Genomic DNA, 170,029 nt, shown 5'->3' on the forward strand with positions numbered 1-170,029 from the left:
AAGATGGCATATTAGGCGTGTCATCTAAACTCGGAATATTCATGTGGGCCACCATAACAGCAGGTGCACCGGCTTTAATAAGCTCTTTGAACGGATACAACTCCAGGGTATCCAAACGTTTTTTGTCGAAAGGTAGTTGCGGCAGATCATAATGAGAATCCACATCTGTATCGCCATGCCCCGGGAAGTGTTTAATGGAAGCCAGGATACCACCATCCACCATACCGTCCATATACGCTTTAGCTTTCTGGGTTACATTATATTTATTATCACCGAAGGAGCGGATACCGATAACGGGATTTTTAGGGTTATTGTTGATATCCACATCAGGGGCAAAATTGAAATGCATACCTATACGTTGGAAGTCTAAAGCAACCTCACGTCCCATGCGATAAATCAGCTGATTATCCTGAACGGCCCCTAAAGTCATCTGATAAGGGAACGACAAAGTAGAATCTGGCATACGCATGCCTAATCCCCACTCGCCATCAAATGTCACCATCAATGGGACCTTGGACAGGGATTGATACCGATTGAACATATCAACATGGCGGACAGGACCGCCCTGAAAAACAACGAGACCGCCCAAATGTTGGTCCTGTATAACCTGAGCTACGGAGTCAATATATTTCTGTCCTAAATTGGTGTGTGCCCTAACCAAAAATAACTGTGCAACTTTTTCTTTTGGCGTCAACGTATTGAATACCGCATCGACCCATGCATGCTGGGAGTTGATGTATTTCACAAAATCTTTTTTGTCCTGAGCTTTCAAAAAAGAAATTGTGCCGACTAATGCCAATATTCCCAGACCGAGTTTTTTGAACATAAATTAGTTTGTATAATGTATTTAAAATAGAAATACTAAGGACGTTATTATTTTGGACAATATGAAATTGTTTTTGCAACAATTTCATATAAACACGCATAAAACAGCAATTCGTAAGGTGCAGAGCTGAAATATACCGCATGTCAATTGGTGGGAGCAATACTAACACTTAATATATAGAAAAATAACAGCGCCGGAATACAACTGCCATCCAACGATTACAATTCAATTATCGGTTTGATAAGCACGAAAGAACTTTATCAAGGAATAGATGTTTAGAAAAGACTATAATTCAGCTTTTTAAGCTAAATCAGGTTATATTTTTTCTCTAGAAACAGCGTCAACTCCATCACATTTTCCAATTCACCTATCGCTTCCTTTTTCCACAGCTTGTCGATAATCAACAAGAGAAATTGTGTTTCGAGATCTGGATTTTCATAGTTCAGATCTTCAAAAGCACGATGGATAATGGGCTGCACAGGCTTCATAAACTGCTCGTGCTGTTGTTTGGAAAAGGGGTGATGAGACAAACGCTCCTGCAATTTCCAAAATAAGGGTTCCGCGGTAACCAATTTATTGGGTAGATTGATCATTGTGCGCAGAAATTCCTTTGGTTCACGATAGGTCATCATTCCGCGGTGGTGCGTAAGAACCTTACGATAACCTGATTTAATCAAATAAACCAACAGTGCGTCTTTATTCCCGAAATGTTTAAAGATTAATGCTTCGGAAACTCCTGCATTTTGGGCAATCGTTTTGGTAGAGGTATTCGTATAGCCTTGATCTGAAAAAAGCAACAAGGCTTCTTTCATAATACGCTCTTTTCTACTCAAAACACTTTCTTTCATCTTTTATTTTTTTAATCTATATCCGCATATCACTCGATCGTTATACGGACTTGTTCAGTTGATTTTATAATTCTACTGCAAATATATCTAATCTTTCCATTCACTTGGGGTTATTGTAACTAAAATGATAATAATTCGTAACAAATAGTGCCATATTTTTGGGAAATAAAATTATATAACCGTCAACAACACATTAAAACACATTTGCACCTCGACCGATGAAGATCAAACTTTGGACCATTTTGTTCTTTTCTATCTGCTTATCGCTATTGGGGAAAAACGGGCAAGCCCAACAGTATATTACGGGCAAGCTGCTTGACAATACGACTTCGCAGCCTATCAGAGGTGCAAGCATCACCATTATAGCGGTAAAAGATTCCAGTAAAGTCCAGGTTCCGACGGACATTTTGGGCAGATTCAGCAGCAGTACACTTCCCAACGGAGATTATTTGGTCAGTACACAGCCGATGGGCTACAGCATGGATCTTCGGCGTGTAAAACTAATCGGGCAAACAATCGATTTAATGTTTAAACTCACGAATGCCGAGATTGTACTGGATGAAATTAACATTTCTTCGAGCAGTATACAGGTTAAAGGAGATACGCTGGAGTTTGACACCAAGAAATATATCACGCAGGATTTTGCAGATGCTGACGAATTGGTCAAACAGATTCCTGGTGTTGAAATTGATGAAGATGGCAATGTAAAAGCGCAGGGCGAACCTGTCAATAAGATTATTATTGATGGTCGGGAGTTTTTTAGTACCGATCCTAAGGTTGCTCTAAAAAACCTTCCGGCCGATGTTATCGCCAAGATCCAAATTATCGATGACAAAACCGAGCAGGCCAAGTTTAGTGGTTTTGACGATGGAAAACGCATGAAAGTGATCAATATTGTCACCAAGCCTGATAAAAGAAAATCCTATTTTGGCAAGCTCTCCGGAGGTGCGGGTCCCGACCGAAAATATGCCGTCAATACACAGGTAACCAAAATGAACCCCAAACGGCAATATTCAATTGACATCAATACCAACAATGTTAATCAGCCCAATGGTTTTGCGACCCGCGGAAACACCAGAGGACGTACCGGACAAGGGGTGACGACGCGCTTTAACGCCGGTTTCAACTACTTGGATCGCTTTTTCGATGACCGCATGGACTTCAATGCGAATTATACCTACAACTATACGGACAATAACATCGTCAGCCAAAATAAAACAGCATATACGGCAGGTAACCGGGCCAACCAAATCAACAATCAAAATCAATTAAACAGTACTTACGGCAACAATCATGCTTTCTCTATCCGCGCAAACTGGAAGATAGATTCGATTCAGAAACTGGACTTTCAGCCTAATTTCTCCTATCAAAGTAACGATAGGAATACAAGTTCCACAGGCAATACCTTGTTAAATCTAGCAGAAATGCTGAATAGTTCCGACCGTAGGAATAAGAGCTTTGGAGAAAACTTCAACTGGGGCGGAGACCTAACTTACATGCGGAGACTCAACAAACCTGGGCGCACGATCAGTTTTAATTTCAATGGCTCATTTAACAGCAACAAGAGTCATGCGGAAAATTTTGCGCTAAACTCCTATTATAAAGAGGGCTTATTCAGCCGGGTCGACACCGTCAACAATAGGAACTATACCATGGGTGACAATAACGGCTTTCGCTCAAAGATAGCCTATACCGAGATGCTCGGTAAGTATTCCCGGTTGCAAGGGAATTATACTTTTCGGAATACGGCACGCTATTCGGACCGCAGGACCTTTGAATTTCTGGCCGAAACAGGCCAGCTAGGGGAATTAAAAAATCGTCTTTCCAATGAATTCCGGAATGATTTTGTTTACCATAGTGGTGGGGTTTCCTACTTATTTAACAAAAAGGATAGCATAAGATTTCAGATTGGTTTAGATTATCAGACGGCTTCACAGGTCAATGATAAATTGTTTCCGAATATACTGACTACAAAAAGCCGCTTCAATAGCCTACTACCTAACCTCAACTTCCAATATAATTTCAATAAGGATACTCGGGTCGAGTTTCGGTATAATGCAAAGACAAACACCCCTTCCATCGAGCAATTGCAAGATTTTATAGACAATCAAAATCCACTACGCATTAGCTCGGGAAATCCGGATCTTAAGCAAGAATATGACCATAACCTTGTGGTACAATTTAGATCGATCAATAAAGGCTCGGGCAGAAGTTTCACCTCTGACATTACAGCAGATTTTATTGAACATAAAATCTCCAATACCATTTTCACCACAGATTCAGCATTTACGATCACAGCGGATGTTATACTCGGGCCAGGTGGGCAATACATCAGACCCGAAAATTTCAATGGGGTCTATAATCTCAAATGGCAAAATAGCCTTGGATACCGCCTTGAACCATGGAAACTTAACTTCAACCTAAACAATAACCTCTATTTCAACCAGAATTACACTTTATTGAATCTCGAAAAGGTCAATGCGCAAACGTACGGCCTGAGTCAGCGGGTCGGTGTAAACACAGCATTCAGCAAGGATGTCATCATCGGACTGGATTACAATGGAAACATCGCCTTCTCCAAGAACTCAGCCAGCGAAAAATCGAATTATTCGGTCTATAAACATACCATTGGTAATTCCATTGCATTGACTTTATTAAAAACTTGGACGCTCAATTCAACGTTCAACTACCTTTACAATGGCAGCATCCTGAATTCACCAAGTACGACAAGTTTGTTGTGGAATGTCTCTATCGGCAAGAAATTGTTCAAACGTAGGAATGCCGAAATCAATCTCACGGTATTTGATCTATTTAATGACAATAAAAACATCAATCAGCAGGTCAATGATCTTTGGGTACGTGTATCCCAATCAAATGCAATAACACGCTACGCCATATTAAGTTTTACCTACCATATTCGGGGACTTGGCGGAAAAGGAGAGATGAAAACCCGTCGTTAATCTGCACCATTGCCAATCCACGTGGAACACTCCGATCAATCAATCAATCAATCAATCAATCAACAGTAAGCATATAGCCAACTCCTCTGACATTGGTAATCTTGATGCGGTCATCCTGACTGAGGTATTTTCGTATCCGGCTGATAAACACATCCAAGCTTCGTCCCGTAAAATATTTATCATGACTCCAATAGGCTCGCATGATATCCTCGCGTGGGATGACCTTATCTTTTTGTTCGTATAACTTCCGCAGCAGTTCACTTTCACGGAAAGACAGCTTAAGCACCTCACCTTGATAGGTCAACTGATGTTTTAGGCTATCGAGGCTATAGTCTCCTATCATCAGCTTTTGGCCGAACAGCATTTTGGGGCTATTTTTTAACAGGGACTCTATCCGCACAACCAATTCTTCAATCTTAAACGGTTTTTTGACGTAATCGTCTCCGCCCAAACGAAATCCCTTTACAACATCCTCTGTCTGCACTTTGGCCGTCAAGAAGATAATGGGTATCTGCGTGTCTGATTCGCGTATTTTTGTTGCCAATGTAAAGCCATCCATGACGGGCATCATGACATCTACGACCAAAATATCCGGCCGAGCCGCTGTAAATGCTTCCAAGGCTTCATGACCATTGCTACAATGGGTGACATTAAATCCATTCGCCTCCAGGCTATCGGCAACGATCATCCCAAGACTTGGCTCATCTTCTACATATAAAATTTCAATCATAGCGTTGTCATTCAATCAAAATATATTTCGGCTTTGTTTCTAAGAAATCTTTAGGATAAATCAGCCTAATTACTGTCCGATAAACGGCCCTATTTTCTTTCTGAAATATAAATATTGCTTTTTATTTGTAAGGTAATCGGATATTAAAGGTACTCCCTTTTTCCAGCTCACTGTCCACTGTGATCTTGCCCTCGTGCCTTTTTACAACCTGCTTGACATAAGCAAGCCCCAAGCCAAAACCCTTCACATCGTGCAGATTACCGGAAGGAACCCGAAAGAACATATCAAAGATTTGATTATGGTATTCTGCGGATATTCCGTTACCATTATCTGTAATACGAATATGGACATTTTCTTTCATTTCCTTCACTTCTACCTCAATATAAACGTGCTGTCCAGTATATTTTATCGCGTTTTCCAGTAAATTATTGATCACATTTTTTAAGTGGGCTTCATCGCCATTGATCCTTATCTCACTTGGAACGGCAATGAGCTTAAAGTCCACTTGCTTGGCCTTATTCAGCTGCGCAACTTCAATGGCTCCTTTCACCATCGCGACAAGATCAAAATCAGAACGCTGCAGCACAATCCCTCTCGTTGCATCAATATCCATCTGAAGCACTTTTTCAATCATATTGGACAGATGCTCCAGTTCTTTTCTGGAGATATTCAGATAACGATTCATCTTTTCCCGGTCATCCTGTACACCATACAACTGTATCGCTTCTATAGCTGCCATCACAGTGGAAACCGGTGTTTTTAGTTCATGCGTCATGTTATCGACAAAGTTCTTACGCAGCTCGGCCATCTTATTTTGGTTGAGAATGGTTTTCATCAAATAGAAGAATGTCCCAAGCAGCAGTCCAATCAAAAGCAGTGAGATCAACAGCTGCCAACTTAAGCTATACAGCAAATACTTCCAATCCTCCTGAAACTTGATAACAAGAAATTCATTTTTTATGGGATTAACCATCATGGGTCTCGTCCAAGCAAGATTTGCTTCGCGGTATTTGCGTCGTACATCTTTGATTTGATCGTGTGGAATCGTGACAATAGTCATTTCAAATGGTACTGCTATGCTCTTATTGTTCAGGGATTCTTTAAACTTCCTTTCGATCAAATCCAGATTGGCTTTGTTCATCTCAAAGTCACGGAACAGAAAGGGCGGGATAATTGCGCCTTGCCCTTCCCGGTCTTTGGGAAACATTTTCTCCCGCCTACTGTGGATCTCGCGATCAAATCGCTCGTTTTTAGGTCGTTCGGCGCTTACACGTTGTAAAGCCTTATCGAGTTCAGCAGCTGGCAATAAGCCCAGAAGCTCTCGTTTTACATCTTGGAGGAGACGATTCCGATCAGCCTCGGGGCCATCTAACTTCCGATCACCATTACGCGCTTGGTATGCCTCCTGAACAGCATTGAAGAGTGAACGCTCTGCGGTAGAAAGGAACAGGTCGCGACGATTGGTATAACTTCCATAAAGCCAAAAGCCTAGCACTACAGTAATTCCTGCCCCTATTAAAACGATCAAACTGATCAGTAATTTAAATCTTCTACCCATAACTAAAACAAATTTAAATTACTAGATTTGCAATCGCTGTGGTAATTAACCATATTTAACAAAATATAACACTGATTAACAGTTCGCATTGATTACTTTTGCACTATTCAAAAATTAATATGATTAAAGACTTTAAGAGACGTAGTATTCAACTTTTACTTCCACTTTTTACATTGGCCGCTTTTGTTGGTTGTAATAAAGACATTTCGCTCTCATTGGATAGTTCAAGAGATGAAACAATCGGTTTAGTACCAATTGATACGGTTTCCGCCAAAGTTTCGACTTATCAATTGGACGATATTCCGACTTCTGCTACTGGAACAATGCTCGTAGGAAAGAATAGCAATGCTGTTACGGGTAGCATGAAGTCTACAGCTTATATGCGCCTAGGAGTAGGAACGATAAGTAATGCTTCTATACCTGATGATGCTACCTTGGATTCTGTGACCTTGGTATTAAAGCCAAACAAATATTTTTACGGTGATACAACGAAAGTACAAAAGATAGCAGTACACCGTGTCACAGAAGAAATTACGCAAACACAGATTGATTTAACCAAACCTGTTGATGAACGTCCTGTTTTTGTCACTTCTGCGGCAATATTCAGTAAACAAAAGTTTGCTTATGAAAATACGCCATTGGCACAACTTTCCTTTAAACCGCGTATACAATCGGCAGATTCTTTATTTTTTAGATTCAACAACAGCATTAGCAATGAGTTGTTTACAATGATCAAAAATAATGACAACCGGATTCAAAATAGTACAAGTTTCCAAGAGTATTTCAAAGGATTGGCACTTGTCCCTGACAATAGCAATACGGCAGTTATTGGATTCAAAGACACTGTATTTTTACAGGTCCATTATTCATTCCTGAATAATGAAGGTACAAAATCTGTTGGCAAACAATATTTTTCCATTGACAACAAAGCTTACCAGTACAATCAAATTGAAGCGGATCGCTCTGCAACAAAATTTGCACCGTTGACCTTAAAAAATCCTCAACTTGCGAGTCAACAAACTGATGGAAATGTATTTTTAGAGGGCTCAACTGGTGTTGTAGCAAAAATTGAGTTTCCAACGTTATTAGAATTGGTGAACAATCCATCCATTGCGATTAATAAGGCAGAGCTTGTCATTGAAGTCCCTAATGGCGCCGCAAGTATTTTTGATCAGCCTCAAAGTTTGGTTTTAATGGTGGCAAGTAATAATGGGAATCCGATCAGTTTGTTAACGTCTCCATATTCGACAACAACGCAACAGGCGACATTAGTGCGCGGCAATGATTTTGGTTCTAATGGTACTTATACATTCAATTTGATTGAATATTTGACAAAAATTAAAACAACAGCATACAATAATACTTCATTATATCTATCTTTACCAACATCGGGTTTGTTTTCAACTGGAAATAGATTAATATTGGCAAAAGATAATGAAAATGATCCGAAAATTAAATTAAACATCCTTTATACTAAATTTCAATAATTTATGAACAAGAAAAATTGGCTACTCGTTTTATTAGCTTTTGTATTTACAGTTACAACTATCTCTTCTTGTAAAAAAAGTGACGACAGCACAACCAAATCAGATGAATGGTTTGCAAAAGCTGCTTTTAAAGGGCCACAAACTTCATCTGCTGCTAGCTTTTTGATAAATAACGTTGCATATGTCACTACTGGTCTAGCAAGTAACGCTGGTGGTAAACCATTCCGCGTGAAAGACACGTATGCGTATGACGCAGCATCAGATACTTGGGCTGAAAAAGCACCTTTCACAGGTGTTGAGAGAAACGGTGCCATCGGTTTTTCCATTGGTAATGTCGGTTATGTTGGTGGTGGAAATGATGGAACAAACAACCTAACAGATTTCTACAAATTTGACCCTACAGCTAACGGCGGAAAAGGTGCTTGGTCAAGCATTGCTCCACTTCCTATTGCTTTGTCTAATGCAGTCGCTTTTACTTTAAACGGTGCGGCTTATGTTGGAACAGGTGAAACTGTCGTTAGTGGTGGAACAACAAATACCAATGAGTTCTACAAATATGATCCTGCGGCGAATACATGGCAAGCAATCAGTGATGCTCCTTTTTCAGCGAAAAGAAAGGCAGCTTTCTCTTTTGTTGTTAACAATGTAGCTTATGTAGGTGGTGGTATTTCTAACGGTTCTTACCCAAAAGATTTCTATAAATTTGATGGTAGCAAATGGACTAAATTGAACGATATCAATAGAGCTGATAATTCATATACTTACGATTTGACTCGTTCAAATGCTTCTGCTTTCGCAATCAATGGTACGCCATTCGTTGTTGGTGGTTACAAAAATGCAGTAATCAACAGTACATGGAAATATAATATTTCTGGTGACTACTGGACGAATGATAACGGCGCTTTCGCTGGTTCAGCACGCCAAGATGCTGTTGGTTTCGCTGTAGGAAACAACGGTTACATCACGACTGGACTTAACGGTTCATCTCGTTTTGACGATACTTGGATGTTTACTCCGATTTATTAATCGAAATAAAATCAATATAAAAAAAGGGATGGAGTTTCAAACTTCATCCCTTTTTTTGCTTCAACTATTTTGCTTCTATTGGCTGAAAAGAATTTCTAGTTTCCTTTTATAACTGCCTACTCTAGCGAAATCAGCCATCAATAATAGCATATAACCATCAGCTATATTGATGTCGGGTAAACTCTGCTCTTCTTTATTAGAGAAGCACGCTCCCGGAGATCTGCTCGCCATAATGTTTCATTCGCTCCATACAGTTCTAAAAGCAATCTGTCTCAGCCCTTGAGGTGTCATTATACAAAAGATTGAATTGCATGCCTCATACGATAACATCCATACCTCAAAAAAGGATGGGGCCAATAAAAAAGAAAATGCCCAAAAAGCCAAATCAGACCCGTTGAGAATTGAATCTCTAAAATTGTGGCATCGGAATACGTATAAAGTTGCATGAAAAAGGGGTTATCCAATCTTTTGAATAACCCCTTCTAATTTTACACGAACTTGCAATACTGTCGACCTTACGAAGAAGGATCAAGACTTGAAGTTCATTTATTTTTCAACTGTCTTGATCTCAAATAATGTATTCCATAACTTCCCTGTTATAAAAAGACGTTTTCCAGCTTGGTCGTAAGCAATTCCATTCAATTCATTGTCATAAGCGGAAGTATGCTCATAGATACCGACAAGATTAATCCGTCCTTCTACCGCTCCTGTTTGAGGATTGATAATAACAATAACATCTTTTTGATAGACATTTGCGTAGACTTTGCCGTCTATATACTCCAGTTCATTAAGTTCATCCACTGGTCCAGCTTCATCGTAAACTCCGATAGCATTTAGCTCTTTACCGGTCGTTGCATCTAAAAAGAACAATTTATTGGATCCGTCAGACTTTATCAAATGCTGCCCATCGTAGGTCAAGCCCCAACCTTCTTTACTATTTTCATATTTAAAGGAATTTTCCTTGACAAAAGAGTTTTTATCAAAGACATATCCTTCTCCCTGTTGCCAAGTTAACATAAATAACTTATTACCTACCAATGTCATTCCTTCGGCAAAAGTCTTTTCATCAAATTTGATCTCCTTGAGTATCTTACCTGTTTTTAGATCGACCTTTCTCAAGTTGGACTCTCCATAACGGCCATTGGATTCGTAGAGAATACCATCAGCAAACTGTAGCCCTTGCGTAAAAGCTGTGGTATCGTGCGGGTATTTGTTGACCACCTCAAAACCATAGTTCTTCGCATTTTCAGGTACAACATAAAATGTACTTGAAACAGAATCCGGTTTTCCAGCACTGTATACCAGGGCGGAAATATTACGTGTACCATAGGCCATGTCTTTGGTATCAACCGTAATTGCCGTTGTATCTGTTGATGACCCTACATGTTTATCATCTACAAAATAAGCCACAGAGTCCATTGATACAGATTCAAATTTCAATTTCAATTGGACCTGAGCACCTTTTAAAACAGCTTGATTTGCTCCAGGAGAGGCAAATTCCAAACTTGATTTTTTTGACTTACAAGAAGCAAAAGCTAGTGCTGCAATTGCCATAAAATAAGTTATTTTTCTCATCTATGTATAGTTATTTATAAGTACGTATCCTCAACTATCCCAAAACGCATCTTTGATATGATTGAGTGCTGTTTTGGGAGATTTTGTTATTGCGACAACATCAAATCTGACTTCACCGACATAACCTGTTTTAAGAATATAAGCCTGAGCTGCACGAATCAGTAGACGCTGTTTTTTGCGATCCACAAATTCGTAAGGTTCGCCGAAATCCGTTCCCGACCGCGTTTTTACTTCAACAAATACCAAGGTATCCTTGTCCACGACAATCAAATCTACTTCTAAATTCTTAAATCGCCAATTTCTTAACACTATTTTATAGCCTATCTTGACGAGGTATTCCATGGCCATCTGCTCGCCCCATTCGCCCGTTTCAAGATGCTTTGCCATATCAAAGATTACTTTACAATAGTGTTGCCCAGAAAGCCGCCCAATAGGCGTTCGGCTTCTTTTAATTTCTGATATTTAAAAATAAGGACTTCCAGGTTGGCCACATCTTGTTCATGTTTCATTTCTTCACGAATATGATGCATTTCAGCTTCAATCTTACGTTTCTTGATCCGATAGATCGCTGTAACGACAAGTTGTTTTAGATGTTCGTATTCTTGCGTTACATAAATTTTACGCTTATCGTCATTCCAATTTTCGCTGAGCGAATATTTACTGGCAACGCAATTGATCGCCAAATCTGCTATAGCAGGGTCAGAGTTTGAATAGAATTGTTTCGTATCTGGAATTTCGTATTTTTCCGCAGCTTCTCTATAGACGTTTAAAATATAAGCCGCAGCTTTATCCTTAAATTCAATGTCGCTGATATTTCCCAATAGCAATCCTGCAACTGGAATATCACCGTCACCTTCCCAGGTTGCCAGATAATCACCATAGTTGATTAAAATTCGGACGATCTCACGTTCCTGGAGAATTTCCGAAGTCAGCTGTGCAGGCTGTTCTACAGACTCTATGGGAGGTAATCCCGCCCTTTCATCATCTGTCATAAAGAAATCCGGCGGTGGCCCGTCCATTCCGAAAGGGGGCATCCCTGTATTTGGCGGCGGACTCTGAGTTTTACGAGCAGCATCCTTATCCGCCTTCTTTGCTCTATTGAGCCTAATCTTGTTGAGTTCAGCCAACAAAATACGCTCTTCGATATCCAAAAGGCTGCTACATTCGCGGATAAAAACAGAAACCTTAATTTCATCGGGAATCAATGCAATACTTTCGACCACATCGCGAATAACCTCGGCCCTTTTTATGGGATCGTTATTGGCATCGCGAAGCAGAATATTCGTTTTGTAGAAAATAAAGTCCTGCGGATTGGATTTGACATAATCTTTAAAAGCCGTGGCACCAAACTTTTGCACGTAAGAGTCGGGATCATTACCGTCGGGAAAAAGCAGCACCTTCACGTTTAAGCCTTCTTCGAGCAGCATATCTGTACCGCGTAGGGAGGCTTTGATCCCCGCTTCATCCCCATCATACAGTATGGTCACATTTTTGGTGAATCTGGAAATAAGCTTGATCTGACCTGTTGTCAACGAAGTTCCCGAGGAGGAAACAACATTTTCGACTCCAGCTTGATGTACCGAAAGAACATCTGCATACCCCTCTACCAAGTAGCAATTATCCTCTTCCATAATTGCTTTTTTGGCAAAATTCAATCCATACAGTACATCGGATTTATGGTAGATTTCGCTTTCAGGAGAGTTTACATATTTGGCGACTTTTTTGTCGGTCTTTAGTGTCCGCCCACCAAAGCCAATGACACGGCCTGTAAGGTTATGAATCGGAAACATGACCCGGCCACGGAAACGATCATATAAAGATTTATCATCGCGTTCAATAGCCAAACCACTCGCGGCCAAATAATCTGGGTGAAAACCCGCTACCTGTGCTTTATCGACCAATGCCGTCCATTCCTCAGGCGAATAACCCAATTCAAATTTTTTGATGATATCCTCACGGTAGCCGCGCTCCTTGAAATAGTTGAGTCCGATCACCTGCCCCATTTCAGTTTTCCAGAGTTGCTCGGCGAAGAATTTACTGGCCCAAGCGCTTAGCACATATAGACTTTCCCGTTTATCCTGCGCGGCAAGCTGGGCTGGAGAACGCTCGACTTCTTCAATTTGAATGGAATATTTATCGGCTAAATAACGAATGGCTTCGGGGTATGAGAACTTTTCCAGTTCCATGACGAATTTGAGGGAATCCCCACCGACACCACAACCAAAACACTTATAGATACCCTTCGAAACAGAAACGTGGAAGGAAGGTGTCTTTTCATGGTGAAAAGGACAATTTCCGATCAAAGAAGTTCCCCGTTTCTTTAAATCAACGAAGTCTCCCACCACCTCTTCTATCCGTGCTGTTTCCAGTACCTTATCAATAACTTCCTGCTTTATCAAAACGTTTCTTTTTTAATGTAAAATTAGAATAAATCTTTTGCATCTCCACTACGAAATGGCTTCTTTAATAGCATTGCATAAGGGCAATTATGCAAATAGAAAGCAGAACAAGTGATGAGCCAGCTCCTATAAATAAATTGTTTTGATATGCTGTGCTTTGTATTGCATATCAAAAGCAATTTATCTAAGTTTGTTCTTCAATTTATAGCTGATTAAGATAATCAAAATGAGCAAAACAATCAAGAAAATATGCTGTATCGGTGCTGGTTATGTTGGTGGACCTACCATGTCAGTTGTTGCAAAGCAATGTCCACATATTGAGATTACGATCGTCGACGTCAATGCAGCCCGTATCGCGGCTTGGAATGATGAAAATCTCGATAACCTTCCTGTATACGAGCCCGGTTTACAAGAGATTGTTGCGGAAGCGCGTCATCGCAATTTGTTTTTCTCAACCGATATCGAAAAAGCTATCGACGAGGCCGACATGATTTTTATTTCGGTCAATACACCGACTAAGAATTACGGAAAAGGCAAGGGGATGGCTGCGGACTTAAAGTATATTGAACTTTGTGCACGGCAGATCGCAGCGGTTGCCAAAAACGACAAAATTGTCGTTGAAAAATCGACTTTACCCGTTCGCACAGCGGCAGCTTTAAAAAGTATCCTGGATAACACGGGTAATGGTGTTAATTTCCATATTCTTTCCAACCCTGAATTTTTGGCTGAAGGAACAGCGATACAGGATTTAATCAATCCGGACCGCGTGCTTATAGGTGGAGAGAATGATGAAGCTATTGCTGCATTGGTCGATATCTATGCACATTGGGTAAGTCGCGACAAGATTCTCACAACGAACCTTTGGTCGTCTGAACTGTCAAAACTAACCGCAAATGCCTTTTTAGCACAACGTGTCTCCTCCATTAATTCCATCTCGGCACTATGCGAGAAAACAGGCGCGAATGTAGATGAAGTTTCCAAGGCGATCGGTATGGATTCCAGAATTGGATCCAAATTTCTGAAAGCTTCTGTAGGTTTTGGAGGCTCTTGTTTTCAAAAAGATATCCTCAATTTAGTTTATATCGCACGGAGTTACGGTCTCACAGAGGTTGCCGAGTATTGGGATCAGGTGATTTTGATGAATGATTATCAAAAACAGCGATTTGCGGACAACATTATCCAAACATTGTATAATACTGTATCGGGCAAAAAGATTGCTTTCTTAGGCTGGGCATTCAAAAAAGACACGAATGATACGCGTGAATCTGCGGCGATCTATGTGGCTGATTATCTATTGAGTGAACAAGCTGAAATCACGGTCTATGACCCCAAAGTTTCTGCCGAACGCATCTATGCCGACCTCGATTATCTGAACACCCGATCTTCGGAAGAAAACAGGGCCTTGGTAAAGGTGGTCAATACCGCCTATGAGGCTTGCAATGATGCACATGCAATTGCAGTATTGACTGAATGGGATGAATTTAAGAATTATGACTGGGCCAAAATCAAGGAGCACATGAAAAAGCCTGCATTTGTGTTCGATGGCCGTAAACTATTGAACCGTAAGGAACTTGAAGACCTTGATTTTAAATATTACGCGATAGGCGAGTAATCAATATATAGGTAAAAAAGAACCCTCAGGATATAGTTGCGTACACTTATGCAGCTATAACTGAGGGTTTTGTTTGTGCCTGTTGTCAACGCATAAGGAAAGAGAGATGAAACACAAGCGATGCAACAGGACTTTTTATCTTAATTATTCAGCATTCCATAAAACTCATTCATGTAATAAGATTCTTGGAGCGCATCTCTGAAATTCTGCCATTGTTCTTCGTCAAATGAAAATACGATATCTGGATAAGGTGTTTTCATGATCAATCGAAATTCACCATCTGGAAATGTGCTAAAAAAGAGTTCATCACCATTACTTTTCGTAATATTCAAGAAGTCGAAGAATTTATTCTTCGTAAATGTCAGTACAAAACTTTGTTGCCAGATATAATAGGTCTGACACTTATGGCAAACACTAATATGGGTATCTCCTCTTTGGCTTAGAATTTTTGTGTCACACATAGCATCTTTATTTATTTATTTAGACTCATTATAAATAATATTCAAATGTAAGAATAGTTTTTAGAATAACAAGTACCTGAACAAAAAAAAGGCGATATATTTCTATATCGCCTTTTTTTTGATAAGTGAGTATTAGTTCAAACCTCTCTTTTTCAATAGATATTTTGGATCTGGATCCGCACCTCTAAACGTACGGTACATCTTAGCAGGATCATCTGTACCTCCTTTTTCAAGAATATTCTTACGGAAAGAATCTGCTGTCACTTGATCGTACAATGATTTTTCCTTGAAAGCTGCAAAAGCATCCGAATCCAATACTTCAGACCAGATATAAGCATAATAACCTGCAGAATACCCACCTGCGAAAATATGTTGAAAATATGTACTTCTATAGCGCGGAATAATAGCATCAATAATACCTATTTTTTTCATTGCCGTTTTTTCAAAGCCATTAATATCTTTTGAAATTTCTTTTGTGGTAGCATGATAATCCATGTCTAACAACGCAGCAGAAAGGTATTCAACGGTTGCAAATCCTTGATCAAAGGTACCGGCCTTTTCCATTTTCTGAATCAATGAATCTGGCATCGCTTCTTTCGTCTTATAATGCTTAGCATATGTTTTTAATACCTCTGGATCTGCTGCCCAATTTTCCATCACTTGTGAAGGTAACTCAACAAAGTCACGTGGTACAGAAGTTCCGGCCATTGAGCGGTATCTTACATTGGAAAGAAGACCATGCAACGCATGTCCAAACTCATGGAACAAGGTAGTTGCTTCATCAAATGTCAACAAGGCAGGATTTTTTCCCACCGGTTTTGTGAAATTGCATACGATGGAAATTACCGGAGCAACACGTTTTCCATCTTTTGTCGACTGATTACGATAAGAAGTCATCCAGGCACCGCCTCTTTTTGATTCGCGCGGGAAAAAATCAGCGTATAAGAGACCTAAATGTGAACCGTCTTTGTCTTTAACTTCATACACTTCTACGTCTTTATGGTAGGTTGGGACATTGTTTAAGGCTACGAATGTCAAACCATATAATTTATTGGCGACACCGAATGCTCCTTCACGAACTGCCGGAAGACTCAGATAAGGTTTAATTTCGTCTTCATTCAATGCAAAACGTTTTTTGCGAATAATCTCTGTATAATATCTCCAATCGTAAGGAGCGACAGCAAAATTGCCGCCTTCAGCTTTAATTTCCTGTGCGATATCAGCCTCCTCGCCTTTCGCTTTAGCAAGTGCTGGAGTCCAAAGTTTATTTAACAGTGCATAGACATTGGTCGGATTCTTCGCCATGGATTCCTCGAGTACATAAGCTGCATGTGAAGAATAACCCAATAATTTTGCTTTTTGAAGACGGAGATTAACAATTTTTTGAATGATTGCCTTGTTATCGTTGGTGTTATCTTGATTGCCACGCAACTGATAGGCTTCCCAAAGCTGTTTTCTCAACTCACGATTTTTTGCATACTGAAGAAAGGGCATAATGGACGGATTCTGTAAGGTAAAGACCCATTTGTCTTTCTTTCCTTTTGCTAAGGCTTCTTCAGCTGCTGCCGTTTTCAACGATTCCGGCAAGCCTTCCAATTGGCTCGCGGAATCAACGACCAATGTATAAGCATTGGTTTCAGCAAGCAAATTTTGTCCGAATTGTGTTGTTAATGTTGAAAGTTCAGCATTAATTTTTTTCATTTTTTCCTTATCCGCATCCTTTAGATTTGCGCCAGAACGAACAAAACTCTTATAGGTTTCTTCTAACAGTTTATTATCCTGTTCGTCCAGTCCAAGTGTATTTCGGCTGCTCCAAACTGTTTTGATACGGTCAAATAATTTGGTATTCATCGAGATTTCATCCGAATGACTCGATAAGATGGGGGCCAGATCTTTCGCTATTGCCTGAATACTGTCATTCGTATTGGCACTATTGAGATTATAAAATACAGTTGATACATTATTCAGTAATCCACCCGCATTTTCTAAGGCAACTATCGTATTTTGAAATGTTGCTTTATCCGAATTGTTGACTATTGTGTCAATTTCCAAATTGTGTATTTTTATTGCTTCATCAAACGCTGGCCTAAAATGCTCTGTTTTGATCTTGTCAAAAGGTGGTACATTAAATGGGGTTTCGTAAGCCAATAAAAGAGGATTATCTGTCATCACTTTTTTTTCCTCACAACCAACAAATGCAGTTGCCACTATCGCAAAGAATGGCAAAAGTTGTCTTTTCTTCATATTATCTGATTATTCCTGATTTTTTTCAAAGATAATAAAATTAGGCAAATGCTGTGTCTTCTGGGGGAGGCGTTACAAAGGAGCATGAAAACAGTCATCCTATTGTAAAACAAAAACTTATTCATAAATCTTGTTAAAAATAATCTGTCAATTTGAGTAAAAATATATTAATGAGCGATATTAACCGTTTCTTTTGGAGATGTGCGGGGGTACATCAAGAAACTCTTGAAAAATATCCGGAAGAACATAGTAAGTACACAGCCATAGGTGCTACTATTTTTTTTACGGGATTGTTTGCCAGCCTTTCGGGTGGTTATGCCATGTATTTCGTCTTTAGTGGGGGAACATTTGACTGGCTTTTAGCTATTGTATTTGGTATTATTTGGGGTTTAGCGATATTTAACATGGATCGCTATATTGTGCTCAGTATTAATAAATCCAAAAGTGGCTTTATGCAGCTTCTGCAGGCCCTGCCGCGAATTTTATTGGCTATTTTGATCGGGTTGGTTATCTCTAGGCCATTGGAGTTAAAAATCTTCGATAAAGAGATCCGGGAAAACCTCCGTGTACGGTTTCTTGCCGACCAACGCGCTAAAATTGACACGCTCAACAGTACTTTCAATAAGAAATATGCCAATGAAGTTGCACTTTTGAAAGCAACCACGACAGAACGTGACTCATTGGAATCCAGCATTAAAAATGACCGTACAAAATTGAACTACGAGATATTCGGTAACAAAACAACTGAAACGTCCGGTGTCATGGGGTATGGCCCTTATGCCAAAATGAAAGAAGAAGAGCTGAAGAAAAAAGAGGGCTATTTGGACACTTTACGGAACAAGATAACGACCCAGCAAAACGCTATACGCCAGAAACAGAAATTTGAAGGGATATTGGACCAAAAAGTTTTATCCAACGCTTCTTTGGACAGCGCCGTCAATGTCGCTGGTTTTGCAGACCGCAACTCTGCGCTGGGCAATCTAAGGTACGATGCCAATGGAAAGGTTAACGAGTCCAATGCAAATGCTGTATTTTTTATTGCGTTGCTTTTTGTCTTCCTCGAATGCCTTCCGGTAATCGTCAAGCTCTTGGCAGGAAAGGATCCTTATGACAACGAAGTCCAAAACCAAAGGACTATTCATGATTACGAATCAGACACCAATGTCACTGTTCAAAAAGAAGCTGTAGATCGTTTAAAGGATACCTATGTGGATGTTTCCATCAATAAACGGATGAAAGACCTTTAGCAGAACCACGAGCATAAGTTAGCAGAGCAGGCTTTGCTTTGCACGGTTAAAAATTATAAATGGGCTTACCTTTCGGCAAGCCCGTTTTTGTTAATCTTCCTCATCTAAAAATTTGGAATCGATCTGTTTATTTGCTTTGGCTCCTAAACGTTTTAATTTCTCTACTTTTCCAATCACATTCCCAGCTCCTGTAGAAAGTTTTTTAGTTGCATCTTCATGGCTTTTTAATGCGCGCTCCAACTGATTCTGCACCTGCTCCATATCGTTCAGAAAGCTCACAAATTTATCGTAAAGGCTCCCGGCTTCCTTTGCTATTTCAATTACATTCCTGGTCTGACGTTCCTGTTTCCAGATACTTGCTATGGTACGCAGGGTTGCCAATAATGTAGAAGGACTTACAATAACGACTTTTCGATCCCAAGCCTCACTAAACAAATCCGGTTTTTGCGCCACAGACATACTCAAAGCCGATTCTATAGGCATAAATAGCAATACAAATTCTGGCGATTCTATACCATACAACTCGTGGTAGTTTTTTGCGGAAAGTTCTTTCACGTGATTTTCCACAGACTGTACGTGTTGTTTTGCGAAAATTGCACGATCCTCATCCGTGTCGGCGTTGACCCAACGTTCGTACGCAATCAGCGAAACTTTTGAATCCACAATCAGGTGTTTATCTTCAGGAAGGTCGATAATCGCGTCGGGCTGCATTCTTCTTCCTTCAGCATCCATAAGAGACACCTGTAATCTAAATTCGCGATCGCGCATCAGTCCAGAACGCTCCAGGACCCGCTCTAAAATTACCTCGCCCCAATTGCCTTGCTTTTTGGTATCCCCTTTTAATGCCTTGGTTAGGCTATTGGCTTCGTCTTTAATTTTAAGACTCTGTTCGACCAGCTGAAGGACAACTCCCTTTAAAGAATTTCTTTCCGCTGCCTCCTGATTGTAATTTTTATCGACTTTCTCTTCAAACAATTTGATTTTTTCCTTCAATGGGTCCAAAATCAACCCCAGGGAACGATGATTGGTCTCTGTAAACTTTTGTGTCTTCTCTTCCAATATTTTATTGGCAATAACCTGAAACTCATTGTTGAACTGCCGTTTAATCTCGGCGATTTCATTCTTCTGTTCCTGAAATTTATCGAGCTGCGCCTCATAAAATGAACGTGTACTTTCTAAAGACCGCTCTGCGACCAGAAGATTCTCCCGTTCCTTATCCAATTCATTTTTTAGCATAAGGCGTTCTTCCAGCAAACTTTGTTCCCGCTGTTGCGATCTGGCAAGCTCAATTTTTAGTGTTTCAACCTCTTTATTGTATGCAGGACCAGCACTGGAATCGGTATTCTTTTTTAATACCAATACGATCAAAATGACCAATAACAACACGATTCCCGCAAAGAAAAATATTTCCATGATTTGTATTTTCTGAAGATGGTGTATGCTTACCTGAGCAGGTCTGTTTAACCATCATTGCATTTAATTAAACCTATAACATCTCAAACTTAATGGATCTGCACGACTAAAAACACTTATAAAAAGTCTGTAGTCAGTTGGCAAGCTGTTGTCAATTTACAAGGTGCATCATCCGCTTCGCCATCGAAGCAGAATCAGAGCAATGTACCGTTCAACGAAGCTTTATTGCAATTTTTGGTGTGTTTTCCACCATAGATCGGGCATTTCACCTGAGACAGCCAATTGATAGTCTTCATAACGGCAAGGCACGAGGTAATAGCGTTCGTTGACTGATTTAGATCCAAAATAAGGCACTTGAATCCACCAGCGGTCTGATTTTTTACTTTTCACAAAGACCAATTCATGCTCCTCGTTTTCCAGTGTGGTGCGATAAATGATATAAGATGATTTGGGATACAACGGCGTATCTTGTTTCCGATTATAATAACCATCAATAAAGCACCAAATCATTTGCGAGACCAACATAGCCGTCTGTTCCATTGGATCAAATGTTGGATTGAATTCATAAAAACCGATGGAAGAACATTTATCCGACATCCCCGCATAGCGGGCAAGTTGACAAGCTTCATCGCCAAATAAACCATTTGGCATTGCATTGGCATTTCCAGGCGCCTCAGAGGCCCGAATGGCTCCTATGTCAAAACTAATCAAATCCGCTGCTCGGATCAAAGGCTCTGATTGGTCCATTTTACCCGCAATCATACCGACTCGTGTTGCATTAAAAAATAGTTTATCATACATATGGATAGACTCTTTACTGACGAGGTAAGTTTGATAGGCTATGGCATTTAAATTGAATAAATAGTCAGGCTGATGCAAAATAATATGGTTCACATAAGATCGGGAATTCAGGCTTACATTTTCGGCGTTCTCCTCATCAAGGTCAAACCGAGCATCTATAATCGCTAGCTCGATCTTTCGTTCTAAATTTTGATACCCCAAATATTGTGCATAGGTAAGGTCCTGTCCACCGCCAATGATAATCGGAAGAATATTCTCTTTGACCAGTTCCTCCACGACAGATTTTAAAGCGATATAGGTATCTTGAATTGTATTACCTGCTTTGATATTTCCCAAATCAACGATATTCATCGTATAATCGCCCTGATATAGTGCATAAAGATGTTTTCGAACAGCATCCGGCGCTTTATCCGTTCCATTATTATTGATGGATGCACGATCTTCCTCCACACCGACAATAGCTAACTGAGGCTGTTTATCCGTTTCCCAGCTCGGAAAATCTGTTTCATAGGCTTGAATAACGTTTCCTAGTTGAGAACTCAAGAACCCATGCTCAGGAGCAAAACCTGTAATTGAAATCGGGCTAAAGAATACGGACAGTGATGACATAAGCTATAATTTGTAAAATCTCCTATTTGTTCTGAAAGCGACTGTTTTAATTGGACTGAAAGAATCTACCTTGGCCTTCATGGTATTTGATACCCGCGAAAGCATGAAGGTTTTTTCAGGATGCAATTCACACAAATATCCATTTATTAACTAACTTTTGAAAACATTATTTTTAACAGTATCTTTATCAAGTGATATTAATAACTGGAGGAACAGGTTTTTTAGGGTCTACACTAATCAGACAGTTGATAGACCAAGGAATTGACGTCATAGCCATCAAAAGAGCTCAATCGACTATTCCGGCCTCGTTGTTATCTTCTTCGTTGGTGCAATGGATCGACGCTGATATCAACAATTATTTTGAATTAGAAGATGCTCTTGAAGGCGTTACTAAAGTGTTCCATTGTGCAGCATTGGTTTCCTACCAAAAGAAAGATGCTAAAGCGCTTTTTAAAGTGAACGTGGAAGGGACGACAAATGTGGTCAATCTTTGCCTTGAAAAGGGCATTCGCTTACTCCATGTCAGCTCAATCGCAGCTTTAGGGACAAATAGAGACAACCTGCCGGTATCCGAGAAAGACCACTGGGAGCACAATGCACTAACATCCAACTATTCGTTATCAAAGTATCAGGCGGAGATGGAGGTATGGCGTGGCATTACCGAGGGTCTAAATGCAGTTATTGTCAACCCCGCCGTAATTTTAGGTGCTTCGGCCAACGACAAAGGCTCTGGAGCTATTTTTTCAATGATCAATAAAGGGCTACGATTTTACCCAAAAGGAAGTGTTGGTGTTGTTGATGTAGAGGATGTTGCCGCGATCATGATTCAATTGATGGAGCGAGACGATATTACTGCTGAACGCTATATCATTAATCATCTCAATATAAGCAACAAGGATCTGTTGAGCGTTGCAAGTGTATTAATGAACAAGCCAGAACCGACAATCGAAGTTTCCGAGACCTTGCTCCAAATTGCCTCTACTGTTTCCAGCATGCTTTCCGTATTTAAAAAATCGGATTCAACATTGACAAAAGAAACTGCGGCGGCTTCAAGTGCCAAATTGCAGTATTCCAACGCTAAAATCCAGGGGCTCCTAAACCACAGTTATCGGCCTTTGGAACAAACGCTGAAGGAAATTGCAGATTTATATAACAAACAATAAAACGATAACATAACAAACAACCGAACCTTGAAACCATCGGCACCTACCGATATCGGAGATTAGCATTCAGCACTCTCACGATCGTTTCATAAAAAAATAACAAGATGAAAAACTATTACATCATTGATTTTGATAGTACATTTACACAAGTAGAGGCACTTGATGAACTTGCACGAATCTCTCTTGAGAACCATCCGGATCGCGAATCTATCTATCACGAAATTGAGCGGTACACCAATCTTGCCATGGAGGGTAAACTATCTTTCCGTGAGGCTTTGGCTGGTCGCGTAAAACTATTAAATGCCAATAAATCTCATCTGGATAAACTTGTTTCACATCTTAAGAAAAAAGTTTCAACCTCTTTTTCCCGAAATCGTGAATTTTTCAAGAAACACGCCGACACCGCATGGATCGTTTCAGGAGGTTTTAAGGAGTTTATTACACCTGTTGTTACACCGTATCATATCAAGACCGAAAATATCTATGCCAATACATTCAGATTTGATGAAGACGGTAATATTATCGGTTTTGACGAAGAGAATCCATTATCAAATGAAGGTGGAAAAGTGCAATTATTAAAACAATTAAATATTGAAGGAAGACTGTTTGGCATTGGTGACGGTTATTCAGATTTTCAACTGAAGGAATCGGGATTAATTGAAAAATTCTTTGCATTCACAGAGAATATCCAACGTAAAAGTGTCACTGAGAAAGCAGACTTCATCACACCTAGTTTTGATGAGTTCTTATATGTAAATGATCTGCCCCGTGCCATCTCTTATCCAAAAAATCGTATCCTTTGTTTGATCGTGGGAGATGTACCAGAAATAGCGGCTCATATCTTAAAAAGAGACGGTTTTTCTATCCGCACAAAAGATACATTCGAAGAAAAGTATGTAAAGGATGTAGGGATGCTGCTCTTGGGCGACAATATCGACATCAGTGATGAACAGCTTCAACAGGCCGACAAATTAAAAACAATCGGATATTTGGGCGATATCAAAGGGCATATCAATAAGGATATCTGCAATGCAAAAGGTATTGTCGTTTTCGACGACAAGAAAAATAAAAAGAAAAATTCAGAGTTTATTCCGCGTCGGATGGCCGATTTTATCAACAATGGTGATACTTATTTAAGTCGCAACTTCCCAAATCTGATTTTACCAAAAGTAAAACAGGTCACAAGATTGCTGCATATCCACCAAAACGTTCCCGGAATTATGGCTCAGATTAATAAGGTCTATGCCCAAAATAACATCAATATCGTTGCCCAATTTCTAATGACCAAAAACGACATTGGCTATGCGGTAACCGATATACAAGGTGAATATGATAAAGATCTATTGAAACAACTCAAACAGATCGACAATACAATTAAGTTCAGAATATTGTATTAATAGCATGCGGCGGTAAATATGGGGCAGCTATTGCGTACATAAATTCCGGCTTATGAAACGAGAAATTTATTCAGGCATACCGACGGTGTGCCTGAATTTTCGCTCAATAACTCTTTTTACACTAAAACACACATATTATGTCCTTACATCAAGATGCCGAACTAAAGAAAGCTGTCCTTGACCTACCCCAAAAGGAAAAAGACAAACTCCTCGTACGCCTGATCAGCAAGGACAAAATGCTCATCAAGCAATTGCATTTCCAATTGTTGGAGGACGCGGAGGATTTAGAGAGACGTATTGAAAAACTACGGAAGCAGCTGGAGCAATTGTTCGATAGTGGTTTGAGTCAAATTGGCAATACGCCACAACATAGTAATTTTATCTCGCTTAGCAAGCTTATCAAACAGGCAAGCGGTTTAGTGAATGAGCACGAAAAAGTCACCAAGGATAAAATCAGTGAAGTAGAATTTAGATGTTATATCCTAAAGAGAGCCATCGCTGATTACGACAGGCTTTTCGACCCCTCCTATCAGTCTGCTGCCCACAAATTACATAAATATATAACAGGGCGTATCAAGCATGCGGTGGGCAAATACAGTAAACTTCATGAAGACTTTCAATTTGACTATCGGGAAGATTTTCAAAATACACTGGATGCTTTTGGTAATACAACACTTAAAAGCTATATTAGTGAACAGAAGATTGACCTCGACCTAAATTAGTTATGAGAAACAGCAAAAATCGCGTTAAAATTGGATCCTTTCATGTTACAGCTTATGAGCAATATAAATTAATTTACTTGGCCACCTTATTGGTGTTGCTCGCTTTTGCCTATACTTTTTACCTCGCGAAATAAGCCCCTGCACAGATTCATCTATTATAGCTTTTGAGCTTCACAAAGTCATCTCCTTCTTAACGAGCAAGTCAACTATTTTTTTACCAAAAAATTTAGTACTTCATACCCGATACTTGATACTATTTCGTTAAATTCGCACTTATTCGAAATTTTTGCTCGTGGGAATTCAAGAAATATTAGAAAAATACAGCCAAAGCGAAACTGTTCAGTCGCTTACCAAGGCTTTACAATCCAAAAACCCCAAGATTCAGTTGAAAGGGCTTATTGGTTCTTCGGATGCATTCATAGCCGTATCTTCTTACAACTTACAGGAACGTCCAATGGTCTTTATCTTACCGACTCATGAAGACGCTTCTTATTTTTTAAGTGACCTGGAAAGCCTGTTGGATAAGCAGGTTCTTTTTTTCCCTTCGTCTTATCGCAAAACATTTGATTTTACGCAAACGGACTCTGCCAATGTATTGCAACGTGCGGAGACATTAAGTTCGCTCAATCATACTTCGGAATTACCGAAAATGGTTGTTACTTATCCAGAGGCTATTGCTGAGAAAGTGATCAACCGCAACGACCTGGATAAAAACACCTTAGAAATAACAGAAAACACGGCGCTAAGTATTGATTTCATCAACGAATTTTTGATCGAATATGATTTCGAACGTGTCGACTTTGTGTATGAACCAGGACAATTTGCGATACGCGGTGGCATCGTAGACATCTTTTCTTTTTCGAATGACCTCCCATACCGTATTGAATTCTTTGGCGACGACATCGAAAGCATACGTACATTTGACATTGAATCCCAGTTGTCTGTCAAAAAAATCCACAAAGTAACCATTGTCCCAAATGTTCAAGCGAAATTCTTGACATCCCAACACATTTCACTATTGGAATATGTAGATCAGGACGCTACAATCTGGATCAAAGACGCTCAATTTACGTTAGATATTGTGAAAGATGGGTTAAAGAAAGCGGAAAAATTATGGGCGGGATTAACCGATAAGCAGAAAAAAGATAATCCCGAATGGCATAATCCAGCCTATGAATTTACAGACGAGAAAAACCTCAACGCCTTATTTTTTGAGTTCCCCATCATCGAATTCGGCAAACAGTTCTTTTATAAAGCTGAGACAACATTCAAGTTCGATATACATCCCCAACCTTCATTCAATAAAGATTTTAATCTCTTAATCCATAATTTCAAGGAGAATGAGGGCCAGCGGATTCAGAATCTGATTTTTTCAGATTCGACCAAACAGGTCGAACGCATCTATACGATTCTGGAAGATCTCGATAAATCAGCCACCTTCATTCCGATTCATAAAGCGTTACGCGAAGGTTTTAGAGACGACAGTTTAAAGTTAGCCTGTTACACGGATCACCAGATATTTGACCGTTATTATAAATATAAACGTAAGAAGGCTTACGAGCGCTCACAGGCAATTACGCTCAAAGATCTACGAGATCTTAAACCGGGCGATTTCATTACACACATTGACCATGGTGTCGGCCGCTACGGAGGTTTGGAGAAAGTAGATGTCAACGGTAAGTCTCAGGAAATGATCCGCTTGATCTATGCGGACAATGATCTTTTGTATGTGAACATCAACTCTTTAAACCGTATTTCCAAATATTCCGGTAAGGAGGGAACTGTTCCCAAAATGAATAAATTGGGTACCGACGCCTGGGACAAACTCAAGAAGACGACCAAGAAAAAAGTCAAGGATATTGCGCGCGACTTGATCATGCTTTATGCCAAACGAAAGGCACAGCATGGAAATGCGTTCTCACCGGATAGCTACCTACAGAATGAGCTGGAGGCCTCCTTTATTTATGAAGATACACCCGATCAGGAAAAGGCTACTGCCGATGTGAAAAAAGATATGGAATCGCCACATCCGATGGACCGATTGATCTGTGGGGATGTAGGCTTCGGAAAAACGGAGGTTGCCATCCGTGCAGCCTTCAAAGCTGTAGCAGACAGTAAACAAGTTGCTGTCCTGGTACCGACGACTATCCTGGCATTACAGCACTACCGGACATTTTCGGAGCGTCTAAAGGGTCTTCCGTGCACGATCGACTATATCAACCGTTTCAAGACGAGCAAACAGATCAAAGATACCTTAGCCAGGCTCGCTGAAGGAAAAATAGACATTATCATTGGTACACACCGCCTTGTTAGCAAAGATGTCAAATTCAAAGATCTCGGCCTGATGATTATCGATGAGGAACAAAAGTTTGGGGTCTCGGTCAAGGAAAAATTGAAAGTCATGCGTGCGAATGTAGACTCGCTAACATTGACAGCAACGCCAATTCCAAGAACATTGCACTTTTCATTGATGGGGGCCCGCGATCTGAGTATCATCTCGACTCCACCACCCAACCGGCAGCCCGTACAGACCGAACTCCACGTTTTCAATGAAACACTAATCGGAGAGGCCGTCAGTTACGAACTTGATCGTGGCGGGCAGGTATTCTTTATCCACAATCGTGTTGCAGATCTACCGCAGCTGGGCAATTTGATCCGCAAGCTGGTTCCTGGAGCACGGGTCGGTGTTGCACACGGCCAACTGGAGGGTGATGAGCTCGAGGATGTGATGCTTAAGTTTATCAATCACGATTTTGATGTCTTAATTGCAACAACGATTATTGAAGCGGGTCTTGATATCCCAAATGCGAATACGATCATTATCAATCACGCCCATATGTTTGGCCTGAGCGACCTGCACCAAATGCGGGGTCGGGTGGGCCGCTCCAATAAGAAAGCTTTTTGTTATCTACTGAGTCCGCCATTGTCGACCTTAACACCGGAAGCCTATAAACGACTTTCTGCAATAGAAGAGTTTTCGGAACTGGGCTCTGGATTTAATGTTGCCATGCGCGATTTAGATATACGTGGCTCGGGAAATCTCTTGGGAGGCGAGCAATCGGGCTTTATTGCCGAGATCGGTTTCGAAATGTATCATAAAATCTTAGACGAAGCTATTCAGGAGCTAAAAGAGGACGAGTTTTCGGCAGTATTCGCGGATGAGAAAGAACGAAAATATGTGTCCTTTACGCAGATTGACACAGACCTTGAGGTATTGATCCCTGATGAATATGTAACCAATATTACAGAACGGTATAATCTGTATACTGAACTCTCCAAATTGGAAAACGAGCAGCAATTGGCAGCCTTTGAAAAAGAACTTGAAGATCGCTTTGGCCCTATCCCACGCGAAGTCTTTGAATTATTCAATACACTCCGTTTACAGTGGTTTGGGAAGACGATCGGGTTTGAAAAAATAGCGTATAAAAAGCATACATTGAAAGGTTATTTTGTCAATAACCCCAAATCCAGCTACTTTGAATCAGATCAATTCGGCCGTGTGCTGTCCTTTGTACAAAGCCATCCCGAGATCAGCAACCTCAAAGAAGTCAAAGGCCAGCTTCGTTTAGCGTTAAACAATGTGAATACCATTGGGTATGCGTTGAGCCTGCTGAAAGAAATGTTGTAAGACGTATTAATGTTGTAAGCCATATTGATGCACCCGATATAAATAAAATCTACATATTGAGTAGATTTTATTTATATTTGAGATACAAGATAAACCGTCTTCGCGCTATTAGCACCAACAATGCTTTCAAACGAGCGAAGGGTTCCTTACGATCAAAGATTCGACAAGATCGAATTATAGACTCTTAAGGCAATACAAGCATCAATCAACATTATTAGTATGACTACCAATACCGAAACGATACTCGTCCATGAAGGACAGCAATTCAACCAGACATCTGCAGTAACTACGCCAATCTATCAGACATCCACCTACATTGCAGATCCTGATCCAACGGAATACATCAAAGCTGCTACCGAACCGAAACACCCTTATTTTTATCATCGTCATGGCAACCCGACGAATAGCCAAGTAGCCTCCATCCTAGCAAAATTGGAAAAAACGGAGGATGCACTGGTCTTTGCAACAGGTATGGCAGCGATCAGCACGGCCATATTGGCCATCGTTAAATCAGGGGATCACATTATCGCCCAACATGCACATTATTCCGGAACAGCTATTTTCTTTAAAGAGTTCTTAACAGATTACGGCATCACGGTTACCGCCGTAGACCAGACCGACGTTTCAGCGTTTGGCGAAGCTATTCAGGCAAATACCAAGCTGATTTATATAGAGACTCCATCGAACCCTAATCTCCATATCACAGACCTAAAAGCGATCGGGGAACTCGCTAAACAACATGGGATTCAGAGCATGGTCGATAATACATTCGCCTCCCCTATCAATCAAACACCGACAGATTTTGGAATAGACGTCGTTGTCCACAGTGCCACGAAATACTTAGGTGGACATAGTGACCTCACTGCTGGTATCGTCTGCGGTACGCAGGACTATATCGCCAGCGTATGGAAACGATCCGTCGCTTTGGGCGCATCACTCGCACCGCTTGATTCCTGGTTATTATTACGGGGGTTAAAAACATTAAGTCTACGCGTCAAACAGATCAATACCAATGCGCTGAAGCTGGCGGAGTTTCTGGATCAACATCCAAAAATCAAAAAAGTCAGTTATCCTGGATTACCCAATCATCCACAACATGAGCTCGCAGCCCAACAAATGAGTGGATTTTCGGGTATGATTTGCATCGATATCAATGGTAAAGATGAAGAGGATGCATTTTTAAATGCACAGAAACTCATCAATGGACTGCACATATTTATTAACGCGGCCAGTTTGGGGGGTGTCGAATCGCTTATTGTACACCCTGCGAGTATGTGGGGAGGTCACCATACGAAGGAACAGAAAGAAGCTTCGGGAATCACGCTAGGGATGTTGCGTATCTCTGTTGGTATCGAACATGCCGATGATCTCATCGCCGACTTAAAACAGGCATTGAATCAGCTTGACTAGGACTTATGTGGTAAGTCCTTATCAAAAAAGGCAAAAAAGAAGGGGAATAGCACGTGAATGTTATTCCCCTTGCTGCACACCTATTTTTTATTAAAGTACGCGGGTACCATCGGCAATCCTGACCTGAATGACCGAAAGTTCTTTATCAAATTTCTCTTTGTATTCTTTTTCAAGTGTTGGCAAAATTGAAGGTAGTACGCCTTCTTTTACGATATTGATTGTACATCCACCGAAACCGCCACCCATCATTCGGGCACCGATCACCTCAGGAAACTGCTTGACGTAATCCACTAGATAATCCAGTTCCGGACAACTGACTTCATACACTTTACTTAATCCCTCATGGCTCTGAAAAATATACTGTCCAAGCTGAACAACATCTCCCAAGCGTAGTGCATCACAGGATTTCTCTACGCGTTCATTCTCACTAACCACAAAGCTTGCTTTCGCATAGATATCGGCATCTTTATCTTTCACCAATTCATCAAGCATAGCTATGGTTACATCGCGCAAGTTCTTTACAGCTGGGTACTTCTCCTGCACCCATGCAGAAGCTTGTTCACATTGTTCACGACGTGTATTGTAAGCTGTGGAAGCTAATGAATGCTTTACGTTTGTATTCAATAATACAACTTCATAACCCTTAAGATCAAGCGGAACATACGCGAAACCCAAGGTGCGGCAATCCAGTTTGATGACATTTTTTTCTTTACCAAAGGCTGAAGCAAACTGATCCATGATACCACACATCACACCAGCATACGTATGTTCGGCCTTTTGAGCAATCTGTGGAATATCGAGTCGTTCGACCTGCAAATCGAACAGTTCGCTGAGTGCTAAAGTAACGGCACATTCAACGGCTGCTGAAGACGATAATCCAGCACCCAGTGGCACATCACCATCAATATACAGGTTGAAGCCACCTAGTGTTGCCTCACGTTTCAGGTACTGGTCAACAACCCCCAAAATATAGTTTGGCCAATGTTTCTCAGAAATAGCAATATCCGCTAGCTTGACCTCATGACGTTCCTTGTAGTCTTCCGCGTAAAGCACAATGTTATCATCCGATCGCTTACTTACAGCAACATATATTGCTTTGTCAATTGCAGCAGGCAATACAAATCCGTCGTTATAATCCGTATGTTCTCCAATGATATTAATCCGGCCGGGTGAAGTAACGACAAGAGGTTCTTCTTGGTAGAGTTCTTTAAATTTATTTACAATTGTATCTTTTGTTATCATCTTATTTAGCTTTATAATGTACTGTCGAACAATTTCGCAACTGTTCTGCGGCAACCTCCGGTGTGATATCACGTTGTGGATTCGCTAGCATTTCATAACCAACCATAAATTTTTTAACGGTAGCAGAACGTAACAGTGGTGGATAGAAGTGCATATGCCAGTGCCATTCCGGGTGGTCACCATCATTTACTGGGGACTGATGCATTCCTGCAGAATAGGGGAAGGATGTTTTGAAGAGATTGTCATAACGCGTCGTCAGCAACTTGAGGATAGCGGCAAAATCCGACTTTTCCTTCTCGTCAAAGCCGGCAATGTTTTGGATAGAACGTTTGCTCACAATCATCGTTTCGTAAGGCCAGGCGGCCCAGAAAGGGACTAGCGAAACAAAAGAATCATTTTCGTCAATAATGCGCTCTTCTTTTCTCAACTCCGCTTTAACATAATCTGACAGGATAGTACGTTGATATTTATTGAAATAGTGCTGTTGCTGAACGCATTCTTTCTGGATTTCTACAGGCAAATGATTTTGTGACCAGATCTGCCCGTGGGGATGCGGATTACTACAGCCCATAATCGCACCTTTATTTTCGAAAATTTGAATGTATTTGATCCAGTCAACCTTCGAAAGTTCGACAAACTCTTTTTGCCAAAGATCGACCACCGATTTGATTGCAGCCGGATCCATTTCAGGTAGTGTAAGATCGTGCCGCGGGGTGAATGCAATTACTTTACAGATTCCTTTTTCGGTTTCGGCGATAAATAATTCATCTTCATTAAATTCCTGCTGGCTTGTATCTTTTAATAAAGCTGAGAAATCGTTCACAAAGACAAAACTTTCTTTATAATCTGGATTGATATCACCATCTGCTCGTTTATTTGTCGGACACAAATAGCATTGAGGATCATATTCCGGTCTATTATCCCCGGGAAGATCTTCTACTTGCCCTTGCCATGGTCTTTTACTACGATGCGGAGACACAAGTACTTTTTCCCCGGTAAGAATATTAACACGTGTGTGGGGAGAGTCCCCAAAGTTTAAAGTTGATTGCATGTTATGTATAACTGGTGTACAGAATACACAATTATAGCTATATTAACTCAAAAGTCAAAGGGGATTTTTTAGGCTTTAAACTTTGGGTCCTGCGCTTTTAGCAATTCGAATATGGTAATTTCAGGCAGAATTCCAACACGTCCTGGATAACCCAAAAAGCCATAGCCGACATTAACATATAATCGTTTGTTCTGTTGCGCACGATAAAGCCCTGCCCATTCCTTATAGATATATTGTACCGGACTCCATTGCAACATCTCGGACCTTACACCAAATTGCATACCATGTGTATGTCCGGCAAACATCACATCCACGTCGGTATCCAATACCTGAGCCCGCCAATGCGACGGATCGTGCGATAACAGCAACTTAACAGGTTGCTCTTCGGTACCCATTAACGCTTTTTTAATATCACCATGTTTCGGAAAACGACCTGTCCCCCAATTCTGGACCCCGACAATACAAAGCTCTTCACCGTCGACCTTAATCTTACGATTTTCATCCATTAAAAGATCCCAGCCCATGATTTTATGCACATCGATAACATCCTGGAGGTTCTTACGTTTTGCAGGAGAATCTTCTTTACCATAATAATAGTCACCATAATCGTGGTTACCTAATGTAGAAAACACACCTAAATCAGATTTCACACGCGCAAAAATATCTTGATAACCACGCATTTCAGAAGCTTGGGCATTCACGATATCACCGGTAAAAAATGTCACATCCGCTTTTTCCTTTAAAAGCATATCAATACCACCGCTGACAGCCTTTTTATTATAGAAAGATCCTGAGTGCACATCTGAAATCTGCGCAATGGTCATTCCATGGAATGCTTTGGGCAAATTTGGCAAATACAAGGGGACTCTCCTGACACGATAGTCGTAGGCTCCTGAAATAATTCCCCAGCTCAGGGGTATCAAGGGAGAGGCACCAACTAGAATACCAGCTTTGGTCAAAAATTCGGATCGGCTAATCCCTTTCACTGGATTCTCCGGTAAAGGGTCTCCGGCGTCGTCGACCAAATCCTCAACAGATCTCTTTTTTGCGAACAGACGTTTCAACCATACACCCCCACGTCGGATATCATCAATCAACAAAATCAAAAAGAAAAATATCTTTGACGCCGCTGTCAGAAAAAAGGCGACTAAAATAACCGACCGTACGATTAAAGGAATACTATATTGTGCTGAGATAAACACGCCCAATAGCAGTAAAACAGAATAAGACCACCAGAGAAAGGAAAATACCTTTGTTTTGGGAAATTTAATCTTCGTTGCACGGAGCGCAAAGAAAATATAAAAATCCAATATGAGTAATACACACGCGTTTACTAACAACATCTTTTATCGATTTTAGTTTTTGGCATTGAGCGCCAATTGTTTTAAAGACTCAATCCATTTGGGATCATCATTAAGACTCTCTACCAAACACACCTCTTCCCCACCTAAGTGCTTAAATTCATTAGCATATTCCACGCCAATTTCATCAATGGTCTCGATACAATCCGCCACAAAAGCAGGACTAAAAATTAATAACTTTTTATACCCCTTAGCGGCAAGATCATGCAATAAATCGGAGGTATAGGGCTGTATCCAGGGTTCTTTACCTAAACGGGATTGAAAGCAGAGCGAATATTGTTCTTTTTTTAACCCGAGCTTGGCAGCTATCGTCCTTGTTGTCGCATAACATTGCGAAAGATAACAATATGAATTGACTGTCGTTTTACAGGAATCACAGCCTGATTCGGGGCATTTAAGCTGGCCTGTCGGATCTACTTTTCCAAGCTGCCGCACAGGAAGGCCGTGATAACTAAAGACAAAATGGTCAAAACTTTCCAAATCGTGCCTACGGGCATGATCCGCATAAGTTTCTGCCATTAAGTCGTCCGTACAGAAATTGCTTACGAAACTGATTTCTGGCAGATAATTCCATTTGCGAATAAGCTCCATGACACGATCGATGACCGAACCCGATGTTGCTGAAGCGTACTGTGGAAATAAAGGAATGACACGAATGGACTCCAAAAATAGACCCTCCATATTTTTCAATGCAGCCTCAATCGATGGGTTTTGGTAACGCATCGCTAATTCCACATGGTATTCTTCACCCAACGCTTCTTGAAGCAGATTGCGTTGCAAAATACTGTAGTGCATCAAAGGTGATCCCGTTTCTTTATCCCAAATCGTTTCGTATACTTTTGCCGATTTGGGCGCACGTGTACGTGCAATGATTCCCTTGACCAATAAGGTGCGTTGAAAATAAGGAATATCAATAACTCGCGGATCCATTAGGAACTCCGTTAAATATCTCTTTACATCTGGAGTAGTGGGACTATCAGGTGTACCCAATTGTACTAAAAGAATACCTTTTTTGCCTTTATTGCTCATAGCTTACAAAGCTACGCAAAAAAGAATGCACTCCGGATCTAAACCGCGGAATTATGAAATATCTGTGACGGGTAATTGTGCTTATAATGCTTCTAAACTTGCTTTTACATCTTTCATCAACCACATTGGCGTTGAAGTGGCACCACAGATACCAATACGATCATTTTCAGCAAAGACTGATGCATCTAATTCAGCAGGATCAGAAATAAAATAACTAGCGGGATTGGCATTCTGACAAACTTCAAACAGCACCTTTCCATTGGAGGATTTCTTACCTGAGACAAAAACGATCTTATCATATTGTCTGGCGAAAGCGCCAAGATCTTCGTATCGATTGGAAACTTGTCGACAAATGGTATCATTAGCTTTCACTTCATACCCTCGCCTGATCAGTTCGTCTTTGATGGCATAAAATTTATCCACGCTTTTTGTTGTCTGGCTGTATAAGGTAAATGAGGCGGGCAATTCGACTTGATCCAATTCGGAAATATCCTGAAAAACTAAGGCTTCATTATTTGTCTGCCCCTGCAAGCCGATCACTTCAGCATGCCCGTGCTTCCCAAAGATTAAAATTTTCTCCTCTTGATCGAACGACGTTTTTATACGGTTCTGTAGTTTGAGCACTACAGGACAAGAGGCATCTATCAAGGTAATGTTATTTTCCAAAGCAACACGATAAGTCTCGGGGGCTTCACCATGAGCACGGATCAATACCTTTTCATTGCTCAAGGTCGGCAGGGCGGCATGATCGATAATGCGTAAGCCTTTTGCTTTCAATCGGGCAACTTCTTCGTCATTATGAACGATATCTCCCAAACAATAAAGATAACCCTCTTCCTCCAAAATTTCCTCTGCCATATCAATAGCGTATACCACTCCAAAGCAAAAGCCTGAATCTTTATCGATGTCTACTGTTAGATTTAATGCCATAATAACACAAAGTTACATATTCGTATTGAACTTAGATCAATTGTTTTTTTACTTTTCTATAAACGGCCAGATACAAAGTTTTGTTACATACAGAGAAAAACATTGGGCTGGGAACAAAAGGAAACATCTATTTCAGTAGAGGCACAAATCCGGGAACAAAAACCAAAAATTTAGCGATAAGGGTGACATCAGCTAGTCGGCTTATCAATAATTGTGTCTATATTGAGGCGTAATGATATTGCATATGAAAAGCAATTTATCTAATTTTGCAAAAAAATTAAAATAATGGCAACTAACAGAACTTTTACGATGATCAAACCTGACGCAGTAGCGAACGGTCACATCGGTGCAATCTTGAACGATATCATTGCTGGTGGTTTTAAAATCATTGCAATGAAATACATCCAACTTTCTCAAGAGACAGCAGGTGCATTCTATGCAGTACACAAAGAGCGTCCTTTCTATGGTGAGTTGGTAAACTTTATGACTTCAGGTCCTATCGTTGCTGCAATCCTGGAAAAAGATAATGCTGTTGAGGATTTCCGCACATTGATCGGCGCGACTAATCCTGCTGATGCAGCTGAAGGTACAATCCGTAACAAATATGCTAAATCTATTGATGCAAACGCTATACATGGATCGGATTCAGATGAGAATGCTGCTATTGAAGGAAACTTCTTCTTCTCTCAATTTGAAAGATTCTAGTCGTTAGAAACAACATAAAAAAAGCGTTTTACAAATTGTAAAGCGCTTTTTTTATGTATTGCTTCCTTCTCTCGAGTAAAATAGAACCTTCAGTCGGTTCACCGAACTATAGGCCCTCATAAGAGCACGAAGAAATATATTAAAAATTTCTTTTACCAAGATACTCATCCTCCTTGGCGGTCATCTTGGCTTTATCTGCCGGCTTTTTATCCGGATAACCGCAAAGATGCATGACACCATGAATGATCACCCGATGAAGCTCGTCTCGCACATCAACCTTAAATTTTTCGGCATTCTCCTGAATACGTTCCACACTGATAAAAATATCGCCGGCGATGGTGTCCTCATATTCGGAAGAATCAAAAGTAACGATATCAGTATAGGTGTCGTGATTTAAATATTGCTTATTGATTTCAAGCAAGTAAGCATCCGAGCAAAGGATAAAGCTCAATTCGCCCACACGCTTAAATCCTTCGCCTTTGATGGCATCAGCAATCCATTGACGAATCTTTCCCTTTTCTTTTAATTTGAAATCCGTATCCTCGGTAAAAAATAATATGCTCTTCATCCTTCTATTTTTTATTCATTCTTATTTTGACGTATTAGTCGCTGTGTATCTAAAAATTACGGCTATCCATGTAGCTTTGCAAAATAATCGTTGCAGACACCGTGTCAATCAGCCCTTTTTGTTGACGATCCTTCTTTTTTTTGCCACTTTGTGCGATCGCTGCAGAAGCCATTTTAGAAGTAAAACGCTCGTCTATTTCAGCGACAGCAATTGCAGGATAAGTCTTTTTCAGTTTTCGAATAAACCCGACAACATGCTGTGCGGATTCAGAGTCGGTCCCATCCAGTTGCCGTGGCTTGCCTACAACAAAAGTTTCCACCTGTTCTGTCTGTAAATAATCGGCTAAGTATGTCCAGATATCCTGCGGGTGTACCGTCGTCAATGCTGTAGCAATAATTTGCATTGGATCGGTCACCGCAACCCCTATTCGTTTTGTACCGTAATCAAAGGCCATCAATCTCATGGATATATATATTTTTCACAAAAATACAAAGTAGTGCTGAGTATTACACAGGAAGATGTAATATTTCAATTGGACACTTCTTTTCAATACATGCCCTTTTCATTTTTGATCTTCTAATTCTGACTTTTTAATCAAAAAAAACTATAACTTTGATAGACTATTTAACAAAAGCAAACTAACTTGCTTTTTGGGGCAATAGATCACCGAATTCAATCCGATCATAGCGGGTCTACCGACTTACCCTATAAATAAACGGATCAAAATAACAGCAAAAGCAACAGGGCATTGGGCTGTGTGAAATCGGGCAAATAAATATGCAAACAAATGAAAAAAACACTTATTGCCAGTTTCCTTTTGGCCTTATGCTTGAATACGCATGCCCAAAGTAAATACGAGCAACACATTACTGCTCTTCGTGAAGAAAAAGCCGCTGAATTGGCGAAAGAACAATATGGCCCATTGAAATCAGATCAGGTAGCGTTTTTGGATTACTTTCCTGTAGACGCCAGTTATAAAGTCAACGCCAAAATTGAAGTCCTATTTGATGAACCGGTATTCCGGATGCCGACCTACGACGGCACAAGCAACGAATACAAACGTTATGCTATCATAACATTTACGCTTCATGGAAAAGAACATACGTTGAATGTCTACCAAAGTGTCGCATTATTTCAAAATCCTGCATACAAAAAACATTTATTTTTACCATTTTTAGATTTAACAAATGGTCAGGAAAGCTACAGTGGGGGCCGGTATATTGATTTATCCACAGACGACATTAAAGGAAACGATGTTGAGATAGACTTTAACAAAGCCTACAACCCATACTGTGCCTATAGCAACGGTTACCGTTGCCCAGTACCCCCAGTCGAGAACAATTTAGAAACAAAAATTATGGCCGGAGAAAAAGCATTTCATAAGTCAAAGAATGAAAGACCAGTCAATCTTAACGCAGGACAGGAGTTCAGTGCTGCCGACAAGAAAATCATTTTATCAGGAGATGAAAATGCAATTCTTCGCGTATTGCAAACAACAGACGATAAAGATCTGAGAGTTTTAAAAGCAACAAGCAGTGATGTCAAATACAACGACCCATTGATTGAGTCTCTTTCCAAAAGAATGTTCGCGACTGTACGTGATCCCAATCACCCCGGTGTAGGCATCGCAGCGCCACAGATCGGCATCAATAAAAATTTAATCTGGGTACAGCGATTTGACAAACCGGATCAGCCATTTGAATTCTATGTGAATCCTAAAATTCTATGGCGCTCCAAACTGAAGCGCAAAGGTGCAGAAGGCTGTCTTTCTATCCCCAACCGTAAAGAAGATGTATTACGGAGTTATGCGATCCGCCTGCAATACATCAATAAAGAAGGTAAAGTTATCGAAGAAAATATCGAGGGTTTTACTGCTGTTATTTTTCAGCACGAAACGGATCATCTTTTCGGCATTCTATTTCCAGATCGACTGGAAGAGCAAAGCAAAGAAAGCTATGCTCCGTTGAATGACAAGATTGAATTTTCGATCCACCCCACAACATTGACACCATAATTTATAGCCCCGACATCAAGGACCAAATCATAAGTATCTAAATTGTGATTTGCTAATGGAACAAAAAAGAGCCCCCATGAACGAATTCATGGGGGCTCAATATTTATTATGGAATCTACTTGAGTTAGATCAATCCTTTTTCAGCCAATAACTCTGCTACCTGAACTGCATTTGTTGCAGCACCCTTGCGTAAGTTATCCGCTACTACCCACATGTTGAGCGTATTTGGCTGAGATTCATCACGACGGATGCGTCCTACAAAAACCTCATCTCTACCGTGTGCATCCTTTGGCATTGGATATTGTAGTGACGCAGGATCGTCAACAACAATACAGCCACTTTGCGCGGCTAAAGCTGCACGTACATCATTCAAATCAAAGTCATTTTCAAATTCGATATTCAATGATTCAGAGTGTCCTCCCATAACAGGAATACGCACTGTCGTTGCAGTTACTTTAATAGAATCATCACGCATGATTTTATTTGTTTCCAAAATCATCTTCATCTCCTCTTTGGTGTATCCATTTTCTTGGAAAACATCAATATGCGGAATCACGTTCAGATCAATCTGATAAGGATAAGCTTTTTCACCATCTTTTCCGGCACGTTCATCCATCAATTGGTTAACGGCCTTAACACCTGTACCTGTTACAGATTGGTAGGTAGAAACGACAACACGTTTGATTTTATATTTATCATGTAATGGCTTTAAAGCCACCACCATTTGTATAGTTGAACAATTCGGGTTTGCAATAATTTTATCTTCAGCAGATAACACATCACCATTTACTTCTGGAACAACCAACTTTTTCGTTGGATCCATACGCCATGCTGAAGAATTGTCGATCACTGTAATTCCAGCTTCTGCAAATTGAGGGGCAAATTCTTTCGAGGTATCACCGCCAGCAGAAAATAACGCAACATCAGGTTTCAAAGCAATAGCCTCAGATGGTGTAACCACCTTATACTTCTTTCCCTTGAATTCAATTTCCTTACCCTTACTACGCTCTGAAGCTACTGGAATTAATTCTGTTACTGGGAAATTTCGCGCCGCCAACACGGTTAGCATCTCAGTACCTACAAGGCCTGTTGCGCCGACTACTGCCACTTTCATTTTTGTCTGTGTTTAAATTGTGTATATTAAAATTGTTATTTGATTTTGTTTTTAGTTGATTCTCGAAGAATGAATTCTTCAAATTTAAAAAATATTCCCCAATTCCACTATTAAAATAACAAAATATTAAGCGCTTAGCTAAAAATGTCACAACATTTAGCATTTCCCCTCCTAAATTGCTAAAATGGAATCGTTAAGTTCTTTGATTCATGCTATAAAATTAGAATTAAAGCAATTCAAAAAAAATAAAAATTTTCACCGCTTATTCAAAAAAAAAGAACAAACGATTGAAACAGTTTAAAATCTCATAAAAACAGTCCCAAGAGTCTAAAAATTAACATTTTTTCCCGACTTCCTAAAAGACCACAAAGTTGATAGATACTGAAAAGCCTTTATATTTGCATCATAAACCGCCATGGTTGAAATTTCATTTTTCATTACATGATGAAACGTAAATTATGTCAGGCTAGATCCTATCATATCGATAGGAAGAAACGAGCGAAGCGATTCATTTATATTTTTGAGCATAAACACTCATTATAGTGAAAGCAGGAGCTTCATAAAATAAAACTTACAAATGAAAGAAAGCATTATTATCATTGGTGCAAATGGCCAGATCGGCACAGAATTAGCTATCGCCTTGCGCAAAAAATTTGGTGCAGAGAATGTTGTAACCACTGACATTAGAGAACCACAGATTAAAAGCCCTGACGAAAATTTCGAAATCGCTAATGTCCTTGACAAAAATGGACTCGAGACATTATTTCAACAATATAAACCTACTCAAGTATATCTATTAGCTGCCATGCTTTCAGCTACAGGTGAAAAATACCCTGAGAAGGCTTGGGAATTGAACATGAATGGTCTGTTGAATGTGCTTGATCTAGCCGTGAGCTATAAAGTTTCAAAGATATTTTGGCCAAGCTCGATTGCTGTTTTTGGACCGCATTCTCCGAAAACAAATACCGAACAATATTGCGTAATGGATCCGAACACAATTTATGGCATCAGCAAGCTTGCAGGTGAGCGCCTTATAGAATGGTATCAAGAACACCGTGGTCTGGATATTCGCAGTGTCCGTTATCCAGGTATCATTTCTTGGAAAACAGAACCAGGGGGTGGCACAACGGATTATGCAGTCGATATTTTTTATGAAGCATTGAAAACCGGGACTTATGCGTGCTTTTTATCTGAAAACACGGCATTACCCATGTTATATATGGAAGACGCCATCCGTGGTACACTCGAATTAATGGATGCACCCAAAGAAAGCCTAAGCATTCGCCACAGCTATAACCTTGGTGGAATTACGTTTACTCCAAAAGAACTTGCACAAGAAATTAAAAAAATTCTTCCTAATTTTGCAATCTCTTACATCGAGAACGATCCAAGACAACAGATTGCCGATTCATGGCCTGCTAGTCTAGACGATTCTTATGCAAGAAAAGACTGGAACTGGACGCCGGAATTTGACATCCAGAAGATGACAGTCGACATGATTGAAAATCTTAAAAACAAAATATAACAATGGGAAGAGCTTTCGAATTCAGAAAAGAGCGGAAATTCAAACGCTGGGCCAAAATGGCCGTTCAATTTACACGTTTAGGTAAAGAAATCGCTATGGCGGTTAAAGAAAGCGGCCCTCACCCTGAAACTAACTCGAGACTTCGTACAGCAATACACAATGCCAAGGCAGTAAATATGCCAAAGGATCGTATCGAAGCCGCAATCAAACGTGCTTCGGAAAAAGATTCAAAAGGTTACGAAGAATATGTATACGAAGGCTACGGCCCTCATGGCGTACCTGTATTAATTGAAACTGCAACAGATAACACCAACCGCACCGTAGGAAACATCCGTAGCTATTTCACAAAAGCAGGTGGTTCATTGGGGAAAACAGGATCATTGGATTTTATTTTCAATCGTAAATCCATTTTCCGTTTTGCTGCAACAGATGAACTGGACCTAGAAGAGCTTGAATTAGAGTTGATCGATGGAGGCTTAGAAGAATTGTACGTAGAATCTGATGAAGAAGGCAATGATATTGCTGTCGTTCAAACTTCCTTTGAAGACTTTGGTAATATGCAAAAATTACTGGAAGAAAAGGGAATTGAAGTAACATCTGCAAAATTGGAACGTATCGCATTATCGCATTCAGATATTACGGAAGAACAAGCTGCTGATGTATTGAAGATGATCGATAAAATCGAAGAAGATGACGATGTTCAAGCAGTTTACCATAACATGGCTTAAGCTATTGAACCTATAAAACTATAAAAAAGAGCGCTTGTCGCTCTTTTTTATTAAAAGCACCGCCTAGCCCCGTCAGAAAAATTACTACATTTGTAATAGACTAAATCAAACTCGTACCAGAATGACTTTTGAAGAATTTTTCATAAAAAAGAAAATTGATTTAAAAGCTTTAAAAGCTGCAGATGAACCTTTATTTGAAGAGTTCAAAGCACATTATTCTGCTATGGGAGAAAAGAGTTTTGACCACAGCAAAAAGTTTTGGTTCAACAAGCTTCGAAAAAGTTTCCATTTAGCAGAGGAGGAAACTGTTATTGCAAAACCTGTTGAAAAGCAGGTTACCCCAGATACAGCATCCGAGACCTCCAGGATTCCTACGGCAAAACCAGCAGGCTTTAAACCGCGATTCAAGGCTCCTTCTACAACTGTAGTAGATGAAGCTCAGGCAACATCCAAACAGGAAATAGCTGATTCAGCGGAATCCACTTCAGATTCAATACCGACAGGCTTCAAACCGAGGTTCAAGGCCGGATTAACAAAAGCTCCTGACGCAGCGGCAAGCACTCCTGCATCCGATGAAACGACCGACGAAGCATCGACATCGGCTCCAAAACCAACAGGCTTCAAACCCAGGTTCAAGGCTGGAGTAACCAAAGCTCCTGACGCAGCGGCAAGCACTCCTGCATCCGATGAAACGACCGACGAAGCATCGACATCGGCTCCAAAACCGACAGGCTTCAAACCGAGGTTCAAGGCCGGAGTTACCAAAGCTCCTGACGCAGCGGCAAGCACTTCTGCATCCGACGAAACGACCGACGAAGCATCGACATCGGCTCCAAAACCAACAGGCTTCAAACCGAGGTTCAAGGCCGGAGTTACCAAAGCTCCTGACGCAGCGGCAAGCACTTCTGCATCCGACGAAACGACTGACGAGGCGACAACATCCGCTCCAAAACCTACGGGCTTCAAACCGAGGTTCAAGGCCGGAGTAACCAAAACAGAAACTGCTGAACAGACACAGCTGCCCGATACGAAAGACGAAATCAAATTAGATGCGAGCGTAAAGGCTGAACCTGAAAACAACAGCACCGAAACACAGGAACCTGCTGCCAGTAAACCAACAGGCTTCAAACCGAGGTTCAAGGCCGGAGTAACCAAAACAGAAACTGCTGAACAGACACAGCTGCCCGATACGAAAGACGAAATTAAGTTAGATGCGAGCGTAAAGGCTGAACCTGAAAACAACGGCACAGAAACACAGGAACCTGCTGCCAGCAAGCCTACAGGCTTCAAACCAAGGTTCAAAGCTGGTCTAACAAAAATTGATAAAAAGGAAGAATAATTTTCACTACATTTAGACTGATTTCTCAATTAATTTTAAAATTCCGATTAAAAACCAAAAGACCAATGTTAAAGGAAGAAAGACAAGCATTCATCATACATCAGATCAACCTACATAATAAAGTTTTATCCTCAGACCTCAGTGTTCAGCTGAATGTGTCTGAAGATACAATTAGACGTGACTTGAACGAACTTGCTGAGAATGGTAAAGTTCTAAAAGTCTATGGTGGAGCATTATCAAAATCATTTCAGTTCCCTTTTCAGGATGGGAACGTTTATGCCAAAGAGGCAAAAAAAGAAATTGCCAAAAAAGCAAGCACTTTAATCTCTAATGGTATGACCGTTTTAGTCGGCGGCGGGACAACCTTAATTGAATTAGCAAGAACAATACCCGATCACCTGCAGTGTACGTTTTTCACCATAAGTCCGCTAGTTGCATTAGAATTGGCCGAAAAGCCAAATCTTGAAGTCATCCTTGTTGGTGGTAAGCTTTCACGCAATACAAACATTGTTTCTGGTGCCCAGGTAGCTAATGAACTGGCCGATCTTAAAGTCGATCTTTGTTTGTTGGGAACAAATTCTCTTTCCGTAGAAGATGGGGTGACCGATTCAGACTGGGAAGTGGTGCAAATCAAACGTGCGATGATTAAATGCTCAAAAAAAGTAGCTATTCTGAGCATTGCGGAAAAACTTAATTCAGTTCAAAAAATGAAAGTAGTTCCGTTACGTGATATTTCCTATTTGATTACCGATGTCAATCCAACTGATGTTTCCCTAAAAGAATTTGCGAATACAATTGCAATACTTTAATATTGCCGCTCATTTAATTTAGCATGTCATCGCAAACGAAAAATGACTCTTTAAAATCAAAAACAACAAAAGGACTGCTATGGGGTGGTATGGCCAGTATCATCCAGCAGTTTTTGGGCTTCGGCTTCGGCATCCTTCTAAACCGTAAGCTAACAGCAGAAGACTATGGTTTAGTCGCTATGATCACCATCTTTTCTGTTCTCGCTTCTGCGTTCCAAGAAAGTGGATTTGTGTATGGGATTGTCAATAAAAAAGATGTTGAACATAAAGATTATAACGCGGTATTCTGGACAAGTGTAGGGATTGGAACATTTATTTATATCGTTCTATTTTTTGCAGCTCCTCTTATCGCCTTATACTATAATCAGCCAGTACTTGTAGAACTAAGCAGATTTACCTTTTTATCCTTTTGGTTAGGTAGCTTTGGTATTGCACACAATGCTTACCTCTTCCGAAATTTAAAAATCAAAGAAAGGGTCATCACAGGCACCTTTGCTCTTATCGCATCAAATATAGTTGGCGTTTATTTAGCCTATAAGGACTATGCCTATTGGGCATACGCGATCCAAATTGTCTCCTATAGTGGTTTCAATATGCTCGGATTCTGGTATTTTTCCAAATTCAGGCCTACTTTCCAGTTCGATTTTAAACCTATTCGTGACATTTTAGGATTTAGCAGCAAAATACTGGTCACCAATATTTTTATCAATATCAACAAAAATATATATGCAGCGATCTTAGGCCGGCATTATACCGCTGAAGAACTGGGGTATACCGTGAATCCAAATCGTTGGAGCATCATGGCCCAAAATATATTGACCAATATGGTCAATAACGTGACACAGCCTATTTTAAAGGAAATAGAAGATGATAAGGATAGACAAGTTCGGGTTTTTCGCAAACTGATTTCCTTTACAGCCTTTTTAGCCTTTCCAATGTTATTGGGTTTAACCACGGTAGCACAAGATTTTATTACTATTGCGATCACCGACAAATGGGCGAAAAGCGCTATTTTTCTTCAAATATTCTGTATCGGCGCCGCATTTGATTCTGTAAGCAATGTTTTCTCCAACTTAATCATTAGCAAGGGGAAACCTGAAGTTTACATGCGCAATATCATCGTTTTTGGTCTGCTCCAAATTGCCATCCTATTTTTCGGCAAATCATTAGGCCTAGAATTGCTCATTGGATTGACCTCGGCATTAAATGCCCTCTGGATATTCGTTTGGTACATATCAGCCAAACCTTATATGAACTATTCATTTCGTTATCTGCTAACAGATATTTTTGCTTATGCACTATTGGCAGCGATAAGCTGCTTAGCAGCACATTATGCCACCGCAGCCATCGCCAACCTCTATCTTCGGTTTGCAAGTACAATTGGAATTGCAGTATGCAGTTATATCATCGTAAATAGAATCTTTAAACCCAGTATTTTGTTGGAATTGTACCACTATTTCCTAACAGTTATCCGAAAAAAATAGATGGCCAGGATTCTCACCATAATCGTCTCTTATAATTTTGAGCCTTGGATTCACAAGTGCTTACCCAGCTTATTGGATTCGAGCTACCCAACAGATATTTTAGTTGTAGACAACAATTCGTCAGACAACACAACACAGATCATAAAAGAAACGTATCCAACAATACGACTGATAGAAAGTTCCGAAAATTTAGGTTTTGGAAAGGCTAACAACATTGGACTTGACATTGTTTTGAAAGAAGAGTATGATTATGCATTTTTGGTCAATCAGGACGCCTGGCTGGATCGGGACTGTATTGCCAACTTATTGAAGGTCAACACAGACAATATCGGAATTATCTCTCCTATTCACTACGATGGAACCGAAACAACACTGGACTACGGTTTTGCTGTCTATACAAAAAATGCTATAATCGAAAATTCTAATCGAATTTGCACGTTCGTCAATGCTGCATTTTGGTTTATCCCCAATCCGGTGATCCGAAAAGTCGGTGGTTTCGCACCGATCTTTTTTCATTATGGAGAAGATAAAGATTATGCCAACCGCATCAGGTACTACAGATTAAACATTGTTCTCGCTGAAGGAGCCAAAGCCTACCACGATAGGCAACAACGTAAAATAGACCGCAGGGCCTTTCTGAAAAGCGAATTTGTCTATCATTTGACAGAATATTGCAATATCAATTATACTTTTGTAAAAGCTTTTTCCATGGCAATATTGGCAAGTCTAAAGAAAATGGCGTCTTCATTTTTTAAAGGTCATACTTTTGAAGCAAAAAGCTACTTAAACATTGCTTTTAGATTGCTGGGCAAAACAGGAGCCGTTTATCGTACCCGTATGACCAACAAAAAAGTATTCAACAAAATCTATTGATAAATGAACAATATTGCTCCCGTCATACTTTTTGTGTACAATCGTCCTGATCATACAATAAAAACACTCTCAGCTTTAGAAAATAATATATTAGCAGACCAGACCACGCTATACATCTATTCGGATGCTGCAAAAAACGAAAAATCTGTTCCCGCCGTTACTGAAGTCCGAAAGATTATCAATAAGTCCTGGAACTTCAAAGAGGTTATTATTGTCGAACGAACAGAAAACTGGGGTTTAGCGGCCAATGTGATCGATGGTGTTACAAAAGTGGTCAATGCACATGGAAAAATTATTGTTTTGGAAGACGATCTGGAAACTGCGGTGTTTGCACTAGACTATTTCAACCAGGCACTGGAGCGCTATAAAGATCAAGATCGGGTCATGGAGATCAGCGGTTATGGCTATCCGTTAAAAGATTTAAATAAACTGCCAGAAACCTTCTTTTTTCGGGTCGCCAATAGTTGGGGCTGGGCAACCTGGGACCGCGCCTGGCAACATTTCAATCCTAATATCGATGAACTTGTATCGGATTTTACGGACGAGCAGATACACCAATTCAGTATCGAGGGAAAAGAAAACTTTTGGAAACAAGTGCAGGAATTTAAAGCGGGAAAGATCAACTCTTGGGCCATACGCTGGTATGCTTCTGTATTCAAAAAAAATGGTTTAGTTTTGTATCCAAGGAATTCAATGACGCAAAATATTGGTAACGATGGTTCGGGTACACATACAGCTGCAGAAGCTACGTATCAGGTTACACTAGCGGAAAGTCCTATACGGTATTTTCCGACGGAAATTTCAGAAAACAAGCAAGCTTATGAAGCCATCAAGTATTTCTACGCCCATCGGAAAGGATCTTTATTCAACCGTGGCATCCGATTCCTGAAGAAGAAAATAAATAAATTCAATACATAAAAAACATGTCTGCTCATCCTAAATTTTCGATTATAACTGTCGTTTACAACAATGTGCGTGACATAGAACACACCCTGAAATCTGTTGTCAATCAGAGCTATGGTCATATAGAGTATATTGTCATTGATGGACAATCAACCGACGGAACGTTAGAGATCATCCAAAAATACAAGGATAAAATCGCCGTCATCCTCTCCGAAAAGGATAAGGGTATCTATGATGCCATGAATAAGGGTTTAGCCTTAGCAACAGGCGATTATGTTCTTTTTTTAAATTCTGGAGACGAGATCTATGATCTGAATAGCATTGAGAACCTCGCCAAACTGAGCGATAACGCAGATATTCTTTACGGCGAAACAATCCTCGTGGACGACAACAGGAATATTATTGGTGAACGGCGGCACAAGGTTCCGGCTCATTTCGACTGGAAAAGCTTTCGCTACGGCATGAATATCTGTCATCAGGCGATCTACATCAAGCGGGAAATCGCCGAGCCATACGATCTCAATTATAAATTATGCGCTGATATTGACTGGGTTATCCGTTGTGCCAAAAAGGCAAAAAAAACGGTCAATGCACAGCAATATGTTGCCCGGTATCTTGTGGGCGGGATGTCAAAACAAAGACATCAGGAATCCTTGAAAGAGCGTTTTGCGATATTCAAACGCTACTATGGAGCCATTCCCAATTTATTCAATCATGGCGTCATTGCGCTAAAAGCAGTTTGGTACCGTCTCAATTATGGAAAACCTCAAGACTAATGTTGAATCCTGAAATTTTAACCGAACTTGTTACAGTCAAGATGCCATTTGGCAAATACCAGGGATACACCTTATGTAATCTTCCTGAGCCCTATCTCGTGTGGTATAACCAAAAAGGCTTTCCAAAGGGAAAACTAGGCCAGCAGTTAGCAACACTCTATGAAATAAAGCTGAATGGCTTGGAATACCTCCTCGAACCTTTGAAGAAAAGGTGACGAGGGTCATTTTATTCCACTTATTATTTTTCGTAGCTTTGCACTAAATTTATTTTTAGCATTAAACGCCGTTTGCAGCGGTATCAATGAATATCATGACACAATATCAAACTTTGCTGTACTATTGTTACAGCCCTATCGAGGATGCCGAAAAATTCGCATCAGATCATTTAGAATTTTGTAAATCACTGGACTTAGTCGGCCGTATCATTGTAGCTGATGAAGGTCTTAATGGAACTGTTTCGGGTACTGTAGAATCCTGTAAAAGCTATATGGATGCCATTTATGCCGATGGTCGTTTCAATAAAACAGAGTTCAAAATTGACGATGTAGATGAACCATCATTCATTAAAATGCATTGCCGCTACAAAGCCGAAATTGTTCACTCTGGTTTGAGAGATCCAAAAGAAATTGACCCCAACCGTCAAACCGGTGTGCACCTTGAACCGAAGGATTTCTTAGCCATGAAAGACCAAGAGGATGTGGTTGTATTGGATGTACGCTCAAATTACGAGCACAATGTTGGTCATTTTAAAAATGCTGTTACCCTCGATATTGATAATTTCCGCGAGTTCCCCGAGAAAATCAAAGAGCTCGAACAATATAAAGGAAAAAAAATATTAACGTACTGCACAGGGGGTATCAAATGTGAGAAGGCATCTGCTCTCTTGTTAAAAGAAGGCTTCGAGGATGTTTATCAATTACATGGCGGCATTATCAAATACGGAAAGGAAGCAGGTGGTGAAGATTTTGAAGGTCAATGCTACGTCTTTGACAATCGTGTTACTGTCGATGTAAATTCTGTCAACCCATCCGTGGTATCAACTTGTTTTAACTGTGGCAAGCAAACCACCAAAATGATCAACTGCGCCAACCCAACTTGTAATGAACATTTCACACAATGTGAAGAGTGCGGCTGGGAGATGGATGGATGCTGTTCGCCAGCATGTAAGGAAAATCCCAATAAACGTGAATATGACGGAACAGGATATTATGTCAAGGTACCTCAACCCGTCAATATTGACAAAATCAGCAAAAGAAAACATAAAAATTTTCCACCGAAAGTATCGGCCGAAGATTAATACAAATTGAACAAACAGGAAGCGGTCGGAAGTGCAGAACTTCCGACCGCTTCCTGTTTAGGATCTGCACCATCTTAGCTTAATCCCATACTAGCTTTTTATCAAGAAAAATAATAACCGAACACAGCTTACTTGCCAAACATACCGGCGATTGAATCAAGAATATTGCCCTTTGCCTGCCCATCGTTATTTTTATCAAAAAAACTACCTGCCAATCCACCCAACATGTCGGTAACACTACCTCCCGATGCCGGTTGCTCAGTTGCTTGCGCTTGTTCTTCTTGGCTACCGCCTAAAAAAGAGCCTAATATACCACCCAACATACCGCCACCTGCATTTTGTTGTGTTCCACCACCAAGCACAGAGCCGATCAGATCACCAATCCCACCGCCGCTTGAAGCCTGCTTTTGTTGCCCTAAATATCCCATTACGATAGGAGCAAGTGTGGCCAGTACACCCGTCACTTGAGAAGAACTCAAGCCTGCTTTATCCGCTATATGCTGTGTCACGACTTCGGTATTTTGGCCGAACATATGGTTGACAATTTTATTACCGTCTTCAGAAACATTTTGCTCCGCTCCTCCCTGTCCAAAAAGATCTCCAATTTTATCGAGAATCCCGCTACTGCTATGCTGGTCAATAGCCTTATCAATGTTCTCCGCCTGCCCCTTGTTTTTCGCATTGTAATTCAATGCCGCAATCATCAAAGGAACTGCCGCTGCTACAATCCACTTGGCTTTAGTTTCACTGACACCAGTAATTTTTGAAATAGTCTCTATCGCTTTAGAGCCTACTCCACCTGTAACTAAATCTGTTAAGTTCATAAGTCTTCGTTTATAGTTATATAATGAAGATAACGATTTTTTTTGATGAGTTGAGATAATAGCTGATGATAAAAAAGCCCCATTGGATTACACAATCCAATGGGGCCATTTGAAAATCAATTTTTCAAATTAATAACTTTTATAAATAGCAATATCGTCCAATCCCAACCTTCCGTTATTAATCACATTGTTACTTGTCCCTAATCCAAGTTTGGTAACTCTAAAACGAACCGGCCCCTGAATATTCATTAAGAATACAGCCTGTTTTGAATTCATGCTCTCTGTCGTTGTATGCGCGTCCGAAATAGGCTCGCCTGTTTGCTTCCATGTCGTTCCTCCGTCGGTCGAGTATTCCAACTTGAACGTACACGAACGATCGGTGTAATACGAACCATACCAAAGCGTTACTTTTGAGGCCCCATTCGGCACATCAAAATTCATTTGCACATAACCATCAACACTTAAGTTCTGCTGCATACGGATGGCATTTTTTCCAGAAACGATACGATCACGACCAGCAGTTGTTCCTAGAATAGCCTGATACAGGTTCCATTGCCCCGTTGGAAAGGAGACCGCGTTTTTATCCTTCATATCATAGCTACCTTTCACACTCGCATCTACAGCATCAAAAGTTTCAGGCCAACCTGCATATAACTTACCGCTGGCATAAGCCATATCAGCATAACTCTGCATCCTAACTTGTAGCTTTTCGCCCTCCTTGAATGCAATTCCTCTGAATGATGCACTTGGAGCGATGGACTCCCCAGCAAATGTCGCATTATCTTGTGTATGCAATATAATCTCATTTTTATCACCATCCATTAAGATTTTATCTCCTTTCAACGCTGTCCCAGCTGCGGGTTCAGGTTCAACATCGGCTGTAATATCGATATAGGTTGATTCAAACTCATCAAACTTCGACTTTAGACTGGAAACAGCAACAGGTAATGGGGCAATAGTATTACCAGATGAGTAGACTTTAAGCTGTTGATTATTATCGACTGAAAGAACTAATAAGCCATCTTTTTTAATCAGTTTCGAACCGCTAATATTGATCTGAACCGAATCTCCAAATTTAAATTCAGACGCATTGGGTACCTGAACTAATATTCCACGGCGTTGATTTCGCCAAATATTCTGTACAGCAAGTGTATTTTCTGGTAAATTCTTATTTTCCGCATGCGAAACGACCACTGCTTTGATATGTTCTGCCCCTTGTAGCGAAGACGCATTAAGCTGTAAATCGGCATTTTTATATAGACTGCGTAGCGCATACAACGATATTTCAGGATTTAGCGTCCCTATCGATTCATTGACGTTGTCTTTGATACAGCCGGACAGCAATGCTGACATCGCCAACATACTGCATAGTATTGATTTTAACTTTTTCATTGATTAGTTGATTGAAGGTTGCCACCACATTTTTTCATTTATCCCGTCTCCCCCCATACGACTCACAGCATCCTGATAATTTACTTTGTTTAAAGATTGTACAATTGTTGGATAATTTAAACGTACTGGCATTTTCCCTTGATTCAACAAGCCCGGACCTTTGTATAAATCCAATAATTGGGTTCTACGATATTCGTACCACTGTTGGAAATCCGTAAATAGCATCGCATAGTATTTTTGCAAATGCACCTTTTTCAATTTCGCATGATCACTATCTGTGGGCAGCAACTGAACCTTTGCACTGCTTAGGTAAGATGCTGGCGCTGTTAGCCCCCAGTATTCCATAGCCGCGTTCACCCCCTTTAAATAGGCTCCAGGCGCATCAACCTGAGCATACCCTCTCATACCACATTCAGCAATAATAAATTGCAACTCGGCGTAATTCATGATATTCCCCATATGCGAGTCGGCTTTTAGACTTGTTAAAAGCGTTGATTGTTGCTCGGGGACATTTCCTCTCTGGTATCCGGACTGCATACCGCCATATACTCCTAATGTGGCTTCAGTGGCCCAAATTTTTAATCGTGGGTCTGAAAGGTCCAGCAGATTATTGATAAAAAACTCTGAATAGCCTTTGTTTCCATTAAAATCTATGTCACGGCTATTAAAATAAGGATTCATATAAGGCTGTACATTGGTGTAGTATAAAGCAGCCGTTTCTGCATTGCTTTGCATCACCGGATATTCAGCGGCATTCGTTTCTAATATTTCTTTGATCTTTGCAACGGCATTGGTTTCTGACTTATGTGCTATACGTAGCAATAATCGGAGATATAAAGAATTACCAAATTTCTGCCATTTTCCAGGATCTGAATTAAATATAGGATCCATCGCTAAATTGGTCGATTCGACAGCAACCTTACCTTTCAAAAGCGTATTGGCCTCTTCTAATTTTCTAAAGATATCCGCATAAATATCGGACTGTTTATCAAATACAGGAGTTAAATTACTATCACTATACCCTTTATTGCTGTCTGTATAAGGTACATCACCATACATATCAGTTATTAACGAACTCACCCAAGCATCCAATATAAGCGAAATACCCTGGTATGTCTGGTAACCCTTCTGCTGCCCTTCCCCTGCCTTCTGATAAATGTCGCGTATATTCGTCAACTGTACGTACCATCCGGACCAGGTAGATTCCGCTTCTGACGGTCTGATTTCATACCGTTGAATCTCCAATGCATCATTCACCGTTACAGTCACTTGCATAAGCTCGTTGTTGATGCGCATATTCCGTGATAAATTTGTGTTTAACACATTGAGTAAAGCTGGCGCGATGAGACTTTGTGGCGCTGCCGCAGAAATTGCATTTGGATTTGTATTTATTGCGACAAAATCTTTTGTACAGCTCTGTAGTATCCCACAGGCTGCCAACAAAATAAAAGCTTTTCTTATATTCTTTTTCATAATACGCTGGATTTAAAATGAGAATGATAAATTGACACCCATTGTGCGGGTTGAAGGGAACTGGGCAATCTCTGCGCCCTTCTCAATACCGCTTGAATTTAGCGATCCAAACTCTGGGTCAAATGAAGGCCATTTGGTCATGACAAACAGATCTCTTCCGTACACGCCAATTGATGCGCGCTCAATTTTCAAGCGTTCAACAAAAGACTTAGGTAATGTATAGTCAAATCTGACCTCACGAAGCTTTATAAAGTCCGTGGAAAACGTATTTGATTCTATATTATCCCGGTTAAAATGTTTAGCATAATAATCTCCAGCAGACGCAACAACTGTATTCTTGCTGTAGCTTCCATCACTATTCTTCACAACACCATCGCCGATAATACCATTATATCGTCCCGGAATTGTCTTTTTTAATTTTCCCTCTTCCATCAATACGGCATGCGTCAACGAATATCCCACTCCGCCGAATTGACCATCAAATAAGAAATTAAATCTAAATCCTTTGTATTTAAATTCATTCCCCCAACCAAATTTGGTCGTTGCATTTGGATTACCGATATACATGTTCTGTTGGGACAATACAGGAAGTCCATTTTCATAAATAATTTGACCATCCTGATTTCGCTCATATCCGAGTCCATAGATATCACCAAATCGTTTACCAGGTATGGCCACAATTGTTCCTCTACTTCCAAACAACGTGGATAGCACTAATTCTCCTTGCAGATCTGCAGGTATGGAAATAACTTTCGAATCATAGCTCGTAAAATTTCCATACATATTCCAATTTAAGCCATCTTTCTTCTTGATAATATCGCCAGAAAGCGCAATCTCTATCCCCCTATTCCGTACCTCGCCAGCATTCGTAATCTGATTTCTGAAACCGCTTGAAGGATCCAGCGGAGACTCAATAATCTGATCAAATGTCGAGTTTGAATACAGAGTAAGATCTAATCTAAGTCGATCTCTGAACATTCTAAAATCTGTTCCTACTTCATAAGAACGCGTACTTTCGAACGTCAGATTTTCATCTGGAACGGTGGTTGGATTTGTAAGCCCTCCAGTGGTCCCTTCAACACTACGGTAACCATAAGAGTTTAGATAAGCCCGTTTTCCTCCACCTCCGACTTGAGCAATCGATGCTCTGACTTTCCAAAAATTTATCGCTTTTGGCAGGTTTAGCAATTGGGAAATAACAAAACTTGTATTAAGCGAAGGGTATATAAATGGTTTAACTTCATTCCGTTTCGGAGATGCTAATGTACTCGCCCAGTCGATACGATTCGTTGCATCGACAAAAATCATATCCTTATAACTATAATTTAGTAAGGCATATAAGCTATTGGCTGCATATTCCTCGCGGTAAGGTAAATAAACGATTTTTTCCCTCGCATTGGCAAAATTATATTGGTTTGGATAAATAAGACTATTAGCGTAAGCATCATCTTTAATATACTTATTGTGCATCAATGAACCTCCAACCGATGCGCCAAATTTGTGAAGATTGTTCCGTTGATTGTTATATTGCAATAAAAAGTCGGAAGTAATTTCCTGGTTATTGATGGACTGCTCCCGGTAATAGCCATAAGCATATTTATAGGTATCAAATGGCCTGGATTGTTTGCGTTTATCATAGCTCCAATCGATTCCTGTCCGCACCATCAAATTCAACTCCTTATTGAATTTATAATCGGCCTGTAAATTTCCAATAATATTGTTTTTATCCTGCGCATTGATCATATCATAAGATATGGTTCTTGGATTATCCAACAGGTTTGAAAACGGAGTCATCTGTTCAATTCCTTCCTTTCCTGGAATCCAATTCTGCTCTAGCCAAGCTGCATTCACATTCGGCACAATGCCCCGTACAAAGTACATGTAACTTTGATTGTTATAACCGCTATTTGGTAAATTGTCTGATCCTCTATTATTAAAATTAATTTTTGTTGAGAGGCTCAGTTTATCCGTCACCTTGTTATTGAACTGCATAGCGATGGTATTCCGATTATAACCCATGTTGGGAATAATCCATTTGTTCGTTACGTTGGTATATGAAAACCGTGAACTGGTCTTTTCAGTAGCACCAGAAATACTGATCGAATTAGTAGACGTGAGCTCCGTTTGGAAAAGATCCTTTCGGTTATTTTCATAGGGTCTCCATAATGTCCGCTCTGGAGGTGTCAAACGATAGAAATTAGGATCGTACTGGTAATAATACTGTCCATCAAATTTGGGTCCCCAAGCAGAAGACGTACTTAAAGTACTTGCACCATCCTCTGACTGTCCGTAGGAATAATAAAGATCCTGATCAATCGCACCTTGACCATATTCGTATTGATAATCGGGCCATCTGTTAATTGTCCCAATTGCCGTATTCGAATTAACGGATACACCAATTTTATTTTTAGCCCCTTTTCCCTTTTTTGTGGTAATAATCACAGCGCCATGTGCGCCACGGGAACCATAGAGCGCTGAAGCGCCTGGTCCTTTCAATACTGAAACGGACTCGATATCATCCGGATTAATATCCGCCAATGATGTTCCAAAATCTACAGGAGAATCACTATCCAAATAATTGGAACTACCATTACCGGTCATCCGCGTCCCTCCTCCCATAACAACACCATCCACAACAATCAATGCGGAATTATCGCCCGTAAAAGATGTTTCCCCTCTTAAAATAATCTGATTGGATCCCAATGGCCCCGCACCCGACTTTACCAAATTCAAACCAGCGACTTTTCCTGTTAGAGCATCCGTCCAATTGTTTGAAATTGCATTCGTCAATTCCTCGCCTTTGACCGTGCTTATGGAATAGCCTAATGCCTTCTCTTCTCGCTGTATGCCTAGTGCTGTCACAACGACTTCATTGAGCGCCTCCGATCTCGCACTTAAAAAAATTTTAGCATTCAATTGGGCTGACGAAAAAGTTTGCGTTTCAGCTTCGTAACCGATTAGCTGAAAACGGATTGCTGTCCCTGATTCTACTTCAATATCGAAATTACCATTTCTGTCCGTCGCTCCTTTAACTACACCCGCTGCAAGGATTGATACGGATGCCAAAGGTTCTTTCGTCTGATTATCGACAACTTGCCCTTTTACTCTAATCTTGGTCTGCTTAACTGCATGCACAGCTTGATCAGATCCTAGTGGAGCCGCCATTGCTGTAAAATCCATATTACAGGCAATTGCTAATGCCACAAATAGCACTTTCGAGGAGGAGTGCCTTAGATTAATTTGGATAGGGTTAATACTAAACATAGTTATTGGTGTAAATTGTTAATTTTCAATTTGGCACAAAAATATATTCTTAACAAAAAGTTTGTTTTAACTTAATGTTTTCTTTTTGTTAACAATTGTTTCGAATAGTATTTCCTTTTATCATACTATTACCGTTTTAATAAAATGCTTTGAAGTTCACCCTGAAGGGATTATCATGCATTAGGCACGCTTTTAAGCGATCTTTCTTTGGTTATTTTATATTTACAAATCGAAAATAATTAATAATATTTAAAAAACGAAATAAATCGAAATTATTTAAAAACCAATATTAGTATAAAAAACAACACTCAATTGATCCTGAAGAAAACAAAAAGAGCCCAAACTTTCGTTGGGCTCTTTATTACAATAGAAGCGTTAAGGCTTAAGCCTTCTCGAAATTCCACTTCACATAGTTAATGTTCTTGTCATGCGCCAAATACTTCCGTTCGTAGTATGTTTTAATGGATAAAACGTTATCAACCAAGTCTGAATGGTAAAGATCTGTCGTTTCCTTATATTTTTTCAAACCCTGTAAATCGATCTGCTCTAGTGTGTAAGCATAAAAACCGTCATTGTCTGTTTTCAAATTCATCATCCCTTCAGGCTTCATAATGATTTTATAACGATCCAAAAACTTTGGCCCGGTCAATCGTTTCTTTTCTCGGCTATCTTGCGGTTGCGGATCCGGAAAGGTAATCCAGATCTCATCAATTTCATTTTCAGCAAAATGTTCAAGGATAGTCTCAATTTGTATCCGAAGAAAAGCAACATTCCGAATTCCATCCTCCAAAGCTGTTTTGGCTCCTCGCCAAATACGATTACCTTTAAAATCGATACCGATGAAATTTTTCTCCGGAAACAATCTCGCTAGATTAACAGTATACTCACCTTTACCACAAGCAAGCTCCAAAACAACTGGATTATTGTTACCAAATTGCTTCTCAGCCCATTTTCCTTTATATTCTTTGCCTGCGTCGAGTTGGATTACATTTTCAAAAGTAGCAACTTCAGCAAATTTACGTAGTTTGTCCTTTCCCATTTTTTAATAAATATCCCGCAAAAATAACCTTATATTCCCGCTAAAAAAAATAAATCTGAGAGACAGCACGAATACCGGTAATTACAGAACAATCTGAAGTCCTGTAGCAGACACAGGAATGCATAAATTGCATCCACACGGGCGAATTATATTGCATATAAAAAGCAATTTATCTAAGTTTGCAGGAATCAATAACTTATCGTGGAGAAAGACGCTAAAATTTATATAGCAGGCCATCGTGGAATGGTCGGATCGGCAATTCATCGCAAATTATCGGAGCTTGGGTACAACAACATTGTCACACGCACATCTTCCGAATTAGATCTGCGCAATCAGCAAGCAGTGGCTGATTTTTTCGATCAGGAAAAACCGGACTATGTTTTCTTAGCCGCAGCCAAAGTTGGCGGGATCATGGCGAACAACACCTATCGCGCTGATTTTATCTACGAGAATATGGCTATACAGAATAACGTCATCAAATCTTCCTACGATAATAAGGTTAAAAAATTAATGTTCTTAGGCTCAAGCTGTATCTATCCAAAAATGGCTCCGCAGCCTTTGAATGAAGACATGCTACTCACGGGTACTCTGGAGCCTACAAATGAGCCTTACGCAATTGCTAAAATCGCGGGAATAAAAATGGCGGAAGCTTTCAGGGATCAGTATGGATGCAATTATATCTCCGTTATGCCAACAAATCTTTACGGAATTAACGACAACTACCATCCGCAAAATTCACATGTCTTACCGGCCTTGATCAGAAGATTTCATGAAGCTAAAATCAATCAGCTCCCTGAAGTTATGATCTGGGGAACAGGGACCCCCTTACGGGAATTTCTTTTTTCCGATGACCTGGCAGATGCCTGCGTTTTCTTAATGAATAATTATGACGAGAAACAATTTGTCAACATTGGCATTGGCGAAGATTTAAGCATTAAGGAACTTGCCGAATTGATTAAAGACGTCATTGGTTACCAGGGAACTATTTCCTTCGACAGTTCCAAACCTGACGGAACACCGCGAAAACTCATGGATGTCTCAAAACTACATGCGCTGGGCTGGAAACATCGAGTTAACCTCCGGGAAGGCATTCAACTAGCTTATGCGGATTTTTTAAAGAAAGAAGCAAACGCTTCCGAATAAATCCAACACGATTGCATTAGTAAGTCTCGCTATAGGAAGGAATTCCGTACTCGTTAACCTCATCCTTGATCACTGCATTTTCAGCTTGCGCAGCTTTATTTTTCTTCTTTTTCTTGGGACGAATAAAGCTCGTTAATTTACCGATGAGACCGGTGATTTTATCTTGATTGATCTGGCCGACAGCACGCTCTGATAACAGCAACATCAGCGCTTTCTTTAAAACGCCCGTATTTTTTAGGAACAACCTATTCATAACAAAGGGCACGCCGATACGTAAGGTCTTTGTTAACCAATCGGAATCTGGATTGCTGCTTTTCGCAAACAACTGCTGAACGATATTTACCCCCGGTATATTATCTTTTAAGGTATTGAAAAAACGAATCGGAGCCTCTATTTTATTGTTGAGCAAGGTAAATTGAGCCTTAAGATAAGATTCTTGTTCGTTTTTTAGTGTCTTTAAACGGGAAATCTCAGCTTTAAGTTCCTGCAGATTACGTATTTTAGTCTGTTTATTGTTCATTTGTAGCCCTTTCTCTATCAAGTTTTTCCATGTGCAGTTCTTCCTCTTCTTCCTCAATCTCGTCGTTCCACTTCGCTAAAAAACGGCGGATTGAAAGATCCATAAATTTGGATTCCAGCATAGGCTCAAAAACCCGTATTAAGATGATAATCACTAAAAAGATCCCTGCTGTAGCCAAAAAGCCCAGTGAATAGCTCCCCAATAGCTCCCCGAGCCAAAAACCCAGTGCCAAGCACAAAAAAAACAGAACGAACAACGTGAAAATTAACTTTGTCGCATCAACAACAAGGCTGGCGATCAATCTGGACGACCGTTCGATTGTCTTTAATTTGACAAGCTTAAACTGAGAGTCAACATACTCTTTGGTTTTTTGAAACGTACCGCTAAGTGAAAATTTTTCTTCTTCCATGCATCTAAAATTTATTCAGGCTATTTCAACTTCTAGCTTAAAAAACGAAAACGCAGCATCCGATGATGCCAACACAAATCCACTCTCTACGCATAAGGAGTAAATAGTTCGTCAGACAGCTATCCCTAGAAATAGCCTGATAATATGTATTCTACACCAATTATTCCAATGAATAATCTGCGGATTATGCATGTTCGATGATATCATCATCTAGCACTTCTTCGCTCTGATTTAATTTCCCTTTCAATGTAGAAACAATCTTCTCTTTAAAATCATTCAGTTGATCGAACTGTTCTTCCGCTCTTTCACGAATAGCATCACTCAAATCGCTTAATGAATCATTAATTTTATCTCTCGTATCCGACCCCTTGTCCGGAGCAAATAAAACTCCCAAAGCTGCACCTGCAGCAAGACCCGCTAACAACGCCAAAGCTACTTTACTTGTGTCATTCATTTCTTTTTCGTTTTAATTTCTAATTCTATTACGATGAAACTAGTCCTCGTTAATAATACAATTCACAAAGCAAATCGTTTGCCAAACGCGGCATTTAATCCATTATTTACGAGAAACTATACTTTCCAATATAATCATTTTTTGATAAAATTCGATTGACTTTCAATAATTCACCAAACAATTATTAACCCGTTCAGTTTTTTAGTATCTTTAAATCAACCCATTATAAAAATTATGCTAAATAAAACCTATTGCAGTGCCGTCTATGGTATCAATGCCTGCACAATTACCGTTGAGGTAATCGTATCTACAGGCTTGCATTATTATATTGTAGGCTTGCCTGACAATGCCGTTAAAGAGAGCTTAAGACGTGTCGAAAGTGCCATTACTTCCTGTCAACTTCACATGCCACGCCAAAAGATTGTTGTCAACTTGGCACCCGCAGACATGCGTAAGGAAGGGTCCAGTTATGACTTATCAATCGCGATCGGCATATTGGCATCCTCTGGACAAATGACAAATGAGCTTCTGGCAGATTATCTTATTCTAGGAGAACTATCCTTAGACGGAAGCATTAAGCCCATCCGTGGCATTTTACCCATCACTTTACAAGCCCTAAAAGATGGCTTTAAAGGACTTATTCTACCCCAAGAGAATGCAAAGGAGGCCGCTATCGTCGGAGGTGTCGATGTGATCGGAGTAGAAAACCTCCGCCAAGTTGTTGATTTCCTAAATCATAAGATAAAAATTGAACCAACGCAAGTTGATATTCAAACGTGCTTTCATACCGGCACGAATAATTACGACGTCGATTTCTCGGATGTCCAAGGACAGGAGAATATCAAAAGGGCCCTGGAAATTGCAGCTGCGGGTGGTCACAACCTCATTTTAATAGGTCCTCCCGGCGCGGGTAAGACCATGTTGGCAAAAAGGCTACCGACGATCCTCCCGCCCCTCAATATGACTGAATCTTTAGAAACCACCAAAATACACTCTGTATCTGGAAACCTGAAAACCAAAGAGTCTCTCTTGACGGCACGGCCGTTTCGTTCTCCGCATCATACCATATCCGATGTAGCCATGGTAGGTGGAGGCTCTAATCCGCTCCCAGGTGAGATTTCACTAGCGCATCATGGCGTGCTGTTTCTTGATGAATTACCAGAATTCAAACGGAGTGTACTCGAGGTCATGCGGCAGCCTCTTGAATCACGGCAGATTACCATATCAAGGGCAAAACTCACGGTGGATTATCCGGCGAGTTTCATGCTCGTTGCCGCCATGAACCCCTGTCCCTGTGGCTATTTCAATCACCCCGAAAAAGAATGCATATGCGGCAGCAATACTGTACAACGTTATTTAAGTAAAATATCGGGACCTCTTTTAGACCGTATCGATCTGCATATTGAGGTGACGCCTGTACTATTTGACCAACTGAGTACGACACGTATAGCCGAAGACAGCCGTACTGTGCGAACTCGAGTCATTCAAACCCGAGAAATTCAGAAAGAACGGTTCGATTCTTTTCCAGACATCCATTGTAATGCCCAGATGAGTACACAATTGACCCGAGAAATATGTCAGATTGATGAGCCCGGAAGAAAGTTACTCAAAACGGCTATTGAACATCTGAGCCTATCTGCAAGAGCATACGATAGAATACTCAAAGTTGCTCGAACAATCGCTGATATGGAGCAAAGTAAAATGATCGAAAATCATCATCTCGCCGAAGCGATCCAGTATAGAAATTTAGATCGGGAAACCTGGGGTGGAAAATTTTAAAACTGAGCCAAACAATGCTTAATAACCCAAGGGAAACAGATAATCGTCAAGATCAGACCCGACAATGCGCCAAAGAAATGAGCATCGTGATTTATACCATCTTGCGCTTTTTTTGACGCCCACACACAGTAACCTAAAAACAAAAATGCAAACAGATAAGCCGGCATCGGTATAATCATCATCACACCAATGGTAATTTTCGGATCGAAAAGAATGTAGCTAAACAGAACCGCACAAATCGCACCTGAGGCGCCTAAACTATAGTAACCGGGGTTATTTTTTTGCTGGATGATTGTTGGAATATCGCTCAAGATTAAACTACCGATATAGATTACGGCAAATAAAATATGACCGTATGGACTTGCTTCTGCAAGTATGCGCTCCAAACCAAATGCAAAATAATAGAAGGTAAGCATATTAAACAGCAGATGCCCCCAATCTTTATGCACAAAGCCACTGGTAAGGATGGTATACCATTTTCGATTACGTGCGATACTATACGGATGCAACATCATTTTACCGTAAAGTTGTTCATGTGAAAACGTATAGATACTGGTAGCGAGCGTAAAAAAGAAAATAATACTCGCAACAGGCATTTCTGTTAGATAATATAATAGCATAGTAATTCCTAGAATCGATCCTCTAAAAGTAAAACGTAAAGTTCTTTTGGTCCATGTGCACCCAAAACCAATCTTTTCTCGATATCAGCCGTCCTGGAGGGGCCGGTAATTGTCGAAATCATTGTCGGGATTTCCTGACCGTAACGCTTCTGCATATAGGCTAAAGCATCCTTTAGATCCCAAACCAATTGTGAAGCTTTGGCAATAACAATATGAATTGGAGGATATATACTCAACCTGCGTCCTGAAGCATTTGCATTACTCACCATAACACTTCCATTACGCGCAACCAATGCTTCACATGAAGTAATGCTCGCATTTGCTGATTCAAAATCCTCCGCTGTTTTTAAAAAAGGGAAACCATATGGACTGAGTAAATTTTGAACACCTTGTTCCCAAGCGTATATATTTTTGATATTATTCTCCTCGGTCAATAAAATCAGATTTTCAATCAGACCGATCTCGCCATCACAATACAGAAACTTGCCTCCCGCAGCAGTCAATTCGCGAACAAAAACAATATCCACCAACTCATCCTCTTCTTTATAAAGCGGCGTTTCTTTGAAATTGGGATGTGGATTATCGTTTTTCTGTAGTAATGCCTGACGTACCCGTTTTAACATTATCTCTTTCGCTGTTGCGTTCTTCACGTTCATGGCGCAAATATATATAAATGCAGCGCTAGAGTGATCTAGCGCTGCAGCATTCAAATTAATTCAAATTATTGGAGGGTGTTTCTGAACTCTGCCCTTCGTTAGATCGCGCTTCGTCCGGATGAACATCCAACGGTAAATCTGTCTGTGGAACTCCACCACCATCAGCACCATTCACAAACTCCTCGTAAGTAGTCTTGGTTTCAAATGGACGTTTACCTAATATCTCTTCCAAGTCCGACTGAAAAAGAATCTCTTTTTCCAATAGCTTTTCTGCTATTTTAATCAAACCCTCACGTTTATCCAGCAATAACTGTTTGGTACGTGCATAGACGTCATTAATTAAGTTACGTACCTCTGCATCAATAAGCTCTGCCGTTTTGTCAGAATACGGCTTTTGGAAAGATGCCTCAGAACTATCTCGGAAGGAAACATTGCCAACTTTATCATTCATACCGTAAATTGCAATCATCGCATAAGAAAGTTGCGTGATACGCTCTAAGTCATTTTGAGCACCTGTTGAAATTCTTCCAAAAGTAATATCTTCAGCGACACGACCACCCATAGTCATACATAAACTGTCTATAAGCTGTTCTGTCGTATATAGGAACTGCTCACGGGGAAGGTACTGTGCATAACCCAAAGCAGCGACACCACGTGGCACAATAGACACTTTCACCAAAGGATCGGCGTGCTCTAAAAACCAGCCCGCAATAGCGTGTCCAGCCTCATGATAAGCAACAATACGTTTCTCTTCCGGAGAGATGATTTTGTTTTTCTTCTCAAGACCACCGATCACACGATCAACGGCATCCTGAAAATCCTGCATATCAATCTCGGGTTTATTTTTACGGGCAGCAATAAGGGCTGCTTCGTTACACACGTTGGCAATTTCAGCTCCCGCAAAACCAGGTGTCTGCGCCGATAATTTTTTTGCATCGACCTCAGCCGATAATTTCAACGGCTTTAGATGCACTTTGAAAATTTGCTCACGGCCAATCAAATCCGGTTTATCAATAGAAATTTGACGGTCAAAACGTCCGGGACGCAACAATGCTGTATCCAGTACATCGATACGGTTAGTAGCCGCTAAAATAATAACGCCTGAATCCGTACCGAAACCATCCATCTCCACCAATAATTGGTTCAATGTATTTTCACGCTCGTCATTACCGCCCATCATCGAGTTTTTACCACGAGCACGACCTATAGCATCAATCTCATCGATAAAAATGATACATGGCGCTTTCTCTTTCGCTTGCTTAAACAAATCGCGAACACGCGATGCACCTACACCCACAAACATTTCGACAAAGTCAGATCCGGATAATGAGAAAAATGGCACTTGAGCCTCTCCGGCTACAGCTTTAGCCAATAAAGTCTTACCCGTTCCCGGAGGCCCTACAAGCAAAGCGCCTTTCGGAATTTTACCCCCTAGATTGGTATACTTACGTGGATTTTTTAAAAAATCCACAATCTCCATAACTTCTTGTTTCGCTTCTTCAAGACCAGCAACATCATTAAATGTGATATTGATCTGCGATTCTTTATCAAACAACGTCGCCTTAGATTTACCTATATTAAAGATCGCACCGCCACCGCCGCCAGCACCACCGCCCATACGACGCATCAAGAAGATCCAGATGGCAGCCAATACCAACAACGGCAACATAAACGTGATAAACCAGCTTGCCCAAGGGTTGGAACGATCATCATAAGTCAACTGGACCTTTGGTGTACCTGGCGTTAATTCCGCTTGCGATGCAGCTAATTTCTTTTCTAAAACATCGGGAGAGGCATCCTTAAAAATATATTGTGGCCCCTTGTCTTCCTGTCCTGATAGACTTGGAAGCGGATCAGCAGCTTTTGTAGCGTCTTTAAAACTTGGGTTATCTTTCCAGCCCTTTTTTAGATAGACCTCCACTTCGACAAGATCATTCTTTTTATAGGCGACGAGACGCTCTACAGCGCCTGTATTCAACATACGTGTCTCAAAATCACTATAGCTAACTTCCTTAGCTGGGCTTTCTCCAAAAACGTACTGTAAGGCAAAAAAACCTAAAAACATGGCAATCATAAGCCACACAAAATTGAATTTTGGCGGTTTCGGGCTTACCTTACTACTCGGGATTTTTTTCATTATATCGTAATTATATTTTCTTTATAAATTTTTTCGTTGAGAACAATTAAGCGCTTTGGAAATGCTGTACTTCTGCATCTCCCCATAAATCCTCGATACCATAATGCGCTCTTTTTTCGGTCTTAAAGATATGTACAACCACATCCACAAAATCCAAAATCAACCATTCACCATTGGATTGTCCTTCTTTATATTGGGGTTCTTGACCAAATGCCTTATAGACTTCTTCTTCGACACTCTTTGCTATCGCATTCACCTGAATGTTAGAGTCGGCATGACAAATCACAAAATAATCGGAAACAGAACTGTGAAGATCTCTTAAATCCAAGCGAACGATCTCGTTTGCTTTCTTTTCTTGCATACCATAAACGATAATTTCTGATAGACGTTGGGACAATTCTGAACTTTTATTTTTACTCATTAAAAAATGTGATAGTTTTGACTTAATATTTATTTAATACTTTCAGTTTGCAAAATAACAATATTTCGGGACTTATCATCGGTCAAAATGCAATATATCTTGACAAAGTCGCCTCTACAAACGATTATCTCAGGGAATTATTGTCAAATTTCAAGCCACTAGCTGAGGGGACTGCCATTTTAGCAGAAGAACAATTTCAGGGCAAGGGGCAGCGCGGAAGCTCCTGGGTCAGTGAACCAGGGAAAAACCTAACGACATCTATCCTCTTAAAGCCTCATTTCCTGCCAATAGCGAAACAATTTGCACTTTCCGCCACAATCGCCATTGCAACCGTCAATTGGCTGAAAAGCAAAACCGAGCAGCCTGTAGCCGTGAAATGGCCCAATGATATTTACGTCAATTCAAAGAAAATAACAGGCATTTTAATAGAAAATAAATTAAAAGGCAGTAAAATAGAGCACGCAATTATTGGCATTGGTGTAAATATTAATCAACTTAATTTTGACACAGCAACAACAATAACCTCGCTCGCCTGCCTGACCGATCGACAGGATTACAACATGAAGGAACTGGCACAGGAGTTATTCCAAGTGATCCAACAGGAGTACCTGAACCTGTATAAGGAGGGCGCTCAATATCAGTTAAACCGCTACAACGCGTTATTGTTTTGGAGAGGTGAAGAAAGACCATTCCTAGTCGACGGCACCAAGAAGACCGGTATTATCCAACAGGTGTCTAATGACGGGAAGCTACTTGTTCTTTTGGAAGACACCTTGCGCGAATTTGATATCAAAGAAATTACACATCTTATTACTTAATCTTTACAAAAAAAGGATAACCCATTTTAGAATTGTCAAACCTTTGTTCTAAATTTGTCAACAGCGTGATTAAACCTTTATTCACCCGAAGCATCAAAGAACAAGAACACACTGCAATCATTGTAGTGAAAAAGGAAAGAACAAATTAAATTCTGATGAAAAAGTTAATACTGTTAATGACTGTGGTAATTTTTGCAGTTACGGGAGCATTCGCTCAGATTCACAAACCTGTAAAATGGACTGTGGCGAGCAAAAAGTTAAATAACAAAGAAGCTGTAGTATATGTGAAAGCTACAATCCAAAATGGATGGCACATTTATTCACAAAATGTGAAAGATGGCGGCCCAATTCCAACTTCTTTCAACTTTGCTAAAGCGGCAGATTATACATTGGTAGGTAAAACTGCAGAGCCGAAACCTAAGGTAAAACACGAAGATGTATTTAAGATGGATGTTGGTTATTTTACAAACGAGGTAATTTTCCAACAAAAAGTAACTTTAAACAAAGGAACTACCACCGTTAAAGGCACTGTTGAATGGCAAGCATGTGATGCATCACAATGTCTTCCTCCAGACGAATATGCTTTTGCTGTGACAATCAAATAGTAAAAATGATTCTACACGGATAAATTAATAAGGCGATTCTCATCGCCTTTTTTTATTTTTGACCATAACATCAGAAATTCATACGCATGTTAAAAAACACATTCATTCTATTTTTAATTGCTTTTTTCAGTCTTTCTTTAACGACAGCAACTTTTGCCTCCGCACAAGATAGTTTAACAAGTACAGAAGGACTTCAATTTGAATCATCACCGGATACAGCTACCGCTGTTGAAGCGGTACCTGAGGATCTAAATTTTACAGCTTCACCTGACACAATGGTTAGTCAGGACAGCAGCAAAATAGCTCCTGTTAAGGCAAACGCTCCCTCCGGGCAAGAATCAAGTAAAAAATCACTTTGGAGTATCTTTATCGCAGGATTAGTTGGCGGCTTCGCAGCGCTACTCATGCCATGTATATTTCCAATGCTCCCACTTACCGTAAGTTATTTTACAAAACAGGCTGGAAGCCGCGCAAGCGGTATCAGCAAGGCACTCCTCTACGGTCTCTTTATTATTGTGATCTATGTCGCTTTAGGAATGATTATTACCATTTCCTTTGGTTCGGATGCATTGAATGCTTTATCCACAAATGGGGTATTTAACTTCCTATTCTTCCTCTTATTAGTTGTTTTCGCCGCATCCTTTTTTGGTGCTTTTGAAATCACGTTACCGAGTTCTTTTGTCAATAAAATGGATGCCAAATCCGACAAAGGCGGTCTCGTAGGGCTTTTCTTTATGGCATTCAGCCTTTCACTGGTCTCCTTCTCCTGTACTGGCCCCATTATTGGCACCTTATTGGTCGAAGCGGCCTCAAAAGGAGAACGCCTAGGTCCTGCAATCGGTATGCTTGGCTTTTCTATAGCACTTGCAATTCCTTTTGGCTTATTTGCGGCGTTCCCTTCGATGTTAAAATCCCTGCCAAAATCTGGTGGCTGGTTAAATTCGGTGAAGGTTGTACTCGGCTTCTTAGAGCTTGCACTGGCACTGAAATTCTTATCAAATGTAGATTTGGCCTACCATTGGAATTGGCTGGATCGGGAAGTCTTCTTATCGCTATGGATTGCCATCTTTAGTATGATGGGCTTATATCTTATTGGAAAGATTAAGTTTTCACATGACAGCGAATTAAAATTCCTCTCCGTACCGAGAACTATTCTCGCTATCATTGTATTCTCCTTCGTTATCTATATGGTACCGGGACTATGGGGGGCTCCCCTAAAATCAATTTCAGCTTTCTTGCCACCTTCGGCAACACAGGATTTTGACCTGTCGGCAGGAATAGCAGCCGCTCCCGCACACAGTGATGGTAAAGTCAAAAAATATGCGGAGATTTTTCACGAACGCGGTACACCAAAAGGATTTGATCCATATTATGATTATGATGAGGCGCTTGCGGCTTCAAAAGAACAGAATAAACCTGTATTGATAGATTTTACAGGATGGAATTGTGTCAATTGCCGAAAAATGGAAGCAAATGTATGGACTGATCCTGCCGTTGCCAAGCTATTGAAGGAAGAATTTATAATGGCCGAATTGTTTGTCGATGATAAAACAGAATTACCTGCAAACGAACAATTCGTTTCAAAATACAGTGGCAAAAAAATCAAAACGATAGGGAATAAAAACAGTGATTTCCAAGCCTCAGCTTTCGACAGCAATTCGCAACCACTCTATGTTATCGTCGATGCATCGGGCACCGTATTGGTTCCAAAAACTGGTGCAAACTATAATATTGCGGAGTACACTGCGTTTTTACAGAGCGGAATTGACGCCTTTAAGGCAAAAAAATAGTCTGTATACAGCAGAAGGTATGCTTAGAGAATAACAGCAGAGAACATGCGATTATTAAATTTGCATTATCTTTAGCTCACACTTAGATGAATTGCAGTTAAAAAAGCGATTGCTTGTTCTCAATAGCGATATTGGCGACTTCTAATAACGGAAATATAATTGTATATACGCTTAAAAATAGCTAAGTTTGAGTACGTATGAGTAACATTAAAAAAATTGCTGTTTTGACATCTGGAGGAGATGCTCCAGGAATGAATGCTGGTATCCGCGCTGTTGTTAGAGCGGGGATCTACAATAATCTTGAAGTATTTGGGGTACGCAGAGGTTATGATGGTCTAGTTAATGGTGAGATTATCCCTATGGATGCTAAATCTGTAGCCAATATCATACAACGTGGTGGTACTATCCTAAAAACAGCCCGCAGCGAGGCTTTCAAAACAATTGAAGGACGTAAGCAGGCTTATGAAAATTTACGCAGCCACGGTATTGATGCCATGGTTGTTATCGGTGGCGATGGTACATTTACCGGCGCATCCAAATTTATCGAAGAATTCGATTTTCCTATCATCGGTCTTCCGGGCACAATCGATAACGATTTGGCCGGCACAGACTTCACTATTGGCTATGATACAGCCATTAATACAGTTATCCAAGCCGTAGACAAAATTCGCGACACCGCCGAGTCTCACGATAGACTTTTTGTGATCGAAGTGATGGGCCGCGACTCTGGTCTTATCGCCGTCCGTTCTGGTATCAGTACCGGTGCTGAAGCAGTTCTGGTTCCTGAGTTCGAGGTAGACTATGATGCGATTATGAAAAGACTTGACAAAAGCCGTAAAAATAAATCATCCCGCATTATTATTGTCGCTGAAGGCGACAAAGAAGGCGGGATGGTGGTATCGGAAAAAATCAAGGAAAATTTCCCGCACTACGACGTTAGATTATCTATTTTAGGACATATTCAGCGTGGCGGAAGCCCTACTTGCATGGATCGTGTACTGGCCAGCAGGCTTGGAATTGCGGCGGTAGAGGCTTTACTACAAGGCCGCAGAGGTGAAATGGCCGGACTGATTTGCAGTGAAGTAAGATTCACTCCTTTTAAGAGCGCCATCAAGCATAACGTAAAAATGAATGAAGATCTGCTTCGTATCATTGAAATCCTTTCGTTGTAAATGATCTAGTTTATTCTTGACTAACAATAAAAAAAGAGTATACATCGTGATGTATACTCTTTTTTTATGCCTTGCGTTGCTAGATTTGTCCAAATTCTTTGGTAAGGCCTGATACCTGAACGGTCATATTCCATAAAGGCATATGAGCATCATATCCTGCCAATTGTTATTTAAGCAAATTATTGCGGTATTCTTCAGATACCGGCGGCAGCTGAATGGCCTGGCCTGCTTTGGCCATCGAGTCCGCAAAATGATTCGTATTGCTGATCGCCTGTTCATACGCCTTAATAACCTGTTCCGATAGGTGTAGGACTTTAGGATCTTTGAGATCAACACGGTATTGATTATTTTCCAGTGTAACATGCTGATAAAAACGATATGCCGCAGCCTTTAGTTGACCCAGCTCCTGTTGTGACAACTGATCGATTCTGGCGTTAGGCGGCAACGTAACATCGATAAATGTCGTGTCTTTAGCCAATTGATCAATCGGGTGATCCAAAGGTATGGCATGCAACGCCTCTAGGTTGACAACAGGAATTCCCTTATCTTGATCGCCACCGCAGGAAGCAATCACCGTCCCCAAGAATATACCCAAAATTACTGTTTTCTTCATCTTTACAATTTTATAACCCCAATAGCGCTGATCACCATGTTTAAATACCTAGGATTCATCATCCCCTAATCCGGCTGTTACGAGGATATAGCGGTTTCACGCAATCATTTGCTATAGCAGCAGACGAAGTTAGCAAATTCATTCAATGTTTTGCAGTCGTCACGCTATTCGCCTTTTAGAGTCGTCAATTAGTTGCGGCGCCAAAAAAGCGATTGGATGAGGACGACTATAAAAAGAAACCCCTAATTGCAGACTCAGTTCACATGAGTATAACAATTAGGGGTTATTCATGCCCAATGGCAACTAAATATCAGTTTACTTTAGCAATTCTGCTAACTTCGCTTCCAAAGCCTCACCTCTTAAATTTGATGCGACAATTTTACCAGAAGGATCAATGAGGAAGTTTTGCGGAATACCACGTACTTCGTACAATTTTACCGGAGCTGACTTCCAGCCCTGTAGGTCTGAAACGTGTGGCCATTGTTGTAAATTATCATCATGGATAGCTTTCAACCAAGCATCTTTTTTACCGGGATTGTCTAAAGAAACACCAAACACGGTAAATCCTTTATCTTTAAATTTATTGAAAGCCGCAACGACATTCGGGTTCTCATGACGACAAGGACCACACCAACTTGCCCAAAAATCCAACAAAACATATTTTCCTCTTAAGGAAGATAAGGAAATATTCTTTCCTGTTGTGTCTGGCAATGTGAAGTCAGGAGCTACGGAACCAACAGCTATTGCTTTCAATTTCTGGATACGCTCAGCCAATTCCTTCCCTTTTTCAGAATTTTTCAGTTCAGGAGACATTTTCTCAAAAGAAGCTACATATTCATTGACGTTTTCACCGCTGACATTCTCAGACAACAAATCCAACGTATACCAGCTTTTTGGGTTTTTGTTAATAAATTCAGCATCTGCTTTTTCCATTTTTTCGGAAATCTCACCAGCTTGTTTTTGTAAGCCTTCGATGAATTTAGGGTCCTGTTTTTGCGTCTCCGAAGCCGCATAATATTGTTGGTTCAATGCCTCGAACGCATCTGTATGCGGTTTCACAAAAGCCTTGTACTGCGTCAGATCGTCATTAAGCGCCGTACCTGAGACCGTTGCATTTTTAAACCCTTTGGTTGCATCGACTTTGATAACGCCTTTAGAAAGATATAACTGTGCTGTCTCAGGTTGCTTTTGACTATTTCTAAGTTCTGCAAAAGTTAAGCCCTCCGGCGAATAGATCATCATACCTTTTGTTGGTGTAGCTACCTGTCCGTTGAACTTAAATTCGCCTTTTACGACCGTTGCTGAATCAGTCTGACGAGTGCCATTCGCAGCATACTGCATAAACACTTTCGCTTTGTCTGACGTCGTGTTTACTTTTCCTGTAACCGTGAAGCTTTCTTGTGCCATTAACAAGGCTGGTAAAAAGCTTAAACCCATTAATATTCCCTTTTTCATAATTATATACTTCCCATAAATGTAAAACATTTCCGTTTCACTGTCGTCCTATTTAACATTATTTAGCAAAGATGTTACCAACGTCCGGAAGCACCGCCACCACCAAAATCACCGCCACCGAAACCGCCAAATCCGCCACCAGAGCCTCCGCCGAAGCCACCGCCGCCACCTCGGCCGCCACCGCCGCCAAGACCATTCAGCAATGTCCACCAAAAGATATCAGAAGCGCCGCGTCCATTCATCACACGGCCACCACCGCCACCACCTCGTCCACCGCGATTGGAGAAAAGAACAACCAAGACTATCACAATAATAACAACAAACATCACCGAACCTGATCCCTTTCCTTTCGGTTGTTTTGGATCAGCTTTGTACTCACCCTTTGTGTAGGAAATTAAGGAACTGGTCGCATCGTCCACTCCTTTGTAGTAATTGCCCTGACGAAAAGCCGGCTTGATATCATTTTCAATAATACGATATGCAATGGCATCCGGGACAGCGCCCTCTATACCATAACCTGTTTGAATGGTCACCGCCCGATCTCCCAGAGCGACCAACAACAGAATACCGTTATTATACTTTTTATTCCCAATACCCCATTTTTTCGCTAAACGAACCGCATAATCAGAAATATCATAGCCACCGGTAGAATTCATCATAACCACTGCAATCTGCGTAGATGCGGAATCCTCAAATGCCAATAGCTTCTGCTCCAATAATTGCTTCTGACTTGCGGTCAATGTGTTTGTATAATCATTGACAAGCCTATTTGATGTTTCTGGGAAATCTTGGCCCAATACTGTGGCTACCGACAGCAAACAAAGCAACATAGCCATAGCAGGGATTCGAACCCGAGAAAATAATCTCGATACAAATTTCATCCTATAATTCTCTTTTATTCATTTTTATTTGCCTTGAGCAGTTTTCATGCAAATGGCGTTCGGTGAATCCCGAAATCGGGTTTATCACGATCTTTATCAGTTTATTTGTGAGACAGGGAATCGCTTTTCGGGACTGTTTCTGGTCACTTAACAACTAACGGTCTCCAAAAACAATATCATTTGGAAGCTCGTTGATGTCATCGTGTTCACGCGGGAAGAATTTTGCCAATTGTTTACCCGCATGTTCGATCCCCTTGACCAAGCCCTCAACAATGCGATCCACCCGAAACTCCGCCACCATAAGATCTTTGGTACTGTTCCAAAAATCACCTTCTACACGTTGGTGAATTCCCTTATCGCCAATAATGGAAAATTTATGGTCTTCAAGCGCGATATAGATAAGAACACCATTTTTCAATGTAGTCTTGTGCATGCCCAATTTGGAAAAATAATAGGTTGCACGATCATGTACCTCGTCGGGGCAATGATTTTCGACCACTACACGAATCTCACCAGAAGTCTCATTTTCAGCTACATTAATAGCGTGAACGATCTTCTCTTGTTCTTCAGAATTTAATGCCATAGTTTGTATACGTTTGCACTCCAAAACTAGATTACCATACCGGTTATTCCAGATTCAAAGGGTCTAAACTAATTAAAACACGATAAAAAAATGGATGATGTGCTTCTACGAAAGCCGCATCATCCATCATCCTGTTCATTCCTAACAATTTGCTGTTAGAATGATACCGTTGGCGCTTTATCCGAACCCGGGGCCGCAGTAAATGTACCTTTTGCCTTAAATCCGAACATACCCGCCATTAAATTATTCGGGAAGCTACGTACGGTGGTATTATATTGCTGTACCGCTTCATTGTAAGATCTACGTTCTGTTGAAATACGATTTTCAGTACCTTCCAGCTGTGCTTGTAATTCCAAAAAGTTCTGATTGGCTTTCAAATCAGGATAAGCTTCAACAGACGCCAAAAGACGACTCAACGAACCGCTGAATTCATCCTGAACTTTTTGAAACTTGGCAATATTCTCCTCAGACAAGTCATCGGCATTAATCGTCACGGAAGTAGCTTTAGCTCTTGCCTCTACAACAGCTGTCAATGTACTTTCTTCGTGTTTTGCCGCTCCTTTTACTGTATTAACCAAATTTGGAACTAGATCCGCACGACGTTGATACGCATTTTCAACTTGTGCCCATTTTCCTTTAACATTCTCATCTTGTGAGACCATCGTATTGTAGCCACAGGAGTTTAATGATACTAATGCAAATAAACCACATAGGGCGACCAAAAATCTTTTAATTTTCATTGTTCAAAGAATTAAATACTATTCAAATTTTACGGTTACACTATCAAAGCATATACCAAGCTCTTACTAAGATAAGAATATTTTTATTTCCAAATCTCCAAATAGCCAATATTCATTAACTTTGTCCCGGTTTTGGGATAAAAACCCAGCCCTCATACTATGCAAAAAGAAATTGAAATTGCGATACTTCCAGAAAGAATCGAGGACGATCAGTATATTCTACAGCAAGGGATCAAAGCCCTGAAAGTCCAACCTCAACAAGTCAAAGGTTATAAAATCCGTAAACGTTCCATTGACGCCCGAAGCAAGCAGGTTGTTTATCGAGCTCGGGTTATTTACTACATTGACGAGCTTCCTGTTCCAGAAATCTACGAAAATAATTTTAAGTCCGTTAAAGACGGTAAACCCGTTATTATTATTGGCGCGGGCCCTGCCGGCCTGTTTGCAGCAATACGCTGTATTGAACGTGGTCTCAAACCAATTGTAATCGAACGCGGTAAAAAGGTCCAAGACCGTAGACGCGATCTAGCCAAGTTGAACCGGGAAGGCATCGTAAACCCTGAGTCAAACTACTGCTTTGGTGAAGGTGGAGCTGGAACTTACTCAGACGGAAAATTATATACACGTTCCAATAAGAGAGGTGATGTCGATAAAGTACTCAAACTTTTCGTTTCCCATGGGGCCACGACGGATATTCTGGTCAATGCACGGCCACATATCGGTACAAATAAATTGCCGCATATTATTGAGGCCATGCGCGAGAGCGTCCTTGAATTTGGGGGCGAATTTCATTTTGACCAACGTGTCGATGACATTTTAGAATCCTTCGGTCAAGTACGCGGTGTCAAATTAGCCAATGGTGAAGAAATTAAGGCAGATCATGTCATTGTAGCAACAGGGCACTCTGCGCGGGATATTTTCGAGCTTTTTCATCGCAACAATTGGCTGATCGAAGCCAAAGCATTTGCTTTGGGTGTGCGTATCGAGCACCCGCAGGCAATCATTGATCAGGCGCAATACCACTGCCAGGTAAGAAGCGAGCATTTGCCGCCAGCCTATTATAGCCTGGTTGAACAGGTGAATGACCGTGGTGTATTTTCATTCTGCATGTGCCCAGGCGGCGTCATTGCTCCCTGTGCAACAGATTTAGATGAAATCGTTGTCAACGGATGGTCGCCATCCAAACGAAATAATCCGCACGCCAATTCAGGCACCGTTATTCAGATCAACCTTGAGGACGTTGCCAATGCACATAAGGATCCATTTGCATTACTGAATTTTCAGAAAGAGATCGAGCGAAAGGCTTTTGCCGTAGGTGGCGGTAAGCTCGTGGCTCCGGCGCAACGCATGGTCGACTTTGTCGAAGGACGTGTGTCTATGGATCTGCCAGAAAACTCGTACAATCCCGGAACAGCATCTGCAGATCTCACCGAAGTGCTACCTGCTTTTGTTCACGAAGCATTACGCGGTGCGTTGCCCATCTTTGGCAAAAAGATGAAAGGGTATTATACCAATGAAGCCATTTTAGTCGGTGTAGAGTCACGTACATCTTCACCGATTCGGATTCCTAGAAATAAAGAAGATTTACAACACCCTCAGGTCAAAGGACTTTACCCTTGTGGTGAAGGGGCAGGTTATGCCGGCGGTATCATTTCAGCGGCTATAGACGGTATTAATTGTGTTGATGCGATCAATTTAAGTTAATATTTTTTGCTTTTCCTCTTGCAGAATACGAATAAATGCCTTACTTTTGTAACATCAACGCGAAAGTAGCTCAGTTGGTAGAGCACAACCTTGCCAAGGTTGGGGTCGCGAGTTCGAATCTCGTCTTTCGCTCAAAAAAAGCTTCCAAAATTTGGAAGCTTTTTTCGTTTAATAGTGCTCTGTTATTCCCTACATTTCAGCCCTTCAGCACCTTTATCTTTGTTTGATTTTAACTAAAATTGTCGAAAAAATTATTAGCACAATTTAAAGCAAGTACCAAGAATTAGTTTCAACGTTCGTTCCATTTACGAAAAAAGGAACCAAACAAAAGGGACCAAATTCGAAGCTTCCTCGGTGCTTCTTCGGAGCTTCTTCGGAGCTTGTTCGGTACTTGTTCGGTCCTTCTTCGGTTGTGAGCGAACAAATAGCGTTGTAGCTCCGATTAAGATCCGTTGTTATACCGTGAAAATGACGAAGTTGATATCCAAAAATTACTAGGGTTTACCCCACAGCAAACAATGATAACTTTAAGCGCTTCTCCCAATACAATTAAACGCTCTTCCGTCCAAGCAAGAGCAACAAGAAGCAACTTGGCGCTTGATACGAAGGCTACGATGTATTGGTCTATGAAAAAAAATGGCGTTTACTTATTCAGTAAACGCCATATTTAAAAGCTATATGATCCTAAATGGATTTAATTTGTTCTTAGGCTTTCTTCTACAAGCTCTTCAACATATTTGCGAACAACCTCATTTGAGAAACGTGTCGTTACGTCAAATGCAAATGCGTGCACCAACAGGATACGAGCAGACTCTTCGCCAATTCCTCTTGCTCTCAGATAAAACAGCGCTTCATTATCAAACTGACCGATGGTACACCCGTGTGAACATTTTACGTCATCGGCAAAGATTTCCAACTGTGGTTTGGTATAAACCGCCGAATTGTCTGACATCAACATATTATTATTCTGTTGAAAAGCATTCGTTTTCTGCGCATCTTCGCGCACAAAGATTTTTCCATTGAAAACCGCAACGGACTTGTCCTGTGTAATATTTTTATACCATTCATAAGACTCACAATGTGGTTTCAGGTGGTCTACGATGGTATGATTATCGACCAATTGATCGGCAGCCGTTAAGTTGATTCCATATAAATGGCTCTCCACATGCTCGGCATCCAAACGGACGTTGATATTGTTACGGATAAACGAAGCGCCTGGAAAATTACAGTTGTAATTATTGTAAAGGCTGTATTTTTCTTGATAAACCTCTGTATGATTAAAGTAACGGCTTACAGATTCCGCGAGCTGCAAATAATAATGTTGTACTTTAGCATTCTCTTTGACGATAATCTCAGAGACCTTATTGTGTACATTATTTGCGGTACCTTCTGCAGTAATAAAGCTTTCGATCAATTCAAGTTCTGCATTTGGCTCGACAACAATCAAATTACGTGTTTGCGCAAAGAAATCCTCTTTCCCTGTAGCGACATGAATAATCTGGATTGGTTTATCAAGTACAACTCCCTTTTTCAAATGGATAAAAACACCATTGGTAAAAGCAGCCGTATTCAATGCGACCATAATATTGTCTGACTTATCCGCATATTTAGCAAAATGGGACTCAAATGCAGGCTCTGAAGCGGCTTCATCCATTGGAATAACCGACAGTCCCTTTACATTTTCTAATTCACTTACTGCTAATACATACTGACCATTCACCAAAATAATGCGGTAGGCATCCAACTGCGGAATCTCACCTGCACTAAAGTCTAAGCCTTCGATATCCACATCGACATCAAGCGCATAAGGCTTATTGATAATACTGTGGATGTTTGTATATTTCCATTCTTCATTCTTAACGGTGGGAAAGCCTGCTGCTTCGAAACGCTCGAATGCAAGTTGGCGGGCCTCCACGAAAAACGAAGGTTCGTCTGAAACGCCTTGCTCTTTGAAAGCTCCCAACACTTGTTGAAGTAATGATTCTGAAACTAATGTACTCATGTTATTTTTTAATCAAATCGCCAAAATTCTCCTCTAATCCTATTTACTCAGGTAAAAGATTAGGCGTTTTGTGTATCATATTCTTTTAACCAATCGTATCCTTTTTCTTCGAGCTCCAAAGCTAATTCTTTAGGTCCCGATTTCACGATACGGCCATTGTACAATACGTGAACAAAATCTGGAACGATATAATCCAACAAACGTTGGTAGTGTGTAATAACAATAAAAGCATTGTCTTTAGAGCGCAATTGATTCACACCATTTGCAACGATACGAAGTGCATCGATATCCAAACCAGAATCTGTCTCATCCAAAATAGATAATTTCGGGTTCAACATCGCCAATTGAAAAATTTCGTTACGCTTTTTCTCACCACCGGAGAATCCTTCATTTAAAGAGCGGTTAGCCAAATTAGCTGAAAACTCAACCAATTTTTGCTTGTCTTTTACCATTTTTAAAAATTCCTTCGCTTCCATTGGCGGAAGACCTTTGTACTCACGAATATCATTTACAGCCGTTTTCAAGAAATTGATATTCGATACGCCCGGAATCTCAACAGGATATTGAAAAGCCAAAAACAGCCCTTCACGCGCACGGTCTTCAGGGGAAAGATCCAATAAATCCACACCGTCCAATAGTGCGGAACCCTCACTTACCTCATAGGATTCACGTCCTGCTAATACATTCCCTAATGTACTTTTACCAGCACCATTTGGTCCCATAATCGCATGAACTTCGCCAGCTTTTACTTCTAGGTTTAACCCTTTTAATATTTGTTTGTCTTCTACAGACGCATGTAAATTTTTAATGCTTAACATTTTATTCGTATTGAGTATGGTATAATGTAGCGACTTAAACTACATTCCCAATGATTTTTTATCTATCCTACTGAACCTTCTAATGAAATTGCCAATAATTTTTGAGCCTCTACAGCAAACTCCATCGGCAATTGATTTAATACTTCTTTTGCATACCCGTTGACAATTAAACCAACAGCTTTCTCAGAATCGATACCCCGTTGATTCAAATAGAATACCTGGTCCTCACCGATTTTGGAAGTAGTCGCCTCATGCTCTAATTTGGCCGTCTTATTTCTATTTTCGATGTAAGGGAATGTATGTGCCCCACATTTATCACCGATCAATAAGGAGTCACATTGTGTAAAGTTACGTGAGTTGTCGGCATTTGGACCGATTTTCACTAAACCTCTATAACTGTTGTGGCTCTTACCGGCGGAGATACCTTTAGAAATAATTTTAGATTTTGTGTTTTTACCCAAATGAACCATCTTCGTTCCTGTATCAGCTACCTGATGATTACGCGTCATGGCTACAGAGTAAAACTCACCAATAGAGTTATCGCCCTTTAAGATCACACCCGGGTATTTCCATGTAATTGCAGAACCGGTTTCTACCTGTGTCCAGGAGATTTTACTGTTATCGCCCTTACAGATTCCACGCTTGGTTACAAAGTTATAAATACCACCTTTTCCTTCTTTATCACCAGGGTACCAGTTTTGAACGGTAGAATATTTAATATCAGCATCACGCTCGGCAATCAATTCAACCACTGCCGCATGCAGCTGGTTTTCATCACGCATAGGTGCAGTACATCCCTCCAAATAAGAAACATAAGCCCCCTCATCCGCAATGATCAACGTGCGTTCGAATTGCCCAGTATTCTGTGCATTGATACGGAAATAGGTAGACAATTCCATTGGACATCTAACGCCTTTTGGAACGTAAACAAAGGATCCATCCGAAAACACTGCAGAATTTAATGCTGCATAAATGTTATCTGTCTGCGGAACCACTGTACCCAAATATTTTTTCACCAGGTCAGGATGCTCTTGCACGGCCTCACCAAATGAACAGAAAATAACTCCTTGCTCTTTTAATTTCTCACGAAACGTTGTTTTGACAGATACCGAATCGAAGACAGCATCTACAGCCACAACTCCCGCCAATATTTTTTGCTCATCCAAAGGAATTCCCAACTTTTCGAAAGTGGAAATCAACTCAGGGTCAACCTCATCCATCGAATTAAGCTGCGGTTTTGCTTTCGGGGCTGCATAGTAGGAAATCTCTTGAAAATCAATCTCGGGAGCTTTGAAATTCTGCCAAGTAGGCATTCTTAACGTCAAGAAATGACGGAAAGCTTTTAACCTCCATTCCAATAGCCATTCAGGTTCATTCTTTTTTGCCGAAATAAAACGAACCGTATCCTCAGTAAGGCCTTTGGCTGCAATTTCCATTTCGATATCTGTCGTGAACCCGTATTTATATTCTTCGAGCTCTAGCTCTTTTAACAAATCGTCGTCTTTAGTACTCATATTGCGCTCTCACGGTTTAACTAATTTGGGAGGGCTTCACCTCCGCACCTATCGAACTGCAAAGTTACAATTTCAAAGCCAATAAAACAGCATTTAATAGCACCTTACGAAGGCATTTTTAATAAAAAAATGACATTTATCACTCCATTTCATTAAAATGAGCACATTTCAATCGATTATGACAGTCAAATGATTTTGCATCGATTAAAATTATAATTATAAAAACACGATATAGCTAAAATCTATTTATCACCAATAATTTTGTATATTTTTAAATTTCCAAATATAATTTTGTATATTTACAAATACTATTGATTATTAAGACTTAAGATATGCCCTTTGCACCGGATAAAACAGATTTAAAAATTCTTAAACTATTACAAGAGAATGGTCGTATAACTAATTTGCAACTCGCATCTAGCATCGGACTGTCCCCCGCGCCAACCTTAGAGCGTGTGCGAAAACTGGAAAACTCCGGCTTCATCAAAAGTTACCATGCCTTTGTGGACGAGGAGAAACTGGGGCTTGGGATCAAGTCGTTCATACAGATCTCACTCGATTTCCATACCCACAACGCTATTCCTGAATTTGTAGCTGCAGTCAAAATGATACCTGAAGTAACCGAATGCCATCACGTTACAGGCAATTGTGATTTCATCCTCAAGGTTTACGTAAAAGATATCAAAGCTTATGAAGGCGTCATCATGGAAAAAATATCCAAAATACCTTTTGTAAAGACATTCCAAACCATGATGATTATGTCGACCAGCAAAAAAGAACCCATTATTCCTTTAGAATATTAAGCGAGGGAATTAAGCCCAATCAAAAATATCATTACCGGAATCTCGCTCTTGGACGCATTTGCGCCATGCGCGAATCACCGGCAATGATGTTTATCTACTTTAGCTATTAGACAGCAAACGCTTCGCAAAATTTAACCCAAGCCACAACTTAAATCAGGCGCCAATCAATTGGGGTTTTACCATGTGCCGTCAAATACTGGTTTGCGCGTGAAAAATGCTTACTACCAAAAAAACCACGATAGACAGACAACGGTGAGGGATGAACCGCCGTTAGAATAAGATGCTTCTTCGCATCAATGAGCACACTTTTCTTTTGGGCATAACTTCCCCACAACAAAAACACCACATGTTCACAACGCTCCGAAATGGCATGAATAATACTGTCTGTAAAAATCTCCCAGCCTTTCTTTTGATGAGAACCAGCCAAATGCGCCTGAACTGTCAAGGTCGCATTTAACAATAATACCCCCTGCTTGGCCCAAGAAGTCAAATCGCCAGCATGCGGCTCAACAAAACCAGGGATATCATCTTGCAATTCCTTAAAAATATTTTTTAAAGATGGGGGCAAGGCAATCCCTGCCGGAACTGAAAAAGACAGCCCATGTGCCTGCCCGTCATTGTGGTAAGGATCCTGCCCTAAAATAACCACTTTCACCTGATCCAATGGCGTCAGCTTAAAAGCATTCATCACCAGATCTGCCGGTGGAAACACTTTCGTTTTCTGACGCTCTGCTTGCACAAAAGTAGATAACTGTTTCATGTAGGGCTGAGCGAACAAAGGCCTTAATACAGGAGCCCAAGAATCATCGTATTGCTTTTCCATAATTCAAACATAGACAAAGTTGCATATAAAGGCAAATTTATCCGGCTGCCCACCTATTCGGCGTTGTACCAAAGCAAGATTATCAGAACACATCGATTAACATAAAAGCTACCATTTTCTAGAAAAACACATTTTTACAAAATAACAACCTGAACGAGTTGCTTAAACGGTGAAATTAACGGATATTTGCAGAATTAAATTGAATACAAATATTTTAAACAAAGATTTATGTCAAATCTCGTTAGAATCATTATTTGCAGTGCATTGCTTATCGGAACAGTTGCCTTATTCTGGACCGGAAATTGGGGATGGGGAATTTTAGGGATCTTGATCACGATCTTGGGTTTTGTTACTGTATTTTTCCATGAATATATGCTGATTGCGCAATGGCATATGCGTAAACAAAATATGGCCGCAGCTGAAAAATGGCTAGGTAAAATCACCAACTACGAAAAGCAATTGATCCCACAACAGCATGGTTACTACAACATGCTGATCGGACTGATCGAATCACAACGTGCACCTATGCAATCTGAAAAATATTTTAAGAAAGCATTGGCATTGGGTCTACATATGGACCATAACATCGCCTTAGCAAAATTGAGCCTAGCCGGTGTAGCCATGGGGAAGCGCAATAAACGTGAAGCCGAAAAACTTCTTCAAGAAGCTAAAAAAGCAGATAAAAATAAGTTATTAGCTGATCAGATCAAAATGATGAAAGACCAGATGGGCATGATGGACAAACAGCAGATCAGATACAATCGATAATATTGAATAATCAAAAAAAGCTTCGAAGTTATAACTTCGAAGCTTTTTTTGTCAAGAGACAAAATCAATTATTTCTTTAATGAAATAGGAACCTCCAAAAACTCCCCCTCTTCTGTACTGCTCTCAAAGACCAGTTTAACCATAACCGGTTTATCCGTTTTCTTCCAATCCTTTACAACGACCTGTATATCCACAGGCTTATCTTCTTCTAGCAAATAGTGCAGATAATTCTGCTTATCTTCAAATTTAACCAATACATTTCCCATCCGAATCGTGGAAAAGAAATGGGGCTGTTTCTTCTGATCCAACACTTGCGTGGAAAAGGTGTTCATTTTATATTCCCGAGGATTCTTACTATACGATATAGCAAACAAATTGATCACCAATTCATGCTTAGGCTCATCTACGTGAAATTCCTTTACATCGAATTGAATATCATCAACAACCAACAATGAATCTGCCGACTGCGCCTTTACAAACCCACCGACAAGGAAGAGCATCAAGACAACAACATATCTAAAAAAAACGTTCATATCATATTATATTTAAAAAAGCCACGGTCTTCGTGGCTTTAACTATTATTGGATTATTCTTTCAAAATTATGCCCTCAATCGATCGGCAGAACGGATCAACTTTTCATCTTTACGTACTCCGCCCATGGCCAACGCACAGAAAATAATCGAGATAGGCAACAAAAAGAATCCTACGCCGATATTCCCAGCACCCAAAAATTGGTTCACCGTAGCGAGATGAGTACTTGCAGAAGAATATAGCCATACTGCAAATAAGATAATTGCGACAACCTCTACCCAAATAAGCAAAAGTTGGACTTTACGCTTTTTAAATTTAAATATCGTGAACAGGGGAAGCCCTCCTAATAATACGGTGGCCACAGTCTGGAGAATATAACCAAATCCCCCCTCGTGTACTGGCTGACCCGCAGCAACACTATACACACCGGTCACCTTCACATTCTTTCCTAAACCAACTAAATCGCTATAATTAACATAGGGAAATAGAAACAAGCCGAATATGACTAATCCTGCTATCAGCAAATAAACAGTTTGGATACGTTGAATCATAGTTTAATTTTTGTATACCAACAAACTTAGATAAATTGATTTTTATATGCAATATAATTGCGATCGAAAAAACAATCAACCTTACAGCTCATTAAACAGCAAAACAATCAAACCCTATATTTTGTTGGATTTTTTTACACGATACCAAAGGGCTTCATTTTAGAAAGTTTTATCTTTGCGAAAAAAAATACCATGTTATATATATACGGTGCAACTGCTCACGCTAAAACTGCGGTAGATGTAGCAGAAGATTTAGCGATTGAAATTGGTGGTCTTATTGACAAATCATTGCTCATTGAAGATGTATTCGATTATGAGGTTCAACTTCACCATCAAGTAAAAGGCACGGAGGAAGATTTCTTTATTGCAGTCAAGAACCCAGGCCTTCGCCAACGGATTGTATCGGAAAATGCAGACTGGAATTACCAGACCCTCATCCATCCCAAAGCCTACGTATCAAAACGAGCGGAGATTGGTGAAGGCACCATTATCCTCCCCGGCGCTTCCATCGCCCCCGATGTACAGATAGGCAACCATTGCGTTATCGCCGGTTCTGCTGTTATCGAAAGCAATACCATTATTGAAGATTTTGTCAACATCGGACCAAATGTCTCAATCGGAGCAAACGTTCTCGTAGGGCGAGGTTCAGAGATTAAAGCAAATACACGGATCGAAGATGAAGAAACGATCCCCAAAGAGAGTATAATCGCTTAATTAAATCCCCGCGGAGTGAAATTGCAAGTCGTATAGTTTTTTATAATACCCATCAAAAGATAGCAATTCCTGATGCGTTCCAATTTCCTTGATTTCGCCTTTATCCAACACAATAATCTTGTCCGCCTTCTGAATGGTGGACAAGCGGTGGGCAATAACAATCGATGTTCTTCCTTTCATGAGGTTATCGATTGCATGCTGGATCATTTCTTCCGTTTCGGTATCTACTGAAGATGTCGCCTCGTCTAAAATTAGAATCCGGGGATCGTGTACCAAGGCTCGTATAAAAGAAATCAATTGGGCCTGCCCCGCGGATAAGGTTGCACCCCGCTCTTTCACATCATAATCATAGCCCCCAGGTAGTCGCATAATAAAATCATGCGCCCCCACTTCTTTTGCGGCTTCAATGACCTGTTCTCTAGATATCGCTGGATCACCTAATGTGATGTTATTGATGACGCTATCCGAGAAGAGGAATACATCCTGCAATACCGTCGCAATGGTATTTCTCAGATAATCGAGATCATAATCGCGGATATTACGGCCGTCCAACAGAATTTCACCTTTATTGATTTCATAAAAACGGCTTAGAATATTGATGGTAGAAGATTTTCCAGCACCAGTAGCCCCAACTAAAGCCAGCGTCTCACCCGGATTAACGTTAAAGTTAACATCCTTTAGGACCCAGTTTTCCTCATTATAGGCGAACCAAACATCGCGAAACGCAATCTCACCTTTGATGTGTGCAGGTTTCAATGTACCCAAATTTGGGGTCTTTTCATCGGTATCCAACACTTCAAAGATCCGTTCAGCGCTAACCATGCCCATTTGAAGCGTATTGAATTTGTCAATAAGCTCCCGAATGGGCCTAAAGATCATATTGATATACATGATAAAGGCCACCACTACACCCGGAGAGATCACATCACCCATAATTTGTTTGGAACCGAACCAGACCAACAATCCCAAAGCAATGGCCATGATAATTTCCAAAACAGGGAAAAAGATGGAGAAATACCAATTGGTCCGAATATGGGCATTACGATGTTGCGCATTAATTTCCTTAAATTTATCCATTTCCTGCTTTTCACGCGCAAAATATTGGATAATACCGACGCCCGTAATGTGTTCCTGCAAAAAGGTATTTAAGTTAGAAACCCATTTCCGCACATCGATAAAGGCAGACTTCATCGCCTCTTTAAATACGTAAGTCGCTGCCACCATCAAAGGCATCGGAATTAAAACAATCAATGTCAGCTTCCAATCGGAGTAAAACATCACAACCAGAATAACGACCAACTGTAATAAATCGCCGATAATCTGAATCAAACCTTCAGAAAAAATATTGGAAAGAGTCTCCAAATCAGAGATGGTACGGGTAATTAATTTTCCCAGTGCTGTGCGATCAAAATACTTCAGCCTGAGTTGAACAATGTGGTTAAATACCTGAATCCGAATATCACGGATAACCGACTGCCCCAGAGTATTTGTCATTAAGGTATGGTAATAACGGATCAAAGTCTGCAGGATGACCAATGCCAACATTGCAATCAGCATGAGGGACAATCCATTGGTATCGAAGTTTAGGATATAGTTATCCAGCGTATGCTGGATTAGCATAGGTAAAGCGGGGGCTACTGCAGCCAGCAATATCGTTAGGACGACCGATATCCAAAATGCCATATGATATGGACGCATATAGCGACTCATGCGTTTCACCAAATTGATATCGTAGGTTTTACCAGTTATTTTATCTTGACTCACGTTAAATTCTATATATAAGGATATGCTACTTCTGTTAAATACAACCCATGTGCCGGCACGGAAACACCTGCCTTCCCCCGGTTTTTGCTTTGGATAACCTCTTGCATAAATGAAACAGGTTTACCTTTTATGCCTATTTCCAACGATGTACCCACAATAGCACGGACCATATTGCGCAAAAAGCGATCAGCGGTAATATGAAAGACCAAATGTTGTTCGGTATGCCATACCCACTCGGCTCTACGAATATCGCAAATATTTGTAAACACCTGCGTATGAGACTTACTAAAGCATTCGAAATCTTGTTTACCCAATAAAAATTGTGCAGCTTCATTCATCTTTTCAACATCCGGACGATCGCGCATAAAACATGAATAGGGATAGATAAAAGGATCTTTATGAAAATGAAGATGGTATTCATAGGATCTTTGTGTCGCATCGAAGCGAGCATGTGCTTCGGATTCCACTTCGATCAGGCGCTTCACGGCCACATCAAAGGGCAATAGTGCATTGAGCGAATGAATAAAACGATCAGCTTTTTGTAGAATACCCACAGGGGCTGCATCGAAATGTGCATACAATTGCTTGGCATGAACACCTGTATCTGTACGGCCAGCTCCAGTTGTTTCAATGGGTTCCCGCAACAGGGTTTCAAGCGCCTTATTCAGCACTTCCTGCACGGAAATTGCATTATTCTGAATTTGCCAACCATGATAAGCCTGTCCAAAATAGGCTATTTCTAAAAAAAAACGTCTTTTATCCATTATATGCAACAAAGGTACGTTTTTCCAAATGAGCATCATTTCTCCGTAGAACGAATTTGCTCATTTTCCTTATTATTTAATCCTTACATGACAAAACTGTTTGTTTTGCACTTCCTTTCGCTCGATGCTACTGGGCGAGTCATTCGGGATTCAGTGGAACGAAGGTTTCCGCAACATCCTATCAACTTCGTCCCGCAACCACGGTAAGTCCACAGTGAGTCCACCTTTTTAAGTACATTCAATGCGGGAGCACCATGGTCGCCATATGTTCGCACCCCGAACTTATCCCCTCGTTGTGCATAGCATAAAGCTAAAAAGGCTACAGTAGTTCGACCAGATTTTCAAAGGCCATACCCCTTGACGCTTTCAATAAGACCGTGCTGTCCACAATAGGATTTCCGCTGATTGCCTGTTTTGCTTCGGCAGTAGTTTCATAAAATGCTCCACCTTCATAACGATGTGCGAAAAATTCTTTTCCTACAAAAATTTTGCGATCTGCAGGAATAGCTCTTACGTTCTCGACAATTTTTTTATGTTCTTCAAATGATTCTGTCCCCAATTCAAACATATCACCCAATACAATAGCCTTCTTATCCGCTTCAATAATCCGAATATTATCCAATGCAGCAGCCATGCTTGTTGCATTTGCATTATAATAATCGCAGATTAGCGTATTGTGGGCAGTTTTCATAACCTGCGAACGATTGTTCGTAGGGGTATATCCTTCAATACCCCGATTGATTGACGCAGAAGAAACGCCAAAATGCAAACCTACTGCAATAGCTGCAAGAAAGTTTTCGGTATTATAAGATCCTGTTAAATGGGTATCGACAACATAAGATTCGGCCGTGCCTTTCTTGTGCCATTCAATTTGCAAAAGGGGATTTGCCCTAAGAAGCTTTCCAATCACATCATTACCTTCCGAAAAACCATAAGTGACAATGTTGGCTATCTTGCGGGCGGAAGCCATCTCTTTAAGATGTGGGTTATCTGCCTGCAAAAATAATACCCCTTGATGGTCCTGCAGCCAATCGTACAGCTCGCCCTTGGTTTTCTTTACTCCTTCAAAAGATCCAAAACCTTCTAGATGTGCTTTGCCAACGTTAGAAATCAAACCATGTGTCGGTTCGGCAATCCCACACAAAAAAGCAATTTCTTCCAAATGATTTGCCCCCATTTCGATGATTGCTAGCTCAACAGAATTATCTATGGCCAATAATGTCAATGGAACACCAATATGATTATTCAAATTTCCTTTTGTTGCATAGGCCTTGTATTTCTGCGAAACAACAGCGTACAACAATTCCTTTGTCGTGGTTTTTCCATTGGTTCCCGTCACTCCAATAACTGGAATATCCAATTGCTGTCTGTGGTAATTCGCTAGTTGCTGTAATGTTTTTAAAACATCATCAACAAGAATATACGCTTCTCCTTTTCGGTAGGTCTCGTCATCAATAACAACATATTTAGCACCCATTTCAAGCGCTTTCTCGGCGAAAGTATTCCCATTGAAATTGGCCCCTTTTAAGGCGAAAAATAGACTATCTTTTTCAATTTTACGTGTATCTGTTGTAATATTCGGATACTGTTTATAAATCTGATAAAGTGATTGGATATCCATGTTGAGCAATTTGTTGAACAAACTTAGAGAAATTGCTTTTTATATGCAATACAATTACGCTTTAGCAGATCATATTATTCGGGACTTATTCAAAATTTCAAGCAATCTGCGATAGCGAAAACGTGCTTAGAAAACGTAGAAAATGCGGTATAACCCGATTGCCTTAAACGCTACCGATAACGTTTGCGCATTTATTTTATTGAATTTCCTTTAAGTATGACCTGAATATTGGTAATTTCATTGACCATTTAAACAGTTTGGGAAATTCAGGCGACCGTACTTTCACCCCTTTTTGCATTTTTTATGTCCGATTACTTCAGCAATAAAAAGTTTGACAAGCAAAAGAGGATAGAAAACAGATGAACCTACAAATCAATACATTGTATGAAAACTTTTTTAGACGACAACTTTTTATTGAACACAAAAACGGCTGAAGAGCTGTACCATAATTATTCAAAACATCTGCCGATTATTGATTACCATAATCACCTAATCCCGGAACAGATTGCAAATAATGTCAAGTTTGATAATATTAGTCAGGTTTGGTTACATGGTGATCATTACAAATGGCGGGCCATGCGTGCCAACGGTGTCAACGAACATTATGTGACCGGAGACGCTTCAGATGAAGAAAAATTCATCAAATGGGCAGAAACTGTCCCTTATACCTTGCGTAATCCACTACACCATTGGACACACCTTGAATTACAACGCTATTTTGGCATAACAGATGTATTGTCTCCAAAAACCGCGGCCAAGATATATGCAGATACCAGTGCTTTACTGCAACAAGATAGTCATTCTGTCCGCGGACTACTCAAGATGATGCATGTTGAAGTCGTTTGCACAACAGACGACCCAATCGATAGTCTGGAATTTCATCAGCAGTTTGCGAAAGAGCGTGAATCATTTAAAATGCTTCCGGCATTTCGTCCGGATAAAGCAATGAATTGCGATGACCTGCCTGCATTGAACCAATACATCAATAAGCTTGAAGAAGTCAGCAATATGCAGATAAGCAGTTTAAGCGACTACCTCAAGGCCTTGAAAGCAAGGCACGACTTCTTTGCGACCAACGGCTGTAAAGTCTCAGATCATGGTTTGGAACAGATCTATGCTGAAGATTACACCGAAACTGAAATCGCATTCATCTTTGATAAAATTCGTGCAGGCAAAGAAATAACTTTTGATGAGAGCCTGAAGTTTAAATCGGCCATGTTAGTCTATTTTGCAGAATGGGATCATGAAAAAGGCTGGGTGCAACAATACCATTTGGGCGCTTTACGTAACAATAACTCCCGCATGCATCGCTTGATCGGTCCTGATACAGGCTGGGACTCCATTGGGGATTTTAGTCAGGGACGTGCATTATCAAAGTTTTTGAATAAATTAGATAACCAAGATAAGCTAACCAAGACAATTATCTATAATCTCAATCCAGCCGACAATGAACTTATTGCGACAATGATTGGGAATTTCAATGATGGTTCTATCAAAGGAAAAATTCAGTTTGGTTCAGCTTGGTGGTTTTTGGACCAAAAAGACGGCATGACAAAACAGATTAATACCTTGTCGAATATGGGTTTGTTAAGTCGTCTTGTAGGCATGTTGACCGATTCCAGAAGTTTTCTTTCTTTTCCAAGACATGAATACTTCAGAAGATTGGTCTGTGACATCTTTGGACAGGACATCGAAAAAGGAGAAATACCAAATGATATCGAATGGGTCGGGAAAATCATACAGGATATCAGCTACAATAACGCAAAAGAATATTTTGAATTTTAATAAATGAACATGCAGGGTAAAGTTTTAAGCTTTGGGGAATTGCTGTTACGGATCTGTCCGGATATTGAAGACAATTGGATTGAACAGCACCAATTGCCTTTCTACGTTGGAGGAGCAGAATTAAATGTCGCTACAGCTTTGGCCCTATGGAACGTGCCATCATCCTACTTATCTGCGATACCGCAAAATGCCATTTGTGAAGGTATAGATGTCTATTTGAAACGTAGAAACATAGACACATCGGCGATGCAATGGGGCGGAGAGCGCTTGGGCATTTACTATCTCCCCAAAGGTAAAGATCTTAAAAATGCGGGGGTTATCTACGATCGCGCCAATTCATCTTTTGCAAGCCTCAAAGTCGGCAGTATTGATTGGGACAAAGCCTTGAAGGACGTGAAATGGTTTCACTTTTCGGCAATTTGCCCAGCAATTAGCCAGGATATTGCAGACCTCTGTCTTGAAGCTGTGCAAAAAGCACAGGAAAAAGGAATTTTTGTGTCCTTAGACCTTAACTACCGATCGAAGCTTTGGAAATATGGTAAAACACCGAAAGAGGTTATGCCTCGGATTGCCAAGTACTGCAATTTAATTATGGGCAATATATGGGCCGCGCATCAGATGCTGGGCACGCCGCTTGACGAACAATTCTTAACAAACACGTCAGGATACACCGAAGAAGAGTTACTCGCGCAAGCAGATCGAACCAGCCGAGAAATCATTGCTTCCAACCCCATGTGCCAGTATGTCGCCAATACCTTCCGTTTTGACCACCATACCAAAGGGATAGAATACTACAGCACATTATTTGATAAAGACCGTTTGATCAAATCCACAACCTATATAGCGGAAGAGATTTTGGATAAAGTAGGAAGTGGCGACTGCTTTATGGCGGGTCTGATTTATGGATTGTATTCCAACCTTTCGCCGCAGGAGACGCTAGAATTTGCAACAAGCGCGGCATTCGATAAACTATTTATCGCCAGCGATGCAACAACAAGTACAGTGGACGATATTAAAAAGAGATTAACAACATGAATTTAAAAGAGATTGTATTAAATAAAATTATCGAACAAGGAACACTTCCTTTATTCTTCCATCATGATCAGGAAGAAAGTATCGATATTCTACGAACATTATACCGAGCGGGTGTACGCGTTTTTGAATTTACAAATCGTGGCCCCGAGGCGTTGGCTGTTTTTGAGCGCCTTGTTGCAACGAGGGACCTTGAGATGCCAGACCTCTACTTGGGTATTGGCACCATCAAATCGGTGGACGATGCACAACAGTTTCTCCAGGCCGGTGCTGATTTTATTGTGGCCCCCTTAGTGAATCCTTTGGTTGGCTCGCTTGTACATGAGCACCATAAGTTGTGGATTCCAGGCTGCATGACACCGACCGAAATCTACACGGCTCAACAGCAACAGGCCGCATTGATAAAATTATTCCCTGCAAATATTTTGGGACCAGCATTTATGTCATCTATTCGGGATCTTTTTAAAGGTCAGAACTTTATACCAACGGGGGGTGTAGACATCGAAATAGAAAATCTAAAAGCATGGTTCAGGTCAGGTGTATGTGCGGTAGGTATGGGCAGTAAACTGATTGATCCAAAGGACACCAGCAATTTATTCGAAAATACACAAAAAGCACTTGATCTTGTCTCAAAAGCACGTTAAAAACAATAAGATTGCTTGTATGCCTTCCACGAGCATCGTAAAAGGAAGGCATACAGCGTTCATTATTCGTCATTTGAAGCGATAGGTTCAAGAAAAATAAACAATTAAACCCATTATGATTAATACAGAGAAAAAGGGTAATTACCGTTGGGTAATCTGTGCCCTCCTATTTTTTGCTACCACAATCAATTACTTGGATCGCCAGGTATTATCCTTAACCTGGAAAGATTTTATCAGCCCTGAATTCCACTGGACAAATACAGACTATGGAAATATTACCGCTTTGTTTTCTATTTTTTATGCCATCAGCATGCTTTTCGCGGGACGTTTTGTCGATTGGATGGATACAAAAAAAGGTTTTCTATGGGCGATTGCTATTTGGTCCATTGGCGCCATATTACATGCTTTTTGTGGTATTGCAACCTCAGGAATTGTCGCTGGCGAGTGGTTTGTTGGATTTGAAGGCGCAAAAGAAGCTATTTCTCATGTGAACAATGCCGGTTTAATCATCAGCGTTAGTGTAAACTTATTTATTTTCGCCCGGTTTGTATTGGCTGTCGGGGAAGCTGGAAATTTCCCAGCGGCCATTAAAGCTACCGCAGAGTATTTTCCAAAGAAAGATCGTGCATTGTCCACCAGTATTTTCAATTCAGGGGCAACCATAGGAGCATTGGCTGCTCCATTGACCATTCCGGTCATCGCAGCACACTGGGGCTGGGAGATGTCTTTCATCATAATAGGAGCCCTTGGGTTTGTCTGGATGGGTTTCTGGATCTTTCTTTATAAAAAACCGCACGAGAATCCAAAAGTAAATGCGGCTGAATTGGCTTACATTCACCAAGATGACCATGAACACCAAACGGAGCATTCTGCCTTAACAAAACAGCCCAAAACCACCATAGCAGAATGCCTCAAGTACAAGCAAACCTGGGCCTTTGTCTTCGGAAAATTCATGACCGACGGCGTCTGGTGGTTCTTCTTATTCTGGATGCCAGCCTATCTATCAGCCGTTTACGACATAAAGTCTTCTGATACAGCAGGGCAATTGGCCATATTTGTTTTATATGCGATCACCATGCTGTCAATTTACGGCGGCTGGTTGCCGACGTATTTTGTGGAGAAAAAGGGAATGAATGCCTATGAAGGTCGAATGAAAGCTATGTTGCTGTTTGCTTTCGTCCCATTAGTCGTACTCTTTGCACAACCCTTGGGGCATATTTCCTATTGGATACCCGTTATTTTAATTGGTTTTGCAGGTGCGGCACATCAATCGTGGTCGGCCAATATTTTTTCCACTATTGGCGATTCTTTTCCAAAACGTGCCATTGCCACTGTTACAGGAATCGGCGGGCTTGCGGGCGGTGTAGGAGCCTTTATTATCAATAAAACTTCGGGCTGGCTATTCGACTATGCCAAAGAGACTCAACTTGTCTTTATGGGTTTCAAGGGAGAAGAAGCGGGATATTTTATTATTTTTTCGTTCTGTTCAATCGCATATTTAATTGCATGGATTGTAATGAAAACACTAGTACCTAAACTTATTTTAATAAAAAATTAACAAATATTGTAATATTTACAGTATATTAGCAATATCTTTATAAATATCAATCTAAACCACTTTTAAAAACAATGAGCTTAAACTTAGAAGGTATCTTCTACGAGGAGAAAGACATTCCCGCAGAATTTACGCTAGACGAACAGGTCGATCAAAGAGAGTTCCTTTCCAATGGAGAAATGATTTCTTGGACGGGTCAAGTAAACGAAGTATTTTCACCTATCTGTGTAAAGACTAAGGACGGCTTGAAACGTAAGCGCATCGGTAGTTTCCCTGTTTGTACTGAAAAAGAGTCCATGGAAGCCTTGGAAGCTGCTGTAAAAGCATACGACAATGGCCGTGGAGAATGGCCGACAATGAGCGTTGCCGATCGTATTACTTGTGTTGAAAATTTCACACAAAAGATGATTGCCAAGAAGGACATTGTTGTCAAGCTTATTATGTGGGAAATTGGCAAATCCTATGCTGACTCTGTTAAGGAGTTTGACCGTACGGTAGAGTATATCTACGCAACGATCGACGCATTGAAAGATATTGACCGCGATTCTTCCCGTTTTCAGATCGAACAAGGTATTATAGCCCAAATCAGAAGATCTCCACTAGGAGTTGTTTTATGTATGGGACCATTCAACTATCCATTGAATGAAACCTTCACAACGTTGATCCCTGCTTTGATCATGGGGAACACGATGTTGTTCAAACCACCTAAACATGGTACATTATTACATTACCCTTTATTAGAGGCTTTCAAAACAAGCTTCCCGAAAGGCGTTGTCAATACAATTTATGGTCGTGGAAACAAGATCGTTCCAAGTCTTATGCAGTCTGGAAAGATCAATGTGTTGACGTTGATCGGTTCAAGCCGTGTTGCTGACGAACTTAAGAAATTACATCCTAAAGTTAACCGTCTACGCGCAATTCTTGGTCTTGACGCAAAAAATGCGGCAATCATCACGAAGGATGCCGATTTAAATCTTGCTGTTTCTGAAACCGTACTGGGTTCTCTTTCATTCAATGGCCAACGCTGTACCGCACTTAAAATTATCTATGTACACCGCAGCTTGGCACAAGAGTTCCTAAAACGTCTTTCTGCGGAAGTTGCTAAATTAAAGTATGGTATGCCTTGGGAAAAAGGCGTGTCTTTGACACCTCTTCCAGAGGTTAACAAACCAGCTTATCTGACGGAATGTATCGAAGATGCAAAAGCGTATGGTGCAAAGGTGATTAACGAAAATGGTGGACAAGTAGCAGAATCTTTCTTCTACCCAGCGATCGTTTATCCGGTCAATTCTCAAATGAAACTTTACAGAGAGGAACAATTTGGTCCAGTTATCCCTGTTGTGCCATTTGATGACCTTGAGGAACCTATCGAGTACCTGATCGGCTCTTCGCATGGACAGCAGGTCAGTATCTTTAGTAACAATGCGGCTGTTGTGTCGTCTTTAATCGATCCATTGGTCAATCAGGTAAGTCGTGTCAATATCAACTGCCAATGTCAACGTGGTCCAGATACCTTCCCTTTCACCGGAAGAAAAGATAGCGCTGAGGGAACTTTATCCGTTGTGGATGCTTTGCGTTCATTCTCGATACGCTCCCTGGTCGCGGCAAAGTTCACCGAAGAAAACAAGAAATTGTTGAATGACATTGTTAGTGAAAATGAATCGAACTTTTTAAGTACCAAATACATTTTCTAATAGCATTGTCTATAAAAAAAAGCGACACCGCAGGATGATTTAGATCATCTCGCGGTGTCGCTTTTTTTAGAAAATTCAAGGGCCTATTGCGCTCTTTCTTTCTCCTCATTACTTGTATCTTTCTTACGATAGTTGTTTTTTAAATTTCCGAATTTATACGAATAGGTCAATCGAACCACGCGACGATCTTGGTATTGCCTGATACTGGAGTCAAAATCGCCGAAATTGGTTTTCAGATTCTGATTCCCTGTATTAAACAAGTCGCTCACCGCCAGCTTCAACGAACTACGTTGATCTTTAAATGTCTTGGTCGCTCCTACCTCCATATCCCAACGGGCCTTCATATCGTATACATTATAGTTGAACGGCGAGAAATACCTCAAATTGACATTAGCGGACAGACTTTTCGCCAGTTTTAAATTGTGCATCGATGTAGCCTGCAAAAGAAAGGAGGTCCTTTTCAGCGGATAACCACTCACCATGCCATCAAAGTTAAAGTGGATGCCTGTAATATTGTTATTCATGCTCCAAATCTTGGATACCGTAACCGGGATGTTCAGATTCAGATAAGCCGTCAAATTTTTACCTAAATTTTCACGTATAACCCACGTTTGTTTTAGCACCGAATCTTGCCCCATGCTCTCTACAATCGCATCCCGCACATCGTTAATACCCAATGTCACATTATAACGTTGCATCAAGGTATAGTTTAGGGTGAATTCATTGGAAAATTGCGGATTCAGGTAAGGATTACCACGTTCAAAGGTTAGTTTATCAATAAAATAATCAAAAGGATTCAACTGTCGGTAATTAGGACGCGTGATCTTCCTTGCGTAACCTAAGGAAAGGATATGATTCTCATGGAGTGTATACGTCAGATTTGCATTCGGAAAAAGTTTAAAGTAATTCCGTTTCACTTGCTTATTTAACGTAAGCGAGTTCCCGTCAGAAAATGTATATTCTCCCCTCGCGCCGACCTTCAGGCCCCATTTCCCTATGGTATTATTATAGTCTATATATCCAGCGGCGATCTGCTCCTTATACACAAAATGATTCGTACGCTTTTCATTATTAATCCAGGAATTGTTCAAAAAGTCTTCAAAGGTTAAATCGTTATCCGACGTAACGTTAGAATATTTAGCCCCCATCTCAAGCTTGGAGACCTTAGATAGCGGTTGTTCATAATCCAGTTTGGCGACATAGATATCGATTCCGATAGGCATTCTACTGCGTTGGATCTCTTCGGGCGTAATCGCATTCATCTGACCATCAAAATATTGGTTATTATAACCTACGCGTTTGCTGCTTTTGAATTTACTCCAATCCAGGTCAAGGGTAAGTTTTCTGCCATTCGAATCAATTCTAAACTCATTGTTTAAATTAGCGGAGTAACGATCAAATAATTCTTTGAACTGCGATGTTGAAATCAAAAGCGAATCCAATGTTGTAAAAGACTTTCCTACATTGGTTTTACTATCGTTATCGTTGTATTCGATATTATTCGATCCATTAAACTGCACGGTTAAGGTGTTTCTGGCCGATGTCCTTTGCTCAACACCGAAGCGATAGGAATGGTTCTGTTCCTTTTCGTCCAATATCGACCTTTGTTTAAAATAGGTCTTTTCACCTTTATTCTGAATAACACGATCAAGCAGAAGCTTCCGGTGGCTTTTCTCATCCGAATACGCATACGATCCAAATACTGTCGTATTGTTCTTCTTATAGTTTAAGGATAAGGAGCTGTTCCCTCTGAATTTTTCTCCCCTCCCTGCCGTCATGTTAAAGGTTCCGTTAAAACCTTCCATACGATTTTTTTTGAGTACAATATTAATTGTACCCACTGCCCCCTCAGCGTCATCTTTTGCTGCACGCGTAGTAATCACTTCGACGGACTTAATCTGATTGCCATCCGTACTCTTCAAAAAATTCACCAACTGTTCACCGGACATATAGGTCTGCCGACCATCGATGGTCACGGATACACCAGATTGCCCCATCAACTGTAGGTTATTATTGTTATCTAAACTCACTCCAGGAGCCCGCTGTACAATATCTAAGGCATTATTCCCTGCGGCTAAAGGCGAATTTTCCACATTTAAAACCAGTTTACCGGGCTTGCTTTCAACCATCGGCCGCTTACCCTCTACGGCGACCTCCTGCAATTTTCGTGTATCCGTGTTCAGCAGGATCGCCGGGACCTTGTGGTCTGATTTGCTGATATCAAAAACATTGCTCTTATTGGTGGTATACCCGACCATTTTCGCCTCGACATAATAACTTCCAGCTTGTATATCCGAAAATTGGTATTCTCCATTTTCATCAGTAACAACGGCTTTCAGAATGACAGTCGTCTTTGCCTTCATCAGATAAGCAGTTGCCGAGGCCAAAGGCACATTATTTTCTACATGTACTTTGCCTGTAACTTTCACTTGCGCATAGGCAAATGAAGTAATTAAAAAATTTAAGAGTAAGAGGTAAAAATATCTTTTCATTCGTTTATAAATAGGTGTAATAGCATTTACTTTTAATGGTATTAAATAGGCTTATAACACGAAGGTCAGTACTGATTTTCGATTGGTTATAGCGGTAATAATTTGTCTTCCGCCTTCAGGCGGAAGACTTGGTTTATGTTATTTCTTTTTTGTCTCTATGGTAACACCATCTTTTTTGAGATTAATAATGGTATCCCGACGGATGACAACAGACGTATCATGTGCAACTACCTCATTCCCCTCAGTGGCTGTTTCGTCACTGTCATCTGACTTTTCAGGCGGCAAGGCACATTTCAACCCGAGTGATGTGACCACAAACTCGACGTCTTTTACATCATTTAAATCTTCCTTATAGCGATCTCTGCACTCGTAGAATGATATATCTCTTAATTTATCTTCCAGACGAGCATTAATGACCAATTTTGTGCCCACAGGCAGGAATAAAGTAATATTAACTTCTTGATCCCGATAAAGTTCGCCTTCATTCAATTGAAACGCGTTGTCAAATGTTAATGACGTACTATCTTGTCTCAACGCATAATTAATTTTACCCGCTCTGTCTGTTGCAACTTTATAGGAATTTCCTTTAGCCGAATACTCATAACGTACATAAGGTTCTTGCAAAGAGTCAATACGCTCAATTCGAATACGGATATTACGCCTCAAATAGGTTGAAACGTTTTCATTTTTAATACCGATACCACTTCTCACACCATTTTTTAAGCGGATTACCCGAATATCATTTTCATTTAAGTAATAAACAGCCTGTTTTTGCAGCGGTTTCTCTTCGACAATTGTACTAGACTCTTTGAATTCCTTTGCTACCGATGTAGCGTAGTAGATGATACCGCCTATCGATGCCAACCAGACTAAAAACAAGGTGGTTGTCAAATAATTGTTCATTGGTTTTTTCTCGAAGAGAACACGGAGAAGCAAATAGAACAACCCGGCGAAAGGGATAAAAATGGCCAAGAAACCCGCGATCAAAGCGAAAGGTACATCGCTCGGATTCATGAGGTAGAAAGGACCAGAATCGTCCATGACGTCAGGAATTACGTTCACAATAGCCAGTGCAAAGAAGATAAGTCCAATGATCAATCCGATGAGCGTTAACCCGACGATAATAACAAAGAATACGCCGATAACTTTCACAAAGACCTGCAATAATTTAGCAACACCATCTCCGGTGCGGTCCATTCCCCTCGAGAACGAGTCCCTTACCCCGCTCATTTCTTCATCAAAAGAACGTTTGAAGTTCTGAATATTCGGTGCTTCACCACGCATCTCCATCTTATCTGCACGGGTTACAGCGAGCGGCATTACGATCCATAGGATAACATAGACCAATACGCCCGATCCACCGATCACAACAAATAAAGCAAAGAGTAAGCGTACCCATTTCGCCTCAATACCAAAAAAGTGCCCCAATCCACTACATACTCCACTGAAAACTTTGTCATCGGGATCGCGCATCAGCTTTTTCCCTACTTTAAAACCATCTGCATTTGGCTGGCGCTGAAAAGACGCATAACCGTCCTGATCCTCAGACTCGAAATCGCTGACGCTCCCCATTTGCTCGATAACGGCATTAACATCGTCCATATTCAGAACTTCTTTGCTGCCCGCCTGAATCTTCTCGGTAAACATTTCAGAAATACGATTTTCGATGTCCTCCAAAATCTCCTTACTATCTTCCGATTGTCCAAAGTGCTTCTTTATATCAATCATGTAGGAGCGAAGCACCTCATAAGCATCCTCTTCAATATGGAAGACGATACTATTTATGTTGATAATTATTGTCTTATTCATCGTTATTATCTTTAACTGGTTTAGTTGAATCATTGTTTCTACCCACCAATGACGTGTTTACAGCAAACACGAGCTCATTCCAGGTAACATCTAGTCGCGAAAGGACTTCTAACCCTTCTTGGGTAATTTCATAATATTTTCTAGGCGGACCTGAAGTTGACTCCTTCCATATATAGCTTAACAGTCCATTGTTTTTTAGACGTGTTAGAAGCGGATATAAGGTTCCTTCCACAACCAATAATTGAGCTTTCTTCAGTTCGCTGATAATATCGGAGGCATAAATTTCTCCTCGAGAAATTATGGATAGGATACAATATTCAAGTATCCCCTTCCTCATTTGGATTTGTGTATTTTCAGCTATCATAACAATACAAAGATATATGTATTTTATGGTACCATGCAATACATAGTACCATATAAAACAAAACAATATAACTAAACAACTGATTTACAGTGAAATAATTTTTAAATAAATAATATTTTTATTTCTATCAGGAAATTTTTGGATATTTATCGCCATGATTAAAATCTTATTAGACTATAAGTGGTGTTTTATTTGGGCCATAATAGTTATTGTTTTATGCACCCTCCCGGGCAATAATTTTGATGCAGTTCCCGCCTATCCAGGTATGGATAAATTAGTCCATTGTGGGATGTTCTTTGTTTTCTGTACATTGCTATACAACGGTGTAATCCAGCAATTCCATGGTAAACCGACCCGTTGGCTTCCAATCTTTGTCGTTTCCATCCTTGGTTTTTTATTTGCAGGACTGACAGAGTTACTTCAGCTTTATATTTTTACGTATCGCAGCGGTGACTGGTGGGATTTATTTGCAGACAGCATCGGAATCGGCATGGCAGGATTTGCCTATCTCCTAAACTATGTCAACCGACGTCGCAAATAACGTGTTGAATTCGTTTTGACCTGGTCATTACTATTGAAGGCATGGCCTGCTCGTAATAGTGGTTACCGTAATTATTGAAATTCGCTTTATCCGGACGGAGAAGGGTATAAGTTATGGGATAGACTTTCGAACTAGGCTCTTGCCAGCGTAGCAACAGATACCCTGCAATCAACTGCATCTAAGAGTGTCAATGCTGCTGAAACAACCGTTGCTCCCGTGGTCAATACATCGTCAACCACAAGGATATGTACGTTAGCCGGCAACATAGTGCCTTTGTAATCGAAAATATCACTTACATTGTCGTACCGGTCGATCCGCCCCTTACCCGTTTGGCTCATTGTCGCTTTCTTCCTGACTAAAATATCTTCCCGCAAGGGGATTCCCATTGCTCTGGACAACCCTCTTCCGAAGTAAGTGGATTGGTTGTAGCCTCTTTTTCGGAATTTGCTACGGTGCAATGGCACAGGAACAATACAATTGATATCCTGATAGGCCTTTATTTTGATTAATTTTAAGCCGTATAGATAACCAAAATATTCTGCAAGAAAAGGTTGGTTATTGTATTTAATCTGATAAATGAGGCGCTCTACGCGACTATCCTTTTGCAATAATAAGAATGAACAGGCCTCTTCCACAGGAGCTTTCCCCCAAAGCTGTCTTGCGGTATCATTATCCGAGTATTCGTGAAAGTTAGTATAAGGCAAATGGAAATCGCATGCTGTACAGACAAACTTTTCCTGATATTTTAGCACACAGCCGCAACAGCCACATTCCCTTGGAAAAAATATGGCTATAAAATCGCTAAAAACCTTATTTAATTCGGATTTCATCTGGTTAATTCCCTATTAAAGATAGGAACTATCCTTCAGATTATGCTTCGGATTCCTCTTTTTCCTTATCTTTAATTGCTAATTGTCCGCAGGCTGCATCGATATCTTTACCACGGCTACGTCTCACATTCGTGATGATACCTTGGCTTTTTAAATAATTTGCAAATACCTCGATTTTATCTGCTTCAGCGTTCAGGAAATCGGCCAGTGCGATAGGGTTGTATTCAATCAGGTTGACCTTACAAGGAACATGTTTACAGAACTTGGCCAGTTCTTTTGCATCCTCCAACTCATCATTGAAATTGTTAAAGACAATATATTCAAATGTAATTGGGCTCTTTGTTTTCGCATAAAAATATTTGAGTGCTTCTGCCAATGCTTTCAGTGAGTTCTGCTCATTGATAGGCATAATTTCATTCCGTTTTTTGTCATTTGCCGCATGCAAAGAAAGTGCTAGGTTAAAACGTACCTGATCATCACCCAATTTCTTAATCATTTTTGCGATACCCGCTGTGGACACCGTGATCCGCTTGGCGGCCATATTCAATCCATCTGGCGCTGTAATGCGCTCAACAGACTTCATCATATTGGCATAATTCAACAAGGGCTCGCCCATCCCCATATAAACGATATTTGTCAGTGGCTGCCCATAGTACTCTTCGGCTTGCTTGCTGATAAGAACGACTTGATCATAGATCTCATCGGCATTAAGGTTCCGTTTACGGTCCATATAACCTGTTGCACAGAACTTACAGGTTAAGCTACAGCCCACCTGTGAGCTGACACAAGCGGTCATTCGTTCCGGAGCAGGTATTAACACCCCTTCAATGATGTTGTTGTCATAGAGCCAAAAACTACTTTTAATTGTTTTATCTGAGCTGATCTGAGATTCTTTGACTGTAACTGCATTGATCGTAAAATTCGCTTTCAGCTTCTCACGAAGGGGCTTACTCAAATTACTCATCTGATCAAAATCTACGCAAGATTTCACCCAAATCCATTCATAAATCTGCTTCGCACGAAAGCCCTGCTCCCCCAACGCGGTAAGTTGATCTTTGATCTGATCCAAAGACAAACTCCTGATATCTATTATTTTACTTTTTTCAATCACGGTACAAAGATAAGAATAAATAAGTGACAAAAAATCCCGTTCTAAGAAATAGAACGGGACAACTGTTATGTATGTGTTTTAAAATAGGTAGGAGCGAGGTTCAATTAGCCATGAATGGCTTCTTTACTTCCGTACGACTGAATTAGCTTCCCTTCAAATTCCAACCACTCCTTCCAACGCTTTTCTACGTCGACGTCTACGGAATATTTGCGTGCAAAATTTAGAAATGTGGTGTAATGATTTGCCTCAGACACCATTAAATCATAGTAAAACTTCGCAAGATCTTTATCTTGAATATTTTGTGAAAGTACTCTAAAACGTTCGCAGCTACGGGCTTCAATCATCGCCGCGAATAATAAACGGTCAATAAAAGCCATATTTCTACTGCCATCTTTTTTAGAGAATTTCATCAATTGACCGACATAATCATCTTTCCGTTCACGACCCAAGGTATAGCCACGTTCTTTGATGATATCAATAACCATCTTAAAATGTTCCATTTCTTCGATTGCGATTGCTGTCAGCTCATGCACCAAATCTTCGTGTTCTGAGTTGTTGGTAATTAAGGATATGGCATTTGAAGCAGCCTTTTGTTCACACCAGGCATGATCTGTCAAAATCTCTTCTAAATTTCCTTCTGCAATGTTTGCCCATCGCGGATCTGTCAACAACTTTAATCCAAGCATCTTACTCTCTAAAATGATTTACGACACAAAGGTAGCGAATATCTCAGCGTTAAAAAAATGATAATCGCTCTTTAGGCATCTTTATGAAGAGCCTTTCGAATTTCAGGTGCTATTTTCTCACCAAAAATCTCTATAGAACGCAGCATTTCTTTATGCCCAGGGGCGCCCACATCCATATGTGCAGAGAAGCGTGTCAATCCAAATTTCTCCTGTATTTGCAATATTTTATCTACGGCATAAGCAGCATCCCCAACAATAAGGTGTCCTCTGGAAGACCTTCCGAAGTCATATTGTGTGCGTTGGTATGGCGGCCATCCACGACTTGCTCCGATACGATCCATCTGTGCCGAATAAATCGGATAATAGTAGTCTGCTACCTGCGCGTTGTTATCGCCAAAGAACGCATGCATGTGTACTCCGACCTGAAAATTAGCCATATCATGCCCATTATCCTCATATGCTTGACGGTACATGTCAAATAAATGATCGAAGCTTTCATACATCCCGCCGATGATGGCAAACATAACCGGTAAGCCCAACTTTCCGGCACGGATCACAGAAGATGTTGTGCCACCTACTGCAACCCAAATCGGTAGTGATCCATTTTTAGGTCGTGGGAAAACTTCCTGATTGATTAATGGTGCTCTAAAATTACCGCGCCAAGTAATTGGATTTTGCTTATTCAGGCGAAGCAAAAGCTCTAGTTTTTCCTCAAACAACTCGGAATAATCTTTTAGATCATAACCAAATAAAGGGAAGGATTCAATGAAGGATCCTCTTCCTGCCATGATCTCAGCACGTCCATCGGATAAAAGATCGACGGCTGCGAAATCCTGAAATAATTTAACCGGATCGGCAGAACTTAATACCGAAACTGCACTGCCCAATTTAATATTTTTGGTAACGGTAGAAGCCGCAGCCAAGATAATTTCGGGTGCTGCAACCGCATAATCTGCACGGTGATGCTCTCCTATTCCAAAGAAATCCAATCCTACTTGATCCATAAGCTTGATCTCTTCGATAATTTCTTTCATTCTATCTTGTGCTGCCTGGATTTGACCTGTAACAGGATCTATCCTTGAGTCGCCAAACATTCCTATTCCTAATTCCATTTTATCTATTTTATAAGTCATTCAAAAGTAACACCTTCTTTCCCTAAATTATTTGATCTAGGATAAGAAAATGATACCGCACCATACAATGGGTCACAAAAAAATAAAGAGCTGTCTATTTGGTCGTTTACTTGATCTGACCATTAACAAAGTTATACAAGGCTCCTCGGCTAAAAGAGTGCAACAGTATTCTTCGCGACCTGGTCTGCATTGCCACTAAAATGATGCCCGCCGGAGAGGTATTTTTTTGTAAAAATCTTAAGTGTTATCTTCTGTATCGGGAAATCAGCTTCATCATCACCAAGAATAACGCCCGTTTTGACTGCACCCATTCGATTGATTTCCGCGATCACGTCAAGACTCCGTTTTGTATTACTCCGACCCAAAATATCCGCTATATGAATCTCCAAATCTGTTGACACAGATGGTTCCAGCAGGACAACACTCTTTAGGTTCTTCTTAATGACGGGATCCAGGCGATTAATAATAAAAGGAACCGCGTCTGCGCCAAATGAATACCCCACTACAAAAAGATGCATATTTTGCCGTGCTAAGAGTACGTTTTTCAGTGTATTCGAAACATCGGCAGCAATCTCACTCGGGCTTTTCTTCTTCCAGAAATAGGTTTTCGAATCGATCGCTGCCACAGTATATCCTACTCCAGCAATCAGCTCACAAAGCTTGTTAGAGAATGAATTAAATCCACCATCGCCACTCAGATAGAGAACCAAAGGTAATGCAGCTTTATTGTTCCAATATTTCATGTCAATCAAACGCTGTTGTGCAAACGCATGAAACGCCATGCCAGCAATTATTAATAAGGTAGCTATTTTTTTCATCTGTACAGCATCTACATGAAGCTATTCGTTCGGTTTCATTACTTTGACCAGTGCTACAGGAAGTTGTATGAGATCAAAATCATTATCAAATATAAGGTATTTATTTTCCCAAAATGTCGCATACTTCTCTTTAAAGTCGCGCAGGCTATGGTAATGTTTAAAGTTACCCAATCGTGTTGAGGCAAATTTCATAATCTTTTCTGCGGGACTATCTGTCGCCCCCAACCCCGTCATCGGTACCATGCCCAAATTTAGATAGACGTACTTTTTGGCCTTAGCATACGCAATAAGCTCAACAATCAATGCATCCATGCTACCACCCGGTGCATCAAGAGACTTCCGAATCATATCGTAGGTGCACTCATCTTTCGCATAATCGGGGATGATATTCAGAAAGGCTACGATAGTATTCTGCTCATTTTTCAGTACAACGATATCTTGCAAAATAAGCTCATTTTCGTCAAACATCCCTTGCGAAAAAACCATTTCCTTTTTATCAAATGCGCTCAACCATTCATCAGATATCACTTTCAATTCGGCTATAACTTCTTTCTTTTGCGGTGCCTTCAAAACTTCCGTAGCAAAGCCCTTTTTTTGAATCGCATTCAGCCCGTTACGCAAAGACTTTCGGTCTTTGCCCTCCAACTTAAATGTATCGAGTTCCAATACCGCCTCTTGTCCAATGGTGATCTTTTGCTTGCGCAGGGATGAAAAATGAACCAAACTATTTTCGTCAACGCGGTAATAAATGGCCTTTAATCCATTGGCATAACAATATTGATCAAATTCCTCGACTAGCTCTTCCTTATCCCCCTGTTCACAGACAGGTTCATCCAATACAATGGCAAATTCATTGGCCAAGCGATAGGCGGTAAATCCCTCGGATACTTCTGAGAAAAACAAACTCTTATCTTTTCCCAATTTAAAAAAATCCATGGGAGACTGACCAAACTCAATCAATAATTGTTCTGCACGTTCCAATTCAGATTGGCTGGAGTCTTCATCTGCCAAGAGACGGGGGCGGGCTAACGCATAGATTAGGAGAAACCAGCAAAAAAGTCCAAGTACCTGGGTGATCCGCAGAAATTCTTGACCAAAAACAGTTTGGGGCATCAATTCATCATCGGCAAACAAGAGGAAACTCCGTGCTGTATGATAGATGGATTGTCGCCAGGTGAAGTCAACACCGAAATGCTGTTTATCAATGAAGTAGAAGCTCATTACGTCAAAAAGGCATATGGCTAGGAGAGCGACAAAAAATGTGATAAACCCAATTCGCACCCAACGAATATTACTCTTGATCCGATATTGCTTATAGCTCATGGCCAGTAAAATCAAGGTCAATAAAGCAACCGAAGCTTCTTCATAGTCCAATGCCTTAAACACGTGCCCAAAAAGCGACAAGGCGCTAAACACTACGGCGATCCAAAATGCAATTCGGAAACCTTTGATCAAGTAAGCCGAGGTCACCAACAGCCCTAAGCCTAACACTAACACCATAAATTTGGACGCGTGAATTGCTTCTAAAGGCAAATAGAAACGATCAAGTTTCATCCGGTCGGCCAAAGGAGGCGTCAATACAGATACGAGATTTACCATGCCCAAGAAGAAGATAAGCAGCGCCGGGCCAATACGTGCCAGCAATTGTTTCCCACGCCATGCAAAAGCCAGAAGCCCCAGGACTAAAGGTAACCAAAATTCGAATGCCCGGTAGAGAATTGTAATGCCCAATCCTTCTGCCTGCGAGTAGCCGTACACTTTAAAAATATACAGCATAGTCAACTCTACAGCCCCAAGCCCCCGTAGAAAAGGAGAAACAATCATCAATACCACCGAAACAGTATAGGCAATAGCCGCAGCCTCGAAAGAGTGGTCCAAACCAAGGGCATACATACTTACAAAAGCATGGGCAATGCCACAGCATTCAACGACCATCGATGCCAGCATGGTACCCAACAAATATTTTAGCTTGACCTCTCCTGAGAATATTTCATCGATATTAGAGGCTACAGCAGGAAATTTTAGTTCAACCCAGCGATAGACGCCTTTGTGTGTTCTAAAAGACCAAACGAGCCAAAATACGACGCCCAGAAGCAGCCCCAAAACCACCAATGAGATCCAGGCATCACCAAAATTTTTATTGTGCCAAATCGTATACAATATAACAGGTACACCGATCAGAAAGACCGTCAGTAGTCCGACATAGCCATACAGCGCCCCTGCTTGATGAATTTGCGTCGTATTCAAATTTCTTTTTCGCAACTGCGTCGTTGTATATGCCAAAGAACTAATCCCACCCGCAGGCAGAAACACACTAAGTAAATTTCGCTTGAGGAAAAGATCAATAGCGATTCTCAGGTTAATAGAAAGGCCTATCGCTTTAAAACTCTGCACATACATCAATCCCTGAAGTACAATATAGACGAGAGTAATTCCAACGCCGACCAAAACCCAGGTTAGATTGGCCGCACGCAAATGTGGAATGATGGCAGCAAGCTCTTTTCGTTCATTTCTAAAAAATACAAAGGCCAACAAAATAACCAAAACAGCTATTAGTTCCTTCCAATAGGTCTTTGGTGAAAAATGTCGAATTCGTTGCGCAATAGTTTTGGCCATATAATCGTTTAATGATGAATAACCTTGAGATATAGTATAAACACGAAATAAAGCTAATCGTTTGAAAATGACTAATTGTTAATTTTTCGTCAATTCTTTTCACATTAATCAGTAATTTTCCGGCATGAAAGAGAAAAAGGTTTTGTTCATCGGACTGGTGTGGCCAGAGCCAACATCTTCAGCAGCGGGCTTCCGTATGATGCAATTAATTGAGACGTTTGTTAATCGCTCTTATCAGATTACATTTGCTTCTGCTGCTGCCAAATCGCCGTATAGTGCACCTTTACAGTCTCTCGGGATCCAGGAACAGGCCATCGTACTGAATAGCAACAGCTTTGATGAATTTATTGCGCAGCTTAAGCCCGACATTGTTGTATTTGACCGCTTTATGGTAGAAGAGCAATATGGTTGGCGTGTTGCACAGCATTGTCCAGATGCACTCCGCGTACTTGACACGGAAGATTTGCATTTTTTGCGTCAGGCGAGACAGACATCCGTCAAAAATAACGGTGATTTTTCCTTTCAAGAGTTATTTACCAATACGGCCAAACGGGAAATTGCCGCGATATTGCGCAGTGACCTCTCGTTGATCATTTCCGAATCCGAAATGAAGATTCTGATCGAAGAATTTCGCATTTCACCCGATATCCTTTATTATCTCCCTTTTCTTGAAGATGAGATCACTGCTGCCGATGTGGAGCAATGGAACACCTTCGAAGAGCGCAAGAACTTATTATTTATCGGAAATTTTATCCATGAGCCGAACTGGCATACGGTACAATACCTAAAAACACAAATCTGGCCGCAATTACGGAAGATGCTCCCAAAAGTAGAATTACACATTTATGGCGCCTATGCAACCCAAAAAGTACTACAGTTAAACAACCCAAAAGAGAATTTCCTGATCAAGGGCCGAGCGGAATCTGCTCGTCTGACCATGGAAAGTTACCGTCTACTGGTGGCTCCAATTCAATTTGGTGCCGGTGTGAAAGGGAAGTTTATCGACGCCATGCAGACAGGTACACCATCTGTCACCACGAAAGTTGGTGCAGAAGCCATGAAGGGCAATTTGGACTGGAATGGCTTTATCGAAGACGATCCCGAAACGTTCTGCCGAAAGACTGTTGAGCTCTACGAAAATGAAGATCTTTGGAAAACGGCCCAAGAACATGGTATCCGTATTATCAACGAACGTTATGAAAAACGAAAGTATCAGTCCGATTTTATGACTAATCTATCTTTATTAAAAGTACAGATTGACAGGCATCGTCAACAAAACTTTATTAGTCAGATATTATTGCACCACACGATGCAGAGCACAAAATATATGTCTTTATGGATCGAGGAAAAAAATAAATAGATCCTTAGTTAACTTCCCGCCACCAAGGGGCGTATACGGTATCTAATTTATTCAAATGGATCATTTCCCCTATTTTTGGCGTAAGCAGTGTGATCTGTTCTTTGTTCGCCGTATCGTAAAATTTCTCCATGGGTTCTTTCCAATCGTGCATCGCCAACGCGAATTTAGAAGAGTGAACGGGTAAAATAGCTTTGGCCTTCAGATCCTTCGTTTCAGCAGCCCATTCATCAGGTAAAGAATGGATATAATGCCAGGCATCGTTATACTGGCCATTTTCCAAGATCGCTAAATCAAATGGACCAAATTGGTCACCTATTTTTTTGAAGTGCTTACCATACCCACTATCTCCCCCCAAGAAAATGCTGTACTTAGAAGTTTTTAACACAAAAGATGTCCACAAGGTATTATTCCGTGTAAATCTACGTCCCGAAAAGTGCCTTGCGGGTGTGAAGGTTACTTGAAAATCGGGCGCCAGTTTTATCTGGTCATACCAATCACCCTCGATGATCTGATCGGCCTTGTATCCCCAAGATTCAAAATGCGCCCCTACTCCGAGACCACAGATCACCTGACCGACTTTATCCCGCAATTTCACAACAGTCTCATAGTCCAGATGATCGTAATGATCATGCGAGATAAACAAATAGTCAATTTTCGGAAAAACCATCGCCGCATAGTCGACCGACATCTTAAATGCTTTATTGCTACCTGGTATGGGAGAAGCATTTGAGCTGAATACTGGATCTACCACTATTAATTTTCCATCTAACTTCAATAGATAGGAGGAGTGACCAAACCAAATCAGTACGTCATCTGCGGGAAGATGTGCTAAATCGCATTCCATAGCTGGCAATACACTGATAGGTTTTAAGTGGGGATTCTTGTTGAAAAGGAAATCCCACAACAAAGAGACCATATTCACATCGCCTTTCAACGATGGCGTTACTTCGAGGTTATGAAAAATACCATTTTTAAAATTGGGGGACTGTTTCATACGTTCAAGCCGAGCTCCTTTGAAACTTCCGCCAAACATTGGATGAACAAAATAATAAAGCACGCTACTGATGAGCGCAATCAATAGCGTCGCTAATACAATCCATCCAATCGTTTTCATTAGAAGTTATTCTTCCACATCATCGACTCCACCGGACGGATGGTCTTGCCATTGTATTTTGCGTTACCTTTGGTGTTATAAAATGTCTCGATATCGCCTTCTACAGCAAAATAGATCAATTGTCCAATTGGCATTCCCGCGTAAACCCGAACAGGCTGAGCAACCGAAATTTCCAAGGTCCAGGTATTACAGAAACCGACATCGCCCTTTCCTGCAGTTGCATGAATATCTATCCCTAAGCGACCAGTACTCGATTTGCCCTCTAAAAAAGGAACATGTTTATGCGTTTCGGTATACTCTTGCGTAACACCTAAATAAAGGGTGTTGGGTTCCAAGACGAAACCTTCTTCCGGGATTTCAAAATGCTGAATTTCATTGTGCTTCTTGGCATCAAGTACACGGTCTGCATACGTTGCCAAATATTTCCCCAAATGCACATCGTAGGAATTTGTTCCTAAACATTTACGATCAAATGGTTGAATGACAATGCTGCCATTTTCAATCTCTTCGAGAATTCTTTTATCAGATAAAATCATGTGTATCAAAATAGCAAAAGCATCAGGCAATGCTATACAAATTCAAAAATACAGTTCTCCCACTAATTTTACTTCATTTTTCAAAACAAAAATCTGCGATTTGTTTTTTAAATTTGGGTATGAGTCTAGTGTATCTACGTGAAATTGATAGCCAAACCAAATTTGCAATTTGGCGAATTGAGGAATCGGACGACGATTTACTGTCGAAACTTCAATTGGATGAACGTGAAAAAGCGAAATTAGGGTCTTTCAACAAAGGGAAAAGACGGTTACATTGGCTTGCCACCCGTGTGCTGTTGCGCACCTTATTAAACACATCCCGTTATATAGAATGTCCATCTGATGCAAATGGCAAGCCTTATCTCGCCAATTTCCCCCAAAAAATATCACTTTCACACTCATTTGATTATGCCGCAGCTATGATCAGTACAAAAGGAGAGGTGGGTATCGACATGGAAATCATCAAAACAAAAGTAGAGCGTATCCAACATAAGTTTCTAAAACCTGCGGAGCTTGCATTCATCGCACAGGATGAGAACCGATATGAGCAGCTTTATGCTTGCTGGTGCGCTAAAGAAGCGATTTATAAACTTCAGGGAAATGCAAGGGTCTCCTTCTTGAATAACATGACCATACAACCATTCGACTATCAGGTGCAGGGTATATTAAAACTCGAACTCCACAGCGATCAACATACACATCTATATGACGTACATTACGAGAAGTTCAATGAATATATGCTCGCCTACGCTGTAGAATAGGTCCTTTAAAAAAATAATTTTTCTCAATTTCAATGAATTAGCACACAGACAGCACTTTTTTTTTGTGCTTTTTGAAAAAGCTTCTATATTTGCATCATCGAAAACGATATGGCCCGTTCGTCTAGGGGTTAGGACGCAAGATTTTCATTCTTGAAACAGGGGTTCGATTCCCCTACGGGCTACAAAAAGCGACTTCAAAAGAGTCGCTTTTTTTATTTTAGGAACAAATATTAAAAAAGCAAAAAAGTCACTCCGGAAAATGGAGTGACTTTCAGCTCTACCAGATTGCAAGCTAGACTATACTTGAAGTTGTATTATGTCTAATCTCGGATGCATTTTATAATCCTTTGACATATACTTCTGCTATAGCGGATGAAGGCGGACGATTACTTGCTGTTACCGTACATTTTAAATAACGGGCTTTTGTCGTCGGAACATTCACGGCCAAAGTCGATTTGGGACTGTTTGTTCCGAAATCAATCTTCCCTATTGGATTATATGTTTTATTGTCATTACTAGTCGAAAACTCAACGACTTTTAGGTCATTATTCCATAACCTTCTTGTTAATTCAATCATCATCACATTATATTCCTTTCCAAAATCTATTATGACATAATGCGGTAATGGGGGTTCTCCTCCCATCCAGACATTATGCCAGTAGGTATCGGGATTCCCGTCCAATATATTTTCCTTTTCACCACCGCCAATCCATTCGGAAGAAGCCGCAATTACTTTCCAGCCACTACGGGGGATATCTGGCGGTTGAAAGGACACTGGAACCAATATTGTCGAAGCATCGGGGTTAATACCATTTTTTGAAACAGACTTAATCCGTAAAGGCAACGCATACTCCCCAAATAAATTGGTTGTTCCATCAATAAGTCCTTTTTTCAGAATAGTGTATGAAAAACTCGTTTTATTCTCCTTTTCAGCAATTTTATAAGGCGCAGGTAAAAGCTGATAGGCCGCTTTTGGTAGTAATTTCAACTTCTTATCGTCTGATACCGTTCCGTTGTAATTATCCAAAATCACGGGATCCACTTCAATTTCATAGTCAAGATTCCATTGATTGGGATAATTGGTGACCAATGTCGCTTTTCCTACGACCTGTTCAGCTCCTGTGGGGCTCAGTTTGATCTGATCAAGCTGCAGACCCGGTGAAGTGAATTCCAAAAATGGGTCTTTAACGTTAGGAATCAACAATGTCGTTGCCATTTCAGGTTTCAGCGCATGTACCCCCCCTCCCTCTGCTTCAATGCGGCACGGAAGCACATATAATTCCTTATATTTTCCTTGCAGCACTTTTATGCGCTCAGTATCAAAAGCAACTGCAATATCCTGCAGATAATCCTTTTTTTCAAAGGCTAGTGTTGTATTTGCAATTTTATAGCAGTCAGCAGGAAGCAGCTTATAATTTGTCCCTTGCTGCGCGTTATAGGCTGCTAGGTACGCTTCGTCAATCTTGAAGTTTATCTTTGCTCCCTGTTGTCCAATTCCAGCCTTAACAACAGTTACATTATAATCAAATTTTCCCCAGTCAAATACCGTTATTTTATTCTCTTTGAAATCTCTGAAATAAATGGTGTCGTCGACCATGTTGTTCATTCGATCATCCTTTTGACATCCATTCATCAGGAAAAGTGTCAACAGGAGAACACAATAGGATATATAATTTCTCATCGTTTTCAGTATTATTTAATAAGTACTACCATCCATAGTTCTGTGTAATGTTGATCATCTCGCTCAGTTGCTTTTGCTGTATCGGGAAGAAATAATGTTTGGCCTGAAAACTTCGCTTTCCAGGAAAAACATCTTTGGTCCGTTCCCAAGAGGATTCATAAGAAGTTGCGGCAACATTACGGGTATAATAGGGCTCATTCATTTCTTCCTCTGCAATCATCCAGGTTCTCAGATCGGGGTAACGATGGCCTTCAAATGCCAATTCGACCATTCTTTCTTTTCGCAGCAATACCCGCAGGAGTTCTTTATTTCCCCGAACCTCTGGATAAGCAACTTCCAAGTCGTTCAAGCCGCTCCGTTTACGTACCAGGTTGATATATTTTAACGCCTCCACTTCATCACGAGCAGGTTTTTCATTGCAAGCCTCCGCGTAGTTTAGATAGATCTCAGCCAGACGATAATATGGCCATGCAAACTGCCCCCAGTTACCTGCTTCGATATCATTTGTTGGATCACTCATTCTCCGCCACAAGTAACCTGACTTTACGCAGTCGCCTGTTTTCGTATACGAAGATGTTCCGCCGTCAAAGAATGTCACCTGTCTGGGTTGAGGTTTTGGATTGGTCCAATACATTCCATTTGCCAAAATGGATGCGTAGAAACGTGCATCCCTTCCGACACAACTGTTGTGCGCCTTAAAGGAGGCAAAATTGTCTAACGGATGTACATAGTTATCTGTAAATCCCGTTTCTTGGTATCCTGATTTTTCATCAATTATAGGCTGTCCATTGCTACTGTAACCTGTAATCGGGTAGCGTCCTGAACTTGCCATCGGATAGCTGTCGACCAGTTTTAGCGAAGGTGCATAACCGCCCCAGCCCATCGTCACAACTCGCGGTGGAGCCGTACGGACGTTATAATTGAAGCCGTCATCAGACCATCTTCCCCAAATAATTTCCGAATTCCACTTATCAAAATAAATACCCATGTAGGATTTAATTGCACGTCGAAAAGAGTTCGTCTCTTTGTTATCTTGGTAAAGTGCATACACATTCAGGTCAATCAACGCTTTGGCAGATTTGGCCGCAAGCTCCCATTTATTGGGATCTGCGGTTTGTGGAAATAAGAATTCACCGCTTTTATTCCTTATTCCTATATAAAGTTTCGCTCCGTTAAATAGCGGCCTAGCCATATACAGCAGTAATTCAGATTTTGCGGCCATCACAGCCCCTTTTGTCAATCGACCATACCAGGCTTGATCAGTTATTTCCTGTGGCAATACGGCACTTGCTTTATCAAATTCAGAAACTATGAAATCCACATTTGTCTGCAAAGACATACGATCTACTGTTGTTGGATCAATTTTACTATCGGGAGCACGATCGCCCCATACAAATACAGGTCCATATCTTTTTAAAAGCAGATAATAAAAATAGGCTCTTAAGAAACGGGCTTCGGCTTTCATAATATCTTTAGTAGCAGCACTCAATTCCACATTTCTATCAATATTTTCAATGAAAATGGTTGCCTGATTAATCCCTTTATAATTCTGTTCCCAAGTTGTATAATCCTGGGTTGTCACGCCCCATGCCCCATTCGCAAAGTTAAGCCATGGAACCCAGGCTACCCATGAAAATAAGGCTTCATCACTCAGCGGAACATTTCCGCCTTCACCATTGAACATATCATGTTCTATAGGCAAATAGCCATACACCTGAGCCAGATATTGTTCCGTGGTTTTCCGTTTATTAAAAACCTCTTCTAAAGTCATTTGATTTTCTAGATCCACGTCGAGATATTTGCTACATGCCCCGAGGGAAAATACCAGTAATAGGCAGGAAATCGAGTATATATACTTTTTCATTATTATCTTTCAGATTAAAGTGTTACACTTAAACCAACATTAAATACACGCATTTGAGGATAGCTGCTTCCTGACACTGTTTCCAGTTCAGGATCCCACAACTTGAACTTACTGAATGTGAACACATTTACGCCTTGTGCATAAATACGCACGATTGACATTTTCCATTTTTCCGTGAGCTGCTTTGGCAACGTATAGCCCAATTCTAGATTCTTCAAACGGATAAAGCTCATATCGCGTTGCCATAAAGTGGAAGCCTGAGAGTTATTGGCAATATTAAATGAGAGCCGTGGATAAGTTGCATTTGGATTAGGGTTGTCTGCACTCCAGCGGTGATCAGCGACATCCGAATAGATCTGTCCATAGCCCCAGATGTTGCCAGTTTGACCATATAGAGGTCCTCCCGCTATAATCCGGGATATTTGTCCAACGCCATGGAAAAAAGCCGATAGATCAAATCCTTTCCAAGATACACTGGCGCCAAATCCATAATTCCATTGCGGCATATCTGTATCACCTATCGCTACTTTATCTTCTTCTGTAATTTCGCCGTCTCCATTGATGTCCCGATATTTTACATCACCGGGACGTATCACATCGCCATAGCGTTGAATCGGGCTATGCGCGATTTCCTCTTCTGACTCAAATAGCCCCAAAGCAATTAATCCGCGCTGCTGTCCCCAACGTTGTCCTATTTCAGACTGATATGCCCATCTTGGAATTGGCTTGTCATCAAATAATTTTTTATTTCGATTGTAAGTTAGATTACCCCGGACCTGTATGCCGACTTCCCCCTGGCGATGATTAAATTCCAAGGATCCTTCGGCCCCTTTATTTTGCATCTGTCCAATATTAACATAGGGTTTTACATTAATTCCCACGATGGAAGGCACACTTTCCTGAAGAATGTAAATTCCATCACGTTTCTCCGCAAAATAATCGGCCTGTATGGTCAATTTGTTGAAAAGGCTTAACTCAACCCCGATATTACGCTTTAATGCACTTTCCCAGGCAACCAGTGGATTCCCCGGATAACCGGTTGCTATACCCTGAAGATAATTTTTGCCACCAATGCCGAAAGAATAGCCACCATCGAGCTTCATTTCTGAATTGTAAGCAAATCGACGTGAACCACCGATTTTATCGCTACCAATCCGACCAATTGATCCCCGAATTTTCAGAAAGTTAACGACAGGCAATAGCGACTTAAAGAACGCTTCATTACTAATAACATAGCCCATAGCCAGGGAAGGAAAGAAACCAAAACGTTTCTTTGGCGCAAAGTTCTCAGATCCATTGTAGCCAAAGTTACCTTCGATAAAATAGCGGTCCTGGTAGGAATAGGTCAAACGTGAAGCAATCCCCGTATTACGATAGGGGAATGCTGCGATATAATCCCGTTCTGGAAAGTTATTTGTCCGCTCGCGCATGGAGAATAAAAATAGTCCTCCGACGCGATGCTTGTTTCCAAACAACTGGTCATACATCAGGGAACTTTCAAAATTAGTCGCACGCTCTCCCGAATGATAGTCGGCTAAAGCAAGATAATCGCTGCCATTACCGTTATCTTTTAAAATAAGATTCCCTTCGCTGTCCCGCGGTTTTGTTTTGTCAACATAATAGGTGGTTGGTGCCTTTCTTTTGTCTAATGTCGAAGAGTTCTTTGCATCCCAGGAAAATTTAACATTCGCTTTTAAACCGGGAGTTATCAACTCCGAAAAATCTTGAGTGATACCAATCAACGACTGCGCATTATTCCAGAAATCCTTCGAGAATCCAGTAGTATTGAGCGAATAATAGGGATTTTGTCCTCCTTGTGGCTGTGCATAGGCGCCATTTGAAAACTGGGTAGGTGTTGCCACTGGTGTGGTGTGGAGCACAATATCATACATATCGCCCAAATTTACACCTAATCGGTTTTTTGTTTCGTATTGATTGGAGAGGTTTAGGTTTACTTCAGTCGATCGAGACAGTCTAATATCAACATTCGATCTAAAATTAATCCGGTCGAAATTCACAGATGGATCATAATTCGATGTTTTTCGAGGCTGAAAGATCCCATTCTCTTTCATATAAGAACCCGAAACGTAATATTTAATAAAATCTCCTCCTCCAGTCACATTTACATTCAAACGTTCATTTGATGTTCTCTTTTTAAAGATCTCTTGCATCCAATCCACATTTGGATAGACATCTGGATCTACTTTATTCACATATTTATTTATCTCTTCTTGTGTCAATGGGGCTTTTCCAGAAGCTTCAAAATTGATATCGTTATAATAATCTAACCATTGAGCAGCATTTGCCAATTTCGGTAGGACAACAGGTTCCAACATACCGCGCTCAACACGTGCATTGATACTCGGTTTAACACTTTTCTTTCCCCTTTTTGTTGTAATGATCACAATACCATTTGCTCCCCTTACGCCATACACGGCTGTGGCAGTTGCATCTTTCAAGACAGAGAATGACTCGACATCCTCGGGGTCTACGAGGTCCATGGGACGTTCGATCCCGTCCACCAATACCAGTGGACCGGTCCCCCCCGCAAAACTGCTCACCCCACGTATCCAAAATGACGTTGCAGAGCCGGGCTCTCCCGAACCTTGAACCGTAACAACGCCCGCCATCTGTCCCGCCAATGCGCTGCTGATCTTAGCAACGGGAGTTTTTAATTGTTGTGGAGAAACGCTACTAATTGCACCCACTACGCTAATTTTACGTTGCTTTCCATAAGCAACAACTACAGCTTCCTCCAGATCGCTTACCGCAGGCTCCAAAGTGATCTTCAGCTGATTTGACGCACTAATATTCCGCTCAAACGACTGAAATCCTACGAGCGAAAACTGCAGCACCTTATGCTGATCTTCAATTTCCAAGGCAAATTGCCCCTGCGCATCGGTCTTCGTTCCAATAGTTGTCCCCTTAACCGAAACCGTGACACTTTCCAATGGCGCTCCCTTCGTATCAGACACAACCCCTGTTATTCTACGCCGCTGCAAGAACACCGCGGTGCTGGAAGCAACTTGCGGAGAACCCACTTTGGCCATAATCAATACCGTGTTCAGATTCAATTCGTAAGTCAGGTTTCTTTCCGACAGAAACTCTTGCAGGACCTCTTTAAAGTTTTTGTGATTTGCTTTAATGGTCACTCTTTTCTGTTTATTAATCAAACTGTTATTGTACAAAAACTCGTACCCCGTTTGTTTTTGAATCTCATCCAGGACGTCCACCAAACGTCCATTTTTTATATCCAATGTCACTTGTTGACCAAAGCTAGATGCATGAACATGCACCATGGAGATGATGAGGATTAGTATGCATACTTTCATCCTGATAAATGCTTTTACAAAGAATTTTTGTGTAAAAAAGCAACTTTTGCTATTCCTTTTATACATTTGTATAGGTTTGGTGTTAAATGGTTTATAACTCAATTAGGTTTATTTAATTGCTAAACTACGATCGGGAGTGTTGCGAGCACTTCCGATTACTTTTAGCTCAAAGTCTCATTGTTACATAACAAGGACCCTCCCATCCTGAATTTTAAATTTATAATTGGATATTTTTTCCAGCTGCCGGAGTAAATCCGAGAGCTTTTTGGTCCGCTTTATCATCCCCGTAAATTTATCGGTGGACGATGAATTCACCTTCACTTCTTTGATATCATACCATTCGCCCACTTTTTGCAAGACAGTCTCAATATTATCTTCTGTAAAGCGGAAGAAGCCATCCCGCCAAGCGAGAACCTCTTTTAGGTCGGCTTCCTGTACGGAAATTTGTTTCGTATGCAGATTGGTTTGTGCTTGCATTCCAGGGCTTAAAATCTGCTGATTATGCCCCGCACTTACAGCAACCTTACCTTTGATTAAAGTGGTCAGGATTTTAGTTTTGCTGAGATCAGAGGCAATATTGAATTGTGTTCCCAACACTTTGACCTGGGTTTGTTTCGTCTGAACAATAAATGGTTTTCTACTGTCATGAGTGACATCAAAATAAGCTTCACCATCCAAGGATACCGTTCGGTTATGTTCATCAAAATGTGTTGGATAGGTCAAGCTCGCGCCCGAGTTTAGTTGAACTTGTGTGCCATCAACCAACTTCACGGTCAATGCGCTACCTTTTGGACTCAGGAAAGTTCTCATCTCAGATTTGCCCTCGACATTATTTTTAACTTGATATACTACTGTACCATCTGTTGCTTTAATGATGCTCAGACCGTTTTTATCCAAGGTTTCAGGATGATCTTCTGAAATTGAATATTGGTCACCATTGGAAAGTTTAAGTATAGGCGCACCGTTTTCTGGCAAGGCGATTTCCCTTGGTGAGACGGCTTGTTGAGAAGTTCCTTCCTTCGCGCTTTGTTGGACCAGAAACAGAATTGAAAAACAAAAGACAACAATTGCGGCAGCAATCCCCCCCCATTTGATGTAGCGCAGCTTTGATTTTCTTTCATCTCCTATCTCTTTATGATGTCCGCCTATTCGACTTGAGATCTGATTTAAAACCTGATCCCTGTTAAATAGCTCCGAGCGTTCAGGAACTCTTTCGCCCATACGTTCAAAAAGATCGGAGAACTCAGCTTCTTCCAGCTGATCTAATTGATCGAGCATCTCTTTCAATTCCGAACGAGAGATTGTATTCCTAAAATAATGGGTTAGCAAATAGCGTAGTCTTTCTTCTTGCATGGTCAAATTGGTTCGTACTTTCTAAGTATTTATTTCAGTACACCGCAAAAACAGAAAAGGACTACAGGAAGAGATATTTTTTTTATTTTTTTTAGATCCTTATGAAATTGTTATAGGTATAAAATTTCCAATGGAACTTCAGTCCAACTGTTTAGCATATCGATAAGCAGTTAGGAGGATTCCATCAATCCATGAAATCCTTTTCAAAAAAAATAGAAAAATAAGGATAATAGCCGATTTCGTCCAGAACGGACTTGTTTTAAATGTTTCGATGCTCTCGCAAGATGGTTTTTTACTGTGTTCTTAGAAAGATTGAGTTCCGCTGCGATTTGATTGTGGGGTATTCCTTCAATTCGACTTAATGTAAAAACAAGTTTTTGTTGTTCAGGAAGTTGAGCAAGGTAATTTTCTATTTCATCGGCAAGTTCCTTTCGTTCTATTAAACCATCGGCCCTATCCGAATGATGTTCAATATGGTAATATAGAAGCTCAAAGGCCGAATGAGAACGTTTGATGCTTCTTAGTTTATTGAGACACTCTCTTTTAGTCAATACATAGAGGAACGGCCAGAGATCCACATCCTGTTTTATAGTTTCTCTATTGGTCCACAGTTTCACGAAAACTTCCTGCACAACATCCTCGCTCCAACCTGTATCTTTCAGCAAGTGAAAAGATACATCGAAAATGCGGTCTGCATATCGTTCGTAAAGTTTTGGTAAAACAGCCTGCTTCCCTATAGAGAGCGCTTGGATCAAATTGGCTTCATCATTTTCTTTTCTCATAACTAAAGCTCCCAATCTTCAGTTTATTGGTCATTGTGCTTTTCAGGTAACAATTAGATTACAAGGTCAAGTTAACAATTATTTCTACATATTAATCAAGCATATTAAATTTTTCCAAAGCGATCTTATCGTTAATAGATCGCTTTAGGTTCGGATTTTTCCTGTGCTTCTTTGTAGCGTAATACCTGCGATAGTATAGCTGGATTTTCGATCACTTTAGGCCTAAACTTTGTACTGTTCATATACGTTAAGATAGAGCCCAACAGCTGTCTTGCAACGGGTCTGTTGGCTAGATCTGCCTCCAGATCAAACGAAGCAATCATCAGTTTGCCCGCTCCGACTGTCCCTTCAAAAAGAGATGCTAATCTCCTATTATTAGCAAAGTTGTCAATGAGCTCTACAATTGCATTTCCGCCTTTGATCTCATCCGTAATTAGCGTAGTCGATTTAATTTGGAGATCCCACCATTGCCAGTCTGTGTGATTATCTGTTGGGAAATCGGCAAATACAGGGTGTTTAGGGTCACAAAGCAATCCCATGGTACCGGCCTGTTTTGGAAAATGTACGGGGCTCCAAAAAACAGGAACGAACTTCCCTTCAATACCGTTTATTTTCTTCCAATCGGGATTTAAAAGCACCTTTTTCCCATCTTTCAGCAAGCGCATCGCTTCCGCCAGATCGCGCGTATAACTCACGTCCCCAAAATCAACAGCGAGCTGTTGAGGGTATACCCAAATATTCCAATGATTTTCATAGGATGTACCTTCCAGTTTAAGTTGAATCGTCAATTTCTTCGCCTGTCCAATTGCTTGTAATGGCACTTCTAAATGCCCCACATGCCCTTGATGTCCCTTTCCAATGGTCGACTGGAAATGTCCTTGTTCGATTATTTTCCCCCCATCCTTCAGGAACCAGCTAATCCCCTGATTCTTCAAAACCTCCTGACCATAATTACTCACATCGATAGAAGCTTCGAACGTTTCATTGTTGGTATATACAGCTTTCGCAAACTGGAGCAAAGGCACGACAGGAGCGCTAAATTGTCGAAATTCTGCCGCAGGAAGTATATCTTTACTGTCCCAAAAAGCATCTAATAAGCCTACCAGCGCCGTTCCCTGACCTGGGAAATCATGAAGATCAAGGAGCTGATACCCGCTGATACCAGGTGTCTTCAACGCTCTTTCCATCTCCTCCTTATATAGAATAGCCGCCAATTTTCCTGAAGACATCGTATATGCTTTGGCCTTATGTAATAATCCCTTTTGTTTCAGATCTTCTGCTACAGAAATGAAGTTTAGCGGTTTTAAAACACCTTTATATTTTTTGATTTCGGCGAGATTTGGATAGACAGCATATTGTCCAATTTCATGCGTCACGACCGGAATCGAAATTCCTTCCAAAGAATTGCTGTAATTTTTATTGAATGTGGGTGCTTCGCTATTAAATACACCTTGTCCCCGTACCCAGCCCTTAGCTGTCCACTGGGTAATCAGATAATCATCATAAGGTTCTTCCTTCACACCATGCCCTTGCTGGAATGTAAAAGAAGTTGCCGTATAAAGATGCCGTCTGTCTTTCTGCTTTAGGTGTTTTACCAAAGTATTCAGCGCATTGAAATCACCACTCAACTCATTACCCATACTCCAAAAACAAAAGGACGGATGATTTCCGTAAGTCTGCATTATTCGATCGGCCTCTTCATAGAGAAAACTCATCACTCCTTCATCTTTACCAATATTATTCTCCCAGATTGGCAACTCAATTTGAAGATAGAATCCCAATTCGTCGGCAACAGCAAAGGCCGCCTCCGGAGGACACCATGAATGAAACCGGAGATGATTTAGCCCCCATTCGCGCGCTGTCAGAAAGACTTTCCGCCAACCGGCCTTATCCATTGGCGGATGTCCCGTTAACGGGAAAATACTGCATTCCAATGTTCCTCTCAAAAATAAAGGCTCACCATTGACTTTTAGGATTGTCCCATCAGTAGAAAGCTCACGCATACCTATTGAGGTACACAACGTTGATACGGCATCTGCAGCTTCCAATTCCAGACCGATGTCATACAAATGCGGCGAAAATTCGCTCCAAAGTTTCAGTCTATCCCCAAGAAGGTAGCTTAGGTTGATCGTTGAATCCCCTGGCGAGAGCTGAATAGTTTTTTCAACCGGTGGTAGGGAACCCCTATTGTCTTTTACCGCTATTTTCAGTTTACCGACAATGCCTTTTGCTAGTTTATTACGGAGATTGATCTGCAGATTGATTTCCTTCTTCGCTAGTTTAGGGCTAGCGTACACCGACTTCAGACGCACCGCATCATAGGCCTGAATAGCAATCTTTCCAAGAATACCATTCCAGATAATTTGGGTGTGATCGGTATAAGCATGCGCCATATCATCAACGCTGATTGGAAGCTTCTTTCTGTTATCTACGCGGATTGTCAACCGATGTTTCTTCCCAGTTTTCAGAAGTGAGCTTAGGTCAAACTCATGCGGACTGACAAGGCTACGTTGCTTTTGGACCACTGCTACCCCGTCGATCCAAACCATGGACTCCCAAAGAACACGCTCGAGGGTTAAGATCATCTCCTTACCAGCCCAACCTACTGGAATTGAAAGTTCCCGTGTATACCATGCTGCCCCCACATAACGATGTTCTCGCGTTAAATGCGAAAGCTGAGGTTTGGCAAGAGCAGGTGTCAACGTATTTAAGGTTCCTAAACCCGCATCATCTGTTGTTCCTGGTAATTTGATCGATGTTTCGAACGATTTACCAGCCCAGCCCTGATCGATACCGACATCTTCGGGATCAAGCCGAACTTTCCACTCACCTGCAAGGTCAAGCCGATTTAGTCCATCTGCCGAGACCATGTAACTTTGAAATAGAATGACGAATACTATGATATAGCGATACATACGAAATTAATTCTTTAAAGAAGTTTCACCTAAGAAAGAATGCATGATAGCCTGGCTCCCCTGGTGATTGGGATCCAACTGCCGAACTTGTGCAAAATAATCCATTGCCAGAGCACGATCCCCATTCCCCAAATACCCCAATCCCATGACATACAGACAATGTATTTTATTCTTATCATCCAGATTTTCCTCCCAAATATCCATATCAGGTAAGGAAACTGCAAAATAATCTATTTTAAAGGGCTTGTCAATAAATAACTTTCCATGATCTATTAAACATTGAAAACGTTGCTCAGCTCGCCCTGGATCACCAAGCTCATGCCAGGCTAAACCTTGATAGAATATCTTATCTGGTTGTGGATCATTATAGAAAAGGGCTTGCTGGGGTTCATCAGCACCTTCTGTTGCTTTATAGAAATAAACCTTAGCTTCTTCTTCCCGACCCAATAAACGATAGACAAGCCCTTTATAATAGTGAATGTCGTTTTCCTCCATGGTAATCAGCTTACCTTCACCAAGATTATGTGGATAATAATCAATTGCCTCTAGCAAGGAAAGCGCCTGCTGCAGTTCACTCTGCAGTATCGATTTTTTGGCCAATTCCAGCTGAGATATCGTGTACTGACGAGAGACCTTACCTTCTCCTCCTTCCCAGGGCTTAAACTGCCGGGAAGCAAGCAATGTTTTCGCGCACTCGTATTCGCCCAACAGATTAAACAGGGTGATCCGCTCCAAGAATAGATCATCTCTAAGCGTCACCAAATCCGGATATCGATCGAGTAACGCCAACCTCTCTTTGTAAGGACGGCCCTCCTTCTTGTAGAGCTGATGAAGCTCCATGAGTAAACGTGCATCAGTTTCATCCAATGAAAATGCCCGCTCCAATAAAGTCACGGCTTCCTTCTTCTTACCTATCCGATTATAATAAGCTAAAGCCAGATTGCGAAAAACGGTAGGAAACTCTCCATCCAATTGGATCGCATGCTGCCAACAGTCTGCCGCATCCTGATGCTGTCTTTTTCCATACCAAAGATTGCCCAAATAATACGAGGCTTTTGCGTCAGCACTATTTAAACCGATGGCATGTCGGAGAATTGCAATCTCTTCCAAACGATTTGGAAAACAATAGGTAGGATCCATAGTCATGGCCTGATCACAGTAACTCTTTGCCCTGTCGCGCAAGCCTAACTGGGTCGCAAAATAACCTAGTGTATAATATACCATAGGGTATACTAAGCTTACGTCTTCAATGGTTTTTTCCAGCAGTAACGATGCTTCTTCATACAGACCGGCATGCGCAAAATCCAATGCGTACTCAATCACACTATGAATATTTACACGCGCTAAATCGAGAATAGGAGAAAAAATGGATTCTTCTTTATTTAACAGGTACCATTCGAATCGACAGCCCATATTAAAGGGATCCAATTCCATTGATTCCTGAATAAATGCTAAAGCGGCATCTTTTACCCCAAGTTTTCTTAAAATAGAGGCCTTCAGCTGTCGTCCTTTGTGGTGATACCAGTTTCGGCTCAATGAGTGATCTATTTTTTCCAAAGCAGCTTTCCAATCGCCTCTCTTTGCATCAATTTGTGCCAAACCAAAATAGCCAGAGTCCTTCCAGGCTGCATTCCATGTTGCTTTGTAGAAAGCTGAATAAGCTCCATTCAAATCCCCAGATAGTTGCAGAGCTACACCTAGGTTGTAATAAGGTTCTCCATCATAAGGATTGGGATTACGCTCCGTAGCGCGTGCGATAGCGGTCTCAAAATAAGGAATAGACTCCTTTATCTTACCGCTTCGCAACAAGAAAACACCCATTGCATTATTACATCGGATATCGTTCGGTTCACGTCGCAGCGCTTCCTTATAATAATCCAATGGATTATAAGTTGCATGTCGGTACTGTTCCAAATGCTGTCCCATCAAAAACAATTCTTCGATAGAACGAATATCTTCGGGTAGCAATGCTGCCTGTGCTGGTTTGGGGATGTCTTTAGCATCCTTTGCCTCCTCTTGCTGGTAGACCAATATTTCATTATTATTTTTATCGTACACAGTCAATAGGAGTTCGGTTGGATCACTGTCCAATCCAGCAACACTTTGGGTATAAATATTCCGAGGAGAACAGTCCGTTTGTTCGTCCAAATAGATTTTACCTGCCGTATTGCGTAACAAAATACGTATACCTTCATACGTCCCCGTTGTATATAAGACAATGCGAGCGGTCTGCTCCCTAACCTCCATATTGAGCACCACATCTTTTGTTGCATTTTTCACCTGTCCGACTTCTGCGTAAGGCATAAAATACTGAGACCAGGATTTCACTTCATAGGGTTGTAACCAAGCAAAATCAGGCTGATTATCGGTATATACACCGGCCATCAATTCAATGTACGGTCCATTTTCATCGGTCAAATTTCTATCCCAGGCGACACCAAAATCACCATTTCCCCAGGTCCACTGTTTTTTCCCGGGTGAAATGTGATGATCGGCCACATGCAACATCCCCGCATTGGTCGCACCGGCCTCATAGCCGCCAACGAAATTGTATTTCGATTGAATGGCCATATAGGAGGTCGGAACAGGAATATTCTTGTATTGTGCTATATCAACACCAACTGAGTAGTCGTACTTGTAGTAGGTCCCCGTAGCAATCGGAAAAGAGGAAACCTCTCGCTTTCCATGATCAAAAACGGCATTGACATCAGGAGGGAAGACGGAAAAATAGTCATCATTCACAACAACAGCCGGATTGGCCCACCACAAAAAGGTTTGTGGCAATGCTGTCCGATTATACACCTGAACCTTGATTTCTAGATATGCTTTGTCCGGATGCAATGTAAACCCCTGTATGGCCTTCATCCGAAACATACGTTCGATTTCGTTGCACCAAACCGTAATGCTTCCATCGCTGTTCTGTTCGATTAAATGCTCTGTTGGCATAAAAGTAGTCGGCCGATGATGCTGTGGCCAATTAAATTCAATCCCTCCCGAAATCCAAGGGCCAGTAAGCCCTACCAAAGCCGGCTTGATCACTTCATTATAATAAACAAAATGCCGTTCTCGGACTTTATCATAAGCCATATGAACCCGCCCACCTAGGGCTGGAAGAATCATCACCTTGATATATTCATTTTCAAGAAATAGCGCTTGATAGATCTTATTTCGCTTCTGATCGCTAATTTTCTCTATGATCGGATAAGGATATACTACCCCTGAGCTACCTTGATATACGCGTTTTTCAGCAAATATGGGATTTTTCTCCATTGTTCCAATCTCGTATGTTGGAATAGCAACCTGCTCCTCCCATGCTTTTACGATCCCTTTTTGGTCCACTGTTGATTTTATGAGGTAACGAGTCAATTCTGTCATTTTCTTAATACGCTAATAGGTTTATATAGGTCGAGTTGATTCAGTTGATTATCCGGGCGCCAATTATCCTTCCAGTTCTTGTTCAATTTCTTCTAAGCTTTTTCCTTTGGTCTCTTGCAATCGGCTCCATAGAAACAGACAACCGATAAAACAGACTCCACCATACAGCCAGAATGTACCAGCTGCACCCAGGTTTTGATTCAGTAGAGGAAACGTATAGGTGAGCACAAAACATGCAATCCATAATAACGATGTTGCAATCGCCATGGCCTGCGCCCTTACAGCGGTAGGGAATATTTCGGCGATAATTACCCAAGTTACAGGAGCCAAGGTCATCGCATACACCGCAATTCCGGCCAGTACAAGGAGAAGCACAAAAATGCCGCTGCAATTGAAATAATAACATGCTCCTAAGGCAATATAAATCACAAAAAGGCCTGCTGATCCGAAAAGCATCAATGCGCGACGACCAATTCGATCAACCAGGTACATGCCAATGAATGTAAAAATGACATTGATCACGCCAGTGATAATAATATTGAAAAGCATCCCCGAAACCGTATATCCAGCAGCTGTAAAGATTTCCTGGGCATAATTAAAAATAACATTAATCCCACACCATTGCTGAAAAACCGCAATAAAGCTTCCTAGCAACAACAACCGTAGCAGCTTCCCCTGAAATAAATTTCTCTTTCGGGATTTAGCCTGACTTAGTTCAGCCGCCTCGGCAATAGAACGTATATTTTCTGCTGCATACTCCTCTCCACCCATGCGTAAAAACACACGTTTTGCCTGTTCGTGCTTCCCTTTTGTATATAACCAGCGCGGACTTTCAGGAATCAGGAAAAGTAGCAATAAAAAAATGACTGCCGGGATCGCTCCTGCCCAAAACATCCATCTCCACCCCTCTTGCGCATTCCAGGTTTCTAGCATAGATTCTCCGGCTAAAACCGGCTTTGCAATGAGCCAATTGACCACTTGTGCTGCAAGGATGCCCAGTACAATGGTCAACTGATTGATCGATACAAATTTCCCTCGACTTTCTGCGGGGGCGATCTCAGCAATATACATCGGTGCCAAATTAGAGGCTACACCAATACCTATCCCGCCCAAAATCCGATAGATAATAAAAGTGTCCAGTTCGGACGCCATACCGGTTCCCACTGCAGACATTATAAATAAAATTGCAGCAGTATAAATCAGCGGTTTTCTGCCATAGCGATCGGCCAATCCCCCCGAGAGTAGTACACCAACGAAGCTTCCCACAATCGCCGAAGACATGGCCCAGCCCTGCAAGGCAGGATCGGATTCCAAATGAAAATAAGCCTCATAAAATGGCTTTGCACCACCAATAACTACCCAATCATACCCAAATAGAAATCCACCAATAGCGGCCACAAAAGTGATCAATAGCAGATAGGTCGTCGCAGTCTTTTGCATAAGAGTTTACATATTTAGATTTACTTAGGTAAAATTAATGGAATACTTGGGGAGAATCATGTAAGTGAACACGATAAACATGTAAAATATTACTATTTTTATACGAATAACCAAAAATAAGCTCGATCTATGAAACAAAACCAAGATGTCATCGCTGAAGGATTCAAAGGAGAAAAGGCGATTGTCCTTCCCTATGCCGTATGCAATTACCTGACAAGCAACAACATCACATCAAAATTACACATCACACATATCGGCTATTATCCCAATGCTAAAAAACACTACCGTGATCGTCAAGAAGGATGTAAGGAATATATTCTGATTTATTGCGAAGATGGAAGCGGTTGGATAAAACAGGATGAAACAACGCACAACCTTAAAAGAAACGATTTATACATTATCCCGAGAGATAGCGCTCATTGCTATGGAGCAAAATCAAATGACCCCTGGAGCATCTATTGGATTCATTTCGACGGCACAGATGCAGTTCTTTTTCAACATATCATGGGCGAAGTGATTCATATAGATGACGCGGATTCAAACAAACATGCCAACCGCATCCAGCTCTTCGAGAGCATCTACAAAAACCTGGAAATGGGGTATAGTCCAGAAAATTTGGAGTATACGAGTTTTTGCTTTCAATATTTTTTAGCGTCCATTCAATATCAGGCTCAGTTTAGAGAAGGTAACCGAATTCAAGTAGATAATATCATACAGGACATCATCATATTTATGAAAGACAATCTGGAAAACAATATCAACTTGGATGATATTTCAGCACATTTCAACTATTCCAAGTCACATCTTATTAACTTGTTCAAGCAGAAAACATCTTACCCACCCATGGTGTATTACAATCAACTCCGTATGCAAAGGGCTTGCTCCTATCTGCAATTTACACTACTTAAGATTAAAGAAATCGCATTCAAACTCCATTTTTATGACCCCTTTCATTTTTCAAAAGCGTTTACACGGGAGATGAAAATGTCGCCACAGGAATATCGCAAAAAATATCAAAAATAATGTCGGTTAAAGCTTTCGGATTCAGATTCATGAGCCATCTTAACCAATGCCGCAAAACGATTGGCGCTCAACCCGAACCTCCTTCCTTGGTCTTATGTTACCTCTTCATCGATACTCAAACCTGACAATACACGGCGTATGGCGTTTCACGAAGTACAGCGGCATTATTCAAAATTGGGTGTCCTTTTCGCTAAAAATGCGGAAACACCTTCTTTGAAATCTTCTGTTCCAAACAGATGTCCGAAAGCATCCATTTCCACCTTATTCCCATTTTGTTGTTTATCTTCAGCAGCGTTAATAGCAGTAATAGCATTTGCCACTGCAACGCGAGAGCGCGTAAATATCTTATGGAGTATTTCCTCCGCACGGGCAATTAGTTTATCCTGTGCGATCACCTCATTGACCAATCCTAATTCATAGGCTCGCTGCGCGTCAATCATATCACCCGTTAAAATCATTTGCATAGCCTGTCCTTTTCCGATCAACTTGGGTAAACGCTGCGTACCACCATAACCCGGAATCAGTCCCAAAGAAACCTCCGGCAGTCCCATTTTTGCATTGTCAGACGCTATACGAATATGGCAGGCTAAAGCCATCTCCAGCCCTCCGCCTAAAGCATACCCATTTATAGCAGCAATAACTGGCTTAGGAGAACCTTCAATAAGGTCCGAAAAAATAATATGTCCTCGTTCACTGAGCCACCGTGCTTGAATTACAGATAAATCCATAAATTCCTTAATGTCTGCCCCTGCAGCGAATGCTTTAAGCCCAGCGCCTGTCAGGATAATACCTCTTACGTGGTCATCGGCATTGAAATGCATGAAGATATCTTGCAATTCGTCAAGGGTTTCCTGATTCAACGCATTCAGCTGGGGTTCGCGATTAATGATAACATAGCCGATGCTATCTTTAATCACATAATTTAAATTTGAATATTGGACCATAATTGCTAAAAATTAAAATGTAAGGATGCTGTAAAGGTATCAGAAGGTATGCCTTCACCACCACTATAGCTTAATCTCTTTTTATACTCTAATCTAATCAATTTAAAGATATTATCCACCCCCACTAGCCCTTCTACATACGGTTTGTTACGCACTGCTTTTGTTTGGATAATACCATTTTTGTCCGCTTCAAACTGAATATTTTCGGGCGTTACAAAGGGGTTGTTGGCATCGCTTAACTTTCCATAAAAAGCCTTAAATCCCGTCACTTCACGCCATTTTAACCGCCTGAACAACGGAATTCTATTGAAAAAGAAACCATTCCAGTTGTGGTAATAGGTCAGTTTCAAAAACTGGTCTGAAACAAATTCCGAGGTAGCCATCAAGTCAAAATTCACCAACGGTCCCTGCTTATCTCTATTGACATCAGGGAGTTCCAGTAAGGTATAAGGCAGATGTTTCCCCCAAATTCTTCCTCCTGAAAACTCAAAATCCGCCTGCCCCGCTGGGGATAAAAATAGTCGTTTGAAAATGCTAAAGCGTAATGCATCATAACTATAGTCTGCGCCCCAAAATCCTTTCAGTCCTTTATTATATTGCAGGGTAAAAATGGGATATTTGTTTTCTACGGTTCCTCTGTCGAGATTATGATAAGTAAATTCTTCATTCGGAGCCCAACGTAAAATCAGCTGTAGGTCATTTGTATTGACTTGTCGGACAGTATCAGGTAAAGGTAGGCTATTAATATAAAACAAGTCAGCGCGCGGTTGTCTGCGGGTATGCGTAAACGCCGTTCCTACGCTAACATGGTTCCCAAATTCGATCAGATGATCGATACGATAGATATCATTAAATTGCCATTTATTAGGCCTGTTTTTCCCAAAAGAACGGAAGAAACCATCCCCTTTTAAAAAACCCAAACCTCGCCCCGGTTCCATGACGTCATGCTGTACTGTAAAGCGTAAATAATTTGCCGGAAACTGAACAATACGTTCTCCATTTAAAGTAAATGCCGTACTCAGGTAGTACTTTAGCTCTTTGTCCTTATCGCCATAGGCTGTGTATCCTTCAATGTAGGCTTTTTCCGAAAATAAACGCGTCGTCCGACCACTCAGGCGCACACGATTCCCCTCGTAATTATTGCGGCTATAAAGATATTCCAGTGGACCAAATTCAACTTTCCCGGCATTATAATATCCCTTTGCTAACAAATAACCCAATGCGACCAACTGATTAAAAGAACGCATATTCTGTACCGAATCAACCTTTTGATAGGCTCCTAATTCAGCATGGCTTAACGGAGTTGGTCTAACCCCTACAATGGGTACCTTCGGTGCGGACTGGAGGAGATACCTCTTTTCAACTGGTACACCAGCAAAATTCTCATTCGAAATAGAATCTGTGCGATATCCCAGGTATTGGGTTTCCCTGCGTCCATACAATACATCTGACTTGCTCCCACCAAATAACATTTTTAGATCTGCACGAACAGGGAGCATGCTACCATTTTTAAATTCACTATAGCTGAGATCTATTTGCACGTCATTGATCCAATTGATATTTGCAGAACGTCCGATATTCAAAGTTGCGCTATGAACAGCATACCTTGTATCATCTGAGATCAGAAGATCACCGTAGAAGAGCAGGTCAATAGCCGATTTACCTTCAAAATGGAGCTCAATATAATCCTTGCCTTCGATCTTGACCGTATCTTGAATTTTGTACCTATAAAACGCTGTAGCACCTGCAGCAATTGGGCTCAAGACTCCTTTGTTTGTGATCTGAATTGTATTATCATAGAGATCAACATCACGGAGTATCGTTTGAAACCGCGTCTGCCAATTGTCATTGTTAAAAAAGCGTGGATTTAATTCGGTCTGGTTGTGGCTGATGACAATCTTCTTACTACGATCTGGATTATGGGATGAATAGACATTTGCATAGTTTTCTTCCAAATAAAAGGGTGCAATGGTTTGCCCCCGAAAAGCGGTAGAATCTATATTTTCAAAGAGGAATCGGAATGGTTTCGGAAATTTCTTCGCTTTATCTTCAGGATTGACAAAACCAAACTGCGTCTTTTCATACTCATCAAAACGAATTTCAGGTATGCGGGTGTAATGATTTTGTGGTCGATGTGCAATAACCTGTTCAATCAGTGCTATAGCAGGATCTTTGGTTTTTTTGTTTTTTCGATTGACCACGACCTCCTCTAATGTGTTATTTGAGGCAATTAAGTGCACGGTCAGCATTGAATCCTGTAAACGACGAACATCCACCGTACGCCGCTCATACCCCACCGCTCCAAAGACAAGCTGTCTGTATTTCTTGATATCCAGAATCTTAAAAAACCCAAGGGTATCGCTGCTACCACCGCTATCTCCATCAAGCCAGTTAATTGAAACCCTTGAAATACCCTTGCCTGTTTGTGCATCAATGACCTTTCCACGAATAAAGTCCTGTGCAATTACTTTTCCACCCATACAGAAGAATAGTAACACACTTAAAACACGAATCGAAAAAGATTTAACACACACTTTAAACGCCATCTGCAATTTGATAGGATTTCTTTTTTACAATATACAATTTGTATGCAAGAGTTATACCAATAAAAATAAAAAAAGCACAGCGAAATCGCCATGCTCTAATAAACAACAAGTATTTTAACAGAAACTTTATATTAATTTTAAAAGGCAGTCTGGATATACCCCAATTAAGATTGTAAGCGCTACGGCAAGGAATAACACAAATGAATAATTCCACTGTACATTGACACAGGATTCGTCACTGTCTCTAAAGTACATCGCAACAACAACCTTCAAGTAGTAATACACTGCAATTCCTGCATTGATTACAGCCAATACAAGCAAAACAATATGATAATTTTCCATAACAGAAGAAAACATCATAAACTTACCGATAAATCCAGCTGTCAGTGGTATACCCGCAAGAGAAAGCATTGCTATCGTGATGGCAAATGCTAGCAAAGGATTTCGTTTGCCCAGGCCATTGAAAGCTTCAAAATGTTCAGAGCCGGTCGTTTTCTTGACTAGGATCAATCCTGTAAAAGCAACAATGGTGGCTAGAGAGTAGGCAAGGCCATAAGCAAAGATACTATTAGCCGAGGTAGCCCCAACTGCTACAATCGCAAATAACATATACCCGGCATGCGAAACGCTCGAATAAGCAAGCATACGTTTGAAGGAAGACTGCATTAATGCAGAAATATTTCCAACAAATAAGGTGAGAATGGCGATCACTAAGAAAACCGGCGTCCAAAAATCTTGTAAAGGCAATAGACTATAACTGAATAAACGTAACAATCCAGCAAAAGAAGCAACTTTAACCACGGTGCTCATATAACTCGTAATCAATATCGGAGCCCCATCATAAACATCTGGTGTCCAAAAATGAAAGGGAACAGCGCCCACTTTGAACGTCAGTCCTACAATGAGAAGCAATATACCCCCATAAAACAACGGTGAAATTGCCTGCGGGTTATTGACAACATAGTCTTTGATTTCACTTAAATCAAATGATCCTGTGGCACCGTACAAAAGGGCAATACCAAACAATAGAAAGCCCGTAGAGAAAGCCCCCATCAAAAAGTACTTCAATGCAGCTTCATTTGATGTTTTGTCTCTTTTACGTATACCGACCAAAATGTAAAGTGCTACAGACATAATTTCAATACCTAAAAAAAGCATTGAAAAATTATGATAACTATTCACAAGAACAGCACCTGTAAGGGAGAAAATTAATAAGGAATAGTATTCCGCAATTTGTCCCTCCTCATCAAAATAGCCCTTTGAGATGACAAAGATGCACAAGGTAACTGCGATACATAAGATTGAGAAAGCAATAGCAAAATGATCAAAATGAACCATCCCACTATAGAGCGGTCCACTGGTCGAAGTCCAATCATTCCATAAAAAACCAATAGCGACCAAGAAGCCAAGAATAGAAACAGGCAGTAGCATAGATTTCATCTTGAATAAACCAAGATAAAGGACGACTAATGCTAATATCGAAAGTGTAATTATTGCACCCATACAATTAAATATATCTATTATCTGCCTAAAAATGTACTTAAAACTTCCACGGAACCTGCAGAAAGGTTCAATAGGAAATTAGGAAATATACCAATATAAAGGATCAAGACGGAGACTACTGTCAATACAATAAGTTCCGTTCCTTTTACATCTTCAAATTGTACAGTTTTTTCGGTCGTTTCCCCCAACATCGTTCCTTGGTAAAGCCTAAGGATATAAACTGCGCCCAGAATTAAGGTTAAACCCGCGAAAACAGCAAACCAAAATCCATACTGAAAAACGCCTTTCAATAATAAAAACTCACCAATGAATCCATTCGTTAATGGTAAACCCACTGCCCCCATACAAATAATCATAAAGAAGATGGCCAAACGAGGCGCCTTGCTTGCTATTCCGCCAAGCGCTGTGAGACTACGTGTCTGTGTGCGCTGCTGTATAATATCCAACACATAAAAAAGCCCGATCACAGAAATACCGTGATTTAACATTTGAATAGTTGCTCCACTCAGGCCATTCGTATTCCATGTGAAGACACCGGCACTAATTAAGCCAACGTGGGCTATTGACGAATACGCGATCAATCGCTTCACATCGTCCTGTTTAATTGCGATAATGGAAGCATAAACGATCCCAATAACGCATAAGATCATTGCAAAATGCCCATACAGCGCAACACCAGTTGGTGCGATAGGCAATAGCCAACGCATTAAACCGTAAACCCCCATTTTGAGCATGATACCTGCCAACAACATCGTGCCCGCTGCAGGTGCGTTTGTATACGTATTGGGTTGCCAAGTATGAAAAGGAAAAATTGGTATTTTGATGGCGAAAGCAACAAAAAATGCCCAAAATAACCACCGCTGCGTATTTTCTCCCAAATCTAAGGCAATAAATGAGGTCCATTCAAAATCACGGTTGGGCACTTGTTGATAGAGATAAAGAATACCGATCAACATCAAAAGGCTACCCAAAAAAGTATAAATAAAAAATTTCAAATTTACGCGAATACGATCTCCTTCACCCCAAAGCGCGCAAATAAAATAAATCGGTATCAAGGCAATCTCCCAACCCACATAAAAAGTAAAAGCATCCAGGGCCATAAATACGAGCAATAAGCCCGCTTGCATAAAAGCCATTAATGCGTAAAAGTTTCCTTTATAATCCTTTTTAAAGGTTGTAGCAATAATTAGAGGCATCAATCCATTCGTCAATAAGATCAACGGCAAGCTAATTCCATCAGCGCCGATATGAAAATGAATATGCAAGGAAGAAATCCATAGCCAATTTTGTTCAAATTGCATTCCGCCATTTGTGTCAAAAGTACAGACGAACGGAATAGTCAAAGCCAAAGATAGTAATGATAAAATCAAGGCAATAGACTTTGCAGCATTGGTCTTTAAGAACGTTAGAATCAATGCGCTTATTAACGGCAATAAAATAAGTAAAAACAAGTTATCCATCGATTATACCAAAATTAAAGACTCAACAATCCATAGATGAAAATGGCAATCACCCCAATTACCATCATCAATAAATAAAAACCAACATTACCATTCTGCAGCAACCGCAATACCTTTCCCGTATCAAATGTTGCCTTACCGGCACCATTAACAACACCGTCAATACCACGTTGATCCACAACATTTCCGAAGAAAGCCGAGAGCCAATTGATGGGACGTACAATGATGCTATCATAGAGCTCATCCACGTAAAACTTATGGTAAGAAAGATTGCCCAAGAAACCACGCGTACCTTCGCCCTCTTCCTGTAGCTGTTGTCGTTTAACGTATTTATGAAAAGCCAAAGCAACCATAATCAATACTCCAACAACAGAAATGCCCATGAGTAAATATTCCGTACTATGTTCCAAATGATGAGTTGCAGGCATTATCGCTTTTCCCTCTGAAAACACTGGCGTCAGGAAATCCTCAAGCCAATGGTTACCACCCAAAACAGCTGGTAAATTGATCACTCCTCCGATCACAGAAAGTATAGCCAAAACAATGAGTGGCACTGTCATACTCTTTGGAGATTCATGCAAATGATGCTTTTCCTCTTCCGTACCACGGAATGTTCCAGAAAAGGTCATAAACAACATCCTGAACATATAGAAAGCCGTCATTAATGCACCAATAAAACCTAAACCCCATAAAACTGGACTCGCAGCAAATGCCCCTGCCAATATTTCGTCTTTGGAAAAGAAGCCGGAGAAGGGTGGAATTCCTGCAATCGCGATTGTCCCCATCAACATCGTCAGATAAGTAATAGGCATTGCTTTCTTCAAGCCTCCCATTTTTCGCATATCCTGTTCTTCACTCATACCGTGTATAACAGATCCCGCCCCCAGGAATAGTAAGGCTTTGAAAAAGGCATGCGTCAATACATGGAAAAACGCTCCCGTAAATGCTCCGACACCAAGGCCAAGAAACATATAGCCCAATTGTGAAACGGTGGAATAAGCCAATACTTTCTTAATATCATTTTGTGTCAATGCTATTGCAGCAGCCAATAGGGCTGTACAAATAGCGATCACAGAAATGAGCTGCAAGGTAAACGGTGAAAGGATAAACAGTACATTGGAACGTGCAATCATATAGATACCGGCCGTAACCATCGTTGCCGCATGAATCAGGGCCGACACGGGGGTTGGGCCAGCCATGGCATCTGGCAACCAAGTAAACAAAGGTATCTGCGCCGATTTACCTGTTGCAGCAATAAACAACAAAATGGTAATGCTAACGACTGTGATATCACCAACAGCAAAATTCTTGGCCGCAGGAAATACAGTTGAAAATTCTAAGGATCCAAAAGTTCCAAGGATTAAAAATACCGCAAGTAGAAAACCTAAATCACCTATTCTATTCATCACAAATGCTTTTTTTGCCGCATTCGCATACGAACTATTCTTATACCAAAAGCCGATCAATAAATAAGAACATAGCCCTACACCTTCCCAGCCGATGAACATGACCAGGTAATTGGATCCCAATACCAATAGCAACATAAAAAAGATAAAGAGATTCAAATAGGCGAAGAACTTACCAAATCCATGATCATGATGCATATAACCAATCGAATAGACATGGATAAGGAAACCAATCCCTGTAACGATCAGGAGCATGATGGCACTTAGTGGGTCTACCAAAAAGGACAGACCGATCTTGAGATTGCCCACCGCAATCCAGTCAAATACATGTTGTTCTATAATACCTGCTTGTCCAGCTTGCCTCGCTTGGTAGACTTCGGAGAAAAGAATACAGCTGCATACAAAAGAAATAAGCACTACAGCGCTGCCAACAGCACCTATCATACCTTTGGAGAAGGCATTCCTACCCAATCCGTTCACAATAAACCCGATTAAGGGCAAAAGGGGAATCAACCAAACTAATTCACTCATCGTATTTATTTCTAAGTTCTACCAACGAAGTTTATTTAAGGAATCGATATCCACAGACTTCGTATTCCGATATACCATAATAATAATCGCTAGGCCTACGGCAACTTCTGCCGCAGCCAATGCCATGATAAAGAAGACGAAGACCTGTCCTGACGAATCGCCATGCTGCACTGAAAAAGCAGCTAAAAGAAGATTCACCGCATTCAGCATCAATTCAATAGACATCATAATAATAATGACGTTACGGCGAATAAGAACACCGATAACACCAATAACGAAAATAATCGCACAAAAAATCAGATAATGATTTATTGGCACCCCCTGCAACTGTTGAACAACTGTTTCCATTAGATTTGTTTAGGTTCTTTCTTAGCTAATAATATTGCTCCAATCATTGCTGTCAATAACAATAATGATGATAACTCAAAAGGAAGCAAAAATTCGTTAAACAACACCTTACCCAGATTCTTAACCAACCCTATTTCCGGATTAACAACAGTTAAGGGATTAGAAATGTCAAATACGCGGTATACACCGAAGAAAGTCACCAATAGGCAACAACCGGCGATAGCACCCATAAACTTAACCAGATTGGATTTCATGGGTTCGGTATCCTTGTTCAGGTTGAGCAGCATCAGTACAAATAAAAACAACACCATGATGGCTCCCATATATACGATGAAATTCACCACAGCCAAAAACTGTGCATTCAAAAGAATATAATGTATTGTAAACGTAAAAAACGTAATGACCAGATACAGTACACTGTGTACAGGATTTTTTGTAAAAATGGTCAGCAGCGCAAAGAAAATAGACAAGAAGGCTACAAAATAAAATACTGTCATAATTTCCTGGTTTAGCTCTTTAATTTGGTAATATCAAAAGTTGGTTCTACCAATTTATCTTTTCCATAGATAAAATCCTTACGTAGGTAATCTGCTGTCACATGCGGTCCATCCAGATAGATCGCTTCTTTCGGACAGGCCTCTTCACATAGACCACAGAAAATACAACGCAACATATTGATTTCATATACCGACGCATACTTTTCCTCGCGATAAAGATGTTCTTCACCTTTTTTCCGCTCGGCGGCAGTCATTGTAATCGCCTCTGCCGGGCAGGACAAAGCACATAATCCACAGGCTGTACAGCGCTCACGCCCTTCCTCATCACGTTTGAGCGAGTGCTGCCCCCTGAAGTTTTTCGAATAAGGTCTTATTTCCTCCGGATATTTAATGGTTGGAATTTTCTTAAAAAAATGCCTTAATGTAATGCGCAAACCTTTGATAATAGCCGGAAAGTATATTCTTTCCGAAAATGTCATCGGTTTTTGTTCAATTACTTTTTTACGATTGGTTAGTTGCATAAAAAGTCCTTTCTTATGAGAAATAAGTATCTTTAATCAATGTAAATACACCTGTGAGTACAATATTGGCAATTGCCAATGGAATCAGCATCTTCCAGCCCAGATTCATCAATTGATCGTAGCGGAAACGTGGTAAAGTCCAACGCACCCACATAAAGAAAAAGATAAACAGCAATATTTTAATGAAGAATACCACTACCCCGATGATCGTGATCATATTGGCCGACAATCCCAGATCATTCATAAAGGGGAAATTATAACCGCCAAAATAAAGTGATGCCATCAATGCAGAGGAAACGAACATGTTAATATATTCGGAAAACATATAGAGTCCCAATTTCATGGAGGAGTACTCCGTATGGTAACCACCGACAAGCTCTGTCTCACATTCCGGTAAATCGAAAGGAACCCGATTACATTCGGCAAAAGCACAGACCATAAAAATGATAAACCCTAGCGGCTGCGCCCAGATATTCCAATTGACAAAACCCGACTGCTGCGCAACGATTTCCTTTAAGGAGAGACTTTGTGTCACCATCAATAAAGCGATAATTGAAAGTCCCATGGCGATCTCATAACTGATGCTCTGCGACGCAGCGCGAATAGCACCCATAAGTGAGAATTTATTATTGGAAGCCCAGCCGCCCAACATAATACCATATACACCTAATGCGATCACACCAAACATATACAATATCCCAACATTAACATCGGCCACCTGCAAGGAAACGACCCGTCCCCCAATTTGCAATTCCTGTCCCCAAGGGATAACCGCCGAGCTAATACAGGCCGTAATAATGGCAATAGTAGGCCCTAAGATAAAAAGTACCTTGTGTGCCCCTGCAGGGATAATTTCCTCCTTAAAGAAGAATTTACCACCGTCACAAAGCGGTTGCAAGATACCAAAGAGACCAGCCCGGTCAGGACCATATCGATCCTGCATAAAACCTGCAATTTTACGCTCAGCAAGTGTCGAATACATCGCAATCACCAGGGTGACAACAAAAATAACAGACACCAGTATTAATTTTTCTATGACAAAAGACCACTCCATGTTTGTGATTATTTCAATTTTTCCGTTCTAGCTAACTGTTCCCGATTTTGTTCCTGCAATATTGGATTTTCTTTAATGACTTTTGGCGGATTAAATAACTCGTAGTGATTGGCAGAAATAACAGAATGTGGATCTATTTCTGTTGGTTCCTCCAAAATCCAATCGCTTGTTTTTTTCTGATCAAAGCGGCAGGTATTACAGATAAATTCTTCCACTTCACCAAACTCATCCTTTCGAGCAGTTACCCGAATGACTTCTTCTCCCTTATACCATAAGGTTACTTTACCTGAACATGTCGGACAATCGCGATGTGCATCGACAGGCTTTGTAAACCATACCCTGTTCTTGAAACGGAAGGTTTTATCCGTCAAAGCTCCCACAGGACAAACATCAATAACATTTCCGGAGAAATCATTGTCGATGACATTTTCAATATAAGTCGATATTTCGGCGTGATCTCCTCTTCCTAGGATACCATGTACACGTTGGTCGGTCAACTGATTGGCGACATAAACACAACGGTAACATAAGATACAACGGTTCATATGCAATTGGATCTTATCGCCCAGATCAATACGTTCGAAGGTACGACGATCGAATTCGTAGCGTGTATTAGCGCTGCCGTGTTCATACCCAAGATCCTGCAATTTACATTCGCCAGCCTGATCGCAGATTGGACAATCCAAGGGATGATTGATCAATAAGATTTCAACAACACCTTTTCTTGCTTCCACCACCTCTGGCGAAGTAATATTTTGTACTTCCATACCGTCCATCACCGTCGTACGACAAGAAGCCACCAGTTTGGGCATCGGCCTCGGATCTTTTTCAGATCCCTTGGAGACTTTGACCAAACAGGTACGGCATTTACCGCCACTTCCCTCCAGTTTGGAGTAGTAACACATTGCCGGAGGGACTATATCTCCACCGATCTGTCTCGCTGCATTTAATATGCTTGTCCCAGGAGCAACCTCTACCGGTATACCATCGATGGTGACCTTAAACTTTACATCTTCCGCTTCTGCCATGATATAATTAATTTATCGTTACAGCTTCTATTATGATACTATTGGTTGTAAAGGATCAGCATAATGTGCCAGTCCATAATTCCGTGTTTGTGACTCTTCCGGATGAAGGATATGCCATTCAAATTCATCCCTAAAATGTCTTATTGCTGCTGCCACAGGCCATGCTGCCGCATCCCCTAATGGACAAATTGTATTCCCTTCAATTTTTCGCTGCACATCCCACAGCAAATCAATGTCTGACATCGAGCCGTGACCACTCTCGATCTTATGCAGCACCTTCTCCATCCAACCCGTTCCTTCACGACAAGGCGAGCACTGCCCACAGCTTTCATGATGATAGAATCGCGCAAAGTTCCACGTATTACGCACCACGCATTGATCCTCATCAAATACAATGAAACCACCCGACCCAAGCATTGTACCAGTCTGGAAGCCACCATCCGCCAATGACTCATAAGTCATCAATCGGCTATTTCCTGCCGCAGTTTTCAAGATCAAGTTAGCGGGTAGGATTGGAACCGAAGAGCCTCCAGCTACGACAGCTTTCATTCGTTTCCCATTGGCAATACCACCACAATATTCATCCGAGTAAATAAACTCTTCCACAGGTAGACCGAGTTCGATTTCATAGACACCTGGTTTTACAATATTTCCGCTAGCGGAAATTAGTTTTGTCCCGGTACTACGCTCCACGCCGATTTTAGCATATTCTTCACCGCCCAAATTGATAATGGGCACTGTGGTCGCAATAGACTCCACATTATTCACCACTGTCGGGCAGTTATATAAACCTGCTATCGCTGGAAAAGGCGGTTTAATACGCGGATTACCCCGTTTACCTTCTAAAGATTCTAATAAAGCTGTTTCCTCACCACAGATATACGCTCCACCTCCCGGTTGAACATAAATCTCCAGATCATAGCCCGAGCCTAAAATATTTTTACCCAAAAAACCTTTTTCCTTGGCTTCAGCAATGGCACGCTCCAGAATTCTGATTTGCGGCATCATCTCTCCACGCACATAGATATACGATGTATGAGCTCCTAAGGCGAAGCTGGATACAATCATTCCCTCAATGAGCGCATGTGGGATGTGCGTCATCAAATAACGGTCTTTGAATGTTCCTGGTTCAGACTCGTCGGCATTACAGACCAAATAGCGTGGCACCCCTTCAGGTTTAGCCAAAAAGGACCATTTCATGCCCGTAGGAAAACCAGCTCCCCCACGTCCACGTAATCCGGACTTCTTAACCTCTTCAACAACATCCTCAGGAGACATTGTTTTTACTACTTTTTCAACAGCAACATAACCACCTTTTTGTCGATAGACCTCAAAGGTATTGATGCCAGGAACATCGATATGAGTCAACAAAAGTTTACGTGCCATATTATTCTGTTTTAGCTTTTAAATTATCAATCAATTCGTCGACTTTATCTTCTGTCAGATTCTCATAGAATGTATATTCAGGGCCGATCTGTAAGACTGGTCCAAAACCACAGGCGGCCAAACATTCTACACCCCGCCAAGAGAAAAGCCCGTCAGCGGTGACCTGACCTTCCTTTACGCCGAGCTTTTGCTCTAAATGCCCCATGATACGCTCTGCACCGACCAAACAACAAGGTCCGGTACGACAAATCTCCAGTACATATTTTCCTTTAGGTTGCAACAGGAACATGGTATAGAAGGTTGCCACCTCATACACCTCAATAGGCAATATATTCAGGTAAACAGCAACCTTATCCATCGCATCTGCGCTTACCCAGCCATATTCCGCCTGAACCAGATGTAAAATGGGCAATAAGCCTGATTTTTGCTTTCCTTCGGGGTAACGGCTTACCACTTCTCCAAACTTGGCTAACAATTCTGGAGAAAAGTTTACGTTTTCATTATGTTGTTTTACACTAAGCATCTAATTCTCCGGCTATAACGTTAAGACTACTCATATTTATAATGGCATCTGAAATCAGCATTCCTGCACTCATTGGCGCGAACATTTGATAATTGACAAAAGAAGGTCTTCTAAAGTGAAGACGATAAGGTGACCGTCCACCGTCATGAATCAGATAAAAACCAAGTTCACCATTTGCCCCTTCGACCGCATGATAGACTTCGGCTTTCGGTGTGTCCACCTCACCCATGACGATTTTAAAATGGTAGATTAAAGCTTCCATATTGGTATACACCTGCTCTTTCGGTGGTAAATAGAAATCAGGCACCTCTGCATGGAAGACACCTTTAGGCTCTTTCTCAATTTTCGCTAATGCCTGCTCTATAATGCGAAGTGATTGCCACATTTCGGCATTTCGAACCATGAAACGGTCATATACATCGCCTGTCGTGCCAACAGGTACGTCGAAATCAAATTCTTCATATGAGCAATAAGGATTCTGTACACGCACATCGTAATCTACACCTGTCGCCCGTAAAATAGGGCCAGACCAGCTATAATCCAGTGCATCTTCTGCTGTTACAGCAGCAACGCCTGAAGTCCGCTCAATAAAAATACGGTTACGAACAAACAACTCTTCAAACTCTTGCAATACCGGCGGATAGCGTTTTAGAAATTCACGTATTTTCTCAAAGGCTATAGCATTGAAATCACGTTCGAAGCCTCCAATACGACCAATGTTCGTTGTCAGGCGAGCGCCACAGATTTCTTCAAAGATTTCGTAGATAAATTCACGCTCCTGCATCACATACAAAAAGCCCGAAAAAGCCCCCGTATCTACCCCCAAAATACCATTACAAATAATATGATCTGCAATACGGGCAAGCTCCATGACGATAACACGCATATACTGCACCCGCTTAGGAATCTCGATCTTGAGTAGTTTTTCAACGGTCATATGCCAGCCCATATTATTGATTGGAGACGAGCAATAATTTAGACGATCGGTCAAAGGCGTAATTTGATAAAAAGGCCGATGTTCAGCAATTTTCTCAAATGCACGGTGAATATAGCCAATCGTGGAAACTCCGCTAACAATCCGTTCACCATCGATTTGCACGACATTCTGAAATACACCGTGCGTAGCCGGATGTGTGGGACCAATATTTAGGGTAATCAACTCATCCTGTGGATCATTATCATCAAAGACAGGCTGATTAGCTGTTATCTTGCTTATAAATTCGCTCATATCGTATAAATTAACGGCCGAAATACAAATCTTTCTTATCTACGCGATTTGGATCCTCTAAAGGATATTCCTTACGCATTGGAAACACCTCCATATCATCTACATTCAAAATTCTTCTCAAATCGGGATGTCCTATAAAATTGACACCAAAAAAATCGAAGGTTTCACGTTCCATCCAATTTGCACCTCTCCAAACGACTGTTGCCGTTGGAATCTCAGGATTTGGTCCATGCAAAAAGACCTTCACACGAATTCGGATATTATGAACGAGACTTTGAATATGATAAACTACAGCAAATTCCTTTTCTAAATGTGGATAATGTACCGCTGTAATATCCGTGAGATGAATAAACTGCAATTCGTTATTCGATTTTAAGAAACGAAGTACATCAATTACATCTTCCGTATCAACAACAATGGTCAATAGATTGTGTGCATCTTGAATTTCGTTAATCTTTCCCGGAAAATTTCCTTGGAGCTTATCCAATAAAAAACTGTTTTCCATCATCTATTTATTTGTATGTATTCCGTACTTTTCAAGCAGCGCTTTGTATTCGGGCGTATTTCTCCGGTTCAATGATTCATTCTTTACAATATCCTGCAGACGCAATACACCATCCAAAATTGCTTCTGGGCGGGGAGGACAACCAGGCACGTACACATCAACCGGTATGATTTCGTCTATCCCTTGTAGAACAGAATACGTATCGAAAATACCACCACTCGATGCGCAAGCTCCTACAGCGATTACCCAGCGCGGCTCGGCCATCTGTATATATACTTGTCTTAATACAGGCGCCATTTTTTTAGCGATTGTCCCCATCACCAAAAGCATATCTGCCTGACGGGGCGAGAAACTAGGACGTTCAGCGCCAAATCTGGCCAAATCGTAAGTAGAACCCATCGTTGCCATAAATTCGATACCACAACAGGATGTGGCGAACGGCAAAGGCCATAAAGAGTTGGCTCGGGCCAAGCCGATGGCTTTATCCAAACTTGTCGCAAAAAAACCTGCGCCTTCTACTCCCGGAGGAGCTTCTGCCAATTTTATATCACTCATGAAAAGTCGATTTATAGGTTTAAGTATCATTGACTCAAAGAGCCAACGACCAACGGGACGTTTAGTCCCAATTCAATGCTTTCTTCTTGATCACATAGATAAAGCCCAACAAGAGCAGTCCCATGAAAATAAACATCTCAATCAAGCCTTGTAATCCCATCTCCCGGAAGTTTACAGCCCACGGGTACATGAAAATGACTTCAACATCAAAAATCACAAACAGGATAGCCACCAAGAAATACTTGATAGAGAAAGGCTGCCTGGCATTTCCGACAACTTCAATCCCCGACTCAAAAGCCCCAAGCTTGTTTTCGGTACGGACCTTTGGCCCGATAAGATGTGTAATAATTATGGTACTTACTCCAAATCCTACAGCAACTAGAAGCTGTATAAATATAGGCAAGTAGTCTATCGGCATACTATTGGCTTGCTCCATCTCAATTCAATTTATATTGGTAACTGTCTCTAAATATAGAGATTCCAAGGTAAAAAACAAAACAAAAAAGGCGCAGATATTACTATCTGCGCCTAATTTAGAATGATTTTACTTAAGCCTATTTCAATGCACCTAAGTATCCTTGAACAGCTTCATTGGTTGGGTCTATTGCCAATACTTTTTGGAAGCTTTCTTTCGCTTTAGGAAGATCTTGCTTCACATAATAGTAAAGACCGATATAGGTATTCGCATCGACTAAATAGTTCTTATTTTTCTCTTGCGCGCCACGTTGATTGATGGTATCGATCAATTTTTGGAATGGTGCCACGAAATCACCTTTAGGCTGCTCCAAATTATCTGCAGTTAACGCTGCAAAAGCTTTGTAATAAAGTGCGTTAATCAAATATTTATCTTGCGCTTCCTTATTATCTGTAGTTTCAATTACTGACAAGAAAGTTTGAGATTTTTGAAGATTAGCAAGCGCTTTATCTCTTAATTCCTGGTTTACAACAACTTGCTCTTCATTTTTACTCGCCGCATCTTCTTTAGCACCGATTTGGTAGTAAGCTTCACCTGCATAGTAGTTTGCATCAAACAAATACGTCTTGTTGTCTTTGTAAGAAGCTACCAATTCAAATAAAGAGGCTGCTGTCTGCAATTCTTGCTCTTGGTACTTCGCAAATGCTAGCTCAGCTGTTTCTCCCAACAATTCTTTGTCCAAATCAATCGCTTTTTTAATATCAGCAATACCTTTTTGAATATTCGCAGTATTCTCTGCTGTTAATACCGGAGCAGCAGTAGCTGTGCTATCCGCACCGCCAGCAGCTGGTTTTGGACTATTTGCCGCAATCTCTGACATACCTAGATACATATAATCCAATGGAATTACACGATCCTTCTCCATTTTGCTAAACATCTGGTTTAAGTATTCTAAAGCTTTTGGATAATCTTTCGCTTTTTGGAAAGCGATATAACCCAAATAACGATAGATTTTTGGATCTACAGAAGGGTTTTTCGCTAATTCCTCAGAAACCACTTTCAAATCATCATATTGACGTGCATAAACCAAGAAATCGGCGTAGCGGATTTTAGCTTCCAATGAATTATCACCCGCAACTTCTAGATATTTTTTGTATTGCTCAACACCTTTTTTATTTAACTCAACATATTTCTCATCAGAAGTACCCGGTAATCTTGACCATTGATTGTATGTTTCAGCCAACTCACGATAAGTAGGTGCGTAAGCCGGAGTCTCTGCTGCAATAGCTTCCAATTGTGTGATAGCTTCATCAAAAGCTTGTGCACCACGTACGATCACAGCCTGTCCAACTTTCGCTTGTACTGAATTTGGATCGATATCAGTCGCTTCACCATAGCTTGTATAGGCCAATGAACCTTCTTTTAAACCACGGTATGCATCACCTAATGCGATAGGAATTGCAACATCTTTTTTGTTTTTTTCTTTCGCTTGCGTTAGATATTCCAAAGCTTTCGCATAATCGGGCTCAGGCGTTTTTATATATGCACGACCGATTTCCAATAATGGTTCATAATCTTTCTTACCTAATTTTGCGGTTGCCAAAGCGAATTTAGATTCAGCGCTCGCTTTATCCTTTTTCATTAAGTCAACATAGCCCAAACCTACATTGTTGATTGTAGCCTTTGGATCAGCAGCCAAACCTTGGTTGAAAATCGCAGCGGCAGAATCCGCTCTGTCGTTTACCAAATAAATTTGACCCAAATAGAAATAATTATCTCCATTCTTAGGTTGCTTAGTCACTAACTGTTGAAGGATAGTTTTCGCTTTACCATAATTCTCAGCCTCGATGGCTGCTCTAGCATCTTTCAAACTTTGTGCACTTACTGTGCCCACAGATCCCGCCAATAAAAGACTAAATAATAATTTACTGTTTGTCATAATCTATTTTTGTACTATTTATTATCTATTTAATATAACTTTCATCTCTAATAATGATCTCCCGACCAGGCATTGTAGCGGGAACCAATCCAGCTTTCAATACAATACGTTGTCCACGATCTCCTGTCAAAAAGGCGCTGAAGCCCAAACCTAAGCCCATATTCGGCTGATAGTTCATAATGTAGACAGGTCTTACAAAAGGATATAAGCCGTCGGCGATAGTTGATTGGGACGGTCTATAAAAACTAAGCTTTTCGCCCTCCTTACCAACGCTTTCGATGCTCAATGTACGAATTTTATCCAATAAATTCGAATTTTTTTCCACAGCTTTTAAATACCAATTATAACCAATAACGCCCACTGTATTCGTATTCTCGCTCACATATTTCATAACATCTTCACTATCCTTTAAAGCAGAAACAGCTTTCGGATCGATTTTGTTCAATTTGAAATAGTCCTTCAAATACCGCAGTGTACTTGAATTGGCATTGTCAAAGATCAAACGTTGTCCGGCTAAGTTACCTTCCAACAAAGACTTAACGTCTTTTTGAGGCATTATAGTATCAGCACTGTTATGATTATTGATCAATACAACAGCATCCGAAGCAATTTGAAATATCTTTGGCTGAATACCGCGTTTTCTGAAATAGCTATCTTCTTCATTTGTCAACTTTCGCGTCAATACAACCACATAGGCCGAATCGGCAAGTAATGCATTCACCGCTTTAATCTCCGGCCGGGCCATAAGCTCCAAACTTGAATTTGGATAAGAGCTCTCAAACACATCGGCAGATTCTTTGATAATAGGCAACAACGTTTGATCCACAATAACGGGCAGCTTACCTGTTAAAATATCATCGCCCTCTTTCGCTTGCTTTGTTTTATTTTTACAGGAAACAAAAATGCCCATACAGATGCCTAGCATCACAAGAACCATTTTATATTTTCTCATATGATACATCATAAAATAAGACAGTTTAATTAAAAAATAGTTTAATTTTTGAAGAGAGAATTGGTTGTAGCCAAAAAGAAGAGGGCAGTTAATTAAAAATTATTTTGCCATAGCCGTACAAACCGCATAAAAGAATACAGGATCAATACGACGCCAAAGATTGTTTTGTAAGTTGGATTAATCGGAATCGGAAAACTGTCCCAGAATATAATCAAAAGGCCCAAAACAAAATAAAAGCCAAACATAAATAGTCCCAAAATAGACAGAAACCGCTTCAGAGGCGATTTCTGTCTAAAATTTGAACTATTATTCGAATTAAAATTTGTCATTCTAATTTTGAAGGTTCAATCGAATTGGTAAAGTGTACGCTACACGAACTGGACGACCATTTTGAATACCAGGTTTCCATTTCTTCGCTTTTTTAAGCAACCTTACAGCTGCATCACCAGTACCATATTTCAAATCACGTTTGATATTGATGTCTGTCAAGCTACCATCCTTTTCTACAACGAAGGACACTTCAACGACACCATTCACACCATTTTCAGTCGCAGCAGCTGGGTACTCGTAGTTTGAACCAACCCAAGACATAAATGCTTGCATACCGCCTACAGGCATTGGTTGAACCTCGATGGCATTAAATGGAAGAATTTCGTCTCCATTACCATTAGGATCCCCTTTTGCAGCACCAGTGATTGCACCGTCTTGTTTCTTCGAACCAAATTCACCACGTGCAACGGAAGTACCAGTCGGGCTACCTTTCAAGGTAATACGTGCTGGCGTTTTATTTGGATCCTTCAACTCTTCCTGAGAAGCAACTTCTTCCACAACTTTGTTTGCAGGAGCTACTTTAGGCTCAGGGAAACGAACCAAATCCTCTTTTGGCACATCCATAGCCACTTGTTGAGGTTTTTCTTCCGGCTCTTGCGGAAGCGGCTCCTCTTCTGGTGGCTCTGGTGGTTTGATTTCTTCAAGGTCTTCCAAAGTAACCTCGGTTACTGCTGGAGGTGCTTCAACTGCCTTTTTCGGAAAAATTTTATCTCCGAAAAGACGAAGAAGACTTGCTAGCACTACGAAGCCGATTACGACGAGTAGACCTCTATTAGTCGCTTTAGGCGCCAGCTTACGAAGCTCGTAAGCTCCATATTCCTTGTTTCGGCCCTGAAAAACGACGTCAAGCCATTCTTTCTTAAAAATATCTAATTTTGACCCTATCATCTTATTTTAGTTTTTTGTGTCAATCTAATAACTAATCATTATAGATATTGTCACGTTTTAACACTTCCACTTCCTCTGGAGTAATCTTACCGATCATATAGCGTTTTACGTCTACAATTTTCATCTCGTCAAGAATGTCAACCAGATTACGTTGTGTACATTTATCACTAGGTCTTATGATTACGATCATGTCTTTACCGCCTGAAACGCGAGGTACATATGCCTTTTTCTCCATCAGTACCTTACGAATCCCATCTGCACCGTAACCAGCGACAGTAGGACCTTCGATCGGACGAGCAACTTGACCATATACCCAAGAGACTTTATTGTCAGAACCCAATAAAATTGTCAGGGAACGATTATCTGCTGTAAGCAATTCATCGCTTTGTTGTTCCTTAATTTTATTTTTGTCTGGCATAGCCACATCCATCGCTTGCGGTTTATTTAAGGACGTGGTCAACATGAAGAAGGTAATCAACAAGAATGCCAAATCCACCATCGCCGTAAGGTCGACCTTACCGCCATTCTTCTTGGATCTTACTTTCCCGCCTTTGCCTTTTTTACCACTATCCTGATTTAATTCTGCCATTGTTTGTTCTTATTAAATCGTCAATTATTTCTCCTCAGCACGCATGCCTGTTATGAAACTAAATTTGTTTTGCTTTTGATTCCGCAACGTTTCAATAACTAAATTAACCGAAGGATATTTTTCATTCGCATCTGCTTTGATAGCCATCTTTAAAGGTCCTGGATGCACGAAGTTTTTATCTGATGCCTCTTTTTCCTTATTTACTTCCTCAGCTGCAAGACGGGCATTTTGAACCCAGTAATACAATTCATTTGAAGTATTCTCTGTACTATCAACCGGGATACCAGTTTGCAAACCTTTTTCTGTACGCTTACTTCCATCCAGGGCCAACAATCCTTTCAATTTAGACATTGGTACACCAAAGTTTTCCATCAATTTGAAACGATCATAATCTTCTTGTGAAAAGCCAACGCCATACTTTGCTGACATTCTTTCTAGTGCTTTTACGCGAACCTGTTGATCAGTTGTACCGAAGAAAACTTTACCTTGATCGCCTATTGTGATCATACCCACATTTGAATCAGGTAACTTATCTTTCGTAGTCGATGCTGGGGTATCCACCGTCAATGCTTCCGGTTGGCGCGCAGTCGCCGTTAAGACGAAGAACGTAAGCAGTAAGAACGATACGTCACACATCGCTGTCATGTCGATCGACGTACTGGCTCTTTTTACTTTTGCTTTACCCATTTTAAATTCTTCTTTTTAAATTAAAAACTCAATCTTCTATCCTATGATGCTTTTGATTTTTGATTTCCATAAAATAAAATCAAAAATTTTCATCATAGTTCTTATTTGTGGTTTGCAGCGTATGTTTGTACGATTGAGAAACCAGCTTCGTCGATAGAGTAAGTTAATTTATCGATTTTTGCAGTAAAGATGTTATACAATACGATAGCGAATGTTGAAGTCGCGATACCAGTTGCTGTATTGATCAAGGCCTCAGAGATACCGTTTGCCAATTTAGCTGAATCTGGAGCACCACCTGTTGCCAATGCCGAGAAGGCTTTGATCATACCTGTTACCGTACCCAATAGACCACATAATGTACCGATAGAAACTAATGTAGCGATAACGTTTAAGTTTTTCTCTAACATTGGCATTTCTAATGCTGTAGTTTCTTCGATTTCTTTTTGAATTGCGATAGTAGCTTTTTCAGTGTCAACGTTAGGATCTACTGATACTGCTTTGTATTTCAATAAACCAGCTTTAACTACGTTTGCTACTGAACCTTTTTGTTTGTCACACTCAGCGATTGCTGTGTCGATGTTTCCACCATTAATCAACGTTTGGATTTTTCTCACAAAGTTTCCAACGTTTCCTGTACCAGATGCTTTGTTAATAACGATTAAACGTTCTACTGAGAAAACCCATACCATCAAGAATAAACCAAGCAAAACAGGTACGATAGCCCCAGCATGGTAAACCATTCCTAAGTAGTTACCTGGATTTGGAGCATTTTCAGGATTGTTGTCAACGAAGTTAGTTGGATTACCCATCACAAATTTCCATACACAGAAACCCACGATGAAACAGATGATGATTGCAGCTTGAGCAAAGAAAGATCCTCCGTTGTTGCTCTCTTGTTTTGCAGCAGTTTTAGGTGCGTTTGCCATTTTTCTAATTTTTAGTTTTTTACTGTTGTTTAAATATATAATGTTGTTTAAATTATATGCACTTTTATTCGCTTTTGAAACCAATTTTGCAAAGCAAATTTAATATTTAATGTCAAATTTAAAATATTCCTCTTAAATATATAAAAAAAATCAAATTTGTTTTTAAAACTGAATACACCATTAATCCGTGTTATTTTTCTCAGCAGTTCCCGTTATATAATCATTGTTACTCTATGCTAAATCGCTTATTCGCAATAATTATTTTACAATGAAAGCCATTTTTTTTTTGATATGCAAGAAAATCAAGGATTTTAAACGACAAAAAGTAAGTGATTACTCATGTTTTTGAACAATCAGACATCCTACACTTAAAGCATACTTGCCTAATAGACAATTCATTAGATTTACCACTATTCTGCTGGATATACTTGTTTAACCACCAACTAATTTTACGCGATACCCCTCTTTAAGTAACAAATCATAGATCTTTTGTTTAAACTCGCCCTGAATGATGATCTCCCCATCCTTCACTGTTCCACCAACTCCGCACTTCGTTTTCAACAATTTACCTAAGTTCTCCAAGTCGTCCACTTTTCCAACAAAGCCCGTGACCAACGTAACAACTTTCCCCTTCCGCATTTTCCGATCAAGCTGCACCTTTAAGTTTTGCTGATTTACAGGTAACGTATCTGCTTCCTGAAAAAAATCGGCCAGCTGATAGCTGAAGCTGTCATCTGTCGAATATACAACGCCCTCATAGGACTGTTTCTTATTTTTACTCATCATCTTAACAAATTATCTTTAACGCTTTTGGCATAATGGAAATATCCAATTTATCGCCAAGTTCAATCGGCTCCCCATCCACATGAACCGGGGACACCTTATCAATCTCAATCTGTATATTCTTCCCCGGAATAATCTCGACATAACTGGATTGATCCGCCGATTTATTAAAAAGATGGAAAATCATCTTTGGCAAAATATAAAGTGGAAACTTGTGCACGATACAGACATCTAAAATGCCATCGTTAACCGAAGCCTGCGGTGCTATATAAGCATTATTACCATACTGGGGAGAGTTCGCCACACTGATCATAAAGGCCTGCCTTTCGTACACCTTTCCATCAATTGTCAATTTATAATGTGCCGGTTGGTATTTACTGAGCACATTAAAAACGGACTTCATATACCCCAAAGGTCCACGAATATTTTCATTAGCAAAATTTTCACTTACGGATGCATCAAAACCCAAACCCGCGATATTAAAAAAGCGTCTATCATTAATTACACCACAATCCACTTCTATTGATTCAAAACGATTAATCCGACGGATAGCTGCAGCCTCATTCATTGGAACTCCCAAATAGAGCGCCAGGCCGTTGCCAGAGCCTTCAGGAATAATCCCCAATGGAATTCCAGATCCGACCAAAGCGGATCCCAATTCATTGATCGTCCCATCACCACCGACAGCGATGACTGCATCATAGCCTTCTTTGATCGCTTTCAGCCCAATTTCATAAGCATGGTTCGGTCTCGCTGTTTGTTGGAAAGTAGGATCAAACTTCTGCAGATCAAGCACATCCAGCACCTGTTTTTTAAAGGAAGTTTTATTTTTCCCTCCCGAAATAGGATTAATAACAAACAATATTTGTTTACGTTCTGACATATCCAAAGATAGCGGAAATTACCAATTTCTTAAAATAATGTAATCTTTATACGAATTACCGCACTTCCCCATACTTTTAAAAGTTAAAATATAAATTTGATTTTAAATAATCCACAAAGTATCGTAGCTTTGTCGCACAAAAAATAGAATGTGGACTGATTTGCGTGCTGTTGCGTTACAAGCAACGACAAGGAGATTGCAACCACAGTAAAAAAGTGCTAAAAACCCCTCGCTATCACGGCTCTTATCACTTTGCTGTTATTTCATTCTAGCGCAAATCCAATATTAAAAATTACGTAAAGCATGGCTTATTTATTTACGTCAGAATCTGTTTCTGAAGGGCATCCAGACAAAATTGCGGATCAAATTTCAGATGCATTAATAGACAATTTTTTAGCATGGGACGAGGACTCTCGCGTCGCTATTGAAACGCTAGTAACGACTGGGCAAGTAGTTCTTGCCGGCGAGGTTAAATCAAACATATACCTTGATGTCCAAAAAATAGCCCGTTCGGTGATCCAAAAGATTGGCTATACCAAATCTGAGTATATGTTCGAGGCAAACTCTTGTGGCGTCCTTTCGGCTATTCACGAGCAATCTGCTGATATTAACCAGGGGGTAGACCGCAAGACAAGACAAGAACAGGGTGCGGGCGACCAAGGTATCATGTTCGGTTATGCCAACAACGAAACCGAAAATTTTATGCCTTTGGCATTGGACTTATCGCATCGCCTGCTTTATGAATTGGCCGAGCTGCGTCGCGAAAATAACGAAATCAAGTATTTGCGCCCGGACGCAAAATCTCAGGTGACACTTGAGTATAGTGATGATCACAAGCCGAAAAGAATTGAAGCAATCGTAATCTCTACACAACATGACGACTTCGCTACTGAACAAGTCATGTTGGATAAAATTACACACGATATTAAAACGATCTTAATTCCACGTGTTAAAGCGCAATTGAAACCAGAACTTCAGTTGTTATTTAACGATGAAATTAAGTTTCATATCAATCCAACTGGAAAATTTGTTATCGGTGGACCACACGGAGATACAGGGCTTACCGGTCGCAAGATCATTGTCGATACCTACGGTGGCCGCGGTGCACATGGTGGTGGGGCTTTCTCAGGAAAAGATCCATCTAAGGTAGACCGTTCCGCTGCATATGCAACGCGCCATATTGCTAAAAACTTGGTAGCAGCAGGTGTTGCAGATGAAATCCTCGTACAGATTTCTTATGCAATAGGTGTAAAAGATCCGATGGGAATCTATGTAAATACCTATGGAACGAGCAAGGTAAATTTGACAGATGGCCAGATTGCGGAAAAAATCGCACATTTATTTGATATGACGCCATACGGAATTGAAACCCGTTTGGGGCTGAGAAATCCCATTTATTCAGAAACTGCAGCCTATGGACACATGGGAAGAACACCAAGAAAAGTAACCAAGGAGTTCGAAAGCTCAACAGGCGAGAAAAAGCAAGTCGAAGTTGAACTGTTCACTTGGGAAAAACTAGATTATATCGACAAAGTAAAAGAAGCGTTTGGTTTATAAGAGCCAGATGTCCATCAAAATAGAATGGGGCAGTACAAAGTTGGACTGCCCTTTTTTATTCAACTTTATACCCCATCCCTTCACAGCGCCTTCTCAGCATTCTATTCTTAAACAGTTTGAACCGACTTTTATACCCAGGCTATTGGTGAAATCGCGCAGGTTTTGTATCTTAAGCGTTCTAAACCGTTACAATCATGAAAAGACGCAATTTTCTTCTGGCACCAATGGTGTTCGTAACTGCCCCAACATGGGCAAATAACGTTCAATCGGATGAAGACATCCAACCTACCACTATTGTCCACGTTGTGAATTTTTGGCTAAAAAAAGAGCTCAGTGAAAAAGAAAAAAAGAATTTTGTTGGATTTTTTGAGGAATTGCGCAAGATCGACGTCATCAAAACACTTAATTACGGCGTCCCGGCTCAAACAAACCCGCGACCTGTCGTAGACAACAGCTTCGACTATACCTTGATCGTCACTTTCAAAAACCTTAAAGATATTACCATCTACGAGACACATCCAATCCATTTAAAAGCGATCGAAAAATATCAGCATCTTTGGACAAAAGTAATGGTCAAAGATACCTCCATCATTAAATAAGGCCCCGGGCCTTAATTTCCAAATATTTATTGATGGAGTTGATGGTCAGGTTTTCGGGCGCTGTATAGATTGTCTGAAAGCCGTTGCGAATCAGTTCTTGTACGATAAGCTGTTTTTCATAGATAAACTTTTCAGCAATGACCTGATTGTAAATTTCGATTGTCTTTTTAGGCGTACTTTTCGCTAAATCCTCTATTTCTACGTTTTTAAAGACGACAACAACGATAATGTGGCTCCTGTTTAACATAGACAGATAATTTATCTGACGTCTTAAGGAATCTAAGGTCTCAAAATTGGTATATACAAAAATAAGCGACCTCTTGTTAATATGCGCATTGGCATAACTATATAATCTTCCAAATTCAGACTCCTCAAATTTGGTCGACACCTGGTATAGTGCTTCTGAAATCTTATGCATTTGATTATTCCTCTTCTCTGCAGCTATAAATGCATTGATATCTTTTGAAAAGGTTAATAATCCAGCTCGGTCCTGCTTTAAGATGGTCGCATTGGAAAGAACAAGTGCAGCATTAATCGAGTAGTCCAATAAGGTAAGACCGTTGAATGGCATACGCATTGCCCGACCTAAGTCAATAAATGAATAGATCGGCTGAGACTTCTCCTCTTCATACTGATTGACCATCAGCTTCTTTACTTTTGCAGATGCCTTCCAGTTCATGTGCCTATAATCGTCTCCCTGCACATACTCTCTAACATGGTCAAATTCCATGGCTGAACCAATGCGTCGAATACGCTTTATCCCCAGTTCATTCAATCGGTTACTTGTTGCCAAAAGCTGATATTTTCGTAGTTGAATATAGGATGGATAACAGGGGATTTCCTGTTCTTGATTGGTAACAAACCTTCTTTTGAAAAATCCAAAACGTCTAACCAAAGCCATACAACGACCAAACTGATAAATTCCCCTTTGTGTAGGCCGCAAGGAAAATGAAATTTCAGAGCGTTGAAAAGCGGGTAAACTGGCTGCAAAATCCTTGTCCCGAATTTGGAGCTGCACCGGAAACTCCTCTAAAACATCTACTTTTGTTGCAAATGGATAAAAAGAGCTCACCATAAGCTTCATCGGGTTTTCATCTCCATTGGATAATTTTTCAGGATATATCCTTGTGATCTCAATTCTGCCCTTCCCTGAAAATAAGACAATAAAATCAAAAGCCAAAACAGCCAACCAGATCCAAAAGACAATCCAGGCCACAATCAACAATCCTTTAACGAAAAAAGAAAATGTAAAGAGTGTCGCTACCCCCAATAGGGAGTAGAAGAATTGATTTGTTAGAAAAAGCTGTTTTAGTTTCTTCATTATCTTGGAATTTCTACAGAATTTATGATTTGATCGATGACATAAGCGGTGGTAAATCCTTCCATTTCCCTTTCTGGAGTCAACATGACACGGTGGCCCAGTACGGCAGATGCTACCCTCCGAATATCCTCAGGAGTAACAAAGTCGCGGCCTGTTAACGCAGCTGAAGCCTTTGCTGATTCCAACAAAGCAATAGAAGCCCGCGGTGAGGCACCTAGTGTCAAACTTGGATTAGTTCGTGTTTTTATAATGACTTGAGCAATGTAAGTTAGCAACTCCTCGTGCACAAAAATAGACTTGATCAATTTCTGGAATTCTAAAATTTCTGTGGCCGAAACGACAGCCTGAACCTGATCCTCTTTATTCTGTGCTTTTTGAGCATGATGCTCCTTCAATATTTCCAATTCCTGTTCAAGTTCAGGATAGTTCACATTGATCTTAAACAAGAAACGGTCGAGCTGAGCTTCCGGCAATCGATAAGTACCTTCGTGTTCGATGGGATTTTGCGTCGCAAAAACAACAAACGGCCCTGGCAATTGATAGGTTGTTCCATCTACCGACACCTGTTGCTCCGCCATGCTTTCAAAAAGTGCTGCCTGGGTCTTTGCGGGAGCACGATTGATTTCATCGATTAAAACAATATTTGCAAAAATGGGGCCCCTACGAAATTCAAACTCATTACTTTTCAAATCGAGTATCGACGAACCGGTTACATCCGAGGGCATTAAATCCGGTGTAAATTGAATCCGCTTAAATTCACTGTGAATCGTTTTGGCAATCAATTTTGCGGATAATGTTTTCGCCACCCCGGGTAAGCCCTCGATCAAAGAATGCCCTGAGGCCAAGATCGAGATTAAGAGCATGTCAATCAATTGATCCTGCCCAACGATGACTTTTTTCACCTCCGACTTTACCTGCGCCATTTTATCGAATAAAACCGAGACATCTATTCGGTTTTCAAAAGATATATATTTATCGAAGTCACTCATATCATTTTTGCTTTATGTTTAAACTCTTCTATTGTATCATTAATCATCTTAAGATCAGCCACATCATGTTGTTTAGCATCTTGCATATGAACAATCAGCCTGATTAAAGACTGCGTCTCTAGGAGCGGAACTCCAGTCCGCTCAGCCAGCTCCTCACTGAACTCCTCTTCCCGCAACATCAGCGTGTCCAAATGAAACCGCATCCGAAGATCGTGCAGGAAGTAATCTATTTTTTTTGCGACCATATTACCTGGTGCGCCATTTTCATAATATAAAGTAGCAATGGTTCCACAAAAGTCCTTCGAGAGATTCGGTTCTGGGCTCACGACCGCCACGGCTCGCTGCTCTCGTCTACTTCGAAATACAAGCAAAAGAACTAGCCCCGCCAACAAAACATACCAAGCTTGCCTAAGACCATCATTCATAAGCAATACACGCAAAGGTGTCCGATATTGCTCCAAATTCGCTTTAAAATCATACCAAGCGATCGGCTTATCATTTAGATAAGATAACGACTTAGCAACATAGGCATATTGCGAAGCGGAATTCAGCAAGTAATAGTTTCCAAATAAATCAGGGGTCAGGTGCAGATAGAATGTCCCTTTACCAAATTGAACGGCTATGAAGTTCGGTAACATAAATTCCTTATAGGTAATCGCGCCCAAAATGGTCGCATGTTTAGGAAGTTTTTTGAATACTTCGCCAAGATCTGATTTACTATAATGAATTTTATTGTTATCGTTCATCAACCGCACACGCAGTTGGCTTTTTATATTCACACCTTTTTTAAAACCATAGAAGTTATCTGTTTTCAAACCAAGGGAATCCAACAGATAAGGATCAATATCCTCGGCTACAATCATTGCTTTCCCACCCCGGTTTACATAATCCAGTAATTTATCTTCCGCTGCTTCACCCATTGAAAAATAGGAGGTGTAAAAAAATAAGTTAGCGTCGGTTTTCTTTGTACTGTCCAAATATTCATACAATGGTCGCTCAATCGTTGTGTTCTTTTGATCAATGATATGCTTTAGTTCTTGACGTAGCACATAAGCGCCAAAAGGATTTTTATCTTTTGCATCAAAAGTCCGATCCCAGATAATAGGTTTCTTACTTGTTGCATCGATAAGGGCTATTAACACTAACACAACAGTCAATAATATCAATCCAAATTTTACCGATCCCTTCATTTAATTTGTTTTTGATACTGGTGAAACAATTGCTGATATTGATTAAAATTGTCCTCTGTTAATTCAAATTGACCAAACCAGACATAATCAAATATTCTTGTACATTCCGCAAATCCACGACGGAGCTCCTCGTTTTGAATCTCTTGTGTAAATTCAGCGTTCGTTTTGCTCAGCTTCCATTTGATATGATCGGATTGCGCTAGTTTCTGAATATTCAATAGCTGTAAGTACCGGATACCCAATGCATAATTCCTTTGAGCGATAGCCTCTTGAATATAAGGCTCCAGGTTGCTATTCATCAGGTTTCGCTCCACATACGCTAAAACGTCCAGTTCACTCTCCTCTTCACTATGCTTAATAAAATATTGTTTTCTGTTGTAGAGCACTTTATAAAGAATAAACGCTAATGCGATGACAGCTAAGAAGGCAAATACATAGCCAAACTCTTCCCGAAATTTATAAGGATTATCCGGCATGATACTCCCGATCCAATCGGCGAGCCGGGCAAGGATGCGTTGCAATACGCCCACCCGATCTTTAATATTTTCAGAATAAACAAAATCGTCTGTCTCGTAACGTTTGATGATATCCTGATAAGGATCCATTTTAAACGAACGTTCTTCGGTATATTTTGGAATCGAATCAAATAATTTTGGATCCCACAGGTCAATTTCGTCTTTTCCCTGTTGGCCATTAGGAGCCTTTACTGCAGAATCAATGCGGACAGAATCTGCTCCCACCAAGGTTGAATCTATTTGCACATTAAGTGAATCAATTCTATCGCTGTTGGAGTCCGTGTCCCTTGGCTTGGGATCACAGGCGTACATAATCGATAAACAGGCAATGCAGAAAAAAGACAAGAGTTTATTCATCTTTTCCTCCTATCTTTTCGATCATGCCATAAATACGTTCTCCAAATTTGAGATCCTTGGCTGTTTCATAAATAATACCATTGGCCAAAACGCCGGACATATAAAGAAAGAGCGTAAATAGTGTGATAAATAAGCCCCCAAATGTCATCAGGAGTTTTCCCCAGGATGAGTCAAAGAAAGCGGCATCTATTCCAAGGAAGTTAAATGACAAAAGCCCCATGATAATCAATGGTACAATGGAAATCATCATGACAGCCATTTGAAAAATAAAGTTCACAATGTAGGTTGCGATACCGTATTGGATCAATTTTTTGCTCAGCATGACATAGGCATCTGTAAAACAGCTTCCCAGATCCGAATAACCTTCCCGATAAAATAGAAAAGAGCAAAACAACCATATCCCAACCATCGAGCCCAATATACCAATGGCAAAACTTCCAATAAAAGGGATAAATGCACAAATCACAGCTACGATTGCCAGTGGGATAAAGACAACGATTAAAGCCAATATCATGGCAATCAAAAACATAAAGTATTTACCGAGGTTAGATCTGAAATTTCTGAATACTTCCGATCCTGAAAATGCTGTGCTTTTACGTTCTTTGAGTAGCATAAAATATTCAATGGAAATACCATAAACGTACAATCCCAAAGCGATCAATGCCAAAATGAGTAATCCAGCCCAAGTAAAAGCATCGATATCCTCAAAAGAATCGCTATTAGCCGAAAAAGTGATTTTTGTAGAAAGAAAATAGTAAACTAAAGCAATCGCTGCTAGGGGAACCGCAGATAAACCAAAAATAGTAGAAACAAAGTGCTTATAGATCAATTTAAAAAGATCTATGAAACTTTGGATAAAGTCCCCCACCTTCCGTTCTTTTTGAAACTCAAAATCTATTTCCATTGAAATCGTTTTGCTAGTCGATAAGGATTAATAACATAAAAATAAAGGATAGCCAGTACGGATAAAACGATAATTATTAAACATAACCAAATTGACATATTATAATACCGTGTTACAAAACCTTCCAATGTTCCGGCTATAATAAAAAAAGGAATCGTGCTGACGAGAACTTTCATTGCAATCTTTGCTGTACGGACAAACGATGTCAAACGTGTAAACGATTTGGGAAATAGAATGCTATTACCGATGGCCAATCCGCATCCTCCTGCCACAATAATTACCGAAATCTCAATAGTGCCATGAATCCAAATCGCCGACATGGCTTTCCCCATAACGCCATACTGGAAAAACATATGGTGAAATGCACCAAGCATAATACCATTGCTAAACAGCACATAACCTGTCCCTACACTGAAAAATAGTCCGGCAGCAAAGGCCATAAAAGCAACCCGCACATTATTAATCGTAATCCAAATCGCTGATCCAAAGTTGCTCCCCTTCCCATATATTGCAGCAGGATCTCCTGCTTTTATACTTTCTATCGTCGAATCGACATAGTAGTCACCTAAAATAAGCCGAATAAAATCCATATCGTATACAGACGATACAAAACCAATGACTGAAGCCAAAACAAAAATTAAGAAGGAGTACAACAAAGGTCTACGGATTGACCAGATCGCCTGCGGTATCTCTTCATTGATAAAAGATTTAAACTTATTATTGGAAGCTTTCTGATCTTTATAGATTTTCTGATGCACGGTCACTGCCAGTTCATTCAGGTAAGCCTTTACCTTACTTTCAGGATAAAAAGTTTGTGCATAAGCCAGATCATTAGTGAGCTCAATGTAATTTGAGGCCAGTTCATCTGGATCAACCTGCATATTAATTGATAAATTATTTTCAATTAACGTCCATTTTTCTTTATTTCGTTCTACAAAGGATGCTTCTCTCATTAATTTTTTTAACTGGCTGAACCAAATATAGGAAATATCCATGATTGAAAAGCACAAATTGGAGCTAAAATGACCTAGAAATTCTATATTGCTATTAAACTCAAATAATTTACATATGAATAAGCTTGAGATAAATACAGCACAAAATGTAAAAATCGAATATAATCTTGCCAGTCTTGGTTCAAGAATGATCGCTTTTGCAATAGATTATTTTATTATAGTCTGTTATTATTTCTTTTGCTTCTTTCTCTTGGACAGCATAAACATGAACGCAGGAGATCCCTATCTTTTTTATGGCGTTATGATGGCATTGACCCTACCCGCGTTTTTTTACACATTGATTACCGAAACCGCCTTTGGTGGTCAGACAGTAGGTAAGAAAATCATGAAAATAAAGGTCGTTAAACTTGACGGTTCGCGAGCCAACTTTTATCAATACTTGTCCAGATGGAGTCTATCTATTGTAGATATTTGGATGACGATGGGTGGTGTCGCCATTACCTCGATCGTTTTATCCAAAAATGGGCAACGCATTGGAGATATTGCCGCAGAAACTTCCGTTATCAGCCTCAAACCTACATTAAAATTGAGCGACACAATTTACGAAGAGACTTTCGACAATCATCCAATTCTATTTCCACAGGTTATCAAATTGAGCGACAAGGATGCTAATTCGGTCAAAGAGATCTACCAAACAGCTTTTGATAGAAGAGATGTGGGCATTTTAACAGCTTTGGTCCAGCGTCTTGAGGCGGTTATGGAAGTCAAACATCCTGAAAAAATGACTCCCAACGACTTCGTGCTGCAGGTCATGAAAGATCATTACAGCATGTTTAAGGATAAATAGTTTTTACGCTCATAGTTGATTCTGCATTCTCTCGGTTAAAAAACGGATATCGATCGGAGCTCGTTCGGTGTTTCTTCGCTTGCAACCGAAGAAGTACCGAACGAGCTCCGAACAAGTACCGAATAAGCACCGAGTAATCTCCGAAACTGATCGCTATGTCTTATCCATTTTTACAGGTTAATTCTTGAGGTAAAGTAAGAACCGTATTAGACCTTTTGTAAACATTTTTCAGGGATGGACAGGTAATTCTTGATGTGATTCCGATTTTTCGTTCATAAAAAATGCCCTCAAAAAGTTGGACACTTTTTGAGGGCACAGCAAAATAATTCCTTTTTTTATACTGAATATTTTGTTACGCGGTCACTGAAGCCGCAGAAGTCTGCACCTGACGGTCAACCTTCTTAACCAATCCCTGCAATACATTTCCTGGACCGACTTCTACAAAAGCTGTTGCACCATCGGCCAACATATTTTGTACTGTCTGCGTCCACCGTACAGCGCCAGTTAATTGCGCAATAAGATTTTCCTTGATAACCGCTGGATCTGTCTGTGGTTTGGCATCTATATTTTGATAAATCGGACAGCTAGGCGACAAAATGTCTACAGCTTCGATAGCCGCCTGCAATTCGACTTTGGCAGATTCCATCAATGGTGAGTGAAATGCTCCACCAACATTTAGCTTTAATGCGCGCTTAGCACCGGCCTCGGTCAATAAAGCACAAGCTTTATCCACACCTTCAATAGATCCCGAAATCACCAATTGTCCGGGACAGTTATAATTCGCAGCCACCACAACGTCATCAACTTTAGCACAGATCTCTTCCACTATAGCATCTTCCAGACCTAATATCGCAGCCATCGTTGAAGGCTGAAGCTCACATGCTTTTTGCATCGCGTTGGCGCGTTGTGCAACCAATTTCAAGCCATCTTCAAAGCTCAGTGCGCCCGCTGCTACCAAAGCCGAAAACTCACCCAATGAGTGACCTGCAACCATGTCCGGTTGAAAAGACTCTCCCAATGCTTTTGCCAAAATGACCGAATGCAAGAAAATAGCCGGTTGGGTTACGTTGGTTTGTTTCAACTCCTCGTCTGTACCGGAAAACATGACATCCGTGATGCGAAATCCTAAAATATCGTTAGCCTGTTCGAACAAAGCTTTCGTTTCATCATTTAAATTATACAGGTCTTGCCCCATTCCAACAAATTGGGCCCCTTGACCAGGAAATACATATGCTGTTTTCATCCCTTATATTTTTTATTCGTTTATTTGTCTGCTACAATAGGTATTGAATCTGCTTTCTGCAGTCAATGGTTGATGAGAACGAATTCCCGTAAGCGCAAACTTAGATAAATTGCTTTTTATATGCAATATAAATTCATTTCAGCCAGCTATATTCCCATCTTCGGCCGTTCGATCTCATATTGTTCATTTCCTCAGAAGGATCTATCGATCCTTAAATTCAGTCTTCGGGAACAAAACTTAGCGACAACATCTTCTTCGGGTCAAATACATCTTGCGCTATTTCCAGCAGCCCTGTATTAGTCAAGTCCTGAATTTTTTCAATTACTTCGTCCAATAAGATGACACGATCATAGTCCATCACGTTTTTCGCGGCAGAGATAATCATACTCATACGGTTCTCTTCGGTTAAAGCAATCTGACCAATAAATTTCTGCTTCGCCTTTTTTACTGCAGTTTCGGATAGCGGTTGCTCGGTTAGCTTCGCTAGTTCTTTAAAGACGAGTTTTTTAGCTTTTTCAACTTTTTCTTCATCGGTACCGAGGTAAATACTAAATAACCCTGTATCCGAAAAAATAGTATAATTAGATTCAATGGTATAGGCTATTCCATATTTCTCCCGAATAGAAAGATTCAGAATAGAACCCATTCCCATGCCGCCAAGCATATTGTTCAAAAGCAACAGCCCTGTCTTACGCTCATCACGATAACCGTAAGCCAAAGATCCAAGCATGTAATGAACCTGATTAATTGGTTTTGCGACTGCAAGATGCTGTTCAATAATTGGATTGACATCGTTTCTCATCCGCATAATTGTATTTGCTGGAACACCACCAAAGATCTTGTGCAACAATCGCTCAACTTCTTTTAGCGTATAATTACCTGTGATACCAATAACCATTTCATTTGTATCATAGTTTGCCTGCATAAAGTCTAAGATATCGCCCTTTTGTAATGCGAGAAGCTGATCTTCCAGTCCCAAAATATTGTGTCCTAAACCCGACCCCTGAAAAACCAGATCCTCAAAATCGTCTACAATAGACTCTTCTGGGCTATCCAGGTAAGACGCCATTTCATCTACAATGACAGATTTTTCTTTATCCAATTCTATATCGGGAAAAGTGGAATGAAAAAAGATATCTTCAAAAAGATCTAAGGCACGACTTAAATAAGGCTGAAGAATAGAGGCATGTACACAGGTATATTCCTTCGTTGTATAAGCATTCAAATCTCCGCCAACGGATTCCAAATGATTTATAATCTGTTGTGTAGAGCGTCTTTCTGTTCGTTTGAATAAAAGATGCTCAATAAAATGGGCTACACCATATTTTCCAGCAGACTCATCCCGAGACCCCGCATTGATGACCATGCAGACATGTGTAACCGGTAAATTCTGATATTGAAATACTACGCGTATCCCGTTTGAAAGTCTAATAATTTCGTATTCCATGCAGTATAAACTTGCTGTAACTTCTTTAGTCTATCTATTTTGTGTGCCCGTTAGCCTTGACTATCTCCTCCAAAAAAATATACAATCGTACATTCTTTCGCCACTTTGCTCAATCTTCAAATCATAGGGCACATGAAGTGATCACAAAACTAGGCATTTTTAAACGCAAAACGGTCATAGCGAAATCACTATGACCGTTTTTATATCCTATAGCAATAAGATTATTCAAATTACATACGCGGTGGTCTCATTCCGCCTGGGAATCTGTTCTCGCCTTCAGGGTTCCCCATAGCGAATTTTTGGAACTTGTAGGTAAACAAAATCATAAAATATCGTCCCAAACGGTTGGTACGGCTATCTGTAATCATAGATTCGCTCACTGTCCGGGAAACATTCGTTTGCTGATTCAATAAGTCAAATGCTTGTAAACGTACTGTACCACGTTGTTGACTCAAGAACTTCTGCTCAAGGTACGTATTGATGACAAACGGGTTTGCATTGATACCGGCTCCATAACCACTATTGAATTGCTTCGATAGATCCGCTCCGAAAATTGTAGTTTTTGTGATGTTAACAGAGCCAATCAATGTGGGTGTCCAAGAAGAAACATTCGTCGTACGATTTGTCAATGAATTCTCCGTATGATTAAATTGGTAGCGTACTCCCGGATTGATTTCCAAATTCTCCGAAGGGTTGTATCTAAACATCAAACCTTGATTTAATACAATATTCCGGGCAACGTTCTTTTGACCGATGTTATCATCTTTCTCCGTAGAAACATATCCAATATTTTTGTTGTAGGACACCCCGCCCATTAACATAATATTATATGTTTTTTCTTTCATTGACTTTCCGTAATGATAAAAAGAACTCACATTAAATGGTTTATCGCTTGTTTCATTCAAGTAGCGAGTTTCGGATACTAACGTAGAATTTGTTTGTCCAGTTTGATAGTCCATTAAATCATCAAAATAGCTTTTGCTCAAGCTCACAATCTTGTTGTTAGTCAAACCGGCATTAACGAACGCAAAGAAGTTATTTCCTTTTTGAAAATCATTTTTACGGAACCGTACATTCAATTGATGGCTAAATTCCGGATTCAGATTGGCGTTACCGATTACGATACTGGTCCGATTTGTACTCATATCAAAGGGCAAGATCTGCGTTACTGAAGGCTCATTCGGTGTTCCCGAATAATTGACAGAGATATTGGACTGTCTCGAAAATTTATACTCAAAACGTGCAATAGGCATCCAGTTCATATTGTTGCGATGAATTGGAACGACTAAGCCTGAACTGATCGCATCTCCTCTTAATTGGGAAGGTTGAGCTGCTGCTCCAATGGAATAGGTTATTTTATCGCCACTATACAAATAGTTTGCCCCTATTTTATGTGTTGTGAAGGAATAATCGTAATTATAATCAAAATTCAACTTCGGGTCTTCTGCTATAAGGTTTCCATCGCGGTCAAATCCTTGCTGTTTGTTCGAATTATCATACTTATTTTTGTTGAAATCATAGGTAAACTCTACTTTTCCTTTCTCGGAAACAGGTTCAGTATAATTCACCGAGGCTCCTCCATTCCAACTTTTATTATTAGCTTCCAGAATCGTCTTCTCATAGATCGAATCTAAGGGAGTATTTGCATTGTTGGGATCGGCCAACAACCTATCCAGAATGGCATTCTGATCTTTCGTTGTTTTTGCATTATTGAAGTTCATGTTTACAAAAACATTCCTTCCTTTATCATTAAATTTATGATTGTATAAACCGCTAATCCCAAATCTCGGTGCAGTGGAATTGGCAACAATATCTTGCGCCTGAGAATTATTAAATACACTACTACGATACGTGAGCGAATTCGTACCTGTCGTTGCATCGCTCTTGTCGTAGCCAAACTGAGGCGATATTTTGATATAATCTTTCGTTGTAGGCTTCCATTCGACATTTGCTTCGAAACGATGGCTATCACCAACCGTGTTCGAATTGGATGTCACACTGTCCGTCTGCATTATATTAGGCAGTGTATTTTCCTGAAAACGTTGGGATAGTGTTGTATTGTTGCTATGGCTAAAACTATAGCTACCGTAAACAGTCAGTTTATCATTAAAGTCTTTGCGGTAATTCAGTCCTATGGAACCAATTTTTGTCAAACCGTCCGAGCCACCAAACATACCACCACCTCGGCGGCCGCCACCACCCTGGCCACGGCGGGCGCCACCACCTACAGTACTAAAATCGAATAAGGGGGCATTGGTATTGTTCAAATTCCCCAGCACCGAAATTTGTTCACCTTCACGCATCCCCATCCACATACCGGTAGCCTGATAGCGATCTTCTGTTCCCACGCCAGCCCGTAGGGTAGTCATATGCCCAGTATTGTATTTGGGATCTATCTGAATATTCAACACCTTTTCCGAATCACCGTTTTTATTGCCAGTGACATTGGCCATATCACCATAATCATCGATGACCTGCATCTTTTGGATAATATTTGCAGGTAAATTTTGGGTAGCTGTCTTTACATCTCCACCAAAAAAGTCCTTACCATTAATACGAACCCGCTTTACGGATTCACCTTGTGCTGTAACGTTACCATCTTTATCCACTTCGACTCCCTGTAACTTTTTCAACGCGTCTTCCGCAACGGCGCCATCGCGGAGCTTTAGATCTTTCATGGTATATTCCAGGGTATCACTTTTAACAACGACAGTAGGTACTCCATCAACCACAACTTCCTGCAGCATCTGTGAATTCTGTTGTAAAGTTAAACTTGGAATTATATATTTTGACTCGCCTTTAGGAATACTAAATTCCTTTTCAAAGCGCTCGAAGCCTAAGTTTGAAACGGTAATTTTAAAGGTATCGGATTTGACCTTATCAAAGATAAAAATCCCAGCCATATTGGATCCTGTAGTCATAGAATCCAACTTTGACGTCAGCTTAACCGTCGCCCCGGCAACAATTCGATTCTTGTCATCTTTCAAGATTCCCTGTACGCTCTTCGTCTGGCCATAAACAGTCCATCCCATCAGCATACTAAACAACAAAAGCATAAAGCCTCTCATAATATGTATTTTTATATTTCTATAATTGTTAAATCTTTGACACCAAAACTATTGCCCAAGTTTAATATTGAAACAATATGGCCCAGACCGGAACAACTTCTTATTTTGCTAATGAAAATTATTCCATCATATTAATAGTCTAGTGCTCTAAATCTTTACAAAAGAAGACATTATTAGTGTTAATTAATGTAAATGGCCAATATTCACACAGAAGTTACAATAAATAACTCCAAATTTATTTGTAATTTCGGCTATTTTAAGAATCGCCTATGCTATTATCTTATTATCAGGAGCAGTGGATTGAAGCCGGTTGTGACGAAGCTGGAAGGGGCTGTCTGGCAGGGCCCGTTTTCGCTGCAGCAGTGATTTTCCCAACAGACTATTACCACGATCTCCTTAACGACTCCAAACAACTTAGTGAGAAAAAAAGGATGATGTTGCGGCCAATTATCGAACGCGAAGCTCTCGCATTTGCAGTTGCCAGTGTTTCAGCCGAAGAAATAGATCGCATAAACATCCATAATGCAAGCTACTTAGCCATGCACAAGGCGCTTGATCTCTTAAAGACCAAAGCGGAGTATATCATCGTTGACGGAAATAAGTTTATTCCCTATCAACAAATTCCGCATACATGTATCGTCAAGGGGGATGGCAAGTATCTGTCGATCGCAGCTGCTTCAATTCTGGCCAAAACTTATCGGGATGAATATATGGACAACATTGCTGTGGATTATCCCCACTACGACTGGCTCAACAACAAAGGGTACCCAACAGTTAAACACAGAACAGCTGTATTGGCGCATGGGTCTACGCCACATCATAGAAAAAGCTTTAGAATAACTGATCCACAACTCAAATTATTCTAAAGCTTGACTAGTCCTGAAAAATCGATACAGGTTTTCAGTGATTAAAAATAAATAATTTAAACAGTAGTAG

The 170,029-nt window shown here is 40.6% G+C and carries 142 protein-coding genes and 2 tRNA genes (1 of these 144 running past the window's edge); 47 read left to right on the forward strand and 97 right to left on the reverse strand.

All coding sequences use genetic code 11. The features are described from left to right. Positions 1-826, reverse strand: the 5' portion of a protein-coding gene (locus BGP15_RS08045) for a glycoside hydrolase family 3 protein (RefSeq protein ID WP_286769183.1). The gene continues 881 nt to the left of window position 1, outside the view; the window shows 826 of its 1,707 coding nt (coding positions 1-826); its start codon is at positions 824-826; its stop codon lies beyond the left edge, outside the window. Positions 827-1,131: 305 nt separating this feature from the next. Next, positions 1,132-1,674: a TetR/AcrR family transcriptional regulator gene (locus BGP15_RS08050; protein WP_070561361.1), complete on the reverse strand. Its 543-nt coding sequence runs from the start codon at positions 1,672-1,674 to the stop codon at positions 1,132-1,134. 218 nt (positions 1,675-1,892) lie between these two features. Between BGP15_RS08050 and BGP15_RS08055 the strand changes: the two genes are divergently transcribed. Next, positions 1,893-4,634 carry an outer membrane beta-barrel protein gene (locus BGP15_RS08055; protein ID WP_286769184.1) on the forward strand — a complete coding sequence of 914 codons (2,742 nt, stop codon included), beginning with the start codon at positions 1,893-1,895 and terminating at the stop codon, positions 4,632-4,634. A gap of 55 nt (positions 4,635-4,689) precedes the next feature. Here the strand turns inward: BGP15_RS08055 and BGP15_RS08060 are convergent, their stop codons facing one another. Beyond that, positions 4,690-5,364, reverse strand: coding sequence for a response regulator transcription factor (locus BGP15_RS08060; protein WP_070561365.1), 675 nt, complete (start codon positions 5,362-5,364; stop codon positions 4,690-4,692). Positions 5,365-5,485: 121 nt separating this feature from the next. Continuing rightward, positions 5,486-6,922: a sensor histidine kinase gene (locus tag BGP15_RS08065; RefSeq protein ID WP_286769185.1), complete on the reverse strand. Its 1,437-nt coding sequence runs from the start codon at positions 6,920-6,922 to the stop codon at positions 5,486-5,488. Between the two features lie 119 nt (positions 6,923-7,041). Here BGP15_RS08065 and BGP15_RS08070 point away from each other — a divergent pair, with 119 nt between their 5' ends. Then, positions 7,042-8,409 carry a DUF4270 family protein gene (locus tag BGP15_RS08070; RefSeq protein ID WP_201640011.1) on the forward strand — a complete coding sequence of 456 codons (1,368 nt, stop codon included), beginning with the start codon at positions 7,042-7,044 and terminating at the stop codon, positions 8,407-8,409. Positions 8,410-8,412: 3 nt separating this feature from the next. Then, positions 8,413-9,435: a Kelch repeat-containing protein gene (locus tag BGP15_RS08075; RefSeq protein ID WP_046672697.1), complete on the forward strand. Its 1,023-nt coding sequence runs from the start codon at positions 8,413-8,415 to the stop codon at positions 9,433-9,435. A gap of 546 nt (positions 9,436-9,981) precedes the next feature. Here the strand turns inward: BGP15_RS08075 and BGP15_RS08080 are convergent. The 3 genes from BGP15_RS08080 to dnaG are packed head-to-tail and all read right to left on the reverse strand — an operon-like array spanning position 9,982 to position 13,409. Next, positions 9,982-11,010 carry a glutaminyl-peptide cyclotransferase gene (locus BGP15_RS08080; protein WP_286769186.1) on the reverse strand — a complete coding sequence of 343 codons (1,029 nt, stop codon included), beginning with the start codon at positions 11,008-11,010 and terminating at the stop codon, positions 9,982-9,984. A 30-nt stretch (positions 11,011-11,040) separates the two neighbouring features. Beyond that, the gene (locus BGP15_RS08085; RefSeq protein ID WP_046672699.1) at positions 11,041-11,397 is read right to left on the reverse strand and encodes a YraN family protein; all 357 of its coding nucleotides are present in this window, start codon (positions 11,395-11,397) and stop codon (positions 11,041-11,043) included. Between the two features lie 8 nt (positions 11,398-11,405). Further along, positions 11,406-13,409 (reverse strand): DNA primase, encoded by a 2,004-nt coding sequence (gene dnaG, locus BGP15_RS08090; RefSeq protein ID WP_286769187.1) that lies wholly within the window; start codon positions 13,407-13,409, stop codon positions 11,406-11,408. Between the two features lie 226 nt (positions 13,410-13,635). Between dnaG and BGP15_RS08095 the strand changes: the two genes are divergently transcribed. Then, the gene (locus BGP15_RS08095; RefSeq protein ID WP_286752773.1) at positions 13,636-15,021 is read left to right on the forward strand and encodes a nucleotide sugar dehydrogenase; all 1,386 of its coding nucleotides are present in this window, start codon (positions 13,636-13,638) and stop codon (positions 15,019-15,021) included. Positions 15,022-15,161: 140 nt separating this feature from the next. On the opposite strand, the gene BGP15_RS08100 is transcribed toward BGP15_RS08095, so the two are convergent. Both BGP15_RS08100 and BGP15_RS08105 read right to left on the reverse strand, forming a co-directional pair. After that, complete coding sequence (locus tag BGP15_RS08100; protein ID WP_046672702.1) at positions 15,162-15,482, reverse strand: hypothetical protein; 321 nt, start codon at positions 15,480-15,482, stop codon at positions 15,162-15,164. A 132-nt stretch (positions 15,483-15,614) separates the two neighbouring features. After that, a complete protein-coding gene (locus tag BGP15_RS08105; RefSeq protein WP_286752774.1) occupies positions 15,615-17,726 on the reverse strand; it encodes a M3 family metallopeptidase in 2,112 nt (703 codons plus the stop codon). A 170-nt stretch (positions 17,727-17,896) separates the two neighbouring features. Between BGP15_RS08105 and BGP15_RS08110 the strand changes: the two genes are divergently transcribed. Beyond that, on the forward strand, positions 17,897-18,973 hold the full coding sequence (locus tag BGP15_RS08110) for a DUF4407 domain-containing protein (RefSeq protein WP_286769188.1): 1,077 nt from the start codon (positions 17,897-17,899) through the stop codon (positions 18,971-18,973). 90 nt (positions 18,974-19,063) lie between these two features. On the opposite strand, the gene BGP15_RS08115 is transcribed toward BGP15_RS08110, so the two are convergent. Beyond that, the gene (locus tag BGP15_RS08115; protein WP_046672705.1) at positions 19,064-20,386 is read right to left on the reverse strand and encodes a DNA recombination protein RmuC; all 1,323 of its coding nucleotides are present in this window, start codon (positions 20,384-20,386) and stop codon (positions 19,064-19,066) included. Between the two features lie 222 nt (positions 20,387-20,608). Continuing rightward, the gene (locus BGP15_RS08120) at positions 20,609-21,796 is read right to left on the reverse strand and encodes a formimidoylglutamase (RefSeq protein ID WP_070561385.1); all 1,188 of its coding nucleotides are present in this window, start codon (positions 21,794-21,796) and stop codon (positions 20,609-20,611) included. 191 nt (positions 21,797-21,987) lie between these two features. Between BGP15_RS08120 and BGP15_RS08125 the strand changes: the two genes are divergently transcribed. The 5 genes from BGP15_RS08125 (at position 21,988) to BGP15_RS08145 (ending at position 30,116) form a co-directional block, all read left to right on the forward strand. Continuing rightward, positions 21,988-22,959, forward strand: a complete 972-nt coding sequence (locus tag BGP15_RS08125) for an NAD-dependent epimerase/dehydratase family protein (protein WP_070561387.1) — start codon at positions 21,988-21,990, stop codon at positions 22,957-22,959. A 104-nt stretch (positions 22,960-23,063) separates the two neighbouring features. Further along, a complete protein-coding gene (locus BGP15_RS08130) occupies positions 23,064-24,356 on the forward strand; it encodes an HAD-IB family phosphatase (protein ID WP_286769189.1) in 1,293 nt (430 codons plus the stop codon). Between the two features lie 137 nt (positions 24,357-24,493). Next, positions 24,494-25,078, forward strand: a complete 585-nt coding sequence (locus tag BGP15_RS08135) for a hypothetical protein (protein ID WP_046672709.1) — start codon at positions 24,494-24,496, stop codon at positions 25,076-25,078. A 292-nt stretch (positions 25,079-25,370) separates the two neighbouring features. Continuing rightward, complete coding sequence (mfd, locus tag BGP15_RS08140) at positions 25,371-28,706, forward strand: transcription-repair coupling factor (RefSeq protein ID WP_286769190.1); 3,336 nt, start codon at positions 25,371-25,373, stop codon at positions 28,704-28,706. A gap of 219 nt (positions 28,707-28,925) precedes the next feature. Next, on the forward strand, positions 28,926-30,116 hold the full coding sequence (locus tag BGP15_RS08145) for a trans-sulfuration enzyme family protein (protein WP_286769191.1): 1,191 nt from the start codon (positions 28,926-28,928) through the stop codon (positions 30,114-30,116). A gap of 90 nt (positions 30,117-30,206) precedes the next feature. Here the strand turns inward: BGP15_RS08145 and galK are convergent, their stop codons facing one another. The 5 genes from galK to BGP15_RS08170 form a co-directional block, all read right to left on the reverse strand. Further along, on the reverse strand, positions 30,207-31,358 hold the full coding sequence (gene galK / locus BGP15_RS08150) for a galactokinase (protein ID WP_286769192.1): 1,152 nt from the start codon (positions 31,356-31,358) through the stop codon (positions 30,207-30,209). Between the two features lies 1 nt (position 31,359). Beyond that, positions 31,360-32,409: a UDP-glucose--hexose-1-phosphate uridylyltransferase gene (locus tag BGP15_RS08155; RefSeq protein ID WP_286769193.1), complete on the reverse strand. Its 1,050-nt coding sequence runs from the start codon at positions 32,407-32,409 to the stop codon at positions 31,360-31,362. Between the two features lie 68 nt (positions 32,410-32,477). Beyond that, complete coding sequence (locus BGP15_RS08160) at positions 32,478-33,752, reverse strand: metallophosphoesterase (RefSeq protein ID WP_286769194.1); 1,275 nt, start codon at positions 33,750-33,752, stop codon at positions 32,478-32,480. 12 nt (positions 33,753-33,764) lie between these two features. Then, positions 33,765-34,799: a ferrochelatase gene (gene hemH, locus BGP15_RS08165; RefSeq protein WP_286769195.1), complete on the reverse strand. Its 1,035-nt coding sequence runs from the start codon at positions 34,797-34,799 to the stop codon at positions 33,765-33,767. 81 nt (positions 34,800-34,880) lie between these two features. Continuing rightward, complete coding sequence (locus BGP15_RS08170) at positions 34,881-35,729, reverse strand: 4-hydroxy-3-methylbut-2-enyl diphosphate reductase (RefSeq protein ID WP_070561403.1); 849 nt, start codon at positions 35,727-35,729, stop codon at positions 34,881-34,883. A gap of 285 nt (positions 35,730-36,014) precedes the next feature. Between BGP15_RS08170 and BGP15_RS08175 the strand changes: the two genes are divergently transcribed. Then, positions 36,015-36,434, forward strand: a complete 420-nt coding sequence (locus BGP15_RS08175; RefSeq protein WP_046672716.1) for a nucleoside-diphosphate kinase — start codon at positions 36,015-36,017, stop codon at positions 36,432-36,434. 139 nt (positions 36,435-36,573) lie between these two features. Here the strand turns inward: BGP15_RS08175 and ybeY are convergent, their stop codons facing one another. Together ybeY and ruvX are read right to left on the reverse strand one after the other, a co-directional pair. Continuing rightward, positions 36,574-37,002: an rRNA maturation RNase YbeY gene (ybeY, locus tag BGP15_RS08180; RefSeq protein ID WP_070561407.1), complete on the reverse strand. Its 429-nt coding sequence runs from the start codon at positions 37,000-37,002 to the stop codon at positions 36,574-36,576. Between the two features lie 49 nt (positions 37,003-37,051). Continuing rightward, complete coding sequence (ruvX, locus tag BGP15_RS08185; RefSeq protein WP_046671589.1) at positions 37,052-37,465, reverse strand: Holliday junction resolvase RuvX; 414 nt, start codon at positions 37,463-37,465, stop codon at positions 37,052-37,054. Between the two features lie 324 nt (positions 37,466-37,789). Here ruvX and def point away from each other — a divergent pair, with 324 nt between their 5' ends. Further along, the gene (gene def / locus BGP15_RS08190; protein ID WP_286769196.1) at positions 37,790-39,016 is read left to right on the forward strand and encodes a peptide deformylase; all 1,227 of its coding nucleotides are present in this window, start codon (positions 37,790-37,792) and stop codon (positions 39,014-39,016) included. Positions 39,017-39,140: 124 nt separating this feature from the next. On the opposite strand, the gene BGP15_RS08195 is transcribed toward def, so the two are convergent. Further along, a complete protein-coding gene (locus BGP15_RS08195; RefSeq protein ID WP_046671587.1) occupies positions 39,141-40,130 on the reverse strand; it encodes an aspartate-semialdehyde dehydrogenase in 990 nt (329 codons plus the stop codon). A gap of 577 nt (positions 40,131-40,707) precedes the next feature. Between BGP15_RS08195 and BGP15_RS08200 the strand changes: the two genes are divergently transcribed. The 10 genes from BGP15_RS08200 (at position 40,708) to trhO (ending at position 49,864) form a co-directional block, all read left to right on the forward strand. Continuing rightward, positions 40,708-41,655: an NAD-dependent epimerase/dehydratase family protein gene (locus tag BGP15_RS08200; protein WP_046671586.1), complete on the forward strand. Its 948-nt coding sequence runs from the start codon at positions 40,708-40,710 to the stop codon at positions 41,653-41,655. Between the two features lie 2 nt (positions 41,656-41,657). Beyond that, a complete protein-coding gene (locus BGP15_RS08205) occupies positions 41,658-42,383 on the forward strand; it encodes a YebC/PmpR family DNA-binding transcriptional regulator (RefSeq protein ID WP_046671585.1) in 726 nt (241 codons plus the stop codon). 121 nt (positions 42,384-42,504) lie between these two features. After that, positions 42,505-43,722 carry a hypothetical protein gene (locus BGP15_RS08210; RefSeq protein ID WP_286769197.1) on the forward strand — a complete coding sequence of 406 codons (1,218 nt, stop codon included), beginning with the start codon at positions 42,505-42,507 and terminating at the stop codon, positions 43,720-43,722. Positions 43,723-43,787: 65 nt separating this feature from the next. Continuing rightward, positions 43,788-44,531 (forward strand): DeoR/GlpR family DNA-binding transcription regulator, encoded by a 744-nt coding sequence (locus tag BGP15_RS08215; protein WP_046673148.1) that lies wholly within the window; start codon positions 43,788-43,790, stop codon positions 44,529-44,531. Between the two features lie 23 nt (positions 44,532-44,554). Beyond that, positions 44,555-46,015, forward strand: a complete 1,461-nt coding sequence (locus BGP15_RS08220) for a lipopolysaccharide biosynthesis protein (protein ID WP_046673147.1) — start codon at positions 44,555-44,557, stop codon at positions 46,013-46,015. Then, positions 46,016-46,888, forward strand: a complete 873-nt coding sequence (locus BGP15_RS08225; protein ID WP_286769198.1) for a glycosyltransferase family 2 protein — start codon at positions 46,016-46,018, stop codon at positions 46,886-46,888. It begins immediately after the preceding gene. A gap of 3 nt (positions 46,889-46,891) precedes the next feature. Continuing rightward, positions 46,892-47,806, forward strand: a complete 915-nt coding sequence (locus tag BGP15_RS08230; RefSeq protein WP_286769199.1) for a sugar transferase — start codon at positions 46,892-46,894, stop codon at positions 47,804-47,806. Between the two features lie 5 nt (positions 47,807-47,811). Beyond that, on the forward strand, positions 47,812-48,567 hold the full coding sequence (locus tag BGP15_RS08235) for a glycosyltransferase family 2 protein (protein WP_286769200.1): 756 nt from the start codon (positions 47,812-47,814) through the stop codon (positions 48,565-48,567). Continuing rightward, positions 48,567-48,782 (forward strand): DUF3820 family protein, encoded by a 216-nt coding sequence (locus tag BGP15_RS08240; protein ID WP_046673143.1) that lies wholly within the window; start codon positions 48,567-48,569, stop codon positions 48,780-48,782. The genes BGP15_RS08235 and BGP15_RS08240 overlap by 1 nt, the downstream gene beginning before the upstream one ends. Positions 48,783-48,877: 95 nt before the next feature. Then, positions 48,878-49,864 carry an oxygen-dependent tRNA uridine(34) hydroxylase TrhO gene (gene trhO / locus BGP15_RS08245; protein WP_286769201.1) on the forward strand — a complete coding sequence of 329 codons (987 nt, stop codon included), beginning with the start codon at positions 48,878-48,880 and terminating at the stop codon, positions 49,862-49,864. A 128-nt stretch (positions 49,865-49,992) separates the two neighbouring features. Here trhO and BGP15_RS08250 read toward each other — a convergent pair whose 3' ends face one another. The 5 genes from BGP15_RS08250 to trmB form a co-directional block, all read right to left on the reverse strand. Beyond that, positions 49,993-50,688 carry a DUF937 domain-containing protein gene (locus tag BGP15_RS08250; protein ID WP_286769202.1) on the reverse strand — a complete coding sequence of 232 codons (696 nt, stop codon included), beginning with the start codon at positions 50,686-50,688 and terminating at the stop codon, positions 49,993-49,995. Positions 50,689-50,817: 129 nt separating this feature from the next. Then, on the reverse strand, positions 50,818-52,080 hold the full coding sequence (locus BGP15_RS08255) for a DUF5689 domain-containing protein (RefSeq protein ID WP_286769203.1): 1,263 nt from the start codon (positions 52,078-52,080) through the stop codon (positions 50,818-50,820). 3 nt (positions 52,081-52,083) lie between these two features. Continuing rightward, complete coding sequence (locus BGP15_RS08260; RefSeq protein ID WP_070561428.1) at positions 52,084-53,553, reverse strand: SusD/RagB family nutrient-binding outer membrane lipoprotein; 1,470 nt, start codon at positions 53,551-53,553, stop codon at positions 52,084-52,086. Positions 53,554-53,565: 12 nt separating this feature from the next. Beyond that, positions 53,566-56,817 (reverse strand): SusC/RagA family TonB-linked outer membrane protein, encoded by a 3,252-nt coding sequence (locus BGP15_RS08265; protein ID WP_286769204.1) that lies wholly within the window; start codon positions 56,815-56,817, stop codon positions 53,566-53,568. A 382-nt stretch (positions 56,818-57,199) separates the two neighbouring features. Beyond that, the gene (trmB, locus tag BGP15_RS08270; RefSeq protein WP_286769205.1) at positions 57,200-57,856 is read right to left on the reverse strand and encodes a tRNA (guanosine(46)-N7)-methyltransferase TrmB; all 657 of its coding nucleotides are present in this window, start codon (positions 57,854-57,856) and stop codon (positions 57,200-57,202) included. 201 nt (positions 57,857-58,057) lie between these two features. On the opposite strand from trmB, the gene fcl reads away from it, so the two are divergent. Continuing rightward, positions 58,058-58,999 (forward strand): GDP-L-fucose synthase, encoded by a 942-nt coding sequence (gene fcl, locus BGP15_RS08275; RefSeq protein WP_286752792.1) that lies wholly within the window; start codon positions 58,058-58,060, stop codon positions 58,997-58,999. A 16-nt stretch (positions 59,000-59,015) separates the two neighbouring features. On the opposite strand, the gene BGP15_RS08280 is transcribed toward fcl, so the two are convergent. From BGP15_RS08280 to BGP15_RS08290, 3 genes are all read right to left on the reverse strand, one after another. Further along, the gene (locus tag BGP15_RS08280) at positions 59,016-59,519 is read right to left on the reverse strand and encodes a hypothetical protein (RefSeq protein ID WP_286769206.1); all 504 of its coding nucleotides are present in this window, start codon (positions 59,517-59,519) and stop codon (positions 59,016-59,018) included. Further along, complete coding sequence (locus BGP15_RS08285; protein ID WP_286769207.1) at positions 59,509-59,928, reverse strand: phage holin family protein; 420 nt, start codon at positions 59,926-59,928, stop codon at positions 59,509-59,511. The genes BGP15_RS08280 and BGP15_RS08285 overlap by 11 nt, the downstream gene beginning before the upstream one ends. A 184-nt stretch (positions 59,929-60,112) precedes the next feature. After that, entirely contained in the window at positions 60,113-60,382 is a 270-nt protein-coding gene (locus BGP15_RS08290; protein ID WP_046673135.1) for a YtxH domain-containing protein, read from the reverse strand. Between the two features lie 234 nt (positions 60,383-60,616). Between BGP15_RS08290 and BGP15_RS08295 the strand changes: the two genes are divergently transcribed. After that, the gene (locus BGP15_RS08295; RefSeq protein WP_286752795.1) at positions 60,617-62,161 is read left to right on the forward strand and encodes a YifB family Mg chelatase-like AAA ATPase; all 1,545 of its coding nucleotides are present in this window, start codon (positions 60,617-60,619) and stop codon (positions 62,159-62,161) included. Here the strand turns inward: BGP15_RS08295 and BGP15_RS08300 are convergent. From BGP15_RS08300 to rsfS, 4 genes are read right to left on the reverse strand one after another with little or no spacing between them, the layout of a single operon-like run. Then, entirely contained in the window at positions 62,158-62,781 is a 624-nt protein-coding gene (locus tag BGP15_RS08300) for a rhomboid family intramembrane serine protease (RefSeq protein WP_286769208.1), read from the reverse strand. The two genes, BGP15_RS08295 and BGP15_RS08300, sit on opposite strands and share 4 nt — an antisense overlap. An 8-nt stretch (positions 62,782-62,789) precedes the next feature. Then, positions 62,790-63,437 carry a LutC/YkgG family protein gene (locus tag BGP15_RS08305; RefSeq protein ID WP_070561445.1) on the reverse strand — a complete coding sequence of 216 codons (648 nt, stop codon included), beginning with the start codon at positions 63,435-63,437 and terminating at the stop codon, positions 62,790-62,792. A 55-nt stretch (positions 63,438-63,492) separates the two neighbouring features. Beyond that, positions 63,493-65,574, reverse strand: a complete 2,082-nt coding sequence (ftsH, locus tag BGP15_RS08310) for an ATP-dependent zinc metalloprotease FtsH (RefSeq protein ID WP_112375078.1) — start codon at positions 65,572-65,574, stop codon at positions 63,493-63,495. A 46-nt stretch (positions 65,575-65,620) separates the two neighbouring features. After that, positions 65,621-65,995 carry a ribosome silencing factor gene (rsfS, locus tag BGP15_RS08315; RefSeq protein WP_046673130.1) on the reverse strand — a complete coding sequence of 125 codons (375 nt, stop codon included), beginning with the start codon at positions 65,993-65,995 and terminating at the stop codon, positions 65,621-65,623. 47 nt (positions 65,996-66,042) lie between these two features. Here rsfS and BGP15_RS08320 point away from each other — a divergent pair, with 47 nt between their 5' ends. The 4 genes from BGP15_RS08320 (at position 66,043) to pfkA (ending at position 70,380) form a co-directional block, all read left to right on the forward strand. After that, positions 66,043-66,813 (forward strand): biotin--[acetyl-CoA-carboxylase] ligase, encoded by a 771-nt coding sequence (locus BGP15_RS08320; protein ID WP_286769209.1) that lies wholly within the window; start codon positions 66,043-66,045, stop codon positions 66,811-66,813. A gap of 155 nt (positions 66,814-66,968) precedes the next feature. After that, positions 66,969-67,418 carry a protein-disulfide reductase DsbD domain-containing protein gene (locus BGP15_RS08325; protein WP_286769210.1) on the forward strand — a complete coding sequence of 150 codons (450 nt, stop codon included), beginning with the start codon at positions 66,969-66,971 and terminating at the stop codon, positions 67,416-67,418. An 86-nt stretch (positions 67,419-67,504) separates the two neighbouring features. Then, positions 67,505-69,208, forward strand: a complete 1,704-nt coding sequence (locus BGP15_RS08330; RefSeq protein WP_286769211.1) for a protein-disulfide reductase DsbD family protein — start codon at positions 67,505-67,507, stop codon at positions 69,206-69,208. Positions 69,209-69,405: 197 nt separating this feature from the next. Beyond that, positions 69,406-70,380 (forward strand): 6-phosphofructokinase, encoded by a 975-nt coding sequence (gene pfkA / locus BGP15_RS08335; RefSeq protein ID WP_286769212.1) that lies wholly within the window; start codon positions 69,406-69,408, stop codon positions 70,378-70,380. 166 nt (positions 70,381-70,546) lie between these two features. Here pfkA and BGP15_RS08340 read toward each other — a convergent pair whose 3' ends face one another. The 5 genes from BGP15_RS08340 to BGP15_RS08360 all read right to left on the reverse strand — a co-directional run bounded on the left by BGP15_RS08340 (position 70,547) and on the right by BGP15_RS08360 (position 74,646). Beyond that, positions 70,547-70,993, reverse strand: a complete 447-nt coding sequence (locus tag BGP15_RS08340; RefSeq protein WP_070561451.1) for a hypothetical protein — start codon at positions 70,991-70,993, stop codon at positions 70,547-70,549. A gap of 315 nt (positions 70,994-71,308) precedes the next feature. Then, positions 71,309-72,448 carry a TlpA disulfide reductase family protein gene (locus BGP15_RS08345; RefSeq protein ID WP_286769213.1) on the reverse strand — a complete coding sequence of 380 codons (1,140 nt, stop codon included), beginning with the start codon at positions 72,446-72,448 and terminating at the stop codon, positions 71,309-71,311. A 74-nt stretch (positions 72,449-72,522) separates the two neighbouring features. Next, a complete protein-coding gene (locus BGP15_RS08350) occupies positions 72,523-73,284 on the reverse strand; it encodes a TPM domain-containing protein (protein WP_286769247.1) in 762 nt (253 codons plus the stop codon). A 199-nt stretch (positions 73,285-73,483) separates the two neighbouring features. Beyond that, on the reverse strand, positions 73,484-73,912 hold the full coding sequence (locus tag BGP15_RS08355) for a TPM domain-containing protein (protein ID WP_070561453.1): 429 nt from the start codon (positions 73,910-73,912) through the stop codon (positions 73,484-73,486). Positions 73,913-74,067: 155 nt separating this feature from the next. Further along, positions 74,068-74,646 (reverse strand): LemA family protein, encoded by a 579-nt coding sequence (locus BGP15_RS08360; RefSeq protein ID WP_046673163.1) that lies wholly within the window; start codon positions 74,644-74,646, stop codon positions 74,068-74,070. Positions 74,647-74,811: 165 nt separating this feature from the next. On the opposite strand from BGP15_RS08360, the gene BGP15_RS08365 reads away from it, so the two are divergent. Further along, positions 74,812-76,356, forward strand: coding sequence for an NAD(P)/FAD-dependent oxidoreductase (locus BGP15_RS08365; RefSeq protein WP_286769214.1), 1,545 nt, complete (start codon positions 74,812-74,814; stop codon positions 76,354-76,356). A gap of 59 nt (positions 76,357-76,415) precedes the next feature. Further along, positions 76,416-76,488 (forward strand) — tRNA-Gly (locus tag BGP15_RS08370). Positions 76,489-77,050: 562 nt separating this feature from the next. Here BGP15_RS08370 and sufD read toward each other — a convergent pair. The 3 genes from sufD to sufB form a co-directional block, all read right to left on the reverse strand. Then, entirely contained in the window at positions 77,051-78,358 is a 1,308-nt protein-coding gene (gene sufD, locus BGP15_RS08375; RefSeq protein ID WP_286769215.1) for a Fe-S cluster assembly protein SufD, read from the reverse strand. Between the two features lie 59 nt (positions 78,359-78,417). Continuing rightward, entirely contained in the window at positions 78,418-79,176 is a 759-nt protein-coding gene (gene sufC / locus BGP15_RS08380) for a Fe-S cluster assembly ATPase SufC (RefSeq protein ID WP_286769216.1), read from the reverse strand. 62 nt (positions 79,177-79,238) lie between these two features. Further along, complete coding sequence (sufB, locus tag BGP15_RS08385) at positions 79,239-80,690, reverse strand: Fe-S cluster assembly protein SufB (protein ID WP_046673118.1); 1,452 nt, start codon at positions 80,688-80,690, stop codon at positions 79,239-79,241. Between the two features lie 332 nt (positions 80,691-81,022). Between sufB and BGP15_RS08390 the strand changes: the two genes are divergently transcribed. Continuing rightward, positions 81,023-81,493 carry an Lrp/AsnC family transcriptional regulator gene (locus BGP15_RS08390; protein ID WP_046673117.1) on the forward strand — a complete coding sequence of 157 codons (471 nt, stop codon included), beginning with the start codon at positions 81,023-81,025 and terminating at the stop codon, positions 81,491-81,493. 148 nt (positions 81,494-81,641) lie between these two features. On the opposite strand, the gene ung is transcribed toward BGP15_RS08390, so the two are convergent. Further along, positions 81,642-82,316, reverse strand: coding sequence for a uracil-DNA glycosylase (gene ung, locus BGP15_RS08395; RefSeq protein WP_286752799.1), 675 nt, complete (start codon positions 82,314-82,316; stop codon positions 81,642-81,644). 228 nt (positions 82,317-82,544) lie between these two features. On the opposite strand from ung, the gene BGP15_RS08400 reads away from it, so the two are divergent. Beyond that, on the forward strand, positions 82,545-83,084 hold the full coding sequence (locus tag BGP15_RS08400) for a tetratricopeptide repeat protein (protein ID WP_286769217.1): 540 nt from the start codon (positions 82,545-82,547) through the stop codon (positions 83,082-83,084). Positions 83,085-83,152: 68 nt separating this feature from the next. Here the strand turns inward: BGP15_RS08400 and BGP15_RS08405 are convergent, their stop codons facing one another. Both BGP15_RS08405 and BGP15_RS08410 read right to left on the reverse strand, forming a co-directional pair. Then, on the reverse strand, positions 83,153-83,617 hold the full coding sequence (locus tag BGP15_RS08405; RefSeq protein ID WP_286752800.1) for a hypothetical protein: 465 nt from the start codon (positions 83,615-83,617) through the stop codon (positions 83,153-83,155). A gap of 67 nt (positions 83,618-83,684) precedes the next feature. Next, the gene (locus BGP15_RS08410) at positions 83,685-84,167 is read right to left on the reverse strand and encodes a DUF4293 domain-containing protein (protein WP_112375080.1); all 483 of its coding nucleotides are present in this window, start codon (positions 84,165-84,167) and stop codon (positions 83,685-83,687) included. Positions 84,168-84,359: 192 nt separating this feature from the next. Between BGP15_RS08410 and BGP15_RS08415 the strand changes: the two genes are divergently transcribed. Continuing rightward, the gene (locus BGP15_RS08415) at positions 84,360-84,881 is read left to right on the forward strand and encodes a PglD-related sugar-binding protein (protein ID WP_070561469.1); all 522 of its coding nucleotides are present in this window, start codon (positions 84,360-84,362) and stop codon (positions 84,879-84,881) included. Here BGP15_RS08415 and BGP15_RS08420 read toward each other — a convergent pair whose 3' ends face one another. The 3 genes from BGP15_RS08420 to BGP15_RS08430 form a co-directional block, all read right to left on the reverse strand. Beyond that, the gene (locus tag BGP15_RS08420; protein WP_070561471.1) at positions 84,882-86,645 is read right to left on the reverse strand and encodes an ABC transporter ATP-binding protein; all 1,764 of its coding nucleotides are present in this window, start codon (positions 86,643-86,645) and stop codon (positions 84,882-84,884) included. Positions 86,646-86,653: 8 nt separating this feature from the next. Further along, complete coding sequence (gene truA, locus BGP15_RS08425; protein WP_286769218.1) at positions 86,654-87,409, reverse strand: tRNA pseudouridine(38-40) synthase TruA; 756 nt, start codon at positions 87,407-87,409, stop codon at positions 86,654-86,656. A 319-nt stretch (positions 87,410-87,728) separates the two neighbouring features. Further along, positions 87,729-89,030 carry a UDP-N-acetylmuramoyl-tripeptide--D-alanyl-D-alanine ligase gene (locus tag BGP15_RS08430; RefSeq protein ID WP_112375083.1) on the reverse strand — a complete coding sequence of 434 codons (1,302 nt, stop codon included), beginning with the start codon at positions 89,028-89,030 and terminating at the stop codon, positions 87,729-87,731. Between the two features lie 384 nt (positions 89,031-89,414). Here BGP15_RS08430 and uxaC point away from each other — a divergent pair, with 384 nt between their 5' ends. The 5 genes from uxaC (at position 89,415) to BGP15_RS08455 (ending at position 95,740) form a co-directional block, all read left to right on the forward strand. After that, positions 89,415-90,815 carry a glucuronate isomerase gene (uxaC, locus tag BGP15_RS08435; RefSeq protein WP_070561475.1) on the forward strand — a complete coding sequence of 467 codons (1,401 nt, stop codon included), beginning with the start codon at positions 89,415-89,417 and terminating at the stop codon, positions 90,813-90,815. 9 nt (positions 90,816-90,824) lie between these two features. Further along, positions 90,825-91,850 (forward strand): sugar kinase, encoded by a 1,026-nt coding sequence (locus BGP15_RS08440; RefSeq protein ID WP_236586150.1) that lies wholly within the window; start codon positions 90,825-90,827, stop codon positions 91,848-91,850. Then, a complete protein-coding gene (locus BGP15_RS08445) occupies positions 91,847-92,491 on the forward strand; it encodes a bifunctional 4-hydroxy-2-oxoglutarate aldolase/2-dehydro-3-deoxy-phosphogluconate aldolase (RefSeq protein ID WP_070561479.1) in 645 nt (214 codons plus the stop codon). The genes BGP15_RS08440 and BGP15_RS08445 overlap by 4 nt, the downstream gene beginning before the upstream one ends. A gap of 115 nt (positions 92,492-92,606) precedes the next feature. Continuing rightward, positions 92,607-94,049, forward strand: a complete 1,443-nt coding sequence (locus tag BGP15_RS08450) for an MFS transporter (protein WP_502688435.1) — start codon at positions 92,607-92,609, stop codon at positions 94,047-94,049. A 71-nt stretch (positions 94,050-94,120) separates the two neighbouring features. Continuing rightward, complete coding sequence (locus BGP15_RS08455; protein WP_070561481.1) at positions 94,121-95,740, forward strand: NADP-dependent glyceraldehyde-3-phosphate dehydrogenase; 1,620 nt, start codon at positions 94,121-94,123, stop codon at positions 95,738-95,740. An 83-nt stretch (positions 95,741-95,823) separates the two neighbouring features. Here the strand turns inward: BGP15_RS08455 and BGP15_RS08460 are convergent, their stop codons facing one another. From BGP15_RS08460 to BGP15_RS08470, 3 genes are all read right to left on the reverse strand, one after another. Then, positions 95,824-98,232 carry a TonB-dependent receptor gene (locus BGP15_RS08460; RefSeq protein ID WP_070561483.1) on the reverse strand — a complete coding sequence of 803 codons (2,409 nt, stop codon included), beginning with the start codon at positions 98,230-98,232 and terminating at the stop codon, positions 95,824-95,826. A gap of 138 nt (positions 98,233-98,370) precedes the next feature. Next, a complete protein-coding gene (locus BGP15_RS08465) occupies positions 98,371-100,041 on the reverse strand; it encodes a PspC domain-containing protein (protein WP_286769219.1) in 1,671 nt (556 codons plus the stop codon). After that, positions 100,034-100,405, reverse strand: a complete 372-nt coding sequence (locus BGP15_RS08470) for a PadR family transcriptional regulator (protein WP_046673104.1) — start codon at positions 100,403-100,405, stop codon at positions 100,034-100,036. The genes BGP15_RS08465 and BGP15_RS08470 overlap by 8 nt, the downstream gene beginning before the upstream one ends. Before the next feature lie 154 nt (positions 100,406-100,559). On the opposite strand from BGP15_RS08470, the gene BGP15_RS08475 reads away from it, so the two are divergent. After that, on the forward strand, positions 100,560-100,946 hold the full coding sequence (locus BGP15_RS08475; protein WP_083295776.1) for a VanZ family protein: 387 nt from the start codon (positions 100,560-100,562) through the stop codon (positions 100,944-100,946). 131 nt (positions 100,947-101,077) lie between these two features. Here BGP15_RS08475 and BGP15_RS08480 read toward each other — a convergent pair whose 3' ends face one another. From BGP15_RS08480 to BGP15_RS08505, 6 genes are all read right to left on the reverse strand, one after another. Then, positions 101,078-101,776, reverse strand: coding sequence for a ComF family protein (locus BGP15_RS08480; RefSeq protein WP_115046362.1), 699 nt, complete (start codon positions 101,774-101,776; stop codon positions 101,078-101,080). A 40-nt stretch (positions 101,777-101,816) separates the two neighbouring features. After that, positions 101,817-102,917: a dual-specificity RNA methyltransferase RlmN gene (rlmN, locus tag BGP15_RS08485; protein WP_376746599.1), complete on the reverse strand. Its 1,101-nt coding sequence runs from the start codon at positions 102,915-102,917 to the stop codon at positions 101,817-101,819. Between the two features lie 74 nt (positions 102,918-102,991). Beyond that, positions 102,992-103,573, reverse strand: coding sequence for a MiaE family protein (locus BGP15_RS08490; RefSeq protein ID WP_046673102.1), 582 nt, complete (start codon positions 103,571-103,573; stop codon positions 102,992-102,994). Between the two features lie 71 nt (positions 103,574-103,644). Further along, entirely contained in the window at positions 103,645-104,685 is a 1,041-nt protein-coding gene (locus BGP15_RS08495) for an Atu2307/SP_0267 family LLM class monooxygenase (RefSeq protein WP_286769220.1), read from the reverse strand. A 170-nt stretch (positions 104,686-104,855) separates the two neighbouring features. Next, complete coding sequence (locus BGP15_RS08500) at positions 104,856-105,524, reverse strand: AcvB/VirJ family lysyl-phosphatidylglycerol hydrolase (RefSeq protein ID WP_286769221.1); 669 nt, start codon at positions 105,522-105,524, stop codon at positions 104,856-104,858. Between the two features lie 21 nt (positions 105,525-105,545). Continuing rightward, the gene (locus BGP15_RS08505; protein ID WP_286769222.1) at positions 105,546-108,140 is read right to left on the reverse strand and encodes a phosphatidylglycerol lysyltransferase domain-containing protein; all 2,595 of its coding nucleotides are present in this window, start codon (positions 108,138-108,140) and stop codon (positions 105,546-105,548) included. 124 nt (positions 108,141-108,264) lie between these two features. Here BGP15_RS08505 and BGP15_RS08510 point away from each other — a divergent pair, with 124 nt between their 5' ends. After that, positions 108,265-109,500, forward strand: a complete 1,236-nt coding sequence (locus tag BGP15_RS08510; RefSeq protein ID WP_286769223.1) for a glycosyltransferase — start codon at positions 108,265-108,267, stop codon at positions 109,498-109,500. Between the two features lie 4 nt (positions 109,501-109,504). Here BGP15_RS08510 and BGP15_RS08515 read toward each other — a convergent pair whose 3' ends face one another. Both BGP15_RS08515 and dcd read right to left on the reverse strand, forming a co-directional pair. Beyond that, positions 109,505-110,614 (reverse strand): MBL fold metallo-hydrolase, encoded by a 1,110-nt coding sequence (locus tag BGP15_RS08515; RefSeq protein WP_286769224.1) that lies wholly within the window; start codon positions 110,612-110,614, stop codon positions 109,505-109,507. Beyond that, positions 110,614-111,150, reverse strand: coding sequence for a dCTP deaminase (gene dcd / locus BGP15_RS08520; RefSeq protein ID WP_046673098.1), 537 nt, complete (start codon positions 111,148-111,150; stop codon positions 110,614-110,616). Before dcd ends, BGP15_RS08515 begins: the two co-directional genes overlap by 1 nt. Positions 111,151-111,269: 119 nt before the next feature. Between dcd and BGP15_RS08525 the strand changes: the two genes are divergently transcribed. Continuing rightward, positions 111,270-111,911, forward strand: coding sequence for a 4'-phosphopantetheinyl transferase family protein (locus tag BGP15_RS08525; RefSeq protein ID WP_286769225.1), 642 nt, complete (start codon positions 111,270-111,272; stop codon positions 111,909-111,911). Positions 111,912-112,021: 110 nt separating this feature from the next. Continuing rightward, a tRNA-Glu gene (locus BGP15_RS08530) sits at positions 112,022-112,093 on the forward strand. A 155-nt stretch (positions 112,094-112,248) separates the two neighbouring features. Here BGP15_RS08530 and BGP15_RS08535 read toward each other — a convergent pair. The 8 genes from BGP15_RS08535 to BGP15_RS08570 all read right to left on the reverse strand — a co-directional run bounded on the left by BGP15_RS08535 (position 112,249) and on the right by BGP15_RS08570 (position 128,653). Then, a complete protein-coding gene (locus tag BGP15_RS08535) occupies positions 112,249-113,592 on the reverse strand; it encodes a BT_3987 domain-containing protein (RefSeq protein ID WP_286769226.1) in 1,344 nt (447 codons plus the stop codon). A 25-nt stretch (positions 113,593-113,617) separates the two neighbouring features. Next, positions 113,618-115,456: a RagB/SusD family nutrient uptake outer membrane protein gene (locus BGP15_RS08540; protein ID WP_115046354.1), complete on the reverse strand. Its 1,839-nt coding sequence runs from the start codon at positions 115,454-115,456 to the stop codon at positions 113,618-113,620. A 14-nt stretch (positions 115,457-115,470) separates the two neighbouring features. Beyond that, on the reverse strand, positions 115,471-118,788 hold the full coding sequence (locus BGP15_RS08545; protein WP_286769227.1) for a TonB-dependent receptor: 3,318 nt from the start codon (positions 118,786-118,788) through the stop codon (positions 115,471-115,473). 180 nt (positions 118,789-118,968) lie between these two features. After that, a complete protein-coding gene (locus tag BGP15_RS08550) occupies positions 118,969-120,141 on the reverse strand; it encodes a FecR family protein (protein WP_286752813.1) in 1,173 nt (390 codons plus the stop codon). A 203-nt stretch (positions 120,142-120,344) separates the two neighbouring features. Beyond that, positions 120,345-120,923 (reverse strand): RNA polymerase sigma factor, encoded by a 579-nt coding sequence (locus tag BGP15_RS08555; protein ID WP_112375096.1) that lies wholly within the window; start codon positions 120,921-120,923, stop codon positions 120,345-120,347. A gap of 131 nt (positions 120,924-121,054) precedes the next feature. Further along, positions 121,055-123,838, reverse strand: coding sequence for a DUF8487 domain-containing protein (locus BGP15_RS08560; RefSeq protein WP_286769228.1), 2,784 nt, complete (start codon positions 123,836-123,838; stop codon positions 121,055-121,057). 6 nt (positions 123,839-123,844) lie between these two features. After that, positions 123,845-127,213: a tetratricopeptide repeat protein gene (locus BGP15_RS08565; protein ID WP_286769229.1), complete on the reverse strand. Its 3,369-nt coding sequence runs from the start codon at positions 127,211-127,213 to the stop codon at positions 123,845-123,847. A gap of 63 nt (positions 127,214-127,276) precedes the next feature. Continuing rightward, positions 127,277-128,653 (reverse strand): sugar porter family MFS transporter, encoded by a 1,377-nt coding sequence (locus tag BGP15_RS08570; protein ID WP_286769230.1) that lies wholly within the window; start codon positions 128,651-128,653, stop codon positions 127,277-127,279. Positions 128,654-128,782: 129 nt separating this feature from the next. Here BGP15_RS08570 and BGP15_RS08575 point away from each other — a divergent pair, with 129 nt between their 5' ends. Next, positions 128,783-129,676 carry an AraC family transcriptional regulator gene (locus BGP15_RS08575; RefSeq protein WP_286769231.1) on the forward strand — a complete coding sequence of 298 codons (894 nt, stop codon included), beginning with the start codon at positions 128,783-128,785 and terminating at the stop codon, positions 129,674-129,676. A 164-nt stretch (positions 129,677-129,840) separates the two neighbouring features. Here BGP15_RS08575 and BGP15_RS08580 read toward each other — a convergent pair whose 3' ends face one another. From BGP15_RS08580 to BGP15_RS08695, 24 genes are all read right to left on the reverse strand, one after another. Then, positions 129,841-130,620, reverse strand: a complete 780-nt coding sequence (locus BGP15_RS08580; RefSeq protein ID WP_286769232.1) for an enoyl-CoA hydratase/isomerase family protein — start codon at positions 130,618-130,620, stop codon at positions 129,841-129,843. A 5-nt stretch (positions 130,621-130,625) separates the two neighbouring features. Then, complete coding sequence (locus BGP15_RS08585) at positions 130,626-133,100, reverse strand: DUF5686 family protein (RefSeq protein ID WP_286769233.1); 2,475 nt, start codon at positions 133,098-133,100, stop codon at positions 130,626-130,628. A gap of 192 nt (positions 133,101-133,292) precedes the next feature. Further along, entirely contained in the window at positions 133,293-134,669 is a 1,377-nt protein-coding gene (locus tag BGP15_RS08590) for an NADH-quinone oxidoreductase subunit N (protein ID WP_286769234.1), read from the reverse strand. 17 nt (positions 134,670-134,686) lie between these two features. Beyond that, the gene (locus tag BGP15_RS08595; RefSeq protein ID WP_286769235.1) at positions 134,687-136,129 is read right to left on the reverse strand and encodes a complex I subunit 4 family protein; all 1,443 of its coding nucleotides are present in this window, start codon (positions 136,127-136,129) and stop codon (positions 134,687-134,689) included. A gap of 14 nt (positions 136,130-136,143) precedes the next feature. Further along, positions 136,144-138,066 (reverse strand): NADH-quinone oxidoreductase subunit L, encoded by a 1,923-nt coding sequence (gene nuoL, locus BGP15_RS08600; RefSeq protein WP_286769236.1) that lies wholly within the window; start codon positions 138,064-138,066, stop codon positions 136,144-136,146. Positions 138,067-138,084: 18 nt separating this feature from the next. Then, positions 138,085-138,414 (reverse strand): NADH-quinone oxidoreductase subunit NuoK, encoded by a 330-nt coding sequence (nuoK, locus tag BGP15_RS08605; protein ID WP_046673084.1) that lies wholly within the window; start codon positions 138,412-138,414, stop codon positions 138,085-138,087. Further along, positions 138,414-138,911 carry an NADH-quinone oxidoreductase subunit J family protein gene (locus BGP15_RS08610; protein WP_070560985.1) on the reverse strand — a complete coding sequence of 166 codons (498 nt, stop codon included), beginning with the start codon at positions 138,909-138,911 and terminating at the stop codon, positions 138,414-138,416. The genes nuoK and BGP15_RS08610 overlap by 1 nt, the downstream gene beginning before the upstream one ends. An 11-nt stretch (positions 138,912-138,922) precedes the next feature. Further along, on the reverse strand, positions 138,923-139,432 hold the full coding sequence (locus BGP15_RS08615) for a NuoI/complex I 23 kDa subunit family protein (RefSeq protein WP_046673082.1): 510 nt from the start codon (positions 139,430-139,432) through the stop codon (positions 138,923-138,925). Positions 139,433-139,445: 13 nt separating this feature from the next. After that, positions 139,446-140,486 carry an NADH-quinone oxidoreductase subunit NuoH gene (nuoH, locus tag BGP15_RS08620; RefSeq protein WP_070560980.1) on the reverse strand — a complete coding sequence of 347 codons (1,041 nt, stop codon included), beginning with the start codon at positions 140,484-140,486 and terminating at the stop codon, positions 139,446-139,448. 8 nt (positions 140,487-140,494) lie between these two features. Continuing rightward, positions 140,495-141,514, reverse strand: coding sequence for an NADH-quinone oxidoreductase subunit G (locus tag BGP15_RS08625; RefSeq protein ID WP_286752819.1), 1,020 nt, complete (start codon positions 141,512-141,514; stop codon positions 140,495-140,497). 30 nt (positions 141,515-141,544) lie between these two features. After that, positions 141,545-142,900 carry an NADH-quinone oxidoreductase subunit NuoF gene (gene nuoF, locus BGP15_RS08630; protein WP_070560976.1) on the reverse strand — a complete coding sequence of 452 codons (1,356 nt, stop codon included), beginning with the start codon at positions 142,898-142,900 and terminating at the stop codon, positions 141,545-141,547. 1 nt (position 142,901) lies between these two features. Continuing rightward, the gene (locus BGP15_RS08635) at positions 142,902-143,423 is read right to left on the reverse strand and encodes an NADH-quinone oxidoreductase subunit NuoE family protein (RefSeq protein ID WP_112375107.1); all 522 of its coding nucleotides are present in this window, start codon (positions 143,421-143,423) and stop codon (positions 142,902-142,904) included. Continuing rightward, positions 143,416-144,651, reverse strand: coding sequence for an NADH-quinone oxidoreductase subunit D (locus BGP15_RS08640; protein ID WP_070560973.1), 1,236 nt, complete (start codon positions 144,649-144,651; stop codon positions 143,416-143,418). Before BGP15_RS08640 ends, BGP15_RS08635 begins: the two co-directional genes overlap by 8 nt. A gap of 10 nt (positions 144,652-144,661) precedes the next feature. Further along, a complete protein-coding gene (locus BGP15_RS08645) occupies positions 144,662-145,159 on the reverse strand; it encodes an NADH-quinone oxidoreductase subunit C (protein WP_286769237.1) in 498 nt (165 codons plus the stop codon). After that, positions 145,160-145,711, reverse strand: a complete 552-nt coding sequence (locus tag BGP15_RS08650; RefSeq protein ID WP_070560969.1) for an NADH-quinone oxidoreductase subunit B — start codon at positions 145,709-145,711, stop codon at positions 145,160-145,162. A 61-nt stretch (positions 145,712-145,772) separates the two neighbouring features. Then, positions 145,773-146,147: an NADH-quinone oxidoreductase subunit A gene (locus BGP15_RS08655; protein ID WP_070560967.1), complete on the reverse strand. Its 375-nt coding sequence runs from the start codon at positions 146,145-146,147 to the stop codon at positions 145,773-145,775. Positions 146,148-146,265: 118 nt separating this feature from the next. Further along, positions 146,266-148,065: a tetratricopeptide repeat protein gene (locus BGP15_RS08660; protein ID WP_286752821.1), complete on the reverse strand. Its 1,800-nt coding sequence runs from the start codon at positions 148,063-148,065 to the stop codon at positions 146,266-146,268. Positions 148,066-148,090: 25 nt separating this feature from the next. Beyond that, on the reverse strand, positions 148,091-149,017 hold the full coding sequence (locus BGP15_RS08665; protein WP_286769238.1) for a PstS family phosphate ABC transporter substrate-binding protein: 927 nt from the start codon (positions 149,015-149,017) through the stop codon (positions 148,091-148,093). Between the two features lie 330 nt (positions 149,018-149,347). Then, complete coding sequence (locus tag BGP15_RS08670; protein ID WP_286752823.1) at positions 149,348-150,235, reverse strand: energy transducer TonB; 888 nt, start codon at positions 150,233-150,235, stop codon at positions 149,348-149,350. Between the two features lie 31 nt (positions 150,236-150,266). After that, positions 150,267-150,824 carry an ExbD/TolR family protein gene (locus BGP15_RS08675; RefSeq protein WP_286752824.1) on the reverse strand — a complete coding sequence of 186 codons (558 nt, stop codon included), beginning with the start codon at positions 150,822-150,824 and terminating at the stop codon, positions 150,267-150,269. 24 nt (positions 150,825-150,848) lie between these two features. After that, entirely contained in the window at positions 150,849-151,511 is a 663-nt protein-coding gene (locus BGP15_RS08680) for an ExbD/TolR family protein (RefSeq protein ID WP_075990315.1), read from the reverse strand. 101 nt (positions 151,512-151,612) lie between these two features. After that, complete coding sequence (locus BGP15_RS08685; RefSeq protein WP_046673067.1) at positions 151,613-152,437, reverse strand: MotA/TolQ/ExbB proton channel family protein; 825 nt, start codon at positions 152,435-152,437, stop codon at positions 151,613-151,615. A gap of 432 nt (positions 152,438-152,869) precedes the next feature. After that, entirely contained in the window at positions 152,870-153,220 is a 351-nt protein-coding gene (locus tag BGP15_RS08690; RefSeq protein WP_070560961.1) for a translation initiation factor, read from the reverse strand. A gap of 4 nt (positions 153,221-153,224) precedes the next feature. After that, positions 153,225-154,103 carry a diacylglycerol/lipid kinase family protein gene (locus BGP15_RS08695; RefSeq protein WP_286734148.1) on the reverse strand — a complete coding sequence of 293 codons (879 nt, stop codon included), beginning with the start codon at positions 154,101-154,103 and terminating at the stop codon, positions 153,225-153,227. Between the two features lie 303 nt (positions 154,104-154,406). On the opposite strand from BGP15_RS08695, the gene metK reads away from it, so the two are divergent. Both metK and BGP15_RS08705 read left to right on the forward strand, forming a co-directional pair. Beyond that, complete coding sequence (gene metK / locus BGP15_RS08700) at positions 154,407-155,660, forward strand: methionine adenosyltransferase (RefSeq protein WP_286769239.1); 1,254 nt, start codon at positions 154,407-154,409, stop codon at positions 155,658-155,660. A gap of 194 nt (positions 155,661-155,854) precedes the next feature. Next, positions 155,855-156,259 carry a Dabb family protein gene (locus BGP15_RS08705; RefSeq protein ID WP_286769240.1) on the forward strand — a complete coding sequence of 135 codons (405 nt, stop codon included), beginning with the start codon at positions 155,855-155,857 and terminating at the stop codon, positions 156,257-156,259. On the opposite strand, the gene BGP15_RS08710 is transcribed toward BGP15_RS08705, so the two are convergent. From BGP15_RS08710 to BGP15_RS08735, 6 genes are read right to left on the reverse strand one after another with little or no spacing between them, the layout of a single operon-like run. Further along, entirely contained in the window at positions 156,252-157,580 is a 1,329-nt protein-coding gene (locus BGP15_RS08710; RefSeq protein ID WP_286769241.1) for a DUF58 domain-containing protein, read from the reverse strand. The genes BGP15_RS08705 and BGP15_RS08710 overlap by 8 nt on opposite strands. Next, the gene (locus BGP15_RS08715; RefSeq protein WP_201639975.1) at positions 157,580-158,569 is read right to left on the reverse strand and encodes an AAA family ATPase; all 990 of its coding nucleotides are present in this window, start codon (positions 158,567-158,569) and stop codon (positions 157,580-157,582) included. Before BGP15_RS08715 ends, BGP15_RS08710 begins: the two co-directional genes overlap by 1 nt. Beyond that, complete coding sequence (locus BGP15_RS08720; RefSeq protein WP_286769242.1) at positions 158,566-159,759, reverse strand: DUF4350 domain-containing protein; 1,194 nt, start codon at positions 159,757-159,759, stop codon at positions 158,566-158,568. Before BGP15_RS08720 ends, BGP15_RS08715 begins: the two co-directional genes overlap by 4 nt. After that, complete coding sequence (locus BGP15_RS08725; protein ID WP_286769243.1) at positions 159,756-160,631, reverse strand: DUF4129 domain-containing protein; 876 nt, start codon at positions 160,629-160,631, stop codon at positions 159,756-159,758. Before BGP15_RS08725 ends, BGP15_RS08720 begins: the two co-directional genes overlap by 4 nt. Continuing rightward, positions 160,624-161,535: an ABC transporter permease gene (locus tag BGP15_RS08730; protein WP_286752832.1), complete on the reverse strand. Its 912-nt coding sequence runs from the start codon at positions 161,533-161,535 to the stop codon at positions 160,624-160,626. The genes BGP15_RS08725 and BGP15_RS08730 overlap by 8 nt, the downstream gene beginning before the upstream one ends. Further along, positions 161,526-162,488: a stage II sporulation protein M gene (locus tag BGP15_RS08735; RefSeq protein WP_286769244.1), complete on the reverse strand. Its 963-nt coding sequence runs from the start codon at positions 162,486-162,488 to the stop codon at positions 161,526-161,528. The genes BGP15_RS08730 and BGP15_RS08735 overlap by 10 nt, the downstream gene beginning before the upstream one ends. Before the next feature lie 115 nt (positions 162,489-162,603). On the opposite strand from BGP15_RS08735, the gene BGP15_RS08740 reads away from it, so the two are divergent. Continuing rightward, a complete protein-coding gene (locus BGP15_RS08740) occupies positions 162,604-163,335 on the forward strand; it encodes an RDD family protein (RefSeq protein ID WP_115046318.1) in 732 nt (243 codons plus the stop codon). Between the two features lie 352 nt (positions 163,336-163,687). Here the strand turns inward: BGP15_RS08740 and fabD are convergent, their stop codons facing one another. The 3 genes from fabD to BGP15_RS08755 form a co-directional block, all read right to left on the reverse strand. After that, entirely contained in the window at positions 163,688-164,578 is an 891-nt protein-coding gene (fabD, locus tag BGP15_RS08745) for an ACP S-malonyltransferase (RefSeq protein WP_070560944.1), read from the reverse strand. A gap of 217 nt (positions 164,579-164,795) precedes the next feature. Then, entirely contained in the window at positions 164,796-166,025 is a 1,230-nt protein-coding gene (locus BGP15_RS08750) for a M16 family metallopeptidase (protein ID WP_286769245.1), read from the reverse strand. Between the two features lie 230 nt (positions 166,026-166,255). Then, the gene (locus BGP15_RS08755) at positions 166,256-169,093 is read right to left on the reverse strand and encodes an outer membrane beta-barrel protein (RefSeq protein ID WP_286769246.1); all 2,838 of its coding nucleotides are present in this window, start codon (positions 169,091-169,093) and stop codon (positions 166,256-166,258) included. Positions 169,094-169,362: 269 nt separating this feature from the next. Here BGP15_RS08755 and rnhB point away from each other — a divergent pair, with 269 nt between their 5' ends. Further along, entirely contained in the window at positions 169,363-169,959 is a 597-nt protein-coding gene (gene rnhB, locus BGP15_RS08760) for a ribonuclease HII (RefSeq protein ID WP_070560938.1), read from the forward strand. The last annotated feature ends 70 nt before the right edge of the window (positions 169,960-170,029 follow it).

The sequence above is a fragment of the Sphingobacterium sp. 40-24 genome, from assembly GCF_001899705.1.
In the GTDB taxonomy this organism is placed as follows: Bacteria; Bacteroidota; Bacteroidia; order Sphingobacteriales; family Sphingobacteriaceae; genus Sphingobacterium; species Sphingobacterium multivorum.

Coding starts and splice junctions, on each gene's coding strand:
- BGP15_RS08265 (WP_286769204.1), bottom strand. CDS start 56,817: ATGTTTAGTATTAACCCTATCCAAATTAATCTAAGGCACTCCTCCTCG.
- BGP15_RS08355 (WP_070561453.1), bottom strand. CDS start 73,912: ATGGCATTAAATTCTGAAGAACAAGAGAAGATCGTTCACGCTATTAAT.
- nuoK (WP_046673084.1), bottom strand. CDS start 138,414: ATGGAAACAGTTGTTCAACAGTTGCAGGGGGTGCCAATAAATCATTAT.
- BGP15_RS08110 (WP_286769188.1), top strand. CDS start 17,897: ATGAGCGATATTAACCGTTTCTTTTGGAGATGTGCGGGGGTACATCAA.
- BGP15_RS08725 (WP_286769243.1), bottom strand. CDS start 160,631: ATGAATAAACTCTTGTCTTTTTTCTGCATTGCCTGTTTATCGATTATG.
- BGP15_RS08070 (WP_201640011.1), top strand. CDS start 7,042: ATGATTAAAGACTTTAAGAGACGTAGTATTCAACTTTTACTTCCACTT.
- BGP15_RS08615 (WP_046673082.1), bottom strand. CDS start 139,432: ATGCAACTAACCAATCGTAAAAAAGTAATTGAACAAAAACCGATGACA.
- BGP15_RS08065 (WP_286769185.1), bottom strand. CDS start 6,922: ATGGGTAGAAGATTTAAATTACTGATCAGTTTGATCGTTTTAATAGGG.
- BGP15_RS08200 (WP_046671586.1), top strand. CDS start 40,708: ATGAAAGAAAGCATTATTATCATTGGTGCAAATGGCCAGATCGGCACA.
- BGP15_RS08205 (WP_046671585.1), top strand. CDS start 41,658: ATGGGAAGAGCTTTCGAATTCAGAAAAGAGCGGAAATTCAAACGCTGG.
- BGP15_RS08350 (WP_286769247.1), bottom strand. CDS start 73,284: ATGGCTATGTTGCTTTGTTTGCTGTCGGTAGCCACAGTATTGGGCCAA.
- sufD (WP_286769215.1), bottom strand. CDS start 78,358: ATGAGTACATTAGTTTCAGAATCATTACTTCAACAAGTGTTGGGAGCT.
- BGP15_RS08240 (WP_046673143.1), top strand. CDS start 48,567: ATGTTGAATCCTGAAATTTTAACCGAACTTGTTACAGTCAAGATGCCA.
- BGP15_RS08610 (WP_070560985.1), bottom strand. CDS start 138,911: ATGACAGTATTTTATTTTGTAGCCTTCTTGTCTATTTTCTTTGCGCTG.
- BGP15_RS08390 (WP_046673117.1), top strand. CDS start 81,023: ATGCCCTTTGCACCGGATAAAACAGATTTAAAAATTCTTAAACTATTA.
- BGP15_RS08545 (WP_286769227.1), bottom strand. CDS start 118,788: ATGAAAGTATGCATACTAATCCTCATCATCTCCATGGTGCATGTTCAT.
- BGP15_RS08130 (WP_286769189.1), top strand. CDS start 23,064: ATGAAAAACTATTACATCATTGATTTTGATAGTACATTTACACAAGTA.
- BGP15_RS08295 (WP_286752795.1), top strand. CDS start 60,617: ATGCTAAATAAAACCTATTGCAGTGCCGTCTATGGTATCAATGCCTGC.
- BGP15_RS08060 (WP_070561365.1), bottom strand. CDS start 5,364: ATGATTGAAATTTTATATGTAGAAGATGAGCCAAGTCTTGGGATGATC.
- BGP15_RS08465 (WP_286769219.1), bottom strand. CDS start 100,041: ATGAATAAGACAATAATTATCAACATAAATAGTATCGTCTTCCATATT.
- galK (WP_286769192.1), bottom strand. CDS start 31,358: ATGATAACAAAAGATACAATTGTAAATAAATTTAAAGAACTCTACCAA.
- BGP15_RS08635 (WP_112375107.1), bottom strand. CDS start 143,423: ATGCTTAGTGTAAAACAACATAATGAAAACGTAAACTTTTCTCCAGAA.
- BGP15_RS08625 (WP_286752819.1), bottom strand. CDS start 141,514: ATGGCAGAAGCGGAAGATGTAAAGTTTAAGGTCACCATCGATGGTATA.
- BGP15_RS08645 (WP_286769237.1), bottom strand. CDS start 145,159: ATGATGGAAAACAGTTTTTTATTGGATAAGCTCCAAGGAAATTTTCCG.
- uxaC (WP_070561475.1), top strand. CDS start 89,415: ATGAAAACTTTTTTAGACGACAACTTTTTATTGAACACAAAAACGGCT.
- BGP15_RS08650 (WP_070560969.1), bottom strand. CDS start 145,711: ATGAGTGATATAAAATTGGCAGAAGCTCCTCCGGGAGTAGAAGGCGCA.
- BGP15_RS08495 (WP_286769220.1), bottom strand. CDS start 104,685: ATGGAATTAGGAATAGGAATGTTTGGCGACTCAAGGATAGATCCTGTT.
- BGP15_RS08675 (WP_286752824.1), bottom strand. CDS start 150,824: ATGGCAGAATTAAATCAGGATAGTGGTAAAAAAGGCAAAGGCGGGAAA.
- BGP15_RS08720 (WP_286769242.1), bottom strand. CDS start 159,759: ATGAAGGGATCGGTAAAATTTGGATTGATATTATTGACTGTTGTGTTA.
- BGP15_RS08085 (WP_046672699.1), bottom strand. CDS start 11,397: ATGGCAAAGCATCTTGAAACGGGCGAATGGGGCGAGCAGATGGCCATG.
- BGP15_RS08555 (WP_112375096.1), bottom strand. CDS start 120,923: ATGAGAAAAGAAAATGATGAAGCCAATTTGATCCAAGCGCTCTCTATA.
- BGP15_RS08525 (WP_286769225.1), top strand. CDS start 111,270: ATGAGTCTAGTGTATCTACGTGAAATTGATAGCCAAACCAAATTTGCA.
- BGP15_RS08255 (WP_286769203.1), bottom strand. CDS start 52,080: ATGAAAAAGTTAAAATCAATACTATGCAGTATGTTGGCGATGTCAGCA.
- BGP15_RS08455 (WP_070561481.1), top strand. CDS start 94,121: ATGAGCTTAAACTTAGAAGGTATCTTCTACGAGGAGAAAGACATTCCC.
- BGP15_RS08365 (WP_286769214.1), top strand. CDS start 74,812: ATGCAAAAAGAAATTGAAATTGCGATACTTCCAGAAAGAATCGAGGAC.
- BGP15_RS08580 (WP_286769232.1), bottom strand. CDS start 130,620: ATGGTCCAATATTCAAATTTAAATTATGTGATTAAAGATAGCATCGGC.
- BGP15_RS08705 (WP_286769240.1), top strand. CDS start 155,855: ATGAAAAGACGCAATTTTCTTCTGGCACCAATGGTGTTCGTAACTGCC.
- BGP15_RS08475 (WP_083295776.1), top strand. CDS start 100,560: ATGATTAAAATCTTATTAGACTATAAGTGGTGTTTTATTTGGGCCATA.
- BGP15_RS08340 (WP_070561451.1), bottom strand. CDS start 70,993: ATGAAGAAAACAGTAATTTTGGGTATATTCTTGGGGACGGTGATTGCT.
- BGP15_RS08055 (WP_286769184.1), top strand. CDS start 1,893: ATGAAGATCAAACTTTGGACCATTTTGTTCTTTTCTATCTGCTTATCG.
- nuoF (WP_070560976.1), bottom strand. CDS start 142,900: ATGGCACGTAAACTTTTGTTGACTCATATCGATGTTCCTGGCATCAAT.
- BGP15_RS08480 (WP_115046362.1), bottom strand. CDS start 101,776: ATGAAATCCGAATTAAATAAGGTTTTTAGCGATTTTATAGCCATATTT.
- BGP15_RS08095 (WP_286752773.1), top strand. CDS start 13,636: ATGAGCAAAACAATCAAGAAAATATGCTGTATCGGTGCTGGTTATGTT.
- BGP15_RS08230 (WP_286769199.1), top strand. CDS start 46,892: ATGAACAATATTGCTCCCGTCATACTTTTTGTGTACAATCGTCCTGAT.
- BGP15_RS08135 (WP_046672709.1), top strand. CDS start 24,494: ATGTCCTTACATCAAGATGCCGAACTAAAGAAAGCTGTCCTTGACCTA.
- nuoL (WP_286769236.1), bottom strand. CDS start 138,066: ATGAGTGAATTAGTTTGGTTGATTCCCCTTTTGCCCTTAATCGGGTTT.
- trhO (WP_286769201.1), top strand. CDS start 48,878: ATGACACAATATCAAACTTTGCTGTACTATTGTTACAGCCCTATCGAG.
- BGP15_RS08590 (WP_286769234.1), bottom strand. CDS start 134,669: ATGGGTGCAATAATTACACTTTCGATATTAGCATTAGTCGTCCTTTAT.
- sufC (WP_286769216.1), bottom strand. CDS start 79,176: ATGTTAAGCATTAAAAATTTACATGCGTCTGTAGAAGACAAACAAATA.
- BGP15_RS08690 (WP_070560961.1), bottom strand. CDS start 153,220: ATGAGTAAAAATAAGAAACAGTCCTATGAGGGCGTTGTATATTCGACA.
- BGP15_RS08550 (WP_286752813.1), bottom strand. CDS start 120,141: ATGCAAGAAGAAAGACTACGCTATTTGCTAACCCATTATTTTAGGAAT.
- BGP15_RS08050 (WP_070561361.1), bottom strand. CDS start 1,674: ATGAAAGAAAGTGTTTTGAGTAGAAAAGAGCGTATTATGAAAGAAGCC.
- BGP15_RS08500 (WP_286769221.1), bottom strand. CDS start 105,524: ATGAAAAAAATAGCTACCTTATTAATAATTGCTGGCATGGCGTTTCAT.
- BGP15_RS08290 (WP_046673135.1), bottom strand. CDS start 60,382: ATGAATGACACAAGTAAAGTAGCTTTGGCGTTGTTAGCGGGTCTTGCT.
- BGP15_RS08505 (WP_286769222.1), bottom strand. CDS start 108,140: ATGGCCAAAACTATTGCGCAACGAATTCGACATTTTTCACCAAAGACC.
- BGP15_RS08075 (WP_046672697.1), top strand. CDS start 8,413: ATGAACAAGAAAAATTGGCTACTCGTTTTATTAGCTTTTGTATTTACA.
- BGP15_RS08490 (WP_046673102.1), bottom strand. CDS start 103,573: ATGCTTGGATTAAAGTTGTTGACAGATCCGCGATGGGCAAACATTGCA.
- ung (WP_286752799.1), bottom strand. CDS start 82,316: ATGGAAAAGCAATACGATGATTCTTGGGCTCCTGTATTAAGGCCTTTG.
- BGP15_RS08535 (WP_286769226.1), bottom strand. CDS start 113,592: ATGAGAAATTATATATCCTATTGTGTTCTCCTGTTGACACTTTTCCTG.
- BGP15_RS08710 (WP_286769241.1), bottom strand. CDS start 157,580: ATGAAGAAACTAAAACAGCTTTTTCTAACAAATCAATTCTTCTACTCC.
- BGP15_RS08120 (WP_070561385.1), bottom strand. CDS start 21,796: ATGTCATCACTGTCCGTATTCTTTAGCCCGATTTCAATTACAGGTTTT.
- BGP15_RS08695 (WP_286734148.1), bottom strand. CDS start 154,103: ATGTCAGAACGTAAACAAATATTGTTTGTTATTAATCCTATTTCGGGA.
- BGP15_RS08080 (WP_286769186.1), bottom strand. CDS start 11,010: ATGAGAAAAATAACTTATTTTATGGCAATTGCAGCACTAGCTTTTGCT.
- BGP15_RS08415 (WP_070561469.1), top strand. CDS start 84,360: ATGTTATATATATACGGTGCAACTGCTCACGCTAAAACTGCGGTAGAT.
- ybeY (WP_070561407.1), bottom strand. CDS start 37,002: ATGAAGAGCATATTATTTTTTACCGAGGATACGGATTTCAAATTAAAA.
- BGP15_RS08155 (WP_286769193.1), bottom strand. CDS start 32,409: ATGCAATCAACTTTAAACTTTGGGGACTCTCCCCACACACGTGTTAAT.
- BGP15_RS08440 (WP_236586150.1), top strand. CDS start 90,825: ATGCAGGGTAAAGTTTTAAGCTTTGGGGAATTGCTGTTACGGATCTGT.
- BGP15_RS08100 (WP_046672702.1), bottom strand. CDS start 15,482: ATGTGTGACACAAAAATTCTAAGCCAAAGAGGAGATACCCATATTAGT.
- BGP15_RS08285 (WP_286769207.1), bottom strand. CDS start 59,928: ATGGAAGAAGAAAAATTTTCACTTAGCGGTACGTTTCAAAAAACCAAA.
- pfkA (WP_286769212.1), top strand. CDS start 69,406: ATGAGTAACATTAAAAAAATTGCTGTTTTGACATCTGGAGGAGATGCT.
- BGP15_RS08715 (WP_201639975.1), bottom strand. CDS start 158,569: ATGAGTGACTTCGATAAATATATATCTTTTGAAAACCGAATAGATGTC.
- metK (WP_286769239.1), top strand. CDS start 154,407: ATGGCTTATTTATTTACGTCAGAATCTGTTTCTGAAGGGCATCCAGAC.
- fabD (WP_070560944.1), bottom strand. CDS start 164,578: ATGAAAACAGCATATGTATTTCCTGGTCAAGGGGCCCAATTTGTTGGA.
- nuoH (WP_070560980.1), bottom strand. CDS start 140,486: ATGGAGTGGTCTTTTGTCATAGAAAAATTAATACTGGTGTCTGTTATT.
- BGP15_RS08325 (WP_286769210.1), top strand. CDS start 66,969: ATGAAAAAGTTAATACTGTTAATGACTGTGGTAATTTTTGCAGTTACG.
- BGP15_RS08225 (WP_286769198.1), top strand. CDS start 46,016: ATGGCCAGGATTCTCACCATAATCGTCTCTTATAATTTTGAGCCTTGG.
- ftsH (WP_112375078.1), bottom strand. CDS start 65,574: ATGAAAAAAATCCCGAGTAGTAAGGTAAGCCCGAAACCGCCAAAATTC.
- BGP15_RS08750 (WP_286769245.1), bottom strand. CDS start 166,025: ATGGAATACGAAATTATTAGACTTTCAAACGGGATACGCGTAGTATTT.
- BGP15_RS08235 (WP_286769200.1), top strand. CDS start 47,812: ATGTCTGCTCATCCTAAATTTTCGATTATAACTGTCGTTTACAACAAT.
- BGP15_RS08250 (WP_286769202.1), bottom strand. CDS start 50,688: ATGAACTTAACAGATTTAGTTACAGGTGGAGTAGGCTCTAAAGCGATA.
- BGP15_RS08660 (WP_286752821.1), bottom strand. CDS start 148,065: ATGACAAACAGTAAATTATTATTTAGTCTTTTATTGGCGGGATCTGTG.
- sufB (WP_046673118.1), bottom strand. CDS start 80,690: ATGAGTACTAAAGACGACGATTTGTTAAAAGAGCTAGAGCTCGAAGAA.
- BGP15_RS08460 (WP_070561483.1), bottom strand. CDS start 98,232: ATGAAAAGATATTTTTACCTCTTACTCTTAAATTTTTTAATTACTTCA.
- BGP15_RS08115 (WP_046672705.1), bottom strand. CDS start 20,386: ATGGAAATATTTTTCTTTGCGGGAATCGTGTTGTTATTGGTCATTTTG.
- BGP15_RS08665 (WP_286769238.1), bottom strand. CDS start 149,017: ATGAGAAAATATAAAATGGTTCTTGTGATGCTAGGCATCTGTATGGGC.
- BGP15_RS08575 (WP_286769231.1), top strand. CDS start 128,783: ATGAAACAAAACCAAGATGTCATCGCTGAAGGATTCAAAGGAGAAAAG.
- trmB (WP_286769205.1), bottom strand. CDS start 57,856: ATGGGAAAGGACAAACTACGTAAATTTGCTGAAGTTGCTACTTTTGAA.
- BGP15_RS08260 (WP_070561428.1), bottom strand. CDS start 53,553: ATGAAAAAGAATATAAGAAAAGCTTTTATTTTGTTGGCAGCCTGTGGG.
- rnhB (WP_070560938.1), top strand. CDS start 169,363: ATGCTATTATCTTATTATCAGGAGCAGTGGATTGAAGCCGGTTGTGAC.
- BGP15_RS08540 (WP_115046354.1), bottom strand. CDS start 115,456: ATGAAAAAGTATATATACTCGATTTCCTGCCTATTACTGGTATTTTCC.
- BGP15_RS08655 (WP_070560967.1), bottom strand. CDS start 146,147: ATGGAGCAAGCCAATAGTATGCCGATAGACTACTTGCCTATATTTATA.
- BGP15_RS08405 (WP_286752800.1), bottom strand. CDS start 83,617: ATGAACGTTTTTTTTAGATATGTTGTTGTCTTGATGCTCTTCCTTGTC.
- BGP15_RS08585 (WP_286769233.1), bottom strand. CDS start 133,100: ATGGGTGGAAAAGTAATTGCACAGGACTTTATTCGTGGAAAGGTCATT.
- BGP15_RS08195 (WP_046671587.1), bottom strand. CDS start 40,130: ATGAAAGTGGCAGTAGTCGGCGCAACAGGCCTTGTAGGTACTGAGATG.
- BGP15_RS08670 (WP_286752823.1), bottom strand. CDS start 150,235: ATGATAGGGTCAAAATTAGATATTTTTAAGAAAGAATGGCTTGACGTC.
- BGP15_RS08730 (WP_286752832.1), bottom strand. CDS start 161,535: ATGGAAATAGATTTTGAGTTTCAAAAAGAACGGAAGGTGGGGGACTTT.
- BGP15_RS08560 (WP_286769228.1), bottom strand. CDS start 123,838: ATGTATCGCTATATCATAGTATTCGTCATTCTATTTCAAAGTTACATG.
- BGP15_RS08345 (WP_286769213.1), bottom strand. CDS start 72,448: ATGAAAAAGGGAATATTAATGGGTTTAAGCTTTTTACCAGCCTTGTTA.
- rsfS (WP_046673130.1), bottom strand. CDS start 65,995: ATGAGTAAAAATAAAAGTTCAGAATTGTCCCAACGTCTATCAGAAATT.
- BGP15_RS08595 (WP_286769235.1), bottom strand. CDS start 136,129: ATGGATAACTTGTTTTTACTTATTTTATTGCCGTTAATAAGCGCATTG.
- BGP15_RS08755 (WP_286769246.1), bottom strand. CDS start 169,093: ATGAGAGGCTTTATGCTTTTGTTGTTTAGTATGCTGATGGGATGGACT.
- BGP15_RS08570 (WP_286769230.1), bottom strand. CDS start 128,653: ATGCAAAAGACTGCGACGACCTATCTGCTATTGATCACTTTTGTGGCC.
- BGP15_RS08145 (WP_286769191.1), top strand. CDS start 28,926: ATGACTACCAATACCGAAACGATACTCGTCCATGAAGGACAGCAATTC.
- BGP15_RS08220 (WP_046673147.1), top strand. CDS start 44,555: ATGTCATCGCAAACGAAAAATGACTCTTTAAAATCAAAAACAACAAAA.
- hemH (WP_286769195.1), bottom strand. CDS start 34,799: ATGAGCAATAAAGGCAAAAAAGGTATTCTTTTAGTACAATTGGGTACA.
- BGP15_RS08160 (WP_286769194.1), bottom strand. CDS start 33,752: ATGTTGTTAGTAAACGCGTGTGTATTACTCATATTGGATTTTTATATT.
- ruvX (WP_046671589.1), bottom strand. CDS start 37,465: ATGAGATTGATGGCCTTTGATTACGGTACAAAACGAATAGGGGTTGCG.
- BGP15_RS08400 (WP_286769217.1), top strand. CDS start 82,545: ATGTCAAATCTCGTTAGAATCATTATTTGCAGTGCATTGCTTATCGGA.
- BGP15_RS08280 (WP_286769206.1), bottom strand. CDS start 59,519: ATGAACAATAAACAGACTAAAATACGTAATCTGCAGGAACTTAAAGCT.
- BGP15_RS08170 (WP_070561403.1), bottom strand. CDS start 35,729: ATGGCATTAAATCTAACAGTAGACATCGATAAAGATTCAGGCTTTTGC.
- dcd (WP_046673098.1), bottom strand. CDS start 111,150: ATGATTTTATCTGATAAAAGAATTCTCGAAGAGATTGAAAATGGCAGC.
- truA (WP_286769218.1), bottom strand. CDS start 87,409: ATGGATAAAAGACGTTTTTTTTTAGAAATAGCCTATTTTGGACAGGCT.
- BGP15_RS08215 (WP_046673148.1), top strand. CDS start 43,788: ATGTTAAAGGAAGAAAGACAAGCATTCATCATACATCAGATCAACCTA.
- BGP15_RS08445 (WP_070561479.1), top strand. CDS start 91,847: ATGAATTTAAAAGAGATTGTATTAAATAAAATTATCGAACAAGGAACA.
- BGP15_RS08685 (WP_046673067.1), bottom strand. CDS start 152,437: ATGGCAAACGCACCTAAAACTGCTGCAAAACAAGAGAGCAACAACGGA.
- BGP15_RS08735 (WP_286769244.1), bottom strand. CDS start 162,488: ATGAGAGAAGCATCCTTTGTAGAACGAAATAAAGAAAAATGGACGTTA.
- BGP15_RS08510 (WP_286769223.1), top strand. CDS start 108,265: ATGAAAGAGAAAAAGGTTTTGTTCATCGGACTGGTGTGGCCAGAGCCA.
- BGP15_RS08470 (WP_046673104.1), bottom strand. CDS start 100,405: ATGATAGCTGAAAATACACAAATCCAAATGAGGAAGGGGATACTTGAA.
- BGP15_RS08175 (WP_046672716.1), top strand. CDS start 36,015: ATGGCAACTAACAGAACTTTTACGATGATCAAACCTGACGCAGTAGCG.
- BGP15_RS08740 (WP_115046318.1), top strand. CDS start 162,604: ATGAATAAGCTTGAGATAAATACAGCACAAAATGTAAAAATCGAATAT.
- BGP15_RS08430 (WP_112375083.1), bottom strand. CDS start 89,030: ATGGATATCCAATCACTTTATCAGATTTATAAACAGTATCCGAATATT.
- BGP15_RS08105 (WP_286752774.1), bottom strand. CDS start 17,726: ATGAAGAAAAGACAACTTTTGCCATTCTTTGCGATAGTGGCAACTGCA.
- BGP15_RS08680 (WP_075990315.1), bottom strand. CDS start 151,511: ATGGGTAAAGCAAAAGTAAAAAGAGCCAGTACGTCGATCGACATGACA.
- BGP15_RS08210 (WP_286769197.1), top strand. CDS start 42,505: ATGACTTTTGAAGAATTTTTCATAAAAAAGAAAATTGATTTAAAAGCT.
- BGP15_RS08515 (WP_286769224.1), bottom strand. CDS start 110,614: ATGAAAACGATTGGATGGATTGTATTAGCGACGCTATTGATTGCGCTC.
- BGP15_RS08565 (WP_286769229.1), bottom strand. CDS start 127,213: ATGACAGAATTGACTCGTTACCTCATAAAATCAACAGTGGACCAAAAA.
- BGP15_RS08640 (WP_070560973.1), bottom strand. CDS start 144,651: ATGAGCGAATTTATAAGCAAGATAACAGCTAATCAGCCTGTCTTTGAT.
- BGP15_RS08300 (WP_286769208.1), bottom strand. CDS start 62,781: ATGCTATTATATTATCTAACAGAAATGCCTGTTGCGAGTATTATTTTC.
- BGP15_RS08305 (WP_070561445.1), bottom strand. CDS start 63,437: ATGAACGTGAAGAACGCAACAGCGAAAGAGATAATGTTAAAACGGGTA.
- BGP15_RS08410 (WP_112375080.1), bottom strand. CDS start 84,167: ATGATTCAACGTATCCAAACTGTTTATTTGCTGATAGCAGGATTAGTC.
- BGP15_RS08330 (WP_286769211.1), top strand. CDS start 67,505: ATGTTAAAAAACACATTCATTCTATTTTTAATTGCTTTTTTCAGTCTT.
- def (WP_286769196.1), top strand. CDS start 37,790: ATGAAAAAAACACTTATTGCCAGTTTCCTTTTGGCCTTATGCTTGAAT.
- BGP15_RS08450 (WP_502688435.1), top strand. CDS start 92,607: ATGATTAATACAGAGAAAAAGGGTAATTACCGTTGGGTAATCTGTGCC.